At 73.7% G+C, this 225,923-nt stretch carries 199 protein-coding genes (1 of these 199 running past the window's edge); 102 read left to right on the top strand and 97 right to left on the bottom strand.

Annotated elements, in window-relative coordinates; genetic code table 11:
* On the top strand, positions 1-626 hold the 3' portion of the coding sequence (locus tag ACIBQ6_RS10715) for a response regulator transcription factor (protein ID WP_352325242.1). Its footprint begins 31 nt before the window's first position; the window shows 626 of its 657 coding nt (coding positions 32-657); its start codon lies off the left edge, out of view; its stop codon occupies positions 624-626.
* Positions 623-1,762: a HAMP domain-containing sensor histidine kinase gene (locus tag ACIBQ6_RS10710; protein ID WP_358286433.1), complete on the top strand. Its 1,140-nt coding sequence runs from the start codon at positions 623-625 to the stop codon at positions 1,760-1,762. The genes ACIBQ6_RS10715 and ACIBQ6_RS10710 overlap by 4 nt, the downstream gene beginning before the upstream one ends.
* Positions 1,763-1,828: 66 nt before the next feature.
* On the opposite strand, the gene ACIBQ6_RS10705 is transcribed toward ACIBQ6_RS10710, so the two are convergent.
* Together ACIBQ6_RS10705 and ACIBQ6_RS10700 are read right to left on the bottom strand one after the other, a co-directional pair.
* Positions 1,829-4,645 carry an NACHT domain-containing protein gene (locus ACIBQ6_RS10705; RefSeq protein ID WP_397211209.1) on the bottom strand — a complete coding sequence of 939 codons (2,817 nt, stop codon included), beginning with the start codon at positions 4,643-4,645 and terminating at the stop codon, positions 1,829-1,831.
* Positions 4,646-4,721: 76 nt separating this feature from the next.
* Positions 4,722-6,587, bottom strand: coding sequence for a propionyl-CoA synthetase (locus tag ACIBQ6_RS10700; RefSeq protein ID WP_397211207.1), 1,866 nt, complete (start codon positions 6,585-6,587; stop codon positions 4,722-4,724).
* A gap of 57 nt (positions 6,588-6,644) precedes the next feature.
* Here ACIBQ6_RS10700 and ACIBQ6_RS10695 point away from each other — a divergent pair, with 57 nt between their 5' ends.
* Complete coding sequence (locus ACIBQ6_RS10695; protein ID WP_397211205.1) at positions 6,645-7,283, top strand: DNA polymerase beta superfamily protein; 639 nt, start codon at positions 6,645-6,647, stop codon at positions 7,281-7,283.
* Positions 7,280-8,047, top strand: a complete 768-nt coding sequence (locus ACIBQ6_RS10690; protein ID WP_397211203.1) for a DNA polymerase beta superfamily protein — start codon at positions 7,280-7,282, stop codon at positions 8,045-8,047. The genes ACIBQ6_RS10695 and ACIBQ6_RS10690 overlap by 4 nt, the downstream gene beginning before the upstream one ends.
* A 33-nt stretch (positions 8,048-8,080) precedes the next feature.
* Here the strand turns inward: ACIBQ6_RS10690 and ACIBQ6_RS10685 are convergent, their stop codons facing one another.
* Complete coding sequence (locus ACIBQ6_RS10685; protein WP_358286424.1) at positions 8,081-9,016, bottom strand: GNAT family N-acetyltransferase; 936 nt, start codon at positions 9,014-9,016, stop codon at positions 8,081-8,083.
* Between the two features lie 253 nt (positions 9,017-9,269).
* Between ACIBQ6_RS10685 and ACIBQ6_RS10680 the strand changes: the two genes are divergently transcribed.
* Positions 9,270-10,271, top strand: a complete 1,002-nt coding sequence (locus ACIBQ6_RS10680; protein WP_397211201.1) for a hypothetical protein — start codon at positions 9,270-9,272, stop codon at positions 10,269-10,271.
* A gap of 159 nt (positions 10,272-10,430) precedes the next feature.
* Positions 10,431-10,946 (top strand): hypothetical protein, encoded by a 516-nt coding sequence (locus tag ACIBQ6_RS10675; RefSeq protein WP_358286420.1) that lies wholly within the window; start codon positions 10,431-10,433, stop codon positions 10,944-10,946.
* A gap of 53 nt (positions 10,947-10,999) precedes the next feature.
* Here the strand turns inward: ACIBQ6_RS10675 and ACIBQ6_RS10670 are convergent, their stop codons facing one another.
* Entirely contained in the window at positions 11,000-11,794 is a 795-nt protein-coding gene (locus ACIBQ6_RS10670; RefSeq protein ID WP_358286418.1) for a methyltransferase domain-containing protein, read from the bottom strand.
* A 124-nt stretch (positions 11,795-11,918) separates the two neighbouring features.
* Here ACIBQ6_RS10670 and def point away from each other — a divergent pair, with 124 nt between their 5' ends.
* From def to ACIBQ6_RS10645, 5 genes are all read left to right on the top strand, one after another.
* A complete protein-coding gene (gene def / locus ACIBQ6_RS10665) occupies positions 11,919-12,485 on the top strand; it encodes a peptide deformylase (RefSeq protein WP_397211199.1) in 567 nt (188 codons plus the stop codon).
* Positions 12,486-12,492: 7 nt separating this feature from the next.
* A complete protein-coding gene (locus ACIBQ6_RS10660; protein WP_397211197.1) occupies positions 12,493-13,113 on the top strand; it encodes a helix-turn-helix domain-containing protein in 621 nt (206 codons plus the stop codon).
* Complete coding sequence (locus tag ACIBQ6_RS10655) at positions 13,106-14,518, top strand: pyridoxal phosphate-dependent decarboxylase family protein (protein WP_397211195.1); 1,413 nt, start codon at positions 13,106-13,108, stop codon at positions 14,516-14,518. The genes ACIBQ6_RS10660 and ACIBQ6_RS10655 overlap by 8 nt, the downstream gene beginning before the upstream one ends.
* 131 nt (positions 14,519-14,649) lie before the next feature.
* Positions 14,650-15,066, top strand: a complete 417-nt coding sequence (locus tag ACIBQ6_RS10650) for a CBS domain-containing protein (RefSeq protein ID WP_358286410.1) — start codon at positions 14,650-14,652, stop codon at positions 15,064-15,066.
* A gap of 9 nt (positions 15,067-15,075) precedes the next feature.
* A complete protein-coding gene (locus ACIBQ6_RS10645; RefSeq protein WP_352350971.1) occupies positions 15,076-15,426 on the top strand; it encodes an MmcQ/YjbR family DNA-binding protein in 351 nt (116 codons plus the stop codon).
* A gap of 15 nt (positions 15,427-15,441) precedes the next feature.
* On the opposite strand, the gene ACIBQ6_RS10640 is transcribed toward ACIBQ6_RS10645, so the two are convergent.
* Positions 15,442-16,296, bottom strand: a complete 855-nt coding sequence (locus ACIBQ6_RS10640) for a hypothetical protein (RefSeq protein ID WP_397211193.1) — start codon at positions 16,294-16,296, stop codon at positions 15,442-15,444.
* A gap of 108 nt (positions 16,297-16,404) precedes the next feature.
* Between ACIBQ6_RS10640 and ACIBQ6_RS10635 the strand changes: the two genes are divergently transcribed.
* From ACIBQ6_RS10635 to ptsP, 8 genes are read left to right on the top strand one after another with little or no spacing between them, the layout of a single operon-like run.
* Complete coding sequence (locus tag ACIBQ6_RS10635) at positions 16,405-17,166, top strand: DeoR/GlpR family DNA-binding transcription regulator (protein WP_352350975.1); 762 nt, start codon at positions 16,405-16,407, stop codon at positions 17,164-17,166.
* A complete protein-coding gene (gene pfkB / locus ACIBQ6_RS10630) occupies positions 17,163-18,146 on the top strand; it encodes a 1-phosphofructokinase (RefSeq protein ID WP_397211191.1) in 984 nt (327 codons plus the stop codon). The genes ACIBQ6_RS10635 and pfkB overlap by 4 nt, the downstream gene beginning before the upstream one ends.
* Positions 18,147-18,178: 32 nt before the next feature.
* Positions 18,179-19,384: a PTS mannitol transporter subunit IICB gene (locus ACIBQ6_RS10625; protein WP_358286404.1), complete on the top strand. Its 1,206-nt coding sequence runs from the start codon at positions 18,179-18,181 to the stop codon at positions 19,382-19,384.
* Positions 19,385-19,387: 3 nt separating this feature from the next.
* Positions 19,388-19,696: a PTS lactose transporter subunit IIB gene (locus ACIBQ6_RS10620; RefSeq protein WP_397211189.1), complete on the top strand. Its 309-nt coding sequence runs from the start codon at positions 19,388-19,390 to the stop codon at positions 19,694-19,696.
* Positions 19,689-20,114 carry a PTS sugar transporter subunit IIA gene (locus tag ACIBQ6_RS10615; protein ID WP_358011434.1) on the top strand — a complete coding sequence of 142 codons (426 nt, stop codon included), beginning with the start codon at positions 19,689-19,691 and terminating at the stop codon, positions 20,112-20,114. Before ACIBQ6_RS10620 ends, ACIBQ6_RS10615 begins: the two co-directional genes overlap by 8 nt.
* On the top strand, positions 20,111-21,115 hold the full coding sequence (locus ACIBQ6_RS10610; RefSeq protein WP_358286400.1) for a zinc-dependent dehydrogenase: 1,005 nt from the start codon (positions 20,111-20,113) through the stop codon (positions 21,113-21,115). The genes ACIBQ6_RS10615 and ACIBQ6_RS10610 overlap by 4 nt, the downstream gene beginning before the upstream one ends.
* A 12-nt stretch (positions 21,116-21,127) precedes the next feature.
* Entirely contained in the window at positions 21,128-21,472 is a 345-nt protein-coding gene (locus ACIBQ6_RS10605) for an HPr family phosphocarrier protein (RefSeq protein WP_397211187.1), read from the top strand.
* Positions 21,465-23,066, top strand: a complete 1,602-nt coding sequence (ptsP, locus tag ACIBQ6_RS10600; protein ID WP_397211185.1) for a phosphoenolpyruvate--protein phosphotransferase — start codon at positions 21,465-21,467, stop codon at positions 23,064-23,066. Before ACIBQ6_RS10605 ends, ptsP begins: the two co-directional genes overlap by 8 nt.
* A 4-nt stretch (positions 23,067-23,070) precedes the next feature.
* On the opposite strand, the gene ACIBQ6_RS10595 is transcribed toward ptsP, so the two are convergent.
* Entirely contained in the window at positions 23,071-25,575 is a 2,505-nt protein-coding gene (locus ACIBQ6_RS10595) for an ATP-dependent Clp protease ATP-binding subunit (protein ID WP_358286394.1), read from the bottom strand.
* Positions 25,576-25,670: 95 nt separating this feature from the next.
* The gene (locus tag ACIBQ6_RS10590; RefSeq protein ID WP_397211183.1) at positions 25,671-26,315 is read right to left on the bottom strand and encodes an SDR family oxidoreductase; all 645 of its coding nucleotides are present in this window, start codon (positions 26,313-26,315) and stop codon (positions 25,671-25,673) included.
* 24 nt (positions 26,316-26,339) lie between these two features.
* On the opposite strand from ACIBQ6_RS10590, the gene ACIBQ6_RS10585 reads away from it, so the two are divergent.
* A complete protein-coding gene (locus tag ACIBQ6_RS10585) occupies positions 26,340-27,032 on the top strand; it encodes an HAD family hydrolase (protein ID WP_358287554.1) in 693 nt (230 codons plus the stop codon).
* A 69-nt stretch (positions 27,033-27,101) separates the two neighbouring features.
* On the top strand, positions 27,102-28,526 hold the full coding sequence (gndA, locus tag ACIBQ6_RS10580; RefSeq protein ID WP_358286390.1) for an NADP-dependent phosphogluconate dehydrogenase: 1,425 nt from the start codon (positions 27,102-27,104) through the stop codon (positions 28,524-28,526).
* 24 nt (positions 28,527-28,550) lie between these two features.
* Here the strand turns inward: gndA and ACIBQ6_RS10575 are convergent, their stop codons facing one another.
* Together ACIBQ6_RS10575 and ACIBQ6_RS10570 are read right to left on the bottom strand one after the other, a co-directional pair.
* A complete protein-coding gene (locus ACIBQ6_RS10575) occupies positions 28,551-29,324 on the bottom strand; it encodes a thioesterase family protein (RefSeq protein WP_397211181.1) in 774 nt (257 codons plus the stop codon).
* 7 nt (positions 29,325-29,331) lie between these two features.
* On the bottom strand, positions 29,332-30,276 hold the full coding sequence (locus ACIBQ6_RS10570; RefSeq protein WP_397211179.1) for a helix-turn-helix transcriptional regulator: 945 nt from the start codon (positions 30,274-30,276) through the stop codon (positions 29,332-29,334).
* Positions 30,277-30,326: 50 nt separating this feature from the next.
* On the opposite strand from ACIBQ6_RS10570, the gene ACIBQ6_RS10565 reads away from it, so the two are divergent.
* The gene (locus ACIBQ6_RS10565; protein WP_397211177.1) at positions 30,327-31,403 is read left to right on the top strand and encodes an epoxide hydrolase family protein; all 1,077 of its coding nucleotides are present in this window, start codon (positions 30,327-30,329) and stop codon (positions 31,401-31,403) included.
* Between the two features lie 72 nt (positions 31,404-31,475).
* On the opposite strand, the gene ACIBQ6_RS10560 is transcribed toward ACIBQ6_RS10565, so the two are convergent.
* Complete coding sequence (locus ACIBQ6_RS10560) at positions 31,476-31,826, bottom strand: VOC family protein (RefSeq protein WP_358286382.1); 351 nt, start codon at positions 31,824-31,826, stop codon at positions 31,476-31,478.
* A gap of 270 nt (positions 31,827-32,096) precedes the next feature.
* Here ACIBQ6_RS10560 and ACIBQ6_RS10555 point away from each other — a divergent pair, with 270 nt between their 5' ends.
* From ACIBQ6_RS10555 to ACIBQ6_RS10540, 4 genes are all read left to right on the top strand, one after another.
* Positions 32,097-32,999, top strand: a complete 903-nt coding sequence (locus ACIBQ6_RS10555) for a helix-turn-helix domain-containing protein (RefSeq protein WP_397211174.1) — start codon at positions 32,097-32,099, stop codon at positions 32,997-32,999.
* Positions 32,992-33,420 carry a type II toxin-antitoxin system PemK/MazF family toxin gene (locus ACIBQ6_RS10550; RefSeq protein ID WP_358286380.1) on the top strand — a complete coding sequence of 143 codons (429 nt, stop codon included), beginning with the start codon at positions 32,992-32,994 and terminating at the stop codon, positions 33,418-33,420. The genes ACIBQ6_RS10555 and ACIBQ6_RS10550 overlap by 8 nt, the downstream gene beginning before the upstream one ends.
* Before the next feature lie 152 nt (positions 33,421-33,572).
* The gene (locus tag ACIBQ6_RS10545; RefSeq protein WP_397211172.1) at positions 33,573-34,988 is read left to right on the top strand and encodes an NAD(P)/FAD-dependent oxidoreductase; all 1,416 of its coding nucleotides are present in this window, start codon (positions 33,573-33,575) and stop codon (positions 34,986-34,988) included.
* Positions 34,989-35,431: 443 nt separating this feature from the next.
* On the top strand, positions 35,432-36,160 hold the full coding sequence (locus ACIBQ6_RS10540) for a DUF3152 domain-containing protein (RefSeq protein ID WP_397211170.1): 729 nt from the start codon (positions 35,432-35,434) through the stop codon (positions 36,158-36,160).
* 32 nt (positions 36,161-36,192) lie between these two features.
* On the opposite strand, the gene ACIBQ6_RS10535 is transcribed toward ACIBQ6_RS10540, so the two are convergent.
* Positions 36,193-36,867, bottom strand: a complete 675-nt coding sequence (locus ACIBQ6_RS10535) for a TetR/AcrR family transcriptional regulator (protein WP_397211168.1) — start codon at positions 36,865-36,867, stop codon at positions 36,193-36,195.
* A 106-nt stretch (positions 36,868-36,973) separates the two neighbouring features.
* Here ACIBQ6_RS10535 and ACIBQ6_RS10530 point away from each other — a divergent pair, with 106 nt between their 5' ends.
* The 3 genes from ACIBQ6_RS10530 to ACIBQ6_RS10520 all read left to right on the top strand — a co-directional run bounded on the left by ACIBQ6_RS10530 (position 36,974) and on the right by ACIBQ6_RS10520 (position 39,997).
* Positions 36,974-37,762 carry an SDR family NAD(P)-dependent oxidoreductase gene (locus tag ACIBQ6_RS10530; RefSeq protein ID WP_387669368.1) on the top strand — a complete coding sequence of 263 codons (789 nt, stop codon included), beginning with the start codon at positions 36,974-36,976 and terminating at the stop codon, positions 37,760-37,762.
* An 87-nt stretch (positions 37,763-37,849) separates the two neighbouring features.
* Positions 37,850-38,971: an MBL fold metallo-hydrolase gene (locus ACIBQ6_RS10525; RefSeq protein ID WP_358286371.1), complete on the top strand. Its 1,122-nt coding sequence runs from the start codon at positions 37,850-37,852 to the stop codon at positions 38,969-38,971.
* 99 nt (positions 38,972-39,070) lie between these two features.
* A complete protein-coding gene (locus ACIBQ6_RS10520) occupies positions 39,071-39,997 on the top strand; it encodes a pirin family protein (protein WP_397211165.1) in 927 nt (308 codons plus the stop codon).
* Here ACIBQ6_RS10520 and ACIBQ6_RS10515 read toward each other — a convergent pair.
* Entirely contained in the window at positions 39,994-40,989 is a 996-nt protein-coding gene (locus tag ACIBQ6_RS10515; RefSeq protein ID WP_397211163.1) for a coiled-coil domain-containing protein, read from the bottom strand. The genes ACIBQ6_RS10520 and ACIBQ6_RS10515 overlap by 4 nt on opposite strands.
* A 111-nt stretch (positions 40,990-41,100) precedes the next feature.
* A complete protein-coding gene (locus ACIBQ6_RS10510; protein WP_397211161.1) occupies positions 41,101-42,885 on the bottom strand; it encodes a protein kinase in 1,785 nt (594 codons plus the stop codon).
* Between the two features lie 136 nt (positions 42,886-43,021).
* Here ACIBQ6_RS10510 and ACIBQ6_RS10505 point away from each other — a divergent pair, with 136 nt between their 5' ends.
* The gene (locus ACIBQ6_RS10505; RefSeq protein ID WP_397211159.1) at positions 43,022-43,660 is read left to right on the top strand and encodes a GNAT family N-acetyltransferase; all 639 of its coding nucleotides are present in this window, start codon (positions 43,022-43,024) and stop codon (positions 43,658-43,660) included.
* A gap of 175 nt (positions 43,661-43,835) precedes the next feature.
* On the opposite strand, the gene ACIBQ6_RS10500 is transcribed toward ACIBQ6_RS10505, so the two are convergent.
* The 4 genes from ACIBQ6_RS10500 to ACIBQ6_RS10485 all read right to left on the bottom strand — a co-directional run bounded on the left by ACIBQ6_RS10500 (position 43,836) and on the right by ACIBQ6_RS10485 (position 47,665).
* A complete protein-coding gene (locus tag ACIBQ6_RS10500; RefSeq protein WP_397211157.1) occupies positions 43,836-44,900 on the bottom strand; it encodes an NAD(P)-binding domain-containing protein in 1,065 nt (354 codons plus the stop codon).
* Positions 44,901-45,037: 137 nt separating this feature from the next.
* Positions 45,038-46,006 (bottom strand): phosphotransferase enzyme family protein, encoded by a 969-nt coding sequence (locus ACIBQ6_RS10495; RefSeq protein ID WP_397211155.1) that lies wholly within the window; start codon positions 46,004-46,006, stop codon positions 45,038-45,040.
* A 67-nt stretch (positions 46,007-46,073) separates the two neighbouring features.
* Positions 46,074-46,895, bottom strand: coding sequence for a hypothetical protein (locus ACIBQ6_RS10490; RefSeq protein WP_397211153.1), 822 nt, complete (start codon positions 46,893-46,895; stop codon positions 46,074-46,076).
* A 2-nt stretch (positions 46,896-46,897) separates the two neighbouring features.
* A complete protein-coding gene (locus tag ACIBQ6_RS10485; protein ID WP_358286355.1) occupies positions 46,898-47,665 on the bottom strand; it encodes a hypothetical protein in 768 nt (255 codons plus the stop codon).
* A gap of 289 nt (positions 47,666-47,954) precedes the next feature.
* Here ACIBQ6_RS10485 and ACIBQ6_RS10480 point away from each other — a divergent pair, with 289 nt between their 5' ends.
* Entirely contained in the window at positions 47,955-48,305 is a 351-nt protein-coding gene (locus ACIBQ6_RS10480) for a hypothetical protein (RefSeq protein ID WP_358286353.1), read from the top strand.
* 225 nt (positions 48,306-48,530) lie between these two features.
* On the opposite strand, the gene ACIBQ6_RS10475 is transcribed toward ACIBQ6_RS10480, so the two are convergent.
* A complete protein-coding gene (locus tag ACIBQ6_RS10475; RefSeq protein WP_352351036.1) occupies positions 48,531-49,082 on the bottom strand; it encodes an Lrp/AsnC family transcriptional regulator in 552 nt (183 codons plus the stop codon).
* On the opposite strand from ACIBQ6_RS10475, the gene ACIBQ6_RS10470 reads away from it, so the two are divergent.
* The 10 genes from ACIBQ6_RS10470 (at position 49,083) to menC (ending at position 59,086) form a co-directional block, all read left to right on the top strand.
* Positions 49,083-49,211 (top strand): hypothetical protein, encoded by a 129-nt coding sequence (locus tag ACIBQ6_RS10470; RefSeq protein WP_352351038.1) that lies wholly within the window; start codon positions 49,083-49,085, stop codon positions 49,209-49,211.
* A 63-nt stretch (positions 49,212-49,274) separates the two neighbouring features.
* Positions 49,275-50,855: an ABC transporter substrate-binding protein gene (locus ACIBQ6_RS10465; protein WP_397211150.1), complete on the top strand. Its 1,581-nt coding sequence runs from the start codon at positions 49,275-49,277 to the stop codon at positions 50,853-50,855.
* A 12-nt stretch (positions 50,856-50,867) separates the two neighbouring features.
* The gene (locus tag ACIBQ6_RS10460; RefSeq protein WP_397211148.1) at positions 50,868-51,986 is read left to right on the top strand and encodes an ABC transporter permease; all 1,119 of its coding nucleotides are present in this window, start codon (positions 50,868-50,870) and stop codon (positions 51,984-51,986) included.
* Entirely contained in the window at positions 51,983-52,843 is an 861-nt protein-coding gene (locus ACIBQ6_RS10455) for an ABC transporter permease (protein ID WP_352328927.1), read from the top strand. The genes ACIBQ6_RS10460 and ACIBQ6_RS10455 overlap by 4 nt, the downstream gene beginning before the upstream one ends.
* On the top strand, positions 52,840-53,667 hold the full coding sequence (locus ACIBQ6_RS10450; RefSeq protein ID WP_397211147.1) for an ABC transporter ATP-binding protein: 828 nt from the start codon (positions 52,840-52,842) through the stop codon (positions 53,665-53,667). Before ACIBQ6_RS10455 ends, ACIBQ6_RS10450 begins: the two co-directional genes overlap by 4 nt.
* Positions 53,667-54,569 (top strand): ABC transporter ATP-binding protein, encoded by a 903-nt coding sequence (locus ACIBQ6_RS10445; protein WP_397211146.1) that lies wholly within the window; start codon positions 53,667-53,669, stop codon positions 54,567-54,569. The genes ACIBQ6_RS10450 and ACIBQ6_RS10445 overlap by 1 nt, the downstream gene beginning before the upstream one ends.
* Complete coding sequence (locus ACIBQ6_RS10440) at positions 54,566-55,606, top strand: M24 family metallopeptidase (RefSeq protein ID WP_358286344.1); 1,041 nt, start codon at positions 54,566-54,568, stop codon at positions 55,604-55,606. The genes ACIBQ6_RS10445 and ACIBQ6_RS10440 overlap by 4 nt, the downstream gene beginning before the upstream one ends.
* Before the next feature lie 46 nt (positions 55,607-55,652).
* Positions 55,653-57,230, top strand: a complete 1,578-nt coding sequence (locus ACIBQ6_RS10435) for a Na+/H+ antiporter (protein WP_397211145.1) — start codon at positions 55,653-55,655, stop codon at positions 57,228-57,230.
* Positions 57,231-57,300: 70 nt separating this feature from the next.
* The gene (locus ACIBQ6_RS10430) at positions 57,301-57,855 is read left to right on the top strand and encodes an acyclic terpene utilization AtuA family protein (RefSeq protein ID WP_397211143.1); all 555 of its coding nucleotides are present in this window, start codon (positions 57,301-57,303) and stop codon (positions 57,853-57,855) included.
* A 130-nt stretch (positions 57,856-57,985) separates the two neighbouring features.
* Positions 57,986-59,086 carry an o-succinylbenzoate synthase gene (gene menC / locus ACIBQ6_RS10425; RefSeq protein ID WP_397211141.1) on the top strand — a complete coding sequence of 367 codons (1,101 nt, stop codon included), beginning with the start codon at positions 57,986-57,988 and terminating at the stop codon, positions 59,084-59,086.
* A 201-nt stretch (positions 59,087-59,287) separates the two neighbouring features.
* On the opposite strand, the gene ACIBQ6_RS10420 is transcribed toward menC, so the two are convergent.
* Positions 59,288-64,030 carry a COR domain-containing protein gene (locus ACIBQ6_RS10420; protein WP_397211139.1) on the bottom strand — a complete coding sequence of 1,581 codons (4,743 nt, stop codon included), beginning with the start codon at positions 64,028-64,030 and terminating at the stop codon, positions 59,288-59,290.
* A 240-nt stretch (positions 64,031-64,270) separates the two neighbouring features.
* Between ACIBQ6_RS10420 and ACIBQ6_RS10415 the strand changes: the two genes are divergently transcribed.
* Positions 64,271-65,002: a GTP-binding protein gene (locus ACIBQ6_RS10415; RefSeq protein WP_397212162.1), complete on the top strand. Its 732-nt coding sequence runs from the start codon at positions 64,271-64,273 to the stop codon at positions 65,000-65,002.
* On the opposite strand, the gene ACIBQ6_RS10410 is transcribed toward ACIBQ6_RS10415, so the two are convergent.
* From ACIBQ6_RS10410 to ACIBQ6_RS10395, 4 genes are all read right to left on the bottom strand, one after another.
* A complete protein-coding gene (locus tag ACIBQ6_RS10410) occupies positions 64,989-67,781 on the bottom strand; it encodes a glycoside hydrolase family 2 TIM barrel-domain containing protein (protein ID WP_397211137.1) in 2,793 nt (930 codons plus the stop codon). The genes ACIBQ6_RS10415 and ACIBQ6_RS10410 overlap by 14 nt on opposite strands.
* Before the next feature lie 109 nt (positions 67,782-67,890).
* Positions 67,891-69,153, bottom strand: coding sequence for a M20 family metallopeptidase (locus ACIBQ6_RS10405; protein ID WP_397211135.1), 1,263 nt, complete (start codon positions 69,151-69,153; stop codon positions 67,891-67,893).
* Positions 69,150-70,334 (bottom strand): amidohydrolase family protein, encoded by a 1,185-nt coding sequence (locus ACIBQ6_RS10400; RefSeq protein WP_358286334.1) that lies wholly within the window; start codon positions 70,332-70,334, stop codon positions 69,150-69,152. The genes ACIBQ6_RS10405 and ACIBQ6_RS10400 overlap by 4 nt, the downstream gene beginning before the upstream one ends.
* A gap of 62 nt (positions 70,335-70,396) precedes the next feature.
* On the bottom strand, positions 70,397-71,485 hold the full coding sequence (locus tag ACIBQ6_RS10395; RefSeq protein ID WP_358286332.1) for an alpha/beta hydrolase-fold protein: 1,089 nt from the start codon (positions 71,483-71,485) through the stop codon (positions 70,397-70,399).
* A 78-nt stretch (positions 71,486-71,563) separates the two neighbouring features.
* Here ACIBQ6_RS10395 and ACIBQ6_RS10390 point away from each other — a divergent pair, with 78 nt between their 5' ends.
* Positions 71,564-73,288 carry a phosphatidylglycerol lysyltransferase domain-containing protein gene (locus ACIBQ6_RS10390; protein ID WP_397211132.1) on the top strand — a complete coding sequence of 575 codons (1,725 nt, stop codon included), beginning with the start codon at positions 71,564-71,566 and terminating at the stop codon, positions 73,286-73,288.
* 10 nt (positions 73,289-73,298) lie between these two features.
* Here ACIBQ6_RS10390 and ACIBQ6_RS10385 read toward each other — a convergent pair whose 3' ends face one another.
* Complete coding sequence (locus ACIBQ6_RS10385; protein WP_387669403.1) at positions 73,299-73,907, bottom strand: hypothetical protein; 609 nt, start codon at positions 73,905-73,907, stop codon at positions 73,299-73,301.
* 268 nt (positions 73,908-74,175) lie between these two features.
* On the opposite strand from ACIBQ6_RS10385, the gene ACIBQ6_RS10380 reads away from it, so the two are divergent.
* The 5 genes from ACIBQ6_RS10380 (at position 74,176) to hutH (ending at position 79,719) form a co-directional block, all read left to right on the top strand.
* Entirely contained in the window at positions 74,176-74,793 is a 618-nt protein-coding gene (locus tag ACIBQ6_RS10380; protein ID WP_397211130.1) for a hypothetical protein, read from the top strand.
* Positions 74,794-74,928: 135 nt separating this feature from the next.
* Positions 74,929-76,023, top strand: a complete 1,095-nt coding sequence (locus ACIBQ6_RS10375; RefSeq protein WP_397211128.1) for an ABC transporter substrate-binding protein — start codon at positions 74,929-74,931, stop codon at positions 76,021-76,023.
* A complete protein-coding gene (locus ACIBQ6_RS10370) occupies positions 76,016-77,128 on the top strand; it encodes a FecCD family ABC transporter permease (RefSeq protein WP_397211126.1) in 1,113 nt (370 codons plus the stop codon). Before ACIBQ6_RS10375 ends, ACIBQ6_RS10370 begins: the two co-directional genes overlap by 8 nt.
* The gene (locus tag ACIBQ6_RS10365) at positions 77,118-77,903 is read left to right on the top strand and encodes an ABC transporter ATP-binding protein (protein ID WP_357976647.1); all 786 of its coding nucleotides are present in this window, start codon (positions 77,118-77,120) and stop codon (positions 77,901-77,903) included. Before ACIBQ6_RS10370 ends, ACIBQ6_RS10365 begins: the two co-directional genes overlap by 11 nt.
* A gap of 130 nt (positions 77,904-78,033) precedes the next feature.
* A complete protein-coding gene (hutH, locus tag ACIBQ6_RS10360; protein WP_397211124.1) occupies positions 78,034-79,719 on the top strand; it encodes a histidine ammonia-lyase in 1,686 nt (561 codons plus the stop codon).
* Between the two features lie 17 nt (positions 79,720-79,736).
* Here the strand turns inward: hutH and ACIBQ6_RS10355 are convergent, their stop codons facing one another.
* Positions 79,737-80,939: a PucR family transcriptional regulator gene (locus ACIBQ6_RS10355; protein WP_397211122.1), complete on the bottom strand. Its 1,203-nt coding sequence runs from the start codon at positions 80,937-80,939 to the stop codon at positions 79,737-79,739.
* Positions 80,940-81,127: 188 nt separating this feature from the next.
* Here ACIBQ6_RS10355 and ACIBQ6_RS10350 point away from each other — a divergent pair, with 188 nt between their 5' ends.
* Genes ACIBQ6_RS10350 through ACIBQ6_RS10330 form a run of 5 tightly spaced genes read left to right on the top strand, consistent with a single transcriptional unit; the run spans position 81,128 to position 85,948 of the window.
* Positions 81,128-81,904, top strand: coding sequence for an ABC transporter ATP-binding protein (locus ACIBQ6_RS10350; RefSeq protein ID WP_358286316.1), 777 nt, complete (start codon positions 81,128-81,130; stop codon positions 81,902-81,904).
* Between the two features lie 23 nt (positions 81,905-81,927).
* Positions 81,928-82,698 carry an ABC transporter ATP-binding protein gene (locus ACIBQ6_RS10345; RefSeq protein ID WP_397157559.1) on the top strand — a complete coding sequence of 257 codons (771 nt, stop codon included), beginning with the start codon at positions 81,928-81,930 and terminating at the stop codon, positions 82,696-82,698.
* The gene (locus ACIBQ6_RS10340) at positions 82,695-83,585 is read left to right on the top strand and encodes a branched-chain amino acid ABC transporter permease (RefSeq protein ID WP_358286314.1); all 891 of its coding nucleotides are present in this window, start codon (positions 82,695-82,697) and stop codon (positions 83,583-83,585) included. Before ACIBQ6_RS10345 ends, ACIBQ6_RS10340 begins: the two co-directional genes overlap by 4 nt.
* Entirely contained in the window at positions 83,578-84,681 is a 1,104-nt protein-coding gene (locus tag ACIBQ6_RS10335) for a branched-chain amino acid ABC transporter permease (protein ID WP_397211120.1), read from the top strand. The genes ACIBQ6_RS10340 and ACIBQ6_RS10335 overlap by 8 nt, the downstream gene beginning before the upstream one ends.
* Complete coding sequence (locus ACIBQ6_RS10330; RefSeq protein ID WP_358286310.1) at positions 84,671-85,948, top strand: ABC transporter substrate-binding protein; 1,278 nt, start codon at positions 84,671-84,673, stop codon at positions 85,946-85,948. Before ACIBQ6_RS10335 ends, ACIBQ6_RS10330 begins: the two co-directional genes overlap by 11 nt.
* Positions 85,949-85,998: 50 nt before the next feature.
* On the opposite strand, the gene ACIBQ6_RS10325 is transcribed toward ACIBQ6_RS10330, so the two are convergent.
* From ACIBQ6_RS10325 to ACIBQ6_RS10315, 3 genes are all read right to left on the bottom strand, one after another.
* Positions 85,999-87,093: a glycosyltransferase family 4 protein gene (locus ACIBQ6_RS10325; RefSeq protein WP_397211118.1), complete on the bottom strand. Its 1,095-nt coding sequence runs from the start codon at positions 87,091-87,093 to the stop codon at positions 85,999-86,001.
* Positions 87,094-87,123: 30 nt separating this feature from the next.
* Positions 87,124-89,301: a glycogen debranching N-terminal domain-containing protein gene (locus tag ACIBQ6_RS10320; protein ID WP_358286306.1), complete on the bottom strand. Its 2,178-nt coding sequence runs from the start codon at positions 89,299-89,301 to the stop codon at positions 87,124-87,126.
* Between the two features lie 187 nt (positions 89,302-89,488).
* Complete coding sequence (locus tag ACIBQ6_RS10315) at positions 89,489-92,896, bottom strand: phosphodiester glycosidase family protein (RefSeq protein ID WP_397211116.1); 3,408 nt, start codon at positions 92,894-92,896, stop codon at positions 89,489-89,491.
* Positions 92,897-93,001: 105 nt separating this feature from the next.
* Between ACIBQ6_RS10315 and ACIBQ6_RS10310 the strand changes: the two genes are divergently transcribed.
* Positions 93,002-94,195, top strand: coding sequence for a cytochrome P450 (locus ACIBQ6_RS10310; RefSeq protein ID WP_397211114.1), 1,194 nt, complete (start codon positions 93,002-93,004; stop codon positions 94,193-94,195).
* Here ACIBQ6_RS10310 and ACIBQ6_RS10305 read toward each other — a convergent pair.
* Positions 94,155-96,404: a hypothetical protein gene (locus ACIBQ6_RS10305; RefSeq protein WP_397211112.1), complete on the bottom strand. Its 2,250-nt coding sequence runs from the start codon at positions 96,402-96,404 to the stop codon at positions 94,155-94,157. The two genes, ACIBQ6_RS10310 and ACIBQ6_RS10305, sit on opposite strands and share 41 nt — an antisense overlap.
* Positions 96,405-96,730: 326 nt before the next feature.
* Here ACIBQ6_RS10305 and pulA point away from each other — a divergent pair, with 326 nt between their 5' ends.
* Positions 96,731-99,301 carry a pullulanase-type alpha-1,6-glucosidase gene (gene pulA / locus ACIBQ6_RS10300; RefSeq protein ID WP_397211110.1) on the top strand — a complete coding sequence of 857 codons (2,571 nt, stop codon included), beginning with the start codon at positions 96,731-96,733 and terminating at the stop codon, positions 99,299-99,301.
* 87 nt (positions 99,302-99,388) lie between these two features.
* On the opposite strand, the gene ACIBQ6_RS10295 is transcribed toward pulA, so the two are convergent.
* A complete protein-coding gene (locus ACIBQ6_RS10295) occupies positions 99,389-100,207 on the bottom strand; it encodes a pentapeptide repeat-containing protein (protein WP_397211108.1) in 819 nt (272 codons plus the stop codon).
* 206 nt (positions 100,208-100,413) lie between these two features.
* On the opposite strand from ACIBQ6_RS10295, the gene ACIBQ6_RS10290 reads away from it, so the two are divergent.
* Positions 100,414-101,136 (top strand): VIT1/CCC1 transporter family protein, encoded by a 723-nt coding sequence (locus tag ACIBQ6_RS10290; protein ID WP_358010508.1) that lies wholly within the window; start codon positions 100,414-100,416, stop codon positions 101,134-101,136.
* Between the two features lie 78 nt (positions 101,137-101,214).
* Here ACIBQ6_RS10290 and ACIBQ6_RS10285 read toward each other — a convergent pair whose 3' ends face one another.
* The 6 genes from ACIBQ6_RS10285 to ACIBQ6_RS10260 form a co-directional block, all read right to left on the bottom strand.
* On the bottom strand, positions 101,215-101,853 hold the full coding sequence (locus ACIBQ6_RS10285; RefSeq protein ID WP_397211106.1) for a LysE family translocator: 639 nt from the start codon (positions 101,851-101,853) through the stop codon (positions 101,215-101,217).
* Entirely contained in the window at positions 101,850-102,386 is a 537-nt protein-coding gene (locus tag ACIBQ6_RS10280; protein ID WP_358286292.1) for a hypothetical protein, read from the bottom strand. Before ACIBQ6_RS10280 ends, ACIBQ6_RS10285 begins: the two co-directional genes overlap by 4 nt.
* 19 nt (positions 102,387-102,405) lie before the next feature.
* Positions 102,406-102,762 (bottom strand): spore germination protein GerW family protein, encoded by a 357-nt coding sequence (locus ACIBQ6_RS10275; protein ID WP_358286290.1) that lies wholly within the window; start codon positions 102,760-102,762, stop codon positions 102,406-102,408.
* A gap of 27 nt (positions 102,763-102,789) precedes the next feature.
* The gene (zwf, locus tag ACIBQ6_RS10270; RefSeq protein WP_387669435.1) at positions 102,790-104,157 is read right to left on the bottom strand and encodes a glucose-6-phosphate dehydrogenase; all 1,368 of its coding nucleotides are present in this window, start codon (positions 104,155-104,157) and stop codon (positions 102,790-102,792) included.
* A 2-nt stretch (positions 104,158-104,159) separates the two neighbouring features.
* Positions 104,160-105,791, bottom strand: coding sequence for a glucose-6-phosphate isomerase (gene pgi / locus ACIBQ6_RS10265; RefSeq protein WP_397211103.1), 1,632 nt, complete (start codon positions 105,789-105,791; stop codon positions 104,160-104,162).
* A 135-nt stretch (positions 105,792-105,926) separates the two neighbouring features.
* Positions 105,927-107,633, bottom strand: coding sequence for an IlvD/Edd family dehydratase (locus ACIBQ6_RS10260; RefSeq protein ID WP_397211101.1), 1,707 nt, complete (start codon positions 107,631-107,633; stop codon positions 105,927-105,929).
* A 62-nt stretch (positions 107,634-107,695) separates the two neighbouring features.
* On the opposite strand from ACIBQ6_RS10260, the gene ACIBQ6_RS10255 reads away from it, so the two are divergent.
* Both ACIBQ6_RS10255 and ACIBQ6_RS10250 read left to right on the top strand, forming a co-directional pair.
* On the top strand, positions 107,696-109,999 hold the full coding sequence (locus ACIBQ6_RS10255; RefSeq protein ID WP_397211099.1) for a phosphoketolase: 2,304 nt from the start codon (positions 107,696-107,698) through the stop codon (positions 109,997-109,999).
* Complete coding sequence (locus ACIBQ6_RS10250; protein ID WP_397211097.1) at positions 109,975-111,153, top strand: acetate/propionate family kinase; 1,179 nt, start codon at positions 109,975-109,977, stop codon at positions 111,151-111,153. Before ACIBQ6_RS10255 ends, ACIBQ6_RS10250 begins: the two co-directional genes overlap by 25 nt.
* 7 nt (positions 111,154-111,160) lie before the next feature.
* On the opposite strand, the gene ACIBQ6_RS10245 is transcribed toward ACIBQ6_RS10250, so the two are convergent.
* The 3 genes from ACIBQ6_RS10245 to ACIBQ6_RS10235 all read right to left on the bottom strand — a co-directional run bounded on the left by ACIBQ6_RS10245 (position 111,161) and on the right by ACIBQ6_RS10235 (position 113,792).
* On the bottom strand, positions 111,161-112,585 hold the full coding sequence (locus ACIBQ6_RS10245; RefSeq protein ID WP_397211095.1) for a PAS domain S-box protein: 1,425 nt from the start codon (positions 112,583-112,585) through the stop codon (positions 111,161-111,163).
* Between the two features lie 40 nt (positions 112,586-112,625).
* Positions 112,626-113,054 carry an ATP-binding protein gene (locus ACIBQ6_RS10240; protein ID WP_358286276.1) on the bottom strand — a complete coding sequence of 143 codons (429 nt, stop codon included), beginning with the start codon at positions 113,052-113,054 and terminating at the stop codon, positions 112,626-112,628.
* Between the two features lie 93 nt (positions 113,055-113,147).
* The gene (locus ACIBQ6_RS10235; RefSeq protein WP_358286274.1) at positions 113,148-113,792 is read right to left on the bottom strand and encodes a response regulator transcription factor; all 645 of its coding nucleotides are present in this window, start codon (positions 113,790-113,792) and stop codon (positions 113,148-113,150) included.
* A 250-nt stretch (positions 113,793-114,042) separates the two neighbouring features.
* Between ACIBQ6_RS10235 and ACIBQ6_RS10230 the strand changes: the two genes are divergently transcribed.
* The 4 genes from ACIBQ6_RS10230 (at position 114,043) to ACIBQ6_RS10215 (ending at position 118,338) form a co-directional block, all read left to right on the top strand.
* Entirely contained in the window at positions 114,043-114,525 is a 483-nt protein-coding gene (locus tag ACIBQ6_RS10230; protein ID WP_352351134.1) for a cation:proton antiporter regulatory subunit, read from the top strand.
* 8 nt (positions 114,526-114,533) lie between these two features.
* Positions 114,534-115,694, top strand: coding sequence for a cation:proton antiporter (locus ACIBQ6_RS10225; RefSeq protein WP_352329071.1), 1,161 nt, complete (start codon positions 114,534-114,536; stop codon positions 115,692-115,694).
* A 17-nt stretch (positions 115,695-115,711) separates the two neighbouring features.
* On the top strand, positions 115,712-116,329 hold the full coding sequence (locus ACIBQ6_RS10220) for a pentapeptide repeat-containing protein (protein ID WP_397211093.1): 618 nt from the start codon (positions 115,712-115,714) through the stop codon (positions 116,327-116,329).
* Positions 116,330-116,433: 104 nt separating this feature from the next.
* On the top strand, positions 116,434-118,338 hold the full coding sequence (locus ACIBQ6_RS10215) for a hypothetical protein (RefSeq protein ID WP_397211091.1): 1,905 nt from the start codon (positions 116,434-116,436) through the stop codon (positions 118,336-118,338).
* A gap of 21 nt (positions 118,339-118,359) precedes the next feature.
* On the opposite strand, the gene ACIBQ6_RS10210 is transcribed toward ACIBQ6_RS10215, so the two are convergent.
* The 3 genes from ACIBQ6_RS10210 to ACIBQ6_RS10200 all read right to left on the bottom strand — a co-directional run bounded on the left by ACIBQ6_RS10210 (position 118,360) and on the right by ACIBQ6_RS10200 (position 120,535).
* Positions 118,360-119,352: a hypothetical protein gene (locus ACIBQ6_RS10210; protein WP_397211089.1), complete on the bottom strand. Its 993-nt coding sequence runs from the start codon at positions 119,350-119,352 to the stop codon at positions 118,360-118,362.
* Positions 119,342-119,875 (bottom strand): copper resistance protein CopC, encoded by a 534-nt coding sequence (locus ACIBQ6_RS10205; RefSeq protein ID WP_397211087.1) that lies wholly within the window; start codon positions 119,873-119,875, stop codon positions 119,342-119,344. The genes ACIBQ6_RS10210 and ACIBQ6_RS10205 overlap by 11 nt, the downstream gene beginning before the upstream one ends.
* A 96-nt stretch (positions 119,876-119,971) precedes the next feature.
* Positions 119,972-120,535, bottom strand: coding sequence for a hypothetical protein (locus ACIBQ6_RS10200; protein WP_397211085.1), 564 nt, complete (start codon positions 120,533-120,535; stop codon positions 119,972-119,974).
* A 76-nt stretch (positions 120,536-120,611) separates the two neighbouring features.
* Here ACIBQ6_RS10200 and ACIBQ6_RS10195 point away from each other — a divergent pair, with 76 nt between their 5' ends.
* Positions 120,612-120,914, top strand: a complete 303-nt coding sequence (locus ACIBQ6_RS10195; RefSeq protein WP_397211083.1) for a hypothetical protein — start codon at positions 120,612-120,614, stop codon at positions 120,912-120,914.
* Here ACIBQ6_RS10195 and ACIBQ6_RS10190 read toward each other — a convergent pair.
* The 3 genes from ACIBQ6_RS10190 to ACIBQ6_RS10180 form a co-directional block, all read right to left on the bottom strand.
* Entirely contained in the window at positions 120,881-121,846 is a 966-nt protein-coding gene (locus ACIBQ6_RS10190; RefSeq protein ID WP_397212160.1) for a fatty acid desaturase family protein, read from the bottom strand. The genes ACIBQ6_RS10195 and ACIBQ6_RS10190 overlap by 34 nt on opposite strands.
* 223 nt (positions 121,847-122,069) lie before the next feature.
* Complete coding sequence (locus ACIBQ6_RS10185) at positions 122,070-122,495, bottom strand: nucleoside deaminase (protein WP_357976749.1); 426 nt, start codon at positions 122,493-122,495, stop codon at positions 122,070-122,072.
* Positions 122,482-123,366: an LLM class flavin-dependent oxidoreductase gene (locus tag ACIBQ6_RS10180; protein ID WP_397211081.1), complete on the bottom strand. Its 885-nt coding sequence runs from the start codon at positions 123,364-123,366 to the stop codon at positions 122,482-122,484. Before ACIBQ6_RS10180 ends, ACIBQ6_RS10185 begins: the two co-directional genes overlap by 14 nt.
* 95 nt (positions 123,367-123,461) lie before the next feature.
* On the opposite strand from ACIBQ6_RS10180, the gene ACIBQ6_RS10175 reads away from it, so the two are divergent.
* On the top strand, positions 123,462-123,920 hold the full coding sequence (locus ACIBQ6_RS10175; protein WP_387669459.1) for an Lrp/AsnC family transcriptional regulator: 459 nt from the start codon (positions 123,462-123,464) through the stop codon (positions 123,918-123,920).
* A 36-nt stretch (positions 123,921-123,956) separates the two neighbouring features.
* Here the strand turns inward: ACIBQ6_RS10175 and ACIBQ6_RS10170 are convergent, their stop codons facing one another.
* The 5 genes from ACIBQ6_RS10170 to ACIBQ6_RS10150 all read right to left on the bottom strand — a co-directional run bounded on the left by ACIBQ6_RS10170 (position 123,957) and on the right by ACIBQ6_RS10150 (position 129,434).
* Positions 123,957-125,096 carry an FAD-dependent monooxygenase gene (locus ACIBQ6_RS10170; protein ID WP_397211079.1) on the bottom strand — a complete coding sequence of 380 codons (1,140 nt, stop codon included), beginning with the start codon at positions 125,094-125,096 and terminating at the stop codon, positions 123,957-123,959.
* A 25-nt stretch (positions 125,097-125,121) separates the two neighbouring features.
* Complete coding sequence (locus tag ACIBQ6_RS10165) at positions 125,122-126,690, bottom strand: MFS transporter (protein ID WP_358286251.1); 1,569 nt, start codon at positions 126,688-126,690, stop codon at positions 125,122-125,124.
* 85 nt (positions 126,691-126,775) lie between these two features.
* The gene (locus tag ACIBQ6_RS10160; protein ID WP_358286249.1) at positions 126,776-128,161 is read right to left on the bottom strand and encodes an FAD-binding oxidoreductase; all 1,386 of its coding nucleotides are present in this window, start codon (positions 128,159-128,161) and stop codon (positions 126,776-126,778) included.
* A 46-nt stretch (positions 128,162-128,207) separates the two neighbouring features.
* The gene (locus ACIBQ6_RS10155) at positions 128,208-128,474 is read right to left on the bottom strand and encodes a hypothetical protein (RefSeq protein ID WP_358286247.1); all 267 of its coding nucleotides are present in this window, start codon (positions 128,472-128,474) and stop codon (positions 128,208-128,210) included.
* A gap of 69 nt (positions 128,475-128,543) precedes the next feature.
* Complete coding sequence (locus ACIBQ6_RS10150) at positions 128,544-129,434, bottom strand: hypothetical protein (RefSeq protein WP_397211077.1); 891 nt, start codon at positions 129,432-129,434, stop codon at positions 128,544-128,546.
* Positions 129,435-129,681: 247 nt separating this feature from the next.
* Here ACIBQ6_RS10150 and ACIBQ6_RS10145 point away from each other — a divergent pair, with 247 nt between their 5' ends.
* From ACIBQ6_RS10145 to ACIBQ6_RS10125, 5 genes are all read left to right on the top strand, one after another.
* Positions 129,682-131,385 (top strand): exo-alpha-sialidase, encoded by a 1,704-nt coding sequence (locus ACIBQ6_RS10145; RefSeq protein WP_397212158.1) that lies wholly within the window; start codon positions 129,682-129,684, stop codon positions 131,383-131,385.
* Between the two features lie 247 nt (positions 131,386-131,632).
* On the top strand, positions 131,633-132,427 hold the full coding sequence (locus ACIBQ6_RS10140) for an ABC transporter permease (protein ID WP_397211075.1): 795 nt from the start codon (positions 131,633-131,635) through the stop codon (positions 132,425-132,427).
* On the top strand, positions 132,424-133,167 hold the full coding sequence (locus ACIBQ6_RS10135; protein WP_397211073.1) for an ABC transporter permease: 744 nt from the start codon (positions 132,424-132,426) through the stop codon (positions 133,165-133,167). The genes ACIBQ6_RS10140 and ACIBQ6_RS10135 overlap by 4 nt, the downstream gene beginning before the upstream one ends.
* A 90-nt stretch (positions 133,168-133,257) precedes the next feature.
* Positions 133,258-134,226, top strand: coding sequence for an ABC transporter substrate-binding protein (locus ACIBQ6_RS10130; RefSeq protein ID WP_397211071.1), 969 nt, complete (start codon positions 133,258-133,260; stop codon positions 134,224-134,226).
* Positions 134,223-135,497, top strand: a complete 1,275-nt coding sequence (locus ACIBQ6_RS10125) for a flavin-dependent oxidoreductase (RefSeq protein ID WP_397211069.1) — start codon at positions 134,223-134,225, stop codon at positions 135,495-135,497. The genes ACIBQ6_RS10130 and ACIBQ6_RS10125 overlap by 4 nt, the downstream gene beginning before the upstream one ends.
* A gap of 78 nt (positions 135,498-135,575) precedes the next feature.
* Here the strand turns inward: ACIBQ6_RS10125 and ACIBQ6_RS10120 are convergent, their stop codons facing one another.
* The 3 genes from ACIBQ6_RS10120 to ACIBQ6_RS10110 form a co-directional block, all read right to left on the bottom strand.
* Positions 135,576-136,475: a DUF2382 domain-containing protein gene (locus ACIBQ6_RS10120; protein ID WP_358286235.1), complete on the bottom strand. Its 900-nt coding sequence runs from the start codon at positions 136,473-136,475 to the stop codon at positions 135,576-135,578.
* Between the two features lie 105 nt (positions 136,476-136,580).
* Positions 136,581-137,216, bottom strand: coding sequence for a hypothetical protein (locus ACIBQ6_RS10115; RefSeq protein ID WP_397211067.1), 636 nt, complete (start codon positions 137,214-137,216; stop codon positions 136,581-136,583).
* 14 nt (positions 137,217-137,230) lie between these two features.
* On the bottom strand, positions 137,231-137,776 hold the full coding sequence (locus ACIBQ6_RS10110) for a DUF4142 domain-containing protein (protein ID WP_358286231.1): 546 nt from the start codon (positions 137,774-137,776) through the stop codon (positions 137,231-137,233).
* Positions 137,777-137,961: 185 nt separating this feature from the next.
* Here ACIBQ6_RS10110 and ACIBQ6_RS10105 point away from each other — a divergent pair, with 185 nt between their 5' ends.
* Positions 137,962-138,411 carry a pyridoxamine 5'-phosphate oxidase family protein gene (locus ACIBQ6_RS10105; RefSeq protein ID WP_358286229.1) on the top strand — a complete coding sequence of 150 codons (450 nt, stop codon included), beginning with the start codon at positions 137,962-137,964 and terminating at the stop codon, positions 138,409-138,411.
* Between the two features lie 290 nt (positions 138,412-138,701).
* Positions 138,702-138,989 (top strand): iron-sulfur cluster biosynthesis family protein, encoded by a 288-nt coding sequence (locus ACIBQ6_RS10100; protein ID WP_352327979.1) that lies wholly within the window; start codon positions 138,702-138,704, stop codon positions 138,987-138,989.
* Between the two features lie 52 nt (positions 138,990-139,041).
* On the opposite strand, the gene ACIBQ6_RS10095 is transcribed toward ACIBQ6_RS10100, so the two are convergent.
* Entirely contained in the window at positions 139,042-140,019 is a 978-nt protein-coding gene (locus ACIBQ6_RS10095) for an acetylxylan esterase (RefSeq protein WP_358286227.1), read from the bottom strand.
* A 111-nt stretch (positions 140,020-140,130) separates the two neighbouring features.
* Between ACIBQ6_RS10095 and ACIBQ6_RS10090 the strand changes: the two genes are divergently transcribed.
* Together ACIBQ6_RS10090 and ACIBQ6_RS10085 are read left to right on the top strand one after the other, a co-directional pair.
* A complete protein-coding gene (locus ACIBQ6_RS10090; protein ID WP_364337599.1) occupies positions 140,131-140,421 on the top strand; it encodes a hypothetical protein in 291 nt (96 codons plus the stop codon).
* Between the two features lie 10 nt (positions 140,422-140,431).
* Positions 140,432-141,622, top strand: coding sequence for an alpha/beta hydrolase (locus ACIBQ6_RS10085; protein ID WP_397211064.1), 1,191 nt, complete (start codon positions 140,432-140,434; stop codon positions 141,620-141,622).
* A gap of 7 nt (positions 141,623-141,629) precedes the next feature.
* On the opposite strand, the gene ACIBQ6_RS10080 is transcribed toward ACIBQ6_RS10085, so the two are convergent.
* From ACIBQ6_RS10080 to ACIBQ6_RS10055, 6 genes are all read right to left on the bottom strand, one after another.
* Complete coding sequence (locus ACIBQ6_RS10080) at positions 141,630-145,568, bottom strand: hypothetical protein (RefSeq protein ID WP_397211062.1); 3,939 nt, start codon at positions 145,566-145,568, stop codon at positions 141,630-141,632.
* Positions 145,569-145,968: 400 nt separating this feature from the next.
* Positions 145,969-147,447: a DHA2 family efflux MFS transporter permease subunit gene (locus ACIBQ6_RS10075; RefSeq protein WP_397211060.1), complete on the bottom strand. Its 1,479-nt coding sequence runs from the start codon at positions 147,445-147,447 to the stop codon at positions 145,969-145,971.
* 285 nt (positions 147,448-147,732) lie between these two features.
* Positions 147,733-148,257 carry a type II toxin-antitoxin system prevent-host-death family antitoxin gene (locus ACIBQ6_RS10070; protein ID WP_358286218.1) on the bottom strand — a complete coding sequence of 175 codons (525 nt, stop codon included), beginning with the start codon at positions 148,255-148,257 and terminating at the stop codon, positions 147,733-147,735.
* Between the two features lie 73 nt (positions 148,258-148,330).
* Positions 148,331-149,275, bottom strand: coding sequence for a TIGR01777 family oxidoreductase (locus ACIBQ6_RS10065; RefSeq protein WP_358286216.1), 945 nt, complete (start codon positions 149,273-149,275; stop codon positions 148,331-148,333).
* Between the two features lie 145 nt (positions 149,276-149,420).
* Positions 149,421-150,308, bottom strand: a complete 888-nt coding sequence (locus ACIBQ6_RS10060; protein ID WP_397211058.1) for an aldo/keto reductase — start codon at positions 150,306-150,308, stop codon at positions 149,421-149,423.
* A gap of 126 nt (positions 150,309-150,434) precedes the next feature.
* The gene (locus tag ACIBQ6_RS10055; protein ID WP_397211056.1) at positions 150,435-151,064 is read right to left on the bottom strand and encodes a class I SAM-dependent methyltransferase; all 630 of its coding nucleotides are present in this window, start codon (positions 151,062-151,064) and stop codon (positions 150,435-150,437) included.
* Positions 151,065-151,340: 276 nt separating this feature from the next.
* Between ACIBQ6_RS10055 and ACIBQ6_RS10050 the strand changes: the two genes are divergently transcribed.
* Together ACIBQ6_RS10050 and ACIBQ6_RS10045 are read left to right on the top strand one after the other, a co-directional pair.
* Positions 151,341-152,105 carry an SDR family NAD(P)-dependent oxidoreductase gene (locus tag ACIBQ6_RS10050; protein WP_397211054.1) on the top strand — a complete coding sequence of 255 codons (765 nt, stop codon included), beginning with the start codon at positions 151,341-151,343 and terminating at the stop codon, positions 152,103-152,105.
* Between the two features lie 104 nt (positions 152,106-152,209).
* Positions 152,210-152,764 (top strand): DUF4142 domain-containing protein, encoded by a 555-nt coding sequence (locus ACIBQ6_RS10045; RefSeq protein ID WP_397211052.1) that lies wholly within the window; start codon positions 152,210-152,212, stop codon positions 152,762-152,764.
* Between the two features lie 155 nt (positions 152,765-152,919).
* Here the strand turns inward: ACIBQ6_RS10045 and ACIBQ6_RS10040 are convergent, their stop codons facing one another.
* The 10 genes from ACIBQ6_RS10040 to ACIBQ6_RS09995 are packed head-to-tail and all read right to left on the bottom strand — an operon-like array spanning position 152,920 to position 166,273.
* Positions 152,920-156,018 (bottom strand): chondroitinase family polysaccharide lyase, encoded by a 3,099-nt coding sequence (locus tag ACIBQ6_RS10040; RefSeq protein WP_397211050.1) that lies wholly within the window; start codon positions 156,016-156,018, stop codon positions 152,920-152,922.
* Between the two features lie 59 nt (positions 156,019-156,077).
* Complete coding sequence (locus ACIBQ6_RS10035) at positions 156,078-157,475, bottom strand: WD40 repeat domain-containing protein (RefSeq protein WP_397211048.1); 1,398 nt, start codon at positions 157,473-157,475, stop codon at positions 156,078-156,080.
* A gap of 44 nt (positions 157,476-157,519) precedes the next feature.
* Positions 157,520-158,932: an aldehyde dehydrogenase family protein gene (locus ACIBQ6_RS10030; protein WP_397211046.1), complete on the bottom strand. Its 1,413-nt coding sequence runs from the start codon at positions 158,930-158,932 to the stop codon at positions 157,520-157,522.
* Positions 158,929-160,125, bottom strand: coding sequence for a P1 family peptidase (locus ACIBQ6_RS10025; RefSeq protein ID WP_397211044.1), 1,197 nt, complete (start codon positions 160,123-160,125; stop codon positions 158,929-158,931). The genes ACIBQ6_RS10030 and ACIBQ6_RS10025 overlap by 4 nt, the downstream gene beginning before the upstream one ends.
* Positions 160,125-161,306, bottom strand: coding sequence for a M20 family metallopeptidase (locus ACIBQ6_RS10020; RefSeq protein WP_397211042.1), 1,182 nt, complete (start codon positions 161,304-161,306; stop codon positions 160,125-160,127). Before ACIBQ6_RS10020 ends, ACIBQ6_RS10025 begins: the two co-directional genes overlap by 1 nt.
* Positions 161,303-162,079 (bottom strand): ATP-binding cassette domain-containing protein, encoded by a 777-nt coding sequence (locus ACIBQ6_RS10015; protein ID WP_358286196.1) that lies wholly within the window; start codon positions 162,077-162,079, stop codon positions 161,303-161,305. Before ACIBQ6_RS10015 ends, ACIBQ6_RS10020 begins: the two co-directional genes overlap by 4 nt.
* Before the next feature lie 28 nt (positions 162,080-162,107).
* The gene (locus tag ACIBQ6_RS10010) at positions 162,108-163,022 is read right to left on the bottom strand and encodes an ABC transporter ATP-binding protein (RefSeq protein WP_397211040.1); all 915 of its coding nucleotides are present in this window, start codon (positions 163,020-163,022) and stop codon (positions 162,108-162,110) included.
* Positions 163,009-163,842, bottom strand: a complete 834-nt coding sequence (locus tag ACIBQ6_RS10005) for an ABC transporter permease (protein ID WP_358286192.1) — start codon at positions 163,840-163,842, stop codon at positions 163,009-163,011. Before ACIBQ6_RS10005 ends, ACIBQ6_RS10010 begins: the two co-directional genes overlap by 14 nt.
* Positions 163,839-164,777, bottom strand: a complete 939-nt coding sequence (locus ACIBQ6_RS10000; protein ID WP_397211038.1) for an ABC transporter permease — start codon at positions 164,775-164,777, stop codon at positions 163,839-163,841. The genes ACIBQ6_RS10005 and ACIBQ6_RS10000 overlap by 4 nt, the downstream gene beginning before the upstream one ends.
* Positions 164,774-166,273 carry an ABC transporter substrate-binding protein gene (locus ACIBQ6_RS09995; RefSeq protein WP_397211036.1) on the bottom strand — a complete coding sequence of 500 codons (1,500 nt, stop codon included), beginning with the start codon at positions 166,271-166,273 and terminating at the stop codon, positions 164,774-164,776. Before ACIBQ6_RS09995 ends, ACIBQ6_RS10000 begins: the two co-directional genes overlap by 4 nt.
* Before the next feature lie 89 nt (positions 166,274-166,362).
* Between ACIBQ6_RS09995 and ACIBQ6_RS09990 the strand changes: the two genes are divergently transcribed.
* The 6 genes from ACIBQ6_RS09990 (at position 166,363) to ACIBQ6_RS09965 (ending at position 173,804) form a co-directional block, all read left to right on the top strand.
* The gene (locus ACIBQ6_RS09990) at positions 166,363-167,160 is read left to right on the top strand and encodes a FadR/GntR family transcriptional regulator (protein ID WP_397211034.1); all 798 of its coding nucleotides are present in this window, start codon (positions 166,363-166,365) and stop codon (positions 167,158-167,160) included.
* Positions 167,161-167,189: 29 nt separating this feature from the next.
* On the top strand, positions 167,190-168,173 hold the full coding sequence (locus tag ACIBQ6_RS09985; RefSeq protein ID WP_358286184.1) for an adenylate/guanylate cyclase domain-containing protein: 984 nt from the start codon (positions 167,190-167,192) through the stop codon (positions 168,171-168,173).
* Complete coding sequence (locus tag ACIBQ6_RS09980; protein WP_397211032.1) at positions 168,170-168,928, top strand: aminotransferase class IV; 759 nt, start codon at positions 168,170-168,172, stop codon at positions 168,926-168,928. Before ACIBQ6_RS09985 ends, ACIBQ6_RS09980 begins: the two co-directional genes overlap by 4 nt.
* A gap of 29 nt (positions 168,929-168,957) precedes the next feature.
* Positions 168,958-169,929 carry an LLM class flavin-dependent oxidoreductase gene (locus ACIBQ6_RS09975; protein WP_397211030.1) on the top strand — a complete coding sequence of 324 codons (972 nt, stop codon included), beginning with the start codon at positions 168,958-168,960 and terminating at the stop codon, positions 169,927-169,929.
* A 119-nt stretch (positions 169,930-170,048) separates the two neighbouring features.
* Positions 170,049-172,205 carry a choice-of-anchor J domain-containing protein gene (locus tag ACIBQ6_RS09970; RefSeq protein WP_358286178.1) on the top strand — a complete coding sequence of 719 codons (2,157 nt, stop codon included), beginning with the start codon at positions 170,049-170,051 and terminating at the stop codon, positions 172,203-172,205.
* A gap of 87 nt (positions 172,206-172,292) precedes the next feature.
* Entirely contained in the window at positions 172,293-173,804 is a 1,512-nt protein-coding gene (locus ACIBQ6_RS09965) for an acyl-CoA synthetase (protein ID WP_397211028.1), read from the top strand.
* 13 nt (positions 173,805-173,817) lie between these two features.
* Here the strand turns inward: ACIBQ6_RS09965 and ACIBQ6_RS09960 are convergent, their stop codons facing one another.
* Together ACIBQ6_RS09960 and ACIBQ6_RS09955 are read right to left on the bottom strand one after the other, a co-directional pair.
* Positions 173,818-175,431 (bottom strand): benzoate-CoA ligase family protein, encoded by a 1,614-nt coding sequence (locus tag ACIBQ6_RS09960; protein WP_397211026.1) that lies wholly within the window; start codon positions 175,429-175,431, stop codon positions 173,818-173,820.
* Between the two features lie 65 nt (positions 175,432-175,496).
* Complete coding sequence (locus ACIBQ6_RS09955; RefSeq protein ID WP_397211024.1) at positions 175,497-176,456, bottom strand: LysR substrate-binding domain-containing protein; 960 nt, start codon at positions 176,454-176,456, stop codon at positions 175,497-175,499.
* Positions 176,457-176,520: 64 nt separating this feature from the next.
* On the opposite strand from ACIBQ6_RS09955, the gene ACIBQ6_RS09950 reads away from it, so the two are divergent.
* Positions 176,521-177,717: an MFS transporter gene (locus tag ACIBQ6_RS09950; protein ID WP_397211022.1), complete on the top strand. Its 1,197-nt coding sequence runs from the start codon at positions 176,521-176,523 to the stop codon at positions 177,715-177,717.
* A 37-nt stretch (positions 177,718-177,754) separates the two neighbouring features.
* Entirely contained in the window at positions 177,755-178,948 is a 1,194-nt protein-coding gene (locus ACIBQ6_RS09945; protein ID WP_358286168.1) for a S8 family serine peptidase, read from the top strand.
* A 59-nt stretch (positions 178,949-179,007) separates the two neighbouring features.
* Here ACIBQ6_RS09945 and ACIBQ6_RS09940 read toward each other — a convergent pair whose 3' ends face one another.
* Genes ACIBQ6_RS09940 through ACIBQ6_RS09920 form a run of 5 tightly spaced genes read right to left on the bottom strand, consistent with a single transcriptional unit; the run spans position 179,008 to position 184,463 of the window.
* Positions 179,008-179,967: an aldo/keto reductase gene (locus ACIBQ6_RS09940; protein ID WP_397211020.1), complete on the bottom strand. Its 960-nt coding sequence runs from the start codon at positions 179,965-179,967 to the stop codon at positions 179,008-179,010.
* Positions 179,964-180,836: a branched-chain amino acid ABC transporter permease gene (locus ACIBQ6_RS09935; protein ID WP_357707625.1), complete on the bottom strand. Its 873-nt coding sequence runs from the start codon at positions 180,834-180,836 to the stop codon at positions 179,964-179,966. The genes ACIBQ6_RS09940 and ACIBQ6_RS09935 overlap by 4 nt, the downstream gene beginning before the upstream one ends.
* On the bottom strand, positions 180,836-181,987 hold the full coding sequence (locus ACIBQ6_RS09930; protein WP_397211018.1) for an ABC transporter substrate-binding protein: 1,152 nt from the start codon (positions 181,985-181,987) through the stop codon (positions 180,836-180,838). The genes ACIBQ6_RS09935 and ACIBQ6_RS09930 overlap by 1 nt, the downstream gene beginning before the upstream one ends.
* Positions 181,984-183,714 carry an ATP-binding cassette domain-containing protein gene (locus tag ACIBQ6_RS09925; RefSeq protein WP_397211016.1) on the bottom strand — a complete coding sequence of 577 codons (1,731 nt, stop codon included), beginning with the start codon at positions 183,712-183,714 and terminating at the stop codon, positions 181,984-181,986. Before ACIBQ6_RS09925 ends, ACIBQ6_RS09930 begins: the two co-directional genes overlap by 4 nt.
* A complete protein-coding gene (locus tag ACIBQ6_RS09920; RefSeq protein WP_397211014.1) occupies positions 183,714-184,463 on the bottom strand; it encodes an ABC transporter ATP-binding protein in 750 nt (249 codons plus the stop codon). The genes ACIBQ6_RS09925 and ACIBQ6_RS09920 overlap by 1 nt, the downstream gene beginning before the upstream one ends.
* A gap of 185 nt (positions 184,464-184,648) precedes the next feature.
* On the opposite strand from ACIBQ6_RS09920, the gene ACIBQ6_RS09915 reads away from it, so the two are divergent.
* Positions 184,649-185,998, top strand: coding sequence for an amidohydrolase family protein (locus ACIBQ6_RS09915; protein ID WP_358286158.1), 1,350 nt, complete (start codon positions 184,649-184,651; stop codon positions 185,996-185,998).
* Positions 185,999-186,017: 19 nt separating this feature from the next.
* On the opposite strand, the gene ACIBQ6_RS09910 is transcribed toward ACIBQ6_RS09915, so the two are convergent.
* Entirely contained in the window at positions 186,018-186,854 is an 837-nt protein-coding gene (locus ACIBQ6_RS09910) for an aldo/keto reductase (RefSeq protein ID WP_397211012.1), read from the bottom strand.
* A 115-nt stretch (positions 186,855-186,969) separates the two neighbouring features.
* On the opposite strand from ACIBQ6_RS09910, the gene ACIBQ6_RS09905 reads away from it, so the two are divergent.
* Positions 186,970-187,797, top strand: a complete 828-nt coding sequence (locus ACIBQ6_RS09905; protein WP_358287545.1) for a metallophosphoesterase — start codon at positions 186,970-186,972, stop codon at positions 187,795-187,797.
* A 20-nt stretch (positions 187,798-187,817) separates the two neighbouring features.
* Here the strand turns inward: ACIBQ6_RS09905 and ACIBQ6_RS09900 are convergent, their stop codons facing one another.
* From ACIBQ6_RS09900 to ACIBQ6_RS09885, 4 genes are read right to left on the bottom strand one after another with little or no spacing between them, the layout of a single operon-like run.
* Positions 187,818-188,462 carry a response regulator transcription factor gene (locus ACIBQ6_RS09900; RefSeq protein ID WP_358286154.1) on the bottom strand — a complete coding sequence of 215 codons (645 nt, stop codon included), beginning with the start codon at positions 188,460-188,462 and terminating at the stop codon, positions 187,818-187,820.
* Positions 188,453-189,640, bottom strand: coding sequence for a sensor histidine kinase (locus ACIBQ6_RS09895; protein ID WP_397211010.1), 1,188 nt, complete (start codon positions 189,638-189,640; stop codon positions 188,453-188,455). The genes ACIBQ6_RS09900 and ACIBQ6_RS09895 overlap by 10 nt, the downstream gene beginning before the upstream one ends.
* Positions 189,641-189,651: 11 nt before the next feature.
* A complete protein-coding gene (locus ACIBQ6_RS09890; protein ID WP_358286150.1) occupies positions 189,652-190,458 on the bottom strand; it encodes an ABC transporter permease in 807 nt (268 codons plus the stop codon).
* On the bottom strand, positions 190,455-191,369 hold the full coding sequence (locus tag ACIBQ6_RS09885) for an ATP-binding cassette domain-containing protein (protein WP_397211007.1): 915 nt from the start codon (positions 191,367-191,369) through the stop codon (positions 190,455-190,457). The genes ACIBQ6_RS09890 and ACIBQ6_RS09885 overlap by 4 nt, the downstream gene beginning before the upstream one ends.
* 174 nt (positions 191,370-191,543) lie before the next feature.
* On the opposite strand from ACIBQ6_RS09885, the gene ACIBQ6_RS09880 reads away from it, so the two are divergent.
* From ACIBQ6_RS09880 to ACIBQ6_RS09865, 4 genes are all read left to right on the top strand, one after another.
* Positions 191,544-191,720: a hypothetical protein gene (locus ACIBQ6_RS09880; RefSeq protein WP_397211005.1), complete on the top strand. Its 177-nt coding sequence runs from the start codon at positions 191,544-191,546 to the stop codon at positions 191,718-191,720.
* A gap of 100 nt (positions 191,721-191,820) precedes the next feature.
* On the top strand, positions 191,821-192,285 hold the full coding sequence (locus ACIBQ6_RS09875; RefSeq protein WP_397211003.1) for a hypothetical protein: 465 nt from the start codon (positions 191,821-191,823) through the stop codon (positions 192,283-192,285).
* A 10-nt stretch (positions 192,286-192,295) separates the two neighbouring features.
* A complete protein-coding gene (locus tag ACIBQ6_RS09870; RefSeq protein WP_397211001.1) occupies positions 192,296-192,958 on the top strand; it encodes a glycine-rich domain-containing protein in 663 nt (220 codons plus the stop codon).
* A gap of 6 nt (positions 192,959-192,964) precedes the next feature.
* Positions 192,965-193,564 (top strand): class I SAM-dependent methyltransferase, encoded by a 600-nt coding sequence (locus ACIBQ6_RS09865; RefSeq protein WP_397210999.1) that lies wholly within the window; start codon positions 192,965-192,967, stop codon positions 193,562-193,564.
* Here ACIBQ6_RS09865 and ACIBQ6_RS09860 read toward each other — a convergent pair.
* Both ACIBQ6_RS09860 and argG read right to left on the bottom strand, forming a co-directional pair.
* Entirely contained in the window at positions 193,556-194,671 is a 1,116-nt protein-coding gene (locus ACIBQ6_RS09860; protein WP_397210997.1) for a cupin domain-containing protein, read from the bottom strand. The genes ACIBQ6_RS09865 and ACIBQ6_RS09860 overlap by 9 nt on opposite strands.
* Positions 194,672-194,767: 96 nt before the next feature.
* Complete coding sequence (argG, locus tag ACIBQ6_RS09855; protein ID WP_358286136.1) at positions 194,768-196,216, bottom strand: argininosuccinate synthase; 1,449 nt, start codon at positions 196,214-196,216, stop codon at positions 194,768-194,770.
* Positions 196,217-196,369: 153 nt separating this feature from the next.
* On the opposite strand from argG, the gene ACIBQ6_RS09850 reads away from it, so the two are divergent.
* Positions 196,370-197,536, top strand: a complete 1,167-nt coding sequence (locus tag ACIBQ6_RS09850) for an acyl-CoA dehydrogenase family protein (RefSeq protein WP_397210995.1) — start codon at positions 196,370-196,372, stop codon at positions 197,534-197,536.
* 147 nt (positions 197,537-197,683) lie between these two features.
* Here ACIBQ6_RS09850 and ACIBQ6_RS09845 read toward each other — a convergent pair whose 3' ends face one another.
* From ACIBQ6_RS09845 to ACIBQ6_RS09810, 8 genes are all read right to left on the bottom strand, one after another.
* A complete protein-coding gene (locus tag ACIBQ6_RS09845; RefSeq protein WP_352351279.1) occupies positions 197,684-198,376 on the bottom strand; it encodes a GntR family transcriptional regulator in 693 nt (230 codons plus the stop codon).
* Positions 198,377-198,515: 139 nt separating this feature from the next.
* Positions 198,516-199,376 carry a 3,4-dihydroxyphenylacetate 2,3-dioxygenase gene (gene hpaD, locus ACIBQ6_RS09840; RefSeq protein WP_352351281.1) on the bottom strand — a complete coding sequence of 287 codons (861 nt, stop codon included), beginning with the start codon at positions 199,374-199,376 and terminating at the stop codon, positions 198,516-198,518.
* Positions 199,376-200,812: an aldehyde dehydrogenase family protein gene (locus ACIBQ6_RS09835; protein ID WP_387669547.1), complete on the bottom strand. Its 1,437-nt coding sequence runs from the start codon at positions 200,810-200,812 to the stop codon at positions 199,376-199,378. Before ACIBQ6_RS09835 ends, hpaD begins: the two co-directional genes overlap by 1 nt.
* Positions 200,809-202,296, bottom strand: a complete 1,488-nt coding sequence (locus ACIBQ6_RS09830) for a GMC family oxidoreductase (RefSeq protein WP_397210992.1) — start codon at positions 202,294-202,296, stop codon at positions 200,809-200,811. The genes ACIBQ6_RS09835 and ACIBQ6_RS09830 overlap by 4 nt, the downstream gene beginning before the upstream one ends.
* Positions 202,283-202,969, bottom strand: a complete 687-nt coding sequence (locus ACIBQ6_RS09825) for an ABC transporter ATP-binding protein (protein ID WP_397210990.1) — start codon at positions 202,967-202,969, stop codon at positions 202,283-202,285. Before ACIBQ6_RS09825 ends, ACIBQ6_RS09830 begins: the two co-directional genes overlap by 14 nt.
* Positions 202,966-203,655 (bottom strand): ABC transporter ATP-binding protein, encoded by a 690-nt coding sequence (locus tag ACIBQ6_RS09820; RefSeq protein ID WP_397210988.1) that lies wholly within the window; start codon positions 203,653-203,655, stop codon positions 202,966-202,968. The genes ACIBQ6_RS09825 and ACIBQ6_RS09820 overlap by 4 nt, the downstream gene beginning before the upstream one ends.
* On the bottom strand, positions 203,652-205,538 hold the full coding sequence (locus tag ACIBQ6_RS09815; protein WP_358286124.1) for an ABC transporter permease: 1,887 nt from the start codon (positions 205,536-205,538) through the stop codon (positions 203,652-203,654). Before ACIBQ6_RS09815 ends, ACIBQ6_RS09820 begins: the two co-directional genes overlap by 4 nt.
* Positions 205,538-206,797, bottom strand: a complete 1,260-nt coding sequence (locus ACIBQ6_RS09810) for an ABC transporter substrate-binding protein (protein WP_397210986.1) — start codon at positions 206,795-206,797, stop codon at positions 205,538-205,540. The genes ACIBQ6_RS09815 and ACIBQ6_RS09810 overlap by 1 nt, the downstream gene beginning before the upstream one ends.
* Before the next feature lie 277 nt (positions 206,798-207,074).
* Between ACIBQ6_RS09810 and hpaE the strand changes: the two genes are divergently transcribed.
* Complete coding sequence (hpaE, locus tag ACIBQ6_RS09805; RefSeq protein WP_397210984.1) at positions 207,075-208,541, top strand: 5-carboxymethyl-2-hydroxymuconate semialdehyde dehydrogenase; 1,467 nt, start codon at positions 207,075-207,077, stop codon at positions 208,539-208,541.
* A gap of 84 nt (positions 208,542-208,625) precedes the next feature.
* Entirely contained in the window at positions 208,626-209,720 is a 1,095-nt protein-coding gene (locus ACIBQ6_RS09800; protein WP_397210982.1) for a glycerophosphodiester phosphodiesterase, read from the top strand.
* Positions 209,721-209,823: 103 nt separating this feature from the next.
* Here the strand turns inward: ACIBQ6_RS09800 and ACIBQ6_RS09795 are convergent, their stop codons facing one another.
* A complete protein-coding gene (locus tag ACIBQ6_RS09795) occupies positions 209,824-210,663 on the bottom strand; it encodes a DUF1206 domain-containing protein (protein ID WP_358286116.1) in 840 nt (279 codons plus the stop codon).
* Positions 210,664-210,730: 67 nt separating this feature from the next.
* Entirely contained in the window at positions 210,731-211,519 is a 789-nt protein-coding gene (locus ACIBQ6_RS09790; RefSeq protein WP_352351301.1) for an SDR family NAD(P)-dependent oxidoreductase, read from the bottom strand.
* A 66-nt stretch (positions 211,520-211,585) separates the two neighbouring features.
* Here ACIBQ6_RS09790 and ACIBQ6_RS09785 point away from each other — a divergent pair, with 66 nt between their 5' ends.
* Positions 211,586-212,356, top strand: coding sequence for a MoaF C-terminal domain-containing protein (locus tag ACIBQ6_RS09785; protein WP_397210979.1), 771 nt, complete (start codon positions 211,586-211,588; stop codon positions 212,354-212,356).
* Between the two features lie 12 nt (positions 212,357-212,368).
* Positions 212,369-212,761, top strand: coding sequence for a nuclear transport factor 2 family protein (locus ACIBQ6_RS09780; protein ID WP_358286112.1), 393 nt, complete (start codon positions 212,369-212,371; stop codon positions 212,759-212,761).
* Between the two features lie 41 nt (positions 212,762-212,802).
* Here the strand turns inward: ACIBQ6_RS09780 and ACIBQ6_RS09775 are convergent, their stop codons facing one another.
* Complete coding sequence (locus tag ACIBQ6_RS09775; RefSeq protein WP_358286110.1) at positions 212,803-213,738, bottom strand: TIGR03619 family F420-dependent LLM class oxidoreductase; 936 nt, start codon at positions 213,736-213,738, stop codon at positions 212,803-212,805.
* A gap of 96 nt (positions 213,739-213,834) precedes the next feature.
* On the opposite strand from ACIBQ6_RS09775, the gene ACIBQ6_RS09770 reads away from it, so the two are divergent.
* From ACIBQ6_RS09770 to ACIBQ6_RS09745, 6 genes are read left to right on the top strand one after another with little or no spacing between them, the layout of a single operon-like run.
* Positions 213,835-215,028 (top strand): ABC transporter substrate-binding protein, encoded by a 1,194-nt coding sequence (locus ACIBQ6_RS09770; protein ID WP_397210977.1) that lies wholly within the window; start codon positions 213,835-213,837, stop codon positions 215,026-215,028.
* Entirely contained in the window at positions 215,028-215,885 is an 858-nt protein-coding gene (locus ACIBQ6_RS09765) for a branched-chain amino acid ABC transporter permease (RefSeq protein WP_397210975.1), read from the top strand. Before ACIBQ6_RS09770 ends, ACIBQ6_RS09765 begins: the two co-directional genes overlap by 1 nt.
* The gene (locus ACIBQ6_RS09760) at positions 215,872-217,629 is read left to right on the top strand and encodes an ATP-binding cassette domain-containing protein (RefSeq protein WP_397210973.1); all 1,758 of its coding nucleotides are present in this window, start codon (positions 215,872-215,874) and stop codon (positions 217,627-217,629) included. Before ACIBQ6_RS09765 ends, ACIBQ6_RS09760 begins: the two co-directional genes overlap by 14 nt.
* On the top strand, positions 217,626-218,336 hold the full coding sequence (locus tag ACIBQ6_RS09755; RefSeq protein WP_397210971.1) for an ABC transporter ATP-binding protein: 711 nt from the start codon (positions 217,626-217,628) through the stop codon (positions 218,334-218,336). The genes ACIBQ6_RS09760 and ACIBQ6_RS09755 overlap by 4 nt, the downstream gene beginning before the upstream one ends.
* Positions 218,333-219,901, top strand: a complete 1,569-nt coding sequence (locus ACIBQ6_RS09750; RefSeq protein ID WP_358286100.1) for an amidohydrolase family protein — start codon at positions 218,333-218,335, stop codon at positions 219,899-219,901. Before ACIBQ6_RS09755 ends, ACIBQ6_RS09750 begins: the two co-directional genes overlap by 4 nt.
* Before the next feature lie 45 nt (positions 219,902-219,946).
* On the top strand, positions 219,947-220,444 hold the full coding sequence (locus tag ACIBQ6_RS09745) for a MarR family winged helix-turn-helix transcriptional regulator (protein ID WP_352327198.1): 498 nt from the start codon (positions 219,947-219,949) through the stop codon (positions 220,442-220,444).
* Here ACIBQ6_RS09745 and ACIBQ6_RS09740 read toward each other — a convergent pair.
* Positions 220,419-221,648 (bottom strand): cytochrome P450, encoded by a 1,230-nt coding sequence (locus ACIBQ6_RS09740; RefSeq protein ID WP_397210969.1) that lies wholly within the window; start codon positions 221,646-221,648, stop codon positions 220,419-220,421. The two genes, ACIBQ6_RS09745 and ACIBQ6_RS09740, sit on opposite strands and share 26 nt — an antisense overlap.
* 149 nt (positions 221,649-221,797) lie before the next feature.
* Between ACIBQ6_RS09740 and ACIBQ6_RS09735 the strand changes: the two genes are divergently transcribed.
* Positions 221,798-223,189 carry a tetratricopeptide repeat protein gene (locus ACIBQ6_RS09735; protein ID WP_397210967.1) on the top strand — a complete coding sequence of 464 codons (1,392 nt, stop codon included), beginning with the start codon at positions 221,798-221,800 and terminating at the stop codon, positions 223,187-223,189.
* Between the two features lie 125 nt (positions 223,190-223,314).
* Positions 223,315-224,139, top strand: coding sequence for a PIG-L family deacetylase (locus tag ACIBQ6_RS09730; protein ID WP_397210965.1), 825 nt, complete (start codon positions 223,315-223,317; stop codon positions 224,137-224,139).
* A gap of 433 nt (positions 224,140-224,572) precedes the next feature.
* On the opposite strand, the gene ACIBQ6_RS09725 is transcribed toward ACIBQ6_RS09730, so the two are convergent.
* Positions 224,573-225,763: an MFS transporter gene (locus ACIBQ6_RS09725; protein ID WP_397210963.1), complete on the bottom strand. Its 1,191-nt coding sequence runs from the start codon at positions 225,761-225,763 to the stop codon at positions 224,573-224,575.
* Positions 225,764-225,923 lie beyond the last annotated feature (160 nt).

Here is a 225,923-nt window from a genome sequence, read left to right as displayed (position 1 = left end):
TGCTCGCCGACTCGATCGCCGAGGGGTTACGGGGCGAGGCGCTCGCCGTGGACGTCGCCTATGACGGGGAGGCGGCGCTGGAACGGCTCGGCGTGCACGACTACGACGTGCTCATCCTCGACAGGGACCTGCCGGGGGTGCACGGCGACGAGGTGTGCCGGACGGTGGTGGAGCAGGACCGGCTGGTCAGGGTGCTCATGCTGACGGCGTCCGGCGACGTGCGCTCGCGGGTGTCGGGGTTGTCGCTGGGGGCCGACGACTACCTGCCCAAGCCGTTCGCGTTCGAGGAGCTGGTGGCGCGGGTGCACGCGCTCGGGCGGCGCGCCCGCCGGGCCGACCCGCCGATGCTGGAGCGGGCGGGCGTGCGGCTGGACTGGGCGCACCGGCAGGTGTTCCGCGACGGCGTGTACGTCCCGCTGGCCCGCAAGGAGTTCGGCGTGCTGGCCGAGCTGCTGCGCGCCCAGGGCGCGGTGGTCTCGGCCGAGGACCTGCTGGAGAAGGTCTGGGACGAGCACATCGACCCGTTCACCAACACCGTGCGGACCACGATGATGAAGCTGCGCAAGAAGCTCGGCGAGCCGCAGGTGATCGAGACCGTCCCCGGATCGGGGTACCGCATCCCATGACCGTGCGCATGCGTTTCGCCCTGGCCTGCGCCGGGGTGTTCCTCTTCCTCGGCGCCCTGACGGTGACCGGGGTGTACTTCGTCGTCCGGTCGCAGCTGGAGTTCCGGGCGGACCTGATCAGGCCCGACTTCCCCCGGGAGTACTCCTACGGCGACTCCTACCAGTCCGCCTACCGCAACGCGATGCGGGTGCGCGCGGCCTACCAGCGCGAGACGCTGAGCGGCGTGCGCACGGTGGGCGGGCTCATCGTGCTGGCCGCCACGGCCGGGGCGTTCGGGGTCGGCTGGCGGGCGGCGGGCTGGGTGCTGCGGCCGGTCAAGGCGGTGACCGAGACCGCCCGCCGGGTCGCCCAGAGCCACGACCTGACCGAGCGCATCGCCTACGAGGGCCCGCGCGACGAGGTCAAGGAGCTCACCGAGATCTACGACACCATGCTCGGCCGGCTGGCCCGCTCGTTCGACGGGCAGCGCCGGTTCGTCGCCAACGCCTCGCACGAGCTGCGCACCCCGCTGACGATCAACCGCACCCTGGTGGACGTCGCCGTCCGCCGCCCCGACGCCACCGACGACGTCAAGCGGCTCGGCGAGTCGCTGCTGCTGGTCAACGCCCGGCACGAACGCCTCATCGACGGCCTGCTGGCTCTGGCCGAGGGCGAGCAGGCGGTGCTGGACCGGCGGCCCTTCGACCTGACCGACGTCGCCGAGCACGTGCTCGACCAGGCCGGCGAGGAGGCGGCCGAGCGGGACGTGACGATCCACCGGCTGCTGGACTCGGCGCCGACGACGGGCGAGGCGGTGCTGGTCGAGCGGCTGGTGCAGAACCTGGTGGAGAACGCGATCCGGCACAACCAGCCCAAGGGCGAGGTGTGGGTGACGACGCGGCGGCGGGCCGAGCAGGTCGAGCTGGTGGTGGCCAACACCGGGCTGCACGTGCCGCCGTACGAGATCGAGACGATCTTCCAGCCGTTCCGGCGGCTGCACGGCGACCGGCTGCGCTCGGAGCGGGGCAGCGGGCTCGGCCTGTCGATCGTGCGGGTCATCGCCGAGGCCCACGAGGGCACGGTCACCGCCAGGCCGCGCGACGAGGGCGGCCTGACGATCACCGTGGAGCTGCCGGTGGACCGGTCCGCGCCCTGACGGCCCTCACGGCGCCGCCGGTGGACCGGTCCGCGCCCTGACATCCGGCGTGCCGCCGACGGTGGATCAGTCGCCGCCCTGGTGGATCTGCCAGAGTTCCTCCTCCGGCACGCCCGCCTTGACCAGTTGCTCCCAGGTCGCCACGCGCTCGGTCGGGTCGGCCAGCACCAGGCCGAGCAGCGGGCGCAGCTCGGCGTGGTCCGCGCCGTCCTCGCGCCACAACGCGCCCAGCGCCCGGTGCACCGCCGGGGACCGCACGGCCGCCGTCTCCACCAGCTCCCGCAGAACGGCCACCCGGTCGTGGAAGCGCAGCGCGCGCCCCTCCCCCACGGCCAGCATCAGCAGGTCGAGCAGCCTGCGGTGGCGGGGCGCGTGACCGGTGGCGGCGGCGACGATCGCGTCGCCCATGGCGGTGCCCTCGCCGCCGCCGAGGATCACCTCCTCCTGGCCCCGCCCGGCGACGCGGTGCGCCGACAGGGCGTTGACCAGGCCCGTCCAGCCCTCGTGCCCGAGCTGGCCCTTCCACAGGTGGCCGAAGGAGGCCCAGCGGCCCAGCGGGTCGGGCCCGCCCAGGAGGTGCGAGACGGGCACGGGCTCCGGCGAGGCGGCCACGATGAGCAGCGCCAGGTTGGCCGAGTAGGCGGCCAGGCGGCGGGTGACGGGATGGCGCACCGGCTCGAAGCCGGTGAAGCAGCGGCGGCGGCGCTCGTACAGGGACCGGCGCAGCAGCCCGGCCAGGTGGGTCACGCACCGGGCGCGTACGGCCGCCGGCACCTCGTCCAGCAGCTCCAGGATGAACCCGACCGTCGGGCCGCGCTCGGCCAGGCAGGAGAACGACGTGACCGCGTACAGCAGGTCGTCGTCCACGCTCTGGGCCAGGGCCAGTGGCTCGTCCCCGGCCAGGCGGCGGCGCCGGTCGAGGTCGCGCAGCGCGTACACGGTCAGCCAGGCCGTCAGGAACTCGCCGAAGGTGGAGTGGAGGAAGGAGTGGCCGTCGCGGCGGATGAAGAAGAAGCGCTCGGTGGCCCGGCGGGCCCAGTCGACGGGCGGACGCGGCTCGTCGGGCTCGTCCTCGCCGCCTTCGCACAGGGCGGGCAGGTCGCGGGCGAGGTCCTCCTCGGTGATGACCTGCCGGCCGCGGGCGAGCATGGAAAGGGCGACCGTGCCGAGCAGGACGAGCTCGCTGTCGATCACCACCCGCTGCGGGGTGGCGGTCTCGCGCTCGGTGAAGTCGCGCAGCAGCACCTCGTACAGGCGGGCGCGGCCGATCGGGCGGTGCTCGCGCTGCAGGGCGTTGCCGCCGGCGTCGTAGAGCGCGAGCAGCAGCAGGAGCAGCGGCTGCCGGGCCATCTCGCCCTGGGCCAGCGCGGTCGCCGCGGGCAGGGGCTTCAGGTCGCGCCGGGCCAGCAGGGCGCGGTTGGCCTGGTCCCAGATGTCGAGCCACTGGCGCACCTGGTCGTCCTCGAACGGCTGGAGCTGCAGCGCCAGCAGCCCGTCGGGGAACCTGATGCGGTCGGCCACCACGGTCCGGCTGGTCACGATCACCACGACGGGCCGCCCCAGCGCGGCCTCGCGGCGCTGGAACTCCTGCAGGTGCCCGAGGTAGTCGTAGCGGTTGACGCCGCCCTGCAGCAGCTCGTCGAAGCCGTCGAGCAGGATCACCGGCAGCGCGCCGTCGCCCGCGGCGACCAGGTCGGCGTAGGCGACCTCCTCCTCCAGCACGGCGGCGACGGCCTGCTCGATCTGCTCGGCGACCGGCGCGCGCGGCGAGACGCGCGGCAGCTCCACCCTGATCGGCAGGAACTCCGACCTGGCCAGGCGGGCGCCGAGCACCTCGGTCAGCTTGGACTTGCCCGCGCCGGGCTCGCCGAGCACCAGCAGGGGCGCCTGGGTCGCGCGCAGCGAGGTGAGGTGGCCGACGAGGAACGCCTCGGCGTCGGGCAGCAGGCGCTGGTCCCGCCACCAGCCCACGGAGGAGGGGTCGGACTCGCGGGTCAGCTCGGCGACCCGGCAGCGCGGGCTGAGGTAGCCCTCGCCGAGCAGCGGGAGCGAGACGTCCTCGGGCAGCTTGCCGGCGGCCAGCAGGGGACGGTCGAGCGCGTTCGCCGCCATCCTGACCCGGTGGATCATGGGACGGTCGCCGACCCGCGGCGGGGCCAGCTCGGCCAGCAGCCAGGCCACCCGCGACAGGCCGGTGCCCGGCGTCTGGCGGTCGGTGACCAGGCTGCGCACGCCGAACTCGTGGCTGTCCAGGGACAGCGAGCGGAAGTCCTCGTCGTAGATGCGCAGGGCGTGCGCGGGCGGGCCCTCGGCCAGCATCCGGGGTAACAGGAGCTGGTCGTCGACGGGCAGCTCGTCCCACACGCTGAGGCCGCCGACGAACCCGGCCATCGCCTCCGACATGCGCAGGTGGGCGCGTTCGACGGCCTGGCGGGTCTCGGCGAAGGGCACGTGCGGCTCGGGGGTGGGCAGGCGTTCCATGAGCAGACCGGCCACCAGGCGGGCGAAGCGCTCGGGGGTGGGCACGCCGTGCGAGATCTTGTCGGCCCGGTCGAGCTGCTCCAGGGTGAAGGGCAGCTTGGCCTCGCCCAGCGCCTCGAACCAGGCCGAGACGACGATCACGGCGTGCGCGGCGGCCAGGCGCTGGGTGCGGGTGTAACGGTCCACGCCGCCCTTCAGCTCGGGCATCCTGCGGATGACCTCCTCGCCGTAGCGCACGACGTCGGAACGCAGGTCGGCCAGGCCCATGGTGAGCAGCCCGCCCCCGGCCAGCGCCCACCCCGTGCGGGCGGCGGCCGCGGCGAAGCCGACCACCTTGACGAGCCTGCCCTCCTTGCAGCCGAGCACCCTCAGGGCGTCGGCGTAACTCGGGGTCTCGATCATCAGCCTTCTCTCCGGGACCGGGAGGTCCCATCATGCGCCGGGAGGCGCCCCCGGCGCTGCCCGGACGCCCGCTCCGCTATGGGCCTTTCACCGCGTCGGCGATCTCCGGCAGCACGCCGGGGTCCTCGATGGTGGACGGCGTGGCGTACGGCCGGCCGTCGGCGATGTCGCGCATCGTGGCGCGCAGGATCTTGCCCGAGCGCGTCTTGGGCAGCCGGGCGACCACCACGGCCCGGCGGAAGGCGGCGACCGGCCCGACGCGTTCGCGCACCAGGGCGGTCAGCTCGCGCTCGACGTCGGCCGGGTCGCGGTCGGAGCCGGACTTGAGCACCACGAACCCGACCGGGAGCTGCCCCTTCAGCGCGTCGGCCACCCCGATCACCGCGCACTCGGCGACGTCGGGATGGGCGGCGATCACCTCCTCCATCGCGCCCGTGGACAGGCGGTGGCCGGCCACGTTGATCACGTCGTCGATGCGGCCCATGACGTAGAGGTAGCCGTCGGCGTCGATGTGGCCGCCGTCGCCGGTCAGGTAGTGGCCGGGGTAGCGGGACAGGTAGGAGGCCCGGAAGCGCTCCTCGTCGCGGTAGAGGGTGGGCAGGCAGCCGGGCGGCAGTGGCAGCCGGACGGTGACCGCGCCCTCCACCCCGGGCGGGCACTCGCGCCCCTCGGCGTCGAGCACGCGCACGTCGTAGCCGGGGACGGGTTTCGTCGGCGAGCCCGGCTTGATCGGCAGGGTCTCGATGCCGACGCAGTTGGCCGCGACGGGCCAGCCGGTCTCGGTCTGCCACCAGTGGTCGATGACGGGGACGCCGAGCAGGTCGCTCGCCCAGTGGTAGGTGTCGGGGTCGAGGCGCTCACCGGCGAGGAAGAGGTGCCGCAGCCCGGACAGGTCCCATTTTTTCGCGAAATTGCCGGTGGGATCTTCCTTCTTGATGGCCCTGATCGCGGTGGGCGCGGTGAACAGCGTGCGCACGCCGTGCTGGGCGGTCACCCGCCAGAACGCGCCGGGGTCGGGCGTGCCGACGGGCTTGCCCTCGTACAGGACGGTCGTGCAGCCGGTCAGCAGCGGCGCGTAGACGATGTAGGAGTGGCCGACGACCCAGCCGACGTCGGAGGCGGCCCAGAAGACCTCGCCGGGGGCGGCGCCGTAGACGTTGGTCATGCTCCAGCGCAGGGCGACCGCGTGGCCGCCGTTGTCGCGCACCACGCCCTTGGGCAGGCCGGTGGTGCCGGAGGTGTAGAGCACGTAGAGCGGGTCGGTGGCGGCCACGCTGACGCACCCGGCGGGCTCGGCGGCGCGCACGGACTCGTGCCAGTCGAGGTCGCGGCCCGGCGTCAGCTCGGCGGGGCCCTGCGGGCGCTGCAGGATCACGCAGTGGGCGGGCCGGTGGGCGGCCTGGTCGAGGGCGGCGTCGAGCAGCGGCTTGTAGGCCACGACCCGGGCCGGCTCGATGCCGCAGGAGGCCGAGAGCACCACCTTGGGCTCGGCGTGCTCGATGCGCAGGGCCAGCTCCCTGGCCGCGAAGCCGCCGAACACCACCGAGTGCACCGCGCCGAGCCGCGCGCAGGCCAGCATCGCGACGACCGCCTCGGGCACCATCGGCATGTAGATCACGACGGTGTCGCCGGCCGTCACGCCGAGCGCCTTCAGCATGCCCGCCGTCCGCGCCACCTCGTCGAGCAGCTCGGCGTAGGTGATCGTGCGGACGGCGCCGGTGACCGGGCTGTCGTGGATCAGCGCCGCCTGCTCGCCGCGGCCGGCCGCGACGTGCCGGTCGAGCGCGTTGTGGCAGGTGTTGAGCCGTCCGTCGGGGAACCACCGGCTCCCGTCGCTGACGACGGCGGGCGCGACGTCCCAGTCGATGTCGCGCGCCGCCTGCGCCCAGAACTCCTCCGGGCGCTGGATGCTCCGCCGGTAAGCCTCGTCATAGCCGCCCACTTTTCGATCAGACCAGCCGCCGGCCCCCGAACGCAAGCCCCGTGGGAGGGTGTCCGGATGAATGACGATCTCATCCTGTCCGTCGTGACCGGCTCGCGGGCGTACGGGCTGGAGACCGCGGCGTCCGACACCGACCGGCGCGGCGTGTTCGTGGCCCCCACCGCGGACTTCTGGCGGCTGTCCAAGCCGCCCACGCACCGCGACGGGCCGCTGCCCGAGCAGTTCTCGTGGGAGGTGGAGCGCTTCTGCGTGCTGGCGCTGGAGGCCAACCCGACGGTGCTGGAGTGCCTGTGGTCGCCGATCGTGGAGGTGGAGACCCCGGCCGGGCGGCGGCTGCGCGAGCTGCGCGGGGCGTTCGTGTCGCGGCGGGCGCGGCAGACGTTCGCCGGGTACGCCGTCGACCAGTTCCGGCGGCTCGACCCGGCGGCGCCCAAGTGGAAGCAGGCCATGCACATGCTGCGGCTGCTGCTCAGCGGCCTGCACCTGATGCGGCACGGCGAGCCGCTGGTCGATGTCGGGACGCACCGCGAACGGCTGCTGGCGGTCCGGCGCGGCGAGGTCCCGTGGGCCAAGGTGGACGCCTGGCGGGCCGCGCTGGCGGCGGAGCTGGCCGCCGCGCCCTGTGTCCTGCCGGAGCGGCCGGACCGCGAACGCGTGGAGGACTTCCTGGTGGGCGTGCGGAAGGAGCACCTGTGAACACGCCGCCGTCCGGGCTGCCGTCCGGGCTGCCGTCGTGGCTGCCTGAGGTCCCCGGCGAGCAGCCGTACCCGGTGGCGTTCGCCACGGTGAGCGGCGCCCACCTGTACGGGTTCCCGTCCGTGGACTCCGACGTGGACCTGCGCGGCGTGCACGTGCTGCCGGTCGAGGAGGTGGCCGGGCTGCGCACCGGGCCGCAGACGCTGGACCGGACATGGACGCGCGAGGGCGTCGAGGTGGACCTGGTCACGCACGACCTGGTCAAGTTCTGCCGCCTGCTGCTCGGCCGCAACGGTTACGTGCTCGAACAGCTCCTGTCGCCGCTGGTGGTGACGTCCTCGCCGGTGCACGAGGAGCTGGTGGCGCTGGCGGCCGGGTGCGTGACCCGGCACCACGCCCACCACTACCTGGGGTTCGCGCGTACGCAGTGGCGGTTGTTCGGGCGTACGGGCGAGCTGAAGCCGCTGCTGTACACCTTCCGCGTGCTGGCGACGGGCACCCACCTCATGCGCACCGGGGAGCTGGAGGCCGACCTGACGCGGCTGCTGCCGTACGGGCCGCCGTACCTGCCGGAGCTGGTGGCGGCCAAGCGGGAGGCCGAGCACGGCGCGGCGCCGCAGGTGGCGGGCGTGGCCGAGGACGTGGCGCGGATGACGGCCGCGCTGGAGGCGGCGCGCGAGGGCTCGGCGCTGCCCGAGCGGGCCACCGCGGACGACGCCCTGCACGACCTGGCCGTGCGGGCGCGCCTGGCGTCCCGTCCCTGACGGGGTGCGGCCGGTCAGGGACGGGACAGGGCGTCAGGCGGCGCCGGGGTCGGCCGACAGGACGAGCCGGACCGAGACGTTCTCGTACCCGGCGCGTTCGAACGCCCGCGCCATCGGGACGTTGCCCGCGTCGGTGTCGGCCATGATGCCCGGCACGCCGCGCTCGGCGTGGAAGCGGGTGATCTCGCCGAGCAGCTCGTCGACGTAGCCGCGGCCCCGGTGCGCGGGCACCACGCCGAGGTAGCCGACCACGGGCCCGGCGTCGTTGGCGGAGGGCAGCGCGACGCCGACCAGGTCGCCGCTCTTGTCGTGGGCCAGCCGCCACCAGGACCGCTCGCCCCGCATCGAGCGGTTGTCGCGGACGTCCTCGCGGGCCTGTTCCACGGGGTCCATGGTCATCAGGGCCTGGCGGGTGTGGAAGTCGAGGGTGCCCTCGGCGACCTGGCGGAAGGCGTCCACGAACACCTCGTCGTCGTCATCGCCGCGGAAGACCAGCCGGTCGGACGGCTCGGGCACCGGCGAGCCGGGCGTCCAGGCGTAGCGCAGGCGTTCCAGCTCCTCCGTCAGCCCGGCACGGCCGGCGGCCTCCCAGCGCCAGGCGATGGCCGCCGACGCCTTCGGGTCCTCGCGCCAGCCGTTGGAGACGAAGACGTGGTACTCCGGCGTCCGGCCGAACGCGGCGTGCGCGTGGCGCAGCAGCTCGGCGGCCAGCCCCACACGGTCCTCGACCGAGGGGTGGACGTAGACGCAGTCGAGGGCGAGCGGTCGCTCCTCGCCGGCGAAGCCCCACCAGACGGCGCGGGCCAGGATCTCGCCGTTCTCCTCGGCGAGCCAGATGCGGTCGTAGCGGTAGTTGCGGCTCTCCAGGAAGGAGAGCAGCCGGTCGGGATGGGCCCAGCTGATGGATTCGTCGACGACGCAGCCGAGCAGGCGGTCGAGGTCAGCCTCGGCCGCGGGACGGAAAAGCACAGTTCCTCCGAGAAATGAAAATCACACTTACACTGCCAAACATCTCAGTGCCTCCCTTCTCCCGACATTTCGCAGCACTCTAGCCCAGCTTGCCGTCGCCTGCCCGCCGTTTTCCCGGACGTGATCTTCCCCTCGTGGCCGGAGGACGACGTGAGTACGCTGGACCGCGTCCAGTTTCCGGCGTTTCGCGATCCGGCGGGACGATTCCGATCCGGCCGACGATGAGGACAGGGATGAGGACAGGATGGGCTCCGTGAGGTCCTACGACGACGACACGCTGCCGCTGCAACCGCCGATCCGGCTCCCCGACGCCGCCACCCTGGCCTCCGCGGTCCGTGCCGCGCCGCTCGCGGGCGAGCTGAAGGCCCTGCTCGACCCGCCCGACGCCCCGCAGACCGCCCTGCCCGACGCCTCGCAGGCCGAGGAAGGAGACGAGCGTGCCGGTGACGCGCGGGTGCTGGAGGCGTGGGCGCGGGTGTGCCGGACGCGGCTGGCCGCCGACGAGCGGCTGCTGCTGGAGCTCATCCGCATGTTCCTGTCCAGGGAGCCGGTCGCCGGGCGGGTGCCCCAGGCGCTGACCGATCTGGGGCTGGTGCGGCAGGCGGAGCCGTACACGCTGAGCTGGCTCGGGCTGTGGGTGGCGCGGCTGATCATCGCCGAGACCGCCGGGCAGGAGATCCCCGTCATGGGGACGCTGGCCGGCGCCGACGCCGCCACACTGCTGCACGGCCTGCGCTCCTACCCCGAGGCCGAGCGGAGCGAGGAGCTGGCGGGCTGGCTGGCCGGCCGCGACCGCGAGCGGGCCGCCGCCGAGATCGCCGGGGCGCTGGCGGGGGTGAGCCCGCTGAGCCGGGCGGTCGGCGTGGAGCTGCTGGAGTCGGGCCTCGGCGAGGAGGGCCGCCGGGCGCTGCGCGGCCTGCTGGAGGAGCCCCGGCTGGGCGCGGTGGTCGCGGCCAGGACGGGCCGCGAGGAACGGCGGCCCACCCCCGACGAGATCGCCTGGGTGCTGGTGGACATGGCGGCGGCGCTGCTGGAGTTCGGCGGCGGCGAGGCGGGAGAGGTGATCGACTCGATCGCCATGGGGATGGACGCGGAGGAGCAGGCGGGCACGATCGCGATCCTCGCCTTCGGCGACCACCCGTGGACGGGACGGGTCCTGCGGGTCGTCATCGACCACCACCCGGACGAGCGCGTCGCGGCCGCGGCCCGCAAGGCCCTGCGCCGCCTGCGCGGCCTCGCCGACATCCGCACCTGACGGGACACGCCTGCGGGAGGCACGACTCTGCGGGGACGGGACTGCGAGGACACGGCTCTGCGGGGACCGGACTGCCAGGCACGGCTGCGGGGACGCAGGCCCGCGGGTGCGGCGGGCGGGGCCGCGGGCGCGGCGGGCGGGGCCGGTAAAGTCGGCTTGATGACGAAGCATACGATCTCCCCGCAGAGCGGCATCCTGGGCGACGGCTTCGGCTGCGACTGCGGCGCGGTGCTGGCCGGGCGGATGGCGGCCGAGTTGCACGCCGCCGAGAACGGCCGGTGCTCGGCCTGCCTCGGCTCGGCGGTGGAGCAGCTGGCCCCCGACCTGACGCGCGGGTGCACGGTCTGCGCGGCGACCGGAGGCCGCAAGGAGCAGATCACCTGGCAGCTCGCCCACACCGAGGCCGAGGAGCTGATCACGATGACCGTGGTGCGCGGCATCGTGGCGGGGTTCGACGGGCCGTTCCATCTGTCGGAGATCGCCGACACGGTGCGGGCCGGGTTCGGGCTGCCCGCCGGGCGGCTGCCGGTGGGGCCGCGGGTGCGCGACCTGCTGCTCCAGCTCCAGGCGGCGGGCGAGGTCGCCATGCTGTCGGCCCCCGACGAGCTGCTGGGCACCGACCAGGTGCTCTACCGCGACCCCCAGTGGCAACGCACCCGCACCCTCGGCCTCTGACCCACGCCACCCGCCCGGCAGATCAGAAACAGCCCGCCACCCGCCCAGCGGGGTCAGGGGCGGCAGAGGATCTCGCCGTGCAGGACGGAGAGCCAGGCGTCGTCTGCGGCGGCCCATTCCCGCCAGCCGGCGGCCATGCGCTCCAGGTCGGACTCGGTGGCCGCACCCGTGGCGAGCGCCTGCTCGGCCAGCGCCGACCGCCGGACGCGGTCGGCCCACATGCCGCCCCACCACGCGCGGTCCTCGGGGGTGGCGAAGCACCAGGTGGAGGAGGTGGCGGTGACCTCCTGGAAGCCGGCGGCGCGGGCCCAGGACAGCAGGCGCCGCCCGGCGTCCGGCTCGCCGCCGTTCGCGCGGGCGAGGCGCTGGTAGAGGGCCATCCAGTCGTCCAGCGCGGGCAGGCGCGGGTACCAGGCGAAGGCCGAGTAGTCGCTGTCCCTGGCCGCGACGTACCCGCCGGGCTTGGTCACCCGGCGCATCTCGCGCAGCGCCCGCACCGGGTCGCCCACGTGCTGGAGCACCTGGTGGGCGTGGACCAGGCAGAAGGTGTCGTCGGGGAAGTCGAGCGCGTGCGCGTCGGCGACGGCGAAGTCCACGTTGCCCAGCCCGCGCGCGCCGATCTCGGCCCTGGCCAGCGCCAGCGCGTCCTCGGTCACCTCCGACGCCGTCACGTGGGCCACCAGCGCGGCCAGGTCCGCGGTGATCGTGCCGGGCCCGCTGCCCACGTCGAGGACCTTCATCGCGGGCCGCAGGTGCGGCAGCAGGTAGGCGGCCGAGTTCGCCGCCGTGCGCCACCGGTGCGAGCGCAGGACGGACTCGTGGTGCCCATGGGTGTAGACGGCGTCCATCGAAAGACTCCTTCACGACGATGTGTGCTCCGACCCTAGCGCGAGTCTCATCTATCGAGAGGATGTGTCTTTCCATATGAGACGGCGTCGTACGTCCGGCGGCGCTCATAGACTGGTCGCGGCAATGTCCTGGCAAAAGGAAGGCGTGGTCGTGGGAGAGGTCCGGCCGATCGTGCACGTGGGCGATCCGGTGCTGCACAATCCGTGCGAGCCGGTCACCCGGTTCGACGGCGAGCTGGCGGCGCTGGTCGACGACATGTTCGCGAGCATGTACGCGGCCGAGGGCGTGGGCCTGGCCGCCAACCAGATCGGCGTGCCGCTGCGCGTGTTCGTCTACGACTGCCCCGACGCCGAGGGCGTCGGCCACAAGGGCGTCGTGGTCAACCCGGCCCTGGAGCTGCCCGGCCTCGGCGAGCGCCGCCTCGACCCCGACGACGAGGGCTGCCTGTCGGTGCCCGGCCAGTTCGCCCCGCTCCCCCGGCCCGACCACGCCACCGTCCACGGCTTCGACGCCGAGGGGCGGCCGGTCACGGTCGAGGGCACCGGCCTGCTGGCCCGCTGCCTCCAGCACGAGACCGACCACCTCGACGGCTACCTGTACATCGACCGCCTGCCGGCCAAACGCCGCAAGCAGGTGTTGGCAGCCTACGAGCAGACCATGGCCGCTAAAGCGGACATTTCTCCGCTATAGTGGAGGAATGCAAGGTGAAGGCGTACTGTCCAGCGGGCTGTCCCTGGCCGAGCTGGGCGGGCGCATCCGCGCCGAGCGGCGCGGGCGCGGGTTCTCCGTCGAGCGTCTGGCCGAGCTGAGCGGCATCAGCCGGAGCATGGTCTCCGACGTAGAGCGCGGCGCGAAGTCGCCGACCGTGCTGGTGCTCGACCGGCTGGCCACGGCCCTCGGCACGTCGATCTCCCGGCTGCTCGACGAACCGGCGCGCGAGGACGTGCGCGTGCTGCGGCACGACCGGCAGCGGGTGCTGCGCGACCCGTCCGGCTGGGAACGGCGGGTGTTGTCGCCGGTGCTGGCCGACGTGGAGTTCGAGTTCATGCGGACCACGATCGGCCCCGGCGTGGACGCGGGCGAGTTCGCCCCGCACGCCCCGGGCTCGCGCGAGTACCTGGCCGTCGAGCGCGGCACGCTGCGCCTGACGATCGACGACCGGCCGTACGAGCTGGCGGCCGGCGACTCGGCCGCCTACCCCGGCGACCACCGCCACGCCTTCGCCAACGACGGGGCCGCCGACTGCGTCTTCTACCTGGCCATGGAGCTGAGTGGCGGCGGCCACCACGAGACCTGGAGGGAATCCCCGCATGGATGAGCTGCGCCGCGCCGGCGTCAGGGCGGCCGAGATCGCGGCCGCCCATCTGGAGGGCGTCCCGGCCGGGCCGGTGTGGCGGCCGGTGCCCGCCGCCGAGCGCGCCTGGCTGGGCGAGCTGCCGCTGCCCGACACCGGGCGTCCGCTCGACGCGCTGCTCGACGACGTGGGCGCCCATGTGCTGCCGTACCCGATGGGCAACGGGCATCCGCGCTTCTTCGGCTGGGTGAACTCGCCGCCCTCCCCCGCCGGCGTGCTCGTCGAACCGCTGGCCGCCGCGCTCAACCCGAGCTGCGCGGGCGGCGACCACGCGGGCCCGCTGCTGGAGCGTACGGTGGTGCGCTGGCTGGCCGAGCTGGTCGGCTTCCCCCACCCGCCCGGCGGCGGCCTGCTGACCAGCGGCGCGTCGATGGCCACGATCGTCTGCCTGGCCACGGCCCGGCAGCACGCCGCGCTCGCCGACGGGTGGGACGCCCGCGAGGAGGGCCTGCACGACCGCCCGCCCATGATCATGTATGTCACCGAGGAGGGCCACAGCTGCCTGCACAAGGCGGCCCAGCTGCTCGGCCTCGGCGCCCGGAACGTCCGCAAGGTGCCGGTGGACGCCTCCTTCCGCATGGACGTCGGCGCGCTGCGCACGATGATCGCCGACGACCTGGCGGCGGGCCTGCGGCCGTTCTGCGTGGCGGGCAGCGCGGGCACCGTCAACTCCGGCGCGGTCGATCCGCTCGACGCCATCGCCGACGTGGCCGCCGAGCACGGACTGTGGTTCCACGTGGACGGCGCCTACGGCGCGCTCGGCCTGCTCGACGCGCGCTCGGCGCCCGCCTACGCGGGGCTGGACCGGGCCGACTCGCTGGCCCTGGACCCGCACAAGTGGCTCGGCGTCCCGGTCGGCTGCGGCTGCGCGCTGCTGCGCGACCCGGCCGCCGCGCGGGCCGCCTTCAGCCTGGTGCCGTCGTACCTGATCGACGACAACGCCGACGACCTGGGCTGGTTCGCCGAGTACGGGCCCGAGCAGACCCGTCCGTTCCGGGCGCTGAAGACCTGGGCGACGCTGTCGTACCTGGGCAGGGAGGGCGTCACGCGCCTGGTCGAGCACACCGGCGGCCTGGCGCGCACGCTGGCCGCCATGGTCGAGCAGGCCCCGGACTTCGAGCTGCTCGCACCGGTCGCCACCTCCATCACGGCCTTCCGCCACACGCCCGCGACGGCCGGACCCGGCGGGCTCGACGCGCTCAACCGGGCCCTGCCGGGCGCGGTCCAGGCGCGCGGCAACGCCTTCCTCACCGGCACCCGCCTGGGCGGCCGGGACGCGCTGCGGGCCTGCTTCCTGCATCCCGACACCACCGAGGACGACCTGGCGATCCTGCTGGAGGAGATCCGCCTGGCGGCGAAGACGCTCTGAGGCCCGGTAAAGGGCTTCTCCGCGGACGTACCGGACACGCATGGCCGGACGCCGGGATCCGACAAAGCCCTGTGAGCTCTCCCCCGGCCCGGGTAGTAAGCGGCCGGGACGTGAGCAATCAGGAGGATCCCATGGCAGAGACCGTGGCAGACGTGATGACTTCCCACCCGGCGACGGTCGAGTGCGACCAGCCGGTGTCGGCCGCCGCGGCGCTCATGCGCGACAACGACGCGGGCGCGGTGATCGTCAACGAGAACGGGCGCATGAAGGGCATCGTCACCGACCGGGACATCACGATCCGGGTGGTGGCCGCCGAGCGGGGGCCGGAGACGCCGGTCAGGGAGGCGTGCAGCCCGTCGGTCGAGGCGGTCGGGCCCGACACGAGCATCGACCAGGCCGTGCAGATCATGCGCTCGCACGCCGTGCGCCGCCTTCCGGTCGTCGAGGACGGCCGTCCCGTCGGCATCGTGAGCCTGGGCGACCTGGCGGTGGAGCGCGACCCGGACTCCGCGCTCGCTGACATCTCGTCCGCGGAGGGCAACCGCTAACGTGGCTGTGTGATCACCGTCGAGGACGTCCGGCGCTTCGCGCGCACCCTTCCGCGCTCGTCCGAGCACCTGATCCGGGACCGCGTCAAGTTCCGCGTCGGAAAGATCGTCTACGTGGCGTTCTCGCGGGACGAGACGCTGATGGGCTTCGGGTTCCCGAAGGAGGAACGCGAGGCCCTGGTGGCGGCCGAGCCGGACAAGTTCCTCATGCCCGGCGAGTCCGATCTGCGCTTCAACTGGGTGGTCGCCCGCATGGACGCCCTCGACGCGGCGGAGATGCGGGAGCTGGTGCTGGAGGCGTGGCGCATGTGCGTCCCCAAGAAGGTCCGCCTGGAACAGCAACTCCAGACCGGCCCCTGACCCGTTCCGCCGCGGCTACGACACCGACCGATGGAGGGCCGCGGTCAGGTCGGTGACGCGCTTGACCGAGCCGCTCCACGCGCTGCCCGCCGGATGGGCGGTGAGCACCGCCATGACCAGGCGGTCGCCGGCGCCGGCCAGGCCCGTCGTGTGCAGCACGGGCCGGCCGTAGTCGGGCACGCCCGAGCCGGTCGCGCGCTGCGCGATCCACGAGACGGGCGCGGCCAGGGCCTTGGGGTCGCACCTGCCGGGCGGCGTCGCGCCGAACCCCGACCAGCCCTGCTTGACCGCCCACGGCCTCGGCACCGCGCGCGGGATGCCGAAGGTCTGGTCGAAGCCGTCGGTGCCGCACGGAGTGGAGGCGCGCAGGTGGCCGAGGACGAGGTCGCGCACCCGGGCGTCGGCGGTGTCCAGCAGGTAGCGGTAGGTGCGGACGACGTCGTACGCGCTGAGCGAGGTGTAGCCCCAGAAGCCGGGCTTGGACGCGGGCGGCGGGGTGGTGTCGGCCAGACCGAGCCGGCGGGCGGTCCGGACGATGATCTGCCCCTTGCCGTCGCGGTCCCAGAACGCCGAGGCGGCGTCGTCGTCGCTGGAGCGCAGCATGATCTTCAGCAGCCGGGCGTCGGCCGGGGGCACGCTCTTGCGCCGCTCCAGGTAGTCGATCGCGATGAGGATCTTGACGACCGACGCCGAGCGGAACTTGCGGTGGGCGTTCCGGACGGCGACGATCTTGCCCGCCTTCCTGTCGAACACCACCCAGGCCGCCGTGGTGCCAGGGGGCACCTGGATCGGGCGGGCGACGGCGGCGTGGGCGGGCGTGGCCAGGGCGACGACGGGGACGACCGCCGCCGCGGCGGCCAGAGGCTTCATTCGCACCCGCCTATAACTACCAGATTGTGGCGTCCACCCCTTGACCGTCCAACGAAAGCGGGTATAAACACAGGAGAAACCAACCAGAAACGGCGGTGAACCAACATCATGTACGCCGAGGAGCGGCAGCAGGAGATCCTCCGCAGAGCGCGGGACGCGGGCCGCGTCGACGTGGTGCGGCTGGCCGCCGAGCTCGACGTGACCACCGAGACGATCCGCCGCGACCTGACCGCGCTGGAGCGGGCGGGCGTGCTGCGCCGGGTGCACGGCGGCGCGATCCCCGTGGAGCGCCTGGGGTTCGAGCCCGCGCTGGCCGCCCGCGACGAGGTGATGACCGCGGAGAAGGAGCGCATCGCCAAGGCGGCCCTGGCCGAGCTGCCCGAGGACGGCTCGGTCATCATCGACGCCGGCACCACCACCGGCCGCCTGGTCCAGGCGCTGCCCGCCGACCGCGAGCTCACCGTGATCGTCAACTCGCCGCCGCTGGCCACCGTCCTGGCCTCGCGGGCCAACCTCCAGGTGATCGTGCTGGGCGGGCGGCTGCGCGGCAAGACGCTGGCCACGGTCGACGACTGGGCGCTGCGCCCGCTGGCCCACCTCAACGTCGACGTCGCGTTCATGGGCGCCAACGGCTGCTCGCCCGCCCGGGGCCTGACCACGCCCGACCCGGCCGAGGCGGCGATCAAGCGGGCCATGGTCCGGGCCGCGCAGCGCAGCGTGCTGCTGGCCGACCACACCAAGTTCGGCAACACCTACCTGGCCACGTTCGCCGAGCTGGGCGAGATCGACGTGGTGATCACCGACGCCGGGATCGACCCGGCGCTGGCCGCCGACGTCGCCGCGGCCGGGCCGGAGGTGATCCGCGCGTGATCCTCACGTTGACGCTCAACCCGAGCCTCGACCGCACGATCGAGATCGCCGCCCTGGCCAGGGGCGCGGTGATCCGGGCCGCGCGGGCCCGGCTCGACCCGGGCGGCAAGGGCGTCAACGTCTCGCGGGCGCTGCTGGCCAACGGCGTCGCCGCCCGCGCCGTGCTGCCCTTCGCCGGGGACGAGGGCGCGCAGCTCGTCCGCCTGCTGGCCGCCGAGGGCCTGGACATGGTCACCGTCCCCGTGGCGGGCACGACCCGGTCCAACGTCACGCTCGCCGAGCCCGACGGCACGGTCACCAAGATCAACGAGCCGGGGCCCGCGTTGTCGGCGGCCGAGCTGGACACGATCGCCGAGACCGTGCTGGCCGCGGCACGGGAGGCGGACTGGGTGGTGGCCTCGGGCAGCCTGCCGCCCGGCGCGCCCGCCGACGTCTACGCCCGGCTGAGCCGCCGCTTCGCCGCCGCGGGCCTGCACGTCGCCGTGGACACCAGCGGCCCGGCTCTCGCCCGTGCGCTGGAGGCCGGTCCGGCGCTGGTCAAGCCCAACCTCGACGAGCTGGCCGCGGTGACCGGCCGACCGTTGCGCCGGGTCGGCGACGTGGTCGAGGCGGCGGCCGGGCTGCGCGCCGCGGGCGCCCGCACGGTGCTGGCCAGCCTCGGGGCCGACGGCGCCGTCCTCGTCCAGGACGACGGCGTCTGGTACGGCGAGGCCGCGGTCACCGGGCCGCGCAGCTCCGTCGGCGCCGGCGACGCCATGCTGGCCGGGTTCCTGGCCGCGGGCGGGCACGGCGTCCCCGCCCTGGCCGAGGCGCTGGCCTGGGGCGCGGCGGCGGTCCGGCTGCCCGGCAGCAGGATGCCCGGCCCCGCCGACATCGACCGCGCCGGGGTGCGCACGGGAGCCCCCGACCCGGCCCGCCCGCTCACCGTCCCGCACGCGCCGCCCGTCCCGGAGCCGGTCGCCCCCTCACCGCACGGCTGATCCACTGCTCATCCCCCCGAAGGAGCACGTCCATGGCCGACAGTTACACCCCTCCGGTCTACGGCACCGGAGTCAAGGCCACCATCCAGCGTCTAGGCGGCCATCTGGCCGGGATGATCATGCCGAACATCGGCGCGTTCATCGCCTGGGGCCTGATCACCGCGCTGTTCATCCCCACCGGCTGGCTGCCGGACAAGGAGCTGGCCGCGCTGGTCGACCCGGTCATCAAGGCCCTGCTGCCGATCCTCATCGCCTACACCGGCGGCCGCATGGTCCATGGGCAGCGCGGCGCGGTCGTCGGCGCGGTGGCGGCGATGGGCGTGGTCGTGGGCTCGGACATCCCGATGTTCCTGGGCGCGATGATCGTCGGCCCGCTCGCCGCCGTGATCCTGAAATATGTGGACAAGTTCACTGAGCAGCGGACCCGGGCCGGGTTCGAGATGCTGGTGGACAACTTCACCGCCGGCATCGTGGGCGCCGCGATGGCCGTGGCCGGGGTGCTGGGCATCGGGCCGGTCGTCCGGGTGGTCACCGACGCGGCGGGCCAGGCGGTCGAGTGGCTGATCACCAACAACCTGCTGCCGGTGGCCTCGGTGCTGATCGAGCCGGCCAAGGTGCTGTTCCTGAACAACGCGGTCAACCACGGCGTGCTGGGGCCGCTGGGGGTGGCCGAGGCGGTGCGGCAGGGCAAGTCGATCCTGTTCATGCTGGAGTCGAACCCCGGCCCCGGGCTCGGGCTGCTGGTGGCGTACCTGCTGTTCGGGCCGCGTCCGCTGCGGCCGAGCACGCCCGCCGCGATGATCATCCACTTCTTCGGCGGCATCCACGAGATCTACTTCCCGTACGTGCTGATGAAGCCGCGGCTCATCCTGGCCGTCATCGCGGGCGGCGCGGCCGGCGTGTTCACCTTCATGATCACCGGCGCGGGCCTGGTCGCCACGCCCTCCCCCGGCAGCATCTTCGCCTACCTCGCGGTGACGCCGCGCGGCGGCTGGCTCGGCTCGATCGCCGGGATCGCGGTGGCCACGGCCGTGTCGTTCGCCGTCGCCGCCGTGCTGCTGGGCTTCGGCCGGGGCGAGAAGGAGCCGGCGCCGGACGTCCCCGGCCCGCAGGACGCCGTCGCGGACCCGCCGGCGCCCGAACCCGCGAGCCCCGAGCCCGTCAGCACCGAACCCGCGAGCCCCGAGCCCGCGAACACCCGACCCGTCAGGACCGAACCCGTCAGCAAGGAGGCGTGAGCCGTGGCCGGCATCGACAGCAAGGACATCCACAAGATCGTCGTGGCCTGCGACGCGGGCATGGGCAGCAGCGTCATGCTCGCCTCACAGCTCCGCAAGCAGCTCAAGGAGAGCGGCGTCACCGTCGAGCACACTCCGGTGAACTCCATCCCCGCCGACGCCGACGTCGTCGTGTGCCACTCCGGGCTGGCCGCCCGGGCCAGGGCCGCCGCGCCGGGCAAGGCGCTGGTGTCCTTCCAGGTCTTCCTCGGCGACCCGGCGGTGACCGCGCTGGTGAACACCATCAGCAACGGCGGCGCCGTCGATGCGTGAGGACCTGCTCGACGCGCGGGCCATCCTGCTGCACGAGAGCGCGGCCTCGCGGGAGGAGGCCGTCCGCCGGTGCGGGCGGGTGCTGGTGGAGGTGGGAGCGGTCGCGGAGCCGTACGTCGAGGCGATGCTCGAACGCGAGCGCACGATCTCCACCTACGTCGGCGAGGGGGTGGCCGTCCCGCACGGCACGGCCGCCTCCAAGCGGGACGTCACGCGCGACGCGATCTGCGTCGTGCGCTTCCCCGGCGGGATCGACTGGGACGGCGAGCGCGTCACGCTGTGCGTGGGCATCGCCGCCGCCGGCGACGGGCACGTGCCGCTGCTGGCGGCGCTGGCCGAGATCCTGCTCGACCCCGACCGGGCCAGGGCGTTGCGCGAGGCGACGGAGCCGGGCCAGGTGCTGAAGGAGCTGACGTGAAGGTAGCCAGGTTCCACGCCCCGGGCGACATCAGGATCGAGGACGCGCCGGAGCCGCAGGCCGGGCCGGGCGAGCTGAAGATCCGGGTGCGCAACTGCTCGACCTGCGGCACCGACGCCAAGATCTTCCGGTACGGCCACCACCACATCAGGCCGCCGCGCGTGATGGGCCACGAGATCGCCGGCGAGGTCGTGGGCACCGGGGCGCGGGTGCAGGTGATCGCCGCCATCCCGTGCGGGACGTGCGCGGAGTGCCGCCGGGGCCGCCTGACCGTCTGCCCGCGCCAGGAGTCGATGGGCTACCACTACGACGGCGGCTTCGCCGAGTACGTGGTCGTCCCGGCCAAGGTGCTGGCGGTGAACGGCGTCAACCCCGTTCCGGACGGCGTCGGGTTCGCCGAGGCGTCGGTGGCCGAGCCGCTGGCCTGCGTGCTCAACGGCCAGTCGCTGGCCGGGGTGGGCGCGGGCGACGACGTCGTGGTGATGGGCGCGGGCCCGATCGGCTGCCTGCACGTACGGCTGGCGCGGGCGCGCGGCGCGTCCCGGGTCTTCCTGGTGGACGTCAACGCCGACCGGCTGGCGATGGCGGCCGAGCTGGTGCGTCCCGACGCGGTGATCGACTCCGACGCCGTCGGGCAGGTGCTCAAGCTGACCGGTGGCCGCGGCGCCGACGTCGTGATCACCGCGGCGGCCTCCGGCGCGGCCCAGGAGCAGGCGGTCCGTATGGCCGCCCGGCAGGGCCGCGTGAGCTTCTTCGGGGGGCTGCCGAAGGACGACCCGGTCATCGCGCTCGACGCCAACCTGGTCCACTACCGGGAGCTGACCATCGTGGGCGCGAACGGCTCCAGCCCCGCGCACAACGCCGAGGCCCTGCGCCTGGTGGCCGAGGGCGCCGTCGTGGTGTCCGACCTGATCACCCACCGGCTGCCGCTGCCCCGGGTGCTCGACGGGATCGACCTCGTCAGCACGGGCAAGGCGATCAAGGTGACGATAGAACCCTGAAGGAGGTTGGCGATGGCGAGTCGAACGGTGGCCGTGGCCTGCGCCGGCGGCCTGCACGCGCGTCCGGCGAAGGTGTTCGTGCGGGAGGCGGCCCGGCTCGGGGTGCCGGTGCGGGTGCGGCTCGGCGAGCGGTCGGTGCCGGCCGGCAGCATGCTGGGGGTGTTGTCGCTGGGCGCGGCGCAGGGCACGGTGGTGACGCTGGAGGCCGAGGGCGCGGGGGCCGAGGAGGCGCTCGACGCGCTGGCCGCCCTGCTGTCCCGCGACCTCGACGCCGTCCCCGCGCCCGGCGCGGCGGAAGCGGCGGCTGGGACCGCAAGCGGGGCGGCGGCCGGGGCCGGTGAGGCGCTCGATGGCTGAGGCGACGCTGAAGGGGGTGGGGGTCAGCCAGGGCCGCACCGCCGGGCCCGTGGTGCGGATGGCGGCCCCGCCGGTGCTGCCCGCACCCCGCCGGGTCACCGACCCCGTCGCCGAGACGGCCGCCGCCGCGAAGGCGCTCGACGCCCTCGCCGCCGACCTGGAACGCCGGGCCGCCCACGCCGGCGCCGAAGGGGCCGAGATCCTGGAGGCGCTGGCCATGATGGCCGCCGACCCGGAGCTGCGCGAGCAGGCCGAGGCGCACGTGCGCGACGACGGCCTGGACGCCCCCCACGCCCTGGACGCCGCCTTCTCCGCGCACCAGGAGGCCCTGGCCGCACTCGGCGGCTACCTCGCCGAGCGGGCCGCCGACCTCGACGACCTCAGGTCCCGCGCGGTGGCCGCCGCCCTGGGCCTGCCCATGCCGGGCGTGCCCGACCCCGGCCATCCGTTCGTGCTGGTGGCCGCGGACCTGTCGCCCGCCGACACCGTCGGCCTGGGCCCCCGGGTGCTGGCGCTGGTCACCGAGCGCGGCGGGCCCACCAGCCACACCGCCATCCTGGCCCGCGGCCGCGGCCTGCCCGCCGTGGTGGCCTGCGCGGGCGTCACGGACGTCCCCGACGGGACGCTGGTCGGCGTGGACGGCGTCACCGGCGAGGTCACGGTCGGCCTCACCGGCGAGGAGGCCGATCGCGTACGCGAGTCCGACCGGCGCGACCGCGAGCGGCTGGCGGCCAGCGCCGGGCCGGGCAGGACGGCCGACGGCCACCCGGTGAGGCTGTTGCACAACATCGGCTCGGCCGCGGACCTGCGGCCGGGCGCGGAGGGCGTGGGCCTGTTCCGCACCGAGTTCCTGTTCCTCGACCGCAGGCGGCCGCCGTCCCACGAGGAGCAGGTCACCGCGTACGCGGAGGTGTTCGCGGAGGTGTTCGCCACGGGCGGGCCGGTGACCGTGCGCACGCTCGACGCCGGCACCGACAAGCCGCTGCCCTTCCTCGGCCTGCCGGCCGAGCCCAACCCGGCGCTGGGCGTGCGCGGCCTGCGCGTCGACCGGGTGCTGCCCGGCGTCCTGGACGCCCAGCTCGACGCCATCGCCGAGGCCGCCCGCGCCACGGGCGCCGACGTGCGGGTGATGGCCCCGATGGTGACCACGGCGCGCGAGGCCGCCGACTTCGCCCGCCGCGTGCGCGCCCGCGGCCTCGCCCGCGCGGGCGTGATGGTCGAGGTGCCCGCCGCCGCCCTCCAGGCCGACGAGCTGCTGGCCGAGGTGGACTTCCTCAGCGTCGGCACCAACGATCTGGCCCAGTACACCTTCGCCGCCGACCGGCAGCATCCCGGCCTGTCCGACCTGCTCGACCCGGCTCAGCCCGCCCTGCTGCGGCTGGTCGGCATGTGCGCCGAGGCCGGGCTGCGGGCGGGCAAGCCGGTCGGGGTGTGCGGCGAGGCCGCCGGCGACCCGGCGGTCGCGCCGCTGCTGGTGGGGCTCGGGGTGTCCAGCCTGTCGATGGCCCCGGTGTGCGTGCCCGTCGTCCGCGAGGCGCTGGCGGCCCTCACCCTGGAGGAGTGCCGGGAGCGCGCGCGCCTGCCGCGGCGCTGACCGGTCAGCCGACCGGCTCGGGGTTGTGGGCCCTGAGCCGGAGCCGGTCGTCCTCGACGTCCACGGTGACCTTGCCGCCCTCGGCCACCTCGCCGGTCAGCAGCATCGTGGACAGGCGGTTGTCCAGTTCCCGCTGCACGGTCCGGCGCAGCGGGCGGGCGCCGAACTCGGGCTGGTAGCCGCGCCGGGCCAGCCAGTCCTTGGCCTCGTCGGTGACCTCCAGGGTGACGTTCTGGCCGCGCAGCCGCTGCCGGGTGCGCTCCAGCAGCAGGTCCACGATCTGGCGCAGCTGCTCGCGTTCCAGCCGCTTGAAGACGATCACCTCGTCGATGCGGTTGAGCAGCTCGGGGCGCAGGGAGTGGCGCAGCAGGTCCATGAGCTCGTCCTGCAGGCGCGGGGTGTCGCCCTCGGCGTCCAGGATGAGCTGGGCGCCGATGTTGCTGGTCATGATGACGATGGTGTTGGTGAAGTCGACCGTGCGGCCCTGGCCGTCGGTCAGGCGTCCGTCGTCGAGCATCTGGAGCAGGATGTTCATGACGTCGGGGTGGGCCTTCTCGATCTCGTCGAGCAGGATGACGCCGTGCGGGCGGCGGCGGACGGCCTCGGTGAGCTGGCCGGCCTCCTCGTAGCCGACGTACCCGGGGGGCGCGCCGATCAGGCGGGAGACGGTGTGCCGCTCCTGGAACTCGCTCATGTCGATGCGCACCATGTGGTCCTCGCCGCCGAACAGCGCGGCGGCCAGCGCCCTGGCCAGCTCGGTCTTGCCGACGCCGGTCGGGCCGAGGAACAGGAAGCTGCCGATGGGCCGGTTGGGGTCCGACAGGCCCGCCCTGGCCCTGCGTACCGCCTCGGCGATGGCGGTGACGGCCTCGTCCTGGCCGATGACCCGCTCGTGCAGGTGCTCCTCCAGCCGCATCAGCCGCTCGCGCTCCTGCTCGGTGAGCTGGGTGACGGGGATGCCGGTACGCCGGGAGACGACCTCGGCGATGTCCTCCACCATGACCTGCGGGACGGTGTCGTGGCCCTGCCGGGCGCGGTCCAGCTCGGGACGGAGCTTGTCGATCTGGACGGTGAGCTCCTTGGCCCGGTCGAAGTCGTCGGAGGTGACCGCCTGGTCCTTGTCGCGGCGCAGCGACTCCAGGCGTTCCTCCAGCTCGCGCACGTCGCTGCCGGGGGTGCGCGAGCGCAGCCGGACCCGGGCCGAGGCCTGGTCCATCAGGTCGATGGCCTTGTCGGGCAGGAAACGGTCGGAGATGTAGCGGGCCGAGAGGTTGGCGGCGGCGTCCAGGGCCTCGTCGGTGATGCGGACCTGGTGGTGGGCCTCGTAGGCGTCGCGCAGCCCGGCCAGGATCTCGACCGTCTGCTCGACGGTGGGCTCGCTGACCAGGATGGGCTGGAAACGGCGTTCGAGCGCGGCGTCCTTCTCGATGTTCTTGCGGTACTCGTCGATCGTGGTGGCGGCGATGACGTGCAGCTCGCCGCGGGCCAGGGCGGGTTTGAGGATGTTGGCCGCGTCCATGCCGCCCTCGGCCGAGCCGGCGCCGACCAGGGTGTGCACCTCGTCGATGAAGACGATGGTCTCGTCGGCGTGCGCGCGCACCTCGTCGATGACCTTCTTGATGCGCTCCTCGAACTCGCCCCGGTACTTGGACCCGGCGACCATGCCGGTCAGGTCGAGCGCGACGACGCGGCGGTCCTTGAGCGTGTCGGGCACGCTGCCGTTGACGATGCGCTGGGCGATGCCCTCGACGATGGCGGTCTTGCCGACGCCGGGCTCGCCGATCAGGCACGGGTTGTTCTTGGTGCGCCGCGAGAGCACCTCGATGGCCTGCTCGATCTCGTCCTCGCGGCCGACGACCGGGTCGATCCTGCCCTGCCTGGCCTCCTCGGTCAGGTCGCGGCCGTACTCGTCGAGCGCGGGGGTGTCCGTGGGCCGCCGCCCGTCGCCGTGCTGCTGGCGGGACGCGCCGGACATGATGGCCTGCTGCAGCTCGTTGGCCGAGACGCCCTGCTCCTGGAGCAGCCGGGCGGCCGCGGAGTCGGGGTTGGCGGCCAGGGCGAGCAGCAGGTGCTCGGGGCCGATGTAGGAGGACTGTAGGGCGCGGGAGATGCGCTGGGCGTCCAGGACGGCGCGTTTGGCCGCCGGGGTGAGCGTGGTGGGCGGCTCGGCGCCGGTGCCGGGTCCGGCCAGGGCGTCGATGCGGTCGCGCAGCCTGCCGAGGTCGACGCCCGCCGCCTGCATCAGCGGGCGGGTGGCGTCGGACTCGGTCAGCGCGTCGAGGACGTCGAGGACGTCCATGTCCTGGGCGCCGCGCTGCCCGGCGACCTCCAGGGCCCGGCTGAGCACCTCCCTGGCCGAGGCGCTGAGCAGCTTGCCCACGTCGACCCGCTGCACGCTGGGACGGGACGGCGGCCAGCCTTCCATCCCGCCGAACACCCGCCCTGTGAGCTCCTCGAACCCCCTGAACGGATCTCCCCCGAAGAACGACCTGAACGGCATGTCGGACATTTGATCTCCCCCTAGTGCATCAGGGGGACATCTAGCCGAAGAAGCCGCAAGTCATAGCCAGCAATCGGCAAAGGGACGCATGACTCAGCGGCTGTTCACTGCGTGGCGATGAGGTCGATGACGGGGGTGTCGCCCGAGACGAGCTCCAGCGTGCGATGCGCGGTGCCCGGGTTCTCCAGCAGCGCCATGACGACGGCGGCCACGTCGTCGCGCGGCACCGAGCCGGGCGGCGCCTCCGGGGCCAGCCGGACCAGGCCCGTGCCGGGCTCGTCGGTCAGGCGGCCGGGGCGCAGGATCGTCCAGGCCAGGCCGTCGCGGGCGCGCAGGTCGTCCTCGGCGGCGGTCTTGGCCTCGATGTAGGCGGCCCAGACCGCGTCGCTGCCCGGCGCGGGCGGGCGGCCGGCGCCCATGGAGGAGATCTGGATGAACCGCCGCACACCGGCCCGCTCGGCGGCGTCGGCCATCAGGACGGACGCGGCCCGGTCGACGGTGTCCTTGCGGGCCGCGCCGCTGCCCGGGCCGGCGCCGGCCGCGAAGATCACGGCGTCGGCGCCGCGCAGGATCTCCGTCACCTCGTCGGCGGTGGCCTGCTCCAGGTCGCACAGCACGGCCTCGGCCCCGGTGGCCTCGACGTCGGCCACGTGCGCGGGGTTGCGCACCAGGCCGACCGCGCCGGACCTGAGCCGCTCGGCCAGCCGCAGCGCGATCTTGCCGTGGCCACCCGCGATGATGATCCGCATGCCCCCCATGGTGTCATGGACGTCATGAACGACTTCCCGCAGGCCCCCACGCCCGCGTTCCTGTTCGACCTGGACGGCACCCTCATCGACAGCGTCTACCAGCACGTCGTCGCCTGGCGGCAGGCGCTGTCCGGGATGGGGATCGACCTGTCGGTGTGGCGCATCCACCGGCGCATTGGCATGAGCGGCGGCCTGTTCGTCAGCGCGCTGCTGCGCGAGACCGGGCTGAAGCTGACCCAGGAGCAGATCGACGAGCTCCAGGTGCACCACGCCGAGGCGTACGAGCAGCAGGTGGACTCGGTCAAGCCGCTGCCCGGCGCGGCCGAGCTGCTCGGCGAGCTGACCGCGCGCGGCGTGCCGTGGGCCATCGCGACCAGCGGCTACGCCCGTACGGCCCGGCTCGCGCTGGGCATGCTGGGCCTGCCGGAGGACACCCCGATGGTCACCCGCGACCAGGTGCGGCGGGCCAAGCCGGACCCGGATCTGTTCCTGGCCGGTGCGGCGCTCGTCCAGGTGGACCCGCTGCATGCGATGGTGGTGGGCGACAGCGTCTGGGATCTGCTGGCCGCCCGCCGGGCGGGCGCGCTCGGCATCGGGCTGCTGTCCGGTGGATATGGCAGGGACGAGCTCGAACGTGCCGGGGCCTTCCGCGTGTACGCCGATCCGGCGGACATGCTCGCCAGGCTGGACGAGCTCGGCGTGCGCTCCCCGTCCTGAGCGAAGGGGGAATATCTCGCCGAACCTCCCAGCTTGATCGTGCGTATCCCCCACAGAGGAGCATTGAAGATGGACTTGGCAGACATCGGCGTCACCGGCCTGGCCACCATGGGGCGCAACCTGGCCAGGAACCTGGCCAGGCACGGGTACGCCGTCGCCGTGCACAACCGCACGACGGCCCGCACCCAGCAGCTGGTCAGGGAGTTCGGCGGGGAGGGCACGTTCGTGCCGGCCGAGGAGCTGGCCGCCTTCGTGGCGTCGTTGAAGCGGCCGCGCCGGGCGATCATCATGGTGAAGGCGGGTCCGGGCACCGACGCGGTGATCGACCAGCTCGCCGAGCTGATGGAGCCGGGCGACATGATCGTCGACGGTGGCAACGCGCATTTCCAGGACACCCGGCGGCGTGAGGCGGCGCTGCGCGAGCGCGGCATCCATTTCGTCGGCACCGGCATCTCCGGCGGTGAGGAGGGCGCGCTGCTCGGCCCGAGCATCATGCCGGGCGGCTCGAAGGAGTCGTGGGAGGCGCTGGGCCCGATCCTGCAGGACATCTCCGCCAAGGTGGACGGGGTGCCGTGCGCCGTGCACGTCGGCCCCGACGGCGCCGGGCACTTCGTGAAGATGGTGCACAACGGCATCGAGTACTCGGACATGCAGCTCATCGCCGAGTCCTACGACCTGCTGCGCCAGGCCCTGGGGGCGACGCCGGCCGAGCTGGCCGAGGTGTTCAGGGAGTGGAACCGGGGCGACCTGGACTCGTACCTGATCGAGATCACCGCCGAGGTGCTGGAGCAGGTCGACGCGGCCACGGGCAAGCCGTTCGTGGACGTCGTGGTGGACCAGGCCGAGCAGAAGGGCACCGGCCGCTGGACCGTGCAGAGCGCGCTCGACCTGGGCGTGCCGGTGACCGGCATCGCCGAGGCGGTCTTCGCCCGCGCGTTGTCGGGCCATCCGGAGCAGCGCGCCGCCGCCGCGTCGCTGGAGGGCCCGCGGCTGTCCGGCGTCGGCGGCCGCGAGCTGATCGAGGACGTGCGCCAGGCCCTGTACGCGTCCAAGATCGTCGCCTACGCGCAGGGCTTCGACCAGATCGCCGCCGCCTCCGAGGAGTACGGCTGGGACGTCGACCCGGGCGCCATGGCCACCATCTGGCGCGGCGGCTGCATCATCAGGGCCAAGTTCCTCGACCGCATCCGCGCCGCCTACGACGCCGACCGGCGGCTTCCGACGCTGCTGGCCGACCCGACCTTCGCCGCCGCGCTGAACGCCGCGCAGGACGCGTGGCGGCGCGTGGTGACCACGGCCGTGCGCATCGGCGTGCCGACGCCGGGCTTCTCCTCCGCGCTGGCCTACTACGACGGGCTGCGCCGCGACCGCCTGCCGGCCGCGCTGGTGCAGGGGCTGCGCGACTACTTCGGCGCGCACACCTACCACCGGGTGGACCGGGAGGGCGCCTTCCACACCGACTGGTCGGGCGACCGCGACGAGCACCCCGCCTGACCGCCCCCAGGGCTCGGCGGACGGTCAGCCACCGGTCAGGGCGACCGGGTTGGCCACCGCCGTGACCACGCAGAACCCGATCGGCCCGGCCGTGTCGTGCAGGGTGACCTGGCCGGTCGCGACACCGCCGGCGCTGAGGTGGCCGGTGGCCTCGACGCCGATCAGCTCGCCCTCGGGCAGCCGGGCGAGCGTCAGCGTGTAGTCGGCGTTGATGAAGCTGACGCCCGCCGAGCCGACGTTGGCCAGCGGGCTGGCGAAGTCGGCGGCCAGGGCGGCGCGGGTGAGCGGCGACAGCGGCTCGTCGTCCACCAGCGGGTGGGTCTCGCGCAGCCACACCCGGTCGCGCCCGCCCTGCCCCCACTCGGTCAGCTGCCACAGGTCGAACGGCGGCTTCCAGCCCTGCCCCTCGGCCGGGTCGCCGGCGGGCGGCGGCTCGTCCCAGGCGGGCGTGTGCGGCAGCCGGCCGCCGGGCTGCTCGCCCTGCCGGAGCAGCACGGCCGAGGCCCGGCCGATCACGTTCTGTCCGGTGGAGAGCACGGCGTCGGCGACCCGGATCCGCCGTCCGTCCCTGACCAGGGTGGTCTCCACCGTGACCGGCAGCATGGGGCTGTTGCGGAACAGGTCGACGGTGAGCCTGGCGAAGTGCAGGCCGGGCTCGCCGTGCCGCTCCTCCAGGGCGCTCGCCGCCAGGCCGCCGAGCAGGCGGCCGTGGAGCATGTCAGGGGACCAGGGGCTGCGCGCGTGCGGGGCGGGCACGAACTCGCCCTCCTTGCGCGTGAAGAACGCTGACGTGGCCATCACCGAATCATATTCTGGAAGAGAGCAGCCGCCGTCCCAGGGCGTGCAGACGTTCCTTCAGCTCGGCCGGTTCGAGCACCTCGAAGTCGAGGTCGAGGAAGGCCACGGCCACGGCCATCAGGTGCAGGTCGTCGCCGCGCATGGTGAGCACGCAGGTGGCCTCGTCCACCGGCTCGACCTCGCCGCCGACGCGGCCGGCCAGCCGTCCGGCCGGGGCGTGGATCAGGAAGCGGGCCTGGACCGGCCACATCTGGTGGCCGAGGCGGTGCCGCACCCACGCGGCGACGTCGGCCTCCGGCGGCTCGCGGGGGGCGAAGCGCGGGCCGTTGGGCGTGCGCACCTCGATCCGGTCGGCCCGGTACGTGCGCCAGTCGTGGCGGTCGACGTCCCAGCCGACCAGGTACCAGCGGCTGCCCTTGCTGACCAGGCTGTGCGGCTCGGCCTTCCGCAGCGTGACGGCGCCCTCGTGGTCGGTGTAGTCGAAGCGCAGCTGCTCGCGGTCGCGGCAGGCGGCGGTGATGCGGGTCAGCAGCTCGGGGTCGACCGTCGGGCCCTGCCCGCCGACGCGCACGGTGTGCGTCTGCAGGGCGTTGACGCGCTGCCGCAGGCGGGCGGGCAGCACCTGTTCGAGCTTGGCCAGGGCGCGCAGCGAGGTCTCCTCGATGCCGGTCACCGTGCCGCCGGCGGCCGTGCGCAGGCCGACCGCGACCGCCACGGCCTCCTCGTCGTCGAGCAGCAGCGGCGGCAGCTCCGCGCCGGGGCCGAGCCGGTAACCGCCCGCCACCCCCGGCGTGGAGCCCACCGGGTAGCCGAGGCTGCGCAGCCGGTCGATGTCGCGGCGCAGCGTGCGCGGGGCCACGCCGAGCCGTTGCGACAGTTCCGCGCCGGGCCACTCGCGCCGGGTCTGCAGGAGGGAGAGCAGGCGCAGCAGCCGCGCCGAGGTGTCGAGCACGGGTCCATTGTGGCCCGATCCTGGCCGCAATGCTGCCTAGCGTGGGCGGCATGAACCGATTCGTCATCGACATCCCGCAGTCCGCGATCGACGACCTGCGGGCGCGGCTGGCCCGTACGCGCCGGCCGGACGCCCTGGAGGGGGTCGGCTGGTCCTACGGCGTGCCGCCCGAGGCCGTGCGCGAGCTGGCCGCGTACTGGCTGGACGGCTACGACTGGCGGGCGCACGAGGCGCGGCTCAACGAGCTGCCGCAGTTCACGACCGAGATCGACGGCCAGCGCGTGCACTTCGCCCACGTGCGCTCGCCGCGTCCCGGCGCGCTGCCGCTGCTGCTGACGCACGGCTGGCCGAGCACGTTCGCCGACTTCTCCCGCGTGGCCGAGGCGCTCAGCCGCGACTTCCACCTCGTCATCCCGTCCGTGCCCGGGTTCGCCTTCTCCGGCCCCACCACCGAGACCGGCTGGGGCGTGCGCCGGGTCGCCGCCGCCTGGATCGAGCTCATGGACCGCCTCGGCTACGACCGGTACGGCCTCCAGGGCGGCGACTTCGGCTCGCTCGTCTCGCCCACCCTGGCCCGGATGGTCCCCGAGCGGGTGGCGGGCGTGCACCTGAACGCGCTCACGGCGTTCGTCTCCGACGACCTGTCCGGGCTGACCGAGGCCGAGACCGAGCGCGCGCGGCGGATCGAGCGCTGGCACCGCGAGTTCTCGGGGTACGCCGCCATCCAGAGCACCAGGCCGCAGACCCTCGCCTACGCCCTGGCCGACTCGCCGTCCGGCCAGCTCGCCTGGCACCTGGACGCGTTCGCGAGCTGGGGCCAGGACGCCGGCGGGGTCGCCCCCGACGACGTCCTGACCAACGTCACCATCACCTGGCTGACCGGCACCGCCGGCTCCGCCGCGCGCCTGTACCGGGAGAGCGGCGGTGACTGGGCGCCGCCCGCCGAGCCCGGCACGACGCCGACGGCCGTGGCCGTCTTCCCCGGCGACAGCACGGTCCGCCGCTACGCCGAGCGCTCCCACAACGTGGTGCGCTGGTCGGAGCCGGCGCGCGGCGGCCACTACGCCGCCCTGCAGGCCCCCGACCTGCTGGCCGAGGACGTCAGCTCGTTCTTCGCCGAGCTCTAGCCGTTCTGTCGGGCACTTCGTTCTTCGCCGAGCTCTAGCCGTTCTGTCGGGCACTTCGTTCTTCGCCGGGCTCTATCCGGGCATCACGCAGAACGGGTGGCCCTCGGGGTCGAGCAGCACCGTCCAGTCGTCGCCGCCCGGCTGGTGGCCGGGCAGGGAGGCGCCCAGGGCGACCAGCGCCCGCCTGGCCTCCTCGACGTCGGGGACGGTGAGGTCGAGGTGCACGTGCTTGCCGTCGTTGGGCCAGCCCGGGCCCTGGTAGCCGTCGATCCGCTGGAAGGCCAGCGGCACGGGGCCGCCGGTGACGGTGGCGTAGCCGGGGTCGGAGTCGCCGACCTGCCAGCCGGTCGCCTTGGCATAGAAGCCCGCCAGGGCGACGGGGTCGGCGCAGTCGAAAACAATGGAGGAAATCACTGTCGTCATGCCCCCACCCTTGCCGGTGCCACCCCCCAAGGTCTTGAACATCCTTGCACCCCCGCACACACCGCCACCCCTCCGCCGCGCCCTCGCCCTCCGCCCGCGACACACCGCGCCCCTTCCGCCGCGCACCTCATCGCCCGGCCCCATGTCTCCGCGTCCCATGTCTCCGCCGCGTCCCCGCCGACGCCGCACCCCCGAAGGGGCCGGACGGGCCCGTAAGGCCCAAGGCCCTGGCGGGGGAGATTGTCGGTGGTGGGGCGTAGCGTTCGGCGGGTGCGATCCTCCAAGCCGCTGGCCCGTGGGAAGGGCTTCACCCTCGACCTGGTGACCTGCGCCGACGACCACCGCGGCTGGTCGCGTCCCGAGGTGGGCCGGGCCCACCGCATGGTGCTGGTCCACCGCGGCGCGTTCCGCCGCATGGCCGACGGCCGCAAGGCCGCCGTCGACCCGACGATGGCCTACCTCGGCGCCCCCGGCGAGGAGGAACGCTTCGCCCACCCGGCGGGCGGCGACGTCTGCACCTCCCTCTCCCTGTCCCCCGCCCTCTGGCGCACGCTCGCGGGCGACGCCACCCGCCTCGCCCGCTCCACGGTCTACGTCGACGCCCGCCTCGAACTCGCGCACCGCCGCCTGTTGGCCACCGCCCGCGCGGGAGACCCCGACTTCGCCCTGGTCGAATCCCTGCTGTCGCTGACCGGCGCCACCCTCACCCAGCTGGCCGGCCCCACCACCCCGGCCGCCGCAGAGGGGGCGGCCGTGGCACGCCGGCCCGCCCCGTCCCCCGCCCGCTCCACCGCGGCCATCGCCGACGCCGCCCGCGAGGCGATCTCGGCCGATCATCCGGCGGCCGCCGGGCTGTTGCCGCTGGCGGAGCTGCTGGCCGTCTCCCCCTACCGGCTCAGCCGGGCCTTCACCCGCGAGCTGGGCGTCTCGCTGACCCACTACCGCAACCGGGTGCGCGTGAGCCGGGCGCTCGACCGGCTGGAGAGCGGCGAGACCGGCCTGGCCGCGCTCGCCGCCGACCTCGGGTTCGCCGACCAGGCCCACCTGACCCGTACGATCCGCCGCCACGTCGGCCACACCCCGACGGTCCTGCGCCGCCTGCTGACCTCCCCCGCTCCCCTCGGGCGGGTGGATTTCGGGTCGCCTGCCACCGTAAGCTCCCCCAATGCGTGATGCAGGTGAGGACCCCCGGCCCGCCCGGGGCGTCGTACGCGAGGTCCACTCGCTCAACGGTCCCGTCACTCTGGCCTACTCCCCCGACCTCGACGGCCTGGCCGATCCGGGGGAGATCGTGTGGGCGTGGGTGCCGTACGAGGAGGATCCGTCGCGGGGCAAGGACCGGCCGCTGCTGGTCGTGGGCCGTACCGGGCGCAGGCTGCTCGGCATGATGTTGTCGAGCAAGGGCGACGACGGCTCCGACTGGCTGGAGATCGGCGCGTGGGGCCGCGACGGGCGGGTGTCGTACCTGCGGCTCGACCGGGTCTTCGTGCTGGACGAGGGCGACATCCGCCGCGAGGGCGCGGTGCTCGACGGCGACCGGTTCGCCCGGGTGGCCTCCGTCCTGATGCAGACGCACGGGTGGGGCGTGGGCTGACCCGCGTGCGGCCCGGTCATCCCCGCACCGGTGCGCTCCCGCAGCGGTGGGCAGTCCTGTAGCCCCCGGGGATGGGCGTGAGGGAGTATCCGGATGGTAAGCGCACGATCCGGTCATCGTCCGAGATCGCCCGCGCCTGCGATCATGGGTGCATGCGTGTTGTGGTGATCGGCAGCGGGATCGTCGGGGCGAGCGCGGCCTACTACCTGAGCGGCCGCGGCGTGGCCGTGACCGTGGTGGACCGCGGCTCCCAGGGCCAGGCGACCCAGGCGGGCGCGGGCATCGTGTGCCCCTGGGTGGACCATCCGGAGGACGACGCCTGGTACCGGCTGACCAGCGAGGGCGCCCGCCACTACCCGAGGCTGGTCGAGGCCCTGGGCGAGGACATCGGCTACGCCAAGGTCGGGGCCCTGCTGGTGGCGGAGGACCCGGTCGATCTCGAACCGGTGCGGGCCCTGCTGCGCCGCCGCTACGCCGACGCGCCCGAGATGGGCGAGGTCACCGACGTGCTGACGCCGTCCGACCTGTTCCCGCCGCTGTCCGACGACCTCAGCGCGCTCCTCGTGCCGGGCGCCGCCCGGGTGGACGGCAGCGCCGTACGCGACGCGCTGCTGCGCGCCGCCGTCGCCCGGGGCGCCGAGGTGCTGCACGGCAGCGCCGTCCTCACCGCCGACGGGCAGGTGCGCCTGCACGCCGCCGACGAGGACATCCCGGCGGGGAACGGGCCGCGGCGGGCCCAGCCGGGGCCGGGAGCCGGCGCGGTGAGCGGCCGGACCACCTCCTGGCGCCAGGCCGCTCCGCTCGCGCCGGACTATCCGCCGTCCGCCACCGGCGACCTGACCGAGAGCCCTCTTGAGGCGTCCGCCGAGGGACCGGTCGGCGCAGCGGGCGACGCTCCCTTCGGCGGCCCTCCGGACGGCTCCCCGGGAGGTCCCGCCCCGGCCTCCGAGCCCGTCCCGCCCGTGGTGGAGCCGATCGTCCCCGTGCCGCCGGCCGAACCCGTCGCCCCTTCCGCGGCCGGACGCGTGCCCGCCGGCGAGGGCGTCCCGCAGGAGGCGGACGTCGTGATCGTGGCGGCCGGGGCGTGGACGGGCGAGGTGTGCCGTCCGCTCGGGGTGGAGCTGCCGGTGTTCCCCCGGCGCGGGCAGATCCTGCACGCCACCCTCGACGGCGTGGACACCGCCTTCTGGCCCATCGTGCTGCCCAGGAGCGGGCCGTACCTGCTGGGGTTCCCCGGCTCGCGGGTGGTGATCGGCGCGACCGTGGAGGACGTCGGGTTCGCGCCCCGGGTCACGATGGGCGGGCTCGAAGAGGTGATCGCAGCGGGATTGCGGGTGGCGCCCGGCCTGTTCGGGGCGACGGTGTCCGAGACGAGGGTCGGCCTGCGGCCGGTCAACGCCCCCGGCCCCGCGCTCATCGGGCGGCTCACGCCGCGGGTGGTCGTGGCGACGGGGCTGAGCGCGTACGGGCTGACGGCGGGCCCGTTCACCGGCGAACTCGTCGCCAAGCTGGCCCTCGACGAACACCCCCCCATCGACCTCACCCCCTACGCACCCCGCACCGCCTGACCCTCGGCCGGGCCGGGGCCCGACCGGGCGAACGTCCCGCGCGGCAGGAAAGGCGTCCATCGGCCTCCGCCCCAGAGCGTTCCAGCGGGACGACGCCACACCCGGACGGCAGGCCGGCCCAGGAACAACGGCGACCGCCGCAGACCTGCCGCATCCAGACAGCGGGCCGGCCCAGCACGAGCCACTCCCCGTCCGAACGGCAGGCCGACCCACGACGGGAGCCGTGCCGCGTCCGGATGGCGGGCCAAACCGGGACGAGAGCGGACCGTGCCGCGTCCAGACAGCGGGCCGGACGAGAACAAGGGCGGCCGGCGGAGGCCATGTCGCGTCCGAAGGGCAGGGCTTAGCGGTAAGTAGGCGTTAGTCAGACCCCGGCATGATCCAGACGGCACTGCGCGGATATGGTGGATTTCTCCCCGCCGTGATCTCGTGGGGAGGCCGCGTTGCCGCTGTTCGCGCTGCTGATCGTCCTGCTGCTGGCCGCCGGATGCGCCTCCGCCGCGGAACGCACGGAAGCGCCCGAGCGCCCCTCAGAACGGGCCGTTCCCGCCGTCCCCCCTCCGCCGCGCCCCTCGATCCCCGCGCCGATCCCCCTTCCCGCCGAGCACGTCAAGGTCCCGTACGCCGCCTCGGGCTCGTACGCCGTGGTGCCCGGCGGCGCACCCGCCCGAGCCGGAGAGGGCGAGGTGGTGCGGTACCTGGTGGAGGTCGAACGCGGCCTGCCGATCGACGGGACCGTGTTCGCGGCGGCCGTGCACCGCACCCTCAACGACCCGCGCGGATGGGCGCGCTTCCAGCGCGTCGACCACGGCCCGGTACGGGTGCGGGTGGCGCTGTCCAGCCCGGGGCTGACCGTCCGCCAGTGCCTGCCGTTGCGCACCGGCGGCACGTTGTCGTGCTGGAACGGGACGCGCTCGGTCATCAACGCGCTCCGCTGGGCCGACGGCGTCCCGCAGTACGAGGGCGACCTGGCCGCCTACCGCGACTACCTCATCAGCCACGAGGTCGGCCACAGCCTGGGACACGGCCACCGCGCCTGCCCCGGACCGGGTCTGCCGGCTCCGGTGATGGTCCAGCAGTCGAAGTCGCTGGGCCGCTGCCGTCCGAACCCGTGGCCCCACCCGGAACGCCGCCCGGACGAGCGCCGCGACGCCCTGGTTCGCAACCCCTGACGGATGGCCGGCCCCCGGAAGCCGCGAACCTCCTACCCGGAAGGGCTCGCGGAGGCGGGAGGAGGGCTCGCGGGGGCGGGCGCGGCAGGAGGGCTCGGGGCGGCAGGAGGGCTCGGGGCGGCAAGCGGAGTGAAGGGAAGTCCGGCGCCTGGGCCGACGCCGCGCAGCAAGGTGTCCACCAGCCGCCCCGCCAGCGCCTCCGGCTCGCCGTCGCGGCTCTGCGCCGCCTCGTGGATCAGCGCGTAGTACACCCGGCGGGCCCACTCCGGCTCCACGTCCTCCCGCAGCACCCCGGCCGCCCGCGCCTGCTGGAACAGCCGGTCGCACCTGGCCTCGACCTCGGAGTGCACCCGGGCCACCTCGGCCCCCGCCGACGGCCCGCGGCTCATCGCGAACCCCCAGTCGATCTTCACCCGCAGCACGTTCGCCGTCACCTGGTAGAGCGCGACCAGCGGCGGCGCCTGCTCGGGACGCGCGGCGTCCACGGCGGCGGCGAACTGCCGGGTGGCCCACTCGGCCATCGCCTCCACCAGCGACTCCCTGGAGGCGAAGCGCCGGTGGACGGTCGTGCGCGCCACCCCGGCCGCCTCGGCGATCTGCTCCATGCTGGCCGCCGGATTCCTGCTGAGCACCCGTTCGGCCGCCTCCAGGATCGTCCGGACGGTCCGCTCAGCGTCGGACCGCAGGGCCCGTGTCGTCCCACTCACACCTCAGAGGGTACAGGACGGTTCCCATTCGACTCGAAGTTGCGTCATCACTGTTGCAGGTTCTAGAGTGATCGCATCACCGCTGATGCAAGAAGGGCGATTCCACATGGACATGCGACTCACCGGCAAGACCGCCGTCGTCACCGGGGCGAGCAGAGGGCTGGGGCTGGCGATCGTCAAGGCGCTGACGGCTGAGGGCATGCGGGTCGTGGCCGCGGCCCGCACGATCTCCCCCGAGCTGGAGCGCACCGGCGCGATCACCGTGACGGCCGACCTGTCCACCGCGGCGGGCCCGGCCGAGCTGGTCGAACGCGCGCTGGCCGAGCTTGACGAGATCGACCTCCTGGTCAACAACGTGGGCGGCGGCGACGGCGGCCAGGGGCAGCTCAACGGCTTCCTCGGCTTCGACGACGACGCCTGGCGGCAGTCGTACGACCTGAACTTCCTCAGCGCCGTGCGGGCCACCAGGGCCGCGATGCCCAGCCTGTTGCGGCGGGGCGGCACTGTGATCAACATCTCGTCCAACGGCGCCCGCGTGCCGCACATGGGGCCGGTCGTGTACACCACCGCCAAGGCCGCACTGACGGCGTTCGGCAAGGCCCTGGCCGAGGAGTTCGGCCCGCGTGGCGTGCGGGTCGCCACCATCTCCCCCGGCGCCTCGCGCACCTCGATGTGGGAGGCCCCCGACGGGTACGGCGCCGCCCTGGCGGCCTCGCTCGGCATGGAGCACGAGCAGTTGCTCGCGGGGCTGCCGTCGGTCACCGGAATGACGACCGGTAGGTTCGTCGAACCGGAAGAAGTCGCCTCCTTGGTGACGTACCTGGCCTCGCCGCACGCCGGGAGCGTGAACGGCGCCGACTACGTCATCGACGGCGGAGCGATCAAGACGGTATGAACTATCGCGATATATCGCAGAACGGGAACACCGGGGAATCCCGCCCGGTTGGGCGGGATGGACATCATCTCCAGGGGAGTGTGGGCAATGGCAGGAATGCGGACCGCACGGCGGATCCTCGCGGGCGGCGCGCTCGCCGCCGCGGCCGGGTGGGCGTTGCGCGGGATACCGGCCGAGCTGGGCGTGCGGCCTTTGACGTCGGGGCCGGACCGGGTGAGCAGGATGCGGCGCTCGCCGCAGTTCAGGGGCGACACGTTCGTCAACCCCATGTCCGAGCCGACCGCCCTGATGACCACGCCCCCGGTGGGCCTGCTGGCCGAGCTGGCCAGGAACAAGGAGCAGCGGCATCCCGCCGGCCCCATCCCGCTGCGCCTGCCGCCGTCCGGCCCGCCGCCGGCCGACGGCCTGCGCGCGGTCTGGTACGGCCACGCCTCCACGCTGGTGGAGATCGAGGGCAGGCGGGTGCTGTTCGACCCGGTGTGGAGCAACCGGGTTTCGCCGTCCCAGCTCGTCGGCCCCAAGCGGCACCACCCGCTGCCGGTGGACATCGGCGACCTGCCGCAGGTCGACGCGATCGCGATCTCGCACGACCACTACGACCACCTCGACATGGCCACCGTGCGCTCTCTCACGCGCACCCAGAAGGCGCCGTTCCTGGTCCCGCTGGGCATCGGGGCGCACCTGGAGCGGTGGGGCGTGCCGCTGTACCGGATCATCGAGCTCGACTGGGACGAGGAGGCCGAGGTGGCGGGCCTGCGCTTCGTCGCCACCGCCGCCCGGCACTTCTCGGGGCGCGCCTTCACCAGGAACGACACCCTGTGGGGCTCGTGGGTGGTGGCCGGGCCGAGCAAGCGGGTGTTCTATGCCGGCGACTCGGGATATTTCCAGGGCTACCGGGGCATCGGGGCCGCGCACGGGCCGTTCGACCTGACGCTGATGCCGATCGGCGCCTACAGCCCGGCCTGGCCCGACATCCACATGAACCCGGAGGAGGCCGTCAACGCCCACCTCGACCTAGGCGGCAAGCTGCTGCTGCCGGTCCACTGGGCGACGTTCACGCTGGCGCTGCATCCGTGGGCCGAACCGGTGGACCGCCTGTGGCGGGAGGCGAAGGCACGCGACGTCGAGATCGTGGTGCCCCGGCCGGGCGAGGGCGTCGACGTGACCGCCGTCCCATCCGTGGACGGCTGGTGGGAGACCCTGGGATAGCCGCCCCGTCCCTGGACGGCTGATGGAAGACCCTGGGACAGCCGTCCCGTCCGGGGGACGCCGACTGTAGGAGGCCGTGCGGCCCCCTACAGTCGTGGGGTGAGCAACATGGAACGTGACCCCCGCGAACTCCGCTGCGCCGCCGACGGCGGCGACCGGAGCGAGGTGCTGACCGGACGCGAGGTGCCGCTGGGCGGCCCGCGCGCGATGCGGGTGAGCAGGACGCTGCCCGGCGTGCACCGGCGGATGATCGGCGCCTGGTGCTTCGTCGACGCCTACGGCCCCGAGCCGGCGTTGATGCGCGTGCCGCCCCACCCCCACACCGGCCTGCAGACGGTGACGTGGCTGCTCGCAGGCGAGGTGCTCCACCGTGACAGTGTCGGCAGCCTGAGCGAGGTGCGTCCCGGCCGGCTCAACCTGATGACGGCCGGGCGCGGCATCTCCCACTCGGAGGAGTCGCCCGGCACGACGCTGCACGGCGTGCAGCTCTGGGTGGCCCTGCCGGAGGCCCACCGGCGCACGGCCCCCGCCTTCGAGCACCACGCCACCCTGCCCGTGTTGTCCGGCCCCGGCTTCGACGCCACCGTGATCATGGGCACGCTCGGCGGCGTGACCTCGCCCGCGACCACCTACACCCCGCTGGTGGGCGCCGAGGTGACGGTCGACGGCACGGGCGAGGTGCCGCTCGACCCCTCCTTCGAGCACGGGCTGCTGCTGCTCGACGGCGAGGTCGAGCAGGCCGTGCCGGGGGCGCTGCGCTACCTGCCGCCGGGCTCCGGCACGTTGCGGCTGTCGGGCCGCGGGCGGGTGCTGCTGATCGGCGGCGAGCCGTTCGGCGAGGAGATCGTCATGTGGTGGAACTTCGTGGGGCGCTCCCACGAGGAGATCGCCGCCTTCCGGAAGGAGTGGGCGGAGGGCGAGGGCTTCGGCGCGGTCGAGGGCTTCGACGGCGAGCCGCTGCCCGCCCCGGCGCTGCCCTCCATCCGCCTGAAGCCGCGCGGGCGGGTACGTCCCGAGGCGCGCTAGTAGACCGAGATGTGCGGATGGTCGAAGTGGTTGGCCGTCGTGCCGCCGCGGTTGGACATCGTCCGCCAGGTGCCCGTCCTGGCGTGCCAGATGCGCTGACGGTAGATGATGTACATGATCCCCAGGCGCCGGGAGTTCTTGATGGCCCAGTTCGCGATCTCGTAGCCGCGCTTGACCTCGGCCGCCGACGGCATCGCGCCGCCGTGGCTGAGCATGAAGTCGCAGGCGCGGCCGAGCGGGTGCTCGCCGCCGTCCTGGATCGTCCGGTAGCAGCCGATCCCGTACGGCACCGTGAACCGTTCCTTGATCAGCGTCTTGACCAGGCGCATGCGGGGCGTGATGTTCTCGGAGCCGTCCGGGAGCTGCGGCACCCACGTGCCGTCCGGGCGGCGCACGCCCGGGGCCGTGTAGAGCTTGTCGATCCGGTCCCTGATCTTCTCGATCAGCTTCTCGGCCTTCTTCTTGCGCCCCTCCAGGTCGGCCACCGCGGTGCCGAGCTCCTCGGCGCGGGCGGCGGCCTCCTGCTCGGCCTTACGGCGCTCGTCCCTGACCTTGGCGTAGCCGCGCAGCCGGGCGTCCTGGACGTCGATGAGGTGGCGGCTCAGGGCCAGGCGGCTCAGCAACGCGTCCGGGTTCTGACTGCCGGTGAACAGGGCGATCTGGTTGGGTTCGCCGCCGATGTACTGGGCCACGGCCAGCGTCCTGAGCTGGAGGGACTCCCGGTCGTAGACCTCCTGGGCGGCGGCCAGCCGCTCGCGCGCGCTCTTCTCCGTCTTCTCGGCCTGCTGCTGGGCGCGGCGGCTGTTGTAGTACTCCTCGATGAGCCGGTCCGACTCCTTGCTCAGCGCGGCCAGCTCCTTCTTGAGCTGCTTCACCGAGGGTTTGGGGGCCGCGCGCCCGGCTGAGGCGTTGCCCGCCGTCAGCGTCAGCCCGACGAGTACGGCGACCACGGCCCGCGCCACGTGGCCCACGGCGGAGGAGGCGACCGCCACTGTCCTCCTTAGCCTGAGCCGCAGGGCAGGTTCCGGTCAGGAGCTAATCAGAGTCCGGGACGCCCTCTTTCCGACGCTGATAGTAGGGGATCAAGCATCATTCCCCGCAACTCATGACTTTTCCTGACTACGTGATTTTCGTGCGCGTCTGACCGCGATGCGGCCTCCGAGCAGGGCCGATCCCGGCACCACGAGCATGCCGAGCAGGCTGGAGCCCAACCCGACGTCGAGGTCGGCGTCCAGCAACCCGCCCCCGCCCCCGCTCCCGCCGAGCAGCGAGCCGCCGAGCGACAACCCGACCGAGACGGACAGAAGCGGTTCGTGGCTCTTGGCGGGCGGCTTCGCGGAGGGCTCCGGGGCGGGGGCGCTCGTGGCGGGCGGCTTGGGAACCGGGCCGCCGGTGGCGGACTGCCGGGTGGACGTCGGCGACGACCGCGTGGGCGGCCCCGAAGGCGGCCCCGAGGCCGGCTCCGACTTCGGCGGCCCCGAAGGCGCCCCGGACTTCGGCGGCTCGGATTTCTGGGGCCCCGACTCCGACGGCCCGCTGGTCGGCCTCGGCGGCCGGCTGTTCGGGGCCCTCGTGGCGGGCGGCGCGGACGACGCGGGCCCCGCGGTCGGCACGCCGGGCACAGTCGGCATGGCCGGCACAGTCGGCATGGCCGGCACAGTCGGCATGGCCGGCACAGTCGGCTGCCCGCTGGCCCCGGCGGTGGCCGTCACAGGCGGCGAGACCGTCCCTGACCCGCTCGGCACGGGCAGCTCCGGATCCGGCGAGACGGACGGCGTCACGAACGAGCTCTCCGCGGACTCCGGCGGCATCGCGATGCCGCTGTCCGGCGAGGGCGAGCCGCTCCAGATCACGAACGTCGAGGCCACCGCCGCCGCCGTCGCCAGCACCAGTCCGCCGGTCACCCCCAGCTTGGCCGACGGCCCCAGCGAACTGCGCACCACGCTGGTGCCCGTCGTGACGCCGTGCTCCGGACCGCTCCTCCCGCTGGTCCCTCCGCCGAGGCCCTCGCCCATCCCCCCGCCGGTCCCGGCCGACGGCAGCAGCGCGGCGAACGGCATCGCCAGCACGGCCAGGCCGGACCGCCCGCGCAGCTCCCACCCCGCGCCGTACGTCCCGCGCGCCACCTCCTCCAGCTCGGCCAGGAACGCCTCGGCCGAGGCGGGCCGGTGGGCGGGGTCCTTGGCCAGGCCGTGCTCGACGAGCCCGCGCAGGCGTCCGTCCACGTGCTCCAGCGGGGGCGGCATGTGCTGGTGCTGGAAGGCCAGGGCGGCCAGGTTCGCTGCGGTGAACGGGCGGCGGCCGGTGAGGCATTCGTAGAACACCAGGGCGGCGGCGTACACGTCGCAGGCCGGGCCCGCCGGGGCGTCCTCCCACTGCTCGGGGGACATGTAGGCGGGGGTGCCGGCCAGGGCGCCGGTCTCGCCGAACCGGGCCGCGACGCCGAAGTCGACCAGCTTGCTGTCGCCGTCCGGGGTGACGATGACGTTCTCGGGCTTGAAGTCGCGGTGGGCCACCCCGCGCCGGTGTGCCTCGGCGAGGCCGAGCAGGGCCCCCTTCAGCAGGGTGAGCGCGGCCTCCACGCCGGTGCCGCCCTCGGCGGCGATCAGGCGGCGCAGCGTGACGCCGTCGACCAGCTCCATCACGATCGCGGACGTGCCTCCGGCCTCGACGTAGTCCAGCAGGCGGGCGGTGTGGGGGCTGTCGATCTCGCCGATGACCCCGGCCTCGGCGCGGAACCGGGCGGCGAACTCGCCGTCCGCGCGCAGGGCCTCGGACAGGTGCTTGATCGCGACCGGTAAGCCGTCGGAGTCGCGGACGGCGAGCACGACGCGGCCGGTTCCTCCGTGACCGAGTTCCCGGATCTCCGTGTAACCGGGAACAGCCATGTCGGGCCCTCCTGACCGGATAAAGATCCTTATGTCAGGACGCTAGCCGAAGGTAACACGGCGTGTCGAGCCCCTTCGCGGGAGTAACCGACCCCCTGTCGCAATCGGTATTTTTCCTACTTCCTATAGTAGGTCCGTGGCTCTCACCGATCATCTGCGCGAATGGCTCGGGGCCTGGCCGCCCACGGGAAACCTCGACGTCACGGGCTCGCCGCTGCGTACGCTGCCCGCCTGGGACGGCCGCGTGCACCCGGCCGTCGGCGTCGGCACCCCGGAGGGGGCGATGTTGTCGGTGCCGCCCGAGCACGTCGCCCGGGTGCGCGCCGCGCGGACGCTCCGGGAGATCCCCGAGCTGATCGGATATGGGGATCGCGGCTGGTTCGACGCCGTCTTCCGGTGGACCACCGAGCCCACGCCCCTGCCCGACGCCGGTGAGTGGGTCCCGGCGACGGACGACGCCGTCCCCGGATGGCTGCGCGTGTTCGGCGGCGAGGTGCTGGTGGCCGTGGACCCCGAGACCGGCCGGCATCTGGCCGGGGTGGGCATCAAACGGCACGACCGGTTCGGCCGGGAGCTGTCGGTGGTGACCGCGCCCGAGGCCCGCGGGCGCGGCCTGGCCAGACGGCTGGTGGCGCAGGCGGCGCGGCGGGTGCTGGACGAGGGGGCGGTGCCGACGTACATGCACGCGGTCAGCAACACCGCCTCGGCCGCCGTCGCCAAGGCGGCGGGCTTCCCCGACCTCGGCTGGACCGCCTTCGGCGTCGCCGAGAACTGACCCTCTGCGCCAAGCCGCGCGAAGTAAGGGCAAAGCCACGCGGCCCGAAGCACCGGACACGAGATCAGGCCCTGGCGCGCGGCCAGGCGGCCGGGATCGCCGGGCGGAGGTCAGACGGCCCGAAGCGCCAGACGTGAGGTCAGGCCGCGGGTAGGGCTTGGCGCGGTAGCTCCCATTAGGCGGCTGGGACGGCTGGGCGTGGGGTCAGGAGGGCGCGGATGTTGCGGGCGGCGGTGCGGCCCGCGCGGTTGGCGCCGACCGTGCTGGCCGAGGGCCCGTAGCCGACGAGTTGCAGCCGCGGCTCCCGGACGACCCGCGTCCCGTCCACCTTGATGCCGCCGCCCGGCTCCCGCAGGTGCAGCGGCGCGAGGTGGTCGAGCGCCGACCGGAAGCCGGTGGCCCACACGACGACGTCCGCCGCGGTCTGCCGCCCGTCCGCCCACTCCACGCCGTACGGGGTGAGGCGGCGGAACATCGGCAGCCGCTCCAGCGCCCCCTTCGCCATCGCCTCCCGCACGACGACGCTGTAGCCGAGACCGGTGACGCTGACCACGCTCTGCGGCGGCAACCCGTCCCGCACCCGTGCCTCCACCAGGGCGACGGCCTCGCGCCGGGCGTCCTCGCCGAAGTCGTCGCCCCTGAAGACGGGCGGACGCCGGGTGACCCAGACGGTGCCGGCGGCCACCCCGGCCACCTCCGACAACACGTGCATCGCCGAGGCCCCGCCCCCGACCACGACCACCCGCCGACCGGCGAACGCCGCCGGCCCGCGATAACTTGCGTAGTGCAGCTGCTCGCCCAGGAAGTCCCCGGCCCCCGGGTAGTACGGCCAGTACGGACGCGTCCAGGTGCCGGTCGCGTTGACCACGGCCTTGGCCGCCCACTCCCCCGCGTCGGCCGCCACGACCAGCCGCCCGTCCTCCCCCTCCCGGACGGCCGTCACCTTGACCGGCCGCAGGACCTCCAGCCCCACGCGCCGCTCGTAGTCGCCGTAGTACTCCGGGACGGCCTCCGCCGCGGGCCGGTCACCGGCCGCCGCCACCCCGTCCGGCACGCCGGGCAGGTCGAAGATGCCGTGCACCTTGTCCATGGTCAGCGACGGCGACCGGTGCCGCCACGCGCCCCCGGGCCCTGCGGCCGCGTCGAGCACGACCGTCCCGATGCCGAACCGCCGCAGGAAGTACGCGCTGGACAGCCCCGCCTGCCCGGCACCGATCACCACAACCTCGGTCGTCTCCACGGTCGAGTGCAACCCCGCACACCCGCCCGCTCTTCCCACCCTGCCATTCCTGCGGCGACACCCGCCCCGCCCCGCAACGGCGCCGAGCCATTCCCGCGGCGGCGCCCGGCCGGATCAGGCAGCGGCGCCCGGCCGGATCAGGCGGGGGGCGGCTCTGTCAGCGCCGTGGCGAACAGGGCGCGGTGGCGCAGGACGTGCTCGCGGTCGGCGCCGTACAACAGGTCGTCGCCGCGGGCGATGTGCGCGGCGAAGGCCCGGTCCCCCGCCGCCGCGCGGTCGCGCATGTGCCGTACGAGGTGCGCCAGCCGGTCGGCGACGGCGACGGGCAGCGCCGGACGATCACCTTCGGCCAGGCCATAGGCGTCGGTGAACAACCGCAGCCTGCGTGCCTGCTCCCCCACCGGATCGGCCCCGTCGTGGCGCGGATCGCTCAGCGGGACGAACCGGTAGGCGGCGTAGGCGACGTCCCACACCCGCGGCCCCGGATGGGCGGTGTCGAAGTCGATCAAAGCCACCGGCCGCCCGTCGCGGAACACGCAGTTGTACGGCGCGACGTCCCCATGACAGATGACCTCGGCGGGTTCGCGCGGCGGGAAGTACCAGGCGGCCCCGGCGGCGGGCCGGAACCCCTCGGTGGCGTCGTGGTAGCGGCGCAGCAGCCGGGCGACGTCGGCGAGGGCCTGGTCGGAGCGGGCGTAGTCGGGCAACGGATGACCGGGCACCTCGCCGGGGACGAAGTCCAGCACCTCCCGGCCCTGGACGTCGATCCCGTGCCCGGCCGGCGCGCCCGTGAAGCCGCGGGCGGCCAGGTGGGCGAGCAGCGCGTGCACGGCCGGCGTCCACGGGCCGGTCGGGCGGCGCACGGTGGCGCCGACCCGCACCACCTGGTTGACACCGCCCCCGGTCAGCAGCTCCTCAGCACACCCGCCCCCGCTGAGCAGCCCTTCGTCAGGGCCGCCACCGATCACCCGCTCCAAGCCGCCGCCACCACCGGCGAGCACCCCCTCGTCAGGGCCGCCACCGGTCAGCAGTTCCCGGTCACCGCCACCGGTCAGCGACTTGCCGTCACAACAACCGGTCAGCAGTTCCTCGTCATGCTCGGACACGTCCGCCATCCTCGCATCACGCCGCGCACCGGCCGCCGCCGTCGAGCCCGGACCCCGCCGGGAGGCGTCAGCGGGCCCTGAACGCGACCGCGGTCGTGGAGGCGATCGCCGTCACCAGGACCACCATGACCAGGACCGTGCCGAGCGGGTTCTTGCGCCGCGGCGGCGCCTGGAGCTGCTTGACCCGCTTGTGCATCGCGACCGTCGGGGTGGGCTTGGGCGTCGGCGTGACCTCCTGGACGGGCACCCGCACCGGAGGCGCCACGCGCACCGGCCGGGGCGTGGGGTGGTGCACCGGCCTCGGCGTGTGCGGCGGAGTGGATGGCGGCGTGGGACGCGGTGTCGGCCGCGGCGACGAGCGAGGCGGCGGAGGCGGCGGCGGGGACGGGCGGACGTGGCAGTCGCCCACCTCGACGCTGCCGCTCGGCCCGTACACGCACACCGAGCCGGGGCCGATCGACACGCGCGGCACAGGGGCGCCGGTCCGTGGCGCCCGCCCGCCGGGCCGCGTCGACATCGACGCCCGGGGCTCCGGGTCGTCCCGGATCTGCGCACCCGGGACCGACACCCGCGGCTCCGGATCGTCCCAGATCTGCGCGCCCGGGACCGACACCACCGGCCCCGGGCCGTCCCAGATCTGCGCGCCCGGGACCGACACCACCGGCCCCGGGCCGTCCCAGATCTGCGCGCCCGGGACCGACACCACCGGCCCGGTGCGGCCGTCGCGCCCCCGCCCGCCGTGGATCGTGATCCCCGGGCTCGGGAGCTGCGACGGACGCACGCGCACGGTGCCGGGCGCCGGGGATTGCAGGTCGGCCGCCGCCGGGCCGGCCGCGCTCGCGGCGAGCAGAGCGGCGGCCAGCAGCAGCGGCGCACGCCTGACGCCCACGGTCACATTCCCCCGGCGATGCGGGAGAACTCCTGCAGCGCGCCCTGGAACGCCTGCGGCCCGACCGCCAGCGGACCGGCGAAGGCGTGGGAGATGTCCCAGGTCAGATAGGTGCCGAAGCCGAGCATCGCGGCCATCGCGAGCAGCGGCAGGACGGCCAGGCCGCGTGGCCGCGCGCCGGCCAGGTAGGGGAAGACGACGACCAGCAGGCCGGTGAGCACGGTCAGCAGCAGCAGCCCCTGGGGCGGGGTGGCGGCGGCGTCCATCGAGCGCTGGGAACGGGCGGCGGCGATCGCGGCGACGCGTTCGAGCACGGCGTCGCGGGCGTCCTTGTCGTCGTCGGTCTTGGCGTCGACGGCGCTCACCCGGCTGCGCATGGCGTCGAGCCGGGCGGCGCCGACCGGGTCCATCCGGCCCTCGGCCATCAGCGGCCACTCGTCTCTGACCACGAAGGTGACGTAGTCGCGCAGCGCGGTGCGGACTGTCTGCTGAGCGGTGCCGGGCAGGTCGGCCGCGGCCCAGTAGGCGTCGATCGCGGCCTGGCTCTCGGCCTGGGCGTTCTGGCGGGCGGCGTCGGCGGTGGTCCACGGCACGATGATCGCGATCGCGAACACCAGCAGGAACAGGGCCGACAACATCGACCCGGAGTGACCGGCCGAGACCCCGTCGGGCTCGGCGTCCTCGCTGCCCTTCTTCGTGAGCCGGAACACCAGCGCGGTGAGCGCCACCACGCCCACGGCCGCCACGATCGAGAGCGTGTACGCCAGCATGAAGATCTCCCAAATCTTCTCGAATACACAGTGTTACATGACTATCACACTATGCAACGCTGGTGTCAGCTACCGGCAAGTAAAGTCGCGGCAAGCGTGTCGGCCGCCGAGGGAGCGGCGCCGGGCGGCACTGGGCGGCACCGGGCGGCACCGGGCGGCACCGGAGACGTCGAGAACCTGCTCGCGCAGGGGTCCGGGGCGGCGCCGTCGCTGGACGGATCGTTGATCATGACCGGGTGTTCTGACCAAACGTCCAGCCGGTCGGTGATGATCCAGAAAAATGGTGACTATGGACGGCGTGAATCTCAACGGCCGTAAATTCGTGATGGTGAGCTCGACGGCGAGCGCGGTGGACCCCGACAGCCCGACGGAGTTCCTGTACTGGGAGGCCGACGGCGTGGTGTGGGGCAGCTACACGGGCGACACCGTGACCCACGGCCGCTTCGTCGGGACGCGCGACGGCGCAGACGTCTCCATCTCCTACGCCCACGCGCTCAAGGCGGGCGGCAAGGCGGGCGGCCAGAGCAGCAGCCGCGTCGAGCAGGGCGAGGACGGGCTGCTGCGCCTGGTCGAGGAGTTCCGGTTCGACGGCGACGACACGCTGCACGTCAGCGTGTGCGCCGAGGTCCCGGCCTCCTGACCGGCCCTCCGACGGGAAACCGGAAGGGCGGGGGCCGATCGGCCGGGAGCGGGCGACACACCGGCCGCCCGGCCACCCGGCCACCCGGCGGCCCGGCCGCTCTCGGCCCAGGGGACGACGCCCAGCCCTGCTCACGGAGGGCGGCGCCCGACCGTCCTTGCGCAGAGCGGCGGTTAACCGTCCTTGCGCAGAGCGGCGGTTAACCGTCCTTGCGCAGAGCGGTGGCTAGCCGTCCTTGCGGAGGGCGGCGCGTCCCTCGGCCGCGCCGACGAAGCGCATCATGCCGAGCGGCACGTCCCCTTGCGTCTCCTGGGGTGTCCGCCGCGCGGGACGGGAGGCGTCCCGGTCGGACGGCAGCACGTACGGCCGCCTGAGCACCTCGTCCAGGATGAACACGGTCTCGGTGGCCTTGACCGCCGGGATGTTGGCCAGGCGGTCGGTCACCATGGCGTGCACGGCGGCCACGTCGGAGACCCGTACCTGGATCATGGCGTCGTGCTGGCCGGTGGTGATCGCGCAGTACTCGACCTCGGGCATCCGGGCCAGTTCGGCCCTGAACTGCTTCCACATCTGCTGGCGCACCGTCACGAAGATCAGCGCGGTGATGCCGAGCCCGGCCCGCACGTGGTCGATCTCCGCGGTGAAGCGCTTGATCGCGCCGTCGGCGCGCAGCGCCTCGAAGCGCGTGTAGGCGTTCGCGCGGGAGATGCCCACCCGTTCGGCCAGCGCGGCGACCGAGATCCTGCCGTTCTCGCGCAGGACCTCAAGGATCTTCATATGGACGTCGTCCAGTTCGAGACCGATGCCGATCCGTCCAGGCTGACCGCCGCCGCTGGCACCATTTCTGGAAATATCACTCATCATTACACCTCGACCATTTATATCCGTCTCGCGGACCGCACATGACCTGGACGTTCTGCCGGACAATCCTCGACATCCTTCTCCCGAACGTCCAATTTGGAGGACCCCATGGCGACCCGCTCGCAGACGGCGGCAGTGCTGCTCGCCGGTGCGCTCGCCCTCGCCGCCTGCGGAAGCGGCGGCACCTCGCAGACCCCGGCGGCCTCCGGTGGCGGTGGGAAGACGCTCGTCATCGACACGTCGTTCGACCTCAAGACGGCCGACCCCGGCCGCACCTACGAGCCGACCGGGCTCATCGTCGGCAAGGCCGTCTACGAGACGCTGCTGACCTTCGACGGTTCCGACGTGACCAAGCCGGTCCCGGCGCTGGCCGAGTCCTACGAGCTGAGCGAGGACGGCAAGACGCTGACGCTCAAGCTCAAGAAGGGCCCCACCTTCGCCGACGGCTCGCCGATCACCGCCGACGACGTGGTGTTCTCGCTCAACCGCGTGCGCGACATGAAGGGCACCCCGTCGTTCCTGCTGGACGGCGTCGAGGTGGCCAAGACCGACGACTCGACGATCACGCTGACGTCGAAGGCGCCGAACCCGGCGCTGCCCTACATCCTGCCGAACCCGGCGCTGGGCATCCTCAACAGCAAGGTCGCCAAGGAGCACGGCGCGACGGCCGACGCCCAGGACAAGGCCGAGCAGTACCTGAACGCCTCCTCGGCGGGGTCAGGGCCGTACACGATCGAGTCGTTCAACGTGAGCAGCCAGGTCACGCTCAAGGCGAACCCGAAGTACTACGGCACCAAGCCGGCCTACGACAAGGTCGTCATCCGCAACGTCGAGGCCGCCACGCAGAAGCTCAACGTGCAGCGCGGCGACAGCCAGGTGGCGCTGAACCTGTCCGGTGACCAGGTCACCAACATGCCCTCCACCCTGCAGGTGAAGAAGACCGCCTCGGCGAACGTCATCTTCCTGCTGGCCAACCAGGACTCGGGCGTCAGCAAGACCACGCCGAACGCCAAGTTCGTCGAGGCCGTGCGCAAGGGCGTCGACTACGCGGGCCTGCTGGAGCTGGCCGGCGAGGGCTCGACGCAGGCTCCCGGCATCATCCCGTCGCAGCTGCTCGGCGCGCTGCCGCCGGAGCAGGCTCCCAAGCGGGACGTCGAGGGCGCCAAGGCGGCCCTGGCGGCCAGCGGCGTGTCGAACCCGACCGTCAAGCTGGAGTTCCCGAGCGAGCTGACCGTCAACGGCCTGTCGTTCCAGCCGCTGGCCGAGCGCATCCAGGCCAACCTCAAGGAGGTCGGCATCACGGTGGACCTCCAGCCCGCGCCGGTGACGACCGCGCTGGACAACTACCGCAACGGCAAGGAGGAGATGGGCCTGTGGTACTGGGGCCCGGACTACCCGGACCCGAGCGACTACCTGGCCTTCGCCCCCGGCAAGACCGTGGGCCTGCGGGCCGGCTGGAAGGAAGGCGCGGCCAAGGAGATCGAGGCGGCCGCTGACAAGGCCGCGACCGCGATCGGCGACGAGGCCCGCAAGACGGCCTACGCCGACCTGCAGACCAAGCTCAACACCTCCGGCCCGTTCGTGCCGCTGATCCAGCCGAGCCAGAACATCGTGTCGGCCGCGTCCGTGACGGGCCTGGAGTACCACCCGGTCTGGACCGTGGACGTCGCCGACCTCGGCGCGAAGTAAGGAGACCGTCAGGTGTCCGACAACCCGGGCGCGGCGGGCTCGCCGCCGCGCCCCGGCGCCGGCTCCCCGGTCGAGGCGGCCGCCGCGGGCGCGCGGCGGCGGCGGGGTGTGCACCCGCTGGCGCGCTTCCTCATCCGGCGCATCCTCATCGCCGTGCTGCTGGCCTGGGGCATCACGCTCGTCACGTTCCTGCTGACGAACCTGGTGCCCGGCGACCCGGTGGCCGCCAACCTGGGCCAGCGGGCCCTGGGCGACCCGGCCATCGTGGCGCAGTGGCGCTCCGAGCACGGCCTGGACAAGCCGCTGTGGCAGCAGTACGGGATCTATCTGCAGGGCCTGGTCCAGGGGGACCTGGGCATGAGCCAGCAGAGCCACCGCCCGGTCAGCCAGGACCTGGCCGAGTTCGTCCCGGCGACGCTGGAGCTGGCGGGCGCGGCGATCCTGATCTCGCTGGTGCTGGGCGTGGCCTTCGGCGTGATCGCCGCGCTGCGCAGGGACCGGCTGTCCGACCACATGCTGCGGCTGGTCAGCCTGATCGGCATCTCGGTGCCGACGTTCTGGCTGGCGCTGGTGGCGTTCTACGTGTTCTTCTTCCGGTTGCAGATCACGCCGGGCAGCGGTCGCGTGGACGCGGCGCTCGGCTCGGCGCCGGCGGTGACCGGGCTGCAGACGATCGACGCGCTGCTGGCGGGCCGGTGGGACATCTTCACCTCCGCCGTCGGCCATCTGATCACGCCCGCGCTGGTGCTGGCGCTGTACACGATCGGCCTGCTGACCCGCTTCACCCGTTCCGCGGTGCTGGAGGTGCTGGGCCAGGACTACGTCCGGGCGGCCCGCGCCAAGGGGCTGCCGGGCCGGGTGATCCTGTTCAGGTACGTACTGCGTTCGGCGCTGGTCCCGATCATCACCGTGGCCGGTCTGGCCTTCGGCAGCCTGCTGTCCGGCACCGTCCTGGTCGAGGCGATCTTCGCCTGGCCCGGCGTCGGCCAGTACGCCTACAAGAGCGCCACCAGCCTCGACCTGCCCGCCGTGATGGGCGTCGGCCTGGTCGTGGGCGTGGTCTACCTGGTCATCAACCTGATCGTGGACGTGCTGTACGGCGTCATCGATCCCCGAGTGAGGCTGCAATGAGAGGCAAGGGTCTGCTGGGCAGGCTGCCCGAGGCGTGGCGGCAGCCGCTGGCCGTCGCGGGCGCCGTCCTGGCCGTGGCCTGGCTGGTGATCGCGCTGGCCGCGCCGTGGCTGGCGCCGCACGACCCGCTGGCCCAGGACCTGCCGCGGCTGGCGCCCCCGGGGCCCGGCCACTGGTTCGGCACCGACCAGCTCGGACGCGACATCCTGAGCCGCGTCATGTACGGCGCGCGGGTGTCGATCCCGTTGACGTTGCTGCTGGTCGTGCTGTCGGTGCTGGTCGGCGGCCTGCTGGGGGCGTGCGCCGGGTACTTCGGCAAGTGGGTCGGCGAGACGATCATGCGGATCGCGGACCTGGTGTTCGCGTTCCCGACCGTGATCCTGGCCATGGTGGTGGCCGCGGCGCTGGGCGCGAGCCTGGGCAACGCCGTGCTGGCCGTGCTGGTGGTGGCCTGGCCCGCCTACGCCCGCGTCACCCGCGGGCTGGTGCTGGGCGTGCGCGAGCGGGAGTTCGTGCTGAGCGGGCGGCTGCTGGGCTTCTCGGTGTGGCGCTCGCTGCGGGTGGACGTGCTGCCGAACGTGACCGGCCCGATCCTGGTGCTGGCCACGCTCGACATCGGCACGGCGCTGCTGCTGCTGTCCGGCCTGTCGTTCCTGGGCCTCGGCGCCAAGCCGCCGTCCCCCGAGTGGGGCGCGATGGTGGCCTCCGGCGTGGAGGTCTTCGACAGCTGGTGGGTGGCGACCTTCCCCGGCCTGGCGATCCTGACCGTGGTGCTGGCGTTCAACTTCCTCGGCGACACGCTGCGGGACGCGCTCGACCCGCGGACGGCCCGCGCGATCAAGGAGCGTGCGTTGTGACGCTGGACATCACCGGCCTGAAGGTGTCGATCCACGGCAAGGAGATCCTGCGCGGCGTCGACCTGAAGCTGGCCGCCGGGCGCGTGCACGGCCTGGCCGGCGAGAGCGGGTCGGGCAAGACGATGACCGGCCTGGCCGTGCTGGGGTTGCTGCCGCACGGCGCGCGCGTCTCGGGCCGGATCGGGCTCGGCGAGCGGGACCTGCTCACGCTGCCGCCCAAGGAGCTCAACCAGGTGCGCGGCGGCGAGGTCGCCATGGTCTTCCAGGACCCGGCGACCAGCCTGCACCCGATGCTCACCATCGGCCGGCAGCTCACCGAGCACATGCGCCACCACCTGGGCCTGGGCAAGGCCGAGGCGAAGGCGCGGGCGGTCGAGCTGCTGGGCAAGGTACGCATCCCGGGCGCCGAGGAGGCGTACGGGCGCTTCCCGCACCAGTTCTCCGGCGGCATGCGCCAGCGCATCGCGATCGCCGTCGCGCTGGCCTGCTCGCCCAAGGTGCTGATCGCCGACGAGCCGACCACGGCGCTGGACGTGACCGTGCAGGCGGGCGTGCTGCGGCTGCTGCGCGGGCTCTGCGACGAGCTGGGCCTGGCCGTGCTGCTGGTCACGCACGACCTGGGCGTCATGTCGGCGGTCGCGGACGAGGTGAGCGTGATGAAGGACGGCCTGGTCGTGGAGACCGGGCCGCGCGGACGGGTGCTGCGCGACCCCGAGCACCCCTACACCCGCGCGCTGCTGGACTCGCTGCCTGATTCTTCTGTGCCTGATTCTTCTGTGCCTGATTCTTCTGTGCCTGATTCTGCTTCGGACGTGGAGGGCTGATGCTGGACATCGAGGACCTGGTCGTCGAGCACCGCTCCCCCGGGCGTCCGGTGGTGCGGGCGGTGGCGGGGGCCAGCCTGACGGTACGGGCGGGCGAGGTCGTGGGCCTGGTCGGCGAGTCGGGGTGCGGCAAGTCCACCCTGGCGCGGGCGGTCTGCGGGCTGAACCCGGTCACCCACGGGTCGATCGCGTTCGAGGGGCAGCAGGTCACGCCGCTCGGCCTGCGGCGCAGGAAGCTCACGGGCATCCAGATGGTGTTCCAGGACCCGTACGCGTCGCTGAACCCGCGGCGCCGGGTGGGCGACCAGATCGCCGACGGCCTGCGCACCGCGGACGACACCCGTACCGACCCGGCCGACCTGCTGGAGCGGGTGGGCCTGCCGCGCGAGTTCGCCGGACGGCACCCCCACGAGTTCTCCGGCGGCCAGCGGCAGCGCATCGCGATCGCCCGGGCGCTGGCGGCCCGGCCGCGGCTGCTCATCGGCGACGAGCCGATCTCCGCGCTGGACGCCTCCGCCCAGGCCCAGGTGGCCCGGCTGATGCGCGACCTCGCGGTGGACTCCGGGGCCGGGCTGCTGTTCATCAGCCACGACCTGTCGGTGGTGCGGCTGATCGCCGACCGGATCGCCGTCATGTACCTCGGCAAGATCGTCGAGGTGGGCGAGACGGCCGAGGTGTGGGACGACCCGAAACATCCGTACACGAAGGCGTTGCTGGGGGCCATCCCCAAGCCGGACGGCATGGGCGTGCTGCCCGCCGAGCTGGCCGGGGACGTGCCCGATCCGGCGAACCCGCCGGGCGGGTGCCGGTTCAACCCGCGTTGCCCGCTGGTGATGGAGGTGTGCCGCGAGAAGGAGCCGGACTTCGGGCCGGTCGCCTGCTGGCTGCACGAGCCGGCGTGAGCCGGCGGCACGCCGCGCGGGTGGCGGCCGTGCGGCGGGCGATGGCCCAGGAGGGCATCGACGTGCTGGTGTTGCGGCCCTCGCCCGACTTCCGGTTCCTGAGCGCCTCCCCCGAAACCACCTTCCCTGAGGGCGCCGAGCCGGAGGACGGCTCGCCGGACGGCGGCGCCGGGCCGGGCGTGTTCCTCGTGGTGACGGCCGACGCGATCGTCGAGACCCGCGACCCGGCGGGCCTGGTGCCCGCCTCCGCGCGCCGGGTCGGGGTGGACCCGGAGATGCGGGCGAGCGAGCTGTTCCGGCTGGCGATCGCCGCCGAGCTGGTGCCCGCCTCCGCGGTGCTGGCGCCGTTGCGGCTGCGCAAGGACCCGGCCGAGCTGACGGCGCTCGGCCGGGCGGTCGCGGCGGCGGAGGCGGTGCTGGCGCAGGCGGCCGAGCTGGCCTGGTTCGGCGCGACCGAGCGGGCGATGGCGCGCCGGCTGCGGCTGCTGGCCGTGGAGTCGGGCTGCGAGGAGGTGATCTCGCTGCGCGTGTCGGCGGGCGAGCACACCGCGCGGCCCGAGCACGTGCCCGGCGGGCGCGTGATCAACCCGGGTGACGCGCTGCTGGTGTCGGTGTGCGGCCGCTGGGACGGCTACTGCGCCGAGGCGGGCCGGGTGTTCGCCGTCGCCGAGCCGCCGGAGGACTACGAGGCGATGTACTCGGTGGTGCTGGCCGCCCACCGCGCGGCGCTGGCGGCGCTGCGGCCGTCCGTGCCGTTCGCGGAGCTGGCCAGGACGGTGCACGAGGTCATCGACGCCAGCGGGTACGGCCGCTTCGCCGCCCCGCACGTGGGCCGCGGCGTGGGCCTCGGCCACGACGAGGGGCCGCGGGCCGGCGAGGACGCGGTGTTCGCCCCCGGGATGACGGTCTGCCTGGAGCCGGCCATCTACGTGCCCGACCTGTTCGGCGCCCGGGTGGCCGACGTGGTGGCCTGCACGGCCGCCGAGCCGGTGCCGCTGGGCACGCGGCCGCACACCCTGCACGTCCTCGACCGCTGAGGCGGCCTGCGCTTACGCTGGGTGACGACGATCACCGGGGGGCGTCGTGGACCAGTTCGTGCTGCTCATGCTGGTGCTGCTGGGCGCGCTGGTCACGGTTCCGCTGGGTGAGCGGCTGGGGCTGCCCGCGCCGGTGCTGATGACGCTGCTGGGCATCCTGCTGGCGGTGCTGCCGTTCGTGCCGAACGTGGACATCCCGCCGGCCATCGTGCTGCCGCTGCTGCTGCCGCCGTTGTTGTACGCGGCGGCGCGGCGTACGTCCTGGCGGCAGTTCGCGGCGAACTGGCAGCCGATCTTCCTGCTCGCGGTGGCGCTGGTGTTCGTGACGACGGCGGCCGTGGCGGCCACGGCGCACGCGCTCGTCCCCGGCCTGCCGCTGGCGGCGGCGGTGGCGCTGGGCGCGCTGGTAGCGCCGCCCGACCCGGTGGCGGCCACGGCGGTGGCCGGGCGGCTGGGCCTGCCGCGGCGCATGGTGTCGCTGCTGGAGGGCGAGGGCCTGTTCAACGACGTGACCGCGATCGTGCTCTACCACGTGGCGGTCGCGGCGGTCGTCACCGGCGTGTTCTCCTGGCCGGGGGCGCTGGGCGAGTTCGTGTTGTCGGCGGTGGTGGCCGTGGCGGCGGGGTTCGCGCTGGGCTGGGCGGCCGGGAAGCTGATGGCGCTGCTGGGCGACGCGACGCTGCAGGTGGGCCTGTCGCTGGTGGTGCCGTTCGTGAGCTACGCGGTGGCCGACGAGCTGCGCGGGTCCGGCGTGCTGGCCGTGCTGACCACCGCCTTCTACCTCAGCGACCGCATGTGGGACGCCGACGACGTGTTCGGCAGGTTCGCCTCCTCCACGTTCTGGCAGGTGGTGGACACGCTGGTGACCGGGGTCGCGTTCGGGCTGATCGGGCTGGAGCTGCACACGGTGTTCGGCACGGTCCACGGGCGGTTCGGCGAGGTGCTGTGGTGGAGCGCCGCCGTGGTGGGCGTCGTCGTGGTCGTGCGGCTGCTGTGGCTGCTGCCGGCCGCGTGGCTGGCCAAGAAGGGGCGGCGCGAGGACACCGAGGTGCCGATGAGCTGGCGCGAGACCGTCGTCATGTGGTGGGCGGGCATGCGCGGCGTGGCGTCCGTGGCGCTGGCGCTGGCCATCCCGCTGCGCATCCACGACGGGCGGCCGTTCCCGCAGCGGCCGGTGATCGTGTTCATCGCGTTCGCGGTCATCCTGGTGACGCTGGTGGTGCAGGGGCTGACGCTGCCGTGGCTGGTGGCGCGGCTCGGTGTCAAGGCCGACACGGCGGCCGAGCGCGACCTGGAGAAGCGCCTGGCGATCCGGGCCGCCCACGCGGCCAAGCGGCGGCTGCGGGAGATCGACGAGGCCGAGGACCTGCCCGAGGAGGTGGTCGAGCTGCTGGGCCGGCGCATGATGGACCTCGGGCTGCGGATCAGCCCCGAGGCCGCCGACGACGAGCGGCGCGAGGCGTTCGAGCAGCGGGCGCGGCGGGCCCGGCTGGTGCGGCGGGTGCAGGAGGAGATGATGTCGGCCGCCCGGCAGGCCGTGCTGGACGCCCGCCGCGACCCGCGGGCCGACCCCCAGGTGGTCTCCCGGGTGCTGCGCGCCCTCGACGCCCGGAGCATGCGCTGACCAGCCCGGATCCGCCGTCCGGAGGGTTGACGGTGTGTGACCGGGGGCCGCAGAGGGTAGTCATTTCCTTATGCTGCGGATCGGCACGCTGGGCGCCGCCCCGTCGGTCGGCGTCGTGGCCTGTGGCTGGCACGACAGCGGTCCGGGCCCCTTCACCACCGGCATCAAGCTGATCTACACGCTCGGCGGCCCGCTGCCCGAGCTGCCCGGCCTGCGGATCGGGTCCGGGGCGCTCAGGGGCGCCGAACAGATCGCCGCCGCGCTGCTCCAGGGGCTCGACGTGGTGATCACCGAGCCCGCCTGCCCGGCCGCGCCCGTGGTGGCGGCCGGCATGTGGCACTACGGCTGGACCAGGCGCGACGTGTCCGCCCTGGCCGGGGCGACGGTGGCCGGTCTGGCGCTGGCCACGCAGCCGGGCGCGTGCGTGGCGGAGATCGGGCGCGACGGCGCCGGCTCCATCGACGGGCAGATGCCGGCCGAGTCGGTACGGGCCCGCGTGGCGGCGGCGTTCTCCGGCGGCCGGTACCGCACGCCGGAGGTGACGGTGCCGCTGGAGGCGGTGCGGCTCAGCCAGGACACGCCGTGCCGGATCCGGATCGCCCGCACCCCCGGCCTCGTCGTCTGAGGCCGTCCTGGCTATGGGCCTCGGCGACGAAGAACCGCCGGCCTTTGGTCGCCTGGCACGAACCCCTGATGTCACCCCATGTCGTACGGTCGCCAGGGAGCACCTGCGCGCCGACCGAGTTGGAGAGAGTGTGAAGATCACAGGAGTAGAGCTGCGCCGGATCGCGATGCCGTTGGTGGCGCCGTTCCGCACGTCGTTCGGCACCGAGACCGCCCGGGACGTCCTGCTGGTCAGGGTGGTGACCCCCGACGCCGAAGGGTGGGGCGAGTGCGTGGCCATGTCCGAGCCGCTCTACTCCAGCGAGTACGTCGACGGCGCCGCCGAGGTGATCCGCCGGTTCCTGCTGCCCTCCCTGCCGGCGACCCTGGACGCGTACGGCGTCGGCCGCGCGCTCGAACCGATCAAGGGCCACCGCATGGCCAAGGCCGCGCTGGAGACCGCCGTGCTGGACGCGCAGCTGCGGGCCTCCGGCGAGTCGTTCGGCCATTTCCTGGGCGCGGCCCGCGACCGGGTGCCCTGCGGGGTGTCGGTGGGCATCATGGACTCGATCCCGCAGCTCCTCGACGCCGTGGCGGGCTACGTCGAGGAGGGGTACGTCCGCATCAAGCTGAAGATCGAGCCCGGCTGGGACGTCGAGCCGGTGCGCGCGGTGCGCGAGCGCTTCGGCGACGACCTGCTGCTCCAGGTGGACGCGAACGCGGCGTACTCGCTGGCCGACGCCCGCCGGCTGGCCCGGCTCGACGCGTTCGACCTGCTGCTGATCGAGCAGCCGCTGGCCAACGACGACCTCGTCCAGCACGCCCGGCTGGCCCGCCAGTTGCGCACCCCGATCTGCCTGGACGAGTCCATCGAGTCGGCCGAGCACGCGGCGGCCGCCATCGCGCTCGGCTCGTGCTCGATCATCAACATCAAGCCGGGCCGCATCGGCGGCTACCTGGAGGCGCGGCGCATCCACGACCTGTGCCGGGCCAACGGCATCGCGGTGTGGTGCGGCGGCATGCTGGAGACCGGTCTGGGCCGGGCCGCCAATGTGGCGCTCGCGGCGCTGCCCGGGTTCACGCTGCCGGGCGACACCTCGGGGTCGCGCCGCTACTTCGCGACCGACGTGACCGAGCCGTTCGAGCTGGTGGACGGCCATCTGGAGGTGCCGACGGGGCCGGGGCTCGGCGTCGAGCCGATCCCGTCCATCCTGGAGGAGGTCACGACCGCCACGGAGTGGATCCCGCTGTAGGGCGCCCGTCCTGGAGGGCGGCCCGGCCGGGGTCGCGGGACCCCGGCCGGTGCCCTGCGGCCGAGCTCGGCCGACAGGCCGGGGCCGGCGAGGTGGCTCACGCCGTGGAGCGCGAGGGCGAGGATCGCGCCTGCGTTGACGCCGCCAGGAGCACCGAGAGCCCGGCGATGACGACGTCCATGCCCGCCGTTCACGGGTCTCCTACGGGTTGTCGCCCATGATCTGCTGTTCGTCGAGGTCCACCTTCACCGAGCCGCGGTAGGCGCGGCTGTGCTCGGCGCAGAGATAGAGCGTCAGCCCCTCGGGGGTCGTCGTACGCGAGAGACCTCCCCAGGCCCGCTTCGGGTCGTACTTGACCAGCAGCGCCTCGAGCGCGCGGAAGTCGGCCTCCAAGGTGGCGTGCGCCTCCGGTCCCCCGGCCTCGGACAGCTCCCTGCGCTCGATCGCGAGGTCCGGGATCTGGGCGATCAGCTCCTTCATCGCGTCGGCCTCCGCTTTGGTCTGCTGGCTCAGGTGGTCCACGCTCATCCCGAGAATCGGCCCCGCGAACGGCGCGGCGTGCTTCAGCACGTTGAGCAGATGCTTCAGGTACGGCGCGATGGTGACGAGCCACTCGGGCGGCTCGTCGAGCTTGTAGCAGCCGTCGTTCCCCGGCAGGCGGTGCCAGGCGCCGGGCTCCTCGCAGTAGAGCCGCAGTTCGTACGCGGCTCCGGTGAGCGCCTTTCGCTTGAGTTCCACCAGGGTGAAGACGCTCGGGCAGAGGATCTCCCGGTACGCCTGCGCGATGCGCTGCGTCCTGACGAACATGCGCTGCATGAACTCCGTCTGCCCGTCGATCTTCTCCCCCTGGGCCATGACGAGCTCCGTGATGCGTTCGATGTCCTCGCGGCTCACGGACCGTTCGGGCGGGGCCAGCCCCAGCAGCAGGCTTGTCACGTTCAGCAGTTCCAGCGATTTCCGGCATTCGATCTGTTCGCGCGGCGGATTGAGGAGGAGGCGTCTGTGCAGATCCTCGTAATCGAATCGCTCCGCGCAGGCGACGTCCGTCCCGGTTCCGCACGGGCAGGGGATGAGCCGTTTGATGCTCAGTCCTGGGAAACGTTCGAGCGTTCTGTTCAGGCCGTCGTCGAGAAGGGAGAAGAACGCGGTGGGAAGCGGGCCTCGTACCGCCAGTTCGACCAGGTTGCGGTGCCGGTCGGCCCGGACGAGCGCGACGTGCCGGCCGTCGGGATGCCTCAGCAGCGCGCCCGTACGCCAGTGGTGGTGGGTGGTGAACCGGTGCGACCGGGCGATGAACCAGGTCGGGATTCCCGGCGGCATGGAATTGAGCTCGTACAGGACGCGGATCTCCTTCGACGCCCCGGATTCGCCGCCGTCCCACAGATGCTGGTACGGCGGCGGGTTCCAGCCGAGGCGTTCGACCACCAGGCTCAGATCCGTACCATCGTTCCCCTCCATCTGATAAGAGAGGTCGTACTTGTCCATCATGTCGAGGAAATGATGGCGTAGTCCGCGGTCGAGATCGGACCAGAGAAAGCTCAGATGTTCCCGCGTGAGAACGCCGTTCCGCGCCGCGACCTCATCGCTGTCGAGAACCTTGCTGATGTAGGCGTTCACCCATTCTGGGCGCAGGATGACCGACTGCGAGAGATTGGGGTCGTCGTGGTAGTACAGGATGTCGCCGAGCTGGTGCAGCATGACGGCCACGTACTGCTGCTGGATCGGGTCGCCGACCCCGGCGCGGTCCATCACCGCCCACATGCGTTCCGGGGTGATGTGCTTGTCCTCCATCGCCCGCAGTTCCTCGGCCGCCGCCTGCCAGGTGGTGGGCCATTCCGAGCCCATCAGCGGCAGGTTCGCGGCCTGCTCGCGCAGTTCGCCCCGCAGCGCCTCGATGCCCTGGCGCGTCTCGCTGTCGATGGACAGACCGGCGACGATTCGGGGATATTGGGCGCGTAGTTCGTCCAGGGGGAGGTCGACCGGGCGGTCGCCCTGGTCGGCGTGGGTCGCGATCAGCAGGATCGGCGATTCGGGAGCGCGCGCGGTGATGATGTCCAGCCAGTACTGGAGTCTCCCCTGTTCCCATCCGAGCCGCGAATTCCACGCGAGCAGGAAAAGGGACCGGTCGGTGAGGAAGAACTGGTGGGTGGCGTGGTAGATCTCCTGACCGCCGAAGTCCCACACGCTCAAGTGCATGTCGACGTCGGCGCGGCTGGGATGCGGGATGTTCAGCCGTTCGATTCTCAGGCCGTGCGTCGAGGGTTCGGCGTGGTCGTGCGGCATTCCGGCCAGCGCCTTCAGCAGCGACGTCTTGCCCACGCCGCCCTCGCCGACGATCAGCAGTTTGGACACCCATTGCTCGGACGCTCCGTCGCGGCGTGCGCGCAGGAACGTGAGAATGGACACGGTGCCGCCGGCCACGATGGCGGGCGGCGGGCTGATGATCCGGTTTCCGCGTACGGAAAGGACGGAAAGGCTTTTCAGCTGGAGGACGAAATCCGGGATGACGGAGAGCTCGTTGTCGTCGAGGAGGAGTTCCTCAAGCCTGGCGAGTCCGGCGATCGCCTCCGGCAGTTCCGTGAACCGGTTGCTCGACAGCAACAGATGCGCGACGCCGGCGAGCCGCCCGAAAGCCGCGGGCAACGTCGACAGCCGGTTGCCCACCAGGTCCAGCCGCGCGAGGCCGCCGAGTTCGCCGATCTCCTCCGGTAAGGCCGTGAGCTGGTTCTCCCGCAGTTGCAGGATGGTGAGCGCCTTGAGGCCGCCGATCGCGGCCGGCAGCGTCGAAAGCTCGTTCTCCGCCAGAGCGAGTGTGGTGAGCGCGGTGAGCTTCGTGATCTCCTCGGGAAACGTCGTGAACGCGTTGTTCTGCAGATACAGCGTGTTGAGCGCCTGGAGCCGGCCGATCGACGCCGGCAGCGTCGACAGGTCGTTGCCGTCGGCGTCCAGGCGGTCCAGGAGAACGAGCCGGCCGATCGACTCGGGCAGCGCCGTCAGCTGGTTCTCGTCCAGGTTCAGCGCCGTGAGAGCCGTGAGATCGCCGATCGACTCCGGCAGTTCGGTGAACAGGTTGCCCGACAGGTTCAGGTTGACGAGGGCCGTGAGGCCGCGGATCGTCTCGGGCAACGTGCTCAGCTCGTTGAGCGACATGTTCAGCTCGGTGAGCCGGGTGAGGTCGCCCACCACCTCCGGGCAGGCCGTGAACGCGTTGCCCGACAGGTCCAGCGTGACCAGGCCCGAGAGGCCGCCGACCACGTCCGGCAACGAGCTGAACTTGTTGTTCGACAGGTCGAGCCCGGACAGCGCGGTGAGGCCGCCCACCGTCCGGGGCAGCGCCCGGAGCTGGTTGCCCGACAGGTACAGATCGGTCAGAGCGGTGAGCTCGCCGATCGCGTCCGGCAGCACGGTGAGCTGGTTGCGCTGCGCGTACAGGGTGATGAGCGCTTTCAGCCGGCCGATCGACTCCGGCAGCCCCGTCAGCTGGTTGCCGTCGGCGTCCAGGCGTTGCAGGAGACTCAGCCGGCCGATCGACTCCGGCAGCGCCGTCAGCCGGTTCTCGTCCAGGTTGAGCGCCGTGAGAGCCGTGAGGCCGCCGATCGACTCCGGCAGCGTCGACAGCTGGTTGGCCGACACGTTCAGCTCGGCGAGGTCCCGCAGCCCGGCCACCGTGTCGGGCAGGACGGACAGGCGGTTGGTCGACACGTTCAGCTCGGTGAGAGCCGTCAGGCCGCGGATCGACTCGGGCAACGTGCTCAGCTCGTTGAGCGACACGTTCAGCTCGGCGAGATTCCGCAGGCCGCCGATCGACTCGGGCAGCGCGACAAGCTGGTTTCCCGCCACGTTCAGGACGGTGAGAGCGGCGAGGTCGCCGATCTCCCTCGGCAAGGCGCTGAGCCGATTTCCCGACAGCTGCAATCTGGCTAGATTGCCGAGACCGCCGATCTCCACGGGTAACGCCGTGAGCTCGTTGTCCGACAGCGAAAGCTCGGTGAGTGTGGTGAGCCCGCCGATCTCCCTCGGCAGCGTGCTGAGCTGATTGCGTTGCGCGTAGAGAGTGGTGAGCTCCTTCAGCCGCCCGATCGCCGCCGGCAACGAGCGCAGCCGGTTGCCGTCCACGTCCAGATGCCGCAGGGCGGTGCACCGGGCGATCGCGTCCGGCAACGCCGTCAGCGCGTTGTCGTACAGGTTCAGGGTGTCGAGATTCCGCAGACCGCCGATGGTCTCGGGGAACGTCTTGAGCAGGTTGCTCGCCACGTACAGCGTGCGCAGCCCCCTGAGATCGGCCACCGCTTCGGGCAGTGTGAGCAGGCCGTTCGCCGACAGGTTCAGCACGGCCAGGCCGGTGAGGTCGGCGAGCTCCTTCGGCAGAATCGAGACGCTGTTGCCCGACAGGTCCAGCTCGACGAGAGCCGTGAGCCGGCCGATCTCCGCGGGCAACCCGTCGAGCCGGTTGCCCTCCAGACTCAGGATGGTGAGTGCGGTGAGATCTCCGATCTCCTTCGGCAACGCGCTGATCCGGTTGCCCTGAAGGAACAACTCGCTGAGAGCGGTGCAGCCGGAGATCTCGGGCGGCAACGCGGTGAGCCGATTGCGCTGCGCGTACAGGATGACGAGAGCGGTCAGCCGGCCGATCTCCGGGGGCAGCGCCGACAGCCGGTTGCCGTCCGCGTCGAGGCGTTCCAGTGCGGTCAGGCGTCCGATCGACGCGGGCAGCGTCGTCAGCTCGTTCTCGTCCAGGTTCAGCGACCTGAGTCCGGTGAGATCGCCGATCTCCTCGGGCAACGACGAGAGCCGATTGCTCGACAGGTCGAGCGTTCTGAGCTCCTTGAAGCCGTGCACGGCGGCGGGGAGCTCCGTGAGGTCCAGGTCACTCAGGTCGAGTTCCTCGCCGCCGCCTTCCTGAGCGAGGGCGATACGTCGGCTCACCTCGTCGTGATCGGTCATCGCGTCCCATCGACTCCTTCGCCCGGCCGGTGATCTCTCGGCCATCATGGCCCGCCGTACCGGCCGCGTCACCCCCATATGACCATCCGCGGTGACGTGGCCGGCCCCGCCGGCCGAGGTCTCCGGGTGGCGGGAATGACGCGTTGCGTCCGGTCGCTGAGCGGCCCACCATGGTCAGCGTGTTTCCGCACGTCCGCCGCGCGACGCCCGCCATGCCGGGCGTGTTCGGGCGTGAAGAACATGATCACGGGGGCGGCGCAGCTCGACGGCGCGATCCTCGTCGTGTCCGCGCACGACGGCATCATGCCGCAGACCAGGGAGCACGTGCTGCCGGCCCGCCGGGTCGGGGTCGAGCACCTGGTCGTCGCCGTCAACAAGGCCGACGGCGCCGACCCGGAGCTGACGGACCTGGTGAAGCTGGAGCTCGCCGAGCTGCTGGCCTGGCACGGCTACCGCGACGTCCCGATGGTGCGGGTGTCCGGGCTGCGGGCTCTGGAGGGCGACCCGGTCTGGACGGCGTCCGTGGACGCGCTGCTGCGGGCCGTGGACGAGCACATCCCCGTCCCGGTCCGGTACGTGGACGCGCCGTTCCTCATGCCCGCCGAGAACGTGCTCACGGTCACCGGCCGCGGCACGGTCGTCACCGGCGCCATCGAGCGCGGCACCGTACGGGTGGGCGACACGGCAGAGGTGGTCGGGTTCGGCGACGGGTTCACGGCGGTCGTGACGGGCGTGGAGACGTTCGGCAGGACGATGGAGCGGGGCGAGGCGGGGGACAACGCCGCCGTCCTGCTGCGCGGGGTGCGCCGCGAGCAGGTGCGGCGGGGCACGGTCCTGGCCGCGCCCGGCACCCTGCGCGCACCGGACGTTCACCGCCCGCGTGTACCTGCTGACCCCGGAGGAGGGCGGGCGGCGGATCGCGTCCGGGTACCGGCGTCCCGGCCTCCTTCCACGCACGTCAGGCCGGGGTGAACCGGAGGCGGAGCGTCGCGCGGGCCGGGCGCAGGTCGTAGCGGGGCAGGGCGCCGGGGCCGCAGGTGGCGGTGCCGATGCCCTGGTGGGCGAGGTCCAGGTGGAGGTGGACGTGGTCGCCGGGCACCAGGTCGGGGCGGTGCCGGGCGGCCGTCAGCTCGGCGGTGCTCCACCGGCGGGCGGTCAGGCCGAACATCGGGTCGCCGTGGACCCTGAACCCGCCCGGCCCCGTCCCGCCGAACTCGGCCCACCGCACGTCGGCCCGGTGCCCGTTCTCCTGGGGGCGGACGTACGGCGTCTGGAGGTCGTCGATCGCGGCGTGCCAGCGGCCGACGCGGGCGGCCATCCCGGTGTCCGGGTACGCCTCCCCCGGCCCCCGGCCGAACCAGGTGACGTGGCCGAGCTCGCCGGGCAGCAGCAGGTGCAGGCCCAGCCGCGGGATCGGCGCGGGCCACTCGCCCTCCGGCTCGACGTCCACGGACAGGTTCAGTGAGCCGGACGTGGCGGTCCACGTCCAGGTGACGCGCATGCCGAGGTCGGTGGCGGCGGGGGCGACCCTGGTGCGGACGGTGATGCCGTCGCCCGTCTCGATCCCGGCCACGCGGTGGGTGAGGCGATGCAGCCCGAGCTGCCGCCACTTCCGGTCCAGCCCGCCGTAGCGGTCGTTGTCGGTGGGCGCGCGGTACAGGTCGAGCCGCGGGCCTTCGACGTCGAGGCCGAACAGGCGCAGCAGGCGGCCGGTGCGCGGGTCGAACTCGCCGCCGCCCAGCCTCAGCCGCCCGCCGGACGTCTGCGGCCGGACTCCCGCACCGGCGGCGGCGGGAAGGGCGGGGCTCGGCAGGCGGGTCTGGGACCAGGCGAGCTCGTGGCCCGCGGCGGCCCACGGCTGGTCGCCGGTCAGGGTGGCGCGGACGGTGAGCCAACGTTCCCCGGCGCCGTCCGGCGGCGGAGGCAGGGCGGGCAGCTGCACCTCGCCGCCGGACGGCGGCACCGCCAGCGGGAACCGCGCGCCTTCGAGCCCGTCGTCCTCGACGACGGCCTCGAAGGCGAGGTGGGCCAGGTCGCGGAAGTCGTGCCGGTTGACCACCCGCACGACGCCCTCGCCGAACTCGAACCGCACCGGCTCGAAGACCTTCTTCAGGTCCAGCAGGCCGGGCGAGGGCGTGCGGTCGGGGAACACCAGGCCGTCGATGACGAAATTTCCGTCATGGACGGATTCGCCGTAGTCGCCGCCGTAGGCGTACTCGTGGCGGGGATCGGTCAGGCCGTGGTCGATCCACTCCCACACGAACCCGCCGGCCAGCCTCGGGAACCGTTCGAACAACTCCTGGTACTCGGCCAGGCCGCCGGGCCCGTTGCCCATGGCGTGGGCGTACTCGCACTGCAGGAACGGCATCGCGCGCCGCCGCGCGTCCAGGGCGGGGTCGTCGAGCGGGTCCTCCTCGCCGCGGCCGATGGCCTCGACCTCGGCGTGGGTGGCGTACATGCGCGAGTAGACGTCGGTGTGGGCGCACGACCAGTCACCCTCGTAGTGCAGCGGCCTGGACGGGTCGCGCTCGCGCGTCCAGCCGGCCATGACGGCGAGGTTGCGGCCGACGCCCGCCTCGTTGCCGAGCGACCACATGATGACGCTGGGGTGGTTCTTGTCCCGTTCGACCATGCGGCGCATACGGTCGAGCAGGGCGTCGGCCCAGCGCGGGTCGTCGGTGGGGTTGCCCCGCCAGCCGACCTGGCCGAAGCCGTGCGTCTCCAGGTCGCATTCGTCGACGACCCACAGGCCCAGCTCGTCGCACAGGTCCAGGAAGGCGGGGTGCGGCGGGTAGTGGCTGGTCCTGACGGCGTTGACGTTGTGCCGCTTCATGAGCAGCACGTCCTCGCGCATGGTCTCGTACGGGACCGCGCGGCCGTGGTCCGGATGGAACTCGTGCCGGTTGACGCCCTTGAGCAGCAGCGGGCGGCCGTTGGCCAGGAGCACGCCGTCCTCGACGGAGACGGTGCGGAAGCCGACGCGCAGCCGTGCGGTCTCGTGCGGGGTGGTGAGGACGGCCTCGTACAGGCGGGGCGTCTCGGCGGTCCACGGCTCGGCCTCGACGGTGATCTCGACGCCGGGCGCCAGGTCGCGCACGCCGAGCTCGGGGATGCTCAGCAGGCCCTCGGCGGCCTCGAAGGACAGCCGGCCGTCGTGGGCGGCGTGCACGAACACGTCGGCGGCCGACCGGGTGAGGGTGACGTCCCGGAAGATGCCGGGCAGCCACCACATGTCCTGGTCCTCTAGGTAGCTGGCGGCCGACCACTGGTGCACGCGCACGGCCAGCACGTTGCGTCCCGGACGCAGCCACGGCCCGGCGTCGAACTCGACGGGCAGCCTGCTGCCGGTGGAGAAGCCCAGCTCGTGGCCGTTCAGCCAGACCCTGGCGAAGGAGTCGACGCCGTCGAAGCGAAGCCTGCCGCCGCGCCAGCCGTCCGGCAGGTCGAAGGCGCGCCGGTAGTCGCCGGTCGGGTTCTCGTCCGGGACGTGCGGCGGGTCCACGGGGAAGGGATAGGAGACGTTGGTGTAGGCGGGGGCGCCGTGGCCGTGCAGGGGCCAATGGGCCGGCACCCGCAGCTCGTCCCAGGCGGAGTCGTCGAAGCCGGGCCGGGCGAAGTCGTCGGGCGCGTCGGCCACGGGTGAGAGGCGGAAGCGCCACAGGCCGCCGAGGTCGAGGGCGGGGGCGTCGGAGCGGAGTGCCGCGCGGGGTTCGAGACGGCCCGAACCGGGGGCGAAGGTTTCGAGATCCATCCCTTCCGACAGTAGGGGTTGATGGTGGTTCCGTCAGCGATGCCCCGTCTGGGGTGCTTGGACTTCCCTGCCGTGGTTGTTGGAGGAATGGCGCCGGCAGGGCCCGGTCTCAGGCGTTCCTGGAGAACAGGAGCCCGTTCGCGCCGGCCGGGCCGGGCAGCGCGGAGGCGGCCGCGAGGTAGCCGGCCAGCAGGCTCTCGGCCACCGCGCCCACGGCCGCGTCGCCGGGCAGGAACTCGGGGGTGTGCAGGCCGGCGGCGGTGTCCACGCCGACGAACATCATGAGCGACGGCGCCACCGAGGCGTAGTGGGAGAAGTCGTCGGCCCCGCACGAGCGCAGCCCGCCGTCCACGGTCCAGCCGTGGCCGCGCAGCAGCCCGCCGGCGCGCACGGCCAGCCCGGTGTCGTTGACCAGCACCGGCTCGCCCGGCAGGATCGTCACCTCGGCCACGCAGCCGCACGCCCTGGCGACGTCCTCGACCACCTGGGTGAAACGTTCGTGCAGCTCCTGGCGCCAGTTCTCGGACATCGCCCGGAGGGTCCCCCTGGCCACGGCCTCGCCCGGGACGGCGTTGGGCGCGGTGCCGGCGTTGACCGTGCCGAAGGTGACCACGGTGGGCGTCATCGGGTCGGCGACCCGGCTGACGACCTGCTGGGCGGTGACGATGACCTGCGCCATGGCCACCACCGGGTCCCTGGTGAGGTGGGGGTAGGCGGCGTGGCCCTCCGCTCCCCTGACGACCACCCTGAACTCGTCGGAGGAGGCGTTGACCGCCCCCGGCACGGAGGCGACCGTGCCCTCCGCCAGCAGGGGCTGCACGTGCGCGCCGATCATGGCGCCGACCTTGTGGCGGTGCAGCGCGCCCGACCCCACGACGTCGGAGGCGCCGGAGGGGAAGCCCTCCTCGCGCGGTTGCAGCACGACCAGCAGGGGCGGGTCGGCGCCGAGCCGGTCGAGGGTCCTGGCCAGGGCGACCACGGCCGCCATGTGCACGTCGTGGCCGCAGGCGTGCATCGCGCCCTCGGGGGCGGCCCACTCGACGCCGGTGCGCTCGGTCAGCGGCAGGGCGTCGAGCTCGCCGCGTACGCCGACCGCCGGGCCGGGACCGCCGATGCGCAGGACCGCGCCCGTGCCGGCGACGTGCTCGACCTCCCCGGCGGGCAGCGCGTCGAGCAGCCGGTCCCGCGTCGGGCCCTCCTGGCCGGACAGGCAGGGCTCCGCGTGCAGCTCGCGGCGCAGCGCCTGCGCCGCGGGCAGCTCCCGCAGCAGGCCCTCCCGCAGCGCCGCGTAGGCGGCGCTCTCCACGCCGCCGGTCCCGATGACGGCTCCGTCGACGGGCCTGTTGATCGTACGGCCCCCGAAGTCGTTCACCCCGTGCTCTCCTCCCGTGTTCCCAGTCCGTAGACGCGTCGCGCGTTGTCCGCCCCGACCATCGCCGCCACCCGCATCGCCTGCCCGGCCGACCACTCGCCGTCCAGCACGAGCCGGCCGAGCACCCGCGCCATCGCCCGCCGCCACAACACCGCGCCGAGGTGGTGCAGCTCGGCCGGTCCCCATCCGTCGGACGAGAACATGATCTTGGCGAACGGCGCCAGCTCCAGGCTCTCGGCCACCAGCGCCACGCTGCGGGCCCCGGTGTAGGTCACGCCGAGCCCCACGTCGAAGTAGACGTTGGGATAGGCCTGCGCGAGGAACCCCGCGTGCCGCTGGAAGGGGTAGCAGTGCAGCAGCACCAACGGCACCCCGGTCGGCTCCGCGCGCTCGACGAGGCCGCGCAGCAGCAGCGGATCGGCCCGGCGCAGGTCGAGGTCGGGATCGCCGAGGCCGGTGTGGAACTGGATCGGCAACCCTCGCTCGATCCCGGCCCAGATCACGTGCCGCAGCAGCACCGGCTCCGTCAGCTTACCGCCGCCGGACCCGAGCCAGCGCCCGGCCGCCTCGGTGACCTCGGCCCGGCTCGGCGGCTCGGGGTCGAGGTCGAGGCCGTGGCGGTAGGCGGCGACGCTCTTGAGCCCGCGCGCGCCGCCGGTGCGCTCCCACAGCTCCCGCGCGAACGCGTCGGCGAAGGAGGACGCGTCGCAGCCGCCGGCCGCGACCTGCTCGGCCACCGTCTCCAGCCGCACCACCTCGTCGGCGGGCGCGCCGGTGAGCTCGGCCATGCCGGACGGGCCCACGAGCTCGTCGCCCCGGTAGCCGGTCTCGACCAGGTAGTGGGCCACGTTCGTGGCGCCCAGCAGCAGCCGGTTCACCTCGCCGGCGCCCAGCCGGGCCCTCCTGGCCAGGTACTCCTCCGGCGTGCAGTGCGGTTCCAGGCCGAGGACGGGCGCGCAGTGGCGCAGGATGGCGTACCCCGTCTGGGAGTCGAACTGCGTCATCCACTCCGGCACCGGCCGGTCGGACTCGGTGATCAGCTCCTCGAACGCGGTGCGCGACAGGTCGCGCGGCACCACGCCGTGGACGTGGTGGTCGACCAGCGGCAGCTCCTCGATGGCCCGGACGAACCCGGCCGGAGCGAGGTCGAGGTCTGCGGCGGTGGCGTACAGGTCGGTCACGGAGAGATCTACTCCCCCGTGGGCGCGCGGACGAACCACCCCGCCCCGATCCGGCGCCTCGATCAGGGGGCCGCGGCGGGCACCGCGAGCTGCTGGACCAGCCACGGCAGCGCCTGCGGCAGCTCCCGGTTCCAGGTGTTGAAGTTGTGGCCGCCGCTGGGCAGGATCAGCGACGAGGCCCGCATGGGCGCTTTGACGGCGTTCAGGAAGCGCTCGGTCGGCAGGTAGTCGGCCTCGCCCTTCCTGCTGCTCGTGACGAGCACGGCCACGGGCGGCGCGGGCAGCCGGGCCAGGCGCCACATCAGGTCGTTGCGGTCGGCGAGCGCCTTGTCGCCGTGGAACAGGTCGCCGGTGGTGCCGTCCACGATCGTCTTGTAGTAGCCCGACAGGGAGACGGCGGCGGAGAACGCGTCAGGGCGGCTCATCGCCAGCTTCAGCGCGCAGTAGCCGCCGGTCGAGCCGCCGAGCACGCCCCAGGAGTCGCGGCCGGCCGCCGCCCGGTAGTGCGCGGTCACGGCCTGCCGGACGTCGGTGGCGAAGTACGTCAGCGCCTGCGGGCCGCCCGGCACGTCCACGCACTCGGTGTCGCGCGGCAGCACCACGCTCGGCCGCATCATGACCAGGACGGCCGGCTCGACCTGGTGCAGGGCGATGGCGTGGGCCAGCCGTCCGGGCAGGTCGAGGCGGGTCATGAGGTTGCGCGGGTCGCCGGGGTAGCCGGTCAGGGCGAGGATCGCGGGGAACCTGCGCCGCGGGTCCTTGAAGTAGGCCGAGGGCAGGAACACGTACGCCTCCTCGCTCAGGCGCGTGGTCGCGCCCGGCAGGACGACCTCCTCGATCCGCCCGCCCGGTACCGCCCGGCTGTCCAGCACCCGCAGCCCGGCCGCGGCCCCCGCGACGGTGATCTGGGCGGCGCCGGTGTCGGCGCCGAGCAGGTCGGCCCAGGAGGAGTAGAAGCCGAAGTAGTAGTTGACCAGCAGCGCGAGCGCCGCCACGGTGAGCGCCTGGCAGCCCGCCAGCAGGCCGGCCCGGCCCAGCACCGGTGGCAGGCCCCGCCCGGCCAGCCGCGGCCACACCCAGACGGTGGCCGCGAGCCCGGCCACCGCGAGCACCGCGGTGGTCACCAGCAGCGCGATCGAGGTCAGTCCCATGAACAGCAGGAATATCCCGGCCGGCGTAAGCGCGTGGTTAACGGCGAGATTAACCGGCAGGAGCTTCAATCGGTATTTGTGAAGCGTCCTTGGATCCCCGCGCTGGCGGGTTACGCGTCGCTGGTCATCGGCCTGCTGGACATCGCCAAGGCCGTGGCGCCGCGGCTGGAGCACACGCGGATGGGCCAGTGGTCGGATCTGCTGCCCGGGACGGTGACGACCGTGGCGCGGGCGACGTCGCTGGTGGTCGGCATCATGCTGGTGATGATCGCGCACGCGCTGCGCCGGGGGAAGGTGCGGGCCTGGCGGGCGGTGGTGGTGCTGCTGCCGGTGAGCGCCGTCATGGGCGTGCTGCACCTGCGGCCGGTGACCGCCGCGATCAGCGTCGTGCTGCTGGCCGTGCTGGTGGCCGGCCGGCGGGAGTTCACGGCGCTGCCCGACCCGCGCTCGCGCTGGCGGGCGTTGTGGAACCTGCTCGTGCTCGGCGTGATCGACCTGGCGCTCGGCTACCTGATCGTGAGCGTCCGGCCGGGCGCGCTGGTGGGCCGTCCGGGCGTGGCCGAGCGGCTGGAGCACGTGGCGCTGGGGCTGGCGGGCATCGAGGGGCCGGTCACGTTCACCGTGGAACGCGTCTCCGACCTGGTCTACTTCTCCCTCGTCGCGCTGGGCGCGCTGACCGCCGTGACGACGCTCTACCTGGCGCTGCGTCCGGAACGGCCGGCCGCCGAGCTGACCGCCGACGACGAACGCCGTCTGCGCGCCCTGCTGGACGTCCACGGCGAGCGCGACTCACTCGGCTACTTCGCGCTGCGCCGGGACAAGAGCGTGATCTTCTCGCCGTCGGGCAAGGCGGCCGTGGCCTACCGGGTCGTCTCCGGCGTGATGCTGGCCAGCGGCGACCCGATCGGCGACCGCGAGGCGTGGCCGGCCGCGATCGCCGCTTTCATGGCCGAGGCGCGGCGGCACGCCTGGGTGCCCGCCGTCATCGGCTGCGGCGAGACGGGCGGCGAGGTCTGGACGAAGGTGGCGGGGCTGTCCGCGCTGGAGATCGGCGACGAGGCGATCGTCGAGGTCGACGGCTTCACGCTGGAGGGCCGTGCGATGCGCAACGTGCGGCAGATGGTCAATCGCACCCGCCGCGCCGGGTACGTCTGCCGGGTGCGCCGCGCCCGTGACGTGCCCGAGGAGGAGAAGGAGCGCATCCGCCGGGCCGCCGGGCTGTGGCGCGGCACCCAGACCGAGCGCGGCTACTCGATGGCGCTCGGCCGGTTCGGCGACCCCGCCGACGCCGAGTGCCTGGTGGCCACCGCCTGCCGGGACGGCGACCTCAAGGCCGTGCTGCACTTCGTGCCGTGGGGCGCCCGGGGCGTCTCGCTGGACCTGATGCGCCGCGACCGCGACGCCGACCCGGGCCTGAACGAGCTGCTGATCGCCGAGACGCTGCAGGCCGCGCCATCGCTGGGGATCACGCAGGTGTCGCTCAACTTCGCGATGTTCCGCTCGACGCTGGCCCGCGGCGACCGGCTCGGCGCGGGGCCGGTGCTGCGGGCCTGGCGGTCGGTGCTGGTCTTCCTGTCGCACTGGTTCCAGATCGAGTCGCTGTACCGGTTCAACGCCAAGTTCCGGCCGATCTGGGAGCCGCGCTTCGTCGTCTACCCGAACGCCCGCGACCTGCCGAGGATCGGCGTCGCGGCGCTCCAGGCCGAGGCGTTCATCCCGTCGGGCCTGCCGCTGCGCGCCCGCCTGCGCCTCCCCCGGCCCTTCACCCACGACCGCGCCGCCGCCGCTCCCCACACCCCGTGAACCGCGCGGTTCACGGGGAGGCGGCGGTGCCGGTGGCGGGCCACATGGTGTTGAGGCGGCCGGCGGTGGCCTGGTAGGCGCGCTCGGCCTCCGGCGTCAGGACGACGTCGGCGCCCGGCCCGGCGGCGGCCAGCCGTTCGCGCAGGACGATGGAGTCGGCGGTGTCGGCCAGGTCGAGCAGCCCGGTGAACCGGGCGGCGGACGACACCAGCTCGGTGGCGGGCAGGCCGGTGCACACGGCGTCGAGGGCCTGGCGGACCACGCCCCTGCCGACCGCGCCGAGGCCGAGCGCCACCGCGGCGGCCGACAGGGTGGCCACGTCGAGCGGATCGACGTCGACCAGGCGCAGCGGCACGTGCTCGACCTGGCCGCCTGGGGCGTACAGGCGACCGGCGAGGCGGGCGGCGGCGGCGCGCCTGCCCTGCGTGGGGCCGATCGCGCGCCAGAGCCGGCGCAGCGCGGTCAGCGCGATCCCGCCGGCCAGCGGGCCGGGCAGCGGCGAGCCCACGGACTCGGCGGCGCGCAGCACCAGCAGCAGCCTCTCCAGCTCGCCCACCGCGCGGGCCAGGTCTTCGCCCAGGTCGGGGACGAGGACCGCGCGCGGGCCGAGGCCGGTCATGTGCGGCTCCTCACGGAGCCCTCGTCGTCGAGCGGTCGTCAGGCGGCGGAGCAGTCAACCGGAGGGTCACAACCGGAGCGTACGCCGCCCCGGCCACGCCGCACACCCCACCGATGAGCACCCCGCCCCCAGCCCGCGCCCACCCCACCGATGAGCACCCCGTCCCCAGGCCGCGCGCCCACCCGACTCCCCCCTCCCCCAGCCCGACGCCCACCCCGCGCACCCGTGCGGAGCGGGCGAGCCGGGCGTGTGGGAGGATCTGGCCACGATGGGTCCATGGTCGTTGGTGCGGTGGCTGCGTGCGGCGAGCTTCGCCGGCACGTGCGCCGCGCTGGCCGCGCTCGCCCACCTGGCGGGCGGCGGCTGCTTCGACCCCGGGGCGCTGCTGGCGGGGTTCCTGCTGGTCCTCGCGCCGGCCCTGGCGCTGACCGGGCGTGAGCGCACGCTGCCCGCCATCGTGCCCGCCACGGGCGCCTCGCAGGTCGTCCTGCACCTGCTGCTCTCCCTGAGCTGCGACCATCCCGCACCCGTCGCCGCCCCCGCGAGCGTGCTCCACGCGCACGACACGGGCGCCCCGGGGTTCGGGATGCTGCTCGTGCACGCGGCGAGCGTGCTGCTGACGTCGGTCTGGCTGCGCTGGGTGGAGTCGGGGCTGTGCGCCCTGGTCCGCGAGCTGGCCGGGTGGGTGCTGCGCCCGCTGCTGGTGCTGTTCCTCGTCGTGGCCGGGTGGGCCGCGCCGGCGCGCACACCGATGGGCGGGCGCGACGACGTCACGGCGCGCGTGCGGCTGTTCCTGCGGCACGTGCTGGTGCTGCGGGGGCCGCCCGCGAATGGACCGGAGCCGCGATGGCCGGTCCGTCCGACGGTCGTGGGCCTGCCCGCCTAGGCGCGCCCGCGGTCCTTCGCGCGCCCGTCCGCCGCGGTTCCTCCGACGACAATCCCGGCTCGCCGCCGTGCCCGCCCCCGCCGTGGGGCCGGTCCGGCGTGCGCGCCTCCGGACTCGACTCAGAGGACATCACCCATGAGACCTTCCCGTACCCGCCGGGCCTCGGCGGTCGCGCTCGTGCTGCTGGCCACCGCCTGCGGCACGCCCGCGGCGACCGGCACCGAGGCGGCCACAGAGGCGGCCACAGAGGCGGCCACTGCGGCCGCCTCCGCCGGCCGGACCGTCTACCCCCTCGCCTTCGACAACTGCGGCACGCGGGTCACCTTCCGCCGCCCGCCGCAGCGCGTCCTGATCCTGAACGGCACCAGCGTCGGCGAGGTGGAGAGCTTCCTGCTGCTCGGGCTGGAGCGCAGCATCCTGGCCAACGCCCAGAGCTACGGCGTGTCCGACGACCCCTCCATGACGGCCCGCATCAAGGCGCTGCCGACCGGCGGGCTGACCATGAACAAGAACTTCGACGTGCCCGCCGAGCAGGTGCTCAAGCTCAAGCCGGACCTGGTGGTCTCCACCTGGTCCGGCGGGTTCGACCCCGCCCGCGGCTTCGCCACCCGCGAGCAGCTCGCCGCGGCCGGCATCACCTCGCTGGTCAACCCGGTCAACTGCGCGATGGGCAAGCCGGAGGCCACCGAGCAGGAGAAGCGCGCCTACCGCAACCAGTCGATCAACTCCTCGCTGGAGTTCCTCAGCCTGCTCGGGCGGGTGTTCGACGTGCAGCGCGAGGCGTTCGACCTGATCGGGCGGCTGCGGGCGCGGGTGGAGTCGGTACGGGCCCGCGTCGCGGCGCTGCCGCCCAGGAAGGTGCTGATCGCCTATCCCGGCATGGCCATGATGAACGCCAACGGCCTGCCCGCCGTGATGACCGGCGGCATCTACGACGACGTCATCAGGGCGGCCGGCGGGGTCAACGCCTTCGCCGGCCAGACCGCCGACATGACGCGCACCCTCAACCGCGAGCAGCTCGCCACCGCCGAGGTGGACGTGCTGGTCGTCGGGCTGTTCACGCCCGAGGAGAAGGGCGAGGAGGCGGCGGCGAAGCTGTTCGCCGCCTACCCCCACTGGGCCGCGGCCAGGTCCAGGAGCTACACGGTCGTCTCCGACGGCGTCTATCTCGGGCCGCTGAACGCCTGGGCCGTGGAGAAGATCTCCAAGGTGGTGCATCCCGGTGGCTGACACGCTGACCGCGCCGCCGCGCCGCGCCGTCCCCGTCCCGCCGCGGCGGCCGCACGCGGTGTCCGGGCGGGCGACCGGGTTGCTGCTGGCCGGGCTCGGGGCCGCGCTGGTGGTGGCCCTGGTGATCGGCATCTCCGCCGGGTCGGTGAACCTGCCGCCGGACCAGGTGTGGGGGGTGGTGTGGGCGTACCTGACCGGGCGGGGCGAGCAGGCCGATCCGCTGCTCGCGCAGGTCGTGTGGGAGATCCGCACGCCCCGGGCGCTGCTGGCCGCGCTGGCCGGGGCCGCGTTGTCGGTGGCGGGGGTCGCGTTGCAGGCGCTGGTCCGCAACCCGCTCGCCGACCCGTACGTGCTGGGTGTGTCGTCGGCGGCGTCGCTGGGCGCCGTGCTGGTGCCCGCGCTCGGGGGCGGCGCGCTGGCCGGGCTGACCGGCGCGCTCGGCGTCACGGGGGCCGCCTTCGCCGCCGCGCTGCTGTCGGCGCTGGTGGTGTACGTCCTGTCCCAGCGTTCCGGCAGGCTGCTGGACTCGTGGCTGGTGCTGACCGGCGTGGCCGTCGGCTACCTGTGCTCGGCGGCCACCACGTTCGTGCAGCTCCAGCTCAACCCGACCGAGCTGCAGGGCATGATGTTCTGGCTGATGGGCAGCGTCGCCGGGGCGTCGTGGGCGGATCTGGGCGTGCCCGCGCTGCTCGTCGTGTGCTGCGTGGCCTGGCTGTCCTCGCAGGCGCGGGCGCTCAACGCGCTGCTGGCCGGCGAGGAGTCCGCGGTCGCGATCGGCGTGCCGGTCGCGGCGCTGCGGATCGGGCTGCTGGCGGCCGGGTCGCTGCTGACGGCGACGGTGGTCAGCGTGGTCGGCGGCATCGGGTTCATCGGGCTGATGGTCCCGCACATGGTCCGGTTCGTGGTCGGGGCCGACCACCGCCGGGTGCTGCCGGTCTCGCTGCTGGCCGGCGCGGTGTTCCTGGTGCTGGTCGACCTGGCGGCGCGGATCGCCGACCGGCCGAACGAGCTGCCGGTGGGCATCTTCACCACGGGGCTCGGCGTGCCGTTCTTCCTGTGGCTGCTGCGCAGGCGGCGGGCGGGAGGCGGCGGCGATGCGGCTTGACCTCGCGGGCGTCAGCGCGAGCATCGACGCGCGGCCCATCGTCACCGACGTCACGCTGAGCGCCGGGCCCGGCGAGTTCGTGGCGCTGGTCGGGCCGAACGGCAGCGGCAAGTCCACGCTGCTGCGCACGGTCTACCGGTCGCTGCGCCCGTCGGGCGGCGTCGTCCGGCTGGACGGCGACGACCTGTGGCGGATGCGGCCCCGGCACGCCGCGCGGCGGCGGGCGGTCCTGCCGCAGCACAACCCGGCCGGAGAGGGGTTCTCCGTGGCCGAGGTCGTCGCGGCCGGACGGCACAGCCACAAGCGGGCGCTGGACAGGGAGAGCGCGGGCGACCGGGCGGTGGTCGCCACGGCCCTGGAACGGGTCGGCATGGACTGGGCGGCCGACCGGCTGATGACCACGCTGTCCGGCGGCGAGCGGCAGCGCGTGCTGCTGGCCCGCGCGCTGGCCCAGGAGGCGCCGCTGCTGATCCTGGACGAGCCGGGCAACCACCTGGACGTCGGGTCCCAGCTGCTGCTGCTGGACCTGATCCGCTCGCTCGGCCTGACGCTGCTGGCCGCCCTGCACGACCTGGACCAGGCCGCCGCCTACGCCGACCGGATCGTCGTGCTGCGCGAGGGCCGGGTCGCCGGGCAGGGGCCGCCCCTGGAGGTGCTGACCCCGGCCTTCATCGAGGAGGTCTTCGGCGTCCTGGCGCATGTGGGGCCGCATCCGATCACCGGGCGGCCGCACGTCGCGGTGGCGTCCAGGGCGGGAGGTAAGCGCCTGCCCTAGGGCCGGTCAGCACTCGTCCCCCGGTGCGGAGCCGTGCCCGGCGCCGTCCGTCCGGCCGGTTATAAACGGAGCGGAGTGGATCTTCGTGGTGAAGGGGCCGGGGACCGTGTCGATCAGCAAAGCAGGACGAATGGCCGCCGGTGTCGGCCTGCTCGCGGCGGTGTGCGTGCCGGAGCGGGCCGTCGCCGTCCCGGCTCCTCCCCCGGTGGCGCCCCCGGTCGCGGCGCCGGCGCCCGCGCGGGCGCCGGTGCTGGACCTGGTGCTGGACGGCGGCCGGTTCGCGCTGCGGGACGCCTTCGCGATCCTGGCCGGCCGTCCCGTGCTCGCACGGGTGTCGGACGCCGCGCGAGCCCGCATGGCGCAGTCGCGGGCGGGGGCGCTGGCGGCCCTGAGCGGCCAGCGGGTGTACGGCTGGAACCAGGCGCTCGGCCCGCTGAAGGACCGCCCGCTCTCGCCGGAGGAGGCCGAGCAGTTCCAGCGCAACGTGCTGCGCTCGCACGCGGCGGGCGTCGGCCCTGCCTTCCCCGACGACGTGGTCAGGCTGGCCCTGGTCCTCAAGGCCAACCAGATGGCCAGGGGGAAGATGGGCGTCCGGCCCGAGGTGCCGCAGCGGCTGCTGTCCCTGGTGAACGCCGGGGTCGTGCCGGTGATGCCGCAGATCGGCTCGCTCGGCACCGGCGACCTGCAGCCGCAGGCGGCGGCCGGGCTGGCCGCGCTGGGCGAGGACGCGCCGGTGCACTACCGGGGCGAGACCGGGCCGGCCTCGCGGATGTTGCCGCGGGCCGGGCTGCCCGCGAGCTTCACCTTCGAGGCCGGGGAGGCGCTGCCGATCGTCAGCGGCAGCACGGTGCTGGCCGCCACGCTGATGCACGCCGTGCACCGGGCCACGGTGCTCGCCGACCAGGCGGAGGGGGCTTTCGCCCTGTTCATGGAGGCCACCAGGGCCGAGCGCGGCTCGCTGGACGCGCGCACGCACCGCGAGCGGCACATCCCGGAGGAGGACGCGGTCGCGGCGCGGCTGCGGACCATGGTCGCCGGTTCGGGCTGGATGACCGAGGAGGGCCGCAGGCGGCTCGACCCGGCGAACTACGAGCCGCGGGTGCAGGACGCAGTCTCGGTGCGCGCGGCCCCGCACATCATGGCCGGGCTGCGGCAGGTGCTCGCCGCCACCCGCCGGACGCTGGCGCGCGAGGCCAACTCCTCGGCCTCCAACCCGCTGGTCTTCCGGCGCGAGCGCGGCCCCGGCTACGAGTTCGTGATGGGCGGCAACTGGGACGGCTCGATCATGGGCCATCTCGCCGACAGCCTGAACGCCGAGATCACCGACCTCGGCGTCCTGTCGCAGGAGTTGTCCGGACGCCTGCTGTCACCCCGCTGGAGCTACGGCCTGCCGGCGAACCTGGCCGGCGGGAGCGTCGGCCTCAACTCCGGGATGGTGCAGGCGCAGTCGGTGGCCGCGGCGGTGGTCCCGGAGATGCAGGTCAGGGCCCATCCGGCGGGCACGTTGTCGCGTCCGGTCAAGGACGGCCAGGAGGACCACAACACGATGGCCATGGCCTCGGCCCGCGACCTGCACGCCAACCTCGACCGCCTGGAGATCGTGCTGGCGGTGCAGTACCTGATGGCGGCGCAGGGCATCGACCTGATCGCGGCGAAGATGGCCGGCCTGCCGCTCGGGACGGCGACCCGCGCCCTGCACGACGAGCTCAGGCGATACGTCGCGCCGCTGGGCGACGACCGTTACCTGACCCCCGACCTGGAACGGACGATCTCGCTGGTGCACGCGGGCGGCCTGACGCCGTCCGTCGCCCCCTGAGCCGGCCCGTCCGGGGCTCACCTGGCGGGCGGGGGCAGCAGGCGGACCGCGTCCAGGGCCAGTGCGAGGTCCACGATGTCCCGCGGGCGGGTGAGCGAGCGGCCGGTGAGCTGCTCGATCCGGCGGACCCGGTTGATGATCGTGTTGCGGTGGCAGAACAGCCGGCCGGCGGCCCTGGCGGCCGAGCCGTCGCAGGCCAGCCAGGTCTCCAGGGTGGTCAGCAGCGTGTCGCGGTCGGCCGGGTCGAGGGCGAGCAGCCGGCCGAGCGCGCCTTCGACGAGGTGGCCGGTGACGCCGGGCCGGCTGATCATCAGCACGGCCGGCACGCGCTCGTCCAGGCGGGCGATCTCGGGGCCGCCGTCGGCGCAGGTGCGCATGGCGAGGGAGGCCAGCTCGTGCGCGGTGCCCAGCTCGTCCAGGCCGGTGACGACGGGGCTGACGCCGGCCACGCCGCTGACGATGAGACTCAGCTCCTGGCACAGGTCGTCCAGGGTGGCCCGGCCGAGCGCGACGACGGCGACCTCGTGGCCGGTGCGCATGCGCCACAGCAGCCGCAGCGCGCCCAGAGTCGCGGGCAGCCGGACGTCGTCGTGGTGGCGTCCGCCGGGGAAGCGCACGGTGACGACGGCGTAGCGGGCGCGTTCGGGCAGGCCGAGCGAGTCGGCGGCGGCGCGCACCACGCCCGCGTCGGCGGCGCCGTCGAGCAGGGCGTCCAGCAGCGCGTTGACGCGTTCCTTGCTGCGGCCGAGGATCTCCTGCTCGCGCCGGCCGTAGACGTCGCAGGCCACCAGCGACTGCCGGTCGATCGCGTGCCAGACGTGGCTGGCGGCGCGGACCAGGACGTCGAGGCGGTCGGGGCGCTCGCGTTCCATGTGGTCCACGATCGCCGACCAGGTCACCTGGCCGGCCAGGCGGTACATGCGCAGCAGCGACTCCAGCGGAAGGCCCTGCTCGGCCCTGCGCTGGGCCATCGACCGGGTGAAGACCAGGTCGCGCCGCTCGGACGGCTCCTGCAGGATCGCGGTCAGGCCCAGGCGCACCCCTTCGAGGGTGCTCTTCCAGTGCTCGTCGTAGGGGACGCAGGCGCTGTAGACGTCGTCGCCGCCGCGCGTCCTGGCGACCAGCTCGCCGGTCAGTTCGGGCAGGCGTTCGAGCAGTGCCCTGGCTGCGGTGCGTAACGTCTGGCGGACGTCCTCGTCCACGACCGTAGGGGGACGCATTCCCCGAGGCTGCCACCGGCCGCCGTTCCAGAACAAGGCTCTGTAGCGTTTTGTGACCTCGCGTTGTGCGGCTGCACAACGGGCCCCCGGCCGCGGTGGGCAGCGAGCCCGACTTCGCCGCCGCATCTGGACGGCGGCCCCGCCCGCCGGTTTGGGTGGGCCGCCATGGGGTCCTGTGAGGAAGACGAATGGCCGAGCTGAGCGTGGACGGTCTCGTGGTGGACTACGGTCCCGTCCGGGCGCTGGACGGCGTGTCACTGAGCGTGCCGTCCGGGGCGGTGGTGGCCGTGCTGGGCGCGAACGGCGCCGGGAAGACGACGTTGCTGCGGGCGGTCTCGGGAACGCTCCGGTTCCACCGGGGCCGGATCGCGGCGGGCGGCGTCAGCGTGGCCGGAGCGCGGATGGACGGGCAGCCGGCCGCGGCCGTGGTGCGGCGCGGCGTCACGCACGTGCCCGAGGGCCGCCGCGTGTTCGCCCGCATGACGGTGGAGGAGAACCTGCGGGCCGGCGGCCTGGGCACGCCGCGCGCGGCCGCCGTCCGGGCCGGGCGGCGGGTGCGCGAGCTGTTCCCGGTCCTGGCCGAGCGCGCGCACCAGCGCGCCGGGCTGCTGTCGGGCGGCGAGCAGCAGATGCTGGCCATCGGCCGGGCGCTGATGGCCGAGCCGTCGGTGCTGCTGCTGGACGAGCCGACGCTCGGCCTGGCCCCGCGGGCGGCCGCCACGATCGCCGCCACGATCAGGGCGATCAACGCCGCCGGCACCTCGATCCTGCTCGTCGAGCAGAACGTCGCCACGGCCCTGTCGCTGGCCTCCCACGCGTACGTGCTGGAGGTCGGCGCGGTCGCGCTGGCCGGGCCCGCGGCCGAGCTGGCCGCCGGTGACGAGGTGCGCCGCCGCTACCTCGGCGTGGACGACGGGACCCCGGCCCCGCAGGCGAGGGCCGGATTGCCGAGGTGGTCCGCGTGACCCCGACATACCAACCGGATGGTATGCCCGCCCTGGAGGTGCGCGACGTGACCGTCCGCTTCGCCGGACTGACGGCGCTGGACGGCGTCGGCTTCACGGTCGCGCCCGGCACCGTGCACGCGCTCATCGGCCCCAACGGCGCGGGCAAGTCCACCTGCTTCAACGTGCTGTCCGGCGTCTGCCGGGCCGCCTCGGGCAGCGTCCGGTTCGGCGCGAGCGAGCTGACCGCGCTGCGCCCGCACCGGATCGCCGCGCTCGGCGTCGCCCGCACGTTCCAGAACATCGCGCTCTCCCCGCACCAGCCGGTGCGGGACAACCTGCTGCTGGGCCGCCACCGGCTCACCCGGGCCGGGTTCGTCTCCGCCGGGCTCGGCCTGCCGGGCGCGCGCCGCGAGCAGCGCGCGCACGCCGCCAGGGTCGCCGAGATCGCGGCCTTCGCCGGGCTCGCCGCGGTGCTGGACACGCCGGTCGGGCTGCTCCCGTACGGCGTGCAGAAGCGGGTCGAGCTGGCCAGGGCCCTGGCCATGGAGCCACGCCTGCTCCTGCTGGACGAGCCGGTCGCCGGGATGAACGGCGGCGAGCGGCTGGAGATGGCCGGGCTGATCAGGTCGGTACGGGAGAGCCTGGGCGTCTCCGTCCTGCTGGTCGAGCACGACATGGGCATGGTCATGCGGCTGGCCGACCGGGTGACCGTCCTGGACTTCGGCCGTCGCATCGCCGACGGGCCGCCCGCCGAGGTGCAGAACGACCCGGCGGTCATCGGCGCGTATCTGGGCGTGGAGGAGACGGAGTGATCACTTTTGTGGAGCTGCTCGTCAACGGGGTCTCGCTGGGGGCCGTCTACGCGCTGATCGCGCTGGGCTTCGTCGTCATCTTCAAGGCGACCGAGGTGGTGAACTTCGCGCACGCCTCGCTGCTGCTGGCCGGCGGGTACGTGGTGGCGCGGCTGCATCCGCACCTCGGCTTCTGGCCCGCCCTGCTGGCCGGGGTCGCGGCGGCGGCGGTCATCGGGGCGCTGGTGGAGTTCCTGGTCATCCGCCGCTCGAAGGCCGGTTCGCACAGCGTGCTGGCCATCGTCACCATCGGCGTGGACATCGTGCTGACCACCGAGCTCACCCGGCGGATCGGCACCGAGGTGCTGGCCATGGGCGACCCGTGGGGCTCGCGGGTGCTGCGCCTCGGGCCGGTCACGGTCGCCGAGACCCGGGTCGTCGCGCTGGTCGTGGCCGGGGTGCTGATCGCGGCGTTCCTGCTGGCGTTCAAGTACACCGGGTGGGGCGTGGCGATGCGGGCCACCGCCGAGGACCCCGAGACGGCCGCGCTCATGGGCGTGCGGCTCGGCCGGGTCTCGGTCAGCGCGTGGGCCGTGGCCGGGGCGCTGGCCGCGGTGGCCGCGCTGTTCCTGTGCGTCTTCCCCACGCCCGGCCTGGACCGCGGCTCCTCGCTGGCCGCGCTGAAGGCCTTCCCCGCCGCGATACTCGGCGGCCTGGACTCCACCACGGGCGCGCTGGCCGGCGGCCTGATCGTCGGCGTCACCGAGGCCCTGACCACCGGCTACCAGAACGACCTGGCCTTCCTCGGCCGCGGGATCGGCGACGTGGCGCCGTTCCTCGTCATGGTCGTCGTGCTGCTGCTGCGGCCCGCCGGGCTGTTCGGGACGCGGGAGCGGGCCCGTGTCTAGAACCGTCGGGTCACTGGTGGCCCTGGCCGTCTTCGTCGCCGTGCCGTTCTACCTGGAGGGGTTCTGGCTGCAGGCGGGGCTGTTCGCGATGGCGGCCGCGATCGGCGCGATCGGCGTCAACCTGCTGACCGGGGCGACCGGGCAATTGTCCATGGGCCACGCCTTCTTCCTGGCCGTCGGCGCCTACGCCTACGTCTACCTGGCCGCCGAGCCCACCGCGTCGCTGGGCGGCCTGGGCCTGCCGACGCCGGTGGCCGCCGTGCTCGCGGTGGCGCTGGCCGGGGTCGCGGGCGGGCTGTTCAGCCCGATCGCGGGCCGGCTCAAGGGCGCCTACCTGGGCATCGCCACGCTGGCGCTGATCTTCGGCGGGCAGCATCTGCTGTTCAACGCCGGGCCGGTCACCGGCGGGTTCAACGGGCGTGCCGTGCCGGCGATGGAGGTCTTCGGGTTCGCCTTCGCCGACGGGCCGGAGCTGGTCGTCATGGACGTGCCGTTCGGCGCGCTGGAGCGGCTGTGGTTCCTGGGCGGCCTGGCGCTGCTGGGAGCGGCGCTGTTCGCCCGCGGCGTGCTGCGCGGGCGGCCCGGCAGGGCGCTGAACACGATCCGCGACCACGAGATCGCGGCCGGGGTGATGGGCGTGCCCGTCACCCGCTACCGGGCCGGCGTCTTCGTGTTGTCGTCCATGTACGGCGGCCTGGCCGGCGTGCTGCTGGCCCTGGTCTTCCAGCGGACCGTGCCCGACTACTTCGGCATGCTGCTCTCCCTCGACTACCTCGCGATGATCGTCATCGGCGGCCTGGGCTCGGTGGGCGGCGCGGTGCTCGGAGCCGTCTTCGTCTCCCTGCTGCCGCAGCTGCTGACCCGTTACGGCGACGCCATCCCCCTGGTGTCGCCGTCCGGCTCCGGCGGCGGCCTGTCCCCCGCCGAGGCCGCCCGCATCCTGTACGGCGCCGCCGTCGTCGCCGTCGTCCTCTTCCTCCCGGGCGGCCTGCTCGGCCTGCCGCGCGTCCTGCGCCGCCGGTCACCGGGGCGCCGCCCGTCCGCTTCACCGTCACCGGATCCGTCCCCGAAGACCAGGAGCTCACATGTCCCGTAACCGCACGGCCGTCCTGGCCGCGCTGCTGGCGCTGGGGCTGGCGGCCACCGCCTGCGCCAGCGGCAAGGCCACCGGCGGCGGCCAGGCGACCGCCACCGCCGCCGGCGGCGACGGCGTCAGGACCGGCCCCGGCGTCACCGCCGACACGATCACGCTCAGCCTGCTCACCGATCTGACCGGCCCCTACGCGTCGCTGGGCAAGAGCCTCACCCAGGCGCAGCAGCTCTACTTCGAGCAGGTCAACCAGAGCGGCGGCGTCTGCGGCAGGAAGATCGAGACCATCGTCCGCGACCACGGTTACGACGCGCAGAAGGCGATGGCCGCCTACGCCGAGGTCGCGCCGAAGACGGCCGCGATCCCGCAGTTCATCGGCTCGCCGATGGTCACCGCGCTCAAGGACCGGATCACCGCGGACAAGATCCTCACCCTGCCCATGGCGTGGGCCACCGGCCTGCTCGGCAGCGAGGCCATCCAGGTCACCGGCACCACCTACGACGTGGACATGATCAACGCCGTCGACTTCCTGGTGAAGGAGAAGGGCGTCAAGGCCGGCGACCGGATCGGCCACCTGTACTTCGAGGGCGACTACGGCGAGAGCGCCCTCGCCGGGTCCAAGTACGCCGCCGGCGAGCTGGGGCTCACGCTGGTCGAGCAGAAGATCAAGGCGACCGACCAGGACATGACCGCGCAGGTGGCGGCGTTCAAGAAGGCGGGCGTGCGGGCCGTGCTGGTCTCGGTCGGCCCGCGCCAGGCGGCCTCGCTGGTCGGCGTGGCCCTGGCCGCCGGGATGGACGTGCCGTTCGTCGGCAGCAACTCGGCCTACAGCCCGCAGCTCCTGGCCACCCCGGCCGCGCCGGCGCTGCTGAAGGACTTCTTCTACGTGACCGCGGGCGCCCCGATCAGCGCGCCGCTGCCCGCCTACGCCAAGCTCATCGCCGACTATCAGGCCAAGTACGCCGGCCAGCCCCTGGACAGCGGCGTGGCGGCCGGCTGGACCGCGGCGATCATCGTCGGCGACGCGCTGCGCAAGGCATGCCAGGCCAAGGACCTCAGCCGGGCGGGCATCGTCGCGGCCCACCGGTCGCAGAAGTCGTGGGAGGCCGGGCTGGGCGGCACGCCGATGGACTTCAGCGTCTTCGACCGGCCCGCCTCGCGCGCCTCCTACGTGGTCAAGCCCGACAAGCAGGCGGTGGGCGGCGCCGTCATCCTCAAGGAGGCGGCGGTGTCGGAGCTGGCCGGGAAGTACACCGTGCCGGCGGCCGGCTGACCGGCGGCCGCGCCACCGGCGCCCACCACCGGCGTGCACCACCGGCGGGGTCACCGCCCGGCGGGCTCGCCGGTGAGCCCCGCCGGGCGGGGGGCGGCCAGCATGCGGCGGTAGACCCCCTCGTAGGCCGCGGCCATCGCGCTCACGCCGAAGTGCCGCTCGACGTGGGCGCGGCAGGCCCGCGGGTCGAGCCGCCCGGCGGCCTCGATCGCCGCGGGCAGCTCGGCCGGCTCCCGCAGGACGAACCCCGTCACGCCGTCCACCACGATCTCCGGCACCGCGCCCCGGCCGATGGCGACGACGGGCGTGCCGCAGGCCATGGCCTCGATCACCACCATGCCGAACGGCTCCTCCCACTGGATGGGGAAGACCATGCAGCGGGCGGCGGCCAGCAGCTCGCGCTTGCGCCCGGCGTCGGCCTCGCCGAGATAGGTGACGCCGGGGCCGAGCCGCGGCCGTACGTGCTCGTCGAAGTAGACGTGCTCGCACGGCTCGGTGAGCTTGCCGGCCAGCACGATGCGGCGGCCCGCGGCGCGGGCGGCGTCGATGGCCAGGTGCGGGCCCTTGCTGTGGCTGAAGCGGCCCAGCCACAGCACCCAGTCCTCCTTGTGCTCCCGGAAGGGGAAGGAGGCGGTGTCGAGCGCGTTGTGCACGGTGGCGATCCAGTTGAGGTCGGGGGCGTCGGCGCGCTGGGCGTCGGAGACGGCGATCAGGTTGACGTGCTCGCCGAGCGCCCGGTACACCTCGCCCAGCTCGCCGCCGGCATCGCCGTGGCAGGTGACCACGGTCGGGGTCGCCCGGCCGAGGGCGGTGAGCGGCCCGGCCAGCGAATGGTCGTGCACGATGTCGGCGGGCAGCCCTTCCAGCGCCCGCCAGGCCTGGGCGGCGTGCAGCACCTCGGGCAGCCCCTCGCCGATCCGCTCCGAGGGCGCCTCGGGGTAGGTGACCAGGAACTTGGCCGGGAGACCGGTGCTGCCCGCGCCGATCAGCGTCACCTCGTGGCCGCGGGCGGACAGGCCCGTGATCAGGTCGGCGAGCATCTGCTCGATCCCGCCGTAGGCCCGCGGCGGGACCTCCTCCCAAGGCGGAGCGACCATCACGATGCGCAGCGCGCCTTCCCAGTCGTCCTCGGAATCCGTCGTCATCCCAGCACCTCCCCCGTGTCGGTCCGGTCGTCACAACGCCGGCAGGCCGTGCGCCCTGCGGGCGGGGCCGGAGCGGCAGGCGCCGCTGATCGGGCAGCGCGGTTCGGTGACCAGCTCGACGCCGTCGGGCAGGCCGGACACCAGCGGCGTGCCGTCCTCGCCCCTGACGCGGATGCCGACCCTGGAGTCGCCCACCGGCATGCCCTTGATCGTCACCTCCCCGAACCCCTCGGGCAGCGCCGGGACCAGCCACATCTTCCCGTACGGCACCCACGGGTCCAGCCGCAGCAGCGTGCGCAGAAGCTGGATGGGCGCGGCGGCGGCCCACGCCTGCGGCGAGCACGACGTCGGGTACGGCACCGGCCGCCCGTACTCCTCCTTGCCGAACCCGCAGAACAGCTCCGGCAGCCGCCCCCCGAAGGCGTGCGCGGCCTCCAGCAGCCCGACGGCGATGCGCTGGGCCTCCTCGACGTGGCCGTAGCGCATCAGCCCGGCGGCGATGATCGCGCTGTCGTGCGGCCACACCGAGCCGTTGTGGTAGCTCATCGGGTTGTAGGCCCCCATGGACGAGGCCAGCGTGCGCACCCCGAACCCGGTGAACATCTCCGGCGAGAGCAGGTGGCGGGCCACCTGCCGGGCCTTGTCCTCGTCGGCGATGCCGGCCCACAGGCAGTGGCCCATGTTGGAGCCGAGGCCGTCGATGGGCCGGCCGCGCCCGTCCAGGCCCATGGCGTAGTAGCCGGGGCCGGGCAGCCAGAACCGTTCGTTGAACGCCTCCCTGATCTCGCGCGCCCGCTGCACGTAGCGCCGCTCGGCGGCCTCGTCGCCCTGCTGGCAGGCGAAGTGGGCGCGGGCGAGGTAGGCGGCGTAGACGTAGCCCTGCACCTCGGCCAGGGCGATCGGCGGGCGGGCGATGGTGCCGTCGGCGAAGTTGACGCCGTCGAAGGAGTCCTTCCAGCCCTGGTTGACCAGGCCGCGGTCGGTCTTGCGCTGGTACCAGACGAAGCCGTCGCGGCTGGCGTACTCCTCGATCCAGGCCAGGGCGGCGTCGGCGTGCGGCAGCAGCTCCTCGACCGCCTCGCGGTGCACGCCCCAGCGGCGCAGCTCGCCGAGCAGCATGACGAACAGCGGGGTGGCGTCCACCGAGCCGTAGTAGGCCCGCCCGCCGTACGGCGAGGAGCCGTCCTGGACGCCGAAGCGCAGCTCGTGCATGATCTTGCCGGGCTCCTCCTCCGACAGCGCGTCGACCTTGGCGCCCTGGAGCCGGGCCAGCCGGCGCAAGGTGCCGAGGGCGAGCGTCTGGTCCAGCGGCAGCGCCATCCAGGAGGTCAGCAGCGAGTCGCGGCCGAACAGCGTCATGAACCAGGGCGCGCCGGCGGCGATCGCGGGCGGCTCGTCGGGATGGTCGCGGTCGAACAGGCGCAGGCTGCCCAGGTCCTCGCGGGAGCGGGCCAGGGCCTCGACGAGAGCGGCGTTCGTGCTCTCCAGGACGGGGGTGCTGGCGGTCCACTCGGCCAGGCGGCGGGCCGGCTCGGCGTGGTGGGGGGGATGGGCGACCGGGAACCGGGCCGAGGACTCCTCGCCCTCGTGGACCGGCGTCACCAGCACGGTGACGCGCCATTCGCCGCGGGCGGGCACCACGACGTCGAAGGTGAGCAGGCCCGGCGCGGTGACGACCGGCGTGCCGGGCGGTTCGACGGCGATCCTGGCGCCGCGGGCGCGGCTGGGCGAGTAGACCTCGATGCCGCGTTCGCCGGGGTTCATCTCGACGTCCTCGGCGGGCCAGCTGCGTTCGGACTTCACCTCGAACAGGTCGGCCAGGTCGGCGCCGGCCTGCACGCACACGACGCAGCCCGCGGCCTCCTCGGACATGTTGCGCAGCGTGAGGTCCTCGCGCAGCCCGCCGCCGATGTACCGGTCGCGCACCACGAGCAGCGTGCTCTCCGCCCATCCGGGACGCGGCCGGGCCTTGCCGAGGAAGGTGGCGTGGTAGGGCTCGCCCATGATGACCTGCAGCGGCTCGACGGGATGGTCGTCCACGCGCAGCATCCAGCGGGACAGCAGACGGGTGTCGGCGTGGTAGACGCCCTGCGCGCCGCCGGGGACGATGTCGCCGCCGTGCTGGCACACGCAGAACGAGCCGCCCTCCACGAGCGTGACCGTGTCGCCCAGCGCGCCGGGTTGTCCCTCGAAGGTCCATGCGTTCACCGACGAACCCCCAGTCCTTCCCCCGGTCCCGCGCCTTGCGGGGGCAGGTCCCCGCACGTCAGGAGTGCTATCCGGAGGAAGAAGGGGAAATCCCATGACTGCCTAGATTCTTAACCCCTCATCCCGATATTTCGGTATCTGGGAGGGGTTTCGGCCGGGGAGGGTGGTTCCTCCCCGGCCGGGGGCCTCAGGCGGCGGCCTTGGCGGTGAGCGCCACGGTCGCCTGGCGGGTGACCCCGCTGACGGTGACCGCGACCGTCACCTGTCCCGTCCGCAGGGCCGTGATCGTGCCGGTGCCCGGGTCGAGCACCGCCACGTGCCACGGCTTGGCCGTCTGGCGGGTGCCGACGTGCAGGTTGGGCGAGCCGGACCAGGTGACGGAGACCGGGTAGGCGGCCGGGACGGCCCGGTCGTCCTGCCGGATCGCCGCCGTGACCGGCGCGGGCGCGCCGACGGCGACGGTCGCGGGCGCGGTCAGCGTCAGCTCGTCCACGTGCGGCCGCACCTGCGTGCCGATCCAGTCGGGCGCGTCGGTGAACCAGTTGCGCCGGACGTGCTCGGCCTCGGCGGGCGTCACGGGGTCCACGCCCCACAGCGACCAGCCGGTGAAGCCGCCGTCCTCGGGGGCGGTGGCCGGGTTCTTGCCGGAGTTGCCGTTGATGAAGTACGGCACCGCGTCCACGCGCGAGGCGTTGAACGTGCCCACGTGCCCGCCGATGAAGGCCGCGCCCTTGCCGGTGTCGCGCTGGAAGCCGGCCAGCCAGCCCTCGACCAGCGCGGCCTCCTTCCGGTCGCCGAGCTGGCTGCCCTTGCCCGGCGTGGGGTCGCGCGGCGGCACGTGGAACAGCACGGCGACGGATCCGACGGCGGCGTCCTTCGCCGCCTTGTCGAGCTCGGAGCGGAGCATCGCGACCTGGTCGTAGCCGCCGCCGCGCAGGTTCAGGCGGGAGGTGTCCAGGGTGACGAAGCGGGTGCCCTTGTGGTCGAAGGTGCCGTACGTGTCGCCGAAGACGGCCTTGAAGTTGTCGATCTTGCCGCCCATGACCTCATGGTTGCCGGGGATGTAGTGATATTTCAGCTCTCCTCCCAGCTCCTCGTCGAGGATCTTCTTCGCCAGCGCGAAGTCCTCCGGCGACGCCTCGTCCACCAGGTCGCCGTTGATCAGCAGGAAGTCGGGCTTGGCGGCCTTGATCTCCTTGAGCGTGCGGCGGGCGTTCCTGACGATGTCGCTGTCGGGGTTCCTGGCCACGAACTGGGCGTCCGACATGACCGCGAACCGCCAGGGCGCCTTGGCCACGTCCGCCTTGACCACCGGGTCGGCGACCTTGGGCACGGCGGGCGCGGTGATCGACGGCGGCACCTTGGCCACCAGGCCGTCGATCAGGATGTCGTTGCTGTACTTGGCGTCGGCCCGGGTCTCGGCCACGTAGAAGCGCCGGAGCTTGAGCGGGTAGTTGACCCCGGCGGGCACCGGGAACTCGACGTACTGCCAGCCGGTCCACGTCATGTACGGCCCGCGCAGGATCTGCGACTGGCCGAGCGCGTCGTAGAACTCCAGGCTGGGCCACTCCCCCTTGCCGGTGGAGTTGATCCACAGCCCGAACGCCTGCGGCTGCCCGTCCACCACGATCTGCTGCGGCGGACTGGCGTACGCGGCCCGGGTGGCGGTCGAGGTGGTGAAGTCGTAGGACAGCTTGAGCCCGCCGCCGCTCTGGCCCGGCGCGGCCGACAGCGAGCCGGTGGCGCGGGCGGCGGCGAAGGTCCACTTGGCCGCGTCCTCGAAGTCGGCGACCGGCTTGGACTCGAAGCCGACCGTCACCGGCACGGCCGTGGTGATCTTGCCGACCTTGGCGGTGATCAGCCCGGAGCCGGTGGCCTGCCGGGCCTTGACGGTGAAGTAGCCGTGCTCGGCCGGGGTGACCTCGAACAGGTTCCGGTCGTAGTCGAGGGTGAGGTCGTCCGGCTCGATGGGCGCGGAGTTGCCGTTGTGGTCGTAACCGACGACGCCGAAGGCGGCGCTGCCGTCGGCGCCCGAGATGCCGAGCCGGTCGGCCGTGGCGCCGAGCCGCTGCAGCGGCTGGAGCACGGTCAGGCCGATCGTGCCCTTGGCGCCGCCGCGCGCGGCGGTGACCGTGGTCTGGCCGGGCACCAGGGCGTGGAACCTGCCGTTCCTGATCACGCCGTGCACGGCCGGGTTGGCCCGCCAGGACGGCGTGCCGGCCGCGGGGCCGTACGTCTCGTCGTAGCCGGCGGCGGTCAGCCGCCTGGTCAGGCCGGGGAAGACGCGGTCGGGGCGGCCGCCCGCGACCGGGCCGACGCCGGGCGCCTTGGCCGGGTCGCTGGCGGTCTCCAGCCAGAAGCCCTTGAGCTTGCCGCTGCCCTCGGGCGCGTACAGCGCCAGGCCGTTGGGCACGTGGCGCTCGCCGCCGTCGGAGGGGCTGTTCTCCACCTGCACCTCGGCCGAGCCGGGCTCGCGCGCCAGCAGGGTGGAGGAGCCGCCGCCGTCGAGGTTGAGCGCGTTGGCCGCGCCCAGGTCCACCATCATGGCGGCCAGCTCGTTGAGCGTGACGCCGCGGCTGTCGGCCTGGCGGCCGTCCACGGTCAGCAGGTACATCTTCCTGCCGTCGGCGGAGAAGCCCACGGCGGTGCGCGGGTGCGCGGCCGGGTCGGTGCTGCTCTGCACGACGCCGTCCTTGACCAGGACGTAGTTGCCGCCGACAGCCGCCTTGACGGCGGCGCCGTCCGACGCCTTCGGCTGGTACTTCACGTCCACGCGGTCGCCGGCCTTCAGGGCCGACAGCGCGGCGGCGCCGGCGTCCCGGCCGAGCAGGATCGTGGTGCCGGCCGGGATGGGCCCGGTGCCGGCGGCGTTGCGCACCTCGGTGACCACGCCGTCCACCAGCACGACCTCGGCGACCGTGGCGGCGCCCTCGACGGCGCGGGCCCGGCTGTAGGAGCCCCACAGCGGCGTGAACAGGCCGACGCCGCCGTTCTGCACCATCTGGTTGAACTGGGTGAGCGCGATCGGCGCGCCGCCGGAGGGCGTGGCGGTGCCCTCGAAGTACATCTTGAGCACCCGCCCGACGCCGTCGCCGGTGACGGCGACCGCGTTGTCGTGCCCGGCGGCCGGCGACTGGACCAGCGTGCCGTCCTGCACGCCGATGCCCTGGGCGGCGCCGGAGTTGTTGATGTCGAAGAAGTCGCCGTTGACCGCCGCCACCGCGCGGGAGCGCCCGGCGGGGCCGGACAGCGGCTCGGTCTTGGTCACCTCGCCGGAGAAGACGTAGTCGGCCCTGGGGCCGCCCTTGCCGCCGCCGAGGTCGGCGGTCAGCGCGTCGGCGCGCAGCCAGCCCAGCGCGTCGTAGGTGTCGAACGAGGTCAGCGAGAGGCCCGGCGCGACCGGCCGGGTCCTCTTGGCCGTCTCCAGCCGGGGCTGCCCGGCGGTGGCCTGGCTGATCAGCGTGGAGGGCGGCGGGTAGGAGGACGCCTTCAGCGCGTCCTCGGCGGGCGGGGCGGGGTCGGCCTGCGCGGGCGCGCTCAGGGCCACCGGCCCTAACACGAGCGCGGCGGCGGCCAGGAAACGGAGGGTCTGCACGACCGAACTCAATCGTTCGTGGATATAAGTTTCAAGACTTCGGAGTGAACTAAAAGAAAATTTCAGATCTTGTGGCGTCCCGGGCCACGCCGGACGATGGGACGCGTGGATCGACAGGCGCTCTACTGCGACCCGTACCCGCTCTACGCCCGCGCCCGCGCCGCCCCCGGGCTCACCTTCGTCGAGGAGCTGGACGCCTGGCTGGTGGCCCGGCACGACGACGTGCGCGAGGCGCTGTCCAGGCCGGACGACTTCTCCTCCCAGGGCGCCCTGCGGCCCGACGTGATCCCGAGCCCGCGGGCCTTCGCCGAGCTGGCCGGGGTGCCGGGCGGCGCGCCCGTGGTGCTGAGCACCGACGGCGAGGCGCACCGGCGGTACCGCAGGCCGCTCACCCGCGGCCTGTCGCCCGCCCGGGTGGCCGCCGCCCTGCCGTTCGTCACCGCCACGGCCGCCGACCTGGTCACCGCGTTCGTCAAGGCGGGCGGGGGCGAGTGGATGTCCCGCTACGCCAGGCCGCTGCCCGCCGCCGTGATCGGCCACCTGCTGGGCCTGGACGCGGCCGACGTGCCCACCGCGATCAGGGGCGGCTTCCGGGCCGAGGACCTGCTGTTCACCCCGATGCCCGAGGACGAGCAGATCGCCGCCGCCCGCGACGTGGCCGCGCTGCGGCGGCTGCTGGCCGCCCACGCCGCCCGTTCAGGCGAATCCGCCGACCTGACCGGCGAGGTGGTGCGCGGTCTGGCGCCCGGCCCCGGCGAGCCGACGCCCGTCCAGCGCGACGAGATCGCCTCCAACGTGGAGAACGTCATGCTCGCCGGACATCTCACCACGACCGCGCTGCTCGGCTCGGTCGTGCACCGCCTGCTGCGCGACCGCCGCCAGTGGGAGCTGCTGTGCGCGAGCCCGGCCGAGCTGATCCCGGCCGCGATCGAGGAGGCCGCCCGGTACGAGGCGCCCGTCCAGGGCTTCCGTCGCCGCGTCACCAGGCCGCTGACGCTGGCCGGCACGCCTTTGGACGAGGGCTCGACGGTCTTCGTCTCCTTCGCCTCGGCCGGCCGCGACGAGGCGGTGCACGAGCGGCCCGACGTCTTCGACATCACCCGCCCGCGCGCCCGTCATCTGGCGTTCGGCCACGGCGCGCACGGCTGCCCCGGCGCGTTCCTGGCCCGCGAGCAGCTCCGGGTGACGCTGGAGCTGCTGGTGGCCGAGCTGCCCGGCCTCCGGCTGGCCCGCACGGACGTCGTGATGGCCGCCACGCTCATCCACCGCGCGCCCGAGGAGCTTCATCTGACCTGGTGAGCCGGGCCAGGGTCTCCTCGTAGGCCGGGTCGAGCCAGTAGTCGGAGTGCCAGCGCGCCTCGGGCAGCGGCTCGCCCGGCCCCGGCTGGAGCGGGTCCCAGCAGAACCGGTCGACGGTCTGCTCCCCCTCGCCCGCCGGACGCGGCCCGAACGGGTCGACCCGGCGGAAGACCGGCCCCCCGATGGGGTCGCTGAGCCGGTACAGGTTCGTCCAGCGGACGGCGTCGCGCATCGCCGACAGGCCGGGGGGGCCGAAGTAGGCGGGGAAGAAGGCGGCGTACAGGCGGCGCAGCGGCGAGCCGTGGGTGAGCAGCCGGACGCGGGGCCGCAGCTCGGGCCGTACCTGGAGGACGAGCGCGGCGGTGAGCACGCTGCCCTGGCTGTGCCCGGACAGCACCACCTCGTCGTCTGCGGTCCTGGTCAGGGTCTTGACCCGGGCGAGCAGCTCGGGGATCACCCGTTCGGTGTAGCAGGGCGGCGCCAGCGGGTGGATGGCCCTGGGCCAGAAGGTCGAGACGTCCCACAGGATGCCGACCGTGCGGCGCAGCCGCGTGTCGCTGTACGTGCGGCGGCCCAGCAGGACCAGGCCCACGACGATCGCCGTCATGGCCCAGCTCCCGATCGAGGCCAGCAGCCCGGCCAGCCCGCCCACCGGGGCGAACAGGTGGAACCGGTAGATCACTGTCACCGCGCCGGAACCGGCCACGCCGATGCCGGTGAGCACGGCCAGCACGAGCCCGGCGCGGTCGGTGAGGGCGGCCAGCGCCCACTTGCCGGCCACGTCCCGGTCGTAGGCGCCGTAGTAGGGGGTCAGCTTCGGGGTGAGCGCGGCGGCGGCCGACCCGCGGGCCAGCCACAGCTCGGCCGCCACGGCGACGAACCCGATCACCAGCAGCGGCACGAGCGCGGCCGTCCACCAGACCGGGTCGTCGAGGTAGAGCCTGCGGTCGACCGGCCCCGGCTCGGCGACCGAGGCGGGCACGCCGAAGAACGTGGCGGTCCAGAACAGCAGGCCGAGGGCGAGCACGTTGGCGCTGCCGGCCGCCACCATCAGCGTGAACCAGGCCGCCATGCCGCACATCGCCCGCCGCTCGATCGGGTCGCCGGTCTCGGCCGGCCGGTCCATGCGCGCCAGGACGAACGTCGCCACCAGGATGAACAGCCCGAGCCCGACAGTCAGCGCGAACTGGAACGCTCCAACGCCGATGCCGGGCAGCTGCCGCCCCGGCAGCGCGGGCGACATCCCGGCCAGGGCGGCGGCGATCGTGGCCACGAAGGCCAGCGGCCCGGCCATCCGCAGCGCCCGGCACGCGCCGGTGAGCCAGGGCGGGACCGCCTCGCCGGGGGCCAGCCGCCTGGCGATGCCGGGCAGCGCCGCCAGCACGGCGGCGGCGACCTGGACGGCGGCGTTGGCGGCCGTCAGCGCCAGCCCCCGCGGGTCGCCCACGAACGGCGCCGACACCGCCAGGCCGATCGACCCCAGCGCGAAGGCGACGTGCACGGCCCGCAACCGCCACACGGGCGCGCCGCCGTGCCACAACCGCGGCCGGGCCAGCAACGGCCCGGGACGCGAGCCGCCGTCGTGCGGGATGCCGGTCTGCTCGTCGCGCTCCCAGGTGCGCCGCGCCAGCCACCACAGCAGCACGACCACCGCGAACGGCGCCAGCGCGGCGACCGCCAGCCGCCGGGACGGGTCGGCGCCCCACAACTCGCTCATCCAGTGGACCCAGGCGGGCGCGCTCTCGCGGGCGCAGGCCCGGCCGGCCGCGGTGCACTGCCAGCCGACGAGGTCGACGCTCGCCCGGGTGACCGCGCCCACGAGGGTGCCGGTGAGCAGCAGCGCGAACAGCCGCTGCGCCGCCTCGGCCACGTGCCGCAGGCGGGCGCCGGCCGGAGGTCTGGGGAGCATGAAGTAGGACAGGTTGGCCAGGGAGAAGGGCAGCAGGAGCAGCCAGAGCGCGATGGTCCTGCCGCCCGAGGTGAGACCGCCCCAGGCGTAGGCCTCGCGGTGGCGGACGCCGGGCAGGTCGTCCTGCTCGCCGTCGGGCCGGCCGCCGGGCCACCAGCGGCGGTAGAAGCCGGTGGTGGCGTCGCCGGCGATCTGGCGGGGGTGGGGATGGTTGAGGATGCTCGCCGGCGGGGTGCCGGAGACGCCGTGCACACGTAGTTCGGTCATGCCTCCGCAGGTGGGGTCCAGGAATCCGTCCATGAGCCCAGGATCACGCAAAGTCACTGATTACGCAAAGTAATGACACGGTCACGAAAACGGAGGCGTGTCGTCCGGCCCTCCTGGCGGCCAGAGCCCTGCGGGGAAAGCCGCATTTCACGGTCGCCGCCGGGAGGACGTCGCCGCCAAGGCGTGCTCCTTCGGCGGCCACGGCCGGGCGGACGCCGAATACGCCTGCACGGCCATGCTGATGCCCGACGGCGCCGACGTCACCGAGAGCCAGGGCCTGCGCCCGGCCCCCGGCCGAGTTGCGCCGCCCGGCGCGGCGTCCTCGCATGGGCCGCCGCCGGGCGGGCACCATGATCTACGTGACCGCGATCGGCGACGGCGAGGCGCGGGCCCACTGGATCGACAGGGAGACGGTCGTCTGGACGGTGGATCCGTCGCTGACGCACGCGCTGGCCTGTGCCCCGGCCGGCGGCATCGCCTGCCACGACGGCCAACTGACCGGCCATGCCGTGACCGTCCCGCTCACGCCGGGCGCGCTGGACGAGGTTCGGCGGCGGGCGTGGCCGCACCTGGCCGGCGGGACCGTGCTCAAGCTGCGCCCCGAGGACGCCGGGCTGGTGAAGGAGGCGCTGCGCGGCCAGGTGGTGGCCGTGGCCCGCGACGGCTCGGGCGCGGTGGCCGCGGCGACCGGCGTGCAGATCCCGGGCGTGCTCGACGACGTCTACGCCGGGGCCGTGCGCGCCGGGCTCGGGCCGTCCGGACGGCTGCTGCCCCGGCTGGCCCTCTGGGCCCCCACCGCACGGCGGGTGGAGCTGGCGCTCGGCGGCCGCCGGCACACAATGCGGCTGGACGAGGAGACCGGCGTGTGGTCGATCCGCGGCCTGCCCACCTGGTACGGCAAGGACTACACCTACCGCGTCACCGTCTACTCCCCCGCCGCCGGAGGCGTCGTCACGAACGAGGTCACCGACCCCTACAGCCTGGCCGCCGCGCCCGACGGGGTGCGCAGCAGGCTGGTGAGCCTGGACGACCCCGCGCTCAAGCCGCCCGGCTGGGACCGGCTGGCCAAGCCCGCCCCGGTCCCGCTGGACCGCGCGGTCATCTACGAGCTGCACGTACGCGACTTCTCCGCCTCCGACGCCACCGTGCCCGAGGAGCTGCGCGGCACGTACGCGGCCTTCCGCCACGACGGCGACGGCATGCGCGAGCTGCGCGCGCTGGCCGTGGACGGGCTCACCCACGTGCACCTGCTGCCGGTGTTCGACGTGGCCACGATCCCCGAGCGCCGGTCGGACCGCACCGAGCCCGGCTGCGACCTCGCCGCCCTGCCGCCCGACTCCGAACGGCAGCAGGAGATCGTGGCGCTCACCGCGGACCGCGACTCCTTCAACTGGGGCTACGACCCGCTGCACTACACCGTCCCGGAAGGCTCGTACGCGACCGACCCGGACGAGCGGATCAGGGAGTTCCGCGCCATGGTCGCCGCGCTGAACGAGGCCGGGCTGCGCGTGGTCATGGACGTGGTCTACAACCACACCCACTCGGCGGACGTGCTGGACCCGATCGTGCCCGGCTACTACCACCGCCTGCTGGAGGACGGCTCCCTGGCGACCTCCACCTGCTGCGCCAACACCGCGCCCGAGCACGCCATGATGGGCCGGCTGGTGGTCGACTCGGTGCGCACCTGGGCCAGGCAGTACAAGGTGGACGGCTTCCGCTTCGACCTCATGGGCCACCACCCGAAGGCCAACATCCTGGCCGTGCGCGCCGCCCTCGACGCGCTCACCCCCGAGCGCGACGGCGTGGACGGCCGCTCGATCATCCTGTACGGCGAGGGCTGGAGCTTCGGCGAGGTGGCCGGCGACGCCAGGTTCGAGCAGGCCACGCAGGCCAACATGGCCGGCACCGGCATCGGCACGTTCGACGACCGGCTGCGGGACGCGGTGCGCGGCGGCGGCCCGTTCGACGCCGACCCGCGCGTGCAGGGGTACGGCTCCGGCCTGGCCGGCGCGCCCAACGGCGCGCCCGTCAACGGCTCGGCGGAGCAGCAGCGCGAGCGCCTGCGCCACTGCACCGAGCTGGTCATGCTGGGCCTGACCGGCGGCCTGCGCGACTACGTGCTGCCCTCGGGCCGCGCGGGCTCGGAGGTCGATCACAACGGCGCCGCCGCCGGTTACGCCGCCCGGCCGGACGACGTCGTGTCGTACGTGGACGCGCACGACAACGAGACGCTGTTCGACGCGCTGGCCTACAAGCTGCCCGCGGGCACGCCGATGGCCGACCGGGTGCGCATGCAGGTGCTGTCGCTGGCCACGGTGCTGCTGGGGCAGGGGGCGGCGTTCGTGCACGCGGGCAGCGAGCGGCTGCGCTCGAAGTCGCTCGACCGCAACTCCTACGACTCCGGCGACTGGTTCAACCGGCTGCTGTGGGACTGCTCGGCGGGCAACGGGTTCGGCGCGGGCCTGCCGCCGCGGGCGGACAACGAGGCCGCCTGGCCGTACGCCCGGCCGCTGCTGGCCGACCCGGCGCTGCGTCCCGGGTGCGCGGCGATCGGGGCGGCGCGGGCGGCGTTCGGGGAGCTGCTGCGGATCAGGGCCTCGACCCCGGCGTTCGCGCTGGGCACGGCGGAGGAGGTGCGGCGGCGGCTGTCGTTCCCGGCCGGCGGCGAGGGCGTGATCGTGATGCGGGTGGACACCGCGGGGCTGGACCCGCGCTGGGACGCGGTGGTCGTGGTGCTCAACCCCACCCCGTCGCCCTGCACGCGGGCGCCGGGGGTGCCGCCGGGCCGCCGGGTGGGGCTGCACCCGGTGCAGGCGGCGTCGGCGGACGAGGTGGTCAGGCGGTCGTCCTACGACCCGGCGGCCGGCACGCTGACGGTTCCGGCCCGTACGGCCGCTGTTTTCGTCATAAATGCCGAAAATTCCTCATAAATTAAATTCTTTGGTGCCATAACCATGAATAGCGGTTGAGGAATGATCGCATCGCCTGAGGGAACCATTCCTGTGGAAGATGCCCGATCACTGGCTTTGACGCGCCCGACAGCGCAAACTGGCTGGACGGCGATCGCGTGGAGCATGGAGCACCCCGTGGACAATCACCTTGATCACATGCCGGTCCTGTCCCGCGGCAGGCATCGCAACCCGAAGCGCGGCGCCTGTTTCATGGAACTGGCGTCCTACCTGGCCGGCGAGCGGTGGAGCGACCACCCGGCCTGCACCCATCCGCTGCTGGCCGCGCTCGCCCGCCTGGTCAACGACAACACCGGCGACGAGAGCCGCGCCCAGCTGGTCGGGCTCGTGCCGTCCATCATCGGGCTGGCCGGCGACGACCTGCGGATCGACGCGCACATCGCGCTGCGCTGCGCGACCACGGCCCTGCCCGTCGCCGCCGCCGAGCGCCAGCTCGCGCTCGCGGTCTCGGTGCTGGCGGCCGAGGAGATGCTGGCCAGGCTCGACGGCGCGCCGTCCGGCCGGCTGAGCGAGCTGAGCCGCAGGGCGATGGAGCAGGTGCCGCACGCGGCCGAGCAGGCCAGGCGCTTCAGCCGGGCCGCCAAGATCACCGAGAAGGGCTTCCGCCGGTACGCGGCGCCCAACGCGGTGCAGCTCGCCGTGGTCGGCATCGTCCAGGCGTGCATCAAGGATCCCGACGCGCTGCTGCGCAGGCTGCTGGAGGACGCGATCGCCGACTGCGACGCGCTCGTCAACGGCCCGAGGGCCGCCCGGTCCGGTGCCACCCAGCCTGGTTCCGCCCAGCCTGGTTCCGCTCAGCCTGGTTCCGCTCAGCCTGGTTCCGCTCAGCCTGATCCCGCTGAGCCGGCTTCCGCCAGCCCGGCGCACGCCTGACCCCGTCCGCGTCCCTCCGGCTCCCGCGCGCCGCGGGCTCCGGGGGGACGTTCGCGTTTCCGCCCCCGGGCACGTGGTCGCGCGCGCACGGGCGGTGACACAGCGGGAAAACCGCAGATCAGGCTAGCCTCTCCTTCGTTGCGGATCATGCCGGAAGGGCCTAGATTCCGTGACGAACTGCCAATAAGGGGAGGATTGTCATGACCATTGAGCTTGCCCGGCCCTACTCTCCTGAGAAGCACCACAGCCACCGTGACGTCACCGGCGGCTGGTTGCGCCCGGCGGTGTTCGGGGCGATGGACGGCCTGGTCTCCAACGTGGCGCTCATCGCCGGCGTCGTGGGCGCCGCGGGCGCGGGGCGCGGCGCGGTGCTCGCCGGGTTCGCCGGCCTGGTCGCGGGGGCCTGCTCGATGGCGGCCGGCGAGTACACGTCGGTGCGCTCCCAGACCGAGCTGATGCGGGCCGAGATCGCCGTGGAGCGGCGCGAGCTGGCCCGCAACCCCGACGGCGAGCGGGCCGAGCTGGCCGCCCTCTACCGGTCGCGCGGCCTGGACGCCGACCTCGCCCGCCGGGTCGCCGAAGGGCTGTCGGCCGACCCGGAGCAGGCGTTGCGCGTGCACGTGCGCGAGGAGCTGGGCGTCGACCCCGACGACCTGCCCTCGCCCTACCTGGCGGCCGGCTCGTCGTTCCTCGCCTTCGCCGCGGGGGCGCTGGTGCCGCTGGCGCCGTTCCTGTTCGGGGCGTCGGGGCTGTTCCTGGCGCTGGCACTGAGCATGGTGGCGCTGTTCGGGTTCGGCGCGGCGGTGGCCGTGATGACCGCGCGGCCGTGGTGGCTGGGCGGCCTGCGCCAGCTCGGGCTGGGCGCGGGCGCCGCCGCCGTCACCTTCGGCCTCGGCCACCTGCTCGGCGTCGCCGTCTCCTGACGCGGCCGCACACCGCTCGTGGCCGCGCCGTCTCCCGACGCGGCCGCGCGCTGTTCATGGCCGGGCCGTCGGGGGCGGTCAAGGGCGGCCGGCGACGGCCAGGTTGACGCCGAGGCCGATGAGCGCGGCGCCGGTCAGCCCGTCCACGGCCTTGCGCACGCCGGGCCGGGCGAACACCCGGCGCAGCGTGCTGACCACGTTCGCCACCGTGAGGAACCAGACCATCGTGCCGCCCAGCGCGACCGCCGACAGCAGCAGCGTGTCGCCGAACGCGGCCCCCTCGCTCACGAAGTTCGGCACCAGGGCCACGAAGAACAGCGCGGCCTTGGGGTTGAGCACGTTGGTCAGCAGCCCCTCGGCGAAGGCCGCCCACGGGCCGCGGTCGGCGGGAGCGGGCAGGCCGAGGTCGAGCGCGCCGCCCGTGCGCAGGGCCGCGCGCAGCGCCTTGGCCCCCAGGTAGAGCAGGTAGAGGGCGCCGACGATCTTGACCACGGTGAAGGCCGTGGCCGAGGCGGCCAGCAGCGCGGCCACGCCGGTGCCGGCGGCCATCACCCAGACGGCCACGCCCACGGCGATCCCGGCCGCCGCCGCCATGCCGTGCCCGCGGCCGGACAGCGCCGAGCGGCGGACCACGACCGCGAAGTCGGGGCCGGGCGACATCGCCCCGAGCAGCACCAGGGCGCCGAATCCCACGAACTGCGTCAAAGAGGTCATCATGGCGTCCACCTTACGAGGACCCGGCCCTCGGGGATCAAGGTGGACAGCTCCCACGTCCAGCTCGGCACCGTGATCATCTCGGCCGGATGGTCGAGCGGGACGGGCGTGTCCAGCAGCACGGAGTGCGACGTGAGCGGCAGCCCGCCTTCGGGGACGACGACGCTCACCAGCGGGGTGCGCAGGCTGGGCCCGTCGGGCTCGTCCAGGTCGCTGGACACCCAGGTGGGCTCGCCGTCGAAGAACGTGCACACCAGCGCCCCCGCCGGCGCCGCGCCGGAGTGGCGCAGGGCGCCGGCGGGCAGCCAGGCGTGGTCCCCCGGCAGGTACGCCACCCCCGACACCCGCAGCTCGCCCTCCAGCAGCACGAACTCCTCCCCCGCCAGGTAGTGGCCGCGGCCGGGACGGCTCCACCGGGGCGGGAAGCGGACCAGCGACGTGCCGCCGCCCAGCGGGGCGACCCGCACCGGCAGGTTGGAGCCGGGCAGCAGCGCCTCGTGGCCGGGCAGCCCCGCGTCGAGCAGATCGATGAGCACGTCAGATGATGTGCCCCCGTTACCTCCTGTGACGCCACTTCTTGAAGATGGTCCGGATCGTCAGCACCAGGGCGAGGCCGACGATCTGGCCGCCGAGCACGATCCGGTTGACGTCGACGGCCGGACGCCACTGCACGTCGCCGTCCTTGACGACGAACACCCCGGCGGGGGTGGCGCTGTAGCCGAAGCCGCCACCGCCGCCGCTGCCGAGCTCCTCCCCCTTCTCGTCCCGGCCCTGCCCCTGACCGGCCCCGCCGCCCTGGGCGACCCGGGCGACGGGGATGACCAGGACGTCGCCGTGGTGGATCGGCTCACCGAAGACGCGCCTGACGGTGACGGCGTCCTTCGACTGCTCCAACAGCTCCTTGATGTCCATGGGCCCATCGTTCACCCGGATCGGCCGCTAGTCGAACGTGGTGGAGATCTCGTGCCAGCCGCCCGGCGGGATCTTCTCCGCCGGTTCCGGCCCCCAGGTGCCCTTCTCGTACGGCAGCGGCTGGTCGGGCAGGTCGAGCAGCCGGCCCACGATCCGCCACGACTCCTCCACCAGGTCGAACCGGGCGAACCGCCGCGGGTCGCCGCTGACGGCGTCGGTCAGGATGCGCTCGTAGGCGGCCTCCATCGGCCCGAGCACCTTGGTGAAGTCGACGCTCACCGGCACCGGGATCGTCCGCTGCCGCCCGGGCTCCTTGGCCAGCACGTCGAAGGTCACCCCGGCGTCGGGCTGCAGCCGGAACCTGATGAGGTTGGGCCCAGGCGGCACGTCGCCGCCGCGGAACATCGTCACCGGCGGCTTGCGCAGCTCGGCCACGATCTCCAGGTCGGTGGTGGGCAGCGCCTTGCCCGAACGGATGCACCAGGGCACGCCCGCCCACCGCCAGCTGTCGATGTAGAGCCGCATGGCGACGAACGTCTCGGTGGTGGAGCCGGGCCGGACGCCGGGGGTGTCGAGGTAGCCGTCGTACTGGCCGCGCACGACGTGGGCCGGGTCGACGGCCTGGACGGCGCGCAGCACCCGCCACTTCTCGTCGAGCTGGGCGCGCGCGTCCATGGACGGCGGCGGGTCCATCGCCAGGATGGCCAGCAGTTGCAGCAGGTGGTTCTGGACCACGTCGCGGACCGTGCCGTTGGCGTCGTAGAAGCCGCCGCGGTCGGCGACGTCGAAGTCCTCGGCCATGGTGATCTGCACGCTGCGCACGTAGTTCCGGTTCCACAGCGGTTCGAGCAGCATGTTGGCGAACCGGAACACCATGAGGTCCTCGACCGGCTCCTTGCCCAGGAAGTGGTCGACCCGCCGCAGGTGGTCCTCGTCGAAGTACTTCAGCAGCTCGTCGTTGAGCCTGCGCGCGGAGTCGAGGTCGTGCCCGAACGGCTTCTCCACCACGAGCCTGGCCTCGTGGTTGAGCCCGGCGCCGGCCAGCCCCTCGGCGACGACGGAGAACAGCGCGGGCGGCACCGCCAGGTAGTGGACGAGGAACCCCTTGCCCTCGACCTCCTGCCGCAGCTTCGCGAACGTCTCGGGGTCGCGGTAGTCGCCCGCCACCAGCCGCAGGTTGCCGGCCAGCTTCTCGAACGCCGCGTCCTGGACGCCGCCGCACGCCTCGCGGGCGTGCTCGCGCAGCGCGTCGAGGTCCATGTCGGTCTTGGCGACGCCGATGATCGGCAGGTCGAGCCTGCCGTCGGCGGTCAGGTGGTAGAGCGCGGGGAGCAGCATCTTGCGCGCGAGGTCGCCCGTGACGCCGAACAGGACCAGCGCGCCCGCCCGCCCCATCTCTAGGCCCGCCTTCCGCGCAGCTCGCGGTACCTGCGCACGAGTTGTTCGGTCGAGGAGTCGGGGAAGGTCTGCGGCGGCTCGTCGGAGGTGAGCGCGGGCGCCACGTCGAGCGCCATCTTCTTGCCCAGCTCGACGCCCCACTGGTCGAAGGAGTCGACGCCCCAGATCGTGCCCTCGACGAACACGATGTGCTCGTAGAGCGCGACGAGCTGGCCCAGCGTGGACGGCGTGAGCTTGGTCGCCAGGATCGTCGAGGTGGGCCGGTTGCCCGGCATCACCTTGTGCGGCACGATCTCCGGCGGCGTGCCCTCGCCCGCGATCTCCTCGGCGGTCTTGCCGAAGGCCAGCGCGCTGGTCTGGGCGAGCAGGTTGGCGGTGAGCTGGTCGTGCATGCCCTCGCGGTCCTCGAACGGCTCGGCGAAGCCGATGAAGTCGGCCGGGACGAGCCGGGTGCCCTGGTGCAGGAGCTGGTAGAAGGCGTGCTGGCCGTTGGTGCCCGGCTCGCCCCAGAAGATCTCGCCGGTCGGGACGGTCACCGGGCTGCCGTCGGCGCGCACCGACTTGCCGTTGGACTCCATGGTGAGCTGCTGGAGGTAGGCCGGGAAGCGGTGCAGCCGCTGGCTGTAGGGCAGCACGGCGCGGGTCTCGGCGCCGAAGAAGTCGGTGTACCAGATGCCGAGCAGGGCCATCAGGACCGGCATGTTGGCGTTGAAGGGCGCGGTGCGGAAGTGCTGGTCCATGCTGTGGAAGCCGGACAGCATCTCGCGGAACCGGTCCGGCCCGACGGCGATCATCAGCGACAGGCCGATGGCGCCGTCGAAGGAGTAGCGGCCGCCCACCCAGTCCCAGAAGCCGAACATGTTGTCGGTGTCGATGCCGAACTCGGCGACCTTGCCGGCGTTGGTGGAGACGGCCACGAAGTGCTTGGCGACCGCGTCCTCGCCCAGCGCGCCGACCAGCCAGGACCGGGCGACCCTGGCGTTGGTCAGCGTCTCCAGCGTGGTGAAGGTCTTGGAGGCGACCACGAACAGCGTGGTGGCCGGGTCGAGGTCGCGCAGGTTGCCCAGGATGTCGGCGGGGTCGATGTTGGAGACGAACCTGGCCTCGACGCCGGCGTCCACGTAGTCGCGCAGCGCCTCGTAGGCCATGGCCGGGCCGAGGTCGGAGCCGCCGATGCCGATGTTGACCACGGTCCTGATCGGCTGCCCGGTGGCGCCCTTCCACTCCTTGGACCTGACGCGGTCGGCGAAGGCGCTCATCTTGTCCAGCACCGCGTGCACGTCGGCCACGACGTCCTGGCCGTCGACGACCAGTTCGGCGTTCTCCCGCATGCGCAGCGCGACGTGCAGGACGGCGCGGTCCTCGCTCACGTTGATGTGCTCGCCGCCGAACATCGCGGCGATGCGCTCGCGCAGGCCCGCCCGCTCGGCCAGGGCCACCAGCAGGTCGATCGTCTCCTGGGTGGCGCGGTGCTTGGCGTAGTCGAGGTAGAGGTCCCCGGCGCTCACCGTCATCCGCCCGGCCCTGCCCGGGTCCTCCGCGAACAGCTCACGAAGCTGCTTTCCCGCCAGCTCCTCGTGATGCTTGCCCAGAGCCGCCCACTCCTGGCTCTGGCTGATGTCGCCGTTCACCGCTTCCTCCTCTTGCGTCGTCAAACCTGATCACATCGTCCCGCACTCGCGGGAGATCCGCTGAGCCGGGCTCCCGTAGGGAACCCCGTACCCCACGGGGAAGATTCCGCGCATGGCGCCGGGCACTCTTTGCTCTCAATGGGACTCCCGGCCGGGGGCGTCGCCGGAGGAGCCCGTCAGGAAGTCGAGGTCGGCGCCGAGGTGCGCCTGGGTGACGTGGTCGACGTACAGGCGCTCCCAGCCGCGGGCCGGCCTGGCGTGGCCGGTCATGACCGGCTCCCTGGCGGCCAGCTCGGCCTCCGGGACGTCCACGTCCAGCCTCCTGGCGGCCACGTCGAGCACGATCGGGTCGCCGGTGCGCACCCGCGACAGCGGGCCGCCGGCCGCCGCCTCCGGCGAGGCGTGCAGGACGACCGTGCCGTACGCGGTGCCGCTCATCCGGGCGTCGCTGACCCGCACCATGTCGCGCACGCCCCTGGCCAGCAGCTTGCGCGGCAGCGGCAGGTTGCCGACCTCCGGCATGCCCGGGTAGCCCCTGGGGCCGCAGCCGCGCAGCACCAGCACCGAGGTCTCGTCGACGTCGAGGCCGGGCGAGTCGAGCCGGGCGCGGGCGTCCTCGACGCCGTCGAAGACTATCGCCCGGCCGCGGTGGCGCAGCAGCTCCGGCGAGGCGGCCGCGGGCTTGATCACGGCGCCGTCGGGCGCGAGGTTGCCGCGCAGCACGGCGATGCCCGCATCGGGCAGCAGCGGGTCGGAGCGCCGCCGGATCACGGTGTCGTCCCAGATCTCGGCGCCGGCCAGGTGCTCGACCAGCGGCCTGCCGGTGACGGTGATCGCCGCGGGGTCGAGCAGGTCCTCGACCTCCCGCAGCAGGGCGGTCAGGCCGCCCGCCCGGAACAGGTCGTCCATCAGGTGGCGGCCGGCGGGCTGGAGGTCGGCCAGCAGCGGCACGCCCGAGCCGGCCCGGTCGAAGTCGTCGAGGCTCAGCTCGACGCCGAGCCGCCCGGCGATGGCCAGCAGGTGCACGACCGCGTTGGTCGAGCCGCCGATCGCGGCCAGCGTCACGATGGCGTTGAGGAAGGAGGCCCTGGTCATGACGTGGCTGGGGCGGCGGCCCGCGTGTACCAGCTCGACGGCCAGCCGGCCGCTGTCGTGCGCGCGTTCCAGCAGGCGGCTGTCGGGGGCCGGGGTGCCGGCTGTGCCGGGCAGCGTCATGCCGAGCGCCTCGGCCATGCAGGCCATGGTGGAGGCGGTGCCCATCGTGTTGCAGTGGCCGCGGCTGCGGATCATGGACGACTCGGAGGCGAGGAACGCCTCGCGGGAGAGCGTGCCGGCCCGCACCTCCTCGCTGAGCCGCCACACGTCGGTGCCGCAGCCGAGCGGCACGCCGCGGAAGTGGCCGGTCAGCATGGGCCCGCCGGGCACGACGAGCGCCGGCAGGTCGACCGAGGCGGCGGCCATGAGCAGCGCCGGAACGGTCTTGTCGCAGCCGCCGAGCAGCACCACGCCGTCGATCGGGTTGGCCCGCAGCAGCTCCTCGGCGGCCATCGCGGCCAGGTTCCGCCAGAGCATGGCGGTCGGGCGCACGTTCGTCTCGCCCAGCGACAGGACCGGCAGGTCGAGCGGCACGCCCCCGGCCGCCCACACGCCGTTCATGACGCTGCGGGCGACCTCGTCGAGGTGGGAGTTGCAGGGCGCGAGGTCGGAGGCGCTGTTGGCGATCGCGATGTGCGGCCGCTCGCCCTCGAACGCCTCGCGCGGCAGGCCGCGGCGCATCCAGGCCCGGTGGATGTAGGAGTTCCTGTCGTCACCGGAGTACCAGAGGGAACTGCGCAGCGCCATGTGACGGCACATTATCGGCAGCCCGGGGATTCAGCACCGCCTGCGGAGGAATGGGCAGGGGCATGGACCACATAGACGCGTACTGGCGGGCGGCCAACTACCTGTCCGTCGGGCAGATCTACCTGCTGGACAACCCGCTGCTGACCGAGCCGCTGCGCCCCGAGCACGTCAAGCCGCGGCTGCTCGGCCACTGGGGCACCACCCCGGGGCTGAACTTCTGCTTCGCCCATCTCAACCGGGTGATCTCCGAGCGCGACCAGGACATGATCTACATCGCCGGTCCCGGCCACGGCGGGCCCGCCGCCGTCGCGCACGCCTGGCTGGAGGGCTCCTACACCGAGCGCTATCCGGACGTCTCGCAGGACGTCGAGGGCATGCGGCGGCTGTTCCGCCAGTTCTCCTTCCCCGGCGGCATCCCCAGCCACGTCGCGCCCGAGACCCCCGGCTCCATCCACGAGGGCGGCGAGCTGGGCTACTCCCTCGCCCACGCCTACGGCGCCGCGTTCGACAACCCCGGCCTGGTGGTGGCCTGCGTCATCGGCGACGGCGAGGCCGAGACCGGCCCACTGGCCGCGAGCTGGCACTCCAACAAGTTCCTCGACCCCCGGCGCGACGGCGTCGTGCTCCCCATCCTGCACCTGAACGGCTACAAGATCGCCAACCCCACCGTGCTCGCCCGTATCCCCGAGCAGGACCTGTTCAAGCTCATGGAGGGCTACGGCTACCGCCCCCACCTGGTCGGCCCCTCGCACGAGGAGATGGCCGCCACCCTCGACACCGTCTTCGACGAGCTGGCCGAGTACAAGGACGGCCAGGACCGGCGGCTGCCGATGATCGTGCTGCGCACCCCGAAGGGCTGGACCGGCCCGCGCGAGGTGGACGGCAAGCCGGTCGAGGGCACCTGGCGGGCCCACCAGGTGCCGCTGGCCGGGGTCCGGGAGAACCCGGCGCACCTGGCGATGCTGGAGGAGTGGATGCGCTCGTACCGGCCGCAGGAGCTGTTCGGCTCCGACGGCAGGCCGGTCGAGGAGGTGCTGGCGACGGTGCCGCGGGGACCGCTGCGGATGAGCGCGAACCCGCACGCCAACGGCGGCGAGCTGCTGCAGCCGCTGCGACTGCCGGACTTCCGCCGGCACGCGGTCGAGGTCAAGTCCCCGGCCGCCCAGCTGACCGAGCCGACGCGGGTGCTCGGCGGGTTCCTGCGCGACGTGATCGCCGGCAACCCGCGCAACTTCCGGCTGCTGGGCCCCGACGAGACCGCCTCCAACCGGCTGCAGGACGTGTTCGAGGTCACCGACCGGGCGTGGGAGGCCGAGCTGCTGCCCACGGACGAGAACCTGGCCCCGGGCGGCCGGGTGATGGAGGTGCTCAGCGAGCACCTGTGCCAGGGCTGGCTGGAGGGCTACCTGCTGACCGGCCGGCACGGCCTGTTCAACTGCTACGAGGCGTTCATCCACATCATCGACGCCATGTTCAACCAGCACGCCAAGTGGCTGGAGTCGTCGCAGAAGATCGCGTGGCGGCGGCCGGTGGCGTCGCTGACGTACCTGCTGTCGTCGCACGTGTGGCGGCAGGACCACAACGGCTTCAGCCACCAGGACCCCGGCTTCCTGGACGTGGTCGTCAACAAGAAGGCGTCGGTGGTGCGGGTCTACCTGCCGCCGGACGCCAACACCCTGCTGTCGGTGGCCGACCACTGCCTGCGCTCGCGCGACTACGTCAACGTGATCGTGGCGGGCAAGCAGCCGGTGCTGGACCTGTTCACCATGGAGGAGGCGATCGCGCACAACACGCGCGGCCTGGGCATCCTGCCGTGGGCCTCCACCGACCAGGGCAGCGAGCCGGACGTGGTGCTGGCCTGCGCGGGCGACGTGCCGACCCAGGAGACGCTGGCCGCCGCGGCGCTGCTGCGCGAGCACCTGCCGGAGCTGAAGGTGCGCGTCGTCAACGTGGTGGACCTGATGCGGCTGCAACCACGGTCGGAGCATCCGCACGGCCTGCCGGACGCCGAGTTCGACACGCTGTTCACCGTGGACCGGCCGATCATCTTCAACTTCCACGGCTACCCCTCGCTCATCCACCAGCTCGCCTACCGCCGCACCGGGCACGCCAACATGCACGTGCGCGGCTACAAGGAGGAGGGCACCACGACCACGCCGTTCGACATGGCCATGCTCAACGACATCGACCGCTACCACCTGGTCATCGACGTCATCGACCGGGTGCCGGGGCTCGGCTCCAAGGCCGCGCACCTGCGCCAGCGGATGAGCGACGCGCGGCTGCGGGCCCGCGCCCACACCAGGGAGCACGGCGAGGACCCGGCGGAGATCAGGTCGTGGACATGGCCGGCCGAATACTCGTCCTGAACACCGGCTCCTCCTCCATCAAGTACGAGCTGGTGGACGTGCGCACCCGGGAGCGGCCGGCGCGCGGGCTGGTGGAGCGCATCGGCGAGGAGCGGGGGCGGCTGACGCACCACGCCGGCGGCGGGCCGCCGTACGTGCGGGAGGAGCGGTTCGCCGGGCACGCCGAGGGGCTGGCGGCGATGCTGGAGGCGTTCGCGCGGGCCGGGCCCGAGCTGGCGCCGGTCGCGGTCGGGCACCGGGTCGTGCACGGCGGCACCCGCTTCACCGGCCCGGCGCTCGTCGACGACGAGGTGATCGCCGCGATCGAGGAGCTGGCGCCGCTCGCGCCGCTGCACAACCCGGTGAACCTGGCCGGGATCCGGGTGGCACGGGCGGCGTTCCCCGGCGTGCCGCAGGTGGCGGTGTTCGACACGGCGTTCCAGCTCACGCTGCCGCCGCAGGCGTACACGTACGCGGTGCCGCGGGCCTGGCGGGAACTCGGCGTGCGGCGCTACGGCTTCCACGGCACCTCCTGCGCCTACGTCTCCCGCCGCGCCGCCGCCCTGCTCGGCCGCGACCTGGCCGGCCTCGACCTGGTCGTGCTGCACCTGGGCAACGGCGCCAGCGCGACGGCGATCTCCGGCGGGCGCAGCGTGGACACCTCCATGGGGCTGACACCGCTGGAGGGGCTGGTGATGGGCACCCGTTCCGGCGACGTGGACCCCGCGATCGCCGGCTACCTGGCGCGGGTGCGCGGCCTGGGCGGCGAGGAGGTGGAACGCGCGCTCAGCCACGAGGGCGGCCTGCGCGCCCTGGCCGGGACGCTCGACATGCGCGAGGTGCGGGCCCGCGGCGACGAGGAGGCCCGGCTGGCCCTGGAGGTCTACACCCGGCGCATCCGCAAGTACGTCGGCGCGTACTACGCCCTGCTCGGCCGCCTGGACGCCATCGTGTTCACCGGCGGCGTCGGCGAGCACGACGCCGCCACCCGCGCGGAGTCCCTGGCCGGGCTCGACCGGCTCGGCATCACCGTGGACCCCGCGCTGAACGCGGCCGGCCCGGCCGGGGAGCGGGCGGTCTCGCCGCCGGGCGCGGAGGTGGCGGTGCTGGTCGTGCCCACGGACGAGGAGTGGGAGATCGCCCGCCAGTCCCTGGAGATGCTCCCCCGCAGCTGAGCGACGGTCAGGCGTGCGGGACGGCCGGGACCCAGAAGTCCACGGTGGTCCCGGCCCCCGGCCGGTCGGTCAGGCTCCACCAGCCGCCCGCGATCTCGGCCCGTTCGCGCATCTCGATCAGCCCGAAGTGGCGCAGCGGCCCCTCGGCGCCCGGCAGCAGCCCGGCGCCGTCGTCGGCGACGCGCACATGCACGCCGCGGTCGAGCGAGACCAGCGAGAGCCTGATCGAGGTGGCACGGGCGTGCTTGCGCACGTTGGTGATCGCCTCCTGGCAGATCCGGAAGATGGTGACGGCCGCCTCGGGCGGCGGGTCGGCGTCGAGGCGGTGGTCGATCTCGAACGACAGGCCGGTGCCGGCCGTCACCTGCCGCAGGTAGCCGGCCAGGCCCTCGACCAGGCCCTCCTCGTCGAGGGCCGGCGGGCGCAGCTCGAAGGTCAGGTCGCGCAAGCGGGCGACAGCGGCCTCGACGGCCTCGCCGATGCCGCGCACCTCGGCGGCCCGCTCACCGGCGAGGGCGCTCTCCATCGCGCGCAGGCGCATGCCGACGGCGACCATGGACTGGATCGTGTCGTCGTGCACGTCGTAGGCGATGCGCCGGCGTTCGACCTCCTGGGCGCGGACCAGGTGGGCCAGCAGCATGCCGCGTTCGTCGAGGGCGCGGGCCACGTTGCGGCGCTCGGTCAGGTCGCGGGTGACCTTGCCGAACCCGCGCAGCTCGCCGCGGTCGTCGTGCAGGGCGGTGATGACCACGCTGGCCCAGAACCTGGTGCCGTCCTTGCGGACGCGCCAGCCCTCCTCCTCCCACCGGCCGTCGGCGACGGCGACCTCCAGCTCCATGGCGGGTTTGCCGGCCGCGACGTCCTCGGGCGGGTAGAAGACCGAGAAGTGGCGGCCGATGATCTCCTCGGCGCGGTAGCCCTTGATGCGCTCGGCGCCGGCGTTCCAGCTGACGATCCGGCCCTGGGCGTCGAGCATGAAGATGGCGTAGTCGACGACGTTCTGGACCAGCAGGCGGAAGCGCTCCTCGCTGTCGCGCATCGCCTGCTCGGCCAGGCGGCGCTCGGTCAGGTCGCCGGTGACCTTGCCGAACCCGCGCAGCAGGCCCCGCTCGTCGCGCAGGGCGGTGATGACCACCCGCGCCCAGAACCGGGCGCCGTCCTTGCGGACGCGCCAGCCCTCGTCGGCCACCCGGCCGACCGCCGCCGCGCGGCCCAGCAGCTGTTCCGGACGACCGGCCGCGACAGCCTCGGGCGGGTAGAACACCGAGAAGTGCCGGCCGATGATCTCCTCGGCCCGGTAGCCCTTGATGCGCTCGGCGCCGGCGTTCCAGCTGGTCACATGCCCCGTGGGGTCGAGGAGACAGATCGAGTAGTCGACGACGCTGCGGACGAGCAGCTGGATGTCCTCTGACTGCCTGTCTTGACCGGGCATACTGCAGCTTCGCACGGCCCGGCGGCAGACCGAAACTCGATCATGCCCTGGAGCGCTCCTGGGCGGGCGCGACGGCGTGCGGCGCCAGCTCGCACCACACCACCTTGCCGCCTTCGCCGCCCCCCTCGGCGCGGGCGACGCCCCAGCCGGTGGACAGCAGCTCGATGACGTGCAGGCCCCAGCCGTTGTCCGGCCCGGGCTCGCGCGGCTCGGGCAGGCGGTGGCCGCAGTCGCGCACCTCGATCCGCACGTGGGAGGGGGTGCAGCGGATGCGTAAGGCGGGCGGGCCGTCGCCGTGCACGAGCGCGTTGGTCACCAGCTCGGAGACCACGAGCAGGACGTCCTCGCGGCGCCCGCGGTAGCCGCACGCGGCCAGCACCTCACGTGCTCTCTGTCGGGCCGCGGTGATGCTGCCCATCTCTTCCGGCAGCTGGGTGTCCACCTGGTACGGCGCAGCGAAACTGCCCACCCTCCTACTGTCGGGCAGTACAGGACTGATCACGAGACGCAGTGGAACCACCTCTACCGGTGCGGATGAGGGGCGCCGTCTGGTGCGTCTGCGTCAGTCGAGCAGCCCTTCCCTGCGCGCGACGGCCACGGCCTCCAGCTTGGACCGGGCCCCGAGCTTCTCCAGGACGTGCTGGACGTGGTTGCGCGCGGTGTTGCGGGCCACGCCGAGCCGCGCGCCGATCTCGTCCGTGCTCGCCCCTTCGGCCAGCAGCCGCAGCGTCTCGCGCTCGCGCGCGGTCAGCGCCGCACCCGGGCTCCGCACCCGGCCGGTCAGCCGGTCGAGCACGCCGGGCAGCAGGCCCGGCGCGAACACCACGCCGCCGGCGGCCACCTCGCGCACCGCCGACTCCAGCTCCTCCAGCCTGGACGACTTCACCAGCAGGCCCGCCCCGCCCGCCTCCACCACCCGCGCGGCGACGGAGGCGGTGGCCTCCCCGGTGAGCACCAGCACCCGGGCCCCGGGCGCGACCGCCGCGAACCGGCTGATCGCCTCGACGCCGTCGCCGTCGGGCAGCCGCCGGTCGAGCACCACGACGTCGGGCCGGCGGCGGGCGGCCGCGGCGAGCGCGGCGGCGACCGTGCCCGCCTGCGCCACGACCTCGATGCCCGGCGCCCGGCCGAGCGCCAGGCCGATGGCCTCGGCCACCATCGCGTGGTCCTCCACGAGCAGCAGCCGGATGGAGGAAGTGGTCGGCATGGCTTCGTCTCGCCTCTCCCGCGGCAACGTCCCCGGCATCTTCCCACCCGCGTCCCGCCCGCGCCTGTTGTTCCCGCGCGGGCCGGACGGGTGACGCCTCTTGTTCCCGCGCGGGCCGGACGGGTGACGCCGCGGGCGGCCGGAGAGCGCCGGACGGCATGCGAGGGCGGGATACGAGGAGGTCAAGCGGGCGGAGACCGTTGGTAGTGTTGTCCAGAAATATGCGTATTTTTTGGGATGGGTGGGATAGGTGGAGGTTGAGCAGACAGCGTTGCCGGGCATCGGGCTTCGGCACGATTTCACCACCCGCGCCGGCCAGCGGGTAGGCATCGTCTCGCACCGCACCGGCCGTCGCGACCTGGTGATCTACGACAAGGACGACCCCGACCGCGCCTGTCAGACGGTCAAGCTGAACGACGAGGAGGCCGACGCCCTGGCCGAGCTCCTCGGCGCCCCCCGCATCGTGCAGCGGCTCAACCAGCTGCACCAGCAGGTCGAGGGCCTGGTCAGCGTCCAGCTCCCCATCCCGTCCGGCTCCCCCTACGCCGGGCGCACCATGGGCGAGGCCCGGGTCAGGACCCGTACCAGCGCCTCCATCGTCGCCGTGGTCCGCGGCGGCCAGGTGTTCGCCAGCCCCGGCCCCGACTTCGTCTTCCGCGAGGGCGACGTCGTGGTCGTGGTGGGGAGCGCGGACAGCACCGCGGACGTCGCCGGCATCCTGGCTGACGGGTAGGACCGCGGGTGCACGAAACCGCGGTCATCTTTCTCGAGTTCGGTGCTGTTCTTCTGGGTCTGGGGGTTCTGGGCGCGCTCGCGCTGCGCGGCGGCATCTCACCGATCCCGCTCTACCTGATCGCCGGTCTGGCGTTCGGCACGGGCGGCGTGCTGCCGCTGGCGACCAGCGAGGAGTTCATCTCGGTCGGCGCGGAGCTGGGCGTCGTCCTGCTGCTGCTGACGCTCGGCCTGGAGTACAACGCCGACGAACTGGTCACCAGCCTCACGAGCAACGCGCGGGCCGGCATCGTCGACCTCGTGCTGAACGCCGCCCCCGGCGCGATCTGCGCCTTGCTGCTGGGCTGGGGGCCGGTCGCAGCGGTGGCCATGGCGGGCGTCACCTACGCCACCTCCTCCGGCATCACCGCCAAGGTGCTGTCCGATCTGGGATGGATCGGTAACAGGGAGACGCCGACGGTGCTGTCCCTGCTGGTGTTCGAGGACCTGACCATGGCGGTCTACCTGCCGGTCCTCACCACGTTGCTGGCGGGCCTGAGCCTGGTCAGCGGGGCGATCTCGGTCGGCATCGCGCTCGGCACGGTGAGCGTCGTGCTCGTCGTGGCGCTGCGCTTCGGACGTTTCATCGAGGCGTTCGTGTCGAGCCCCAACTCCGAGGTGCTGCTGCTGAAGGTGGTCGGGCTGGCGCTGCTGGTGGCCGGGCTGGCCCAGCAGCTGCAGGTCTCGGCGGCGGTCGGCGCGTTCCTGGTCGGGATCGCGCTGTCGGGGCAGCTCGCGCACGACGCGCAGGCACTGCTCGCGCCGCTGCGCGACCTGTTCGCGGCGGTGTTCTTCGTCTTCTTCGGGTTCCAGACCGATCCGGCGAAGATCCTGCCGGTGGCGGGGCTGGCCGCGCTGCTGGCGCTGGTGAGCATGGTGACCAAGCTCCTGACGGGCGCGTACGCGGCCAGACGGGCGGGCATCGGCAAGGCCGGTCAGGCACGGGCGGGCATCGCCCTCATCCCGCGCGGCGAGTTCAACATCGTCATCGCGGGCCTGGCGGTGGGCGCCGGGGCCCATCCCGACCTCGGGGCCCTGGCGGCGGCGTACGTGCTGATCCTGGCGGCGTTCGGGCCGCTGGCGGCCAAGCTCGTCCAGCCGCTCATCACGGCCATCGCGAACAAGGCGTGATCCGCTAGTTTGTTCGCATGGCCGACCGTAAGCACGGGGTGCCCGCGCCCCCGATCGAGACGACGATCCACGCCGACGACTGGGACAGGACGGAGATCGCCGGTGAGACCTTCCACCGGGTCCTGTTCCAGGGCGTCGACCTGACCGAGCTGGTCGACCAGGGGGCGTCGTTCGAGGAGTGCACGTTCAGGAACGTGCGGCTCAACGTCTCCACCCACGAGGACGCGTGCTTCCTCAACTGCCTGTTCAGCCGGTGCTCCCTGTTCGACGCCACGTTCAGGGGGTGCAAGCTGACCGGCAGCATGTTCGACGGCTGCACCTTCGGGCTGCTGAAGGTCGACGGCGGCGACTGGTCCTACACCGGGCTGCCCGGCGCCGACCTGCGCGGCAGCGCCTTCCACGGCGTCCGGCTGCGCGAGGCCGACCTGACCGGGGCCCGGCTCGCCGGGGCCGAGCTGCGCCGTACCGACCTGTCGGGGGCCTGGCTGCACGGCGCCGACCTCACCGGCTGCGACCTGCGCGGCAGCGACCTGAGCACGCTCGACCCGCACACGGTCACGCTCAAGAAGGCGGTCATCGACCCCTTCCAGGCCACGGTCATCGCCGAGGCCCTGGGCCTGGAGGTCCGCTCCTGACCGCCGGCCTGGAGGTCCGCTCCTGACCGCCGGCCTGGAGGTCCGTTCCTGAGGCACTGGGCCTTGAGGTCCGCTCCGGCGGCGGGGTCGGCGATGATGGCGGTGTGCCGAACGCCGATCTCCACGACGCCGAGCGGGCCGTGGCCGCCGCGCTCGCCCACGGCCGCGCCGTCGACCTGCGCACCGGCGACCCCGCCGCCGACGACCCGGCCGCGGCCGCGTCCTGGGACCCCGGCCGCACGGTCCGGGGCGAGGTGCTGGCCGGGCTGCTGCTCGGCGGGTTCGACGAGCCCGCCGCCAAGCCGCGGCTGATCCTGGCGGGGGCGCGGATCACGGGCGCGCTCAACCTGGCGTTCGCCGAGCTCCCCTTCCCCGTCACCTTCCAGGGCTGCGCCTTCGACGCCGCCCCCGACCTCTACCACGCCCGCACCCGCTTCCTCAGCTTCAGCGGCTCGCGGCTGCCCGGCCTGACCGCCTCGAACGTCCAGGTCGAGGGCAACCTGCGGCTGGCGGGCAGCCACGTCACCGGCGAGCTGCGGCTGCCCGGCGGCCGGATCAGCGGCAACCTCGTGCTCAACTGCGCCCGCCTGAGCCACCCGGCGGGCACGGCGCTCAACGGCGAGCACCTCGACGTGGCCGGTCACCTGCGCGCCCAGGACGGCTTCGCCTGCGACGGCACGCTCGTCCTGGCCTCCGCCCGGATCGGCGGCGCGGTCGAGCTGGACGGCGCCCGACTCAACGCGCCGGGCGGCACGGCCCTGGAGGCGTCCAACGTGATCGTCCAGGTCGGGCTGTTCGCGCGGGACGTGGAGGCCGACGGCGAGGTCAGCCTGCGGTTTGCCCGCGTGTCCGGCCCGCTCACGTTACGCGGCTCGCGCATCCGGCGGCCGGGCGGGCTCGCGCTGCGCGCCACCGGGCTCAACGCCGAGGCGGGCCTCTTCCTGGCCGGGCTGACGGCCGAGGGGCAGGTGCGCCTCAACCGCTCGGTCATCGGCGGCACCCTCGGCCTGGAGGGCGCGCGGCTGAGCGCCCCGGGCGGCGTGGTGGTCGCAGCCGACGGCCTCACCGTGAACGGCTCGCTGCTGGCCTGGCGGGGGCTGCGCGCCGAGGGCGAGTTCAGCCTGCTCGACGCCACGGTCACCGGACCGGCGCACTTCGAGGGCGCGACCCTGGTCAACCCCGGCGGGGCCGCGCTGTCGGCCAACGGCCTGTCGGTGGGCAAGGTGCTCAACCTCTGCGACGGCTTCTCCGCCCGCGGCCGGATCAGGCTGACCAGCGCCCAGGTCGGCAGCCGCCTGTGCCTCGACGACGCCACCCTGTCGGCGCCCGGCGAGGTGGCGCTGAAGTGCTGGCGGCTGGAGGCCCGCGAGCTGGCGCTGCGCACGGCCGCGCCGGTCGAGGGGGTGGTGGAGTTACGGTACGCGCGGATCGGCGTCCTGCGTGACGACCCCGCCGGGTGGCCGCGGGCGATGCGCATGGACGGGCTGTCGTACGAGGTGCTCGACCCCATGCTGCCGGCCGCCGGGCGGCTGCGCTGGCTGCGTACCGACCCCGACGGTTACCTGCCGGGCGCCTACGAGCAGCTGGCCGCGATGTACCGGCGGCTCGGCGCCGACGCCGACGCCCGCGAGACGCTGCTGGCCGGCCAGCGGCGACGCCGCGCCGCGCTCCCCGGGTACGCCCGCTTCTGGGGCCACCTCCAGGACGCCACCGTCGGCTACGGCTTCCGCCCCCTGCGCGCGGCGGCCTGGCTGGCCGCGCTGCTGGCCGCGGGCACGGTCGTGTTCGGGCTCGACGTGCCGCCGCCGTTGAAGCCGGGCGAGGCGCCGCCGTTCCACGCGCTGGTCTACACCCTCGACCTGCTGCTGCCGATCATCGACCTCGGGCAGGAGAAGGCCTACAACCCGCAGGGCGGCGCGCAGTGGCTGGCCTGGGGGCTCATCATGGCCGGATGGGTGCTGGCCACGACGATCGCCGCCGGTCTGACCCGCTCGCTGCGCCGGACCTGAGGCGCGCGATCCTGGGGCCCGTCAGCACAGTGCCATGGCCGTCTGCCACAGGCTGGGCAGGGCGGCCAGCACGTGGTCGCCGCGGCGGCGCCGGTCGGCGAACGTCTCGGCGCCCAGCTCGGCCAGCAGCTCCTGGAAGCCCTCCTCGTACCCGGCCGGCGCGCCGGCGGCGGCGCGTTTGTCCAGGCAGCGCGCGTATGTGGCGACCAGCCAGAACACCGCCTCCCGGTGGAGCCCGGCGGCGACGAGCTCGCGGCTGCCGTCGATGGCGATCGGACGCGCCTGCGGCGTGATGTCGGAGGTGAAGCGGTAGGAGGGCGCCTCCAGCCCGGCCGTCGCGTCGAAGACCGCCTCCAGGGCCGCCAGGTGCCGCTCCACCCGCTGGGGGGTCATCCGCGCGCAGCCCAGCAGTTCGAGCAGGTGCTCGTGCCAGTCGAGCCGGCCGTGCCCGGCCAGCAGCTCGCGCACGGCGGCGTACCGGCGGCGCACGGTCGGGTTGCGCAGCCCGGCGACCAGCAGGACGTGCGTGGTCACGCCTGTGCCGAACAGCCAGGACGCCACCTGTTCGGGGACGGGCGCGTTCTCGTCCATGGAGTTGATCCAGCCGCGCACCCGGTCCATCGCCTGCGTGCAGCGGGCGATGATCCAGGGCCGCTCGGCGAAGTCGCGGGCCACCAGGCGCTGGATCTCGCCGAGCCGCCCGGTCGGGTCGGCCAGCACGCTGGGCAGGTGGAAGCTGCCGGCCAGGTGGTAGTCGCTCAGCACCTCGTGGGTGGAGCCGATGCGGGCGATGCCGGAGACCTCCAGCAGGACGCCCTCGTAGCGGAACTTGCCGATCGCGGGCGGCGGGTCGGCGAGCACCGTCACGTCCACGTCGGACGTGCAGCCCAGCTCCGTGCCCGGGGCCGCCCACAGCGCGGACCCGGTCAGGAACGCCCCCTCGAACCCGGGCAGGCGGGCGCCCTCGTCGAGCACCCACTGCCGCGCGAGCTGCCTGGCCCGCTCAACCAGCATCCACGTCCTCCCGGTCAGGGCCGCGGCGCGCGCCCCTGATCAGGAGGACCGCGCCCAGCACGACGAGCACCGCCAGCCCGCCCCAGATCCAGCCGGGGACGCCCGTCGCGGCGGGCCGTTCCTCGACGGGCGAGGGCGCCGCTGCCGGTTGCGAAGTAGATCCTTTCATGACGAACGGGATTTCGCCCTCGATCGGATGTCCGTCCGAGGACACGACACGCCAGGCGATCACGTACGAACCGGGCGCGGGCTGCCGGGGCACCTCGGCGAACACCTTGGGCCCCTCGACGCGGGGCTTGCCGACCTCGACGGCCTTGCCCGCCGCGTCGTGCAGCACGACGAAGGGGAACTGGACGTGGGCGTTGAACTCCAGCTCGATCCGCTCGATCGCGGACAACTGCGCGTTCTTGGCCGGTGAGCTGCTCTTGAGCGTGTCGTGGGCGAGCGCCGCGGTGGACGGCAGCAGCGCCAGGAGGGCCGCGCAGGCGAGCGCGGCCAGGCGGAAGGACCAGGAGGGTTTCATGGGAGCTCCGGATGCGGACGGCCGGGCCGGCGCCGGGGCGCCGTCCGGGCACGGAAGAGCAAGGACGGGGACGCGTCCTGGACCGGACGCGGCACTTCAGCGGAGGCGGAGCCGCCGGGGTGGTCCTCGCCTGGTGACCGTGCGGCAGGCGGTCCTGCCCATCGGAGTGGGGACGTCGGCGTACGCCGGAGGGCGCCCGCCGGGGCGGCGCGGCGGGGTCAGCGCCTCGACCGGCGCGAGCGGCAGCGGCCCGAGGATCGGGGGCGGCGCGGCGGACAGGCGGATCATGAGCCACAGCGCGCGTTCGCCGCGGTGCAGCCACCAGGCCGTCAGCGCGGCCACGGTGAGGTGGACCAGCGCCATGGCGGGCGCGGGATGACCGTGCCCGGCGGCGGCGCCCGTGGCGGGCGCGAGGCGTTCGAAGAGCTGGTGCAGCACGAGCTGGGTGAGCGTGGTGGCGGCCAGGATCGCCGCGGGGCCGCGTTCGCGGCCGTTGATCGTGAACGCGGCGGCGAGGGCGGCCAGCACCCCGAGCGCGCCGCCCCAGAGCGGGACGGCCCCGCCACCGGCCAGCAGGTGCCCCGCCGCGGACACCAAGCCGCAGACCGTCGCGAACACGACGGCCCGCGACAGACGCAGCCAGACGGACGCGGCGGTCACAGCCGCCATCCTTACACAACCGCCACACTTACCAGGCGGCGCGTTCGGCGTGTCCGCGCGGGGGCAGCGGACTCTGATGGACTTCGCCCGAGGCGATGGGCCGGATCTGGAACTGGTGGTCCGGCGGGAGCTGACCGACGCGGGTTTCAACGTCGAGCCGTCCCTGCTGCCGGTCGACGGGGGGCTCACCGTCTGGCTCGATCCGTCCCGCGGCGTGGTGGTCGTCTGGGGTCCGGCCGGCACCGACACCGCCGCCCACCTGGCGAAGTACGCGACCATCCGCACCGCGGTCCTGCTCGCGCTGCGGATGGTCCTGGCCGGGGCCGGCCACGAGATCCGGGAGGATCAGGAGGGCCTGGAGCTGGTGGTCACCTCCTGAGGGGCGCGCAGCGGCGCCCCGACGTCGTGCAGGTGCCGCATGGCCTGGGCCCACGACTCGACGAGCCCGCACTCGACGTACGCGACGCCGAGCTCCCGGCAGTACTCGCGCACGAGGGGCCGGGCGCGGCGCAGGTTGGCCGAAGGCATGCCGGGGAACAGGTGGTGCTCGATCTGGTAGTTGAGCCCGCCGAGCGCGACGTTCATCAGCCGGCCGCCGCGCACGTTCCTGGAGGTCAGCACCTGGCGGCGGAGGAAGTCCAGGGAGTCCTCGGCGGTGAGCACCGGCATGCCCTTGTGGTTGGGCGCGAACGTGCAGCCCAGGTACACGCCGTAGCAGGCCTGGTGCACGGCGAGGAAGGCGAGCGCCTTGCCGGGCGGCAGCACCGCGAACACCCCCGCGAGGTAGGCCAGGTTGTGCACGACGAGCAGCAGCCCCTCGGTGCGTCCGCCCTTCACCCTGCGCAGGGCGCGGAAGCCGGCCACCTTCAGGTTCAGGCCCTCCAGGGTGAGCAGGGGGAAGAACAGGAACGCCTGCCACCTGCCGATGAAGCGGGGCAGCCCGCGGCTGGCCTCGGCCTGCCGCCGCGACCAGATGAGGATGTCGGGCGCGACGTCGGGGTCGTGGTCCTCGTGGTTGGGGTTGGCGTGGTGGCGGGTGTGCTTGTCCATCCACCAGCCGTAGCTGAGCCCGACGGTCAGGTTGCCGACCACCAGCCCGGCGATCCTGCTGCGCCGCCGCGACCGGAACACCTGGCCGTGCGCCAGGTCGTGGGCCAGCAGCGTGACCTGGGCGAAGGCGACGGCCAGCAGCGCCGCGACGCCGAGCTGCCCCCAGGAGTCGCCGACCGCGGCGAACAGCGTCCACCCTCCGGCGAACAGGGCGGCCACCAGGCCGATCCTGATCGCGTAGTAGGCGGGCCGCCGCTCCATCAGCCCCGCCTGGGCGATGCGGCGCGACAGCTGCGCGAAGTCGCTCCCCCGGGGCGCGGCGCGAGGGGTTTCCACCACGGTCAATGCTCTCTCCGATGCTGGTGAGGCGGGCGTGAACACTCCTCAGCATCGCGGCGGCGGCCTTCCGGCGGACCCCCGCTGTCACCCGTCCTGATGGTGGGGCAGGCCCTACCATCGGCGGCCCCCGGCGGGGCCGCGCGGGTCAGCGGTAGTAGCCCTCCAGCGGGGCGCTGGCCTCGGCGTACAGGGCCGGGCCCTCCTGCGGGACGTGCGGCCAGCCGGGGCCGGTCTTCAGGCCGGCGAGCTGCTCGTTCGACAGGGCGTACACCACGCGGCCGAGGCCGGAGCGTTCGATGGCGCCCGCGCACATGCCGCACGGCTGGCAGCTGGTGTACATGGTGGTGGCGGCCGCGGCCTCCGGGGTCAGCTCGCGGGCGGCCCAGCGGGCCAGCTTCAGCTCCGGGTGGGCGGAGATGTCGCGGTCGCCGAGGACCGTGTTGTGCTCCTCGGCCAGCACCTCGCCGCCGGGGCCGGCCAGCAGCGAGCCGAAGGGGGCCTCGCCGTTCGCGCGGGCGCGGGCGGCCAGCTCGATGGCCCGGCGCAGCAGGGTCTCGTCATCGGGGGTCATCGTCGTCCTCCTTGGACGGGTCGCGGGATTCGAGGTCCCAGTGGCCGGCCACGGCGGCGAGCGCGTGCCAGGCCGTCTGGGGGTGCAGCGTCTCGGCGGGGTCGCCGGCGAACGGGTCGAGCACGACGGTGTCGGCGCCCAGCTGCCGCAGCGCGTCGAGGTCGGCCAGAACCTGGTCGAGGGTGCCCTCCCCGGCGTGGCGGCCGGGGCCGGTGACCGGCTCGGCGGTCAGCCGCAGCAGGATGCGCGGCGCGAACGCGGGCACCGGGCGGCCGAGCTCGCCGGCGACGTCCGCCAGCCGCCCGGCGGCCTCGCGCAGCCAGGGCAGGGTGTTGCGCAGGGGGTGCCACGCCTGGCCCAGCCGTACGGCGCGGCGCAGGCCGGCCTCGCCGTTGCCGCCGACCCAGAACGGGATGGGCCCGGCGCGGTAGTCGTCGGCGGCGGCGGACCAGGCGGCGCGCATGGCCAGCAGGTGGTCGTCGGTCAGCCGTCCGCGCCGCTCGAACGGCACCCCGAGCGCGTCGAACTCCTGCCGCGCCCAGCCGATGCCCACGCCGAGCACCAGCCGGCCGCCGCTGAACCGGTCGAGGTTGGCCGCCATCCGGGCCATCACCAGCGGATGCCGGTACGGCACGATGAGCACCGAGGTGCCGAGCCTGACCCGCGTGGTGATCCCGGCCAGCCAGGAGAGCGTGGTGAACGGCTCGTAGAAGGGACCCGGGTACTGCTGGGCGACGTCGGGGGTGATCGCGACGTGGTCGGAGATCATCAGCAGGTCGTAGCCGAGGCCCTCGACGGTCTGCGCCCATCGCCGCAGCGCGGCCGGGTCGGTGCCGGGCCCGAAGTTCGGTACGTTCACGCCGATTCTCATGACACCGAAGGCTATCCAGGCCGTCCCGCCGGACTGAAGGCCCCGCTCACGGTGTGCGGCGGGGATCGCCGTGGATCTGCCGGTATATTCGCCGGATGGCCGAGGATCTCGACGACACCGACTGGGCGATCCTGGCGGAGCTGCAGCGGGAGGGCCGGCTGCCGCTGACCGAGCTGGGCCGCCGGGTCAACCTCAGCGCCTCGGCGACGACCGAGCGGGTCAGGCGGCTGGAGGCGCTGGGCGTCATCGCCGGCTACCGGGCGGAGGTCGATCTGGGCAAGGTCGGGTTCGGCGTGCTGGCCGTCGTGCGGCTGAAGTACCCCGGCAGCCGGCACGAGCCGCTGCGCCGCCTGCTCGGCGAGCGCCCGGAGATCCTCGAGTGCCTGCGCACCACCGGCGAGGACTGCTACACGCTGAAGGTGGCGGCCGGCTCGATGCCCCACCTCGAACGCGTCATCGACGAGCTGGCCCGGTTCGGCAGCACCACGACCAGCATCGTCTACAGCCAGACCCTGCCCTACCGGGGCCCGGCCGCCCCGCCCGCACGGATCTGAGGCGGGCGCGCCGGGGCCTCCCGGAGGGCGGCGGGGTCAGATCGGCTGCAGCGCGGGAGCGGTGCGGGGCGCCGCCTCGTCGCCGTAGATGTGCAGGTCGGCGCGGAAGGCCCGCAGGTACGCCCGCCGGTCGTGGAACGTGGCGGCCAGGGCGTCGCCGTAGTCGATGAGCTGCCGGTGCGCCTGCCGGCGCGGCTCGTAGCGGGCCTGGAGCAGCTTGTCGAGCAGCGGCAGGTCGCCGCCGGCCGCGGAGATGACGTCGGCCAGGATCTCGGCGTCGTACAGGGTGTAGCTCATGCCCATGCCGGTCATCGGGTGGCAGGCGAAGGCGGCCGAGCCGAGCAGCGCGGCGTTGCCCCTGTGGTACGCCCCCACCCGCAGCGACGAGACCCTGATCGGCTGCCAGGCGGCGGCCTGCAGGGAGGCGAAGGCGTCGGTGCTGTCGGTGACGAAGCCCTTCAGCATGTCGGGCAGGCCGGCGGCGCCCCGGCCGAAGACCTCGTCGTCCTGCTCGGGGGGCAGGCCGACGAACACCCTGGCCTGGTCCTTGTCGAGCGGGTAGAGGTAGGCGAGCCAGCCGCCGGAGCTGAAGTAGAGCCGGTTGAGCTGGGCGACGCTGGCGCTCAGCGGCACGGTGGCCACCCGCATCAGCAGCCGGTCGTAGGGCATGGTGACCTGGTCGATGTCGAGCGCCCGGCGCACGGCCGACCTGGTGCCGTCGGCGCCCACGACCACGTCGGCGCGCAGCCGGCTGCCGTCGGACAGCGTCAGCAGCTCGATGCGGTCGCCCTCGCGCTCGACGTGCTCGATGGCGGCGTCGAAGCAGAACTCGACGCCCTCCATCGCGCAGCAGGCGTAGATGAGCTCGACCAGCTCGCGGTAGGGGCGGATGAGGAAGCCCCCGTCGGGGAAGCGGCACTCCCGGATCGGCTCGCCGTCGTGGTAGTAGCGGATGAGGTCGCGCCGCAGGCCGTGGCGCTCGACGAGCTCGGCCAGCCCGTGGCGGGCCAGCACCCGCAGGCCGGGGGGCTTGAGGAAGTCGGCGCCCGCGCTGGGGATCGAAGGTCCCTGCTCGATGACGACGACGCGCTGCCCGCGGCGGCGCAGCAGCAGTGCGAGGAAACAGCCGCCGAGCCCGGCGCCGACGATGGCCACGTCGCACGAGGTGGTTGCCATGACGAGAGCCCTTCTTGAGGTTGAACTAGACGTGCGTGGTTCCGTAGGTCTCCGAGCTCTCTGCCGCCCGGGGCCTCGGGATGTGATCCCTGGGGGTCGTGCGGGTCTCGACAGGCAGCAGCGCGTCGGCCTCCGCCGCGACGGTGGCGAGGGTCATGCGCAGCTCCAGCAGCAGCCGGCGCGGCACCTTGATCATGTCGTCGCCCGGGTCGGTCCGCAGCCGGGTGATCTTGGTGAGTGCGATGGCCCCGATGAACACCGAGATGGCCACGCACATGGCGAGCGCGCCGGCCAGCCCGGCCAGCGGGCCGGTCAGGATGAACGGGTGGTCGATGACGAGGGACACCACGGCGATGCCGACGGCCCCGCCGACCATGCGGGCCATGGTGGCCGCGCCGACGGCGGAGGCGTACTGGCTGGGGCGGGCGGCCAGGGTGGTGGCCACGGAGGTGCCGGGCGCCAGCGCGCCGACGCCCATGCCGACCACGACGCTGGCGATCAGGCCCCACACCGTCGGCCCCGACTGGGTCAGCACCAGCACGCACGCGCCGCCGCAGAGCAGGGAGCCGGCGTAGATCAGGCCGTACGCGCCGATGTGCTTGAGCAGCTTGCCGGCCAGGTAGCTGGTGACGACGACGGCCACCGAGGTGGGCGTCAGCCACATCGCCACCTCCAGCATCGGGTAGCCGAGGTGCAGCAGGTACAGCGGCTGCACGGTGAGCAGCCCGTAGGACAGGGCGCCGAAGAACCAGGTGGCCAGCCAGCCCCAGACGAACTTGCGCTGCCGCCACAACGCCAGGTCGATGGCGGGCAGGCGGTGATGCCTGGCCTGGGCCAGCGCGCCGCCGAGCAGCGCCAGGGCCGCGACGGCCAGCCACACGACGTCCATGCCCCAGGCCATGGCCTTGGAGATGGCCAGCACGATCACCGCGATCCCGGCGGCCAGCAGCCAGGCGCCGAGCACGTCCGGCACGCCCTTGGCCGCGGCGCGCCTGCCGGACGGGAGCGCGGCGCAGGCGATCAGCAGCGCGACGCCCATGACGACGTCGGGCACGAACAGGGCGCGCCAGTCGACGGTGGCGGCCAGCCAGCCGCCGCCGGCCTGCATGAGCAGGCAGCCGAGCCCGGAGGCCGAGCTCCACAGCGCGATCGCGCCCCGGCGCTGCGACTCGGGCAGCTCGCCGAGCAGCAGCCCGAGGCTGGCCGGGATCATCGCCGCCGCGCCCGCGCCCTGCACCGCCCGCGCGGCCAGCACGAACGACCAGGACGACGCGGCCACGGTGGCGATCCCGCCGGCCACGAAGACCACCAGCCCGAACGCCAGCACCCGGCGGCGGCCGAACAGGTCGGCCCAGCGGCCGGCCGTGGCCAGCAGCGCCGCGATCGGGATGAAGGCGGCGCTGGTCAGCCAGACCAGGTCGCCCAGCGGCATGCCGGCGCCCGCGGGGGTGTAACGCAGCACGCCGACGGCCAGGGTGGTGGCCGTGGTGTCGGCCATCACGGTCAGCATCACGCCCGCGCCGACCAGCCGCAGCATCACGGCGTGACGGCGGGTCACGCCGGTTGCTCTGACGGCCACTGGTGTCTCACGCACTCGGTCCTCCTCGCAAGAAAGCCTCAGGTTCCCCGCCGGCCGGCACACTGCGGTGGGTGCGACCGGCGCGGGGTGGTTCGGGGGGTCAGGCGCCGTAACGGCCGGGAGAGAGCAGACCGTCCGGGTCGAGAGCGGTCTTGAGCCGGTGGAGCATGCCGAGGCTGGCGGTGCTGGTCTCGGACCAGACGTCGGCGGCGGCGTGGTCGATGTCGGAGCGGTAGATGGCGCAGCCGTTGCCGCGCAGCAGGCAGCTCGCGTCGTTGCGCAGCTGGTGGGCGCGGTGGGCGGCGTCGGCGTCGGCCCGGTCGAAGAAGATCTGGATGACGGCGTTGGCCATGTGCGGGCTGACCAGGTTCCACTCCACCATCAGGGCGATGCCGTGCGTGTCGACGGCGGTCTGCAGGGCGTCGAGGATGCGCTCGGTCTTCGTGGCGTGCAGCGGCATCAGCGGCAGCAGCACGAGGAAGCCCATGCCGCCGGCGTCGATCTGGTCGCACGAGGTGACGCCGAGCGCGTTGCGCACGCCCTGGCAGGTCGGGATGCCCTGGGCGGTGAGCGCCCTGGTGTAGAGCGGGTCGTCGGGGCCGACCGCGGCGGCGTCGAGCACGCGCAGCGTCTCGCCGCCCTCGACCTCGATGAGCGCCTTGCGCAGCATCTCCTCGGCCAGCTCGACGGTGGCGCCGGTGCCGAGCAGCGGACCGAGGACGGTGAACTTGCCGGTGTCCACGCCCGCCGGCAGCAGCCAGCCGCCGTCGCGGCCGGGCGCGAGGGCGAGCTCGCGGAGCCGCATGAGCCCGCCTGCCGGGTTGCCGCGGCGCAGGAACCCGGTCATCGCGCCGATCGCGGCGCCGACCTGGTCGCGCCGGATGCGCGCGTGCACGAGCCCGATCGTCTCCGGGCGCGGCACCAGCGAGACGGCCATGGCGGTGACGACGCCCAGGTTGTGCTGGACGAACGCGGCCGTCAGGTCGGGCCCGGCGACCCGGCCGTGGTAGACGCCGGTGGGGTCGAGCCCGCCGGTGGTGATCACGCTGCCGTCGGCGAGCACGGCCTCGATGCCGGCCACGTCCTGGACCCGGGAGCGGAAGCAGCCGTCGCCGCGTTCGAGGGCGTTGCCGATGACCGAGGTGTCGGCGCAGGAGGCGGTGACGTTGAGCATCCACGGCGTGTCCCGCAGCGCCTCGGCGAGCTGGGCCTGGGTCACGCCGGGCTCGATGACGGCGTAGCCGGCCTCCAGATCGAGGCCGCGGATGCGGTTCATCCGGCTGAGGTCGACGACGACGTTGTCCTCGGTGACCGGCAGCGCGGAGCCCATGCCCCAGTTCCTGCCGGTGCTGACCGGGTAGAGGCGGCTCTTGCTCACCATGGCCCGGCGGACGAGGGCGCGTACCTCGTCCAGGGTGTGCGGGGTCTCGGTGCCCGCCAGCGAACGCGGTCGGTGGGCGCCCACGTCACGCGGCCGCAGATCCACTCGCGATAGTCCCTGCATGGCTCTCCTCGGGGGATGCGAAATCACGTCAGGCGGTGTGCTGGAGGAGGTCGTCGATGGAGCCGATGGCCTGGGTGGACATCTCCCTGATCTCACGCAGCCGCTGCTCGGTGAACGCCTCGTAGGGCGCGGGCGGGACGGCGGCGGGGGCGGGGGCGGGGAAGTCGAGTGAGCCGCGCGGGGCGGCCTGTGCGGGCACGTCGTGCGGGCCGTAGGGGTGGCGGCGGGCGCGGGTGCGTCCGGTGTCGGACGACTCGTGCCGGACGAGCGCGGGCAGATGCGGTGGGGTTCGCATGACGGGAGCTCTCCTACAGGGTTCGTACGGGTTGTGCGTGCTGCCGCCCGTGGAGCGGCACGTGGGTCGTCACGTGCTCTCCTGGTGGCCGGAGCGGGGGATGACGGCCGTGGGGGTCGCCCTCGGCACGCCGTGGTTGATGACGCTGGCGGCGATCCGGCGCTCGGTCAGCCCCATGTGCGGACGGGGCGCGCCGGCCGGGCGCACGGCGGCGGCGCCGCGGATGATCGAGCTGGCGTGCACCCACCGGCGGGTCTCGGCCAGCACCTCGCGCTGCGCCCTGGGCAGGTCGCCGTGGGCGGCGTAGTGCTCGCAGACGGACCACGCGAGGGCGCGGGCCATGATCAGGTGCTCTTCGCAGGCCGCGGCCACCTTCGACTCCAGCCCGACCACCTGGGCCAGGAGCAGTTGCAGGTGGGCCAGGCCGGAGCTGCGGTCGAACCCGTCGAGCTCGGCCAGCCGGGCCGGCCAGCGCAGCCGCCGCTCGACGGCGGCGCGGGTCGCGGCGGCGACGTCGGCCGCGGTGCGGCCCCGCGGGTCCTCGCCCTCCAGTTGCACGGCCCGCTGCGCGGTGTGCTCGAAGTCGGACAGCCGCTTCAGCCCGCTCTGCAGCAGCCTGATGCGGTTGTGCAGGCAGGCGGCGCTCCAGCCGAGCACCAGCAGCCGGTCGCTGTCGGCCTCGCAGTGCCAGCCGACGAGGCTGACCTCGCGGGCCATGCGGTGGTGGAGCACCCATGCCTCGCGGGGGTCGACGTGGACGGGGGCGTCGATCCACACCTGCAGGCCGCCGGGAGGCAGCTCGCCGACGCCGACCTCGACCCCTTCGGGGGCCACCCTGGCGCAGATGCGCTGGACGACCTTCTGCTGCGCCGCCGTCTCCGGCGCCACCGGCGCCGGGTCCGCCGCCCAGACCGGCGGCACGCGCTCGGGGGCGACTCGCGCCCTGGGCTCGATGCTCATCTGAGGCCACCTCCAGACCCGAAGGTCCCTCCTACGTAAATTGACACTTAATCCTGCAGCTCTGATCCTCGGGTCGCAGCACGTCGCTGTCAACTGACACTTAACGAATACCTATCGGACGCACGGTTGGCAACCCTGGGACGCAGGTGAAACAAGGGGCCGGAGGGGGCAGAGACAAGGCATGGCCTCGCCCGTCGCGAGGCGGCCGCCCGCGAGCGGCCACGAGAGGAAGGAGTCCCCGGTGGCGATGCCCAGAGCCGCGCTGGCGGCGGTGTTCCTGGCCGCCGGGCTGCCCGCGGCCCATGGGGTCACGCACGCCGGCGAGACGTTCTGCCGTATGCCGGAGTTCACCGGCAAGTCGGTTCCGGCGGGGCCTTACCTGATCGACACTGATGTCTCACCGCGGTGGATTTACCCGTACCCGACGCCCGCCGAGCGCGAGCCGTCGTCGGAGCAGCGGCTCGACTTCGCCGGGTTCCCGAGCGTGGCGGCGCTGGACACGGTGGGCCGCGACGGCGCCCCGGTCAGGAAGCTCCTGGTCACCTACGCCACCAACGTGGACAAGGTCGTCACCCTCTCCAGCGAGTCGGCGACCTCCGACGACGGCGGCGTCACGTTCGGCCCGAGCAACCGCACGCCGCTGCGGGAGGCGCCGATCGAGCTGCGCGACGGCCGGCTGCTGGCCCTGGAGTACTATCTGCGGCGCTCCGGACCGGGCACCGCCAAGCTGGGCGTGCTGTCCTCCACCTCCGCGCACGACGAGAGCTGGGTGCGCTGGGAGGCCACGGTCTCCTCGCCGGACGCCGGCGCCTCCGGCGGGGCCGCGCACGGCCTGCCGATCCAGCTCGCCGACGGCACGATCCTGTTCACGGCCTACATCCGCCAGGGCGACACCGAGGCCTACCAGGCGGAGGTGTTCGCCAGCGACGACGGCGGCCGCACGTTCGCCAGGCGCGGCGTGATCGCCCCGCCCCAAGGGCCGTTCGTCTACAACGAGACCGCCCTGGCCCAGACGCTCGACGGCTCCCTGCTGGCGGTGCTGCGCCGGGACGGCGAGCCGCCCTCCACGCTGCACCAGAGCCGCTCCTCCGACGGCGGCCGCACCTGGTCGCCGGTCCGGCCGCTGCGCGTCGACGGCCAGGACTGCCTGGTGCGCGGCGTGGCGCCGCGGCTGCTGCTGATGCCGGACGGCGTGCTCGTGCTCAGCGCCGGGCGTCCGCACAACTGGCTGGCGATCGCCCCCGACGGGATCGGCGAGGAGTGGCGGCAGCAGACGGTGACGTACCGCAACAGCGACGGCGTGCGGGACGTGCACGGCTCCTCGGGCTACACCGCCGTGGCCGCGGTCGGCCCGCACCGGCTGATCCAGGTGTTCGACAACTGCAAGCTGCCCGGCGTGCGCCCCGACGGGCTGCTCAACGAGACGGCCTGCCCGGCCCACGGCAAGTTCGAGAACGGCGGCTGGTACGCGATCAAGCGCCGCCTGTTCACCGTCACGCCCCCCGGCCCCGACCTGCTCGACCTGGCCACCCTGTACCGCCGCGGCGCGCTCAAGGTCGAGACCGACATGCGCTGGACCCGCCCCGGCCGGCCGCGCACCGGCCCGGCGGGCGCCTTCGACGGCAGCACCGACTACTGGTCCGGCGCCGTCGCCGCCGGCCCCGGCCGGTACGTCCTGCACCTCGACCGCCCGTACGCGATCAACCGGATCGGCCTCGCTCTGCGCCCCGGGCACGCGGCCGGCGCCCGTGTGTACGTCTCCGCCGACGGCCGCTCCTGGGGCGAGCCCGTCGTCACCGTCGAGGACCGGACCGACTACGCCATGCGCTACCACACGGTGGCCCGCACCGGCGCGCACGTCATGGTCGTCACCGAGCCGACGGACGACTGCGACGCCGAGATCGGCGACTCCTGCAGCATGCTCAGCGAACTCGAACTCTACGGACGCTGAACCCGGCCGGAATATGCGGGTTATCAGGCGGGCCGAAATGGCGCGAGCCTACGGAATGTGACGCCCGGACCCGGCGGGCTTTTCGGGACCGGAGTTTTCCCGGCCGGGCGGAAACGCGCGGCTCGGTTACTGTGACTTCCGTTCCTCTCTGCCCGCCTTCCGGCCTGCCGCGGTGACGAATGGCCGGACCGATGTTCCGGAGAGCCGATAAATTGCCGCCCCACTCCCCCGGCGCCGAGGCGTCGCCGTGCGCCTGATCCCCTCCCGCCCCTTCGACAGCGCCGCCGTGTGCGGCGTGACGGGCACCGTCGCGCTGCTGTGCGCCGCCGAGGCGGCCGGCCGCCTCGGGCTCGTCTCCCAGCTGGAGATGCCGCTCGCCTCGGCGGTCCTGGCCACCGCCGCCGGGCTCGCCGCCGACCCCGCCTTCCTGGCCGACGTGCTGGCCACCTGCGGCGCGTGGGCGCTCGGACTGCTGACCGCCGTGGCGGTGGCCGTGCCCGCCGGGCTGCTGCTGGGCAGCCTGCCGCCGGTCGAGCGGGCCCTGCGTCCCGTGCTGGAGTTCCTGCGGCCCATCCCCTCGGTGGCGCTCATCCCCCTGGCCGCGTTCGTCTTCACCGGCCGCCTGGAGACGGAGGTCGCGATGATCGTGTACGCCGCGACCTGGCCCGTCCTGCTCAACACCATGTACGGGCTGCGCGAGGTCGACCCGCTGGCCAAGGAGACGATGCGGGCCTTCGGCTTCGGCCCGCCGGCCGTCCTGTGGCGGGTCAGCCTGCCGAGCGCGGCCCCCTTCGTGGCGACCGGCGTGCGGGTGGCCGCGGCCATCGCCCTGATCCTGGCCGTCAGCACCGAGCTGCTGGCCGGCGCCAGCGGCATCGGCCACTTCATCATCGTGGCCGAGAGCAGCCCGGACGGCCTGCGGCTGACCATCGCCGCCACCCTGTGGGCCGGCGCGCTCGGCCTGCTCACCAACGCCCTGCTCGCCCACGCCTTCCGGCGGCTGCTGCGCTGGCACACGACGCTGACGGGAGCGGCACGATGATCAGATCCGTGGCGCGGCTGTGGGCCGTGCCCGTCGTCGTGGCCGTCTGGGAGCTGGCCACCAGGGCGGCGGGCAACCCCTACTTCCCGCCGCCGTCCACGATCGCGCTGCGCCTGCGCGAGCTGTGGATCAGCCGGACGGCCCTGGACGACCTCTCCCACAGCCTGGGCCGGCTGCTGACCGGGTGGGTGCTGGCCGGCGTGCTGGGCGTGGCGGCCGGGGTCGCCATGGGCCGCTCGCCGCTGCTGTCGAGGTTCGTGGACCCGGCGGTGCAGTTCTGCCGGGCGCTGCCGCCGCCCGCGCTGCTGCCGGTGTTCCTGGCGCTGTTCTCGACCGGCACGCTCATGCAGGTCATGACCATCGCGTGCGGCATCGTCTGGCCGGTGCTGGTCAACGCCGCCGACGGCGCCCGCGACGTGGACCGGCTGCACCTGGACACCGCGCGGGCCTTCAGGCTGTCGGCCGGGCAGCGCCTGCTGCGCGTCGTGCTGCCCTCGGCGGCCCCGAAGATCCTCGCCGGGCTGCGGCTCAGCCTGTCGCTCGCGCTGATCCTCATGGTGATCGCCGAATTCTTCGCCACCGACGGCGTCGGTTTCCGATTGCGCGCCGCCCAGCGTTCCTTCGACCTGCCGGGCATGTGGGCGGCCGTCACCGTGCTCGGGGTTCTGGGTTATCTGCTCAATCAGGTTTTCCTGATTCTGGAACGCCGGTTGGTGGCGCATTACGGCACGCCCGAATAAAGCCGCCCGGGAATGCGGGAGATTGCCGGACGGCTGTTCTTTTTCCCCGGCACGCTTTGTTCGCGAACTCAACTCTCTGGGAGCGTTTTCATGCGTCTGTTACTCGCGGCGGTCGCCCTCGCCCTGGCGATGACCGGGTGCGGCGGGGCGGACCCCCGGCCGTCGTCCGGCGGGCCGGAGAAGGCCGTGCTGAACCTCGGCATGCTGGCCCTTCCCGAGGTCGCGCCCGTCCAGATCGCCATCGACAAGGGGTTCTTCGCGGCGGAGGGGCTGACCGTCAAGCCCGTCGTGATCCAGGGCGGGGCCGCCGCGATGCCCGACCTGATCAGCGGCAAGCTCGACGTCCTGCACAGCAACTACGTCTCGGCGATGCTGGCCGCCGCGCGCGGCGTGGGCCGGTTGAAGGTCGTCGGCGACGCCTACGCGGCCAAGCCCGGCAACTTCGTCCTCATGACGAGGAAGGACTCGCCCGTCACGAAGCTGGCCGACCTCAAGGGCAGGAAGGTCGGCGTCAACACCCTCGGCAACGTCGCCACCCTGGCCGTGAGCGCGCTGCTCAAGCCCGCCGGCGTGGCGCCCGCCGACATCACCTTCGTCGAACGGCCCTTCCCGCAGATGGCCGGCGCCCTGGCCAACGGCGACGTGGACGCCGCCGTGCTGCCCGAGCCGTTCTGGCAGACCGCGGCCGCCACCAGCGGGGCCCGCAGCCTGTCGGACCTGTTCACCGGGGCGACCGCCGACTTCCCGATGGCGGGCTACCTGACCACCGAGGGCTTCGCGGCCGACAATCCGCGCACGGTGGCCGCCTTCCAGCGCGGCCTGCGCAAGGCGGTGAACCTGGCCATCGCCGACCCGGCCCAGGCCAAGGCCGCGCTGCTCACGTACACGAAGATCGACAAGGCGACGGCCGACCTGATGGCGCTGGGCGGCTACTCCACCACCGTCGACAAGGCCCGGTTGCAGCGGGTGGCCGACCTCATGCTGGAGTTCAAGGGCAACGGCTACCTGGAGGCGCCGTTCGACGTCTCGGCCCTGCTCCTTCCCGGCGGCTCCTCATGACGGGCCTCGCGGGACGACGTCCGCGGCGGGTGGTCATCGCCGGGGCGGGCATCGCCGGGCTCACCGCCGCCCTCAGCCTGCACGCGGCCGGCATCACGGACGTGACCGTGCGTGAGGCCGTCAAGGACATCCGGCCGCTCGGCGTGGGCATCAACCTGCTGCCGCACGCCGTGCGCGAGCTGATCGAGCTCGGCCTGGGCGACCGCCTGGCCCGCGTCGGCGTCGAGACCGCCGACCTGACCTTTCTCACCCGGCGCGGGCAGCGCATCTGGACCGAGCCGCGCGGCCGGGCCGCGGGCCACGCCTGGCCCCAGTACTCGATCCACCGCGGCCGGCTGCAGCTCCTGCTCCTCGACGCCGTACGCGAGCGGCTCGGCCCGGACGCCGTGGTGACCGGCTCTTCCGTCACCGGGCTCGATCACGACGCCGACCTGCTCGTCGGCGCCGACGGCATCCGCTCCGGCGTCAGGGCCGCGCTGTTCCCCGGCGAGGGCGAGCCGCTGTGGGGCGGTCACGTGCTGTGGCGCGGCACGTCCCGGGCGCGGCCGTTCCTGACCGGCCGATCCATGATCATGGCGGGCGACGGCGCTCAGAAGATCGTCATCTACCCGATCGCGCTGCCGGACCCCGACGGCACGCAGCTCGTCAACTGGGCCATCCAGCACCGGGCCCCCGAGACCGTCCCCCGGGGCGACTGGAACCGGGAGGTGGAGGTCGGCAAGTTCCTGCACCACGTGGCCGACGTGCGCTCCGACGCCCTCGACATCCCCGGCCTCATCGCCTCGGCCGACAAGGCGTACGAGTACCCGCTGGTGGACCGGGACCCGCTGCCGTACTGGTCGTCGGGGACGGTGACGGGCGCGGTGACGCTGATGGGCGACGCCGCGCACCCGATGTACCCGACCGGGTCCAACGGCGGCACGCAGGCCGTCATCGACGCCCGCGTGCTGGCCCACGCGCTGGCCACCGGCCAGGGCCTGGAGTTCTACGAGAGCCGGCGGCGGCCGGTCACGAACCGGATCGTGCTGGCCAACCGCGAGGACGGGCCCGAGGTCGTCCTGCGGATGGCGCACGAACGCGCCCCCGACGGGTTCGCCGACATCGAGGAGGTCATCCCCAGGGACACGCTGGAGAAGATCGCGCTGCACTACAAGCAGCTCGCGGGCTTCGAGCCGGCCACCCTGAACGCCCGCCCCAGCTGGTCGGTCCCCCCGGACACCGGCCAGGGGTCTGTTTCCCTGAACGCCGGTCAGCCCGAGAGCTCGCCCTGACCGCGGGACGTGTTCTGGAGGTGGGTGTGGTGAGGCGGGGGCGCGTGGGCGCCCCCGCGCGGGACCGGGCGCGGCCTCCTACCGCTTGGGCGGGAGGTCGTCGCCGCGGTTGCGGGTGTGCTCGCGCGCCTCGCTGTCCTCGTCGACCTCCAGGTGTTCCCTCCTGACCTGGCCCTCGACGGTCTCCTCACGCTCGACGCGCTCCTTGTGCACGCGGATGTGCTCGACCGGCCTGGTCTCCTTGCCGATCACCGGCCGCTCCTCGTGCAGGGTGATCTGCTGCTCGTCCTCGCCGATCTCGTACGTGCCGGGCTGGCCGTCCCTGATGGGCTCGCGCTCGATCACGACCTCCTCGTGCGCGAGCGGCACCCGCTCCTGGACGTTCTCGGTCTCGACGTACTTGCGCAGCCGGACGTGCCCGCTCTCGCGGCTCTCCTTGCCGATGTGGAGCTGCTCCTCCGACGCGGTCATGTCCATGTCGCGGTCGCCCACGTCCCGGCCGCGCATCGGGCCCGGCTGCCCCGGCTGGCCCATCGCGCCGGTCTGGCCGGTCGGCGGCTGGCCGGTCATGCCCGGGCGCATGCCGCGTTCCCCGGCCGTCCGCGGCTCTCCGGTGGGCCGCTGGGTCTGCCGCTCCCCCGCGGCGGGCGAGCGCTGGGACGGGATGGTGGACGGCTGCATCCCGTAGTACCGGTAGAGCTCGGCCTCCTCCTCCAGCGACAGGCGGCCGTCCACGTCGATGTTGGGCGCGCCCTTGATCATCTCCTTGTCGAAGGGGACCCTGATCTCGTCCCCGGAACGGCGGGCGTTGGCCAGCGGCACGAAGGTCTGCTTCATGCCGAAGAACCCCGTGCGCACGGTCACCCACTCCGGCTCGCCGGTGCGGTCACTGAGGTAGACCTGGCCCACCTTGCCGATCGACTGTCCGTCCGACCCGATCACATGGCACTCGAGCAGGCTCCGGATCTCTGTTTGCATAGCCACGACGATCCCCCCGATTGTTCGTCCTGGTTCAAAAAGGACAAATACCCCAGAGAGTCGCATTTGCACACACAGGTCGGCCAGTCTTTGCCATGGATCGGCCTACGGCGGAGGCACGCCGCGGCCCTGCCGGGAGCCCTCGTAGGCGGCGCGCCGCAGCCTGGCCGTCCATCCGGCCGGGCGCAGGCAGGGGGCGCTGTTGAGCACGGGGTCGAAGGTCAGGTCCGCGCCGGGCAGCGCGGTGTGCAGGCGCAGGCGGGCCAGGTAGCGGCCGCCCGCCCACAGGTGGAACAGCAGCGGGCCGCGGGCCAGCGCGCCGGGCAGCAGCGCGGGATCGGCGGGCACGCGCTCCCCCTCGGGCCGGGCGACCAGCCGGTACCGGCCGGTTCCGTACACGTACGCCGTGAGGCTGGAGTACGGCCCCGACGTGAAGGTGCGGCGCGGCACCGGCACCGGGCCCGCGCCGGTGGACAGCAGCAGGTCCACCCCGTTGGGCAGGCGCACGGCCAGCCCCAGCACGTCGGGCAGCCGGCCCGGCAGGGACAGCCCCTTGGACAGCCGGGCCCGCACCTCGTGCTCGCCCGGCTCCCCCAGCGGCGCCGCCTCGACCGTCAGCGTGCCCGCCAGGAGCAGCCCGCGCCGGTGCAGCGCGCGGCCGTGCCGGAGACCGGCCAGCACGCGCGCCGCGGCGCGGGCGAAGGAGTCGAGCGCGGCCGGAGAGCCCGTGCCGCCGGGCATCGCGGACGCCCTCGTCAGTAGTCTTCCTGCGCCTTCTTCAGCGCCTTGAGGTGCTCCTGCAGCGTCGGGGACGCGGACTTGGCCAGCGCCACCACCGCCGGCGACGAGCCCTTGGAGATCTCCTCCTTGGTGGCCTCGATCGCCGTCTTGTGGGCCTTGACCATGCCGACGACGAACTCCTTGTCGAACTCCTTGCCCTTGGCGTCCTGCAGGCGCTTGGCCATGGCGGCCTGGGCGGAGGTCGGCGCGGCGGGAAGCTGGATGGCGAGCTGGCTCGCGGTCTCGGTCACCTTCTTGTCGAACTGGGTGTGGTCGTCGACGAGCATCCGGCCGATCGACTTGATCTGGTCGGTGGCGCCCTTCTTCTCGGCCAGGCGGCCCGCCTCGATCTCGGCCAGGTTCCCCTGGTGGATGGTCGCCATCCAGGTCCTGTCCTGCTCGGACGGCTGAGCGTCGGTCCGCGGCGCCAGCCCCGCGGTGTTGGTTGTGGCGCTTTCGCCGCACCCGGACAGGGCGACGACGGCCGCGGCGGCCAGCAGCATGGTCAGACGAGTACGCATGAGGTTTCCTATGACATGGTGACACTTCTCCGACACAGAGAGTAACCATGCGCTCGCGACTTCCCCCTCAGGCGCGCCGCGTCGCACCCCTGGCTGCCGGGTGTCGCGGGCCGCTGCCGTGAGCCGTCATCATGTTGACGGACGAGACGCGGTCGGACCTGACCGCCGAGAGCGCGAGGAGAAGGATGACGCCACCGGCCCGATCACCGGAGCAGCGCAAGCGGGACACGCTCGACCGGCTCGAACACGACGTCGACGCCTGGGTGGCCACGGCGGGCGACGGCGGCCCGTACATGACGCCGCTGTCGTTCCTGTGGGACGGGCACCGGCTGCTGCTCTCCACCGCCGACGCCACGCCCACCGCCCGCAACCTGCTCGACGGCGGCACCGTCCGCCTCGGCCTGGGCCTGACCAGGGACGTCGTCCTCATCCACGGCACCGTGACCGCGCAGCCGGCCGCCACGATCCCCGGCGACATCGGCGACGCGTTCGCGGTGAAGACCGGGTTCGACCCGCGGGTGTCGCGTGGCCCGTACACGTACTTCTGGGTCACGCCGGTGCTGGTGCAGGCGTGGCGCGAGGTGAACGAGCTCGCCGGGCGCGACCTGATGCTCGACGGGAAGTGGACCGTCTAACCGAACCCCAGCACCAGCGTGGTGTGCCGCTTCACGATGACGAACTCCTGTCCCGGCCCCTGGGCGGCACTCTCTGAGGCGGGGCTCTCTGAGGCGGCGCTTTCTGGAGCGGGGCCTTCTGAGGCGGGGCTTTCTGGGGCGACCATGGCCTGCCTGAGCCGGACGGCATCCATGCCGCGATCGTCCACCGGCCGGGAATTCCCGGTGAAGAAAACGCCAAGGAGGGTTGGGCTCCGGGATGAGGGGAATGGCAGGCAACTTCTGTACGTCGACCGTTTGGAGGAGCCGTAGTGCTCACCCTGACAGCCAACGCAGCCCAGGCGATCCGCGACCTGACCGCGTCCGCGCCGGAACCCGCCCAGGGCGGGATCCGCATCTCGTCGCAGGGCGAGGGCGCGAACTCGCTCACCCTCTCCCTGGCCACGGCCCCTGAGCCGGCCGACGAGGTGGTGGAGACCGAGGGCGCGCGGGTCTACCTCGATCCCGTGGCCGCGACCGTGCTGGACGACAAGTCCCTCGACGCCGGGGCCGACGCGCAGGGGAGCGTGTCGTTCATGGTGACCCCGCAGGCGGTGTGACGGGCAGCCGCCGTACCGGTGCTCACGCCGGTACGGCGGCCCCGCACCCGGGTCAGCCGGCCAGGAGCTTGTGCAGGTAGCGGACCTGCTCCTCGGTCTGGTAGCCCGACCCGCCCTCGTGTCCGTTCCAGGGCCAGACGGTGATCTCCTTCGGCCCCTGCCAGTGGTTGTAGGCGGCGAAGACCGTGGAGGGCGGGCAGACGTAGTCCATGAGCGCGACCGAGTACAGCACGGGCACCCGGCCGCGGGCGGCGAAGTTGACGCCGTCGAAGTACGACAGCGTGCGGAACACCTGGTCGGCGCCGTCCCGGCGGGAGGCCAGGAAGCGCACCACCTCCTGGTAGGGGTCCCGGTCGGTGATCTCCAGCGCCCGCCGGAAGTGCGTCAGGAACGGCACGTCCACCAGCGCGGCCCGCACCGACGGGCGCAACGCCGCCGTGGCCTGCGCGATCGCGCCGCCCTGGCTGCCGCCCGAGACCACGATGCGCCCGGCGTCCACCGCCGGATGGGCCGCGGCCACGTCGACCGCCCTGGCCGCGTCGGTGAACACGCGCCGGTAGTAGTAGTCCTCCGGGTCGAGGATGCCCCGCGTCATCATGCCGGGCGCCTGGACGTCGGCGCTGCCGTGCGGGTCGCCGGTCGTGCCGGGGCTGGTGGGGCTCGCGCCGCCGTGTCCCCGGGTCTCCATCACGAACACCGCGTAGCCGGCCGTGGGCCACAGCAGGTGGTCCTTCGGGAACCCGCGCCCGCCGCTGTAACCGATGTAGTGCATCACGCACGGCACCGGCTCCCGCACGCCGCGCGGCAGGATGAACCAGCCGCTGATCCGGTGGCCGCCCCACCCGGCGAACGACACGTCGTAGACGTCGACGCCGCTCAGCGGCAGGTCGTAGGGCACGAACTCGGCGGCCGGGTCGAACGCCTCGGCCTCGGCCAGCGTCCGGGACCAGAAGTCGTCGAAGTCGGCGGGCTCGTCGCGGTCGGGGAGGTAGGCGCGCAACTGCTCGATCGGGAGGTCGAACAAGGACACGGGGGGACTCCAAGCTGTAGGCAACCCTGATATTTCACCTCATCAGCCCAGGTAAGCGCTATCCTCCGCCGACCGAAGCTGAAAGCGCGCGTACGGGGTAGTGGAGGTCGCGTGATCGAATACGTGATCGAGGTTCCTTCCTCCCATCTCTATCCCGGCCTGGTGCTGGAGGCCCCCGCGGACGCCGAGGACTTCCTCGTGCTGTTCACCGACGACTCCGAGTCGCGCGCCCAGCTCCTCGGCGACGCCTCGGGACGTCCGGTGCTCAGGGTCGGCGGATACATGACCACGAACGGCACCGTCATCGACGAGCGGGTGTGGACCGTGCGCGAGACACTGCGCACCGGCGACCGCCTGCGCATCCGCCTGGGCCGCTCGCTCCCCTCCCCCGTCACGGGCTAGCGTCCCCTTTGTGAGGTCTTTCGCCGGGATGGTGGCGGGCGTCGCGGTGCTCGCGCTGTCCCCCGTCGCCGGGCTGGCCGCGCTGGCCGGGACGGCGATGGTGGGCGCGCGGCCCGGGATGTTCACGGTGACCGGCCTCGCGGTGTTCGCCTCGGTGTGCTACCTCGGGCTGCTGCTGTGCGTGCCCCGGCCGCGCGCGACCTGGGGGCGGTGGTTACGGGCCGCGCTGATCCTGGCCGTCGAGGCGGCGGTGGTCTGGCGGGTCGCGGACGCGACGCTGACCCCGCCGCCGGCGCCGGCCGCGACCCCGTCGCCGGTGGCCGGGCAGCGCGAGTGGCGGCTGCCGACGGGGTCGCGGCTGGCGTACGTACGGGTCGTGCCCAAGCGGGGCACCCGCCCGGAGCCGGTGGTCTTCCTGTCCGGCGCGGCGGGCCTGGCTGATTTGGCCGCCGATCCGGCGTTCTACCGGCGGCTGGCCGCCGACGGGCACGAGGTGTACGTCTACGACCGGGTGGGCGCTGGACGCTCGGCGCGGCTGGCGGACCCGGCCGCGTACGGGCTGGGCCGCGACGTGGCGGACCTGGAGCAGGTGCGGCAGGCGATCGGCGCCCGCCGCCTGACCCTGGTCGCGCGCGGCGAGGGCGCCCGGCTCGCGGCGGCCTACCTGTCCGCCCATCCGGACGGGGTGTCCAGGGCGGTGCTCGCCTCCCCCGCCGACCTCGACCGGGCCCGTGCCGCGACGCTGCTGGACGACGGCCCGCCCACCCCCAGGATGCTCGCGGTCCACACGCTGCTGCGGGTCGAACCGGCGGCGGCGCACGCGTTCGCCGGCGACGCCGAACTGGACGCCCGCGCCGCAGGCTCCGCCGTCTGCCCGGAGGGCCGGCCCGCCGGGAAGCCGCCCCTGACCCAGTCGGACGGTTCGGGTGGGTACGCGTGGCTGGTGGACCGGCCGTCGCCGCCTGGGATGCGGGAGGGACTGGCCCGGGTGACCGCGCCCGTCCTGGTGGTCAAGGGGGCGTGCGACGGGGAGAGCTGGTCGGCGGCCACCGACGTCCGGCGGGCGATCCCCGGTGCCGGGCTCGTCTACGCCGAGGGGCGCGGGGCGTACCTGGCGACGCTGCGGGCGTTCCTGGCGGGCCGGGCGGTGCCGCCGTACGAGGGGGCCACGCCCCCGGCCGGTTACCGGGGGCCGTGGTGAACCCAGCTCAGCGGTCCCGCGTCCGGGGCTCCGGGCGGCCGGGGCGGGCGCAGGAGCCGGCCGTGGCCGCCGCCACCTTCCATCCCGCGTCCGGAAACGGCGACATGAAGTGCGTCAGCAGGTCCACCGCGTAGTCGGGGGCCTGCCCGCCGGGGTCGAGGAAGGACACCATCTGCGGGCCGTCGGAGCCGCGCAGGGTGATCGAGCCGCCCCTGCCGCCGGAGGCGAAGCCGGGCTTGGCGTCCACGGTGAGGCAGGCGAGCCCGATCCCGGCGGCGGCGATCTCCTGGCGGGCGCCGATGCGGCGCATGCGCTGGTCGTAGCGGCGCAGGGCGAGCGAGGTGGCCCGGGTGAGCCGCAGGGAGCCGGTGAACGCGTCCGCGCCGATCCTCCTGCTCAGCCTGACCCGCAGGGAGACGTCCGGCCGCAGGTCCACGCCCTTGGCGGTCAGGCGGAGGCGGTCGTAGGCGCCCTCGAAGCCGGGTGCGAGGAACCCGGCCGCGGCCGGTGCCTTGAGCCCGAACGGGATGCGCCCCGGCCGTACCCGCAGCCAGGACACGCGCCGGACCGCCAGCGACACCTCCCGCACCGCGCTCGCGCCGAGCGCGAAGTCCCCGCCGACCTGGTAGGTGAGGAACCCCGAGGTGTACGGCACCTCCTTGGACACGGCGATCCGCTGCCGCTGGACCGGGCCCACGCGCAACCCGGCGCCCACCGCGACGCGGCCCGTCGGCCCGGGTTTCGAGACCAGATCGAGCGACTGGTCGGGATTGAGGCGGATCGTCGTGTCGGCGGCCAGGTCCTCGACCGCGAGCGAGACGCCGCCGAGCCGCCCGGACGGGTCCACCAGGCGGCCGTCCACGGCCAGGCGGCCGTCCAGGGTGCTCGCGCCGCCCCGGTAGGTGAGCGTGGGGACGCTCAGCCCGGCGGCCGAGGCGTCGGCGTCCAGGCCGAGCACCGCCGGGACGTCGGTCAGCCGCAGCCCGCCGCTGCCCCGGCCGGGCAGGGTGACCTCGGCGGTCAGGCGTTCGACCGGCGCGGAGTTCCGTACCCGGATCCGGGTCCTGGCCCCGTACGTGCCCCGCACGTCCACGGCGGCGGGCACCGGGTCGAGGGCGACGTGGCCGCGCAGCCCGCCCGCCTCGGCCCGCACGTCCAGCGCGCCCAGGGTGGCGGCGGGCTCGACGCGGTAGGCGACGTGCCCGGCGTCCAGCGGGCCCACGGACAACCGGGTGATCCTGGGCGGCAGCCGGGTCAGCGTGGCCCGCGCCCTGATCGGGACCGGCGCGAGCACGCTGCTGTCCAGGTGGAGGACGAGGGTCCGGCGTCTGGGGGCGAAGCCGGAGAAGGCGAACGTGCCGCCCGCCGGGTCGATCGTCACCTGGCTGGGCAGGCCGGTGACGTCGAGGTAGCCCTGCAGGCCGTAACAGCCGCGTCCCGCCGCGCAGAACGGGCCCTGACCGCAGCCGCCGGCCGGGCAGCCGCCGTCCGCCAGCGAGAGGCCGCCCTCGACGGCGGGCGCGGGACGCATGCGGGCCAGCGCGGCGGTCCTGCCGAGCCAGGCGCGGGCGGTCACGCCGAGCCGGGAGCCGGAGTAGGTGAGCCTGCCCTCGGGGGTGGCGGCGACGGTCAGGTCGCCCGGCACCGGCCCCACCCTGCCGAGGACGCCGAAGCGCACGTCCCCCAGGACGATGTCGGCGTCCACGGCGAGCCGCTGCCTGGCGGCCCGGAACCGGGCCAGGAATCCCTGGCCGGACGGGCTGAGCTCGACCCGCGACAGGCCCCTGACCAGCACGCTGGCGTCCAGGTCGCCGCCGGCCCGGTCGTAGTGGGCGGCCAGGTGCGGGCCGCTGGGGGACGTGGCGCCGCCGTGGTTGGCGACGGCCAGGGCCGCCGACCCCACCGGGCCGGACAGCCCGCGGAAGCGGTAGACGCCGTCCTTCCAGGCGGCCTCGAAGCGGGCCGGGACGCCGGTCACGTCGGCGGCGGCCCTGAGCACCCGGCCGCCCGTCCTGATCCGGGCCAGCGCCGACACCTTGGCCACGGGGGCGCTCGCGGTCCAGGCGAGGGTCCCGGCCGCGGTGTCGGCGGCCAGTTCGGCCCGCTTCGGCACACCCTCCACCGCCACCCGCACGTCGTCCCCGGCCGAGGCGCCGTCTAGGGCGGTGACGTACGACCTGGCCGCGTAGAGGCGGAGGGCGCGGAGCCGGCCGGACGTGGCGACCTCGACCGACGAGCGCTCGCCCAGCGTCCACGCGGTCCTGACGTCCCCACGCACCCCGCGGACCGTGCCGTCGATCGTCGGCCCGCTCCGGACGTCGGCGTAGGCCGCCCGGACCCGGTCGATCGCGCCGCCGGCCCGGTAGACGGCCGTCCCGGCGGCGGGGTCGAGGGTGAGGTCGGCCTCGGCGGGCGTGTCGGAGATCTCCAGGCGTGCCAGGCGCCTCCCGTCGAGGCCCGCGGCCACGAAGGGCCGGCCGCTCGCCCTGGCCTCCAGGTGGGCGTGCGGCGCGCTGCCGTAGGTGACGTCGAATCCCGACACGCCGGACAGCAGCGCCGAGACCCCGGCGGCGTCGCCGTTCTTGATCAGGGTGACGTGGCCGCCGGCGGGGCTGGAGATCGCGCCGCCGCCGCGTTGCAGGACCGCGGCGAACCGGCCGATCGGCGAACTGGCCGTCTGCGTGACGCGGTGCGCGGCCGGGTCGCTCTCCAACCGGACCCGGGCCGGCAGCCCGCTCAGCTCGGCCCGCAGCACGGTCCCGGACGCGGCCCGGTCGTAGTACAGCACCTTGGCCGAGCCCGCCCGCGCGGGCCCCGACGACTTGACGGTCAGGCTCTGCCTGCCGCCGGACGCGACGTGGGCGGCGGTGAACGAGCGGGGCACCTCGCGCAGCTCGGCGCTCGCCGCCGTGGCCAGGCGGCCGTCGCGGTAGAGGTGGGTGTGCAGCTCGGCGCGGGCGATCGGGGCTGGGGCGGTGAAGCGCATCCGTCCGCCGGCCAGGCGCACGTGGGCGCGGGCAGGCATGCGGTCCAGTACGGCCTGCGTGTAGCGGCCCGGGGAGACGGCGATCGCGTCCAGCCTGGCGGGACGCGACGCGGTGACGTCCAGCTCGACCTCTGGAGAAGTGGTGGCGTCCCGCTCGGCGGCCGGGGTTGGTGAGTCGAGGGTGGCCTCGACCGTGAGTCGTTCGGTGGCGGGGGTCTGGCGCAGGCTCACCGCCGTGCGTCCGGTCAGTCCCGCCAGGGTGACGGCGGACGGTCCCGGGTCCTTGCGGGTGACGTTCGCCCTGACCGTCCGGCCGTCCGGGGCGATGGTGAACGTCCCGCGGTCGAGCGCCGACAGCGACGCGCCGCCGCGCAGGCCGTCGAAGCCGACGGTCACCTTGCCGTCGTACTCGGCCCAGACCAGCGCCCTGACCCTCTTCCCGGACAGGCTCCTGACCGCGAACCCGAGCCCGATGCCCCCGCTCCCGGGGTTCGCGACGGGCATCAGGTCGGCCGCCAGGTCGGGGAGGCCGTCGCCGGTGACGTCCGCGGCGACCGGCACGGCGACGGGCCTGCGCGCCGAACACGCCACCGCCCGCTCCACCCCCACCACGCACAACCGATACGTCACCCCTTGCCTCCTCGGCAGAGCCCCACCGGCCGCATCACCCGCCGGCCCTCTCACCGAGACGACCGCGCCGCCTCCCTGGGGGCGGATCAGGGGGCGGATGTCCAGGCGCAGGGCGTCCAGGGCCTTGGTGACGGACGGGGGCGGGCGCAGGAGGGTCAGAGGGGCGGCGCCGGTCGTGTCGGGCAGGAGGGCGGCGGGGTCGGGAGCCCGCCGTCCGAGCCCCTGCCGTTCCTGCCGCCGAACGGCCTGGGCGGCGACGGCGTCGGCGAGACCCGTCCCGGCGGGCGTGGTGATCTCCAGCCGTTCCGGCCCCACCGGCCCCTTCCCCATCGGCCGTACGGCGGGCGACGGCCCCGACGGAACCCGCACCACGGCAGGCGGCGGCTCCGGAACCCCGGGCACCGCCTGCGCCATCACCTGACCACCCGCCGACGCCTGGACCACTCGCGCAGTCGAGGCATGACCGGAGGCGGCGACGACGGGCGGACCTGCCAGTGCCGTGGCTGCGATGGACGTCGAAGCGAGCACGCGCAGAAGGGCGTGCGGCATGAAGCGTTCCCCCGAACCCGTCTAACTCATCCCATCAGAAACAATGGTCACGAGATGACCATATTTCCTCACTAATCGTCAAACGCGGCGCAACGTGGAACTCCAATTCCCGCCCCCGCGACCTCGCCCCCGGCCGCCTCGCTCCCCTCGCCGACGCGTTCGCTCGACGCCAGGTGAGCCGCTACGCCGCCCGGCGCACCCCTGTCCGGCTCACCGCCGTGACCACGGTGGCCGCCACGGCGAGCACCAGCAGGACGCCCACCGCCAGCCGGTAACCGTCCTGCAGCACGTCGGCCACGCCGGACAGCCGGGCGGGGTCGGCGGCGTAGACCAGGTGCCGCTCGGCGGCCGGCACGGACGCGGCGACGATCGCCAGCGACATGGCGGTGCTGATCACGGTCGAGACGTTGACCAGCATGAGCCGTACACCGTTGACCACGCCGAGCCGGTCCTGCGGCGCGTCCATCATGATCGCGGTGGTGTTGGCGGTGATGAACAGCCCGCTGCCCGCGCCCACCAGCGCGAGCGCCGTCCCGAGCCAGGCGTAGGGCACGGACGGGTCCAGCGCGGCCAGCATGACCGCCATGCCCGCCGCGCTCACCGCCGAGCCGGCCACCGCCACCGTGCGCGGGTGGAACCGTCCGGTCAGCGCCCCGGCGACCAGCGAGGTCAGGGCCGAGGCGGCCGAGACGGGCAGCACGGCGAGCCCGGCCTGGGCGGGCTCGAACTGCCGGGTGGACTGCAGGAACAACGAGATCACCAGCACGATCGAGAACTGCCCGAGCGAGTTGAGCACGGCGGCCAGGTTCGCCAGCGCGAAACCGCGGTCGCCGAACAGCCGCAGGTCGAGCAGCGGCGTCCGGCTCCGCCACTCGACCAGCGCGAACACCGGGGCCGCCGCCGCGAACGCCACCCCGCCCGCCACCACCCACGGGCTCAGCCAGCCGAGCGAGCTGCCCTGCGACAGGGCCAGCAGCAGGCCGCTCAGCCAGGTGAACAGCAGGACGATTCCCGGCACGTCCAGCCGCTCGCGCGGCCCCCTCGGCACCGGGCGGAGGGTGACCGCGCCCCACACGATGGCCGCGACCCCGACGGGCACGTTGAACCAGAAGATCCACCGCCAGCCCGCCGCGCCCGCCAGGAACCCGCCGAACGACGGCCCCACGAGCCCCGCCACGGAGATGATGGCCATGTAGACGGCCATGCCACGGCCCAGCCGGGCCGGCGGGAAGGCGCGGGCCAGGATGGCCGAGCTGTTGGCCAGGATCATGGCCGAGCCGCACGCCTGGGCGACGCGGGCCGCGAGCAGCACCTCGATCGAGGGCGCGAACCCGGCCGCCAGGCTCGCGACGGTGAACACCACGAACCCCAGTAAGTACGTGCCGCGCCTGCCGAACAGGTCGGCCACCCGCCCGAACACCACCAGCCCGACCGAGCTGACCAGCATGTAGGCGAGCAGCACCCAGCTCGCCAGGAAGGCGCCGACGCGGAAGTGCGCGACGACGGCAGGAAGGGCGACGTTGAGCGAGCTGGAGTTGAGCCCGGTCAGGAACATGCCGAGGCTGGTGACCGAGACGGCCCGCCAGGCGTACCGGAGCTGCGCCGCCTCATCCTCCGCCGCCGCCACCGGCACCGCCACGACGGCCTCGGACTCAGTCACACCGGACCGCCTGCATGTTCATGCCCCACTCTTTCTAGAATCACCCTCTAGGAAAGAGCCCACCCCACCGATTGTCAAGATCCCAGCTCCAGGAACGTACGGCCACAGGCGCGGGCGAGGGTGGCGGTGAGGCGGGGGGCACGTGCGGGCAGTAGCACCGGCGGAGGCGCACACGTGAAGGTGCACGCGCAGCGGCGCACACGCAGAGGATGCCGCACGCGGATCCGGATGCAGGGGGCGGGCACAGGGGGCGCTGCGTGAGTCGGCGCCCCTCGCGGGGAAGGTTCAGGCCAGTGTGCGGAGGGCCTGCTCCACGGTGTCGCCGGTGCCGACGGCCACCTCGCCGCCGACGCCGTCACGCGCCACGGCGATCACGCCGGACCCGGTCGGATGGCGGCTCAGGGTGACCGTGCAACCGTCGCGCAGCAGCGCCTCCACGTCGGCCGCCCTCTGCGGCGCGGCCCGCTCACCGGATCCGGGCCCGAGCAGACGCGTGGCCGCGATCAGCGCAGCGACCGGCGTCCGGTGCCGGGCCAGGAGCACAGGGCTGTCGTCGTACGGCTCCGAGACCTGCCGGACGAGCTCCCCCAGCTTCGCCTTGGCCGTGGACAACGACACCACGGGCAATCCGGTCAGCATCCCGGGAACCTTGGACAGCGGCACCAGCGCCGCCCACTCCCAGCGCTCCCGAGTGATCAGCGTGATCTGCCCCTCACCCGCCGCGCCCACCAGCGCCCCCCAGCGGGACCGTGCCTCCTCGACCCCGATGGGCACGCCCAGCCTGTCCTCCATCTCGCTGTAATTGATCATGAGGAAAACCGTAAGGCACCTTACGATATTCGCGCAAGGATCCTCGCCCGCTCCCGCGAGGCGTCGGGCGCGCTCACCTCCCGCGACGCACCCTCCGGACGAGGTCGTCGGCGGCCTCCCGCCACTGCGGGTAGTCGAAGGCGAAACCCGCTTCCAGCAACCGCCCCGGGACCACCCGGCGGCTCTTGAGCAGCAACTCGGTGTCGGACCGCAGCGCGTACGCGCCGAGCTCGGCCATCCACCGCGTCGCGGGCAGACCCACCGGCACGCCCCACGCGGACCGGAGCGTCCGCATGAACGCGGCCTGCGGCAGCGGCCCGGGCGCGGCCAGGTTGACCGGTCCGTCCAGGTCGTCCCGCCCGGCCAGGAACTCGACCGCGCGGACGAGGTCGCGGTCGTGGATCCAGGACACGTACTGCGCGCCGCCCGCCAGCGGCCCGCCGAGGCCGAGCCGGGTCATGCGCAGCAGCACGTCGAAGACGCCGCCGCGGTCGGGGCTCATCACCATGGCGGTGCGCAGGGCGACCTTGCGCGTGTGCGGGGTCTCGGCCCGCTCCTGCTCCCGCTCCCAGGCCTTGGCGATCTCGACGCTGTAGCGCCAGTAGCCCGGGACGCCGGGCTCGTCGCCGCCGATCAGGCCGGTCGCCTCGTCGTTGGGGGCGTCGAAGCGGTGGGCGTAGAGGGTGGCGGTGCTCATCTGCAGCCAGGCCCGGGGCGGACGTGCGGCGGCGGCGATCGCCCGTCCCACGACTTGGGTGGAGCGCACCCGCGAGTCCATCATGGCCCGCAGGTTGGCGGGGGTGTAACGGCAGTTCACGCTCCGCCCGGCCAGGTTGACCACGAGGTCGCTGCCGTCGATCTCGCGCGCCCAAGCGCCCAGGGTCGCGCCGTCCCAGGCGACCTCGCCCCTCCGGGACGGCCTGCGGGTCAGCACCACGACCTCGTGGCCGGCGGAGGTCAGCGCCCGGCGGAGGATCTCGCCGACCTGTCCGGTTCCTCCGGGAATCACGGTCTTCACTCTGCCGACCTTACACCCGTCTTTTGAACGCGTTCAGGGCGGCCCTGAGCGCCGCCGGGCAGCGCGCTCGTCGCGGCGGAGGGCGTCGGAAAGGACGAAAGAGCGGAGGGGGCCTGACCGGGCGGGAGTTCGCGGTCGCGGCGGATCAGGACGTGAGGGCGTCCAGTGTGCGCGTGTCCTCGTCGGTCAGGGTGAGGTCGGCGGCGGCCAGGTTCTCCGCCAGATGGACGGCCGAGCCGGTGCCGGGCGTGGGCAGGACGACCGGGGAGCGGTGCAGCAGCCACGCCAGCGCCACCTGCCCGGACGTCGCGCCGTGCCGGGCGGCCACCCGCTCGATCGCCGCCCCCGTCCCGGACCCCGCGGCGAGGGAACCGTTTCCGAGGGGGAACCAGGGCAGGAACGCGATGCGCAGTTCTTCGCAGCGCGCGAGCACCGGCTCCGACTCCCGGTCCAGCACGTTGAACCGGTTCTGCACCGACGCCGGCCGCAGGACGGTCAGCGCCTCGTCGAGCTGGTCCAGGGTGACGGTGTCGAGCCCGATGTGCCGGATCTTGCCCTCTTCGCGCAGTTCGGCCAGCGTGCCGAGCTGGTCGGCGAGCGGCACCGCGGGGTCGATGCGGTGGAGCTGGTACAGGTCGATGGTGTCGGTGCGCAGACGGCGCAGGCTCGCCTCGCACATGGCGCGCAGATCCTCGGGACGTCCGGCGGCGTGCCACTTGTCCGGACCGGTGCGGATCACGCCGCCCTTGGTGGCCAGCACCAGGTCGCCGGGGTACGGATGGAGTGCCTGGGCGATCAGCTCCTCGGCGATGTCCGGGCCGTAGTTGTCGGCGGTGTCGATGAGCGTGACGCCGCGGTCGACGGCCAGGCGGAGGAGCGCGACCGCCTCGCCGGGCGTCAGGCGCGGGCCCCAGTAGCCGGGGCCCGTGAGCTGGGCGGTGCCGTAGCCGAGGCGTCGTACCCGCAGCTCACCGGCGATCTCGAACGTCCTGTCCACCACCGCGCCCGCCCTTTCCCCGATGAAAGGGCCCATCGTACGACCGCCTGGACCGCCGCCCCCTGACAGGGCGGCGCTCGTCCAGCAGTGACCACGGGTCAGGCTCCAACCGGGAGCCGGAACCCGGACATCCGGCACTCCCGGGGGCCGCCGGGCCTGTTCTCAGAGCGTGGCCACCACCGCGTAGCGCTCGTCGGTGATCTCCTTGCCCCACAGTGCCGGGTCGGGCAGGGGATGCACCTGAAGGTCGCCGACCAGGGGACGGAGGGCCGTGGTCAGGTTGTCGGCGGTGACGCCACCCATCCACGGGAAGTGCTCGCCAGGCACGTAGTCGGACTGCCCGCCGGAGGTCTGCCAGCGGCCCTCGACCAGCACCAGCCGGCCGCCGGGGCGCAGCAGCGACACCCAGCGGGCCAGCGCCGCCTCCGGATCGGGGATGGTCCACAGCAGGTGGCGGGCCAGCACGACGTCGAAGCGGCGGTCGCCGACGGGTGGGTCGGCCGCGTCACCCGTCAGCACCGTGGCGCCGGTCGCGGCCAGCTTGGCCCGGGCGCGTTCGACCATGCGCGGGGCCAGGTCGACGGCGGTCAGACGATGGCCCTGGACGGCCAGCAGCAACGACAACGAGCCCGTGCCGCAGCCCAGGTCGAGCACGTCGAGCGGCCCGGCGGGCACCCACTCGGCCAGGCGCGCCGCCCAGGCGGCCCTGACGTCGGGGTCGCGGAGCCCGTGGTCGGCTTCGTCGTCGAAGGAGTCGGCGGCGGCGTCCCAGAAGCCTGCGATGGTCGTCATGAGTCGCATCCTGGCAGGCGCCGCCGACAGTTTCGGGCCAGCCTCCGTACGCCCCACGCGCCGCGCCCCGGCGCGGCCCCCTGACCGACCGGCCATTCCCCGCGCCCCCCACATGCCGGATCCCAGGGCGGGCGGCGCGGGGAGGGCAGCGCGAGGCGGGCGGCCCCGGGGCGGGCGGTCGTGGGGCGGGCGGTCGTGGGGCGGGCGGTCGTGCGCGGGAGGTCGTGGGCGGGGAACCTGGTGTACTGGTCTGACCAGTCGCTAGTGTTTCTCAGCATGACGGGATATGACGCGCTGTTCCGCCTCGACGGGCGGCGGGCCGTGGTGATCGGGGCCGGCAGCGGGATCGGCAGGGAGTCGGCGTTCGCCCTGGCCGCGCATGGGGCGTCCGTGGTGTGCGCGGACCGGGACCTGGCCGCCGCGGAGGAGACCGCAGCCGGGTGCGGGGGCACGGCCCGGCTGCTCGACGTGCTGGACCCCGACGCCGTCCGGGCGGCCGCCGACGAGGAGCCGGCCGACGTGCTGGTGTTCACGGCGGCGACGAACGTGCGCAAGCGGCTGCTCGACTACTCCGGCGAGGAGTTCGACCGGGTGGTGGGGCTGAACCTGCGGGCCTCGTTCGACGTGGTGCGGGCCTTCGGCGCCGGAATGGTGCGGCGGGGGCGCGGGTCGATCATCGGGTTCGCGTCGATCCGGGCGTCGGTGACCGAGCCGGGGCAGGGCGTCTACTCGGCCACGAAAGCGGGGCTGGTGCAGTTGCTGCGGACGGCGGCGGCCGAGTTCGGCCCGCACGGCGTGCGCGTCAACGCGATCGCGCCCGGCGTCGTGGAGACCCCGCTGACCCGGCAGATCAAGGACAACCCCGACTGGTACGCCGCGTACGCCGCCAAGAGCGCCCTCGGCCGGTGGGCCACCGCGCCCGAGATGGCCGGCGCGGTGGTCTACCTGGCCGGCGACGCGGCGAGCTTCGTGACGGGCTCGGTGTTGTACGTGGACGGCGGCTGGACCGCCGTGGACGGCCGTTTCGATCCACCCAATTAACTCGAATACTCCCGACCGGATGGGGCAGCAGGCACGGGTCCCATTGAAGGGAGGGACTCATGAGAACAGCACGGAGCCACTTAGCACCCGCGGGAATCGCGGCCGTGCTGGCGTTGACCGTGTCCGCCACGGCCCCCGCCGCGGCCCAGGCCGCCACCACCGTCCGGCCGGTGGCCGCGCCCGGCGCCGCAGCCGCCCCGTCCGTCCAGGCGTTCCACGCCTCGGGCCAGGACCGGGCGTACCTGCGGCAGGCGCACCGCGGCAATCTCGCCGAGATCGCGGCCGGGAAGGCCGCGCTCCGCAGGTCGCACGACGAGGACGTGCGCGAGATCGCCTGGCGGCTGATCCGTGACCACCGCAAGCTCGACGCCCGGCTGCGCGAGGTCGCGCACCGGCTGCGCGTCAGCCTTCCTGACGCGCCGAGCGCCGCCCAGCGCGACGACCTGGACGCGGTGCTCGCCCGCCGTTCCGGTCACCGGTTCGACCGGGCGTGGCTGCGCCTGGAGGCCGGGGCGCACGAGCAGACGCTCACGCTGATCCGGCGCGAGCTGCGGGACGGTCACTCCGGCTGGGTGCGGGACCTGGCGCGCGACGGCGCCCCCGCGGTCCGGCACCACCTGCGCGAGGTCCGCGCGGAACTCGACCGGCACACCCGCTGACCGGGCGTGCACCATCCCGCCCCGCGACCGGGACGTGAACCCGCCTGACCAGGACGCGGACCGGCTGACCGGGACGTGAACCGGCTGATCGGGACGGTGGTCGTCGCGGTCGCGGGCGTGATCCCCGGGCGGGGGCGCCCCCGCCCCCGCCCGGGTCAGGTCGCGGGACTCAGCCGCACCTGCACCGGCCGTCCGTGCACGGTCTCGAACTCCAGGACCGTGCGCGGCCCGGTGATCCTCGCCCGGCACGGCTGGCCGGCGTCCGCCCGCCACCGGCCGTCCAGGGTCACCCTCATGCGGTGCGGATGGCTCGGGTTGGCCAGCCAGGGCCGCGACCACGGGCTGTAGTGCCCGACGTAGCGGCCCTTCTCGTACTGGTCGTGGTCGATCCCGCCGTAGAGGCGCAGGTCCGGATCGCATACCGCGATCACCAGCGTCTCCCCCTCCGTACGGACGAGCAGCATCGAAGGCGTGTCCACCTCGCGTACCAGACCTTCCAGACGGGTGCGCTCGAACACCGCGTACCCGGTGATGCCGGTGTCCCGATCCCGTACGACGTGAGCCGCCGTGTCGGCGCGCAGCACCCGGTAAGGGGCGTTCGCGGCGTCCCCCATCGCGGCGGCGAAGCCGGCCATGCGCTCGGCCGTGGCGTTCACCACCATCGCGTACTCGTACGTCCCGTTCCGAGGGGCGGTGCCGTGCCTGATCCAGGCTGTGGCGAAGTCTCCGCTGGTGGGCTCTTCCGTGGCGTTGTTGCGGGAGGTCTGGGCCGAGCGGGTCAGGGCCACTTTCTGCCCGGGTGCCAGGTAGTAGCCGATGCCCTTGTCGTCGAGCAGCCAGCGCGGGCCGCCGTCGAGCGCCTGGTGGGGGAAGGCCGTGACCGCGGCGCCGTCCACCACGGTGGGCGCGGTCCTGGCCGGCAGCCGGGTCTGGAAGAGGGTGGTCTCCGTCTCGTCCGCGGTGTCGTCGTTGGTGATGCCGGTGCCCAGGGCCACGACGCGGTCGTCGAACAGGAACACCGACTTGCGGGCCCGGTGCGTGCCGTCGTACTTGGGGTGTCCGTGCAGGTCCATGGCGAACAGGGCGTTGCGTCCGTCGATGGTGCAGGCTCCGGCGAAACGGGAGTCGGTGAGGAGCATCTCCTCGATGGCCCCGGTCAGGTCGCCCTTGAGCTGGTCGAGCGGTTTGTGGATGACCGTGGTGCCGGGGCGGCGGTTCCAGTCCCAGCCGGGCTGGGCGTAGCCGCTGTCCTGGTTGGTGACGGGGTCGCCGCGGTGCAGGACCTGGATCTGGCCGTAGGTGTTGTAGCGGCCGTACCAGTTGGCGCCGACGTAGATCTCGGTGCTCCACAGGTAGCGGTTGTGCCCGCGTACGGTGATCTGCCATTCGTCGCGGCGGTGCACGGCCAGCGCCGCGTAGTTGAGCGCCCAGGCGCCGGTCGGAGCCGGTTCCGGGGCGATGCCGCGCGCGGCGAGCCGGGCCGCGAGCTCCTTCTGCCGCGGCGTCGGGTTCCCGGGCAGCAGGCGCAGGAAGGCGGCGGCGATCTCATCGTCGATCGGGGCCAGCCACTCGAACGGCACGATCGACAGCGCGGTGGCGCCGCTGGGATTGCGGCCGCTGATGGAGATCGGCCAGTGGTTCTTGTTGGCGTAGACCCGCTGCGTGAGCAGCGCCTTGCGCAGCCAGCCGGACGCCTCGGGCGAGATCGCGAACGAGCCGCCGTGCAGGACGTAGACCAGCGGCGCGAGCCCGGCGAAGCCGTCGCGGACGTAGTCGGGGAAGAATCCGACGTGGTGGAAGGCGGTGCCGTCCACCTTGATGCCGTCCTGGATGCCGTCGGTGGGCAGGAGGGTGGCGTTCAGCCAGTCGCGCAGCGCCCGCAGGTACGCCACCTGCTGCGCCTCGCCGTCGCGCAGCAGCACGGCCGCGAGCATGCCGCGGACCGTGGTGTTGTAGAGGTCCATCATGCTGCCCCGGGCCATCCGGAAGCCGAAACCGCGGAAGATCCGGCCGAGTCCGCTCAGCCACTCCAGGTCCGCTCGTACCCGCTGCAACTCCCCCGCCTCGCGCAGGGCGTCCCGCATGAGACGGACGGAGTCGTACAGGCCGCGGACGTCGTAGCCGAGGTGGTGGATCGTGCCCTGGCAGCTGCCCTTCGTCCAGCCCTGTTCCCGCAGGTGGGCGACCATGCGCAGGTAGAGGGCGGCCAGCGCGGGACGTTCGGCGGGGGCGGCCTGGTGGGTCTGGGCGATCGTCTTCATCAGGTCGGTGCAGGCGCGCAGCGTGACCGGGTTCACGAACGCCTTGAGCTCGGCGGCGATCTCGGCCGGGTAGATCTGCGCCTGGTAGGCGTGCGTGGGACGGCCCTCCAGAGCGGCGACCTGCGCCGTCAGCCCCGGCACGTCCGGCTTGACCTGGGCGGTCAGGTACTCGTCGTGGTAGCGGGCGTGCAGGGCGCGCAGCGATGCCAGCTCGGCGGCGGACGGCGGCGACAGGTCGGGCTCGACGGTGGCCAGCAGCCGGTCGAAGCGGTGGAGTGCCTGCCAGTGCTGGTTGTCGTACTCGTCGCCCTCGGGGGCGATGTCGGGGAGCTGGTGGTCGCGGCAGGGGGCGTCGGGACGCAGCGGCACGTTGAGCATGAGCTGGTCGAGGTGCAGGGTCCCGGCCCTGCGCGGGGCGACGATCCGCAGGGTGTCCATGTCGGGGTGGGGCCTGCCGTGCATGTCGTAGGCGTACCGCACCCAGGCGGTACGCCACCCGCTGAACCCGAGCCGGAACTCGAACCACAGGTCGGTGCGCTCACCCCGCCCGAACTCGAACCGCAGCACGTCGTCCACCGGCTCGGCGTTGTGCACCCACACGCAGAACGCGTCCACCAGCCCCTGCCACGCCTGGTCGTCGCCGAGCCGGTAGGGGTCGGGCGCCCACCGCAGCGGCGCCCGCACGGTGATCACGTCACGGCTCGCGTGCTCCCAGCGCAGCGACCGCGTCCCGCACACGGCGACCCGGTCGCTGATCGACAACGTGGAGCCGGGCCCGGCGGCGAAGTGCGGCGGGACGGCGCTCTCCAGCAGGAACACCGGCGGGTCCATCGCCATGGCCCGCTGCTCCAGCCCTTCGGCGGCCACTCCCCCGGCGGCCGGTCCTCCCACCAGGCCGGACGCCGCCAGTGCCGCCGTCCCCGGGCCGCCGCCCGCGAGGAAAGCGCTTGCCGCACCCGCCTTGAACACCGTTCTGCGCGTGATCTCCACCATGCGCGCCATCCAACGCGACCGCTGCGGCAAGGTAAAGACATCTGGTCAAACCGTTACCCTCATCGGAGGGAGCAGAGGCTCACGTCCCCGTCGCCGCCGCCGTGGTCCGAGGGGTCCGCGCCGCCGGTGTAGCGGTCCCAGTCCGCCCTGCTCAACATCCGGGAGCCGCCGTCGCACAGGGCCCGCTCGGGGTCGGCGACCACCTGCCGCAGGTCGTGGAGGTCCCAGAGGGAGAAGGTGGTGCTGTCGGGGGCGGCCAGCAGGGCGCGGCGGGCGCCGTCGCTCAACGCCACCCCCCGCACCTCAGACGGGTACCCGCGCAGCCCGGCCAGCCGGACGGGCCGGGAAGGGACGGACAGGTCCCAGAGCGATCCGTTGCCGTTGGAGCCCGCCAGGAGAGCGGTCCCGCCGTCGGGTGTGAGGGCCACGTCGAGCATGTCCGCCGGAGGCATCCCGATGACGGCGGTCCGGGCCGGACGGGCCGGGTCGGCGAGCGTCCAGACCTCCGCCTGGCTCCGCCAGTCGGCCCCCGGGTCGCGCCGCGCGACGACGAGGACGCGTCCGTCGCCGCTCAGGGCGGCGGCCGTGCCGTTGTGAATGGACGGGGTCAGCTCGGCCGCCTTGACCGGGTGCGCCGGGTCCGCCAGGTTCCAGATCGTCACCGGGCCATCGTCGGCCGTGGTGACCGCCGTCCTGCCGTCGCCGCTGAGGTCGAGGTCCGCCGTCGGGGAGTCGTGGACGGCGGTGACCGAGCGCCGGACCGGGTGGTCGCCTACGGTCAGGTCCCACACGAGCAGGTTCCCGGCGAAGTCGGCGACCGCGGCGACCCGGCCGTCCCGGCTCACCGCCACGGCTTGGACGTCGTCGAGCGGCCCCTTCGCCGCCACGCCCGGCAACGTCGCCCGCCGGGCCGGGCGGGCGGCATCGGTGAGGTCCCACACGGTCGTGGCGCCGTCGTCGCCGCCGGTCAGAGCGGTGCGGCCGTCGTGGGAGAGCGCCGGCGCCGCGCCCTCGGGCCCGTCCAGCGTGACCGATCTCCCGGAGCCGAGCCGCCAGACCTCGGCCTTGCCGTTCCCGGCGACCAGGCCGACGCGTCCGTCGCCGCTCAGCTCGGCGTGCCGGACGCCGCCGGAGTCGCGGGGCCGGAGGTCGTCCCTGCGCCACAGCAGGAGGGTGTCGGTCAGCCCGGCGCGGGTCTGGTCGTCGGCGTGCACGCCCACAGCGGCCAGGCCGAGGTCGCGCGCCTTGACCGGATCGTCCTCGCGCAGCTCGGCGGCGTGCAGCGCGAGCCCGTGGGCCAGCGCGACGCGCTCCCGGTCCCGCGCCTGCCCGCGCTCAAGCCACCAGGCCGTGCCCGCGCAGGTAAGGGCGACGGCCAGGAGGGCGGCGAGCACGGGCAGAGCCCTGCCGCCGCGCGCTCGCGGGACAACCATCGGCTCGTCCGTACGTAAAGCCAAGGCACGCGCCTCCTCGCCGTTTGCGCGCCACCCTACAGCGGCCGTCAGGGGCGGATGATCGCCATTCTGGTCACCGTCATTTCCTCCATGGCGAAGCGCGGGCCCTCGCGGCCGCTGCCCGAGTCCTTGACGCCGCCGTACGGCATGTTGTCGGCGCGGAAGCCGGGCACCTCGTTCACCACCACGCCGCCGGTCTGGATGCGTTCGATCGCGGTGAAGGCGGTGGCCAGCGAGCGGGTGTAGACGGCGGCGTGCAGGCCGTACCGGGAGCGGTTGACGGCCTCGAAGGCGGCGTCGAGGTCCGGCACCCCGCGGACGCACACCACCGGGCCGAAGATCTCCTCGTCCCACGCCGCGGCGCCGTCGGGCACGCCGGACAGCACGGTCGGCGCGATCGCCCGGCCCTCGCGCACCCCGCCGGCGACCACCTCGGCGCCCGAGTCGCCGATCCAGGCAAGGACGCGGTCGGTGGCGGCGGCGTCGATCAGCGGGGCCACGCGCGTCCCGGGCAGGCGCGGGTCGCCGACGGCGACGTCCTTGACGCGGGCGGCCAGCAGCGCCAGGAACTCCGCCCGTACCGGCTCTTCCACCAGCACCCGCTGCACCGCGATGCACGCCTGGCCGGAGGCGTAGTAGCCGCCGCGCACGACGGCGTCGGCGGCGGCCGCCAGGTCGGCGTCGGCGGCGACCACGAGGGCGGCGTTGGAGCCGAGTTCGAGCAGCACCTTGGTGGGGGCGGCGGCGCGGGCGATGGCGTGCCCGGCGGCGGCCGAGCCGGTGAAGGAGACCGCGCCGATCCGCCGGTCCTCGACCAGCGTGCGGCCGACCTCGACGTCCCCGGTGACGAGCTGGACGCCGGCGGGCGGCAGGCCGCCCTCGCGGAGCAGGTGCACCAGCCGGAGCGTGGCCAGGGGCGTCGCCGGGGCGGGCTTGACGATCACCGGGCAGCCGGCCGCGACCGCCGGGGCGATCTTGTGGGCGGCCAGGAGCAGCGGGTAGTTGTAGCCGGTGATCCCGACGACGACGCCGATCGGCCGCCGCGTCCAGAACCCGATCAGCCCCTCCCCCGACGGCAGCAGGTCCAGCGGGACGGTCTCGCCGTGCAGCCGGGCGACCTCCTCGGCGGCCGTGGCGAGGGTGAGCAGCGTCCTGGCCACCTCGACCCGGCAGTCGACCAGCGGCTTGCCGGTCTCCAGGACGAGCAGCCGCTCGAACTCCGCGCGGCGGGCGGCGAGCGCGTCGTGCGCGGCCATGAGCGCGGCGCGGCGGGCGTGCGAGGGCAGCGCGGCCATGGCGGGCGCGACGGCCAGCGCCGCCTCCAGGGCGCGGGCGGCGTGGGCGGGGGTGCCCAGCGGGGCGTGGGCCACCACCGAGCCGTCGTAGGGGAAGATCACCTCGGTGGTGTCCTCGGTGGCGGTCCATCCGTCTCCGATGGGCAGGCCGTCCGGCCAGGTCATCTGTCTCCCCCTAGGACGCTCGGGAACACGTCGAGGTACGCGGGCGCGTCCTCGCGGCCGGTGGCGGCGAGCATGGCGTGGGCCACCGCCCGGCTGAACACGTCGGCCGCGGCGGCCAGGACGTCCTGGAGCCCGTCGGGGCCGGGGGCCGGGCGGGCGCAGGCGGCCAGGCCGAAGACGGTGTCGCCGTCGACCATGGTGTGGGCCGGCCGGATGGCTCTGGCCAGGCCGTCGTGGGCCACCCCGGCCAGCTTGCCGCACTGGGCCTTGGTGAGGGTGAGGTCGGTGGCCACCACGCCGATGGTGGTGTTGAACGAGGTGACCTTGTCCGGCTGCCACGCCCCGGCCTCGGCGGGGTCCGGGCGGCGCAGGTGGCCGAACTCGCCCGGCAGGCCGTAGCGGACGCCGGCGAGGGTGGCGCCCGCGGGGTCGAGCACGGATCCGGCGGCGTTGACGACGGCCAGGGCGGCCACGGTGACGCCGCCGGGCAGGACGGCGCTGGCCGTCCCGACGCCGCCGGCCAGGCCGCCCGCCATCGCCCCGGCCCCGGCCCCGATGGACCCGCTGGCCGTGGGGGGCGCGGTGGCGTGCCGGGCCGCGCCGCCATGGTGGGAGGCGTCGCCGTAGCGGGCGGCGTCGCCGTAGCGGGCGGCGTCGCCGTAGCGGGCGGCCGTCCGCGGGGAGGAGGCGTCCGCGCTGCCGCCGCGGCGGGGCGGGGGTGCGGGGAAGGGCGGTTCGTGCGCCGGAGTGCGGGCGGCGGCGTAGGCGGCGGCGCCGAGGGCGGCGTCGGGGGTGGCGCGGAAGTCGCCGCCGCGCCCGAGGTCGTAGATGACGGCCGACGGGACGATGGGCACCACGCCGCCCGCCACCGGGAAGCCGATGCCCGCGTCGGCCAGCCCGTCCATCACCCCGCACGCCGCGCTCAGCCCGTACGCGCTGCCGCCCGACAGCACGACGGCGTGCACGCGCTCGACCAGGTTGCGCGGATCGAGCAACTCGGTCTCGCGGGTGCCGGGAGCGGCCCCGCGCACGTCGACGCCGGCCACCACGCCCTCCGGCGGCGCCAGCACCACGGTCGTGCCCGTGCGGTAGCCGCCGCCCACCCGGTGCGCGTGCCCGACGCGCAGCCCGGCGACGTCCACCAGCGAGTTCGTCGGCCCGGGACGCATGCCGGGGGCTGGTTCGGCGAGCATCAGAAGTCCCGGTGCAGGAAGCGCCGCGCCGCCTCGGCGAACACCCGGGTGCACCGGACGATCTCGGCGACCTCGACGTACTCGTCCGCCTGGTGGGCGATCCACTTGCCGCCGGGGCCGTACACGACCGAGGGGACGCCGCCCCAGTGGGTCAGCACGGTCCCGTCCGTCGAGCCCGGCACGCCGCCGTAGACCGGCTCCTCCCCCGTCACCGTACGGTGGGCCGCCGCCAGCGCGGCCACCACCGGGTCGGTCACCGGCACGTCCACCGGCGGCCGGTCCACCAGGACCGACACCGACGCCTCGATCCCGTCCCCGGCCGCGGCGAGGGCGGCCACCCGGTCGGCCACGACCTTGTGCTCCAGCCCGGGGATCGTGCGCACGTCGATGAAGACGGACGCCGTGGCGGGGATGACGTTGACCTGCTCCTCGCTGCCCGCCCGGACCACGGTCGGGGTGACGTACACCTCGCCGAGGTGCTCGTGGGCCGGATGCCGTTCCTGGAGCTCCCGCTGGAGGCCGCTCAGGGCGACCAGCAGCGTGCCGACCGCCTGGACGGGGTTGCGGCCGTGCTGCGGCATCGCGCCGTGGGCCATCTTGCCGGTGAGGTCGACGCGCAGCCGCAGCGCGCCCTTGGCCACCGCGCAGATCTCCCCGGCCTCGGGCTCGGCGACGATCGCGCCGTCCACGCCGTCGGCCAGGCCGGAGGCGACGAAGTGGTGGGCGCCGATCATCAGGCCCTCCTCGTCGGCCAGCGCGCACACCTTGATCCGGCCGGGGAACGGGCCGGCGAGCTGGAGTGCGCGGGTGGCGTAGAGGGTGGCGGCCAGGCCGGACTTCATGTCGGCGCTGCCCCGGCCCCACAGCCGCCCGTCGCGGATCTCGCCGCCGAACGGGTCGACGGTCCAGGTGGACAGGTCGCCCTCGGTCACGACGTCGGTGTGACCCTCGAACATCAGCGTCGGCCCGTCGCCGCCGCCGCCCTCGACCACCGCGACGACGTTGGGCCGCCCGGCGGCGGCCTCGCTCACGACCGGGTCCCAGCCCCACTCCCGCATCCTGGCCTCGACCAGCTCGGCGGCGGGCCGCTCGGTGCGCCCGCGCGCGGGGTCGTTGGTGCTGGGGATGCGCACCAGGGCCTGCGTGAACTCCACGACTCCCCGCTCGTCGACCTCGATCACAACAATCCCTCCAGGGTCGGTACGGCCTGCAGCAGGTCACGCGTGTACGGGTGGCGCGGCGCGGCCCAGACGTCGTCCACCGGGCCGGTCTCGACGATCTCGCCGCCGCTCATGACGGCCACGGTCTCGCACACGTGCCGGACCACCGACAGGTCGTGCGAGACGAACACGAGCGTGAGGCCCAGCTCGTCCACCAGGTCGGCGAGCAGGTTGAGGATCTGGCCGCGGACGGACACGTCGAGGGCGCTGACGGGCTCGTCGGCGACCAGCACCTTCGGCCGGGGCGCGAGCGCGCGGGCGATGGCGATGCGCTGCCGCTGGCCGCCGGAGAACTGGTGGGGGTAGCGGTCGGCGGCCGAGGCGGGCAGGCCGACCTCCTCCAGCAGCTCGGCCACCCGGCCGCCGACCGGCAGGCCGAGCGCGACCAGCGGCTCGGCCACCAGGTCCCGCACGCGCATGCGCGGGTCGAGCGAGCTCATCGGGTCCTGGAAGACGATCTGCAGGTTCTCCCGCAGGAAGCGCAGCCGCCGCTCCGGCAGGCCGGTGATCTCCCGCCCGTCGAAGACGACGGACCCGCCGGTGGGCCGGTCCAGGCCGCACAGCAGGCGCAGCAGCGTGGACTTGCCGGAGCCGGACTCGCCGACGATGCCGAACCGCTCGCCGCGGCGGACGGTCAGCGACACCTCCCGCAGGGCGTGGACGGGCGCGCCCGGCCTGGTGAGCGAGGTGCGCGGGCGGTGGTAGACGCGGCTGAGCCGGCGGGCCTCGATCAACGGCCCACCCGGTGGGTCACCCAGTGGCTCATTCTGCGGGGTGCCAGCATGCGTGGGCATGGCCGTCTCCTGTCAGCGCCGGCGGGGTCTCGCACCGCGGGGTGGCGTGCGGGCAGCGGTTGCGGAACACGCAGCCCTCGGGGAAGGCGCCCGCGGGCGGCACGCTGCCCTTGATGGTCGGGAGCCTGGTGCCGCGCGGCGTGAGCCGGGAGGCGGCCAGCAGGCCCTCGGTGTATCGGTGGCGGGGGCGGGTGAAGACCTCGCGGACGGTCCCGGTCTCGACGACGCGGCCGCCGTACATGACGATCACCCGCTCGCAGACGGAGGCCACCACCGCCAGGTCGTGGGTGATGAACAGCAGCGCGGGGGCGACCTCGGCGATCAGCTCCAGCATCTGCTTCTGCACGGTGACGTCGAGCGCGGTGGTCGGCTCGTCGCAGACGAGCAGCCCCGGCTCGTTGGCCAGGGCGATGGCGAGCATGACGCGCTGCCGCTGGCCGCCGGAGAGCTGGTGGGGATAGGCGCGGGCGATCTGCCCGGGTTCGGGGAGCCGGACGCGGTCCAGCAGCGCGAGCGCGCGCCGCCCGGCCTCGGCGCGGGGGACGCCGTGCAGGGTCATGGCCTCGGCGACCTGCGCGCCGACGCGCATGAGCGGGTTGAGCGCGGTCATCGGCTCCTGGAAGACCATGGACAACTCGCGCCCGCGCAGGTCCTTCAGCCGCTTCTCGGGCACGCCGAGCAGGTCGCGCTCCCCCAGCCTGGCCGTGCCGGACGCGGTGACGCCCTCGGGCAGCAGGCCCATGAGCGACAGCGCGGTCAGCGACTTGCCGGACCCGGACTCGCCGATCAGCCCGACCCGCTCGCCGGGCCCGATCGCGAACGACACGTCGTGCACGAGCCCCACCGCGCCGGCCCGTACGGAAAGCCCCTCAACCGTCAGCACGGACCCTCCTGAGCTTCGGATCGAGGTGGTCGCGCAGCCCGTCGCCGAGCAGGTTGAACCCGAGGACGGCGAGCGCGATCGCCAGGCCCGGCCACAGCGCGAGGCGCGGGGTGGAGAACAGCAGCTCCTGCGACTCCTGCAACATCCGCCCCCAGGACGGGGTCGGCGGCCGGGTGCCGAACCCGAGGAACGACAGCGCCGCCTCGGCCAGGATCGCGATCGCGAACGACACCGACGCCTGCACGATCAGCACCGACCCGATGTTCGGCAGCACGTGCCGCACGGCGATCGCGCCCCGGCGGCGGCCCGCGGCGCGCGCGGCCAGGATGTAGTCGGTCACCATGACCTGGAGCGTCGCGGCGCGGGCCACCCGCGCGAACGCGGGCACGGTGGCCACGCCGATCGCGATCATCGCGGTGAGCGTGCCGGCTCCGTAGACCGCGCCCAGCATGACGGCCAGCAGCAGCGCGGGGAAGGCGAACACCAGGTCGTTGACCCGCATGATCAGCTCCGACAGCCAGCCGCGCGGCGTCATCCCGGCGACCACGCCGAGCGGCACGCCGAGGACGGCGGCGATCCCGACGGCCACCACGCCGACGTAGAGGGTGGTGCGCGCGCCGACCATGAGCTGGCTGAGGGTGTCGCGGCCGAACTTGTCGGCGCCGAGCAGGTAGCCGCCGCCGGGGTCGCGCAGCTTGCGGGCGGCGTCGACGAGGGTCGGGTCGTGCGGCGTCCAGACGAACGAGAGCAGCGCGGCCAGCGTCACCAGCCCGACCAGCGCGCCGCCGGTCAGCAGCGCGGCGTTCGCCCGGCCCTTCATCGCAGCCTCGGGTCGAGCAGGCGGTAGGCGACGTCCACCACGAAGTTGATCAGCAGGACCGCGGCCACCAGCACCATCACCACACCCTGGACGAGCAGCAGGTCGCGCCCGGCGACGCCGTTGAGCAGCAGGTCGCCGAGCCCGGGCAGCACGAAGACCCGCTCGACCACGACCGCCCCGACCAGCAGGGTGGCCAGTTGCAGGCCGAGCACGGTGACCACGGGGATCGAGGCGTTGCGCAGGCCGTGCCGCCACAGGGCGCCGGCGCTGCCGCGGCCCTTGGCGCGGGCGGTGCGCAGGTAGTCCTCGCGCATGACGTCGAGGACGGCGCTGCGCACGTAGCGGGTGAGCACGGCGCCCTGGACGAGCCCGAGCGACAACCACGGCAGCAGCATCGAGCGCAGCCACTCCTGCGGGCTGTCGGCGATCGGGACGTACCCGCCGGAGGGCAGCGCCTGGGCCTTCACCGCGAACACGAACACCAGCAGGATGCCCGCCAGGAAGGCGGGGACGGCGATGCCGAGCTGGCCGGCCGCGCTGATCGCCGCGCCGAGCGGGTTGCGGTGGTGCACGGCGGCGAACGTGCCGAGCGGCACCGCGACGGCCAGCGCCAGCACCATGCCGCCCAGCACCAGCACGGCCGTCACGCCGAGCCGCTCGCCGATCTGCGGGCCGATGGGCGAGCTGGTGACGTAGGAGACGCCGAAGTCGCCGTGGGCCAGCCCGCCGACCCAGTCGAGGAACTGCACGGCCGGCGGGCGGTCGGTGCCGAACTGGCGGCGCAGCGCGGCGACCGCGTCGGGGGTGGCGTTGACGCCGAGCGCGATCTCGGCCGGGTCGCCGGGCAGCAGCGCCATGAACGCGAACACCGCGACGGCGGCGACGGCGGCGCTCACGATCAGCACCGCCAGCCGTTTGAGCAGGTAGAGCGTCACTGCTTGGCGAGACCGGTGAAGTCGAAGGACTCCGCGATGGCGTTCTTCGGCAGCCCGGTGACGCCCTTCTTCGCCACGATCAGGTTGGGGAACAGGAACAGCCAGTCGGCGGCGGCGTCGTCGGAGAGCAGCTTGGCGGCCTTCTTCAGGTCGTCGGTCTGCTGCTGCTCGGTGCCGGCGTCGGCGGAGGCGAGGAGTTTGCCGAACTCGGGGTTGTCATAGTGGAAGTAATACGATTTATCGGCAAAAATCCCCATGTCCCGGGGCTCGACGTGGTTGATGATGGACAGGTCGTAGTCGCCCTGCTTGAACACCACGTCCAGCCAGCGGGCCGGGAACTCCAGCGGCTCGATGTCGGCCGTGATGCCCACCTGGGCCAGCTGCGACTTCACGACCTGCGCGCTCGCCACCGCGTACGGCAGGTTGGGGATGCGCATCTTGACCGTCAGCGTCCTGCCGCCCAGCAGTTCCTTGGCCTTGGCCGGGTCGTGGGGGTAGTCGCCGGTGCGGTCTTCGTACCAGGGGTCGGTGGGCGGCACCATCGAGCCGATGAGCTGGCCGCGCCCGGCCCACGCGGTGTCCAGCAGCGCCTTGTGGTCGATGGCGTACCGGACGGCCTGGCGGGCCTTGACGTCGTCGAACGGCGGCCGGGCGTTGTTCATGGACAGCACGACCTCGCCGTTGGTGGTGCCCTCGACCGTCTGGAACCGGTTCGGATCGGCGAACTGCTGCAGCGACTCGGGGGCCTGCACGGCGGAGATGACGTCGATGCCGCCGGTCAGCAGCGCGTTGTTCATCGCCGTGGCGTCCTTGAAGTACTTCAGCGTGATCGCCGACAGCGCCGGCTTGGCGCCCCAGTAGGAGGGGTTGGCGGCGAGCTGGATCGACTCGCCGCGCTTCCACGCCCCGAGCGTGTACGGCCCGGTGCCGACGGGCTTGTTGGCCAGGTCGGCCACGCCGGTGCGGCTGAACATGGCGCCGAGGCGGGTGGCCAGGGCGTAGAGGAAGCCGTTGCTCGGCCGCTTGAGGGTGACGACGGCGGTGGCGTCGTCGGTCTTGGTCACCCTGTCGATGACGTCGAGCTGGGCCTTGATCTTGAGCTTCCAGTCGCTTCTGACCCGGTCGAGCGAGAACACCACGTCGTCGGCCGTGAACGGCGCCCCGCTGCTGAACGTGACGCCCTTGCGCAGGGTGAAGGTGTAGGTCTTCCGGTCGTCGGAGACCGACCACTTCTCGGCCAGCAGCGGCTTGATCGAGCCGTCCTGGTCGAGCTTGACCAGGCCCTCGTAGACGTTGACCAGCAACGCCTGCGGGATGGCCGCGCCCTCGGTGGCGGTGAAGTCGAGGTTGGCCGGCTCGGCCACGAACCCTACGGACAGGGACTGGGCCTTGGGGGTGCCCGCGGTGCCGGAACCGCCCGAGCCGGAACCGCCGCCACAGGCGGCTGTGACCAGCAGGAGACCGCCCACGGCGATCCAGATTCCGATTCGCCTCATGTCTTACAGCCTCCTGGCTAGTGCACTGGTCTGACCAGTAGGCTACGCACATTGCCAGTCCGTGACGGCTCGGGTCAAGGGGGCTTCCGATGGGTGCACGGTTCGAGCCGGTGCGGGCCGTACGCGCTTACGAGCGGGTCGTGGAACAGGTCGAGGAGGCCATCGAGAGCGGGGCCCTCGGGCCGGGGGCGCGGCTGCCGAGCGAGCGCGAGCTGATGGTGCAGTTCTCCGTCGGGCGCTCCACGGTGCGGGAGGCGCTGCGCGTGCTCCAGGCGCGCGGCCTGGTGCGGTCCCGGCCGGGCGATCCCAACGGCGCGGAGGTGCTGCCGTTCTCCCCCGCCGCCTTACACAAGTCGATGACCACGCTGGCGCGGGTGGCCGAGCTGTCGCTGGCCGAGCTGGTGCAGTTCAGGATGGTGCTCGACTCCTCGGCCGTGCTGCTGGCCGCGCGGCTGCGCACCGAGGAGCAGCTCGCCGCGATGGAGGCGGCCATCGCCGCCATGCGCGCCGCCATGCGCGCCGCCGCGCCCGCCGCCACCGCCTCCCCCTCCGCGTCCGCGTCCGCGTCCGACCACGACGCCTTCAGCGCCGCCGACGTGGCCTTCCACGACGTCGTCGTGGCGGCCAGCGGCAACACGCTGATCCAGGTCTGCACCGACGTGGTCCGCTCGGTCGTGCTGGGGCTGATCGCCGGGAAGATCGCCGACGCGCCCGACCGCGAGTCGCTGATGCGGCGCAGCATCCGGCACCACGAGGAGGTGCTGGCCGCCGTGCGCGCCGGCGACGGGGCCTCGGCCGCGCGCCTGCTGCGCCGGTCCATGTACGACTACTACGCCGTCCACCTGCCCGACGCCGAGCGGCCCGCCCTGCGCGCCCTCCTGGAGTGACGCCCGCCACAGGGTGTTATGTTGCACGCGTGTCACGCGAGGACGGGGACGGGGTGGCGGAGGCGTTCCTGCGCGCGCCGCGCCGCTACACCAGCCACCAGGTGGCCCACATGGCCGGGGTCCCGGTCTACCGGGCGCGCCGGTTGTGGCGGGCGCTGGGGTTCGCCAACGTGGCCGACGACGCGGTCGAGTTCACCGACTCCGACGTCGAGGCGCTGCGCACCATGCTCTCGATGGTCAGCTCCGGCGCCTACGACGAGGAGCACATGCTGCTGATGGCCCGCTCGATCGGGCGGGCGACGGCCCGGCTCGCCGAGTCGCAGGCCGAGCTGGGCGCCGAGGCGCTCGACCAGGCGGGCGTGCCGCTGGCCGAACGCCCGCGGGCCTGGCGGCGGCGGGCCGAGCGGGTGGTGCCCGACCTGGCGCGGCTGCTGGTCTACGCCTGGCAGCGGCAGCTCGCCGCCGCCGCCGGCCGGCTGGCCGACCAGGACATGAGCGCCGTGCGCATGGCGGTGGGGTTCGCCGACCTGGTGGCCTTCACCCGGCTCAGCCGGCAGATCACGGCGACCGAGCTGGCCCGGCTGGTCGACAGGTTCGAGGGCCGCTCGGCCGACGTGGTCACGTCCTCGGGCGGGCGGGTGGTCAAGACGCTCGGCGACTCGGTGCTGTTCGTGGCCGACAAGTCGCACGTGGCGGCCGAGATCGCGCTGCGCCTGGTGGAGACCCACCGCGGCAGGGACATGCCCGAGCTGCGGGTGGGCCTGGCCGCCGGGCCGGTGATCTGGCGCATGGGCGACGTGTTCGGCACCACCGTCAACCTGGCCAGCCGGCTCACCGCGCTCTCCCTGCCGGGAACGATCCTGGCCGACCCCGAGATGGCCGAGGAGCTGGAGGGCGACCGGGCCTTCCTGCTGCGCGCGGTCGACCGGCTGTCGGTGCGCGGGCTCGGCGAGCTGGCGCCCTTCACGATCATGCGCGCGGGGGCCGGCGGACAGGACATGCTGGACGCATGATCGTACGAGCGGTGGTCGAGGGCAGGCCGGTGGACGCCGACGCGCGCTTCGCGCTGGAGGCCCGCTACGGGCACTTCACCGCCATGCAGGTCAGAGACCGGCGCACCCGCGGCCTGGCCCTGCATCTGGAACGGCTGGCGGCGGCCAACCTGGAGCTGTTCGGCGCCCGGCTCGACCCGGCGGCGGTGCTCGGCGCGATCCGGGCCGTGCTCGGCGACGACCTGCGCGACGCGGGCGTGCGGGTCTACGTCGTCGAGCACGACGGCCGCCCGCGCGTCGTGGCCACCGCCGCCCCGCCCACCGAGGTCGCCACCCGCCCGCAGCGCGTCGCGGCGGTCGTCTACCAGCGTTACCTGCCGCACATCAAGAAGGCGGCCGGCTTCGCCCAGGCGCACCTGCGGCGGACCGTCGCGCCCCTGGGCTTCGACGAGGCGCTGCTGACCACGGCCGACGGCCTGATCAGCGAGGGCGCGATCACGAACGTCGGCTGCTGGTCCGCCGGCCGCCTGGTGTGGCCGGACGCGCCGATGCTGCGCGGCACCGCCATGGGCCTGCTGGAAGGCATCGACGTGCCCCAGGAGCGCCGCCCGCTGCGGGTCGCCGACCTGCCGGGCTTCGACCTGGTGTTCCTGTGCAACTCCCACGGCGTGGTCCCGGTCGGCGAGGTCGACGGCGTCCCGCTGCGGCAGGACGGCCCGACGCTGGCCCGGCTCCTCTCCTGCTACGACGCCGTCCCGTGGGACCCGCTGGATTGATCCCGGGGCGTGCGGCGTTGCACGCAGGCGTGACGCTTTACTCGATTCTCGACCGTTCGCTCCTGCGGCGGGGCTCCGACGCGGCCACCGCGCTGCGGGACACCGTCGCGTTCGCCCGGCAGGCCGAGGAGCTGGGCTACCACCGGTTCTGGGTGGCCGAGCACCACAGCGTGCCCGGCGTGGCGGGGGCGGCGCCGACCGTGCTGGCCGCGGCCGTCGCGGCGGCGACCGGGCGGATCCGGGTGGGCACCGGCGGCGTGATGCTGCCCAACCACCGGCCGCTGGTGGTGGCCGAGCAGTTCGGCGTGCTGGAGTCGCTGCACCCGGGGCGGATCGACATGGGGCTCGGGCGTTCGGTGGGGTTCACGGGCGGCGTCCGGCGGGCGCTCGGCCACGGCAAGGAGGCCGCGGACGGGTTCGGCGACCAGGTCGGCGAGTTGCTGGGGTACTTCACCGGCGGGCAGCGGGCGCATCCGGGCGTGCACGCCGTCCCGGCCGAGGGGCTGCGTCCGCAGGTGTTCGTGCTGGCCATGGGGTCGGGGGCGGATCTGGCGGCGGAGCTCGGACTGCCCATGGTGATCGGGGCCGGGCCGCGGGCGGTGGAGGCGGCGGCGCGCTACCGGGCGGGCTTCCGGCCCTCGGAGTGGGCGGCGCGGCCGTACCTGATGGCGGCGGTCAGCGTCGCGGTCGGGGCGACCCGCGAGGAGGCGGCGCAGCTCCAGCTGCCGGAGGCGTGGTCCACGGCGCGCTCGCGCACCAGCGGCGCGTTCCCGCCCCTGGTGCCGGCCGAGGAGATCGCCCGGCTGGAGCTGACCGGGCGGGAGCGGGCGCTGCTGGCGGAGGCGCTGAAGGGGCAGATCCACGGCACCGCGCCGGAGGTGGCGGTCGCGCTGGGCTCACTGGTGGCGGCCACCGGCGCCGACGAGGTGCTGGTCACGATGAACACCTACGACCTGGAGCGGCGGCTGGATTCGTACCGGCGGCTGGCCGTTCTGGTTTGATCGCCAATTCCACCGCATTTTGTTGGCAAATGCCCCCATTGCGCGCGCCAATTCGGTTCCGGTAATTACCGGATGTCACCCCTGTTCCATCCGGGCAACACCCATACCTAGGGGGTTCAATGGCGCGCACCCGAATCATCGGAATCGCTGCCGCACTTCTCTTACTGCCCACGCTGACCGCGATACCCGCGTCGGCCGAGTCCCCGCAGGCGGCCGCCACGGCCGCGCCGCCGAGCGACGTCAAGGAGCTCACCCGCAAGGACTTCACCCTCGACGGCAAGCCCGTCAAGGTCCCGGCGAAGTACGAGGCCCGCGCCAAGGCCAAGGCCGCCGCCGAGACGCCGCCGGTCGGCACCGTGCGGCAGTGGCTGGCCACGGACGACTACAACGGCCGCCTGTACCGCAAGGACTACACGCTGCGCGGCGTCGGCGACAAGATCGAGGTCTGGGTCGCCAACGACCTGGCCTTCCCGGCCGGCGACTGCCGGATGCAGGTGCCCGGGACGACGGAGATCACCGATGCCCAGGTCACGAACCTGGTGCAGCAGTTCGACACGAACATGTACCCGAAGGAGACCGCGACCTTCAGCACGCCGCCGGACCGGGACGGCACGAACGCCGTGCTCGGCCCCGACGCCAACGGCAACGGCGGCGTCTACACCGGCGCCGGCGACCGCACGGTGACGCTGATCGACAACGTCCGGGACGACAACTACTACACCTTCCCGGCCGCGACCACGTACATCGCGGGCTTCTTCTCCTCCCAGTACAACGAGCTGCTCGACCGCAACGTGATGACGATCGACGCGTTCGACTGGCTGCACAGGACCGGCGCGAACCCGCCGGACAACCCGACCTCCGACGTGTGCACCTCGCGCTCGGCCCGGCCCTTCCAGTACGAGGGCGTCTTCGCCCACGAGTGGCAGCACCTGCTGCACTACTACACCGACCCGCTTGAGACCACCTGGATGAACGAGGGCCTGTCGGACTTCGCGATCTCGGTGACGGGTTACGGCAACCCCAAGGCGACGGTGTTCGAGAAGGGCTTCGACAACCACATCAACTGCTTCCAGGGCTTCGGCATCGTCCAGACGCCGTACAACCCGAACCCGCGCAACTGCGGCGGCCCGCAGAACTCGCTCAACCTGTGGGGCGACGGCGGCAACCCGGACGCGGTGCTGGCCGACTACGGCAACGCGTACTCGTTCATGCTGTTCCTGTACGACCGGTACGGCGCGGACTTCCTGTCCAAGCTGCACCGTGACGGCTCCCTGCAGGGCCTGGCCAGCGTCAAGGCGGCGCTCGGCAGCACGGACCTGTACCAGGTGCTGCACGACTACCAGACGATGGTGCTGGTGGACAAGGTCGTGGGCAGCCGCGGCGTGGTGCTGGGCGTGCCGAAGAAGCGGGTGACGACCGCGAGCCTGAACTCCACGGTCAACCTCGCCAACCCGGCCGCGTACAACACTCCGGGGGCGGCCCCGAACGGCGCCGACTACGTGCAGATCCGCAAGCCGGGCGGCGCGGCGCCGACCTCGCTGTCCTTCCAGGGCGCCAAGACGCTGCCGCCGATCCCGCTGGCCTGGACCGTCGTCTCCGACGACCCCGACCGCGCGGGCAACCCGGTGCTGTGGTCGGGCAACGCCAGCAACCTCAACGTCGCCGCGGTGACCAAGGTGACGGTCCCGGCCGCCGACCCGACGCTGCGCTTCCTCGCCAAGTACGGCGCGGAGTCCGGCTTCGACTACGGCTACGTGATCGTCTCCGCGGACGGCGGCAAGACCTACACCGCGATCCCCGGTGACAAGACGGTGGCCGGCCCGCTCGGCCCGGCCGTCAACGGCACCACCACCGGGTTCCAGCCGCACAGCTACAGCCTGTCCGCCTACGCGGGCAAGGAGATCCTCGTCGGCTTCCAGTACGTCAGCGACGGCGGGGTCAACGAGGGCGGCTGGAAGATCGACGACGTCACGGTGGGCGCGACGGCGGTGAGCGACGGGGCCGGCCTGGAGCCGTTCGACTCCCCGACCGAGATCTCGCCGACGCCGGTCAGCAACTGGAACGTGCGTCTGGTCGGCCTGGACGAGCGGCACTCGGTGGTGCTGCAGGCCCAGTTCGACGGCAAGGGCTCGATCAGCCTCAACCGGCTGCAGCTCGCGCCGTTCGCGGTCTTCCCGTCGGTGGTCGCGATCGTGGCCTATGACGAGCCGACCGAGCAGGTCCAGCAGTACGCGCCGTACACGCTGAAGGTCAACGGCGTCACCCAGCCAGGGTGAGCCCGAGGAGGCGTCCGCCGGGGGTCGGCGGGCGCCTCCTTCGTCGGGTACGATCGCCGAACATCATTCGGCATGGGGGTGCCCAGCATGACCACGCGCCAGCACACGATCGGCGACCTCCTGCGGCGCTCGGCCGCCAGGTTCCCCGCCAAGACCGCCGTGATCTACGGCAACGTCCGCCAGAGCTACGCCGATCTCGACCTTGAGGTCAACCGCACGGCCAACGCGCTGGCGGCGCGGGGCGTGGCCAAGGGCGACCGGTTCGCCCTGTTCAGCCATAACAACCATGCCTTCGTGGTGGCCTACTTCGCGCTGGCCCGGCTGGGCGCGATCTCCGTGCCGATCAACTTCATGCTCGGGCCGCGCGAGGTGGCCTACATCCTGGAGCACTCCGGCGCGACGGGGATGCTGGCGGAGGAGGCGCTGCTGCCGGTGGCCGAGGCCGCGGCCGGGCCCGCCGTGCGGGTGCGCGGCGTGATCGGCGCGGCCGAGGGCTGGGAGTCCTTCGCCACCTGGCGCGGCGACGACGCCGAGCCGCAGGTGGAGATCGCCGCCGACGACCCGATCCAGCTCATGTACACCAGCGGCACCGAGTCCCGGCCCAAGGGCGCCACGCTGTCCAGCGGGAGCCTGCTGGCCCAGTACGTGAGCTGCGTCGTCGACGGCGAGATGAGCTCCGACGACGTCGAGGTGCACGCGCTGCCCCTCTACCACTGCGCCCAGCTCCACTGCTTCCTGACGCCCGGCATCTACCTGGGCGCCACCAACCTCATCCTGCCGGGCGCCGACCCGGCCTCGATCCTGGCCACCATCGAGGGCGAGCGCGCGACCAAGCTGTTCTGCCCGCCCACGGTGTGGATCGCCCTGCTGCGCCACCCCGACTTCGACCGCCGTGACCTGTCCTCGCTGCGCAAGGGCTACTACGGCGCCTCGATCATGCCGGTCGAGGTGCTGAAGGAGATCTCGGCCCGGCTGCCGGACGTGCGCCTGTTCAACTTCTACGGCCAGACCGAGATGGCGCCCCTGGCCACCATCCTGCGGCCCGAGGAGCAGCTGACCCGGCTGGGCTCGGCCGGGCGGCCCGCGCTCAACGTCGAGACCAGGATCGTCGACGACGAGGACCGGCCGGTGGCGCCGGGCGTGGTCGGCGAGATCGTCCACCGCAGCCCGCACGCCATGCTCGGCTACTGGAACGACCCCGACAAGACCGCCGAGGCGTTCCGCGGCGGCTGGTTCCACAGCGGCGACCTCGGCGTCATGGACGCCGACGGCTACCTGTCGGTGGTCGACCGGAAGAAGGACATGATCAAGTCCGGCGGCGAGAACGTGGCGAGCCGCGAGGTGGAGGAGGTCATCTACCAGCATCCGGCGGTCGCCGAGGCGGCCGTGTTCGGCGTCCCGGACGAGCGGTGGATCGAGGCGGTGACGGCCGCCGTGGTGCTGCGCGAGGGCGCGGGGCTGACCGCGGCCGAGCTGAACGCGTTCCTGCGCGAGCGGCTGGCCTCCTTCAAGACGCCCAAGAACGTGGTGTTCGTGGACGCGCTGCCGAAGAACGCCTCCGGCAAGGTGCTCAAACGCGAACTGCGCGACGCCTTCTGAGAGCCCGCGCCGGTCACTTGCCGAGCAGGTCGGCGGCCAGTTGCCGGAGCACCGCGCGCTGGACCGCGCCCGTCGCCGTCCTCGGCAGCTCGTCCAGGACCAGCACCTCGTGCGGGAGCAGGACGGCGGCCAGGCCCTCGCGGCAGAACGCGATGAGCTCGCCCGCGTCGATCGGGCGGCCCGGCCTGGGCACCACGCAGGCGACCGGCCGGTCCGGCCCGTCGGCGCCGGCGTGGGCGACCACCGCGCACTCGGCGACCGCGGGGTGCTCCAGCAGCCGGGCCTCGGCCTCCAGGGGTGACGTCCAGGCGCCGCCCGTCCTGATCAGGTCGCCGGAGCGGCCCAGGAAGCGGTAGGAGCCGTCGGCGTCCCGGGCGCAGGTGTCGCCGGTGCGCAGCCACTCGCCCTGGAACGCCTGGCGGGTGGCGGCGGTGCGGCACCAGTAGCCGGTGGCGATCGAGTCGCCGCGCACGTACAGGTGGCCGGGTTCGCCGTCGGGGACGGGCGCGCCGGAGTCGTCCAGCAGGCGCACCTCGTAGCCGGGCACGACGGCGCCCGAGCCGGCGGGGCGCGCCTGGCCCGGACGGCCGGAGAGGAAGACGTGCAGCGACTCGGCGGAGCCCAGGCCGTCGATGAGGTCCACGCCGAAGCGGCCGGTGAGACGGCGGTGGAGCTCGGCGGGCAGCGCCTCGCCCGCGGAGACGGCCAGGCGGACCGAGGCGAAGGCGTCCTTGGGGGCCTCGGCGGCCAGCAGCGCGGCGTAGAACGACGGGCCGGCGAAGAACAGGGTGGGGCGCTCGGCCAGCAGTCGTTCGACGACGCCGCCCGGGGTGGGCGCGGCGGGGTCGAGGATCGTGGTCGCGCCCGCGGCGAGCGGGAGGATCAGGGAGTTGCCGAGCCCGTAGGCGGAGAACAGCCGGGCCGCCGAGAGGCACCGGTCCTCGGGGCGCACGCCGAGCACCTGCCGCCCGTACGCCTCGTGGACGTCGCGCAGCGCGCCGTGGCGGTGCATGGCCGCCTTGGGCGCGCCGGTGGTGCCGGCGGTGTAGAGCCACAGCGCGGGCGAGTCGGGCCAGGTGTCGTACGCGCCGGTCGCGCCCCGGCCGGCCTCCAGCACGTCCGACCACAGGCAGACCGGCACGCCGGGCTCGACCGCCGCCGACGGGCCCGCTCCGGTCGCGGTGGCGATGCGCGCCACGTGGCCGGGGGCCTGGCCCGCGTCGGTGAGCACGAGCGCCACGACCTCGGGCGCCGACAGCAGCGCCTCCTGCACGGCCGCCTCGAACTCGGGCGCGGAGACCACCACCCGCGCCCTGGAGTCGCGGATCAGCGCGCCCAGCTCGGCCCCGTCGTACAGGGCGGGCACCGGGACGGCGACCGCGCCCATCCGCAGCACGGCCAGGATCGTGATCAGCGTCTCGGGCCGGTCGGGCAGGACGAGCAGCACGCGCTCCTCCGGCCGCACGCCCATCACCCGCAGCCCGCCGGCCAGCTCGGCGACGTGCGTGGCGAGCTGGGCGTACGTCATGGCGCCCAGCGGCCCGGCGACGGCGACGCGGTCGCCGTGCCCGGCCTCGACCAGGCGGTCGGTGAGATGGACGCCGGCGTTGAACGACTCGGCAGGCATGGTCGTCCCCATCCGCAGAAGGGCTTTGCAGCTGAAGTCTCCATACAGAATCGATGAGCCGTCAACTACTTCTGCGAGGACGGGTGTCGGCAGGGCCGCAACCCCGGGCCGACGTCGGCGGCGCCGGAGCGCACGTGGTCCAGGAAGGCGCGCACGGCGGGCGTGAGCCGGGCCCCGGCGGGCCAGCACGCCCCGATCGTCCGGAACACCGGAGGCGACAGCGGGATCTGCACGACGCCCTCGGCGGGCGCCAGACGGGGCAGCACGGCCACGCCGAGCCCGGCCGCCACCAGGCCGCGCACGGTCTCCGACTCCTGCCCCTCGAAGGCGATCCTGGGCGTGAACCCGGCCGCCGCGCACAGGTCGTCGGTGATCTGGCGGACGCCGTAGCCGTGTTCGAGCGTCACCAGCTCCTCCCCGGCCAGCTCGGCGGGCCGCACCCTGGCACGTCCGGCGAACCGGTGGCCGGGCGGCACGGACAACACCAGCTCCTGGTCGGCGAGCGGGTGCCCGGCCAGGCCCGGGTCGCCGTCGGGCAGGGGCGCGACGAACACCAGGTCGATCTCGCCCTCGGCGAGCGCGCGCAGCATGTCCTGGCGCGAGCCCTGCGCCAGGCTGAACCGCACGCCCGGGTGGCGCTCGCGGAAGCCCCGGATCAGCGAGGGGACGAGCGTGCGGCCCAGCAGGTGCAGGAACCCGAGCACGATCCGGCCGCTGCCGGGGTCGATCTCCTCGCGCACCTCGCGGGCGGCCGACTCCATGGTGGCCAGCGCCCTGCCGGAGGCGGCGGCCAGGACGCGCCCGGCCCTGGTCAGGCGGATGCCCCGCCCGTACGGGACGACGAGTGGGGCTCCGACCAGGTCGGCCAGGGCGGCCAGGCGGCGGCTGGCGGTGGGCTGCGGCATGCCGAGCAGCTCGGCCGCCCGCGTGACGTGCCCGGTCTCCCCCACGGCGGCCAGCAGGGCGAGCGTGGGAGCCAGCCCGGCGGCCAGCCGCTCGTCCGCGAGCTCGTACTCATCCACCACAGCATGAATTATGGCCTACTTCCGCATTGGACGTATTTATTAGCCTTGCTTAGCGTTTCCAGGCGTGGCGGTCATCGAAGCTCAACGAGTCGGCACCCGGCGGGCCGGTCCGGCCGTGGCGGCGGCCGGCGTCTCCTCCTTCGCCCTGCTGTACGCGCCGCAGCCCGTCCTGCCGCAGCTGGCCGCCGACTTCCGGCTCGACCCCGGCGGCGCGTCGCTGGCCGTCGGCGTGGCCACGGCGGCGCTGGCGGTGGCGGTGCTGCCGCTGGCCGCGCTGGCGGAGGTCGTCGGGCGGCGGCGGATGATCGTGTGGTCCGTGCTGGCCTCGGCGCTGATCGGGCTGGCGCTGCCGCTGGCGCCGACGTTCCCGGTGCTGGTGGCGATGCGGGCGGCGCAGGGGGTGGCGGTCGCCGGGTTCGCCGGGGTCGGGGCGGCGTACCTGGCCGATCTGGTGGGGGCGACGAGGCTGGCCGGGGCGGTCGGCGTGATGATCGCCGGGAACTCGGTGGGCGGGATGCTGGGCCGGCTGGGCGCCGGGTTCGCCGCCGGGCCGTGGGGGTGGCGGGGCGCGCTGCTGGTGGTGGCCGGCGTGTCGCTGCTCTGCTCGGCGTACGCGGCCCGCACGCTGCCCGCCCCGCCGCCCTTCGTCCGTGCTCCACACGCCGGAGGCGGCGGCCGGATCGGGACGGCGCTGCTGGCGCCGTACACGGTGGGGGCGCTGGGCGTCGGCGCGTTCGTCGCCCTCTACAACGCCGCCTCCTTCCGCCTGTCCGCGCCGCCGCTGTCGCTCTCCCCCGCCGTGGCCTCCCTGGTGTTCCTCTCCTACGCCCTCGGCACCGCCTCCTCGGCCGCCGCCGGCCGGCTGGCGGACCGCCTGGGACGCCGGGCGGCCCTGGTCGCCGCCCTGGCCGTGACGGCCGCCGGCGCGGCGCTGACCGCGCTCGGCCCCCTGGCCGCGGTCGTGACCGGGTTCGCCGTGCTGACCGCCGGGTTCTTCGCCGCGCACGCCGTGGCCAACGCGTGGGTCGCCGCGCAGGCCCCGCCGGCCGCCCGCGGGCGCGCCGCCGGGATCTACACCCTGTGCTACTACCTGGGCAGCGGCGCCGGCGGCACGGCGGGCAGCGCCGTCTACGGCCACGCCGGATGGACCTGGCTGATCGTCCTGACCTCGGCCTGGCTGCTGCTGGCGATCGTGGCCGTGCTCGTCGCGGGCCGGCGGCCGCGGGCTGTTGCCAGGCGACCCCGGCAGGAGTACGCCTGACATCACAGGGGTGGGCTACTTCCAGGAAGGGAAGACGATGGCCGACCAGTTCATCGTGTTGCGCGATCTGAGCAGGACCCGCATGGCCGCGCCGTTCGAGCGGGCCGCCGCCGTGGCCGAGACGCCGAGCGAGCCGCACGTCGAGGTCACCGGGCTCGGCAAGCGCGAGGTGGCCGACCTCGCGCGGGACCCGTCGGTGGCCGCGGTCGCCCGGCCGATGCCGACCACCGTGCCGGGCGCGCCCGAGGACGCCGAGGCCCCGCCGCCGGCGGCGGAGGCGGGCGCGCAGGTCACGTGGGGGGTGCGGGCGCTGGGCGCCGACGCCTCCACCCGTACGGGGGCGGGGACGGTGGTCGCCGTCCTCGACACCGGCATCGACGCCACGCATCCGGCCTTCGCCGGGATGACGCTGGTGGAGGAGGACTTCACCGGGTCGGGCCGCGGCGACAAGGTCGGCCACGGCACCCACTGCGCCGGCACCGTCTTCGGCCGCCCGGTCGACGGCATGCGCATCGGCGTCGCCCCCGGCGTCGAACGGGCGCTGATCGGCAAGGTGCTCGGCGACGACGGCAAGGGCTCGACCGCCGCGACGGTCAAGGGCCTGCTCTGGGCGCTCGGGAACGACGCCGACGTCATCACCATGTCGCTCGGCATCGACTTCCCGGCCGCCATGCGGCAGCTGGAGGAGCGCGGGCTGCCGCAGTTCCTGGCCACGTCGATCGCGCTGGAGTCGTACCGGGCCACGTTGCGGCTCTACGACTCGCTGATGCGGATGATCGCGGCCAGGGCGGCGTTCGGCGCCGGCACGATCGTCGTCGCGGCCACGGGCAACGCCAGCCACCGGGAGCTGCGGCCGGACTTCGAGGTCGGGCCGGAGCTGCCGTCGGCCGCCGAGGGCATGATGGCCGTGGGCGCGGTGCAGCGGCTGCCGTCCGGGCGGCTGGCGGTCGCGCGGTTCTCCAACACCTTCCCGCAGGTGTGCGCGCCGGGCGTGGACGTGGTCTCGGCCCGTACCGGAGGCGGGCTGACCAGCAAGAGCGGCACCAGCATGGCCGCGCCGCACGTGGCCGGGGCGGCGGCGCTGTGGTGGCAGGAGCTGCGGGCGGGCAGCGACGGCGCGCGGGCCGCGGCGGTCACCGGCCGGTTGCTGCTGACCGCCGCGACGGACGTGTTCGTCCCGGACGCCGACACCGAGGACCTGGGCGCGGGGCTGGTCCAGGCGCCCCGCTGAGCCGGCAGGCAGCCCGCATGCAGCCGCACGGTGTCCCGGCCGCGGTGGCCGGGACACCGTCAGGGGCCTTCGGGGTCCACCGTGTCGGCGTCGGCCCAGAACGGCGCGGCCAGCTCGCGCAGCCGCGCCGCGCCGACCCGGTCGAGCAGGGCGAGCGCGCCCGCGTTGTCGGCGAGCTGGGCCGTGCTCGTGACGCCGAACAGCACACTGGCCACGGCCGGATGGGTGAGGCAGAAAGCCACGCACACCTGCGCGGGCGTCGCCTCCAGCGCGGCCGCCACCTCGGCCAGCCCGGCGGCGGCCGTCGCGGCCCGCGCGCGCACGCCGCCGGGGTCGGGGAAGACCGGCCGGGCGGGCCTCTCCTTGCCGGCCAGCAGCCCGCCTTCGAGCACGTCGCTGGCCTGCAGCGAGACGCCGGCGTCGAACACCTCGGAGAACGGCACCCCTTCCGGGATCGAGCGGCGGCACGGGTTGTACTTGAGCTGGGCCAGTTGCGGCCCCGGCGAGCCGAGGTCGCGGGCGTGGTTGCGGATGGTCAGGATCGAGGTGGCCGACCAGTTGTTGACGCCCCAGCAGCCGAGCAGCCCCTCGGCCTCCAGCGCGGCCAGCTCGCGGGCCAGGCGGCGCAGGTCGAGGTCGTCCCGGTGCACGTCGCCGACCACGGCCAGGTCGGCGTGGTCGGTGCCGGCCCGCAGCAGCGCGCGTTCGAGCTGGTCGCGCAGCGGACGCCCGGGGTGGTCGTCGAGCCAGAGCTTGACCGAGAGCAGGTAGTCCTCGCGGGCCAGGCCGGCGGCCCTGACCATGGCCGAGAAGAGCACGTCGGTGAAGACCGGCCGCTGTCCGGGCAGGCCGTAGACGCCCACGTCGAACAGGTTGACGCCGATCTCCACGGCGTGCCGCAGCAGCTCGACGGCCGCGCCGAAGTCCATCCGGTCGTAGGTGTGCCAGGACCCCAGCGACAGCACCGACGCCTCGGGGCCGTGCGCGCCGATCTGGCGCTGGGGGACCTTGACCGTCATACGTTCGCCTCCGAGTCCCAGACCTGGTGGCGGCTGCGCCACCACAACAACGCCACCATCACCAGGAACGGCAGCACCCCGCGGTACTGCTGGACCGCCTCCAGCGACGCCGTCACCCCTTCCAGGCAGCCCAGCAGCAGCCCGCCGGCCAGCGTCAGCCACAGGCTGCTGAACGCCCCCACCATGGCCACCGCCAGCGCGGTCGTGACCAGGTTGCCCAGCGTGGAGAAGTCGCCGCCGAGCCGCGGCGCGACCAGGACGATGACCAGCGTGCTGACCGCGCCGATCGCCACCCAGACGGCCAGCGCGAGCCGGGGCGCGGGGATGCCGACGACCTGCGCGGTGGCCGGTCGTTCCGACAGCGCCTGGAGCCGCAGCCCCACCCGGGTGCGCCCGAGCAGCAGCCCCACGCCGACCGTGATGAGCACCGCGAACGACAGCGACACCAGCACCGCCTGCGGCACGACCACCTCGCCCACGGTGAAGGCGGGCGCGTCGAACGGCTGCGGGAAGCGCCGCGCGCCGCTGGTGTTGTTGCCGAACAGCCGCAGCCCGACCGACATCAGCGCGACGAACACCGCCACGGTGACGGCCGCCTTGGTGCGCAGGTCGTGCTCGCCGAACCAGCGCACCAGGCCGAGGCCGAGCAGCGCCGAGACCAGCCCGCCGGCCAGCGCCCCGAGCGGCAGCGCGAGCCAGACGTTCAGGCCGGCGTCGGTGAGGGTGACCATGACGAAGGCGCCCATCGCGCCCACGGCCGCCATCGCGAAGTTCACCACCGCGACGAGCCGGTAGGTCAGGACGACGCAGAGCCCGAGCAGCGCGTACACGCCGCCGCTGGTCAGGCCCGCGACCACGGAGTCGAGCATCAGCCGTTCCGCTTCGGGACGATGAAGCCCTCGGGCAGCACCGTCCACTTGCCGTTCTCGGCCTTGACGAAGCGGCTGCCCTCGATGGGGTTGTGCGCCTGGCCGGGGCCGAACACCCAGGGCGTGCCGACCATGGGGTAGGTGATGGGCTGCATCGACTTGAACGCCTTGGTCACCGACTCCCGGGTGACGTCCCCCTTGATTGTCTTGAGGACCTGGACGAACACGTCGGCCGCCATCACCCCGCCCTGGCTGAACGCGGTCTTCTGGATCTTGTTGTCGTTGACGATCTTCGCCCACCGCTCGTTGCCCGGCAGCGTCTCGTCGGTGTACGGCTGCCACTCGGTGCCCGCCTGGGCCTTCATGCCGGCCGGGATGAGGGCGGCGTTGGCGTCGGTGTAGGCGTTGGCCATGAGGATGAAGTCGACGTCCTGCATGCCCTGGGTCTTGGCCTGGGCGAACCAGGGCCCGACCTGGGCGTTGTAGACGACCGCCTGGCAGCCGCCGCTCTTGAGCTTGACCAGGTACGGCGTCGGGTCGCCCTGCCCGACCGAGGTGTCCTTGACCGCCAGCGTCTTGCCGGTGATGTCGCTCCACTCCTTGACGGCCGCGTCGATGCCGCCGCCGCTGCCCGGCAGCACGGTGAAGGCCAGGCACACCTTGTCGTGCTTGAGCGTCTCGGAGGCGTAGTAGAGCATCGCGGTCAGCAGCTTGAACGGGCCGGGGTTGACCGGGGCGATGTTCGGGCTGGTGAAGCAGGCCGGGTCCACGCCCACGGCCGGGATCGAGACGATCTGCGCCTTGCTGTAGGTGGCCCGGTTGAGCCCGCAGTCCACGGCGCTGGAGGAGCCGACGAACGCGACGACCTCCTCGGAGTCGATCAGCTCGCGCGCCGCCTCCGTGGAGCGCTGCGGGTTCATCGCGTCGTCCTTGCTGATCAGCTCGATCTTGCGGCCGTTGATCCCGCCGGCCTTGTTGACCTCCTCGAAGACGGCCTTGACCGCCTGCGGCACCTCGGGGGTCTGGAACAGGCCGGTGACTCCGTTGACGGCGCCGACCTTGATGGGCCCGTCGGTGCCCGAGCCGCCGGAGCAGGCCGTCAGAGCGGTCAGCAGGCCGAGGACGGGCAGGGCCATGAGTACGCGTTTCACGATGTCTCCTCCAAGACGGTGCCGAGGTAGGCGGCCCTGACGGCCGGTGCGTCCAAGACGTCGAGCGTCGGCCCCGAGGCGATCACGTGCCCGAAGTCCAGCACCGTGACCTGGCCGCAGGCGGCTCGTACGAGATCCATGTCGTGCTCCACCAGCAGGATCGACACGCCGAAGCGGGCCGGGACCTGGGCCAGGCGGTGGCCGAGGCGCAGCGACTCGGCGGCGGACTGGCCGGCGGCCGGCTCGTCGAGCAGCGCGACCTTCGGCCTGGCGGCGATCGCGGCGGCGACGTCGAGCAGCCTTCTGGTGCCCGCGTCGAGGATCGAGACCGGCACCTCGCCGGGCGGGCAGCCGAAGAAGCGCAGCACCTCCGCCGCCTCCTGCCTGGGCAGGCGCCGCCCGGCGACGATCGCCAGGTACTCCTCCTGCGTCAGCTCCGGAGCGATGGCGGTGGTCTGGAACGTGCGGCGCAGCCCGCGCCGGGCCCTGACGCTCGGGCTGAGCCGGTCGAGTGGCTGCCCGGCGAGCACGACCGAGCCCTCGTAGCGGGCGGCGAAGCCGGTGACCGCGGAGATCAGCGTGGACTTGCCGGCGCCGTTCGGGCCGATCAGGCCGTGGACGCCGAGGGCGGGCACGGTCAGGTCCACGCCGTCCAGGGCGACGACCTGGCCGAACCGCACGCTCAGCCCGCGGATCTCCAGCACGTTCCCCTCGCCCGCCGCCGGAGGAACCGGGGCGGCCTCCTCGGCGGGCCCCTCGGCGGGCGCGGCGGAGGCGGCCTCCAGCAGCGGGCGGGCGGCCCGTTCGCGCCTGCGGGCGCGGGTGAAGTCGGTCTGGCTGACCCCGCTGCGCAGGGCGAAGATCGCCATGACGCCGAACAGGATGCCGCCGAGGTCCTGCGGCAGGCGCAGCTTCTCCAGGACCGTGGCCATGACCGCGCCGAAGATGCCGCCCAGGACGGCGCCCTCGGTGTTGTGCGGCCCGATGAGCACGGCGACCGCGAACAGCGCCAGCGACTGCATCATCACGAAATTTCCGGATACGACGAGGCCGAGCTGCCCCGCCATCAGCCCGCCCCCGATGCCGGCGATGAACGCGCTGATGGCGAAGGCCGTGAGCTTGCTGCGGGCCACGGAGATGCCGTGCGCCGCCGCCGCCCGCTCGGAGTGCCGCAGCTCCAGCCACGACCGCCCGATCCTGGTCCGGTTGACCAGCGCCAGGCCGATCGCGATCAGCACGAACACGGCCATGGCCAGCACGAAGTACGCCGCGTCGGAGGCGAACGGCTCCGGCCGGACGAGCGTCTTCAGCTCGGTCGTGCCGGGGAACTGGTTGGCGTTCAGCACGATGTCGGTGGAGACGGCGAAGCCGAGCGTGACGACGGCGAGGTTGACGCCCCGGATGCGCAGCGCGGGCAGCCCGATCGCGACGCCCACCGGCACGGCCGCCAGGCCGCCGAGCACCAGCCACAGCAGGAAGCCGCCGGGCGCGTCGGCCAGGTTCAGCCGCAGCACCACCCAGGCCCCGATCGCCGCGAACGACATCTGGCACAGCGACATGACCCCGGCCCGCCCGACGATCACGCCGTAGCTCTGCATGAGCACGCCGCTGACCACGGCCGCGATCGCCAGGTAGATCCAGTACGGCGGCAGCACCCAGGGCAGCACCGCGCACGCCGCGACGGCCAGCCCCAGCCCGGGACCCCAGGTTCTCAGCAGCACGTTCATCAGCTCCCGCCTTCCGTGCCGGCCGCCCGGGCGAGACCGTCGTCGGTGACGGCGCCGAAGTAGAGCTCGTGCAGCCGGTCCTGCGCCCCGCGCAGCTCCTCGCACGGACCCTCGAAGACCACCCGGCCCTTGCGCAGCACGTACGCGCGGGCGCCGATCTCCAGCGCCAGGTTGGCGAACTGCTCGACGAGCAGCACCCCGATGCCCCGCTCGGCCAGTTCCCGCACCGAGCCCATCAGGCGGCGGACCACGACCGGCGCGAGCCCGAGCGACATCTCGTCGATGAGGACGACCTTGGGCCCGGCGATCAGCGCCCGGCCGATGACGAGCATCTGCTGCTCGCCGCCGGACAGGTTGGCGGCCGGCAGGGTGCGCCTGCGGTCCAGCTCGGGGAAGATGTCGTAGACCATGGCCGGGTCGCCGTCGCCGGAGACCAGCAGGTTCTGCTCCAGCGTGAGGGTGCGGAACACGGTGCGGGCCTGCTCGGCGTACCCGAGTCCGGCCTGGGCGCGGCGGTAGGTGGGCAGGCCGGTCAGCGGCGTGCCGGCGAGGGCGACCGTGCCGGCGGCGGCGGGGGCCAGGCCCGCGATGCCGTCGAGCAGGGTGGTCTTGCCCGCGCCGTTCGCGCCGAGCAGCACGGTGACCGTGCCGGGCGCGACGCCGAGGCTGACCTCGTGGACGACGGGCACCTCTCCCCTGGAGACGCTGAGGCCCCGTACGTCGAGGACGTCGTCCGCGGGAGCGCCCATCAGCGGCTCCGGCGGCGGTCGTCGGCCGCGGCGGCCGGCGGCGCGTGCGCCGGTCCGCGAGGGGCCCGATCGATGATGCGCCGTGCCTCGAAAGGTAGAGGCATCGTCACCTCCCGGCACGAAATCGTATCTGATTCCATGTACGTTATGCGGATGGAAATGAGAGTGTCCAGAGCGGAGCGGATATGAAATCTGCGGCTGACAACAGGTCGGCGGATCTGGTCATGACCGGCGGCGTCGTCCACACGATGAACGCGGCCGGCCATCTCGCGTCCGGCATCGCGATCAAGGACGGACGCATCGTCAGGGTCGGCACTCCACTGCAGGTCCAGGCCATGGTGGGCCCGGGGACGCGGGTCGTGCGCCTGCGCGGCAGATCGGTGCTGCCCGGCATCAACGACAGCCACCTGCACGGCGCGTGGCTCGGCCTGCGCTGGCCCGACCTGCTGCTGGACCGCCTGACCGGCGCCGCCGACCTCGTCCCCGACTCCCGGCTGGGCAAGCAGGAGGAGCGGCGGGCGGCGATCCTGCGCGCCGGCGACCTGCTGGCCTCCCTGGGCATCACCAGCTACACCGAGCCCGGCCTCGGCCCCTGCGAGCACGACGGCGGCGGGCGCTTCGGCGTCGAGGTCCTGCGCGAGTACGCCGGGATGGCCGCGCGGGGCGAGCTGAAGGCGCGGGTGAGCGCGTTGCTGCTGTTCGCCGAGGTGGACGGGCGCAGCTCACTGCCCGACCTGGTCGCCGGGCTGCGCGACCTGACGCCGCCCGCCGAGGTGCCGGGCTGGTTCAAGGTGGCCGGGGTGAAGATCTTCGCCGACGGCATCCCGCCGATGCGCACGGCCTGGAGCGACGAGCCGTACGAGGACGGCACGCACGGCGCCCCGCTGGTCGAGGGCGGCTCGGAGGACGAGCGCGAGACCGCCCTGACGACCATGATCAAGACCGCCGCCGCGGCCGGGCACCAGGTCGCGGTGCACGCCACCGGCAGCCGCGCGACCCGGACGGTCACCCGCGCCCTGGCCGGAGCCCCCGGGCGGCGCCACTACCTCGTCCACGGCGACGTCCTGCATCCGGACACCCTCAAGACGATGGCCGCGGCCGGCATCGGCCTGACCACCCAGCCGGGCATCGCCGCCGCCGCCTCCCCCATGCTGCGCGACGCCCTGGGCCAGGCCGCGCTCGGGCACGCCTGGCCGGTGCGGGACGCGCTGGCCGCCGGCGTACGGCTCAGCCTCAGCTCCGACGCCCCCATGCTCACCCCCGACTGGCGGCACGGCGTGGCCGCGGCCGCCACCCGGTGGGCCGTCGAGGGCGCGCGCGACCAGCGGCTCGCCCTGGACCAGGCGCTGCGCGCCTACACCAGCACCCCGGCCTGGCAGGAGGGCGCGGAGTCGTGGAAGGGCTCGCTGGAGCCGGGCAAGGTCGCCGACCTGTGCGTGCTCGACGACAGCCTGCTGGACGCGCACCCGGCCGACCTGCCCGAGGTGCCGGTCGCGATGACGATGGTGGACGGCAGGATCGTCTACGAACGCTGACCGGGGGCGGCTGGTGGAGTCACAGCTCCACGTGGTGGTCGGGGTCGCCGCCGAGGCGGCTGCCGCCGCCGCCCAGGGCCGAGATGCGCGCCATCTCCTCGGGCGACAGCTCGAAGTCGAAGACCTCCAGGTTGTGGCGCATCCGCCCGGGGTCGGCCGACTTGGGGATCGGCACGGCGCCGAGCTGCACGTGCCAGCGGAGCACGACCTGGGCGGGGGTGCGGTCGTGCGCGGCGGCGACCTCGGTGACGGCCGGGTCGTCGAGCAGCTTGCTTCCGGCTCCGAGCGGGCTCCACGACTCGGTCGCCACGCCGTGCCCGGTGAGCCAGGCGAGCAGGCCGGGCTGCGGGAAGCCGGGGTGCAGCTCGACCTGGTTGACCGCGGGCCACACGCCGGTGGCGTCGACCACCCGCTCGATCTGCTCCGGGGTGAAGTTGGACACGCCGATCGAGCGGGCCAGCCCCTCCTCGCGCAGCCGGACGAACGCCTTCCAGGTGTCGACGAACAGGCCGTGGCCGGGCAGCGGCCAGTGGATGAGGTAGAGGTCGACGTGGTCGAGGCCGAGGCGGGACCGGCTCTCCTCGAACCCGCGCAGCGCCAGGTCGTAGCCGTGCTGGGCGCCGCGCAGCTTCGTGGTGACGAACAGCTCCTCGCGCGGCACGCCCGACTCGGCGACCGCCGCGCCCACGCCGCGCTCGTTGCCGTAGCTGGCGGCGGTGTCGATCAGCCGGTAGCCGAGCGTGAGCGCGTGGCCGACGGCCTGGCGGGCCTGGCGGTCGTCCATCGGCCAGGTGCCGAGGCCCAGGCGCGGCATGGCGCGGCCGTCGGAGAGCACGAGGGTCGGCGCGGTCGTCATGGCGGTCCTCTTCCGGGTGCGGGCAGGTGACGTACCTACCCGCCGCCGGGATGATCAACCTGCCGGTGGACCCCGCGCCACGTCGCGGCGCGGGCGGCGTACGATCCGAGACGTGATCACCGCTCCCCGCCTGCTCGCCGTCAGCGATCTGCACGTGCACCATCCCGACAACCGCGCGTTCGTCGAGGAGCTGCGCCCCGGGTCGGACGGCGACTGGCTGCTCGTCGCGGGCGACGTCGGCGAGCTGACGACGGACATCGCCTGGGCGTTGCGGCTGCTGGCCGACCGGTTCGCGCGGGTGGTGTGGGCGCCCGGCAACCACGAGCTGTGGACGCCGGCCCGCGACCCGGTGCGGCTGCGCGGCGAGGAGCGCTACCGGTACCTGGTGGAGCTCTGCCGCGATCTCGGCGTGCTCACGCCGGAGGACCCGTACGCGGTGTGGGAGGGGGCGCGCGGCCCGGTCACCGTGGCGCCGCTGTTCGTCCTGTACGACTACACCTGGCGTCCGGAGGGCGCGACGACCAAGGAGGAGGCCCTGCGCACGGCCTACGACGCGGGGATCGTCTGCACCGACGAGGTCATGCTCCACCCCGACCCCCACCCCGGCAGGGACGCCTGGTGCGCGGCCAGGGTCGAGTACACCGAGGCGCGGCTGGCCGCCCGGCCGCCGGGGCTGCCGACCGTGCTGGTCAACCACTATCCGCTGGTCCGTGAGCCGACGCGGGTGCTCACCCATCCGGAGTTCGCGCAGTGGTGCGGCACCGAGCGCACCGCCCGCTGGCACCTCGACCACGACGCCGCCGCCGTCGTGTACGGCCACCTGCACATCCCGCGCCTGACCCACCACGACGGCGTGCCGTTCATGGAGGTCTCGCTCGGCTACCCGCGCGAGTGGCGGCCGCGGCCGAACCCGCCGGCGCTGCCCCGCGTGATCGACGTGTGACCGCCGGCCCGGTCTGCGGGTCAGCCCTCCAGGTAGCGCAGGATCGCCAGCACCCGCCTGCTGTAGCCGGTGTCGCGCGGCAGGTCGAGCTTTTCCATGATGGCGTTGACGTGCTTCTCCACGGTGGACGCCGAGACGTGCAGGCGCTCGGCGATGGCCGCGTTGACCAGCCCCTGGGCCAGGTGGGCCAGCACCTCGGACTCGCGCGGGCTGAGCCGGCTCAGCGGGTCGGCGTGGCTGGTGCGGGCCAGCAGCCGCCGCACCACCTCGGGGTCGAAGGCCGTGCCGCCGGCGCGTACGCGGTCGAGGGAGTCGAGGAAGTCGGCCACCTCCGAGACCCGGTCCTTCAGCAGGTAGCCGAGCCCCTCGGCGGGCCCGGCCAGCAGGGTGGCGGCGTAGTGGGGCTCGACGTACTGGGACAGGACGAGCACGCCCACCTCGGGCCACCGCGCGCGGATCTCCAGGGCCGCCCGCAGCCCCTCGTCCTTGTGGCCGGGCGGCATGCGCACGTCGATCACCGCCACGTCGGGCCGGTCATCGGCGACGGCGGCCAGCAGCGCGGGCGCGTCGCCCACGGCCGCGACGACCTCGTGCCCGGCCTCGGCGAGCAGCCGGGTCAGGCCCTCGCGCAGCAGCACGGAGTCGTCGGCCAGGATCAGCCGCACGGCGGCTCCTTGGGCAGCGTGGCGACGATCTTCGTGGGGCCGCCGGGCGGGCTGTCCACGGTGAACGCGCCGTCGAGCGCCAGGACCCGGCGGGCCAGCCCGGACAGGCCGCCGCCCGCGGGGTCGGCGCCGCCTCCGCCGTCGTCGGAGATCGCCACGCTCACCGTCCGTTCGTCCTCGCCCACCACGACCAGGATGTCATGGGCGCGGGCGTGCTTGACCGCGTTGGTGATCGCCTCCCTGGTCACGAAGTACAGGGCGGTCTCGATCTCCGTGGCGGGCCGGGCCGACAGCCCGTAGTGGACGGTGACCGGCACGACGGAGCGTTCGGCGACGCCGGCCAGCGCGGCCTCGATCCCCAGCTCGTCCAGGGCGGTGGGGTAGATGCGCCAGGCGACGCTGCGCAGCTCGTCCAGGAGGCGGCGCGACTCGGCGTAGGCCTGGTCGACCAGCTCGGCGGTCCGGTCGTGGTCGCGGCCGTGCCGGGCGCGGCCGAGCAGCATGGCCAGGGCCACGCCGCGCTGCTGGACGCCGTCGTGCAGGTCGCGTTCGATCCGGCGGCGCTCGTCGTCCACGGCCCGGACGATGCCCGAGCGGGTCGCGGTCAGCTCGGCGATGCGGCGGCGCATGAGCTCCCGGCCGCCGGGGCCGAGGAAGTGGGCGGCCAGGCGGCGTTCGAGCACGCCGGCGGCCAGGGCGAGCAGCGCGGTCACCGTCAGCAGGGCCACGCCGCCGGTCAGGCCGAGCATGCCGCCGGTGGTGACGATCCGCACGCCCGGCAGCTCGACGGGAACGGGGGCCGAGCCGTCGGTGATCAGGTCCCACGCCCCGCCGCCCAGCAGCAGGCCGCCGACGAACAGGGCGACGGCGCAGCCGTACCCGCCGAGCACGCCCAGGGCGGCGCGGGCGGCCAGGTAGGCGTAACCGCCGTCGCGGGTGGGGGCGGGGTGGCCGAACCACCGGGTCAGCCGGGCGCGTTCGAGCGCCATGAGCCGCGCCGCGCCGCGCCGGGCCAGCGGGCGCGCGGCCGGGACCAGCCAGGCGGGCCAGGCCGCGCAGAGGAAGGCCAGCTCGACCGCGCCGAGCGCCATGCCGGCCAGCACCCCCACCAGCGCCTTCACCGCCCGGCTGCCGGTGTTCTCCCGGTTGTCCGGCATGGGCCCGAAGTTGTCCGACACGGGCCCGAAGTCTAGGCGTCGCGGCGGCGCAGCACGGCGTAGCCCGCCGCCAGCGCCGCCGCCGCCCAGGCCAGCAGCCAGGCCAGGCCCTCCCCCGCCGAGTACGGGACGGGCCCGCCGGTCAGGTTGTCCACGCTGCCCATGAACGCCAGCCCGGCGAACGTCGGCATGCGCAGCGAGGCGTCCAGCGCCGCCTGGCTCCCGGTCATCAGCAGCACCAGCGGCAGGCCCAGGAGCAGCATGAACACCACGGTCAGCGTGCCCGCCGCGCTGCGCATCGCGGCCCCGGCGCCCAGCGTCGTCACCGCCACCAGGGCGAAGAACACGCCCGCGCCCGTCACGTCCCGCACCGCCTCCCCGAACGGCAGCGCGACCAGCCCGCCGAACGCGTCGGCCTGCAGCACCACGTAGACCGCCGCCGTCGCCACCGCCCCCGACAGCGCCCCGGCGGCGAACATCACCGGCGCCACCACCAGCGCCTTGGCGGCCAGCACGAGCCCGCGCACCGGCGTGGCCTGCAGCGTGACCCTGATGCCGCCCGAGGAGTACTCCGACGTGATCGCCAGCATGGCCAGGGCGACCAGCGCGAACTGCACGAACGACGTGGCCGACACCACGGACTCGCTCGCCGTCACCCGCGCGCCGGGCACCCCCTCTCGCACCCCCTCTCGCACCGCGTCGGTGGCCGCGGCGGCGGCCAGGGCCACGGCGGTCAGCACCATGAGCGCCGCCGCGCCGGCCAGGCACCACCACGTGGACCGGACCGACCACAACTTGCCCCACTCGGCCCGTGCCGCCTGCCACAACGCCGCCGTCACGCGCCCGCCTCCGTCGTCCCGTACTCCACGCTGCTCTCCGTCAGCTCCTGATAGGCCTGCTCCAGGGACGCCTCCCGGGTGCGCAGGCCGTGCAGCCTGATCCCGGCCTCGTAGGCCAGGTCGCCCACCCGCTCGACGGGCGCGCCGGTGGCGACGACCTCGTTCTCGGCGACGCGCTCGGCGGCGATCCCGGCGGCGCGCAGGCGTCCGGCCAGCTCCCCGGCGTGCGGGGTGCGGGCCAGCACGGCCGTCAGCGAGCTGCGCCCGATGACCTCGGCCAGGGGCGCGTCGGCGATCAGCCGGCCCTTGCCGATCACCACCAGGTGATCGGCCGTGAGCTGCATCTCGCTCATCAGATGGCTGGAGACGAACACCGTGCGGCCCTCCGCGGCCAGCGACCGCATGAGCCGGCGCACCCACCGCACGCCGTCGGGGTCGAGCCCGTTGACGGGCTCGTCGAACAGCAGCACCGCCGGGTCGCCGAGCAGCGCGGCGGCGATGCCGAGCCGCTGGCTCATGCCGAGCGAGAGCGCCCCGGCCCGGCGGTTCGCCGCGCCGGCCATGCCGACGCTCTCCAGCACCTCGGCCACCCGCCGCACGGGGATGCCGTTGCTGCGGGCCAGCGCGGTCAGGTGCGCCCGGCCGCTGCGCCCGGGGTGCAGCGCCCGCGCGTCGAGCAGCGCGCCGACCGTCCGCAGCGGGTTCCTGATCCGGTGGTACGGCACGCCGCCGACCAGCGCCGTGCCCGCCGAGGGCCGGTCGAGCCCGAGGACGAGCCGCATCGTGGTGGACTTCCCCGCGCCGTTGGGACCGAGGAACCCGGTCACCGCGCCGGGTCTGAGCTCCAGCGACAGGTCGTCCACCGCCGTCCGGTCGCCGTACCGCTTGGTCAAACCCTTCAGACTGATCACGAGGGTCAACGCTAGGCAGCCGGGGGACGGGCCACCATGGGGTCCGGCCGCCGACCTCGATGGCGGAAAACCGGAACAGACCAGGTCGCGACGCCGTCCGGCCGGGGCGAGCGCGCCCAAACAAGACGGTGCCGTTGCCCCGCGTTGACGTGCGGCTCACTACGGTTGCCGAGCATGACCGAAGACAAGAGCCGGAACCGGCGGCGGATCAGCATCGACGAAGTGGGCCTGGAGAAGCGCAGGTCCGCGATCCAGGCGCTCATGGAGCAGCCGCCGTCACCGGCGTCCGAGCAGGTGGGCGTCTTCGCCGAGGCGAACGCGCCGGGCACGGCACAGGGCGACCTCGGCTGAGCCCGCCCGGCGCGGCCCCGGGTTCGGCAAAGCGGCGGCGCGGCGCGCCGCCGCTCCCGGGTCCGGGATGTCACGCTCGCCGGGAACGAGGAGTACCGCCATGAGCAAAGCCGTGCAAGGGCCCGAGCCGCATCCTCTCCTGGTCAAGCTGCTCCAGGAGGGTTCCCCGGACACCATGACGTTCTGGGGCTACGTGGGCCCGCCGTACCAGGACGGATTCGTCACGCTGTATCCCAGCCTGGAGGATCTGAACTCGGCCCTCGACATCCCGCAGAGCGACGTCCTGCACATCGAGGACGTGCCCGAGGACATCCTGCTCTTCGGCGCGAAGGTGTTGTGGGTACGCCGGGACGCCAAGGTCGTCCGCCGGCAGGCCGGCACGGCGGAGACGTCGCTGACCTCGGAGGCCGCCGAGGCCGCCGGGGACCCCGGGGAGATCCGGACGGGCCGGCTGCACCTGCGGGTCAAGACCGAGCGCGCCGACTGCCACAGCCCCTGCATGACCTGCCGCGACTGCAGCAGCGTGTGCATCTCGTCCTGCCGCAGGAAGTCGTCGCCGGAGTAGGGGAACCGACATGATCACCGACACCCCGCTCGCCGCGCTCGACCACCAGGCGCCCTACCTGCTGGAACGGCTCGTCAAGGAGCGCGTCGCCGCGACGGAGGAGGAGGCCGGGGAGCTGTTCGCCGAGGCGAAGAAGTACCTGGTGCTCACGCAGGTCGACCGGTCGCGGATCTGGACGATGCACTCGACGCGCGTCGACGACGCCTGGCATCACTTCATCCTCTTCACCGGCCTGTACACCGAGTTCTGCCGCACCTACTTCGGCCGGTACGTCCACCACAGCCCGAGCAACGACCCCGGCACGCCGGACGAGCCCGCCGAGGAGACCCCGGCGGGCACGTTCGCCGAGTTCCGCGACCGCTACGAGGAGCTCTTCGGCTGCCCGCTCCCCGACGTCTGGTACGACCATCGCACCGTCACGCTGACCCGCCGCATGGTGAACGAGCGCGCCGGGCTGCTCACCACCCGCCGCGACGGGAACCAGGTCGAGTTGCTCTCCCCGTCGGGCGAACCGCTGGTGGCCGCCAACATGATCGCCTCGCCCGCGCTGGAGTTCGTGGCCCGCACCGGCGCCTTCTACGTGCGGGAGCTGCCCGGCGGCCTGACCGGGGAGGAGCGGGTCGCCCTGGCCGGGGTGCTGGTCGAGCAGCGGATCCTCAAGGTGAGCGGCTAGCGGGGCGTGACCTACGCCTCCCTGCGGGCGGGGCGGGGACCCAACGCCCTCGTCGTCGAGGCGCTGGGCGTGCTCGGCGGCGTCCGCGGGCGGGCGCTGGACCTCGGCGCGGGCCCGCTCAACGACACCCGCCTCCTGCTGGAGCTGGGCTTCTCGGTCGAGGCCGTGGACACCGACCCCTGCACCCTCGCGCTGGCGGCGGCCTGGCGGCACCCGCGGCTGCGGGTCGTGCACGCCGACGTCCGTGACGTGCCGGTCACGGCGGGGGCCTACTCGTTCATGGTCGCGATCCACGTCCTGCCCTTCCTGCCCGAGGCCGACGTCCGCCGGGTGGCGGCCGCGATGGCCGGCGGCCTGGCCGCGGGCGGCGTGCTGTGCTGCACGTTCTTCGGTCCGGAGGACGCCTGGGCGGGGCGGCCGGGGCGCACGTTCCTGCGTGCCCCCGAGGCCGGCGCGCTGTTCCCCGGGCTGGAGCCGGTCGTCCTGCGCGAGGACCGCTACGACGGCGTCGACGCCAGGGACGAGCCCAAACGCTGGCACGTGGTGCGCTGCGTCTTCCGCAGGCCCGCTGCCCCCGGCACAGGTGGCGCCGCCGGGTCAGCCTGACGTCGCGAGGGTCAGGAAGCCCTCCTCGACCAGGCGGCGTACCAGGGCGAGGCCGTCCTCCCCCGGCAGGCCGGCCGCGGTGAAGGGTTCGCCGTCCGCCATGCGCAGGAAGGCGGCCTCGTGCCGGGCCGGGAGGCTGAGCCGTTTGCCGTGGAAGGCGAGGACCAGCGTGCCGGCGTCCCGTCTGCTCTCCCAGCGCAGGCCGGGGCGGAGCCGGACGGCGGTGCCGGCGTCGAGGCCGGCCAGGCCCGCGAGGTCGAGCAGATGGCCGCCCAGCCGGTCGCCCTCGGCGAGCAACGCCATGTCCACCGCGTCGTCGGCCAGCCTCTCGGGGGTGAGGACGGTCATCAGGCGGGCGGTCAGCTCCCGGATGCGCTCCCGTGCGGCGGCCCGGCCGCCGCTCGTACGGGCGAAGCCGAAGGGCAGCGGCTCCTGGCAGTCGGGGTCGGCGGAGACGGCCGCCTCGCACCCGGCCAGCAGCACGTCGGCCCAGGTCAGGGGATGGACGCCGACGCTCAGGTGCAGGGACGCGCCCTGCGCCGAGGCGGCCTCGTGCGGCAGGCCGCGCGGCAGGTAGAGCAGGTCCCCTTCGCACAGGTCGAACTCGTGGCGGGCGTCCTCGTGGATCCGCCAGCGTTTGGTCCCGGCCACCTGCAGCACGAACACGTCGTGGGAGTCGTGGTGGACGCCGAAGCCGCGCGCTCGCGGCGGGGTGAGGTAGGCGTTGACCCGGCACTCCGCGCTGAACTCGCCCGCCAGCCGCCGGCACAGCTCCCGCAGCGGCGGCCACCGTTCGTGCACCGAGGGCATGATCAGGGTCGAGCCGTCGCGGTAGCGGGCGTAGAGGTCCTCCAGCCCGGCCGCGCCGCCGTCGGCGTGGCCGTCGCGGACCACGCGCACGGCCCCGGCGTGCAGGCCGGAGCCGGACAGCAGCTCGTCGAGGCGGGCCAGCGAGAACAGCTCGCGGTAGTGGCCGGGCGACCGCCTGCGCAGCAGGAGATGCCGCCGCCCCTGGTGGTCCCGCAGGAACTCCTCGCGGGACACCGGGCCGAGCAGCCAGTCGATGGCGGGCGTGACGTCCGCGCCGTCCCGCTCGTCGAGCATCATCTCCGGTCCGTACCCGTGGCGTCCGCGCGCCACGCCCCGGGCCGCGCGGGGCCGCCCAGGGGCGGCCCGGGAGGCCCGGGGGCCCTGGGGGCGCGGTCAGTCGGTGCCGAACTCCATCGCGGCGCGGTCGAGCAGCTCGTCGTCCTCGGCGACCTCGCCGCGGGAGGCGATGGCCTCCGCGCCGCCCTGCGGCATCGCGCCGATGAGGCCGGTCGAGGCCGCCTGGGCGGCGCCGATGAGCGCCGGGTGGGTGGTGCCGACCATGCCGAGCGTGGCGTACTGCTCCAGCTTGGCGCGCGAGTCGGCGATGTCCAGGTTACGCATGGTGAGCTGGCCGATGCGGTCGACCGGGCCGAACGCGGAGTCCTCGGTGCGCTCCATCGACAGCTTGTCGGGGTGGTAGCTGAAGGCCGGGCCGGTGGTGTCGAGGATCGAGTAGTCCTCGCCGCGGCGCAGCCTCAGGGTGACCTCGCCGGTGACCGCCGTGCCGACCCAGCGCTGCAGCGACTCGCGCAGCATGAGCGCCTGCGGGTCGAGCCAGCGGCCCTCGTACATGAGCCGGCCGAGCCGCCGGCCCTCGTTGTGGTACGTGGCCAGGGTGTCCTCGTTGTGGATGGCGTTGACCAGGCGCTCGTAGGCGGCGTGCAGCAGCGCCATGCCGGGGGCCTCGTAGATGCCGCGGCTCTTGGCCTCGATGATGCGGTTCTCGATCTGGTCGGACATGCCCAGACCGTGCCGGCCGCCGATCGCGTTGGCCTCCATGACCAGGTCGACCGGGGAGCCGAACTCCTTGCCGTTGATCGTGACCGGGCGGCCCTGGTCGAAGCCGATGGTGACGTCCTCGGGGAGGACCTCGACCTCGGGGTCCCAGAAGCGCACGCCCATAATCGGCTCGACGGTCTCGATGCCGGTGTCGAGGTGTTCGAGGGTCTTGGCCTCGTGGGTGGCGCCCCAGATGTTGGCGTCGGTCGAGTACGCCTTCTCGGTGCTGTCGCGGTAGGGCAGCCCGTGGGCGAGCAGCCACTCCGACATCTCCTTGCGCCCGCCGAGCTCGGAGACGAAGTCCGCGTCGAGCCAGGGCTTGTAGATGCGCAGGTGGGGGTTGGCCAGCAGGCCGTAGCGGTAGAACCGCTCGATGTCGTTGCCCTTGAACGTGGAGCCGTCGCCCCAGATCTGCACCTCGTCCTCAAGCATGGCCCGCACCAGCAGGGTCCCGGTGACGGCGCGGCCGAGCGGCGTGGTGTTGAAGTAGGCCCGGCCGCCCGAGCGGATGTGGAACGCGCCGCAGGTGAGCGCGGCCAGGCCCTCCTCGACCAGCGCGGCGCGGCAGTCGACCAGGCGCGCGAGCTCGGCCCCGTAGGCCAGCGCGCGGCTGGGCACCGAGGCGATGTCGGGCTCGTCGTACTGGCCGATGTCGGCGGTGTAGGTGCACGGGACGGCGCCCTTGTCGCGCATCCACGCGACGGCCACCGAGGTGTCGAGACCGCCGGAGAAGGCGATGCCGACCCGCTCGCCGGTGGGCAGGGAGGTGAGAACCTTGGACATAGAAGAAGATTATGCATTGCAACGCATGTTCATGCAAAGCCAGTGTCTTTTCCGGGTGCGGGCCGGGATCTCCGGCGGAGGGTGGACAACCGGGCGGGGACGTGATCTGACGGAGGAAGGACCGCCGACGATCACGAACAGGAGCACCGGGACATGAGCGACACGCCGCGACTGCACTCAGCCGGCCCCACCCACCTGGACCGTGCCCGCGACCTGCGCCCGCTGATCGAGAGCGAGGCGGCCGAGGCCGAGGCGCTGGGCAGGCTGACCGAGCCCGTCGTGGCCGCCCTGCACGAGGCCGGGCTGTTCGGCGTCTGGCTGCCCGCCCCGCTGGGCGGCGCGGAGTTGTCGCCGTCGGAGCTGCTCGACCTCTTCGAGGAGCTGACCTACGCCGACGCCTCGACCGGCTGGGTGGTCATGGCCACCACCCTGGAGAACGGCACGGCGGGCGCCTACCTGGGCGACGACGCCGTCGAGCACATCTTCGGCGGCCCCCGCACGCCGCTGTTCGCGGGCCAGGGCACCCGGCCGGGCACCGCCGTGCGCGAGGACGGCGGCTTCCGGCTGACCGGCCGCTGGAGCTTCGCCTCGGCCATGCCGCACGCCCGGTACGTGCACAGCCTCGGCGTCGTCGAGGGCACCGGCGAGGAGCGCATCTTCATCACCCCGGTCGAGGACGCCGAACCGCTCGGCAACTGGGACGTCCTGGGCCTGCGCGCCACCGGCAGCCTCGACTACGCCATCGACGGCGCCTTCGTGCCGGAGTCGCGCACGCACCTGTTCGCGCAGCGGGAGCCGCTGCGCGGCGGCGCGATCTACCGGCTGGGCCTGCTGGACCAGGCGCTGATCGCCCACTCCGGCTGGGCGCTCGGCCTCGGCCGCCGCCTGCTGGACGAGCTGGGCCGGCACGTCGCGGCCCGCGCCGGACGTCCGGGTCAGCTCGCCGTCAGCGACGCCTTCCACACCGGCTTCGCCCGCGCCGAGGCGGCCCTGCGGGCGGCGCGCGCCCTGGTCCGCGAGACGTGGGAGGACGCCGAACGCACCCTGAACGCGGGCGGCACGCTGTCCACCCGCCAGGAGACGATGGTGCGGCTCGCGCTCAACCACGCCACCTCGACGCTCACCGGGGCGGCCGGGTTCGCCTACGCCTCGGGCGGCACGACGGCGCTGCGCGACGGCCTGCTCCAGCGCCTGTTCCGGGACGCGCACGCCGGCGCCCAGCACATCACCTCGGGCCCGCAGGCGCTGCGGGAGTGCGGCCGCGAGCTGGCAGGGCTGGCCCAGGGCGAGGAATGGACGCTCTTCACCCTGCAACCCTGACCCGAAGCCCCACCCCGAAGCCCCACCCCGAAGCCCTGACCCACCCTGAAGCCCTGACCCGAAGCGCCGCCCTGAACCCCTGCCCCGGGGCCCTGAGCACCGCCGCAGGACGTCGAGCGCCGCCGGGAGGTCAGTGTTGCCGGGAGGTCAGTGTTGCCGGGAGACCTGGGCGGTGTGCAGGGCGTCGGCGGTGGCGATCTTGTGGTTGCGGGCCGCCTGCTCGATCACCTCGGCCTCGGCGGCGCCCTCGATCAGGCTCAGCAGGTGGTCGTGCTCCTCCACCGACCTGCGCGCCCGCCCCGGCACGTACGTGAAGCTGGAGCGGCGCATGTGGTCGAGCCGCGCCCACTCCGACTCCAGCAGGGCGTTGAGGTGCTCGTCGGGGCAGTGGCGGTAGAGCGAGAAGTGGAACTCGCGGTTGAGCGCGGTGAAGGAGGTCGGGTCGAACTCCTCCAGCGCCTCCTTCATCCGCTCGTTGATCTCCCGCGACTCCTGGATCTTGGCCGCGTCCATGTGCGGCGCGCAGATGGCCGTGGCGTAGCCCTCCAGCCGGGCCAGCACGTTGAGGGTGTGCTCGACCTGCACCGAGTCGAAGACCGCGACCCGGGCGCCGATGTTGCGGACGACCTCGACCAGCCCGTCGGACTGCAGCCTGCGCACGGCCTCGCGCAGCGGGATCGTGCTGACGCCGGTCTCCCGGGCGAGCTGGTCCATGACCAGCCGGTAGCCGGGGCCGTACGTGCCGTCGAGGATGCGGGCCCGCAGCAGGTCGTAGCTGATCTCGGCCTTGGAGCCCTTGGGCCGCTTGGCCTGGGCCGGTTTTCTCGTGCTGCTCACCATCACCTCTGCAGGACCTTCATGATGGCGTCGCGGAAGCCCGCGCCCACTGTCATCCCCTCATCTTGCCCGACCACGAGCCCGCGCGACGCCTGGACCCCCGCCATCCAGAACCTCCGTCTGTCCTATTTCACATATGATTTCAGATCTTATCGTACGCGGGCACGGGGAAGTCCACGACCACCTGCCCGGTTCCGGTCGAGCCGAAGTACGGGCACAACTGCTCCCCCCGCCCCTTGTACGACCGCCACCCCAGCAGCCCGAACAACATCGCCGTGTCGGCCATCGCGCCCTCCCCCGCGCAGCGCACGTTGTAGTCGGGCAACATGTCCAGGAACTCGCCGATGCGCCCTTCGGCCCACATGTCCAGCACGGCCATGTCGATCTTCCGGTTGAGCGGGCTGCTGACCTCGTTGAGCAGCGACTCGGCGGTCTCGTTGGAGGGGAAGGCGTGCGAGAGCGAGCCGCTGGCCAGGAAGGCGACCCGGCGGTCGCTCTGCCGGATGCCGCGCAGCAGCGCCTCGCCGATGCGCCGGTTCTCGTCGATCGAGGAGTAGACGTTGCAGCCGATCGGCAACACCCGCACGGCGGAGTCCTCGTTCATGAAGTGCATCGGGACCAGCGTCGCGTACTCCAGGCCCAGGTCGCGGTAGGTGTGCACGAGCGCCTTCTGCCCGCCGGCGGCGATCTCGGCGCGGATCAGCTCGGCCAGCTCGGGGTCGCCCGGGTAGTCGTAGTCCAGGTCGTGGATGAAGTGCGGCAGCTCGTGGCTGGCGTAGGAGTCGCGGTGGCGCTCCTTGCCGTTGAGGTGGAAGCCGATGCTGTTCATCCAGTGGGTGTCGGCGATCAGGTACGTGTCCACCCCCAGCTCCCGCGCCCGCCTGCCGACCTCGGTGAGAGCCAGCTCGGCGGGCCGGCGGATGCCGAAGTGCCTGCCCGGCTGGATCGACAGCCAGATCGACGGCACATGCGTGATCTTGGCTGCCAGGACGAGCTCTCCCATCACACCCTCCCCAGGTGCGTCCAGACGCCCTTGACCTCGGTGTAGGCGTCGATGGCGTACGGGCCCATCTCCCTCCCCCACCCGCTGGCCTTGTAGCCCCCCCACGTGGTGGCGGCGTCGGGCACATGGATCATGTTGATGAACACGGCTCCCGCCCGGATCCGGGCGGCCAGGCGATGGGCGGTCGACAGGTCGTTGGTCCAGATGGAGGCGGCCAGGCCGTACTCCAGTCCGTTGGCGCGGCCGGCGATCTCGTCGGGGTCGTCGTAGGCCAGCACCGGGATGACGGGCCCGAACACCTCCTCGCGGGCCACGGCCATGGCGTCGGTCACCTCGGCGAACACGGTCGGGCGGTAGAAGAAGCCGGGGCCCTCGGCGCGCCTGCCGCCGGTGACGAGTTGCGCGCCATCGTACAGCGCGCTGCGGACGTGGGCGTCCACGGCCATCAGGTGGTCCTCGCTGATCAGCGGGCCGAGATCGGTGGCCGGGTCGAGGCCGGGTCCGACCTTGAGCGCGTCGGCCGCGGCGGCCATCTTCGAGGTGAACTCGTCGACGCGCTTGCGGTCGACGTAGAAGCGCGAGTACGCGGCGCAGACCTGGCCGCTGTTGAACAGCGCGCCCTGGACGTTGCCCGCCACCGCGGCGTCGATGTCGGCGTCGGCCGCGATGATGCTCGGGGTCTTGCCGCCGAGCTCCAGGGTCAGGCGCTTGAGGTTGTCCGCGCTGGCGTGCACGAGCGAGCGGCCGACCGACGTCGAGCCGGTGAAGGAGATCTTGTCCACGCCCGCGTGCCCGGCCAGCGCCGCGCCGGTCTCCGGGCCGCCGGTCAGCAGGTTGACCACGCCGGGCGGGAAGCCGGCCAGCGCCATCAGCTCCACCAGCCGCACCGTGGTCAGCGGGGTCTGCTCGGCGGGCTTGACGATCACCGTGTTCCCGCAGGCCAGGGCGGGGGCGAGCTTCCAGGCGGCGATCATCAGCGGGAAGTTCCACGGGGTGATGAGCGCGCACACGCCGACCGGCTCGCGCCGGGTGTAGTGCAGGGTGTCGGGGTACGAGACGGGCAACACCGAGCCCTCGATTTTCGTACACCATCCTGCGAAATATCGGAAATGTTCGGCGGTGCCGGGGACGGTCACGTTTCGCGCCACCGCCAGCGGCTGGCCGTTGTCCCTGGTCTCCAGCTCGGCCAGCTCGTCGGCGTGCTCCTCCACCAGGTCGGCCACCTTCCACAGCAGCCTCGCGCGGGCGGCGGCGGGCAGCTCGGCCCAGGCCGGGTCGTCCAGCGCGGCCCTGGCCGCCGCCACCGCGCGGTCCACGTCGGCGGGGCCCGCCTCGGCGCACTCGGTGATGACGGTGGCCTCGGCCGGGTCCAGCGTGGCGAACGTCGCGCCGTCCGCGGCCGGGCCCCAGGCGCCGCCGATGTACAGGCCGGTCATGAGCCGATCTCCTCTCGCACCATGTCCGCGCACCGCTCGCCGATCATGATGGCGGGCGCGTTCGTGTTCCCTGACGTGACGGCGGGCATCACCGAGGCGTCGGCGACGCGCAGCCCGTCGATGCCGTGGACTCTGAGCCGCTGGTCCACGACGGTTCCCATGGCGCAGGTCCCGACCTGATGGTGGTAGGTCACCAAGGTCCTCTCTATGTGCTCGGACAGTTCACGGTCACCGGGATGGAGCTCCGCGCCCGCCCATTCCCGCAGGGCGGCGGCGTGGACCAGCTCCCGGCACAGCTCGACGGCCGCGCGCATGCACGCGCGGTCGGCGGCCGCCTCCAGGTAGGCGGGGTCGAGGTGCAGCGGGGCGTCGGGGTCGGCCGAGGTCAGCGCCAGGTGGCCCCTGCTCTCCGGCCGGACGATCCCGGCCATGAGGGTGAAGGCGTCCGGCGGGCCGGTCATGCCCTCGTCGTACAGCGGGATGTGGAAGAACAGCGGCTGCACGTCGGGGCCGGGCAGTCCGGGGCGGCTGCGCCAGAAGAGCTGGCTGTGCATCGGCTGCAGGCCGGGCATCGCCGGCGGCACGGGCCGGCGGGCGGCCACGATCACCGGGACGAGCGCGTGGTCGTGCAGGTTTCGCCCGACGCCGGGCAGGTCCTCCACCGCCTTGATGCCGTGCCGGCGCAGCTCGGCCGCGTCGCCGAGGCCGCTCAGCAGGAGCAGGCGCGGCGACTCGACGGTCCCGGCGCTGAGCACGACCTGGGCGGCGGCCCCGACCTGGTGCAGGCGGCCGCCCTGGCGGTACTCCACGCCCACGCACCGCCGCCCGCGCAGGAGCAGCCGGCGGGCGCGGGCCCCGGTGCGGATCTCCAGAACCGGCCGGTCGCAGCGCGGGCGCAGGTAGGCGTCGGCCGTGCTGTGCCTGCGGCCGTGCCGGATCGTGAGCTGGCAGAACCCGGCGCCGTCGGGACGCTCGCCATTGCAGTCGGGGTTGAACGGCAGGCCCTGCTCCACGGCGGCCGCCACGATCGCCGCGTTGACCTGGTGCGGCGCGTAGTCGGCGATCACCCGTACCGGCCCGCCGGCGCCGTGGTAGTCGCCGGGCCCGCGGTCGAAGTCCTCCAGCCGCTTGAAGTACGGCAACACCTCGGGGTACGACCAGCCGGGCCCCCAGGCGTCGTAGTCGGCCGGCGCGCCCCTGACGAAGATCATGCCGTTGAGCGAGGACGAGCCGCCCAGCACCTTCCCGCGCGGCCAGTGCGGACGCCGCCCGCCCAGCCGCCGCTGCGGCGCCACCCGGTAGTCGTAGTCCTCGGGGCCGCCCCACAGCCGGAACACCCCGCCGGGGTCGTGGATGTCGGGGTTGACGTCGGGGCCGCCCGCCTCCAGCAGCAGCACGCGCAGCGCCTCGTCGTCGGCCAGCCGGCGGGCCACCGCGGCGCCCGCCGAGCCCGCGCCGACCACGACGACGTCAAAGGTCTCCATCGCCCGCTCCCAGATAGGCCGAACGCAGCCGGCCGCGCAGCTCGTCCGGCGTGCCGCGCAGCACGACCCGGCCCCGGTCCAGCACGTGCACGCGGGTGGCCAGCTCCAGGGCGAGCCGGGTGTACTGCTCGATGAGCAGCACCCCGGCCCCGGCCTCCGCGAGCGCGGCCAGGGCGGGGACGAGCCTGGACACCACGGCGGGGGCCAGACCGAAGGACAGCTCGTCCACCAGCAGGTAACGCGGCCCGCCGGTGACGGCCTGGGCCAGGGCGAGCATCTGCTGCTGGCCGCCGGACAGCGTGCCGGCCCGCCGGTCGCGCAGCCCGGCCAGCTCGGGGAAGGCGGCCAGGGCCGGTCCCGGGTCGGGCCCGGCCACGCGCAGGTTGTCGGCCACGCTCAGCGAGCGCAGCACCCGGTGGCCCTCGGGCACGGCGGCCACGCCCAGCGCCCGGACGCGTTCGGGGCGCAGCCCGGTCAGCTCGTCGCCGTCGGCGCTGACCGCGCCCGTCTCGACCGGCAGCAGCCCGGCCACGGCGAGCACGAGCGTGCTCTTGCCCGCGCCGTTCGCGCCGAGCAGCGCGGTGATCTCGCCGGGCGGCACGTCGAGCGTCACGTCGTGCAGCACCTCGCGCCCGCCTCTGCGCACGCGCAGGTCGCGCACCTCCAGGCTCATGGCGCCTCCCCCAGGTAGGCGGCGCGCACCCGCTCGTCGGCCAGCACCGCGGCGGTCGGGCCGGCGGCGACCAGCCGGCCGAAGTCCAGCACGGCCGTGGTGGCGCAGACCTCGCCGACCAGGGCCACGTCGTGCTCGATGAGCACCACGAGCGCTCCGAACCTGTCCGGCACGGCCGTCACCACCTCGGCCAGCGAGCGCGACTCCGCCTCCGACAGCCCGGCGGCCGGCTCGTCGAGCAGCACGATCCTGGGCGTGCCGACCAGGGCGCGGGCCAGTTCGAGCCGCCGCCGTTCCGGCAGCGTCAGCTCGCTCGCCGGACGTCCGGGGTCGCTCAGGCCGCAGAACGCGAGCAGGCCCTCGTCCTGGCCGCCCAGGTGGTCGGCGGCCAGGCGCAGGTTGCCGGCCACGCTCAGCTCGGCGACCACCTGTTCCTGCTGGAACGTGCGGCGCAGCCCCCACCTGGCCCGCCGGTGCGGCGCGAGCGCCAGCAGGTCGGCGCCGCCGGCCGTGACCCGCCCGGAGACCGGCCGGACGAAGCCGGACAGCACGTCGAACAGGGTGGTCTTGCCCGCGCCGTTGGGCCCGATGAGCCCGCACAGGCCCGAGTCGAAGGTCAGGGTGACGCCGTCCAGCGGGCGCACGCCGCCGAAGCGCACCCGCAGGTCCTCGATCTCCAGCCTCATGCGGGCCGCCGCAGGTCCTCTAGCTGCCCGCCGATGCCGCGCGGCGCGGTGACCAGGGCGTGCACGGTGCCCGCGCCGAAGACGACGAGCATGAGGTTGCCGTCGAGCCCGGCGGCGTCGAGGGCGGCGGGCACGACCTGGCCGACCACGCCGGACAGCACCACGCCGGTCAGCCCGTACGCGCCGCCGACCAGGACGACGGCGAACAGCAGCACCGAGTCCGAGGCCCGGAACGAGATCGGGTCCAGCCGCCCGGTGTTGGCCGCCAGCAGCGCCCCGGCGGTCCCGGTGACGAACGCCGCCAGCGCGAACGCCCACACCTTGTACCTGGTCAGGGCCACGCCGACGGCCAGCGCGCCGGCCTCGCCGCTCCTGATCGCCGCCCACGCCCGGCCCGGCCGCCCGCGCTGGTGCAGCACGACCAGGACGAGCGCGAGCACCGCGCACAGGACGGCGAACCGGAAGAACCCGGCGTCGGAGGAGGCCATCGAGGGCCGCGGCATGGCCTGCTGCGTCCCGCTGCCCGCCACCCGGCCGAGGAACCCGGGCCCGCCGTCGGGGAACCCGGTCGCCGAGAACGCCACCTGGAACGCCCCGCCGGCCATGAGCGTCACCAGGGCCAGGTCCACGCCGGACAGGCGCAGCGCGGGCAGCCCGTACACGATGCCGACCAGGCAGGTGATCGCCCCGGCCGCCAGCACGACCAGCGGGAACGGCCATCCGGTGGCGAACGCCAGCCGCAGCGCCACCCAGCCGCCGACGCCGAGCAGCGCCACCTGGCCGAGCGAGACCAGCCCGAGCCGGGCGTACAGCAGGGCGATGCCCGCGGCGGGGATGACGAAGATGACCGCGGAGGTGAGCACCCGCACCCAGTAGCCGTCCACGGCCAGGGGCACGAGCACCGCCAGCGCCGCGGCCCCGGCGGCCAGCCCGAGCACCACGCGCAGCACCGAGCGGGCGTCGCCGGGCGGCAGCGGCCGGGTCCGCGACGGCAGCGCGGGCTCGGCCGGGCGCACCTCGACCGTGCCGCCGCGCCTGGCCCGCGCCCCTGTGCGCTGCAGCCACAGGATCGCCGCGACGGCCACCGCGAACGGCGCGACCGACCGGTACGGCGCGGTCTGCTCCCACGCCCCGCCCAGAGCCTCGGCCAGCCCGATCGCCAGCCCGGCCGCCAGCGTGACCGGCAGCGACCTGAAGCGGCCGACCACGCCCGCCGCCAGCGAGGCGATCACCAGGAAGGTCAGGGTGCCCGCCTCCAGCCGGGTCAGCGAGCCGAGCACCAGCCCGGTCAGCCCGGCCACCGCGCCGCCCGCGGCCCAGGTGACGGTCTCGACCCGCCGGATGGGCACGCCGAGCAGCGCGCTGATCTCGCGGTCGTCGGCCAGCGCGCGCATGGCGGTGCCGAAGCCGGTCCGGCGCAGCAGCACGGCGGTCCCGGCGGTCAGCGCCACGGCCAGGGCCAGCGCGAGCGCCTGGGTGAGCGTGACCCGCGCGCCGCCCACGTCGAACCCGGCCGTGTCGGTCGGCAGGGTGAGCGTGCGCGGGTCGTCGCTCCACGTCCAGTAGCACAGGCCGAGCAGCACGAGCGCGAGACCGAGCGTGCACACCGCCTTGACCAGCGGGTCGCGGGCGGCGACCAGCGGGCCGACCAGGCCGCCGTACAGGCCGGACAGCAGCGCCGACAGCAGCGGCGCGGCCGCCAGCGCGGGCGCGACCGGCCAGCCGTCCTGCAGGAGCTGCCAGGACAGCAGCGCGCCGATCGCGCCGAGCGCGCCGTAGGCCAGGTTGAGCACGCCCGTGGCGCGGTAGAGCACGACGATGCCCACGCCCGACAGCGCGTAGACGGCGCCGAGGGCGAGCCCGCTGATGACGAACGGCAGCATCAGCCGGTCAGCCCCAACTGCTTCTCCTCCCGCAGCAGCGGCGCGAGGTCGGGGTCCTGGGTCGGCGTGCAGTCCTTGATCTTCGACCAGCCGCCGCCCTTCATCGTGACGTAGCGGGTGTCGTGGTTGGCGTTGTGACGGGCGGCGCGGCCGAAGTACCAGGGGGCGCAGAGCAGGTCGCTGCGGAAGCCCTTGACCTGCGACAGGGCCCGGCTCACCGAGGCGCGGTCGATCGTCCCGCCGGTCCTGGTCAGGGTGTCGACGAAGATCTTGGCGGCCAGGAAGCCGCCCTGGGAGAAGGAGTCGCGGGGGGCCTTGTCGTCGGCGTACTCGTCCATGACGCGGCGCCAGAGTTTGTTGTCGGGGGTGCCGGCGTCGAGCATGGTGAACTCGGAGTTGGACACGAAGCCCTCCCAGTAGCCGCCGACCTGGCCGGGGAAGGTGGTGTCGTAGCAGGGCGTCAGGCAGACGAAGGTGACCTTGTCCTTGAGGCCCTGCGCCTGGGCGGCCTTGAGGATGGCGGCGTCGTCGGGGGCGGGGTCCTGGAGGATGATCGCGTCCGGGCGGCCCCGCATGGCTTCGAGGAGCACGGCGGTGGCGTCCTTGACGCCGGGGTCGTGCAGCACGTCGCCGGCCGAGGTCAGGCCCTTGGTCCTGAGGTAGGCGCGCACGCCGTCCTGGGTCCAGTCGCCGACGCCGGGCACCCGGTTGCTGATCTGGGCGACCCTTCTGGCGCCCTTGATCTCGACGGCGTACTGGGCGGCGGCCACGGCGCTGACCCTGGGCCCGGCGTTGACCGGGGCGATGCGCGGCGACTCGAAGCACGCCCTCGGCACGCCGACCGCGAGCACGTCGAACAGCCCGTTCTGCTCCCAGATCGGGCCGGAGACGCCGCAGGCGACGAAGCTGGAGCCGCCGACCAGGGCGACCAGGTCGCGGTTGCCGGCCAGCTTGGTGGCCAGGGCGGAGGCCTTCTGCGGGTTGAGGCCGTCGTCCTCGACCAGGTACTCGACCGGACGGCCGCCGATGCCGCCGCCGGCGTTGACGCAGTCGAAGTACGCCTTGGCCGCCTTGGTGGCCGAGCTGAAGTCGATGCCGCCGCTCGCGGTGACGATCGCGCCGACGGTGATCGGGATCCCGGTGGCGGGCTTCCCCGTGCCGCAGGCCGTTCTGGCGGCGCCGCCGTCCTGGCCGGTGCCGCAGGCGGAGACCACCAGGGCGATCGCGGCCCACCACACCAGGCGTCGTGGACATCGCATACGCATCCTCCTCGAAGCGCCGTGCGTCCAGCCCCGATGGACAAATCATGTACGACATCAGATATTTCTGTCCATAGGTTCCCCATGTATCATCGACGATGTCCTATACGATTTGACGGGGTTGCGAGGGGCCTTCCGCTGGGCCTTCCACCTGGGCAGTCATCGTGGCGGGGCGGAGGAGGAGTGCCATGACAGGGCGGTCCGGCCGCACGTCCGACAGGGGATCGATCGCACCCGTGGCCGGGGGGCCGCCGTCCCAGTGCAAGGAGATCGCCCGTTGAACCTGGAGCACTACATCGACGGGGCCCACGTGCCCAGCGTGTCCGGCCAGACGTTCACCTCGCTGGAACCCGCGACCAACCGCCCCGCGCTGACCGTCGCCTCCGGGGACGCCGAGGACGTCGACCTGGCCGTGCGCGCCGCGCTCACGGCGTTCACCGACGGGCCGTGGCCGCGGATGCCGGGCGAGGAGCGGGCGGCGGTGCTGCGCGGCATCGCGGCGGCCATCGAGGCGCGCGACGAGCGCATCGCCGAGCTGGAGTGCGGCGACACCGGCCTGCCCATCACCCAGGCCAGGGGCCAGGCCCGGCGGGCGGCGCACAACTTCCGCTTCTTCGCCGACGTCATCAGCAGCCTGGGCGAGGACGTCTACCGCGTCGGCTCGGCCCAGCTCAACTACGTCGTGCGCAAGCCGGTCGGCGTGGCCGGGCTGATCACGCCGTGGAACACGCCGTTCATGCTGGAGACCTGGAAGCTCGCGCCCGCCCTGGCGGCCGGCTGCCCGGTGGTGCTCAAGCCGGCCGAGTGGTCGCCGCTCTCGGCCAGCCTGCTGCCGGAGATCATGGAGGAGGGGGGGCTGCCGACCGGCGTGTTCAACCTCGTCCACGGCATCGGCGAGCGGGCCGGGGCGGCGCTGGTGGCCCATCCCGACGTGCCGGTGATCTCCTTCACCGGCGAGACCACCACCGGCCAGACGATCATGCGCGACGCCGCCACCGGCCTCAAGACGTTGTCGATGGAGCTGGGCGGCAAGTCCCCGCTGCTCGTCTTCGACGACGCCGACCTGGAACGGGCGCTCGACGCGGCCGTCTTCGGCGTCTTCTCGCTCAACGGCGAGCGCTGCACCGCCAGCTCGCGGGTGCTCGTCCAGGACACCGTCTACGAGGAGTTCGTGGCCCGGCTCGCCGAGCGCGCCGCGCGGGTGCGCGTCGGCCCGCCGCACGACCTGGCGACCGAGCTGGGCGCGCTCATCCACCCCGAGCACTACGAGCGGGTCATGGAGTACGTACGAGCCGGCGTCGAGGAGGGGGCCCGCCTGGTGGCCGGCGGCGGCCGCCCGGACGGCCTGCCCGAGGGCAACTTCCTGGCCGCCACGGTCTTCGCCGACGTGACGCCCGCGATGCGCATCTTCCAGGAGGAGATCTTCGGCCCGGTCGTCTGCGTCACCCCCTTCGCCACCGAGAGGGAGGCCCTGGAGCTGGCCAACGCCACCCGGTACGGCCTGGCCGCCTACGTGTGGACCAGCGACCTGCGCCGCGCCCACCGCCTTGCCCAGTCCGTCGAGGCCGGCATGCTGTGGATCAACTCCCAGAACATCCGCGACCTGCGCACGCCCTTCGGCGGCGTGAAGGCCAGCGGCCTGGGCAGGGAGGGCGGCCGGCACAGCATCGACGTCTACACCGAGGCGCACATCGTGCACGTCGCCACCGAGGACCTGCCGATCCCCCGCTTCGGCCTCGGCTGAACCCGTCCCGCCACGTCCTGCACCGTTCTGCACTGTGCGCCCGGGCGTAACGTCCGGGCCACCTCGGCGGTCTACCGTGCCCGCATGACGACGCGCAGGTTGTTCGCGAGCGTGCTGGCCGCCGTCCTGGCCGGCGGTACGGTCGCTGTCGTGCTGACCCAGACGCCATCCGCCACGGCCGAGCGCCGCGGCCAGGCCCCCGTCGTGATCGGTCACCGGGGCGCGAGCGCCCACCGGCCCGAGCACACGCTGCTGTCCTACGAGGCGGCCATCGCCATGGGCGCCGACTACATCGAGCCCGACCTGGTCTCCACCAAGGACCACGTGCTGGTCGCCCGGCACGAGAACGAGATCTCCGGCACGACCGACGTGGCCGCCCACCCCGAGTTCGCCGATCGGCGGGCCACCAAGGCCGTGGACGGCCGGCCGGTCACCGGCTGGTTCACCGAGGACTTCACGCTGGCCGAGCTGAAGACGCTGCGGGCCAAGGAACGCGTGCCCGACCTGCGGCCGGACAACACCGCCTTCGACGGGCTGGCCGAGATCCCCACGTTCGAGGAGGTCGTCCAGCTGGCGCAGCGGCACGGCGTCGGGGTCTATCCCGAGACCAAGCACCCGACGTACTTCGACTCGATCGGCCTGTCGCTGGAGGAGCCGCTGCTGGAGGTGCTGAACCGGTACCACGTGCGCAAGGCGTACATCCAGTCCTTCGAGACGGCGAACCTGCGCGAGCTGCGCGGACGGACGCGGCTGCCGCTCATCCAGCTCATCACCTCGGGGGGCGCGCCCTACGACTGGGTCGCCGCCGGCAGCACCCGCACCTACGACGACATGGTGACCCCCGACGGGCTGCGCGAGGTGGCCCGGTACGCCGCCGGGATCGGCGTGGACACCCGCCGGGTGGTCCCGGTGGACGCCGCGGGCGCGACGCTGCCCCCGACCACGCTGGTCCAGGACGCCCACCGCAGGCGGCTGGAGGTGCACGTGTGGACGATCCGCAACGAGAACTCCCAGCTGCCCGCCGACCACCGCAGGGGGAACCCGGCCAGCCCGGTCTACGGGCGGGCCACCGGCGACGTGGCCGGCTGGCTGGCCAGGCTCATCGAGCTGGGCATCGACGGCGCGTTCTGCGACGACCCGGCGATGGGCCGCGCGGTGGTCGCCGGACGCCCCTCCTGACCGGGCGCACGCACGAAGCGGCGGTCCCCTCCTGACCGGGGCGCACACGAAGCGGCGGGCCCCCGTGCCGGGGACCCGCCGCCAGTTCGCCGCCGGGACGGCCTCAGGTGCGGCGCCAGCGGGACTCGCCGAAGCAGTAGCCCGCGAACAGCAGCAGCCCGAGGGCCACCACCGCGAGCAGCCACGGCCCCACCGGCGTGTCGGCGAAGCGCCGCAGGGTGGCGTCGATGCCGCCCGCCTTGTCGGGGTCGAAGGTGACCGCCGCGTAGCCGACGAAGACGCCGGCGCCGCCGGTGATCACGCCGCGGGCGATGTAGCCGGCCTGGCCCAGCCGTTCCATCACCTTGCGGGACTTGGGCGACATGCGGCCGAGGTCGAGTTCGCGCTCGAACTTCTTGGTGACGCCCTCGTGGATCCAGTAGACGCCGAGGGCGACGATGCCGAGCCCGATCAGGCCGACGATGATCTGGCCGCCGGGCAGGTCGAGCAGCTTGCTCGTCAGGTTCTGCGACTGCTTGTCGTCGGACTTGGCCTGGCCGGCCAGCAGCACGCTCAGCAAAGTCACGCAGATCAGGACGTACACGCCGGTGCGGAAGGCCGACTGCGCGCGGTCACTCGCCTTGCGGTGACTGAACAGCGCCTCCGACGCCTGCCACAACGCCAGCCCGGCGAAGCCGACCGTCATGATCCACAGCAGCACCTGGCCGAAGGGCAGTCCGGCGATGGTGGTGATGGCTCCGGACTTGTCGGCCTGGCGGGAGCCGTCGCCGAAGGCGATCTGCAACGCCAGCACTCCGATCAGCGCGTACAGCACGCCGCGGCAGGCCAGCCCGATGCGGGCCAGCGTGGTCATCGCCGGGCTGTCCGCTGCTCTGCGGGCCGCGTTCTTGGCCTCGCGGCCCGCGTCCATGGCTTCGCGGCCCGCGCTCTGTGCGGTGCTCACCGTTCCTCCTGGGGGTTTGCGGAAGAACTCCCCTTTGCCCGGGAAACGGGGTCCTAGGCGTCGGCGATCAGTCGAAGGCGAGGGTGGGCAGGTCAACGGCGGTGGCGCCGCCGTCGGCCACGACCACGCTGCCGGTCATGACGGCACTGTCCGGCGAGGCGAGGAACAGGCAGATCGCGGCGATCTCGTCGGCGGTGGCCGGGCGGCGCAGCGGCACGTCCTTGGTGACCAGCTCGTACGCCGCGTCGCGGGTGATGCCGTCCCGGCCGACCAGCACGTCCATCTCCTCGTCGGCCATCGGCGTGCGCACCCAGCCGGGGCACAGGCAGTTGGCCCGGACGCCCTGGGGCCCGTAGTCGCGGGCGATCGAGCGGGTCAGGCCGATGAGCGCGTGTTTCGTCGTGACATATCCGGATACGGCCGGGCCGGCGGCCAGGCCCGCGATCGACGACACGACCACGATCGCCCCCTTCGACCGCACCAGCGCCGGCAGCGCCTCCCGGCAGGTCACGAAGCAGGTGTTGAGGTTGGCGTCGAGGCTGAGCCGCCAGGACGCGTCGTCGGTCTCGCCGACCGGCCCGCCCCCGTGGCCGCCCGCGTTGGCCACCACCACGTCGAGCCCGCCGAAGCGGCCCAGGCACGCCTCGACCGCCGCCCGCGCCTGGCCGGTGTCGGACATGTCCGCGCAGGCCACGGCCGCCGCGTCGCCGAGGTCCGCGGCCACCTCGGCCAGCGGCCCGGGACGGCGGCCGGTCAGCATGACCGAGGCGCCCTCGGCGGCGAACCTGCGGGCGGTCGCCGCGCCGATGCCGGTGCCCGCCCCGGTGATCAGCGCGACCTTTCCCTTGAGCCTCATCGCCTACTCCTTTGCAACGGGAAGCTATATGATTTCATAGACGAATTCGTGGAGGAAGGAGCGGCCATGACCGATCGCCCTGCCGGTTGGAAGAACATGGACGATTTCGCGCCCGGGATCGCCACGAACCGCCTTCCGGCCACGTACGCGCTCGCGGGCACCCAGGTGGACCTCACCTTCGACGACGGCAGCAAGACGTCCCTGGCCTTCGCCGGTCGTTACAAGCTGCACGCCGACGGCGGCCCCGCCGAGCCGTACGAGGCCGTGGCCATGCGCGAGGACCTGTTCTACGTCGGCCGCGCGCACGCCGAGCGGCCCCGCGAGTACACGGTCACCGTCCTGCACACCAGCACGGGCCGGGCGCTGCGCGTGGTCTCGGTCATCGCGCCCGAGCCGGTCCCGGGGCAGCCGCGGGTGTCGCAGACGTTCACCCCCGGCGTGATCGAGGGCCGGGAGGTCACCGGCGAGCCGCCCGCGCCGACCCGCGAGCTGATCGGCCGCCGGGCCCTGTACCGCTACAGCCCCGAGCACCTCTACGAGCACGTCTACCTCAGCTCCGAGCGCTACGCCTGGCAGTGCCTGGCCGGCGCGCAACGCGGCCACGGCGACGTCGATCTCGCCGCCGCCTGGAAGATCGCCGACGGCCTGTACGTGTTCACCTTCCGCGAGTTCCGCATCCCGGTCGCGGCCACCTGGCTCTACGACTGGACGGCCCTGCGCACGGTCGGCACCTTCTTCGGCCTGTCGGGCGAGGGCGAGATCCACCACTCCCCCGGCGGCGCGCACATCGAGCCGCTGGGTCAGGTCACCTATCCGGCCGGTGAGGAACCGGTCTGAGGAGAAACACAGATGAGCGACAATCTCGACGCCGTACGCGCCTCCTACGCGGCCTCGGCGGCCGGCGACGTGAACGGCATCGTGTCCCTGCTGGGCCCGCAGGCCCGGTGGACGGAGATGGCCGGCTTCCCGTACGCGGGCACGTACGTGGGGCCGCAGCAGGTGCTGTCGGAGGTGTTCGCCAAGCTGGGCAGCGAGTGGGACGGCTACCAGGCCGAGCCGGAGGAGTTCGTGGACGGCGGCGACGTGGTCGTCGTGATCGGCCACTACAGCGGCACCTACCGCGCCACCGGCAAGTCGATGAGGGTGCGCTTCACCCACGTCTGGCACCTGGCGGACGGCGTGGCCACCCGGTTCGAGCAGTTCACCGACACGGCCCTGGTCCGGGAGGCGCTCGTCCCATGATCCCGTCGCGCGGCCGGATGAGGGCCGGCCGCGCGACGTTTTCAGCCGGTCAGCTCGCCCACGCGGCGCATGACCTCGCGGCAGAACGCGCCGACGCCGTCCGGGTCGTCGATGAACTGCGACGGTTTGATGCAGAACGTGGTGTACCCCTCGGCCATCCGGGCCGGGATGTGCTCCAGGGCGGGGCCGAGCGGCGCGCAGGAGACGGCGTCGGGGAAGACGGCCCGCGTGCCGCCGGCCAGCTCCAGCTCGCCGATGTCCCGACCGGCCGCCTTCATGCCGTCGGCCAGCGCCTTCATGTCCTCGGCGGGCGGGTAGCCGAGCGGGTTGAACCCGCTGCCCCAGCGGGTCATCCGGCGCAGCAGGTGGCCGCTCGTCCGCGCGCCGCCGAACCACAGCGCGGGCCCGCTCTCCCGGTAGGCCTTCGGCTCGAAGTACACCTCGTCGAACCGGTAGTGCCTGCCGTGGTAGGTGACCGGCGAGTCCCGCCAGAGCAGCTCCCAGATCTCCAGGTGCTCGTCGAGGAGCTCGCCGCGCCGCTCGAAGGGCACGCCGAGCGCGGCGTACTCGTCGCGGCTCCAGCTCACGGTGGGCAGCACGACGAGCCGGCCCTGCGACAGCAGGTCGAGCGTGCCGAGCTCGCGGGCCAGCGCCAGCGGGTGGCGCAGCGGGGCGAGCACCGCGGCGGCGGCCAGGCGCAGCCGGGTGGTGACCGAGGCGACGGCCGCCAGCAGGCCCAGCGAGTACGGCCACGGCGTGAACGGGTCCTGGTTGCCGGGCAGCGCGTACTCGCGGGGGTTGGCCATGCGGCCCCGGGCGCCGGCGTCGGGGCCGAGCACCAGGTGTTCGCTGATCATGACCGAGTCGAACCCGGCGTCCTCGGCCTCACGCGCCCACCGGACCAGCACCGGCAGGTCGCGGGCCGAGGTCATCGTCCAGTTCTCGGACAGCACGAGTTGCATGCGCGGTTGCTTCATCTTGCATTCATACCCGAACGATCTTCAGCAAGCTAGCTCTTGAACCCAATCGTTTGGCACCTTACGATCCCTCCAAAATCCGCAGAGAGGTCGCCCATGATCCCCATGAGGGCACTCGCCGTCCCGCTCGCCGCCCTGCTGCTGGCCGCCGGGTGCGGCCTGTCCGACGACCCGCCGGCCGCCTCGTCCGGGGCCGCCGGCGACGTCGTCAAGGTGGGCGGCGTCAGCTCGCTGAGCGGCGCGGTCACCTTCCCCGACTCCTCGGCCGCCGCCAAGGCCGTCTTCGACCGGGTCAACGAGCAGGGCGGCGTCAACGGCCACAAGATCGAGTACGTCAGCGCCGACGACAAGGGCGACCCGGCCGCCGCCGCCCAGGCCGCCCGGGACGTGGTCACCAACCAGGGCGTGGTGGCGCTGGTCGGCTCGGCCAGCCTGCTCGACTGCGCCGTGAACGCCCCCTTCTACCAGCAGTCGCGGATCGTCTCCGTCCAGGGCACCGGCGTCGACCCGACCTGCTTCGAGTCCCCGGCGATCTCCCCGGTGAACACCGGCCCGTACCTCAACATGGCGATCAACCTCTACTACGCCTCCGAGGTGCTCAAACGGGACAAGGTCTGCATGTTCCTGGCCATCCTCGGCAACACCAACGACGCCTACGGCGGGGCCGTGAAGAGCTGGACCGCGCTCACCGGCAAGAAGCTCACCCTGGACGACCGCACGGTCAAGCCGGACTCCGACCCGACGCCGTTCGTGCTGCGGGCCCGGCGGGAGGGCTGCCAGGCGGTCCTGTACAACGGCACCGAGCCGATGGCGATCTCCTGGATGAAGGTCGTCAAGCAGCAGCGCGTCAGCGGGATCGACTGGCTGATGACCACCGCCCCCTACACCGAGGCCGTCGCCAAGGCCCTGGGCGCCGACGGGGACGGCATGTACGCCAACGCCGAGTTCGAGCCGTTCACCGAGGCCGACTCGCCCGCGCTGAAGGACTGGCGCACGCTCATGACCTCGAAGAACGTGCCGCTGACCTCCTTCGGCCAGGGCGGCTACCTGGCGGCCACGTACTTCGTGGACACGCTGAAGACGATCAAGGGACCGATCACCCGGGAGTCGGTGACGGCGGCCTTCCAGGCGCTCAAGCCCGTCCAGACCCCGATGACCGGCACCCCGTACGAGTTCGGGCAGGCCCCCAGGCACTTCTCCAACCGGGCCGGCAAGATCGTCCAGCTCAGGGGCGGCGCGTGGCACGTGGTCACCCGCGAGTGGGTGCGCTACCCGGGGACGCTCGGCTGATGCTCCAGGGCCTGGTCTCGGGGCTGGCCGCGGGTGGCACGTTCGCCGCCCTCGGCCTCCTGCTCACCGCCATGTACCGGCTGACCGCGACGGTGAACCTGGCCGTCGCGGCGACCGGCGTGGCCGGGGTGTACGTGATGGCCGCGCTCGCCGGGACGGGGTGGCCGTACTGGGCGGCGGCCCTGGCCGGGGTGGCGGCGGGGGCGCTGGTGTCGGCCGGGTGCGGGTTCGTGATGACGCGGTGGTTCGCCGAGAGCGGGCCGCAGACCCGTACCGCGGTGTCGATCGCGCAGCTCATCGGGATCATCGCGCTGGCCTACATCGCCTTCGGCGACGAGCCGCGGGTGCTGCCGAACCCGGCCGCGGGCCGCGTCGCCACGCTGGCCGGGGTGGTGGTGACGCAGGGCGCGGTCGTGCTGCTCGCCCTGGCCGTGGTGATCGGCGCGGGCACCTGGCTGCTGCTCACCCGGACGCCGCTGGGCCTGCGCCTGCGCGCCATGGCCGAGCGGCCGGTGACCACGGAGCTGCTGGGCATCGGCACCCGGGCGCTCACCGTGACCGTGTGGGCCCTGGCCGGCGCGCTGTCGGCGCTGGTGCTGCTGGTGGTGGCGCCCGTGCGGTCGAGCGACATCCTGTCGCTGAGCATGCTCATCGTGCCCGCCTGCGCGGCGGCGCTGCTCGGCGGGCTGCGGCGGCTGGCCGGGGCGCTGGCCGGCGGCCTGGCGCTCGGGCTGCTCGAAGGGGTGCTCGCGGGGTCGGCGGTGGTGCAGCAGTACCGGGACGTGGTGCCGTTCGCGGCCATCCTGCTGATCCTGGTGTGGAGCCGGCGGCGGGAGGTGTGGGATGCGTCCCGCTGACGGGCCTGTGGCGCGGTGGGCGGCCGCGGGCGTCCTGATGGCGGCGGGAGCCTACGGGCTGGCCGCCGGGCTGCCGGCGTACTGGGTGTTCCTGGCGATGTCGGCGGTCATCTCCGGGGTGCTGCTGCAGAGCCTCGGCGTGGTGGCCGGGCAGGCCGGGATGGTGTCGCTGTGCCAGATGGCCTTCGCCGCCATCGGCGCCTGGACCACCGCCCAGCTCAACGTCTGGGGCGTCCCCGGCGGCCTGTACGTCTGGCTGCCCCTCGCGGGCCTGGCCGCCGTGCCGTTCGGGCTGCTCATCGGCCTGCCGGCGCTGCGGCTGCGCGGCGTGCACCTGGCGATCGTCACGCTTGGCTTCGCCGCGACCGTGGACGTCGTGATGGCCGCCAACTCCTTCCCCGGCGTCAGCCAGGGCGTGGTGGTGGGCCGTCCGGCGGGGCTGACCTCCGACCGCCAGTTCTTCCTGTTCTGCTGCGGCGTCTTCGCGTTGGTGGCGGTGGCGCTGGCGGTGGTGCGGCGGACCCGGCTCGGGGCGTCGTGGCGGGCGCTCAAGGAGTCCGAACGGGCCACGGCGGCGGCCGGCACCAGCGTGCCGGGGGCCAAGCTGAGCGCCTTCGCGGTGAGCGCCTTCATCGCGGGCGTGTCGGGGGCGCTGCTGGCCGGGCAGCTCGCCATGGTGGTCTCGCGCAACTTCGACCCTGGGCAGTCGCTGGTCGCCTACGCCGTGGCCGTGATGGCGGGCGCCCACCACGCCGAGGGCGCGCTCATCGGTGGGGCGCTGGGCGTGCTGGTGAGCGAGCTGCTGCGGCGGTTCGGCGTGCCGCAGCAGTGGGCCAACGTCGTGTTCGCGGTGGGCGCGGTGCAGGCGATGACGCAGGGCTCGGGCATGAGCGACGGCCTACGCGCCGCCCTGCGCTCCCGCCGTGCCCGCCGTGCCCGCCGCTCGCGCGGGTCCGGCGCCGGGCCGGACGTGCCCGCCGCGGCGGCGGCGCCCGAGCTGCCCGCGCCCGGCCCGGACGGACGGCCGCCGGCGTTGCGGATCGAGGGCGTCAGCGTGCGGTACGGCCAGGTCGTGGCCGTGGACGGCGTCGGCCTCACCGTGCTCGCCGGCGAGGTGCACGGGCTGGTCGGCCCGAACGGCGCGGGCAAGTCGTCCCTGGTCGACGCGATCAGCGGGTTCGTGTCCGCCGGGGGCGGCCTGGTCGAGGTCGGCGGCGTGGCCGTCGCCGGGGCCCGGGGCGGCACGGCGGTCCACCGGCGCGCCAGGGCCGGGTTGCGCCGCACGTTCCAGCAGGACCGGGTGCCGGTGGGCCTGTCGGTGCGCGAGTACCTGCGCTTCGCCGCGCGCCGCGCCCTCAGCGACGCCGAGCTGGCGGAGGGCCTGGCCGGGCTGGTGGCGGCGGCGCCCGGCGACCCGATCGCCGCGCTCGACGTGGGCAGCAGGCGGCTGCTGGAGGTGGCCGGGACGCTGCTGGCCCGTCCCGCGGTGGCGGTGCTGGACGAGCCCGCCGCCGGCCTCGGGCACGCCGAGAGCGAACGGCTGGGCGCCTGGCTGCGGCAGGTCCCCGCCCGGTACGGCGCCGCCGTCCTGCTCATCGAGCACGACCTGGACCTGGTCAGGGCGGCGTGCACGGGCGTGACCGTGCTGGACTTCGGCCGCGTCATCGCCCAGGGACCGCCCGCCGAGGTGTTCGCCGAGCCCGGCGTCCTGCTGGCCTACCTGGGCCAGGAGCCCGCCGCGTGAGCGGGCGGACGGGAGGCGTCCCCATGGACCTCGTGCTGCGGGACGTGACCGTGGCCAGGGGCGGCCAGCCGGTGGTCAGGGGCGTGACGCTGACCGCCGCGCGCGGGCAGGTCACCGTGCTGCTCGGCCCGAACGGCGCGGGCAAGACCACGCTGCTGGAAGCGGTCTCGGGCGTGCTGCCCGCCGCCGGGGGCGAGATCGTCCTCGGCGGGACCACGCTGACCGGCCGGCCGCGCACCCACCGGGCCCGGCACGGCCTGGCGCACGTGGAGCAGGGACGGGCCGTGTTCGCCACGCTCACCACGCGCGAGAACCTGGCCCTGGCCGGCGACCCTGGGCGCGCGCTGGAGCTGTTCCCCGAGCTGGAGCGGCGGCTCGACGTGCGGGCCGGGCTGCTGTCCGGCGGCGAGCAGCAGATGCTGGTGCTGGCCAGGGCCATCGGGACCGGTCCCGCGGCGCTGCTGCTCGACGAGATGTCGCTCGGCCTGGCCCCGGGCGTCGTGCGCCGGCTGCTGCCGGTGATCCGGCGGCTGGCCGACGAGGGCTGCGCGGTGCTGCTGGTCGAGCAGTTCGCGCACGCCGCCCTGGCCCTGGCCGACAGCGCGTACGTGCTGGCCCACGGCGCGATCACCTACGGCGGCGACCCCGCGCCGCTGCGCGAGTCGGATGCCGCGCTCAGGCGCGCCTATTTGGGAGATGATTCATGACGAACGCGGATCTTTTGCTGGTCAACGGGCGGGTGCTCACCATGGACCCGGCGCGGCCGTACGCGACCGGCGTGGCGGTGCGCGACGGCGTGATCGCGCACGTCGGCGACGCCGCCGGCTGGAGCGCGGCCGAGGTGGTGGACCTGCGGGGCCGCGTGCTGCTGCCCGGGATCAACGACTCCCACCTGCACGCCTGCGGCTACGGCCTGACCCGCCCGCCGTTCTGCGTGGACGTCGCGGTGGGGTCGATCGCCGAGGTGCGGGAGCGGGTCGCCGCCGCGGTACGCGCGGCCGGGCCCGGCGAGTGGGTGCGCGGGATCGGCTGGAACCCCGGCCGGCTGGCCGAGGGCCGGTCGCCGTCGAGGACGGACCTGGACGACGTCGCCCCCCACCATCCCGTCCTCCTCCAGGACTTCTCCGGCCACACGACGTGGGCGAACTCCGCCGCGCTCCGGCTGGCCGGGTTGCCCGACGACGGCGACGGCCTGTTGCACCACGGGGACCAGGGCCTCGTCCAGCGCCTGGTGCCGCCGCCGCCCGGCGGGCTGACGCGGGTGCTGCGCGAGGTGGTGGCCGAGCTGAACCGGGCCGGGATCACCAGCTTCACCGAGCCGGGCCTCGGGCCGGGCGGCGGGGAGGCGTTCGCGGGCGGCATGGGGCCGGGGGTGCTGGGCGCGTACGCGGAGCTCGCCCGGGCCGGCGAGCTGACCGCGCGGGTGAGCGTGCTGGGCCTGCCGAGCCCGATGTCGGGCGCCTCGGTCGCCGACACCGCCGCCTACCTCGACCGCCTGCCGGACGACCTGGACGGCGTGGACGAGCGGCTGGTCCGGCTGCTGGGCGTGAAGGTGTTCGCCGACGGGATCCCGCCGTCGGAGACGGCCTGGATGCGGGAGGCGTACCCGTCGGGCGGGCACGGCTCGCTGTGCACGCACGGCGGCACGGACGCCGAGCGGGTCGCCGAGCTGGACGAGATCCTGCGCCTGGTGCACGTGGCCGGCCTGCAGGCGGGCGTGCACGTGGTGGGCAGCCGGGGCGTGGACGCCGTCGTGGACGCGCTGGCCGCGATCTCCCGCGAGCACCCGAGGGCCGACCCCCGCCACTACGTGATCCACGGCCAGTTCGCCTCGAAGCAGGCGCTGGCCACGCTCGGCGAGCTGGGCTACGGGATCAACCTCCAGCCGGTGCTGCAGCGCGTGGAGTCGGGCACCACGCGCGAGCTGTTCGGCGCGCGGGCGGCCGAGCAGGAGTGGCCGGCCCGCTCGGCGATCGACGCGGGCGTGCTGACCGCGTGCAGCTCCGACGCGCCGGTGACCGCGCCGGACTGGCGGGCGGGCGTGGCGGCGCTGGTCGACCGCGACGGCGAGGGCGTCTCGCTCGCCGAGGCCCTGGCCACCTATACGATCGCCGGAGCGCGGCAGGACTTCGCCGAGGGCTGGAAGGGCACGCTCACCCCGGGCAAGGTCGCCGACCTGTGCGTCAGCGCGGCGACGGCGGACGACGACGTCGTGGCCGCGCCGGTGGACCTGACGGTGTTCGGCGGCCGGGTCGTTTGGTCCCGTTCGTGAGCGGCGAACGTGAAGATTGTTAGGTACCGAATATACTTTCGTGCCATGACGGGACACCACACGCTGCGCCAGACCGAGGAGGCCATCGGCCAGCGGCTGGGCGACCTCAACATCGACTTCGAGGCCATGTGGGCGGTGTCGAACGTCTACCGGGCCTCCTCGGCCATCCGCAATCACCTGGAGCAGACCGTCCTGCGCGACACCGGCCTGACCTGGACGGGGTTCGTGGTGATGTGGGTGGTGTGGATCTGGGGCGAGAGCGAGACCCGCCACGTCGCCGCCGAGGCGGGCATCTCCAAGGGCACGCTCACGGGCGTGGTCAAGACCCTGGAGTCCTACCGTCACCTGCGCCGCTTCCCGCATCCCACGGACGGCCGCCGGGTCATGCTGGCGCTCACCGCGACCGGCGAGCGGCTGATGCGCGAGCTGTTCCCGGAGTTCAACCGGCAGGAGGCGTTCGTGGTCAAGGAGCTCGACAGCGATCAGCGGCGCGAGCTGGCCGGCTCGCTCAGGCGCGTCATGGAGCACCTGGAGAGCATCTGACCGGCAGCTCCTTGATGCCGTTGACGAAGTTCGAGCGGACCCTGCGCACCTCGCCGGCGAGCTCGATCGACGACAGGCGCGGCAGCAGCTCCTCGAACAGCACCCGGATCTCCAGCCTGGCCAGCGCGCCGCCGAGGCAGTAGTGCGGCCCGCCCCTGCCGAACGTCAGGTGCTCGTCGGCGTCCCGGCCCACGTCGAACCGGTACGGGTCGGGGAAGACGCGCTCGTCCCTGTTGCCCGAGGCGTACCACATGACGACCTTGTCGCCGGCGGCGACGCGGCGGCCGTGCAGGGTGACGTCGCGGGTGGCGGTGCGGCGGAAGTGGTAGACGGGCGAGGCCCAGCGCAGGAACTCGTCCACGGCCCGGGGCATCAGCGCCGGGTCGGCGCGCAGCCGGTCGAGCTGTGCGGGGTGCTCCATGAGGGCGAGCATGGCGTGCGAGACGGCGTGCCTGGTCGTCTCGTTGCCGGCCACGACCAGCAGCAGGAAGTAGTTGTCGAAGTCGCGGTCCGACAGCGGCAGGCCGTCCACGGGCTCCTGGTTGACGAGCCTGCTGACCAGGTCCGTGCCGTGGCCGCCGCGGCGGCGGGCGGCCAGCTCGCGGCCGTACTCGAAGACCTCCAGGGAGGCCGGGCTGCGGAAGGGCAGGTCCTTGAACTCCTCGCTCTCGCGCAGCCGCTCCGGGTCGGTGTTCTCGATGATCTGGTTGCCCCAGTCGATGAGCCGCTGGGTGTCGGGCACGTCGAGCATGCGGGCCAGCACGTTGATCGGGAAGTCGGCGGCGACCTCCTTGACGAAGTCGAACTCGCCCTTGGGCAGGGCGGCGTCCAGGGTCGTGGCGGTCAGGCCGCGCAGGAACACCTCGTAGCCGGCCACCGCCCTGGCCGAGAAGTCGCGCAGCAGCAGCCGCCGCAGCGCGTGGTGGCGGGGGCCGTCGGTCTCCAGCGGGGAACGCCGGATCGCGGCCTGCCGCTCGTCCACCTCCTCCAGGTTGGTGAAGCCCTCGGAGGTGAACGTCTCCGGGTCGCGGCCGACGGCCACGATGTCGGCGTGCCTGGTGACCGCCCAGAAGCCTCTGCCGTGCCCGTGCTCGTCCTGCCAGTGGACGGGCGACTGCGCGCGCAGCACGTCGAACATGCGCCAGGGGGTCACTCCGTCGGTGAACCGGCCGGGGTCGGCGAGGTCGACGTCTTCCAGACGCATGGCTCTCCTTCACCTTGTTCGGCCACAAACATTACGTCTGGCGACTTATTCGGACAAGGGTCTTGTTGGGTCGTACGGATGCGAATGAGCTCCGAGGCCGGCGTGCCGTTACCCTGAGCCGCCGACGGTCGCGCGGTTACAGTGGCCGGGTGACCACCGACCAGCACGGCCTGGCCATGTCCGGCGCGAGCGCCGCCGCCGCGCGCCACTACGACCGGGCGATCGACGAGCTGCTGCACTTCCGGGCCGAGGTCGGCGCCGAGACGGCCGCCGCGCTGGCCGACTCCCCCGGTTTCCCGATGGGCAACGTGCTGGCCGCCTACCTCGACCTGCTGACCACCGAGGCGGCCGGCGCCCGTGCCGCGCGCGCCCGGTTCGCGTCCTTCCGCCGCCGGGCCGACGAGTCGTCGCTGCTGCCGCGCGAGCGCGCGCACGTGGCGGCCGTCCAGGCGCTGCTCGACGGCGACCTGACCGCCTGCGGCGCGCTGCTCGCCGAGATCGCCGTCGCCCACCCGCGCGACGCGCTGGCCCTGGCCGTCGGGCACCAGCTCGACTTCTTCACCGGCGACGCCCGTTCGCTGCGCGACCGGATCGGCGGCGCGCTCACCGCCTGGCACGAGGACGACCGGCACTTCGGCCACCTGCTCGGCATGTACGCCTTCGGCCTGGAGGAGGCCGGCCACTACGACCGCTCGGAGCAGGTCGGCCTGCGCGCCGTCGAGCTCAATCCGCGCGACGTGTGGGGCATCCACGCGGTCGTGCACACCTACGAGATGCAGGGCCGCTTCGGCGAGGGCGTGCGCTACCTCGACGCCCGCCTGGACGACTGGTCCACCGGCACGTTCTTCAACGTCCACACCTGGTGGCACTACGCCCTCTACGCGCTGGAGAGCGGCGACACGCGGCGGGCGCTGGAGGTGCACGACGCGGCGCTGGCCGGCGGGCGCACGTCCATGGAGCTGCTGGACGCCGCCGCGCTGCTCTGGCGGCTCCTGCTGGAGGGCTCCGACCAGCACGAACGCTGGCAGGCCCTGGCCGAGGCGTGGCCGCCGCTGGTGGCCGAGCCGTTCTACGCCTTCAACGACGTGCACGCGGTCATGTCGTACGTCGGGGCCGGGCGGATCGGGGAGGCGGAGAAGCTGATCGCCTCGCGGGAGGCGTACACGCTGGAGTGCCGTCCGGCGGTCACCAACGTCGCGATGACGCTGCGGGTGGGGTTGCCGGTGTGCCGGGCCCTGGTGGCGTACGGGCGGGGCGACTTCGCGGCGGTGGTCGACCTGCTGCACCCGATCCGGCACCGGGTCGGCGAGTTCGGCGGCAGCCACGCCCAGCGGGACGCCGTGCAGAAGACGCTGCTGGAGGCGGCGCTGCGGGGCGGGCGGCACGAGCTGGCGCGGGCGCTGGTGAGCGAGCGGATCGGCGTGCGGCCGTGCAGCCCGTTCAACTGGCTCAAGCAGGCGGCGGTGGCCGACGGGCTGGGCGACCGCGCGGCCGCCGCCGTCGCCCGCCGGAAGGCCGCGACGCTGATCGCCGGCGCCTGACCCGCCGGTCGCCTCTCCCACTCCTCCTTGAAGACGCCGCGGTCGCCGCGAACCCGGCCGCTCCGCCGCGGTCGCCGCGGGACGCGCGGCCGGAAGTGTCGCACGCGCCGAGTAGGGTTCCCTTCATGGATCGGGAACTCACCTTGATGGTCGTCCACGCCCACCCCGACGACGAGTGCCTGAGCACCGGCGGCGTCCTCGCCCGCTACACCGACGAGGGCATCCGCACCGTGCTGGTCACCTGCACCAACGGCGAGCAGGGTGACGACACGGGCGGCGTCAAACCAGGCGAGGAGGGGCACGACGCCGCCAGGGTGGCCGAGCGGCGGCTGGCCGAGCTGCGCGAGTCCGTCGCGCACCTGGGCATCGACCACCTGGAGCTGCTCGGCTACCGCGACTCCGGCATGGACGGCTGGGACACCAACCACCACCCGGACGCGTTCGCCAACGTGCCGGTCGAGGTGGCCGCCGCCAGGCTGGGCGAGCTGATGGAGCGCTACCGCCCGCAGGTGGTCATCACCTACGACGAGACCGGAGGCGGCGGTTACGGCCACCCCGACCACGTGCAGGCCCACCGCATCACGGTGGCCGCCGTCGAGGCGACCGGCATCCCCGACAAGTTCTACTACACGGCGATCCCCCGGGCGGCGATCAAGCGCATGTTCGAGCTGATGCGCGACAGCGGCGTCGACCTGGGCGGCTTCGAGCCGTCCGACGACTTCGGCACCCCCGACGAGCGGGTCAACGCCGTCGTCGACGTCACCCCCTACGTCGAGCGCAAGCTCAAGGCCCTCAAGTCCCACGAGAGCCAGGGCGAGAACATCTTCCTCCTCCGCATGCCCGACGAGGCCCAGCACCAGGCGTTCTCCCACGAGGCCTTCGAACGGAAGCTGAACAAGGTCAACGCCCCCGACCACGAGGAAGACCTCTTCACCGGCCTCCGCCCCTGACCCTCCCCCTCCCGCCGGACTGTCCGGCGGTGATGGATCTTCGCCGAGTCGCGGTCCCGGTCCGACGCCGGCAAGCGCGAGTGCGGCACGGCCGGACATCCCGACGACCGCTCCGGTGCAGCACGCGGTTCGAGTCGAGCGACCGGATCCGGGCCGACGACGCCGGGGGCCGGCTCGCCGAGCACTGCGAAGACCATCATGCAATCTGACGACCTCCGTGCGCCTCTCATGCTGGAGCTCGTCACTGCTCTCGGCGGCGTCGAGTTCGGCGACCTCCTCAGGGGTGCCGTGCTGTCGGATGTCGGCGTGGATGTGGTCGAGCAGACGTGCTGAGCGGGTGGTGCCGAGCCGCCTTGTCACGGTGTCCGGCGCAGCTCGCGCGACTATTCGAGAGCTGATGACACACCTCAACACCACTCGTGCGGCGAGGTCGTCATGTCCGGCGGCCCGCGACGGTGACGAGCGGCGGCACCAGAACGGCCAGGGCGCCGCCGATCCACAGCACACTCACCGGCCCGGCGGCATCGACCGCCAGGCCGCCGACGAAGGCGCCGAGGGCGATGGACAGGTTGAACGTCGAGACGTACAGGGAGGACGCGGCCTCGGTGGCGGTAGGGGCGGCGTTGAGCATCCAGGTCTGGAAGGTGACCGGGACGGCGCCGTACGCCAGTCCCCAGACGACCAGGATCGCAGCCGCGGACCGGACGTCGTGGCTGCCGATCGCGACGGCGGCCATGGCGGCGGTGAGCAGCAGGCCGATGCCGCACACGGTCTGCCGCAGGCGCGTGGTGACCAGGGCGCCGGCGAGGAAGTTGCCGCAGATGCCGGCGACGCCGAAGACGAGCAGCAGCACGCTGATCATGCCGTCGGCGACGCCGTCGTCGTGGAGGATGGGCCGCAGGAAGGTGTAGGCGGTGAAGTGCCCGGTGATGGCCAGGAAGGTCATGGCGAGGCCGGTGCGTACGGCGCGGTGGGTGCGCAGCACGCGCGGCAGGTCCGCGAACGTGAGGGTGCGCTGCGGCGCCACCTTCGGCATCACGATGACCATGCAGGCCAGCGAGATCAGGCCGAGCACGCCGACGGCGGCGAACGCGGTGCGCCAGCCGGCGAGGTCACCGGTCAGGGTGCCGGCGGGCACGCCGAGCACGGAGGCGGTTTCGACGCCGCCGAAGACGACCGCGGTGGCGCGGGCCACGTGGCGTTCGGGCACCAGGCGCAGGGCGATGCCGCCGGCCAGGGACCAGAAGCCGCCGACACTGATGCCGATCAAGAAACGGGCCAGCAGGACGACGGCGAAGCTGGTGGCGAAGGCGGAAGCGAGGTTGGCCGCGCCCACGATGCCGATCAGCACGACCAGCACCAGGCGGCGGTCGATCCGGGCGGTGGCCACAGTGACCAGCGGCGCCGCGACGGCGGCGACCAGCCCGGGCACGGTGACCATGAGCGCGGTGGTGCCCTCGGACAGGTCGAGGGCGGTGCCGATGGGGGTGAGCAGTCCGACGGGCAGCAGTTCGGACGTCATCAGGGCGAAGATGCCCAGCGTGACGGCGAGGATCGCGGACCAGCCCCGGACCGGTGAGGGGTCCTGGGCCGCGTCCGGCGACCCGGCGTCGATGGCGGTCATGGGTGTGGGCCTTTCCGGATGTGGTCAGGACGCGGGCGGGGGGGGGCCCCCCGCCGGCCCCCCCCCCCCGGGGGGGGCCGCCGGGGGGGACCGGGGGGGGGGGGGGTGGGGGGGGGACCATGAATACGGTGCACACGGTGTAACGTAATAAAAACCCCAG

This window comes from Nonomuraea sp. NPDC049655 (assembly GCF_044465465.1).
Taxonomy (GTDB): domain Bacteria; phylum Actinomycetota; class Actinomycetes; order Streptosporangiales; family Streptosporangiaceae; genus Nonomuraea.
Note: the sequence above shows the minus strand (reverse complement) of the source record. Positions and strands in the feature narration are given on the sequence as shown.

Bases quoted from the DNA above. Each gene is read 5' to 3' on its own strand.
- ACIBQ6_RS10710 (WP_358286433.1), top strand. From the start codon at position 623: ATGACCGTGCGCATGCGTTTCGCCCTGGCCTGCGCCGGGGTGTTCCTC.
- ACIBQ6_RS10705 (WP_397211209.1), bottom strand. From the start codon at position 4,645: ATGATCGAGACCCCGAGTTACGCCGACGCCCTGAGGGTGCTCGGCTGC.
- ACIBQ6_RS10695 (WP_397211205.1), top strand. From the start codon at position 6,645: ATGAATGACGATCTCATCCTGTCCGTCGTGACCGGCTCGCGGGCGTAC.
- ACIBQ6_RS10675 (WP_358286420.1), top strand. From the start codon at position 10,431: ATGACGAAGCATACGATCTCCCCGCAGAGCGGCATCCTGGGCGACGGC.
- ACIBQ6_RS10670 (WP_358286418.1), bottom strand. From the start codon at position 11,794: ATGGACGCCGTCTACACCCATGGGCACCACGAGTCCGTCCTGCGCTCG.
- def (WP_397211199.1), top strand. From the start codon at position 11,919: ATGTCCTGGCAAAAGGAAGGCGTGGTCGTGGGAGAGGTCCGGCCGATC.
- ACIBQ6_RS10660 (WP_397211197.1), top strand. From the start codon at position 12,493: ATGCAAGGTGAAGGCGTACTGTCCAGCGGGCTGTCCCTGGCCGAGCTG.
- ACIBQ6_RS10655 (WP_397211195.1), top strand. From the start codon at position 13,106: ATGGATGAGCTGCGCCGCGCCGGCGTCAGGGCGGCCGAGATCGCGGCC.
- ACIBQ6_RS10650 (WP_358286410.1), top strand. From the start codon at position 14,650: ATGGCAGAGACCGTGGCAGACGTGATGACTTCCCACCCGGCGACGGTC.
- ACIBQ6_RS10640 (WP_397211193.1), bottom strand. From the start codon at position 16,296: ATGAAGCCTCTGGCCGCCGCGGCGGCGGTCGTCCCCGTCGTCGCCCTG.
- ACIBQ6_RS10635 (WP_352350975.1), top strand. From the start codon at position 16,405: ATGTACGCCGAGGAGCGGCAGCAGGAGATCCTCCGCAGAGCGCGGGAC.
- ACIBQ6_RS10625 (WP_358286404.1), top strand. From the start codon at position 18,179: ATGGCCGACAGTTACACCCCTCCGGTCTACGGCACCGGAGTCAAGGCC.
- ACIBQ6_RS10615 (WP_358011434.1), top strand. From the start codon at position 19,689: ATGCGTGAGGACCTGCTCGACGCGCGGGCCATCCTGCTGCACGAGAGC.
- ACIBQ6_RS10605 (WP_397211187.1), top strand. From the start codon at position 21,128: ATGGCGAGTCGAACGGTGGCCGTGGCCTGCGCCGGCGGCCTGCACGCG.
- ptsP (WP_397211185.1), top strand. From the start codon at position 21,465: ATGGCTGAGGCGACGCTGAAGGGGGTGGGGGTCAGCCAGGGCCGCACC.
- ACIBQ6_RS10595 (WP_358286394.1), bottom strand. From the start codon at position 25,575: ATGTCCGACATGCCGTTCAGGTCGTTCTTCGGGGGAGATCCGTTCAGG.
- ACIBQ6_RS10590 (WP_397211183.1), bottom strand. From the start codon at position 26,315: ATGCGGATCATCATCGCGGGTGGCCACGGCAAGATCGCGCTGCGGCTG.
- ACIBQ6_RS10585 (WP_358287554.1), top strand. From the start codon at position 26,340: ATGAACGACTTCCCGCAGGCCCCCACGCCCGCGTTCCTGTTCGACCTG.
- gndA (WP_358286390.1), top strand. From the start codon at position 27,102: ATGGACTTGGCAGACATCGGCGTCACCGGCCTGGCCACCATGGGGCGC.
- ACIBQ6_RS10575 (WP_397211181.1), bottom strand. From the start codon at position 29,324: ATGGCCACGTCAGCGTTCTTCACGCGCAAGGAGGGCGAGTTCGTGCCC.
- ACIBQ6_RS10565 (WP_397211177.1), top strand. From the start codon at position 30,327: ATGAACCGATTCGTCATCGACATCCCGCAGTCCGCGATCGACGACCTG.
- ACIBQ6_RS10560 (WP_358286382.1), bottom strand. From the start codon at position 31,826: ATGACGACAGTGATTTCCTCCATTGTTTTCGACTGCGCCGACCCCGTC.
- ACIBQ6_RS10550 (WP_358286380.1), top strand. From the start codon at position 32,992: ATGCGTGATGCAGGTGAGGACCCCCGGCCCGCCCGGGGCGTCGTACGC.
- ACIBQ6_RS10545 (WP_397211172.1), top strand. From the start codon at position 33,573: ATGCGTGTTGTGGTGATCGGCAGCGGGATCGTCGGGGCGAGCGCGGCC.
- ACIBQ6_RS10530 (WP_387669368.1), top strand. From the start codon at position 36,974: ATGGACATGCGACTCACCGGCAAGACCGCCGTCGTCACCGGGGCGAGC.
- ACIBQ6_RS10525 (WP_358286371.1), top strand. From the start codon at position 37,850: ATGGCAGGAATGCGGACCGCACGGCGGATCCTCGCGGGCGGCGCGCTC.
- ACIBQ6_RS10510 (WP_397211161.1), bottom strand. From the start codon at position 42,885: ATGGCTGTTCCCGGTTACACGGAGATCCGGGAACTCGGTCACGGAGGA.
- ACIBQ6_RS10485 (WP_358286355.1), bottom strand. From the start codon at position 47,665: ATGCTGGCGTACACGCTCTCGATCGTGGCGGCCGTGGGCGTGGTGGCG.
- ACIBQ6_RS10480 (WP_358286353.1), top strand. From the start codon at position 47,955: ATGGACGGCGTGAATCTCAACGGCCGTAAATTCGTGATGGTGAGCTCG.
- ACIBQ6_RS10475 (WP_352351036.1), bottom strand. From the start codon at position 49,082: ATGAAGATCCTTGAGGTCCTGCGCGAGAACGGCAGGATCTCGGTCGCC.
- ACIBQ6_RS10470 (WP_352351038.1), top strand. From the start codon at position 49,083: ATGGACGTCGTCCAGTTCGAGACCGATGCCGATCCGTCCAGGCTGACC.
- ACIBQ6_RS10465 (WP_397211150.1), top strand. From the start codon at position 49,275: ATGGCGACCCGCTCGCAGACGGCGGCAGTGCTGCTCGCCGGTGCGCTC.
- ACIBQ6_RS10455 (WP_352328927.1), top strand. From the start codon at position 51,983: ATGAGAGGCAAGGGTCTGCTGGGCAGGCTGCCCGAGGCGTGGCGGCAG.
- ACIBQ6_RS10445 (WP_397211146.1), top strand. From the start codon at position 53,667: ATGCTGGACATCGAGGACCTGGTCGTCGAGCACCGCTCCCCCGGGCGT.
- ACIBQ6_RS10430 (WP_397211143.1), top strand. From the start codon at position 57,301: ATGCTGCGGATCGGCACGCTGGGCGCCGCCCCGTCGGTCGGCGTCGTG.
- ACIBQ6_RS10420 (WP_397211139.1), bottom strand. From the start codon at position 64,030: ATGACCGATCACGACGAGGTGAGCCGACGTATCGCCCTCGCTCAGGAA.
- ACIBQ6_RS10415 (WP_397212162.1), top strand. From the start codon at position 64,271: ATGATCACGGGGGCGGCGCAGCTCGACGGCGCGATCCTCGTCGTGTCC.
- ACIBQ6_RS10410 (WP_397211137.1), bottom strand. From the start codon at position 67,781: ATGGATCTCGAAACCTTCGCCCCCGGTTCGGGCCGTCTCGAACCCCGC.
- ACIBQ6_RS10395 (WP_358286332.1), bottom strand. From the start codon at position 71,485: ATGGGACTGACCTCGATCGCGCTGCTGGTGACCACCGCGGTGCTCGCG.
- ACIBQ6_RS10385 (WP_387669403.1), bottom strand. From the start codon at position 73,907: ATGACCGGCCTCGGCCCGCGCGCGGTCCTCGTCCCCGACCTGGGCGAA.
- ACIBQ6_RS10380 (WP_397211130.1), top strand. From the start codon at position 74,176: ATGGGTCCATGGTCGTTGGTGCGGTGGCTGCGTGCGGCGAGCTTCGCC.
- ACIBQ6_RS10375 (WP_397211128.1), top strand. From the start codon at position 74,929: ATGAGACCTTCCCGTACCCGCCGGGCCTCGGCGGTCGCGCTCGTGCTG.
- ACIBQ6_RS10365 (WP_357976647.1), top strand. From the start codon at position 77,118: ATGCGGCTTGACCTCGCGGGCGTCAGCGCGAGCATCGACGCGCGGCCC.
- hutH (WP_397211124.1), top strand. From the start codon at position 78,034: ATGGCCGCCGGTGTCGGCCTGCTCGCGGCGGTGTGCGTGCCGGAGCGG.
- ACIBQ6_RS10355 (WP_397211122.1), bottom strand. From the start codon at position 80,939: ATGCGTCCCCCTACGGTCGTGGACGAGGACGTCCGCCAGACGTTACGC.
- ACIBQ6_RS10350 (WP_358286316.1), top strand. From the start codon at position 81,128: ATGGCCGAGCTGAGCGTGGACGGTCTCGTGGTGGACTACGGTCCCGTC.
- ACIBQ6_RS10345 (WP_397157559.1), top strand. From the start codon at position 81,928: ATGCCCGCCCTGGAGGTGCGCGACGTGACCGTCCGCTTCGCCGGACTG.
- ACIBQ6_RS10330 (WP_358286310.1), top strand. From the start codon at position 84,671: ATGTCCCGTAACCGCACGGCCGTCCTGGCCGCGCTGCTGGCGCTGGGG.
- ACIBQ6_RS10325 (WP_397211118.1), bottom strand. From the start codon at position 87,093: ATGACGACGGATTCCGAGGACGACTGGGAAGGCGCGCTGCGCATCGTG.
- ACIBQ6_RS10305 (WP_397211112.1), bottom strand. From the start codon at position 96,404: ATGGACGGATTCCTGGACCCCACCTGCGGAGGCATGACCGAACTACGT.
- ACIBQ6_RS10290 (WP_358010508.1), top strand. From the start codon at position 100,414: ATGACCATTGAGCTTGCCCGGCCCTACTCTCCTGAGAAGCACCACAGC.
- ACIBQ6_RS10285 (WP_397211106.1), bottom strand. From the start codon at position 101,853: ATGATGACCTCTTTGACGCAGTTCGTGGGATTCGGCGCCCTGGTGCTG.
- ACIBQ6_RS10275 (WP_358286290.1), bottom strand. From the start codon at position 102,762: ATGGACATCAAGGAGCTGTTGGAGCAGTCGAAGGACGCCGTCACCGTC.
- zwf (WP_387669435.1), bottom strand. From the start codon at position 104,157: ATGGGGCGGGCGGGCGCGCTGGTCCTGTTCGGCGTCACGGGCGACCTC.
- ACIBQ6_RS10260 (WP_397211101.1), bottom strand. From the start codon at position 107,633: ATGGCGCTGCGCAGTTCCCTCTGGTACTCCGGTGACGACAGGAACTCC.
- ACIBQ6_RS10255 (WP_397211099.1), top strand. From the start codon at position 107,696: ATGGACCACATAGACGCGTACTGGCGGGCGGCCAACTACCTGTCCGTC.
- ACIBQ6_RS10250 (WP_397211097.1), top strand. From the start codon at position 109,975: ATGGCCGGCCGAATACTCGTCCTGAACACCGGCTCCTCCTCCATCAAG.
- ACIBQ6_RS10245 (WP_397211095.1), bottom strand. From the start codon at position 112,585: ATGCCCGGTCAAGACAGGCAGTCAGAGGACATCCAGCTGCTCGTCCGC.
- ACIBQ6_RS10235 (WP_358286274.1), bottom strand. From the start codon at position 113,792: ATGCCGACCACTTCCTCCATCCGGCTGCTGCTCGTGGAGGACCACGCG.
- ACIBQ6_RS10220 (WP_397211093.1), top strand. From the start codon at position 115,712: ATGGCCGACCGTAAGCACGGGGTGCCCGCGCCCCCGATCGAGACGACG.
- ACIBQ6_RS10210 (WP_397211089.1), bottom strand. From the start codon at position 119,352: ATGCTGGTTGAGCGGGCCAGGCAGCTCGCGCGGCAGTGGGTGCTCGAC.
- ACIBQ6_RS10205 (WP_397211087.1), bottom strand. From the start codon at position 119,875: ATGAAACCCTCCTGGTCCTTCCGCCTGGCCGCGCTCGCCTGCGCGGCC.
- ACIBQ6_RS10195 (WP_397211083.1), top strand. From the start codon at position 120,612: ATGGACTTCGCCCGAGGCGATGGGCCGGATCTGGAACTGGTGGTCCGG.
- ACIBQ6_RS10190 (WP_397212160.1), bottom strand. From the start codon at position 121,846: ATGGAGCGGCGGCCCGCCTACTACGCGATCAGGATCGGCCTGGTGGCC.
- ACIBQ6_RS10185 (WP_357976749.1), bottom strand. From the start codon at position 122,495: ATGACCCCCGATGACGAGACCCTGCTGCGCCGGGCCATCGAGCTGGCC.
- ACIBQ6_RS10180 (WP_397211081.1), bottom strand. From the start codon at position 123,366: ATGAGAATCGGCGTGAACGTACCGAACTTCGGGCCCGGCACCGACCCG.
- ACIBQ6_RS10175 (WP_387669459.1), top strand. From the start codon at position 123,462: ATGGCCGAGGATCTCGACGACACCGACTGGGCGATCCTGGCGGAGCTG.
- ACIBQ6_RS10170 (WP_397211079.1), bottom strand. From the start codon at position 125,096: ATGGCAACCACCTCGTGCGACGTGGCCATCGTCGGCGCCGGGCTCGGC.
- ACIBQ6_RS10155 (WP_358286247.1), bottom strand. From the start codon at position 128,474: ATGCGAACCCCACCGCATCTGCCCGCGCTCGTCCGGCACGAGTCGTCC.
- ACIBQ6_RS10150 (WP_397211077.1), bottom strand. From the start codon at position 129,434: ATGAGCATCGAGCCCAGGGCGCGAGTCGCCCCCGAGCGCGTGCCGCCG.
- ACIBQ6_RS10145 (WP_397212158.1), top strand. From the start codon at position 129,682: ATGCCCAGAGCCGCGCTGGCGGCGGTGTTCCTGGCCGCCGGGCTGCCC.
- ACIBQ6_RS10135 (WP_397211073.1), top strand. From the start codon at position 132,424: ATGATCAGATCCGTGGCGCGGCTGTGGGCCGTGCCCGTCGTCGTGGCC.
- ACIBQ6_RS10130 (WP_397211071.1), top strand. From the start codon at position 133,258: ATGCGTCTGTTACTCGCGGCGGTCGCCCTCGCCCTGGCGATGACCGGG.
- ACIBQ6_RS10125 (WP_397211069.1), top strand. From the start codon at position 134,223: ATGACGGGCCTCGCGGGACGACGTCCGCGGCGGGTGGTCATCGCCGGG.
- ACIBQ6_RS10120 (WP_358286235.1), bottom strand. From the start codon at position 136,475: ATGCAAACAGAGATCCGGAGCCTGCTCGAGTGCCATGTGATCGGGTCG.
- ACIBQ6_RS10115 (WP_397211067.1), bottom strand. From the start codon at position 137,216: ATGCCCGGCGGCACGGGCTCTCCGGCCGCGCTCGACTCCTTCGCCCGC.
- ACIBQ6_RS10110 (WP_358286231.1), bottom strand. From the start codon at position 137,776: ATGCGTACTCGTCTGACCATGCTGCTGGCCGCCGCGGCCGTCGTCGCC.
- ACIBQ6_RS10105 (WP_358286229.1), top strand. From the start codon at position 137,962: ATGACGCCACCGGCCCGATCACCGGAGCAGCGCAAGCGGGACACGCTC.
- ACIBQ6_RS10080 (WP_397211062.1), bottom strand. From the start codon at position 145,568: ATGGGGAAGGGGCCGGTGGGGCCGGAACGGCTGGAGATCACCACGCCC.
- ACIBQ6_RS10070 (WP_358286218.1), bottom strand. From the start codon at position 148,257: ATGATCAATTACAGCGAGATGGAGGACAGGCTGGGCGTGCCCATCGGG.
- ACIBQ6_RS10060 (WP_397211058.1), bottom strand. From the start codon at position 150,308: ATGGGCCCTTTCATCGGGGAAAGGGCGGGCGCGGTGGTGGACAGGACG.
- ACIBQ6_RS10055 (WP_397211056.1), bottom strand. From the start codon at position 151,064: ATGACGACCATCGCAGGCTTCTGGGACGCCGCCGCCGACTCCTTCGAC.
- ACIBQ6_RS10050 (WP_397211054.1), top strand. From the start codon at position 151,341: ATGACGGGATATGACGCGCTGTTCCGCCTCGACGGGCGGCGGGCCGTG.
- ACIBQ6_RS10040 (WP_397211050.1), bottom strand. From the start codon at position 156,018: ATGGTGGAGATCACGCGCAGAACGGTGTTCAAGGCGGGTGCGGCAAGC.
- ACIBQ6_RS10030 (WP_397211046.1), bottom strand. From the start codon at position 158,932: ATGACCTGGCCGGACGGCCTGCCCATCGGAGACGGATGGACCGCCACC.
- ACIBQ6_RS10025 (WP_397211044.1), bottom strand. From the start codon at position 160,125: ATGCTCGCCGAACCAGCCCCCGGCATGCGTCCCGGGCCGACGAACTCG.
- ACIBQ6_RS10005 (WP_358286192.1), bottom strand. From the start codon at position 163,842: ATGAAGGGCCGGGCGAACGCCGCGCTGCTGACCGGCGGCGCGCTGGTC.
- ACIBQ6_RS09995 (WP_397211036.1), bottom strand. From the start codon at position 166,273: ATGAGGCGAATCGGAATCTGGATCGCCGTGGGCGGTCTCCTGCTGGTC.
- ACIBQ6_RS09990 (WP_397211034.1), top strand. From the start codon at position 166,363: ATGGGTGCACGGTTCGAGCCGGTGCGGGCCGTACGCGCTTACGAGCGG.
- ACIBQ6_RS09980 (WP_397211032.1), top strand. From the start codon at position 168,170: ATGATCGTACGAGCGGTGGTCGAGGGCAGGCCGGTGGACGCCGACGCG.
- ACIBQ6_RS09970 (WP_358286178.1), top strand. From the start codon at position 170,049: ATGGCGCGCACCCGAATCATCGGAATCGCTGCCGCACTTCTCTTACTG.
- ACIBQ6_RS09965 (WP_397211028.1), top strand. From the start codon at position 172,293: ATGACCACGCGCCAGCACACGATCGGCGACCTCCTGCGGCGCTCGGCC.
- ACIBQ6_RS09960 (WP_397211026.1), bottom strand. From the start codon at position 175,431: ATGCCTGCCGAGTCGTTCAACGCCGGCGTCCATCTCACCGACCGCCTG.
- ACIBQ6_RS09945 (WP_358286168.1), top strand. From the start codon at position 177,755: ATGGCCGACCAGTTCATCGTGTTGCGCGATCTGAGCAGGACCCGCATG.
- ACIBQ6_RS09940 (WP_397211020.1), bottom strand. From the start codon at position 179,967: ATGACGGTCAAGGTCCCCCAGCGCCAGATCGGCGCGCACGGCCCCGAG.
- ACIBQ6_RS09935 (WP_357707625.1), bottom strand. From the start codon at position 180,836: ATGCTCGACTCCGTGGTCGCGGGCCTGACCAGCGGCGGCGTGTACGCG.
- ACIBQ6_RS09925 (WP_397211016.1), bottom strand. From the start codon at position 183,714: ATGAACGTGCTGCTGAGAACCTGGGGTCCCGGGCTGGGGCTGGCCGTC.
- ACIBQ6_RS09920 (WP_397211014.1), bottom strand. From the start codon at position 184,463: ATGGGCGCTCCCGCGGACGACGTCCTCGACGTACGGGGCCTCAGCGTC.
- ACIBQ6_RS09915 (WP_358286158.1), top strand. From the start codon at position 184,649: ATGAAATCTGCGGCTGACAACAGGTCGGCGGATCTGGTCATGACCGGC.
- ACIBQ6_RS09910 (WP_397211012.1), bottom strand. From the start codon at position 186,854: ATGACGACCGCGCCGACCCTCGTGCTCTCCGACGGCCGCGCCATGCCG.
- ACIBQ6_RS09880 (WP_397211005.1), top strand. From the start codon at position 191,544: ATGACCGAAGACAAGAGCCGGAACCGGCGGCGGATCAGCATCGACGAA.
- ACIBQ6_RS09875 (WP_397211003.1), top strand. From the start codon at position 191,821: ATGAGCAAAGCCGTGCAAGGGCCCGAGCCGCATCCTCTCCTGGTCAAG.
- ACIBQ6_RS09870 (WP_397211001.1), top strand. From the start codon at position 192,296: ATGATCACCGACACCCCGCTCGCCGCGCTCGACCACCAGGCGCCCTAC.
- ACIBQ6_RS09860 (WP_397210997.1), bottom strand. From the start codon at position 194,671: ATGATGCTCGACGAGCGGGACGGCGCGGACGTCACGCCCGCCATCGAC.
- argG (WP_358286136.1), bottom strand. From the start codon at position 196,216: ATGTCCAAGGTTCTCACCTCCCTGCCCACCGGCGAGCGGGTCGGCATC.
- ACIBQ6_RS09850 (WP_397210995.1), top strand. From the start codon at position 196,370: ATGAGCGACACGCCGCGACTGCACTCAGCCGGCCCCACCCACCTGGAC.
- ACIBQ6_RS09845 (WP_352351279.1), bottom strand. From the start codon at position 198,376: ATGGTGAGCAGCACGAGAAAACCGGCCCAGGCCAAGCGGCCCAAGGGC.
- hpaD (WP_352351281.1), bottom strand. From the start codon at position 199,376: ATGGGAGAGCTCGTCCTGGCAGCCAAGATCACGCATGTGCCGTCGATC.
- ACIBQ6_RS09835 (WP_387669547.1), bottom strand. From the start codon at position 200,812: ATGACCGGCCTGTACATCGGCGGCGCCTGGGGCCCGGCCGCGGACGGC.
- ACIBQ6_RS09830 (WP_397210992.1), bottom strand. From the start codon at position 202,296: ATGGAGACCTTTGACGTCGTCGTGGTCGGCGCGGGCTCGGCGGGCGCC.
- ACIBQ6_RS09825 (WP_397210990.1), bottom strand. From the start codon at position 202,969: ATGAGCCTGGAGGTGCGCGACCTGCGCGTGCGCAGAGGCGGGCGCGAG.
- ACIBQ6_RS09820 (WP_397210988.1), bottom strand. From the start codon at position 203,655: ATGAGGCTGGAGATCGAGGACCTGCGGGTGCGCTTCGGCGGCGTGCGC.
- ACIBQ6_RS09815 (WP_358286124.1), bottom strand. From the start codon at position 205,538: ATGCTGCCGTTCGTCATCAGCGGGCTCGCCCTCGGCGCCGTCTACGCG.
- ACIBQ6_RS09810 (WP_397210986.1), bottom strand. From the start codon at position 206,797: ATGCGATGTCCACGACGCCTGGTGTGGTGGGCCGCGATCGCCCTGGTG.
- ACIBQ6_RS09800 (WP_397210982.1), top strand. From the start codon at position 208,626: ATGACGACGCGCAGGTTGTTCGCGAGCGTGCTGGCCGCCGTCCTGGCC.
- ACIBQ6_RS09790 (WP_352351301.1), bottom strand. From the start codon at position 211,519: ATGAGGCTCAAGGGAAAGGTCGCGCTGATCACCGGGGCGGGCACCGGC.
- ACIBQ6_RS09785 (WP_397210979.1), top strand. From the start codon at position 211,586: ATGACCGATCGCCCTGCCGGTTGGAAGAACATGGACGATTTCGCGCCC.
- ACIBQ6_RS09780 (WP_358286112.1), top strand. From the start codon at position 212,369: ATGAGCGACAATCTCGACGCCGTACGCGCCTCCTACGCGGCCTCGGCG.
- ACIBQ6_RS09775 (WP_358286110.1), bottom strand. From the start codon at position 213,738: ATGAAGCAACCGCGCATGCAACTCGTGCTGTCCGAGAACTGGACGATG.
- ACIBQ6_RS09770 (WP_397210977.1), top strand. From the start codon at position 213,835: ATGATCCCCATGAGGGCACTCGCCGTCCCGCTCGCCGCCCTGCTGCTG.
- ACIBQ6_RS09765 (WP_397210975.1), top strand. From the start codon at position 215,028: ATGCTCCAGGGCCTGGTCTCGGGGCTGGCCGCGGGTGGCACGTTCGCC.
- ACIBQ6_RS09760 (WP_397210973.1), top strand. From the start codon at position 215,872: ATGCGTCCCGCTGACGGGCCTGTGGCGCGGTGGGCGGCCGCGGGCGTC.
- ACIBQ6_RS09750 (WP_358286100.1), top strand. From the start codon at position 218,333: ATGACGAACGCGGATCTTTTGCTGGTCAACGGGCGGGTGCTCACCATG.
- ACIBQ6_RS09745 (WP_352327198.1), top strand. From the start codon at position 219,947: ATGACGGGACACCACACGCTGCGCCAGACCGAGGAGGCCATCGGCCAG.
- ACIBQ6_RS09740 (WP_397210969.1), bottom strand. From the start codon at position 221,648: ATGCGTCTGGAAGACGTCGACCTCGCCGACCCCGGCCGGTTCACCGAC.
- ACIBQ6_RS09730 (WP_397210965.1), top strand. From the start codon at position 223,315: ATGGATCGGGAACTCACCTTGATGGTCGTCCACGCCCACCCCGACGAC.
- ACIBQ6_RS09725 (WP_397210963.1), bottom strand. From the start codon at position 225,763: ATGACCGCCATCGACGCCGGGTCGCCGGACGCGGCCCAGGACCCCTCA.